Source organism: Azospirillum sp. A23 (assembly GCF_042938965.1).
Taxonomy (GTDB): domain Bacteria; phylum Pseudomonadota; class Alphaproteobacteria; order Azospirillales; family Azospirillaceae; genus Azospirillum; species Azospirillum melinis.
Genome location: NZ_CP170667.1, coordinates 1,965,256 through 2,188,689, shown reverse-complemented (window position 1 = coordinate 2,188,689; position 223,434 = coordinate 1,965,256). Strand labels below are relative to the sequence as shown.

Sequence of the window (223,434 nt, the reverse complement as noted above, 5' to 3'; positions counted from 1 at the left end):
TCACCGCCGCCCTGTTCCTGCATCTGGTGGCGCTGAACCCGCTGTGGAACGACGAGTGGGTGGGGAACTGGCCGGTGGTCAACCGGCTGCTGCTGGCCTATGGCGCGCCGGCCCTGCTGGGGCTGGTCTATCTGTGGTACGACCCGCCGCCGTCGGCGGCCCTGCGCAGTGCCGCCCCGGTGCTGCCGCTGCTGCTGATCGCCACCAATCTGGCCCTGGAGATCCGCCGTTCCTTCCAGGGGCCGGTGCTGTCCGGCTACGAGATGTCGGACGCCGAATGGTACAGCTATTCGGCCGGCTTCCTGCTGTTCGCGGTGGGGATGCTGGTGGTGGGCATCCGCTTCGGCTGGGGCTGGATGCGCCATGCCGGGCTTGTTCTCGTGCTGGCGGTGGTCGCCAAGGTGTTCCTCAGCGACATGTCGGACCTGGAAGGGATGTACCGCGTCGCCTCCTTCCTCGGTCTCGGCCTCTGTCTGGTCGGCACCGGCTGGCTCTATCAGCGGCTGCTGCGCCCGCCCGCGGCCGGCACGCCGCCCGAGCCGCCGATGGAACCGCCGCTGTCGCCTGCGGACACTCTGCCCACAGACACTCTGTTGGACCAACGGACGCATTGACAGGCCGGGCGGGGGACGCTCCCATACGGTGAAGGATGGGCCGGAGCGGAAATCCGGCCCCCCGCCACCGGAGGAGCAGCGCTCATGGCAAGCGACACGCACGGCAACGCCTATCCCATCCTGCCCGACGGTGAAGAGGGCTTCACCGTCGAGGCGGCGCGGATGAAGTTCGGCCCCGGCATGCTGGCGGAGCTGGGCGGCGACGCGCTGTCGCTGGGCATGACGCGGGTGGCGCTGTTCACCGACCCGCGGGTGGCGGCGACGGCGCCCTTCGCCATGGCGCTCGATGGGCTGAAGCGGGCGGGCGTCGATCCGGTGGTCTTCGACCGCTGCCGGGTGGAGCCGACCAGCGCCTCCTTCCTCGACGCCGCCGATTTCGCGCGGGACGGCGGTTTCGACGGCTATGTCTCCATCGGCGGCGGATCGGTGATCGACACCGCCAAGGCGGCGAACCTCTACGCCACCCACCCGGCCGACTTCCTCGCCTACGTCAACAAGCCGCTGGGCGAGGGCATCCCGGTGCCCGGCCCGGTCAAGCCGCACATCGCCTGCCCGACCACCTGCGGCACCGGCAGCGAGACCACCGGCGTCGCCATCTTCGACCATGCGGAAAAGCAGGTGAAGACCGGTATCTCGTCGCGCTACCTGCGGCCGAGCCTCGCCGTGGTCGATCCGCGCACCATCGACAGCCTGCCGCCCGGGGCCATCGCCGCCACCGGCTTCGACGTGCTGACCCATGCCATCGAAAGCCACACCGCGCGCCCCTTCCGCTCCCGCCCGCGTCCCGAGCAGCCGACGGCCCGCCCGCCCTACCAGGGCGCCAACCCGTGGTCCGACATCGGCAGCCTGCAAGCGATCCGGCTGGGCGGGCAATGGCTGGAACGGGCGGTCAACGACCCGGATTGCGCGGAAGCCCGCGACGCGCTGATGTTCGCCGCGACGCTGGCCGGTCTGGCCTTCGGCAATGCCGGGGTGCACATCCCGCACGCCATGTCCTATTCGGTGGCCGGGATGAACCACAGCTTCACCGCAACGGGTTACGAAACGGTGGACCCGATGGTGCCGCACGGCATCTCGGTGGTGCTGAACGCCCCCGCCGCCTTCCGTTTCACCGGCCCGGCCGCCCCTGAGGCCCATCTGCGCGCCGCCGAGGCGCTGGGGGCGGACGTGCGCGGTGCGTCGCCGGAGGATGGCGGCGAGTTGCTGGCGACCCGGCTGATCGGAATGATGCGGGCGACCGGCCTGCCCAACGGGCTGTCGGCGCTCGGCTATGGCGAGGCCGACATTCCGGGACTGGTCAAGGGCGCCGCCGCCCAGCAACGCCTGCTGACCATCGCCCCGCGCCCGGTGTCGGAGGACGACCTGCGCGGGCTGTACGTGGATGCGATGCGTTATTGGTGAAGGTTGCCGCTACTCTGCCATCGTTTCGCCGGAACCGCCGAACTCGGCCGGGAAGTCCTTCAGCTTCGGCAGGCCGTCCCGCATCGGCAGCACGGTCTCGGCATAGTTGACGTGGACGGCGGGGGCGAAGGGCAGGGTCGGCAGGGTCGCGGAGAAGACGTCCACGAGGCCGAGCGGCGGGTGATTGGTCATCAGATGCCCGCCGCACTTCGCGCAATATTGGCGCTGGCTGACCGGCGTCTTCTGGAAGGTCGCGAGATGTTCGGCGCCGGCGGTCACGCGCACGGCGTCGGGCTTCCACAGGGTGAAGGCGTTGACCGGGCCACCGGACCAGGAACGGCAGGACCGGCAATGGCAATAGCCCATGGCTTCCGGCGAGCCGGTGACCTCCACCTCCACCGCGCCGCAGAAGCAACTGCCCGTATGAGTCTCGGTCTGAGTCTCCGTGCTTGTCATGGCTTTCGACTTCATCTTTGTTGGTGATGCGAACAATATGACGCTATCACCGATAACAAGGATGTTCAGTTGGCCATTAGGACCATGCTCATTCGATAGGCGATAACAAAGCTCCCCGAAAAAGCGGGACTGTCGGGAGCCGATGGAAGGATCGGGGTGGGCAACGCAGGGAAAGCCCCTCTCCCGCCTGGAGAGAGGGGCCGGAAATTTCGGTTAGAACTGCTCCTCGCTCAGCGCCATCACCGTGTTGCGGGCGCTGGCGATGGTCGGCAGCAGGGCCGGGGCGGTCGCCAGAACCTGCTCGGCATAGAAGCGCGCGACGATCAGCTTTGTTTCCAGGAAGGAGGCGTTGGCGCCGGGCTGGTGCATGCCCTCCATCGCCTTCATCGCCGAGCGGGCGAGCATCCAGCCGCCGGCGACCGTGCCCCACAGCTTCAGGTAGGCCACCGCACCGGCGGCGGCCCCTTGCAGGTCGCCCTCCGCCTGGGTCGCGACCATCCAGTCGATGGCCCGGTCCAGCGCATCGAGCCCGGCCGACAGCTCGGTCCGGATTACCGCGAGGTCGTCGCCGGGGGCGGTACCCAGCTCCGCCACCGTCGCCCGCATGTCGGCGACGAAGGCGCGGGCGGCCGCGCCCTTGTCGCGGCCGGTCTTGCGGAAGGTCAGGTCGTTGCCGTGGATGCCGTTGGTGCCCTCATAGATCGGAGTGATGCGGGCGTCGCGGTAATGCTGGGCGGCGCCAGTCTCCTCGATGAAGCCCATGCCGCCATGGATCTGCACGCCGGTGGAGGCGACCTCGCAGCCGATGTCGGTCGACCACGCCTTGACGATGGGGGTCAGCACATCGACCCGCGCCGTGGCGGCAGCCCGCACCGCCGGATCCTCGTGGTGGCGGGAAATGTCGAGCTGCGTGCCGGCATAGAGCGCCAGCGCCCGCGCCGCCTCGGTCTTGGCGCGCATGTCCAGCAGCATGCGGCGCACGTCCGGATGCTTGATGATGGCGACGCCGGAGCCCTTGGGATCGGCCAGATCCTTGCTCTGCACGCGGCTCTTGGCGTAGTCGCGGGCCTGCTGATAGGCGCGCTCGGCAATCGCGACGCCCTGGATGCCGACGCCGAGCCGGGCGTTGTTCATCATCGTGAACATGTATTCGATGCCGCGATTCTCCTCGCCGACGAGGTAACCGATGGCGCCCTCGTCGTCGCCATACGCCATGACAGCGGTCGGGCTGGCCATGATGCCCAGCTTGTGCTCCAGGCTGGCGCAGCGCAGGTCGTTGCGCTGGCCCGGCGTGCCGTCGGCATTGGGCAGGAACTTCGGCACGATGAACAGGCTGATGCCCTTGATGCCGGCCGGGGCGTCGGGCAGGCGGGCCAGCACCAGATGGACGATGTTCTCCGTCAGGTCATGCTCGCCATAGGTGATGAAGATCTTCTGCCCGGTGATGCGATAGCTGCCGTCGCCGGCCCGCACCGCCTTGGTCCGCACCGCGGCGAGGTCGCTGCCCGCCTGCGGCTCGGTCAGGTTCATCGTCCCGGTCCATTCGCCGGAGATCATCTTCGACAGATAGACCGCCTTCTGCTCCGCGCTCGCATGCTCGGTCAGCAGGTCGACGGCACCCTGGGTCAGCAGCGGGCACAGGCCGAAGGACAGGTTGGCGGCCTGCCACATCTCGTTGACCGCGAAGGCGACCGTCCAGGGCAGGCCCTGTCCGCCATACTCCGGCTCAAAGGGCAGGCTGTTCCAACCGGCTTCGGTGAACTGGCCGTAGGCCTCCTTCCAGCCGGTCGCGGTGCGGACGACGCCGTTCTCCAGCTTGGCCCCTTCCTTGTCGCCCACCCGGTTCAGCGGGGCGAGCACGCCGGAGGCGAATTTGCCGGCCTCCTCCAGGATGGCGTCGACCAGATCGGGGGCGGCGCTGTCGCAATGGGGCAGGGCGGCGATGGCGTCGAGGCCGACCACCTCGTTCAGGACGAAGCGCAGATCGTCGACCGGAGCGGTGTAGGTCATGGCGGAGCGAGTCTCCCAGGGCGGATTTGTAGAGGGCGGATTGTTTTGTTTACCTATAGGTTAACATACAGCATCGGATGGCGCTTGGCGAGAGGGCGGGATGCCGCGTCCATCCGCATCGTCAAGGCTAGGCCCGCGGCAGGGCGGCATCAAGCCTTCTCCCGACTGGCACGGCGTCTGCATAGGAGAGGCTGCCTCCCATCGGGGCTTTCACACGGGGATCGACCCATGACCTACGCTTCCGCCCTCGGCAATCCCAGCAACGCCGCCACCCAGGCCGCCAGCGCCTCGCGCGGGCCGGCCACTGTGGAGGCTGCGGTGCGCAATGCCAGCGCGAAGACGGGGGTCGATTTTTCCTACCTCATGGAAAAAGCTGCCGTGGAGAGCGGCTACCGCACGGACGTAAAGTCCTCCTCCTCCTCGGCGACGGGGCTCTACCAGTTCATCGACAGCACCTGGCTGCAAACGATGAAGGAGCATGGCGCCGACCACGGCTATGGCAAATACGCCAACGCCATCCAGACCCGTGGCGACGGCCGGCCCTATGTCTCCGATCCGGAGATGAAGAAGGAGATCCTGGATCTGCGCAAGGACCCGACCGCGTCGGCCCTGATGGCCGCGGAATACACCCGCGACAACAAGGAGTATCTGGAAGAGACGGTAGACGGCAAGATCGGCTCGACCGAGCTGTACATGGCGCATTTCCTGGGGGCCGGCGGCGCGTCGAAGTTCCTGAACGCGATGCAGGAGAACCCCGGCCGGACCGCCCGCGACGTCTTCCCCGACGCCGCCGCCGCCAACAAGAACGTCTTCTACGACAAGGCCACCGGCAAGGCGAAGTCGCTGAAGGAGATCTATGACCGCTTCGCCTCGAAATTCTCCGAGAACCCGATGGCGAATTTCGCCCCGGCCCAGGTGGCGAACGACGCGGTGCGCAAGCAGGACATGCCGGACGGCTTCACCACCCAGGTGCCGACGGCCCCGGCCAAGGCGCTGAACGGCACGCCGCTGTCGATCTATCAGGTGCTGGCGCTGAACGCGCTGGAGACGCCGGACGAGGTCGACAGCGTCAGCGGCCGCCCGGCCCGCCTGCGCGACAAGGAGCATTGCCGCATGCGCGACGAGCCGGTGCGCACCGACCAGTCGTCGGGCACCGGCGTCGCTGTGGGCTTCGGCCTCGGTCTGGGCCGCATCGTCGGTTCTGAATCGGCGACGCCGGTGGCGTCCGCCACTGCGGGCGCTGCCGGAACCGACGCGGTCTCCAAGGCGGCATAATGCCCTACGCTGGCGCTTTGACTTGATGGCCGGATGGGTGCAAGGTCGCGCCGTTTTTGGCGCTCACCCCTCAGGACCGATCATGAGCAACCAGCAGCCCGCCGTCACCTTCGAGGAAATCCGCGCGCTCGTGCGCAACCTGCCCGGCCCCGACCTGGAGGCCGGCACCGCGGCCCTCCAGCGCGAACGGCAGCTGACCAAGCCGGCGGGCTCGCTCGGCCGGCTGGAGGAGATCGCGCAGTGGATGGCGACCTGGCAGGGCCAGCACCCGGCCGAAGCCCGCCGTCCGCGCGTCGCCGTCTTCGCCGGCAACCATGGCGTGGCCGCCCGCGGCGTCTCGGCCTATCCGGCCGAGGTGACGGTGCAGATGGTCGCCAACTTCCAGAACGGCGGGGCGGCGGTCAACCAGCTCTGCGAGGTGGCCGACGCCGACCTGCGCGTCTACGAGCTGGACCTGGAGAACCCGACCGCCGACTTCACCCAGGGCCCGGCCATGGGTGAGGAGGAGTGCTGCCGCACCATGGCCTACGGCATGATGGCGGTGGAGATGGGCGTCCAGCTGCTGTCGCTGGGCGAGATGGGCATCGCCAACTCGACTTCGGCGGCGGCGCTCTGCCTCGCCCTGTTCGGCGGCGAGGCGGCCGACTGGACCGGCCGCGGCACCGGCATCGACGACGAAGGGCTCGCCCGCAAGATCGCCGCGGTCGAGGCCGGCGTCGCCGCCAACCCGCAGGCCAAGGACGACCCGTTCGAGGCGCTGCGCTGCCTGGGCGGCTACGAGTTCGCCGCCATCGCCGGCGCCATCCTGGCCGCCCGCGTCGCCCGCGTTCCGGTCCTGCTCGACGGCTTCGCCTGCACCGCCGCCGCCGCGGTGCTCTACAAGGCCGACCGCCGCGCGCTCGACCATTGCATGGTCGCCCACCGCTCGGTCGAGCCGGGCCACACCCGCCTGATGCAACTGATCGGCAAGGAGCCGCTGCTCGATCTCGGCATGCGGCTGGGCGAGGGGTCCGGTGCGGCGCTGGCGATCAACATCGTCAAGTCCGCCGTCGCCTGCCACGCCGGCATGGCGACCTTCGCCGACGCGGGCGTCAGCACGCAGGGGTAATGGCGGGGCAGGGTGTCGTGAGGGCTTCCTTGGCCCTCACGACACCCTGTTCACAGCATTCCGTCCGCCAGATCGCTGATCGCGGCAGATAGGAACAGGTCCAGCATCACCAGTGCCGCCGCAGCCAGACCCGACAGCGACAGGGCGGTGCGCAGGACGAACCACTGGTAGGTCAGCATCGCCATCATGACGCCGAAGACCAGCGCTTCGGACACGCCGGACGGCAGCAGGCCGGTGGCGGACAGCAGGATGGCCGGCAGATAGATCCCCATCTGCACCACCGCCGACCAGTTGTAGGCGGTGAGCGCGCCGGGATAGAGCTGTTCCTTGCCCAGCAGCGCCGCTATGCGGAACAGGGCGAGCGGGAAGGCGGTCCAGCTGACGACGTAGGCGATGCCCTCCACCGTCACCAGTTGCAGGACCGGGGTGCCGTCCAGCTGGTCCCACAGGCGGATCGCCAGCAGCAGCGCATAGGCGGGCAGCACCACCAGGGCGGCGTAGAAGGAATTCAGCGCACCGTCCGGCGTGCGGTCGAAGAACTCCATCCCCGTCCGGTCGAAGCGGGCCAGCCGCCAGGCGCCGGTCAGCGCGGACAGGATGGCGGGCGTGGTCAGCGGCATCGTGGTGTCCCGGTCAGACCTCTCACCCGGCAAGGCGCGTGAACACGCCCTTCAGGATCGACTCGTAGATGGCGGTCAGCTGGCGCAGATCCTCCACCGAACAATATTCATCCACCTTGTGCATGGTCTGGCCGACCAGCCCGAACTCCACCACCGGGCAGACATTCTTGATGAAGCGCGCGTCCGACGTGCCGCCGGTGGTCGAATAGTCCGGACGGCGTCCGGTCACCCCCTCCACCGCCTCGGCCACCAGTTCGGTCAGCGGACCCGGCGGGGTGACGAAGCTGTCGCCGGAGCAGTAGACCTCCAGCTCATAGGCGCCGCCGACGGCATCGAAGGTTCGGCGCAGCCACGCCTCGATGCCGGCCGGGGTGTGGGCGTCGTTGAAGCGGATGTTGAAGGTCGCCTTGCCCTGCGCCGGAATGACGTTGGTCGCCGTGTTGTCGACGTCGATGGTGGTCAGCGCCAGGGTGGAGGGCTGGAAATGCGCCGTGCCTTCGTCCATCGGGTGTTCGGTGATGGCGGCCAGCATGCGGACCAGCCGCGGCAGCGGGTTGTCGGCCAGATGCGGGTAGGCGACGTGGCCCTGCGCGCCGAACACGGTCAGGAAGCCGGTCAGGCTGCCGCGCCGGCCGATCTTGATCATGTCGCCCAGCGCCTTGGGATTGGTCGGCTCGCCGACCACGCAGGCATCGATGCGCTCGCCGCGCTCGGCCAGCCAGTCCAGCACCTTGCGGGTGCCGTTGATCGCAACCCCTTCCTCGTCGCCGGTGATCAGCAGGCTGATCGAGCCGGCGGGCGGCCCGTCCTCCAGCCGGCGCGACACCGCGGCGACGAAGGCGGCGATGGCGCCCTTCATGTCCACCGCACCGCGGCCGAACAGGCGCCCGCCCATCACCTCGCCGGCGAAGGGATCGACCGTCCAGCCCCGGTCGCCCGGCGGCACCACGTCGGTGTGGCCGGCGAAGCAGAAGTTCGGACCCTCGGTGCCGAGCCGGGCATAGAGGTTCTCCACCGGCTCGGTTCCCTCCTGCTGGAAGCGAAGGCGGTGGCAGGCGAAGCCCATCGGCGCCAGCGCCGCCTCCAGCACGCCCAGCGCACCGTCGTCGCGCGGCGTGACGCTGGGGCAGCGGATCAGATCCTGGGCGAGGGCGACGGGGTCGATGGTCATGGGAGGTCCGGGTTCGCAAGTCATGGTCCCGCCCCCACCTTCCGCTCGAACCGGTTTCGAGCGGAAGGTGGGGGCGGGCTTAGAAGCGGATCAGTCCCGCAGCAGGTCGTTGATCGCGGTCTTGGAGCGGGTCTTCTCGTCGACGCGCTTGATAATGACGCAGCAGTACAGGCTCGGGCCCGGAGTGCCGTCGGGCAGCGGCTTGCCGGGGAGCGAGCCGGGGACGACGACCGAATAGGCCGGGACGCGGCCCATGAAGATCTCGCCGGTGTGGCGGTCGATGATCTTGGTCGAGGCGCCGATGTAGCAGCCCATGGAGATGACGGCGCCTTCCTCGACGATCACGCCCTCGACGATCTCCGAGCGGGCGCCGATGAAGCAGTTGTCCTCGATGATGACCGGATCGGCCTGCAACGGCTCCAGCACGCCGCCGATGCCGACGCCGCCCGACAGGTGGACGTTCTTGCCGATCTGGGCGCAGGAGCCGACGGTGACCCAGGTGTCGACCATGGTGCCGCTGTCGACATAGGCGCCGACATTGACGAAGCTCGGCATCAGGATGACGCCGGGGGCGACGTAGGACGACTTGCGGGCGATGGCGCCGGGCAGGGCGCGGAAACCGGCGTTCTGGAACTGGCCTTCGCTCCAGCCCTCGAACTTCGGCGGCACCTTGTCGTACCAGGAGGAGCCGCCGGGGCCGCCGGGGATCATCTCGTTGGCGTTCAGGCGGAAGGACAGCAGCACCGCCTTCTTCAGCCACTGGTTGACCTTCCAGCCGTCCGCGGTCTTCTCCGCGACGCGCAGGTCGCCGGCGTCCAGCGCGTCGAGCGCCGAATTCACGGCGTCGCGGACCGAACCGGTGGTGGCGGTGGTGAGATCGGCGCGGTTTTCCCAGGCGGCGTCGATGATGGCTTGCAGGCTGGCGTGGCTCATGGCGCGGTCGTTCTGCTGTCGATTGTCCAAGGGACGGCACCATGGAGCCGCATCGCGGCCCCTGTCAACCATACCCGCGGCCGGCATCGGCCGGTTTGCGACAAAGCCCCCGAACTCCTCCCTTAAACCCCCGCCACCGCGGCCAGCCAGGAGGGCAGGTCGTCGACGGTGTGGTCGATGTGGACCCCGGCGCCGACGCCGGCCTTCTCGTACTCCTTCTCGCCACGGACCCAGACGGTGGTCATGCCCAGCGCGTGGGCGGGGGCGAGGTTGCGGGCGATGTCCTCCACCATGCAGGCGTCGGCCGGATCGACGCCGTGGCGTTCCACCAGCGTGGCATAGGGGCGGGGATCGGGCTTCGGCACGAAGCCGCCGGCGGCGATGTCGAACACCGCGTCGAACCGGTCGAGGATGCCGAGCCGGCCGGCGACGTTCTCGGCATGGCGGACCGAGCCGTTGGTGTAGATGATCTTGCGGCCGGGCAGCCGCGCCAGCGCGTCGGCCAGCAGGGCGGAGGGCTGGACCCCGGTCACGTCGATGTCGTGGACATAGTCCATGTAGGCGACCGGATCGACGTCATGCTCCATCATCAGGCCGCGCAGCGTGGTGCCGTATTCGCGGAAGAACTGCTTCTGCCGCACCCGCGCCTCGTCCATGCCGATGTTGAAATGGGCGGCGATGAACTCGTTGATCCGGAGGTCGACCTGGGCGAACAGGTTGCAGGAGGCCGGATAGAGCGTGTTGTCGAGGTCGAAGATCCACACGGCACGGTCGCGCAGGGCGGCGAGAGGATCGGTCGCGGGGCCGGAAGTGGAACCGGTCGTGGAACTGGGCGCCGGTGCGGCGGCCTTGTCCTGGGGGGAGGTCGGGACGGTCATCCCCCAAGAATGGGGCCGGGGCCTGCCGGCCGCAAGGCGCTTCACATGGTCGCAGGCGCGCAGCCGCCCTTTGGCCAAGCCGCCGCTATGGGGAGTTCCCCGCGTCGTTGGTTGATTGAAGATTAACCCCTAAAGAGGTAGCATAGACCAGACCTTGTAATGGTTTACAGCCAAAGGTTTCCGCTCCGCCTGCCTCGTGGCCCGCAAGCCTCGTGGATTGCCCTCTGGGATTGCCGTGGACCTTCTTCTGACCACCGGTACCTTTGCCACCGCTTCCGCCTCCACCGGCGGCCAGACCGGCCCCGTGACGCTGGTCGCGCTGTATCCCGGCCCTGCCCTGCGGCTGGATTCGGCGCTGGCCGTCGCCGAAGCGAATGCCGAGGCGGAAGACATGATGGACAGCGATCCGCGCTGGCTGCCGGAGCTGCGCAACTGGTTGACGGCGTCCAGCGTGGCGCCGGGGCTGCGGTCGGTGCCGGTGGAATCGCTGCGCGGGATCATGATCGTCGAATGGGCCGGCGTGCCGCTGCCCGACGGCGGGTTTTTGCTGCTGGGCCGCGACGACACGCTGGAGCGCCAGCTGCGCCACACGCTGACCGAATCGCGGCGGCGCTACAAGGATCTGGTGGAGGTCTCCTCCGACTTCGCCTGGGAGACAGGGCCGGACGGCACCTTCGTCTTCGTCAGCCACAAGGGCGCGTTGGGCTATCCGGCCGACGCGCTGATCGGCCGCGACCCGCGCAGTCTGGCGCTGGAGGAGGCGGAAGACCTGCCGATGCCGTTCGACTGCCGTCGGGCGATCGACCAGACCGAGCTGTGGCTGAAGAGCGCGGACGGCACGCCGGCCTGCGTCGTCGCCTCCGCCCTGCCGCTGTTCGGGGTGCAGGGCGACTGGATCGGCGCCCGCGGCGTCTGCCGCGACGTGACCGAGCAGGTGCTGCGCTCCAACGAGCTGGCGCGTATCCGTAACCGTGAACGGCTGCTGGGCCACATCGTCCATACCCTGCGCGACCGTCTCGACGCCGCGGAAGCGCTGGCCGTTGCCGCGACCGAAACGGCGCGGGCGCTCAGCGCCGACGGCTGCCGCATCTATCGGGCGGAGGAGGGTGCCGCCGGCGGCAATGGGGGCAGCCGTGTCGTCCTGTCGCTGGTGGCGGAGTTCGGTGCGAAATTGCCGGAGGTCGGCACCGCCCTGCTCGACCGCATCGCCAACAACGAAGGGCTGGTGACCGACCGGCTGGGCGACGTGCAGCTGATCGGCGAGCGGACGGAGTACCGGCAGGCGGCGAACGGCGCGCTGCTGGTCTGGCGCACCGGCGATTCCGAGCCGTGGGACGAAGACGACCGCCATCTGATGTCGGGCGTGGCCGACCATATCGGCATCGCGCATGCCCATCTCGCCTACCAGGAGCGGCTGCGCCGCCTGTCGGAGCGCGACGGGCTGACCGGACTGTTCAACCGTCGCACCTTCTTCGAACGGTTGGAGGAGTCGATCTCCCGGCCGGACAGCGGGCCGTCGGCCCTGCTCTATGTCGACCTCGACAATTTCAAGGCGGTCAACGACCTGCACGGCCACCAGCAGGGCGATGCCGTGCTGAAGGCCATCGGCACGCTGCTGAGCACCGGGGTGCGGCCGGGCGACCTGCCGGGCCGGCTGGGCGGTGACGAGTTCGTGCTGTGGCTGGGCCGCACCGACGAGGCGAAGGCCCGCATCGTCGCCGAACGGCTGCTGAACGGCATGCGCGATCTGGCCCACCTGTCGGCCAGTCCCGAAAAGCCGCTGGGCCTGTCGATCGGCATTGCCGTCCACACCCCCGGCCGCGGCGAATCGGTGCGGGAGTTGACCGACCGGTCCGATGCCGCCATGTACGACGCCAAGAAGAGCGGCAAGGGTCATTTCGCCCTGGCCCCCGCCTATCGGGCGGCCGCTCAGCCACCCTCCTCCGATGTTTCCGCCGCGGAGCCTGTCCCGTGACCCCGCCTGCCAATCCGCGCCCCGAGACCTTCGACCCCGCCGACTACGAATCCGCCAAGCGGATGGTGCAGAGCGAGGATCCGGCCGTTCGCCGGAAGGTCGCCGAGCATCCCAAGACCCGGCCGGAGCTGCTGTATTTCCTCGCCGCCGATGCCGCGGCCGAGGTGCGGCGCGCCATCGCCACCAATGCCGGCACGCCGCGGCAGGCCGACCTGCTGCTGGCCAAGGACCGCGAGGTCATGGTGCGGCAGGCGGTGGCACGGAAGATCGCCCGCCTGCTGCCGGAACTGTCGGCCGACCAGGCGATGCAGATCGAACGGCTGACGGTGGAATGCCTGGAGACGCTGGCCCGCGATCAGGCGACGGAGGTGCGCGGCATCCTGGCCGAAGCGTTGAAGGACCTGCCCAACGCCCCGCACGGCGTGATCAACCGGCTGGCCCGCGACGTCGAGCTGTCGGTCTGCGCGCCCGTGTTGCAGCATTCGCCGATCCTCACCGAAGAGGATCTGACCGACATCATCATGAAGGGGCCGGTGCGCGGCGCGATGACCGCCATCGCCAGCCGGCACAATGTCAGCGCCTCCGTCGCCGACGCCATCGCCCGCTCGGACGACGAGGCGGCGGTGACGGCGCTGCTCGGCAACCCGTCGGCGCAGATCCGCGAAGAGACGCTCGACCGTATCCTCGATCAGGCGCCGCAGCACGAACCCTGGCATTCGCCGCTGGTCCGCCGCCCGCGGCTGCCGGCCCGCGCGGTGGCGCGGCTGGCCAGCTTCGTCGCCGACAAGCTGCTGAAGGTGTTGCAGGACCGCGACGACCTCGACCCCGAGGCGACGCGCGGGCTGGTGGAGGCGGTGCGCCAGCGGGTGGGGCAGGCCGCCGCAGGAACCCCCGGCCTGCCGCTCGGCCCTGTCGATTTCGGCGAGGAGGCGGTCGGTGGCGCCGCCGGACCGGAGAAGCCGGTCGAGCGTCCCAGCGACAAGGCGGCACGCCTGAACAAGGAAGGCAAGCTGACCGAGAAGCTGATCGAGGGCTCGATGGTGGAGGGCGACCGCGGCTTCGTCATGGCCGCCCTGGCGGAGCTTTCGCAGATTCCGCTGCCGGTGGTGGACCGCATCGTCGCCACCCATGCGCCGCGCGCCGTCACCGCCCTGGTGTGGCGCGCCGGGCTGACCATGCGCTTCGCCCGGCAGGTGCAGTTGCGGCTCGCCCAGATTCCGCCAAAAACAGCGCTTAATGCTCGGGACGGCACGCACTATCCGATGACCGATGAAGAGATGCGCTGGCAGCTCGAATTTTTCGGTGTCGAGGAGAAGGCGTGACGTTTTCCTCTGTTTTCGGGTTCTCTTCGGTATGCGCGTCGCCTTTCTCGCCTTCTTCGTCGTCCTGATCGCAGCATCCACCAGCTTCGCCGCCCCGCCGCGCGAAACGCCGGAGGAGCGCGAGGTCGCCGCCACCTTCGACGCCGCCCGCACGGCGTTGTCCGAGAAGCGCGGGTCGGCGGTGATCCCGCTGCTCACCCGCAATTCGGTCAAGGCGCTGGAGTCGGTGCGTGACGCCGCCCGCCAGCCCGGCGATGCGCCTTTGCAGCGGCTGGAGCCGGCGGAACGTTTCGCCGCCATGGGGCTGCGCCGATATCTCGGCCCGGCGGAATTGCGGCGCATGTCGGTCGGCGACATCGCCAACCATGCGCTGAAAGCCGGCTGGCTCGGACCCAACGTCATCTCCCGCAGCGCGCTGGGGCCGGTGCGGGTCAAGGGCGACCGGGCGTCGGGCCTGCTGATGGTCGACAACCGGCCGGCGCTGGTCCCTGCCGATTTCGTCCGCGAGGGCGGGGCGTGGCGCATCGACCTCGCCAGCGTCTTCACCTTCGGCAGCCAGATGCTGAAGGGCTTCGCCGCCATGGCCGGCAAGGACGAGACCGCCTATATCGGCGAACTGCTCGACCGGCTGCCGGCCAAGCCGGGAGCGATGAAGGCGCAGTGATCCGGAAGCGGATCCTCCATCCCCGTCATCCAGCCTCTTTTATCCACCCACTTTTATCCATCTGCCCGCGTCCATCGGTGCGATTGCGGCGACTCCGGCGATTGCGTAGACTCGCGCCCGCTTCCACCAAGTGTTGGCGCCGACGATGACCGCACCGGAAGAGACCGTTTCCTCACCCACCCCCGGCCGGGCCGTGCCCTGCGGCGCCCGATTCCGTGCCGCCGTTCTGGAGCTTGCCGCCGCCCGCGGGGCAGGGGTGCCGATGCTCGTCGCCGCCGCCCTGCTGCTGGCGCCGAAGGGGGGTGCCGATCCGGGCCTGCGCGATCCGGAGGGGGAGGCGCTGCTGGAGGTGGGAGAGACCGACGCCAGCGACGGTGCGATTCGCAAGGCGCTGGCCGTCGCCCTGGCGCTTGCCGATCCCGGCGCCCGCATCCTGCCGGGCGAGGATGTCCACCGGCTCGAAGCCGCGGTGGAGACGCTGGGCTACCGCAACAAGACGCTGGCCCATGCGCTGCAACGCCTGTCCTTCCAGCCGCTCGACGGTCGCATCACGCACGTGCGCGACGCCGCCCAGCTGTTCGGCTTCGTCAATGAATGGTGCTTCGACGAGGATCAGGTGCGGCGGCGCTTCCGCGAACTGGCGCCGGTCTATCACCCGGACACCGGCATCGTCGCCTGCCGCGAGCGGATGGGCCAGCTGATCGACGCCCGCAACCTGCTGGTCCACCATGTCCGCAGCGTCTACGGTTCCGGCGATTGGATGGCCCGGCGGGGCGGGCCTTCCGTTTAAAACTTTGGCCGCCTGAAACCGGAACCCTGAACCGACCTCTCAGCTGGCCAGCCCGATCGCCTCCTCGACGATCGCCTGGTCCATCGTGGCGCCGTCCAGCACCGCGCCGGTCAGGTCGGCGCCGGTCAGGTCGGCCTCGCTGAGGTCGGCGCCGGTCAGGTCGGCACCGGCGAGATTGGCGCCGGAAAGGTTGGCCTTGCGCAGGTCGGCCTTGCACAGCAGCGCCATGCCGAGCCGGGCGCGTTGCAGGTTGGCGCGCCAGACATGGCCGCTCATCGTCTGGATATGGACGGGGCCGAGCTGGGCGCCGGTCAGGTTGGCGCCGGTCAGGGTGGCGCGTTCGAAATTCACCCCGCGCAGATCGGCGTTCGACAGGTCGGCCTTGCGCAGGTCGGCCAGCGACATGTCGGCTATCGCCATCGCCGCGCCGGACAGGTTGGCGCCGCGCAGCGCGATGCATTGCAGGATCGCTGCCGACAGGTTGATGCCGTCCAGCTTGCGCCCCGACAGATCCAGCGCCGACAGGTCGGCGCGCTTGCCGGCCTTGCCGCCGCTGTCGATCCAGCTCAGATGCTCCATCAGCATCTCGCGCAGGTCGTCTTCCGGGTTCTCCAGAGTCTTGGCCAGCACCGCCGCCTGCAGGTTGGGCGAGCGCATCTGTGCTGCGTCCAGGATGGCGCCGATCAGCGTGGCGCCGCTGAAATTGGTGCGGTTGATGGCGCAGCCGGTCATCACCGCTCCGGACAGCCGGGCGCCCGACAGGTTCGCCTCCGTCAGGTCGGCGTCGGTCAGGTCGCAGCCGGTCAGGTTGGAGCCGGTCAGGTTGGCGCGCATGAACTTGGTGCCGCGCAGGACGGCGTCGGTCAGGTCGGTCTGCATGACGAAGGCGTTGGCGATCTTGGCCCGCGACAGGTCGGCGCCGCGGATGGTCGCCGCCGTCAGTTCCGATGTTAGGACGGAATCCTCATACTCGTGGGCGTACATCTCGCCGCTGGAGTCGTAATGCAGCAGCGTGCCGTCGCGCAGGTCGACCTCCACCAGCGTCGCCTCGCTCAGCACGGCACCGCGCAGGCAGGCGCCGCGCAGGTCGGCCCGGCGCAGATCGGCCTTCTCCAGGTTGGCGAGCCGCAGGTCGGCGGCATAGAGGTTGGCGTTGGCGAGGTTGGCGCCGGTCAGCCGGGCGCTGAACAGCTTCGCCCCCGACAGGTCGGCGTCGGACAGATCGATGCCGGAGAGATCGAGATGCGACAGGTCGCGCATCTTCAGGTTGGCGCGCACGCCGCCGGGCTGGCTTTTGCGGAATGCCTGGTGCCGCAACAGGATCGCGTTGAGCTGGCTCTGGGTCAGCTTGGTTCGCGGGCTGTTGGACCCAAAGCCCTGGGCGGACGACATCGCCGGCATACCTTCTCTATTTGGTGGCTCATAATCCGAAAGAGTCGCCAAAATTTGGTTAAGGGTTGATGGCTTGTGACAAGCTTGGGACCGATAACCGCCGCCGGGCAAGGCAGACGTAAGGACGACTGCAAAAGACCGACTGCGGCGGTTGACTCCACCTGCCGGCTTCTCTATGGTCCGCCGACCTGTCTTCTGCAAAGCCGATAGACCGGGTACCCCGGCCCAACGCCGGGTATCTCCGCCAGTCCGCGAAATTCGCGCACTGGCGCTTTCGTGCTTGTGCGGGTGGCGGCCCTGACGCTGGACCCGGAACTGGGGAACGAGTATCGCATGTTCGAAGGCCTGACCGGACGCCTGGGCGACATCTTCGACAAGCTGCGCCGCCGTGGCGCGCTGACCGAGGAGGACGTCTCCGCCGCACTGCGCGAAGTTCGCGTGGCGTTGCTGGAGGCTGACGTCGCCCTGCCCGTCGTCAAGCAGTTCGTCACCCAGGTGAAGGAACGCGCCGTCGGGCAGGAGGTGCTGAAGTCGGTCACCCCCGGCCAGCAGGTCATCAAGATCGTCCACGACAACCTCGTGGAGATGCTGGGCGAAGGCGCCGAGATCAACCTGAACGCCGCCGCCCCGGTGCCGATCCTGATGGTCGGTCTCCAGGGCTCGGGCAAGACCACCAGCACCGCCAAGATCGCGCTGCGCCTGAAGACGAAGGACCGCAAGAAGGTCCTGATGGCCTCGCTGGACGTCCGCCGTCCGGCCGCCCAGGAGCAGCTGAAGGTTCTCGGCGAACAGACCGGCGTCGCCACGCTGCCGATCGTGCCGGGCCAGGACCCGGTTGCCATCGCGAAGCGCGCCATCGAGACCGGCCGTCTCGAAGGCTACGACGTCGTCATGCTCGACACCGCCGGCCGCCTCGCCATCGACGAGGAGCTGATGGCCGAGGTCGCGGCGGTCCGCGACGCGACGAAGCCGGTGGAAACCCTGCTGGTCGCCGACGCGATGACCGGCCAGGACGCCGTCACCGTCGCCACCAATTTCAACGACAAGGTCGGCATCACCGGCATCGTGCTGACCCGCATCGACGGCGACGCGCGCGGCGGTGCCGCCCTGTCGATGCGCCAGATCACCGGCAAGCCGATCAAGCTGCTGGGCGTCGGCGAGAAGATCGACGCGCTGGAGCCCTTCCACCCCGACCGCATCGCCGGCCGAATCCTCGGTATGGGCGACGTGGTGTCGCTGGTGGAGAAGGCCGTCGAGACCATCGACAAGGACGAGGCCGAAAAGCTCGCCCGCAAGATGGAGAAGGGCCAGGGCTTCGACCTCGACGACATGGCGATGCAGCTGAAGCAGCTCCGCAAGATGGGCGGCATGTCCGGCCTGATGGGAATGCTGCCGGGCATCGGCAAGATCAAGGACCAGCTGAAGGACGCCAACGTCGACGACGGGATGATCAAGCGCCAGGAGGCGATCATCTCCTCGATGACAAAGGCGGAGCGCAAGAACCCCGACATCATCAAGGCTTCGCGCCGCAAGCGCATCGCCGCCGGTTCCGGCACCTCGGTGCAGGAGGTCAACAAGCTGCTGAAGCAGTTCGAGACCATGCGCGGAATGATGAAGCAGGTGCAGAAGCTTGGGAAGAAGGGGATGCTGCGCGGCGGCCTCGGAAACCTGCTGCCGAAGGGACTCGGCGGCTTTGGCGGGAAGGGGCCTTTCGGCTGACCCGACCGTCTCTCGAAATCACCCGATACCTGTTTGACTTGAGAAGAGAAAGTTTCGACCAATGGCTTTGAAGATTCGTCTGGCTCGCGGTGGTGCGAAGAAGCGTCCGTTCTACTCGATCGTCATCGCGGACGCCCGCAGCCCGCGTGACGGCCGCTTCATCGAGAAGATCGGCACCTACAACCCGATGCTGCCGCGCGAGCATGAGCAGCGCATCATCCTGAACGCCGAGCGCGCCAAGCATTGGCTGTCGGTCGGCGCCCAGCCGACGGACCGCGTCGTTCACTTCCTGGCCAATGCCGGCCTGGTCGAGAAGCCGGCCGTCCGCGAGACCCCGAAGAAGTCGGCTCCGAAGGCCAAGGCGCAGGAGCGTCTGAAGGCCGAAGCCGCCGCCGCGGCTGCCGCCGAGGGCTGAGCTTGAGGCCGCAGGGTTCAAGGTCGTGACGACGTGCCGGGTGCTCCTTCGATGACCGCCAAAATCTGTGTCGGCCAGTTCGCGGGATCGCACGGCGTGCGGGGACTGGTGAAGCTGCGGAGCTTCACCGCCGAACCCGCCGACATCATGACCTACGGCCCGCTGTCGGACGAGGCGGGTAACCGCCGGTTCACGGTGACGCTCCAGGGCATGGTCAAGGACAACTTCCTGGCCAAGGTCGACGGGGTGACCAGCCGCGAACAGGCGCAGGCCCTGGCAGGTGTGCGGCTCTACGTGGACCGTGGCGCCCTGCCGGCGACGGAGGACGAGGACGAGTTCTACCATGCCGATCTGATCGGCCTGCGTGCGGAACTCGCCGACGGGACCGTCTATGGCACGGTGAAGGCGATCTACGACTTCGGCGCCGGCGACGTGCTGGAGATCAGGACCGCAGGCGGGCCGCTGGAGATGCTTCCCTTCTCCAAGTCCTGCGTGCCGGTGGTCGATGTCCGGGGCGGTCGCGTCGTCGTCGACCTTCCCGCCGTGATCGAGGCCCGCGAGGGTTCCGGTGACGAGGCGGAGGAGGCCGAGGGTGAAGAGGGCGGGGACCAGAGCGGGGAGGAGGGGCCGTGAATCACGGCGCCGACGGTCCGCGGGTCTGGACGGCCAAGGTTCTGACGCTGTTCCCGGAAATGTTTCCGGGGCCGCTCGGCCACTCGCTGGCGGGCAAGGCGTTGGAAAATGGAGTCTGGGCGCTGGAATCGGTGGACATTCGCTCGTTCGCGCGCGATAAACACCGCTCCGTCGACGAGACCCCCTTCGGCGGAGGGGCCGGCATGGTCATGCGGCCCGACGTGCTGGACGCGGCTTTGACTGCGACGGCGGGACCTGTGGGGGCACCGGGACGCGGCCGGGCGATCTATCTGTCGCCTCGCGGACGGGTGCTGAACCAGGAGCTGGTCAAGGAGCTGGCCGCCACCCCGGTGGTGACGCTGCTCTGCGGCCGGTACGAAGGGGTGGACCAGCGGGTCCTCGATGCGCACGGCCTCGAAGAGGTCAGCCTCGGGGATTTCGTGCTGTCCGGCGGGGAACTCGCCGCGCTCAGCCTGATGGATGCCGTGGTGCGCTTGCTCCCCGGCGTCATGGGCAATGTTGAGACGGCGGGCGAAGAGAGTTTCGAACGGGGGTTGCTCGAATACCCCCACTACACCCGGCCGGCGGTCTGGACCGACGGGCAGGGTGTGGAGCGCGCGGTGCCGGAGGTTCTGCTGTCCGGTCACCATGGGAAGGTCAAGGCTTGGCGGCTGGCCGAGGCGGAGAAGATCACGGAGGCCCGACGGCCGGACCTGTGGTCGCTCTACCAGGCAAGCCGTCCGGCAGTAACTGTTACGAACAAGGGTCGGCGGCAGGCTCGCCGGCGCGACCCGAAACCGGAGTGACGGTCCGCCGCGAGGCGCGCCGATAGAAAAGGGGTAGTGCTATGAACCTGTTGCAGCAGCTCGAGCAGGAGCAGATCGAGAAGGCCCTCGGTGGCAAGACGATCCCGGAGTTCTCCTCGGGCGATACCGTCCGCGTGAACGTGAAGGTCGTCGAGGGCACGCGTGAGCGCGTCCAGGCCTATGAGGGCGTCGTGATCGCCCGCAAGAACGCCGGCGTGAACTCCTCGTTCACCGTCCGCAAGATCAGCTACGGCGAGGGCGTGGAGCGCGTGTTCCCGCTGTACTCCCCGCGCATCGACTCGATCGAGCTGGTCCGCAAGGGCGCCGTCCGTCGCGCCAAGCTGTACTATCTGCGCGATCTGCGCGGCAAGGCCGCCCGCATCTCCGAGCGTACCACGGGCCGCGGCATGGTCAACGGCCGCCGGGCTGCCGAGTAAGGCGCCTTTCGGTTCGGTTCAGGTTCATAGGTCCGGCGCCCGGCCGATCGGCTGGGCGTCTTCTTCCCGTCACCATCAGAAAAGCTTAAGGAGTAGGCGCCATGAAGCGCACGTTCCAGCCGTCCAAAATCGTGCGTAAGCGTCGTCATGGCTTCCGCGCCCGTATGGCCACCGTTGGCGGCCGCAAGGTGATCGCCCGTCGCCGCGCCCGCGGCCGCAAGGTTCTGAGCGCCTGATCCCCGCTATGGCGGCGCCGGGCCACGAGGTCGGGCGCCTGATGCGGCGGCCAGAATTTCTGGCCGTGGCCGGGACACGGCGAAAGCATGTGGCTCCCGGCCTGATCCTCCAGGTGCGCCGGCACGACGACAAGCAGCGGCCCGCCGAAGGCGGTCCGCAGATCCGTCTCGGTTTGACGGCGAGCCGCAAGGTCGGCAACGCGGTGGTGCGCAATCGCGCCCGCCGCCGTTTGCGTGAGGCCGCGCGGCAGATTCTGACCGTTCATGCGGCGCCCGGCCACGACTTCGTGCTGGTCGCCCGCGGCGGCACGGCCGAACGGCCGTGGACCGACCTGCTCGGCGACCTTGCCGCCGGGCTGAAGCGCCTCGGCCTGTGGCGCGAGGCGGAAGGGTAGGAGGCTCGCGACGTCATGTTTCGCATCGCCGGCCTCAGCCCGCTCGCGCATCTGCTCCGCGCGCTCGTCTATCTCTATCGCTGGACCTTGTCGCCCTTCGTGGGCTGGCAGTGCCGTTTCCAGCCGACCTGCTCCTGCTACGCCATCGAATCGCTGGAAAAGCATGGGGCCATCCGGGGGGGATGGCTGACTGTGCGCCGGCTCGGGCGTTGCCATCCCTGGGGCGGGTCGGGCTGGGATCCCGTGCCCGATCCCGTCCCGCGGCCGGCGCCCACGGCGCCGCATCGCTGCGGACTGCGGGAAAAGGGGCATGCGGCGGTTGCCCAGCCCGGCGAAAACCCGTAACAAGGCCGCGCACACGCCGCCCTTCTTCCAAAGGCCCCACGGCAACCGGGACGCCATGACCGACCAACGCAACCTCATCATCGCGATTGCCCTGTCGATCGCCATCCTTCTGGGCTTCCAGTTTTTCTACGAGAAGCCGCGGGTGGAGCAGCAGAAGCAACTCGCCGCCCAGCAGGCCGCCCAGACGGAGCAGTCGGTGCCGGTGCCGGCCCCCGGCGTGCCCGCCCAGCAGCCTCCCGCCACGGCTGAGGTCGCGAAGGAGCGCCCCGTCCTGCTCGCCGAGCAGCTGGCGGCCGGTACCCGCGTGAAGATCGACACGCCGGCCCTGCACGGCTCCGTCAACCTCGTCGGCGGCCGCATCGACGACCTGACGCTGGCCCAGTACCACGAGACCCCGGACCCCAAGAGCCCGGAGATCGTGCTGCTGGCCCCGGCCGGCACACCCGCCGCCTATTACGCCGAGTTCGGCTGGGTCCCGCAGGGCGCCGGCATCGCCGCCCCGACCGCGACCACCCGCTGGACCGCCGACGGTGCCGCGCTGACCCCGGACAAGCCGTTGACCCTGATCTGGGACAACGGCCAGGGGCTGGTGTTCGAGCGCAAGATCGCTGTCGACCCGGACTTCATGTTCACGGTGACGCAGACCGTGCGCAACACCGGCGCCGCCCCGGTCACCCTGCTGCCCTACAGCCTGGTGTCGCGCAGCGGCACGCCGCACACGTCCGGCTACTACATCCTGCATGAGGGCCCGCTCGGCGTCTTCAACGGCTCGCTGACCGAAGAGAAGTACGACGACGTCCGCAAGGCCGGTTCGATCGCCAAGGAGACCACCGGCGGCTGGGTCGGCATCACCGACAAGTACTGGCTGGTGTCGCTGGTTCCCGACCCGAACGAGAAGGTCACCGCGCGCTTCCTCTACAACCAGGTCGCCAACACCGACCGCTACCAGACCGACACCATGGGTACGCCGGTCACGGTGGCGCCGGGCGCCTCGGCCGAGAACACCGGCCGCCTGTTCGCCGGCGCCAAGCAGGTGAAGCTGCTGGACAGCTATTCCGAGAAGCTGAACATCAAGAACTTCGATCTGGCGATCGACTTCGGCTGGTTCTACTTCCTGACCAAGCCGTTCTTCTACGCGCTGGATTTCCTGGGCCGCATCATCGGCAACTTCGGCATTGCCATCCTGGTGCTGACCGTCTGCGTCAAGGCCGTCTTCTTCCCGCTCGCCAACAAGTCCTATCAGGCGATGAGCAAGATGAAGGCCCTGCAGCCCAAGATGCAGGAGCTGCGCGAGAAGTTCAGCGACGATCAGGCGCGCATGAACCAGGAGCTGATGGCGCTGTACAAGCGCGAGAAGGTCTCCCCGGTGTCGGGCTGCCTGCCGATCCTGATCCAGATCCCGGTGTTCTTCTCGCTCTACAAGGTGTTGTTCGTGACCATCGAAATGCGGCATGCGCCGTTCTTCGGCTGGATCCACGACCTGTCCTCGCCCGATCCGACGACCATCTTCAACCTGTTCGGCCTGATCCCCTGGGATCCGCCCGCCATGCTGCATCTGGGCCTGTGGCCGCTGATCATGGGCGTGACGATGTGGTTCCAGCAGAAGATGAACCCGGCCCCGCCGGACCCGATCCAGCAGAAGGTGTTCCAGTTCCTGCCCATCGTCTTCACCTTCATGCTCGCCGGCTTCCCGGCCGGTCTGGTGATCTACTGGGCCTGGAACAACACGCTGTCGGTCCTGCAGCAGTGGACCATCATGAAGCGCATGGGCGTGAAGGCCTGATCCTTCAGCCTCTGCCGAATGTCTGAGACCTGCCGCCGGCAAAGACCCTTGACGGGCCTCTGCCGGCGGTATGTTTTTTAGCCGACCAAAACGAAAGCGCACCGCCATGACCAGCTCCGCCACGCCGACCCCCGACACCCCCAGCATCGTTGCCGGCTTCGACGAGGCCGCGCTGGAGGCCGGCCGGCTGCTGTTCGCCAAGGAGTGCGACTTCGTCTGGGGCGCCAATGCGCTGAACCAGCTGCCTGAGGCCGACCTGCCGGAGGTCGCCTTCGCCGGCCGCTCGAATGTCGGCAAGTCGAGCCTCGTCAATGCGCTGACCGGACGCAAGACGCTGGCCCGCACCTCCAACACGCCGGGCCGCACGCAGCAGCTCAACTTCTTCAACCTCGGCAACCGTCTGAAGCTGGTGGACATGCCCGGCTACGGCTATGCGAAGGAATCGAAAGAGAAGGTGGAGGCGTGGAACGACATGGTCCGCCGCTTCCTGCGCGGCCGCGTCACCCTGCGCCGGGCGCTGGTGCTGATCGACTCGCGCCATGGGATGAAGCCCCACGACCATGAGATCATGGAGATGCTCGACCGCACGGCGGTGCCGTACGTCGTCGTGCTGACCAAGGCGGACAAGGTCAAGGCTGCGGATCTCGACAGGATCCGGCGTGAAACCCAGGCGGGGTTGAAGAAGCATCCGGCAGCCTTCCCCGACATCCATGTCACCAGCTCCGAGAAGGGCACCGGCATCGCGGAGCTGCGCGCCAGTCTGGCGGCGCTCGCCCTCGGCGCCGAGTAAGGGGCGGCGGCGATGGGCGGTCTGTCTCCCGCGCTGCTGTTCCTGATGCAGGCCCTGCTGCTGATCGCCGGGCCGTTTCTGCTGTGGCGGCTCGGCGGCGGTCGCCACATCGCCCCGATGGTGGTGGTCCAGATCCTGTTCGGGGTGGCGCTGGGGCCGTCGCTGCTCGGCCGGCTGGTTCCCGATCTGTGGGGCGTGCTGTTCGCGCCGGCGGCGCTTGCGCCCTTGTCCGGGCTGGCCTTGATGGCCGTGGTGTTCTTCGCCTTCCTGACCGGCCTGCATCTCGATCCCGCCGAGTTCCGTAGGCGGGGTGGAGCCTTCGCCACCGTGGCGCTGTCCAGCATGCTGGTGCCGACCCTGCTGGGCGGAGCCCTGGGCTGGTGGCTGGCCGGCGCCTTTCCCGCCATGACCGGCAAGCACGCCACCCCCGGCCTGTTCGCCGCCGGTTTCGGCATCTGCGTCGGCGTCACCGCCCTGCCGGTGCTGGGCGCCATCCTGCGCGAGATGGATTTGCTGGGCGACCGGGTGGGGCGGCTGGCGCTGGGCTATGCCGCGGTGAACGACGCGCTGCTCTGGCTGCTGATCACCGCGGTGCTGGCCTGGTCGACCGCCGACGGGGGGAGTGGCGGCGGCGATGCCTGGGCGGTGGCGAAGGTCGGCCTGCTGGGCTTCGCCTATGTCGGGGCGACGGTCCTGCTCGTGCGCCCGCTGCTCGACCGCCTGCTGGAGCGGGTGGCCCCGGACGGGCGGATGGGCGACACCGCGGTGGTGGTGACCTGTGCGGCGCTGCTGGCCTCGGCCGCGGTGACCGAGCTGATCGGGCTGCATTACATCCTGGGCGCCTTCATCGCCGGCAGTGCGATGCCGCGCCGCTATGCGGCGGCGATCCTCGACCGGCTGGAGCATTTCGCCACGCTGATCCTGCTGCCCTTCTTCTTCACCCTGACCGGGTTGAAGGTGAACCTGACGCTGGACGATCCGGCGCAATGGACCGTCTTCGCCCTCGCCAGCCTCGCCACCATCGCCGGCAAGATGGCCGGCACCACGCTGCCCGCCCGCTGGACCGGCGAAAGCTGGCCCGACGCGCTCCGGCTCGGCACGCTGATGCCGTGCAAGGGGCTGATGGAGGTCATCGTTCTGACCGTCCTGCTGGAGGCGGGCGTGCTGTCCGGCCCCTGTTTCTCGGCGATGGTGCTGATGGCGGTGGCGGTGACCGCGCTGACGCAGCCGATGACGCGGCTGGCCGGATTGTGGCGTCCGGCCGGCGGCACGGCGACCGCAGCCGCGGGAGGCCGTCACGGGGGTGTGTGACCGTTAAATTGCCCCCTAGGCAACCGGCCGGCCTTTCCGTTAAAGAAGCCCGACACTCCACCCCGACAAAGGGCATCCTCCCGTGCAGACTCCCACCCGTGACGAGTGGCTCGCCAAGGCCCGTACCCTGTCCGAAGCGCTGCCCTACATGCGCCGTTATGCCGGGAGCACCTTCGTCATCAAGTACGGCGGCCACGCCATGGGCGACGCCAGCCTGGCGGAGCTGTTCGCGCGCGACATCGTCCTGCTGAAGCAGGTCGGCATCAACCCGGTGGTCGTCCATGGCGGCGGCCCGCAGATCGGCCAGATGCTGGAGCGGCTGAAGATCAAGTCCAGCTTCATCGACGGCCTGCGCGTCACCGACAAGGAGACGGTCGAGGTGGTCGAGATGGTGCTGGCCGGCTCCATCAACAAGCAGATCGTCGCCGCCATCAACAGCGCCGGCGGCCGTGCCGTCGGCCTGTCGGGCAAGGACAGCAACCTGATCACCGCCCGCCGTCTTGAGCGCGTCCAGCGCGATCCCGACAGCAACATCGAACGGGTGCTGGACCTGGGATTCGTCGGCGAGCCCTACAAGGTGAACCCGCAGATCCTGCACGCGCTCGCCCAGTCGGACATCATCCCGGTGATCGCGCCGGTCGGCTTCGACGTGAACGGCGACACCTACAACATCAACGCCGACACGGCGGCCGGCGCGGTCGCGGCGGCGGTGAAGGCGGCACGCTTCTTCCTGCTGACCGACGTCGCCGGCGTGCTCGACAAGGAAAAGAAGCTGATCGAGAAGATGTCGCTGGAGGATGCCCACAAGGCCATCGCCGACGGCACCGCGTCCGGCGGCATGATCCCGAAGATCGAGACCTGCATCGGCGCGGTGGAGCAGGGCGTCGATGCCGCTGTTATCCTGGATGGCCGCGTGCCGCATGCGCTGCTGCTGGAGATCTTCACCGAGGGCGGCGCCGGCACCCTGATCGGCAAGGCCTGACGCCGTCCATAGGGGACCGCCATGGGGGACCGATGAGCGATCTGCGCAAGGAGTTGCTCCGCCAGATGAAGGCCATCCGGGAGAGGATGGACCCGAAGCTGGTGGAGCGTGCCAGACTGGCCGCGCTGGGCAAGGTCCCCTATGACAGCGATGCGGCGAAGGAGGCGGTCGGCCATTTCCTCGACGCCAAGCGGGACGGCGGCGCCTTCCGCCGCAAGCTGGAGCAGGCGCTGAAGGATGAGGGCGCGTCGCTCGACCTCGATGGGGAAAAGGCTTCGCCCCCGGTGAAGCCGCGGCGCGGTGGCCGGGTGACCTAGGCCGGGTGCCCGAACCGCGCCCACGCAAGGAGCACAGCCTTGCTGCATGTTTTCGTCAATGACGGCGGTCTGCTGCGCTGGGACAGGGAGGCCGCGGACGAGTCGGTCCCGTTCCCTGAGTCCGCCGTGTGGCTGGACCTGATCAACCCGACGCCCGACGAACTGGCGCGGGCGGAGGCGCTGATCGGCACCGGCCTGCCCACCCGCGAGCAGATGGCGGAGATCGAGGAGTCGAGCCGTCTGCGTGTTGCCGGTGGTGCGCTGACCATGACCGTCACCGCCCTGGTCTGGGCCGACACCGACGAGCCGCGCATCGCCACCGTCAGCTTCGTGCTGGCCGGCCGGCGGCTGGTGACCATCCACGACATCGATCCGCAGGCGCTGCTGGCCTTCCGCCGCCGCGCCACCCATGGGCAGGTCTCCGCATCCCGCGGCGAACTGGTGCTGGCCGCACTGGTGGACGGGATGATCGACCGCACGTCGGTCGTGCTGCGGCGGACCGGGGTGGAGATGGATGCACTGAACCGCCGCTATTTCCGCGGGCGCAAGCTGCGCTCCCGCGGCGAGACGCTGGACGACGCGCAGACGCTGAAGCGCATCGGCCATGCCGGCCACCTGATCGGCAAGGCGCGGATCAGTCTGGCCAGCCTTACCCGCATGACCGACTTCCTGGCGCGCGGCGATGGCTGGAACGCCGGCAAGGCGACTCGGCGCTGGGCCAAGACCACGCTGCAGGATCTGCGCGGGCTGGACCAGTATGCCCGCTTCCTCTCCGGCAAGGTCGCCCTGGCGCTCGACACCGCGCTGGGCCAGATCAATGTCGAGCAGAACGAGATCGTCAAGATCGTGTCGGTTCTGACCGTTCTGCTCTATCCGCCGACCCTGGTCGCCAGCATCGGCGGCATGAATTTCACCGACATGCCCGGCAGCCAGTCGCCCTTCGGCTATGCCAGCGCCTTGGGGCTGATGCTGCTGTCGGCCCTGCTGCCGATGGTCTATGTGCGGTCGAAGCGCTGGATGTAGCGCATTTCCACAATATGGCAGGCGGATCGTCCGCAGCGCTTTCCTTTTGACACGACCGTCCGTCGGCGGCAGGATGGGCCACATTCCAGGGGGGTCCCGACAGGGGGCTGAGATACCAACGGCCGGACGGCGCACTGCGCAAGCCGGCAGCGTGGTGACCCTTCGAACCTGATCCGGGTCATACCGGCGAAGGGAGGGACCTCGTGACGGGCCGAATCTCGCCCCGTCCGGCCGTATCGGCCCCGCCATGCCGGGGAACCATTCCGAAACGGCCCGCACGAAGATACCGCACCTCCGTCCGCAGTCCCGGGTTTGTCCGCCCAACTCCGACGGAGAAACCCAATGCCTAAGGACTTCAACGAGAACGCCATCCGCATTTCGACCGGCCCGCTGCCGTCGTCGCGGAAAATCCATGTGCCCGGCATGCGCTTTCCCGATCTGCGCGTCGCCCTGCGCGAGATCGCGCTGTCGGGCGGCGAGCCGCCGCTGACCGTCTATGATGCCTCCGGTCCCTACACCGACGAGTCGGTCGCCATCGACGTGCGGGCCGGCCTGTCCAAGCACCGCCGCGACTGGATCCTGGCGCGCGGCGATGTCGAGACCGCCGACAACGGCGTGCTGCGCGCCAAGGACGGCGTGGCGGTGACGCAGATGGCCTACGCCCGCGCCGGCATCGTCACCGCGGAGATGGAATACATCGCCGTCCGCGAAAATCTGGGCCGCGCCGCGGCGCTTGAAGCCGCCCGAGATGGCGAGGATTTCGGCGCCGAGATCCCCGACTTCATCACACCGGAGTTCGTCCGTGACGAGGTGGCGCGTGGGCGGGCGATCATCCCGTCCAACGTCAACCACCCCGAGTCGGAGCCGATGATCATCGGCCGAAACTTCCTGACCAAGATCAACGCCAACATTGGCAACTCCGCCGTGACCTCCTCCATCGAGGAGGAAGTGGAGAAGATGGTCTGGTCGATCCGCTGGGGCGCCGACACCGTGATGGATTTGTCCACCGGCGCCGACATCCACCAGACCCGCGAATGGATCCTGCGCAACTCCCCGGTTCCGATCGGCACCGTGCCGATCTATCAGGCGCTGGAGAAGGTCAAGGGCAAGGCCGAAGACCTGACCTGGGAGCTGTTCCGCGACACGCTGATCGAGCAGGCGGAGCAGGGCGTCGATTACTTCACCATCCATGCCGGCCTGCGGCTGGCCCACATCCCGCTGACCGCCAAGCGGGTGACCGGCATCGTCTCGCGCGGTGGCTCGATCATCGCCAAATGGTGCCTGGCGCATCACCGCGAGAATTTCCTCTACGACCATTTCGCCGACATCGTCGAGATCTGCCGGACCTATGACGTGGCGCTGTCGATGGGCGACGGCTTGCGGCCGGGCAGCCAGGCCGACGCCAACGACGCCGCCCAGTTCGCCGAGCTGGAGACCCTGGGCGAACTGACCAGGATCGCCTGGGCGCGCGACGTGCAGGTGATGATCGAAGGACCGGGCCATGTGCCCATGCACAAGATCAAGCACAATGTCGAGAAGCAGCTGGCGCTGTGCGGCGAGGCGCCCTTCTACACGCTGGGGCCGTTGGTGACCGACATCGCGCCGGGCTACGACCACATCACCAGTGCCATCGGTGCGGCGATGATCGGCTGGTTCGGCACGGCGATGCTCTGCTACGTCACGCCGAAGGAGCATCTCGGTCTGCCCGACCGCGACGACGTGAAGGCCGGCGTCATCGCCTACAAGATCGCCGCCCATGCCGCCGACCTCGCCAAGGGCCACCCGGCGGCGCGGTTGCGCGACGACGCCATGTCGCGCGCCCGCTTCTCCTTCCGCTGGCGAGACCAGTTCGCCCTGTCGCTCGATCCCGACACGGCGATGGCCTACCACGACGAGACCCTGCCGGCGGAAGGCGCCAAGACCGCGCATTTCTGTTCGATGTGCGGGCCGAAATTCTGCTCGATGAAGATCACGCAGGAAATCCGCGACGCCGCGGAATCCGGCATGGCCGAGATGTCGGAGAAGTTCCGCCAGTCGGGCGGGGAGATTTACCAGCCGGCAGCGGAGTGAGGTCTGGCGGAGTGAAGTCTGGCAGGGGGGCGGGTCGCCGCCCCCTCCGTCAGTCCGCGTACCGGATCTCCAGCACTTCGACCTGTTCCAGTCCCGCCGGGGTGCGGACATCCACCAGATCGCCCTCCCGCGCCTTCAGCAGGGCGCGGGCCATGGGGGAAATCCAGCTGACATGGCCGCGGTCGGGGTCGACCTCGTCGGCGCCGACGATGGTGATGGTGTTCTCCGCCCCATCCTCGCGGGCATAGGTGACGGTGGCGCCGAAGAAGACCTGTTCGCGGTTCTTCTGGTCCTGCGGATTGACCACCACCGCCGATTCCAGCCGCTTGTTCAGGAAACGGATGCGGCGGTCGATCTCGCGCAGGCGCTTCTTGCCATAGAGATAATCGCCATTCTCCGAGCGGTCGCCGTTGCCGGCGGCCCAGGACACCACCTCCACCACCTTCGGTCGCTCCACCCGCAGCAGGTGGCGCAGTTCCTCCTGCATGCGTTGGAAGCCGGGCGGGGTCATGTAGTTCTTGAAGCCCTGCGGCAACGGTGCCGGATCGTCGAGATCGTCGTCGTCCTGCGTGTCGTTCTCGCGGGTGAAGGCCTTGCTCATGGTCCGACCTGTCCTGTGGCAGGGGTGATAACGTCCGGGAAAAGGAAAAGGCGCCTTGCGGCGCCTTTTCCCGTTCCAGAGGTCCCGGTTGGGCCGTTGGGCTTACCGCTTCCACCAGCCGCGGCGCGGCTTGGCATCGGCGTCGGCATCGTTATCAGCCGCAGCCGGCTCGGGAGCCGGGGCCGGCGTGGCGGCCGTGGGCTTGGCGGCGGCTTCGGCCGGTGCCTCGGCGGCAGCCTTGCGCTTGCGCGACGCCTTCTTGGCCGGCGCGGCTTCGGCAACGGTCTCCGCCGGCGCCTCGACCGCAGCGGTGGCCTTGCGCTTGCGGCCCTTGGCCGGAGCTTCGGCGACGACTACCGGAGTAGGCTCGGGCGCGGCTTCGACCGGAGCCTCGGCGGCAGCCTTGCGCTTGCGCGACGCCTTCTTCGGCGCGGTTTCGGCAACGGCTTCAACCGGCGCCTCGACCGGGGCCGCGGCCTTGCGCTTGCGGCCCTTGGCCGGAGCTTCGGCGACGACCGCCGGAGCAGCCGCGGGGGCGGCTTCGACCGGAGCCTCGGCGGCGGCCTTGCGCTTGCGCGACGCCTTCCTGGCGGGCGCCTTGGCGGCGGCTTCGGCCTGAGCCGGGGCCGGCGCGGTCACCGGAACCGGAGCTTCCTCGACTGCCGGAGCGGCTTCGCCGGCCAGGATCCAGTCGAGATCGCTCGCCTCGGCCGGAGCCTGCGCCGTCTGGGCCGGAGCATCCTGAACCGGAGCGGCGGCGGGCTGCTGGTCGACGGTGTCCTCGCCGCCCTCCAGGCCTTCCGCACCCTCGCGGCGCGACCGGCGACGGCCACCGCGCTTGCCGCGGCGGCGCTTTTTACGGCCATCGCCGTTGCGCTCGCCGGCATCGGCACCGGTCTCGTCCTCGCCGTCATCCTCATCCTCGTCGTCGCCTTCAGCGTCGGCGTCGGCGGAGTCGGCCGCAGGTTCGGAGATGGCGGCACCGGGGATGGCTTCGGCGGCAACCGGCAGAACGCTCTCATCGGCGTCCTGGCCGGCATCCTGATCGCCCTCGTCCGTCTCGGCATCGCCCTCGGCACCGTCGGTCCGGCCTTCCTCGCGGTCACGGCCACGGCCGCGACGACGACGACGACGGCGGCGGCGGTCCTCGCCATTGCCGTCGCCGTTGGTTTCGGCACGCTCGCCGGTCTCCTCGACCTGGACGGCCTCGGTCTCGGCTTCCGGCTCTTCCACCGGCTCGACCGGCTCGGCGGCGAGCGCGCGGTCGGTCTCGGCCATCACCCGGTCGGCGCTGACCAGCGGGGCGTCCTCATCGGCCAAGCGGGCCTTGTTGCGCTCCAGACGGTGATCCGGGGCGATCAGCCCGTCGTCGGCCTGGACCATCACGCTGAAGGCGTGACGCTCTTCGATCTTGGCCAGTTCACCGCGCTTCTGGTTGAGGATGTAGAGCGCGATGGAGGTCGGAACGAAGATGGTGATCTCGGCCGAGCGCTTGCGGATGCCTTCTTCCTCGATGGCGCGCAGGACGTGCAGCGAGGCGGATTCGACCGACCGGACGACGCCGGTGCCCGAGCAGTGCGGGCAGCGCTCGAAGTTGGTCTCCAGCAGCGACGGACGCAGACGCTGGCGCGACAGCTCCAACAGGCCGAAGGCGGAGATGCGGCCGAGCTGGATGCGCGCCCGGTCGTTCTTCATCGCCTCCTTCATGCGGCGCTCGACGGCGGCGTTGTTCCGCGGCTCCTCCATGTCGATGAAGTCGATGACGATCAGGCCGGCCAGATCGCGCAGACGCAGCTGGCGCGCCACCTCGTCGGCGGCCTCCAGGTTGGTCTTGTAGGCGGTTTCCTCGATGTTGCGCTCGCGGGTCGACTTGCCGGAGTTGACGTCGATGGAGACCAGCGCCTCGGTCGGGTTGATGACGATGTAGCCGCCGGAGCGCAGCTGAACCACCGGGCTGTGGATGGCGTCGATCTGCGTTTCCACCTGATAGCGGTGGAACAGCGGGATCTGGCTGTCGCGGTACAGCTGGACGCGCTGGGAATGGCCCGGCATCAGCATGTCCATGAACTCGCGCGCCGTGCGGAAGCCGGCCTCGCCCTCGACCCAGATCTCGTCGATGTCGTTGGCGTAGAGATCGCGGATCGACCGCTTGATCAGGTTCGCCTCTTCATAGATGAGGCAGGGCGCCGACGACTTCAGCGTCTGTTCACGGATGTCGTCCCACAGGCGCAGGAGATATTCCAGATCGCGCTTGATCTCGGGCTTGGAGCGCTCCAGCCCGGCGGTGCGCAGGATCACCGCCATGCCGTCGGGAATGTCGAGATCCGACAGGATTTCCTTCAGGCGCTTGCGGTCGGCCGGGTTGGTGATCTTGCGGGAAATCCCGCCGCCACGGCCGGTGTTGGGCATCAGGACGCAGTAGCGGCCGGGCAGCGACAGGTAGGTGGTCAGCGCCGCACCCTTGTTGCCGCGCTCCTCCTTCGTCACCTGCACCAGCATGACCTGCCGACGCTTCACCACTTCCTGGATCTTGTAGGAGCGCAGCGGACGCGAGCGGCGGCGCTGGGTCTCCGCCTCCTCGTCCTCGTCGCCGCCGAGCGTGTCGGGAGCGGCGCCCTCGGACGGGGCGGCCTGCTCGTCGCCGGCCTCGGCGTCTTCGCCGCTGTCGTCGCCGTCTTCCTCATCGGACGCCTCGGGCGCGATGGGGGAGGGCATCGGCGACCATTCCTCGACCACCTGCTCGGGGCGGATCGGCTCGGCCATCACGGCGCCGTCGGCGGCGGCCTCGGCCCGGGCTTCCGCCTGCTCCTCCAGCCGGCGCTCCTCGGCCAGCAGGGCCTCGCGGTCGGCCATCGGAATGCGGTAATAGTCGGGATGGATTTCGGAGAAGGCGAGGAAGCCGTGGCGGTTCCCGCCATATTCCACGAAGGCCGCCTGGAGCGAAGGCTCGACCCGCGTCACCTTCGCCAGGTAGATGTTGCCCTTCAGCTGCTTGCGGCTGGCGATCTCGAAATCGAGTTCTTCCAGCCGGTTGCCATTGACCACGGCGACCCGGGTTTCTTCCGGGTGCGTGGCGTCCACCAGCATGCGCTTGGCCATATACGATCCTCAACGGCGCGACCCAGGGAACCCGCGCGACCGGTCGGGCCGCCTGGACGCAGCGTCTGTTGTGGGCGAAGCATACGGCACGACGGACCGGAACCGCCGAACGGCGCTGACGAGAGCAGCCAGGACGGCCCGGTCGACACGCGCCGGGCTGCCGCCTTGCGGCCACAGCCAGCTTCGAGGTTTCGTCCTCTCACCGCCAATCCGAACGCGCCACCCCGCGACGTCCCTCCGGCGCGGATGGCCGGACAGGCGGTGTCGAGGGCGACGCCGCAGCCCCTTGGGTAAGCCCCGTGACCGGCGATCGGCTGACCTTCGGCTCGATGGGATCGATGTCCGGGGATCAGCGAATCGGCGCTCACCTTGGGAGTCCGACCCTGGTCTGGCGAATTGCGGTCTGTCGCAAAGATACCATAGACAAGCGATCCCTCTTGCACAACGCGGAAATGCGCCGATTCGGCGAACAAGTTCGTCGCGGGGAAGCCGGGCTGCCACCTTCCACCGGGGCAACCCGTCCGGGGTACGATCCGGCCACGCCGAGGCTTGCCGTCCTGCTCACTGTTGCAGGAACGGCACCCCCGGCGGGAATTGACTCGGGATCTGGCGATCCGCGTTGAGAGCGTTGAATTGGCTGGGCTATAGCTGGTCATCCAGCGCGTGTTTCCGCCGCTTTCCCATCGCCGCGCACCCTCTGCCGCCGAGGAGATTTGATGCCACGGCCGCCCAGCCTGCCCACCGCTGCCGCACCCGACCGCCAGCCGCATTCCGCCCGTTCGCCGCGGAGATCGGTTGGCCGTGTCCTCGCGGTGCTTCTGTTGGCGTTGGTGCTGCTGGGTTTTGGGTCGGCCGGGATGACGGCCGGGACGGTGACGGCGCAGACCACGGCGGCGCTGCCGTCGGCCCCGCCGCGCACGGCGGTGGTCGATGCCCGGCTGGGCATCCATCCGGACAAGACCCGCTTCGTGCTGGAGCTGAGCGACCCGGTGTCCTTCAGCGTGTCGGTCGTCGCCGATCCCTACCGCATCGTCGTCGATCTGCCCGACCTGATCTGGCCCGGCGGGGCGCTGCCGGTGGAGGGCAAGGGGGTGGTCGCGCGCTACCACCATGCCGGAGGCCCGCGCGGCACGCGGCTGACCTTCGAGACGGTCGGTCCCGCCCGTCTGCGCGAGGGCTACATGATCCCGGCGCGCGACGGCCATCAGCCGCGTCTCGTCCTCGACCTGGAAAAGACGACGCCGGCCGAGTTCCGGCAGCTGGCCGCGGCCGGCAGGGATGCGAAGGAGATCGGCGGCAAGGGGCAGCTGACGATGTCGTCCATCGTGTCGTCGGCGATGGCGGTTCCGGCCCCGGTTCCGGCCCCGCAGCCTTCGCCGCCGGCTGCCGATCCCGCCAGCACGGTTTCGGCTCCGCCTCCCTTCGCCCCGCTGCCGCCGATCCCGCCGGCCCAGCTGATCCCGGCCGCTCTGCCCGTCGCTCCGCCGCTGCCGGACAACAAGCCGCCGACGGTGGCGGAAAAGCCGCTGATCGTGCTCGACCCCGGCCATGGCGGCCAGGACCCCGGCGCCATCGGCGTCGGCGGCATCTATGAGAAGGACATCACGCTCGCCACCGCCAGGGAGGTGAAGCGCCAGCTGGAGGCTACCGGCCGCTACCGGGTGAAGCTGACCCGCGACAGCGACGTGTTCATCCGCCTGCGCGACCGCGTCGCCATCGGGCGCGAGGCCGGGGCCGACCTGTTCATCTCGTTGCATGCCGACAGCATCAGCAGCGGCGACATGCGCGGCTTGTCGATCTACACCCTGTCCGACAAGGCGTCCGACCGCGAGGCGGAGATGCTGGCGGCCAAGGAGAACAAGGCCGACGCCCTGGTCGGTCTCGACCTGTCGGGCGAGAACCAGCTGGTCGCCAACATCCTGATCGATCTGGCCCAACGCGACACGATGAACCATTCCAAGCGTTTCGCGACGCTGGCGTTGCAGACTCTGGGGCGCGACGTGCCGCTGATCTCCAGCCGGCCGCACCGGCAGGCCGGCTTCGCCGTGCTGACCGCGCCCGACGTGCCGTCGGCGCTGATCGAGATGGGGTATCTGTCGAACCGGCAGGACGTCGGCCTGCTGACCTCCGGTGCGCACCGCGAGCGGCTGGGCAAGTCGCTGGCCCGGACCATCGACAGCTATTTCCGCTGGCTGCACGGCTCGCAGCGCAGCTGAGACGTGTCGGCGAGGGGCGGCTTACCCCTTCTGCGCCGGCGATTTCTTGTTCGCGCCCTCTGCGCGTCACATTTTCCTGACATGACGGGAACGGGGGCGGCGCTTCGCGGCGCGGCGGTGTAGGATGCGCCGCCCTGTCAGGCATGGCTCGCGGCCCCAACCCGGAAAAGGTCGGGCTTCAGCCACGCTCTTCGTCGTTTCTTGCGGGATCGGTCATGCGTCTCCTTCTGTCCTTGCTGATGGCTTTCGTGATGCTGGTTCTTGCCGGCGCCGGGGGGCTGGTCTTCCTGTTCGAGCATTACGACCACGACCTGCCCGACTATACCAAGCTGGCCAACTACGAGCCGCCGGTGACCACGCGCATCTATGCCGGCGACGGGCGCCTGATGGCCGAGTTCGCGTCGGAACGGCGCATCTTCGTACCCATCGATGCCATGCCGCGTCAGGTGATGAACGCCTTCATGGCGGCCGAGGACAAGAATTTCTATGGCCACCAGGGCGTCGATCCCATCGGCATCCTGCGCGCGATCCTGACCAACATCGAGAATTTCGGCCGCGAGCGCCGGCCGGTGGGCGCCAGCACGATCACGCAGCAGGTCGCCAAGAACATGCTGCTGACCAACGAGGTGTCGTTCGCCCGCAAGATCAAGGAAGCGATCCTGGCGGTCCGCATCGAGCGGGCCTTCACCAAGGACCGCATCATCGAGCTGTACCTGAACGAGATCTTCCTGGGCAACCGTTCCTACGGCGTGGCGGCGGCGGCGTTGAACTACTTCAACAAGGCGCTGGACGAGCTGAGCATCGAGGAGGTCGCTTTCCTGGCGGCCCTGCCCAAGGCACCGTCCAACTACAACCCCGACCGCCAGCATGACGCCGCCATCGCCCGCCGCAACTGGGTGATCGGCCGCATGGCGGAAGACGGCTACATCACGCCGGAGGAGGCGAAGGCCGCCCAGGGGCGCCCGCTGGTCACCCGCAAGCGCGACGAGCAGGAGGTGGTGACCTCCGAATATTTCGCCGAGGAGATCCGGCGCGAATTGGTGAAGCTCTATGGCGAGCAGGCGCTGTACGAGGGCGGGCTGTCGGTCCGCGCTTCGATGGACCCGGTGCTGCAGGCCACCGCCACCAAGTCGCTGCGCGACGGGCTGATCGCCTACGACCGCCGCCACGGCTGGCGCGGCCCGGTCGCCAAGATGGAGAATTTCGACAACTGGCCGAAGAAGCTGGCCGCCATGCCGCCGCCCGCGGGCTCCGAGGGCTGGAAGCTGGCGGTCGTGCTGAAGGACGACCAGGCGGACGGGCTGGACATCGGGGTGGCCGACGGCACCCGCGGCCGCATCCCGCTGTCCGAACTGCGCTGGGCCCGCGCCTCCAAGGACGGCGACGTCGCCGGGCCGGCGATCCGCAAGCCGTCCGACGTGGCCAAGCTGGGCGACATCCTGCTGGTCGAGGCGGTGAGCGGCCCGCCGGCCAAGGACGAGGACGAGAAGCCGGCCAAGAAGACCGACAAATCCGCCGCGAAGGAGCTGCCGCCGGGCAGCTACGGCCTGCGCCAGATCCCGCAGGTGCAGGGCGGTCTGGTGGCGCTCGATCCGCACACCGGCCGCGTGCTGGCGATGGTCGGCGGCTTCTCTCCGGCGATGAGTGTGTTCAACCGCGCCACCCAGGCGCTGCGCCAGCCCGGTTCGTCCTTCAAGCCCTTCGTCTACCTGACGGCGCTGAACCAGGGCTTCACCCCGTCGTCGCTGGTGATGGATGCGCCCTTCTCCTTCGATCCGGGCGGCGGGCAGCCGGTCTGGCGGCCCGAGAACTACAGCCACGAATTCTACGGCCCGACCCCCTTGCGCGTCGGCATCGAGAAGTCGCGCAACGTCATGACCGTCCGCCTCGCCCAGCAGATCGGCATGGACAAGGTCAAGGCGCTGGTCGAGAAGTTCGGCATCGTCGACAATCTCCAGCCCTATCTGCCGATGTCGCTGGGCGCCGGCGAGACGACGGTGCTGCGGCTCGCCACCGCCTACGCCATGCTGGACAATGGCGGCAAGCGGGTGGTGCCGACCTTCATCGACCGTGTGCAGGACCGCAACGGCAAGACCGTCTTCCGTCACGACAACCGCGCGTGCGAGGGCTGTACCAACGTCAGCTGGAAGGACGGCATGGCGGTGCCCGCCGTGCCCGACACCCGCGAGCAGGTGAACGACCCGCGCACCACCTACCAGATCGTCTCGATCCTGGAAGGCGTGGTCCAGCGCGGCACCGCGGCGGCGCTGAAGTCGCTGGGCAAGCCGCTGGCCGGCAAGACCGGCACCACCAACGACAGCCACGACGCCTGGTTCATGGGCTTCTCGCCCGATCTGGTGGTCGGCACCTACATCGGCTTCGACCAGCCGCGCTCGCTGGGCAGCCACGAGACCGGCGGGTCCGCCGCCGTGCCGGTGTTCAAGGAGGTCATGCAGGTGGCGCTGAAGGACAAGCCGGCGACGCCGTTCCGCGTCCCGCCCGGCCTGCGCCTCGTCCGCGTCAACCCGGCCAACGGCCAGCTGGCCCAGTTCGGCGACAGCCGTGCCATCTGGGAAGCCTTCCTGCCGGGCACCGAGCCCAACCCCGACCAGCCGCAAATGGTGCTGGACGGGTCCTCGCAAGGTGCCGGCGCCATGATGGGCGGCGATCCGAACGCCGGTTTCGGGGCCCAGCAGCCGGGGATACCGGCCCCGCCCGCCGCGGCGACGCTGGGAACCGGCGGGCTGTACTGAGCCGAAAAGAGAAAGGGGCGCCCACCGCGGGCGCCCCTTTTTCATTCGCCACAGCTGCGATATTCAGGCGATCAGTGCGTCGTGTTTCCGGTTCCCGACAGCGACGCCATCGCATCGACCGGGCAGCTGCCGAGCGGGCGCAGGTCGGGTTCCATCGCCGCGAACATCGCACGCACACCGTCCTCGTTGACGTGCAGGGCGTCCATGAACAGCTCGTCCTTGTCCACCGCGCGGCGGGCGTCGATCACGGTGACGCCGGCGGGCAGGCGGCCCTTCAGGTCGGCGAAGAAGGCGTCGAAATTCTTCAGCTTGCCGGCATAGGTCGGGAAATAGGGGGTGATGACCACCGCCACCCGGGTGCCCTGCGCCTGGGCGCTGGCGATGATGTGGTCCAGCGCCTGCCAGTTGGCGGCATCGGCGGTCATCATCTCCTCCGGTGCGGCGGCGAGCTGCGCCTTCATCGGGTCCGGGATGGCGCCCACCAGGGTGCGGTCGGCGGCGGGCTTCACCAGCCCGGCGATCAGCCGCATGGTCTGGTTGTTGTTGAAGGTCATCAGGTTGAAGGCGTGGTTGGCCATCCACAGCTCCTGGTTTTCCTGACGGACGAAGGCGTCGATCCGCTGCGAGTAATAGGCCAGCAGCGGCAGGTCGGCTAGATCGTGCGGGTTGTCGACCAGGCCGGTCGGCTCCAGCACCAGCAGCCGCGGCGCGCCGTGCCGCTCGACATAATCGTCCCACAGCAGGGCCGACAGGACGGTCGGCGCCCCGCCCATGCCGAGGTTCAGCGCCCGGCCGCAGGTCATGTCCTGAAGTGCGGAGACCGGGAAGTGGTTGTCCGCCCGCGAGTTGCCGAGCACCAGCACGTCGGCCGGGCCGCTGGCCGGCTTGGCGGCGGGGCCGGTCGCCGGACCGTTGGCTGGCCGCGGCTGCGTCGTCAGGGCGGCCTTCACCAGCAGGGCGGCCGGCTGCTCCTCCTGGCCGGCGGGCGGCTTGATGCCGGGCTTGATGTCGGGCTTGGCGCCCGGCTTGACGCCCTGATCGATGGCGGGCTGGGCCTCCGCCTCGAACGGGCGGTAGACCGTCATGAAGCGATCGCTGGAGCGCAGCAGCAGATCGCCCAGTGCCGAGGCCAGAACCCGGTCCATCGCGGTGACGGTGGCGAGGATCAGCGCGATGCAAGCCAGAAGGCGGTACATGGGGAGGTCTCCGTCCGGTCAGAACTGGAAGTAGATGAAGGCGTGGTTGGCGAAGCTGCCGAACAGCAGCATCACAAGGATCAGGGCAGAGCAGGCCATCGAGCGTGCCACCACATTGGTCCCGGCATAGCGGCGGCCGGCGCCGCGCTCGACCAGCGCATCGACCAGCAGAACGATCAGGCCGGTGACGGCGACGCGGATCAGCGAGCTGGCCTGCTGGTTGCCTTGCTGGAGGCCGAAATCGCCATGGCCGATGATGCCGAGGATGGTCCAGACGGTTTGCAGATTGTCGGCACGGAAGGGCAGCCAGGTCAGCGTCACCACCATGAAGACGAGGCCGATCATCACCAGCCGCCCGGCGGCCAGCATCGGGCCGCTGAGGCGCACCGGGCTGGCGGCGGCCAGCCGGCGGGCGCCGTCCTCAACCAGCATCAGGCCGCCATGCATCGCGCCCCACAGCACGAAGGTCCAGTTGGCGCCGTGCCACAGGCCGGAGATCAGCATGGTGATGACGACGTTGCGGATGCGCAGCCAGCGCGTGCGGCTGCCGCCCATCGGCACATAGACATAGTCGCGGAACCAGGTGGACAGCGAGATGTGCCAGCGCCGCCAGAAATCGCGCATGCCGGTGGCGAAGTAGGGGCGGGCGAAGTTCTCGCACATGGTGTAGCCGAAGATCTGCGCCAGCCCGATGGCGATCAGCGAATAGCCGGCGAAGTCGCCGTAGATCTGCAAGGAGAAGCAGAACAGCCCGATCACATGCTGGAGCGCGTTGAAGAACTCCGGCTGATGGAAGCGGGCGTCGACCACCACGGCGGCGTTGTCGGCCAGTCCGATCTTCAGGAAATAGCCCCAGATCACCTTTTCCAGCCCGGCGAAGCGTTCCTCGAACGGGATCTCGCGCGGGCGCTGCTGGATTTGCGGCAGCAGGTCGCGCGCCCGCACGATCGGGCCGGCCACCAGCTGCGGGAAGAAGGCGACGAAGGTGGCGTAGCGCATCAGCGAGCGCTCCGGCTCCTTCACCTCGCCGGTGTAGAGGTCGATGCCGTAGCTGAGATTCTGGAAGGTGTAGAAGGAGATGCCGACCGGCAGCAGGATGTCCAGCGTCCGCCGTCCGATCTCCACCCCCAGCGAGGCCAGCGCGATCTCGGCGCTGTCGGCGAAGAAGTTGTAGTATTTGAAGAAGAACAGCATGCCCAGGTTGGCGCCCAGACTGATGAACAGATACATCTTCTTCGTGCTGCGGTCAGGCGAGTCTGCGATCTTCAGCCCGCAATAGAAGTCTATGAAGGTGCTGAGCGCCAGCAGCCCGCAGAACCGGTAATCCCAATAGCCGTAGAAGATATAGCTGGCCACCAGCAGGAAGGGCGTGAAGGCGCGCGTGCGGGCCAGCGCCATGAAGCCGGCGCTGAACACGGTGATGAACAGCAGGAAATTCAGGCTGGTGAAGCTCATCGTGCCCCCGGCAGAGGTGTCGCGCGTCCAGGCGTTCGCGCAAGGAATGCCCTGCGCGGAATCACGCAAGGGGATGCCCGGCGGGATCGCGCAAGAAAGGTGAAGAACGACGCAGAAGATAAGCTCGATTTCGGGGAATCCCGGCTGCCGCGGTAGGGTTGTGCGGCCGGATATGGGACGTACTCTGAAATGAACCTGTCCGATGATTCCAAACGGCTAGGACCTCCAAGCAGGGGCTCGGCCATACTCGAAAGTGGCAAGCCGTCCCGGTGCGGCGGCGTGGTCCGGGACGGCCCTGCTCATTAAGGGGGTGCAAGGCGGGGGGCGAGCGGCTACATATGCAGCCGACACACCCTTCAACTCTGGCTGACGAGGAGGCACCGCCATGCGGGCCGAGATCGAAGCGGCCGCCGGCGAGATCAGAGAATCGCTGGCGCTGCTGAGGAGGCATCTTTGACTGGGACAATGCACTGCGGCGTCTCGACGAACTGAACAACCTCGCCGAGGATCCCAAGCTTTGGGACGATCCGACGCGGGCCCAGACCATCATGCGCGAGCGCACCCAGCTCGACACCTCCGTCGCCGGCTACCGCGCGCTGGAGCGTGACCTGTCCGACAGCCTGGAGCTGATCGAGATGGGCGAGCTGGAGGGGGATGCCACTGTCGTCGCCGATGCGGAGGCCCAGCTCTACGGCCTGCGCGACCGCGCCAACAAGCTTCAGATCGAAAGCCTGCTGTCGGGCGAGGCCGATGCCAACGACTGCTTCGTCGAGGTGAATGCCGGCGCCGGCGGCACGGAGGCCCAGGACTGGGCGCTGATGCTGATGCGCATGTACACCCGCTGGGCGGAACAGCACGGCTACAAGACGGAATGGCTGGACGAGACGCCGGGCGAAGAGGCCGGCATCAAGTCCGCGACCGTTCAGATCAAGGGCCACAACGCCTATGGCTGGCTGAAGACCGAGGCCGGCGTGCACCGTCTGGTGCGCATCAGCCCGTTCGACAGCCAGGCGCGGCGCCAGACCAGCTTCTCGGCCGTCTCGATTTCCCCGGTGATCGACGACAAGATCGACATCGAGATCAACGAGAAGGACTGCCGCATCGACACCTACCGGGCGTCGGGCGCCGGCGGCCAGCACATCAACAAGACGGACTCGGCGGTGCGCATCACGCACATCCCGACGAACATCGTGGTGAGCTGCCAGCAGGAACGGTCGCAGCACAAGAACCGCGCCAAGGCGTGGGACATGCTGCGTGCCCGCCTGTACGAGCGTGAGCTGAAGATCCGCGAGGATGCCGCGGCCGCGCTGGAAGCCACCAAGACCGACATCGGTTGGGGCCACCAGATCCGCTCCTATGTCCTGCACCCCTACCAGATGGTGAAGGATCTGCGGACGGAGGTGGAAACCTCGCAGAGCCAGGCGGTGCTGGACGGTGCGCTCGATCCCTTCCTGGAGGCCGCACTCGCCGCCCGGATCAAGGGGCAGAGCGACGACGCGCACGCCGCCGGGGGCTGACCGGTCGGAACGGAAAAGGGCGGTCGCTTGCGGCCGCCCTTTTCGATTCGGTGCGTTTTTGGAATGTCCATCCATGGAATGGAAGGGTGGGCTCGGCTGTTTCAACAGGCTGCTACTCCAACGATGCGGAGCGACCGATCCATGAACAGACGTCTTCTTCCGGCCCTGAGTGGTGCTGTGCTGTGCGGCGCCATACTGCTGGCGACCCCGGCCTTTGCCGCCTGCGAAACGGACAATCTGCCCGACGAGATGCGCCGGGCCTTCATCTCCGGCGCCCAGGAAGCGCTGAACGAGCATGGCTTCAACGCCGGTTCGGTCGACGGCCAGATGGGATCGCGCACCCGCACGGCGATCCGCTCCTACCAGCGCGCGGCCAAGCTGCCGGTGGACGGCTGTGCCACCCAGGGCCTTCTCGACCACCTGAATTTCAGCCAGCCCAAGATCTACGGCCCCAACAAGCCGCGCTGATCCGGCGGCAGGGCTCAGGCCAAGGTCAGGCCAGCATGTCGAGCAGGCGCTTGCTGTTCTCCTGCGTGGCCTGGAGCACCTTGGCGTTCGCGGCGAAATCCACCTGGGCCGAGGTCAGGTCCAACACCACGGCGGGGTCCAGGTTGCCGGCGGCGATCTGTTCCGACGCCGCTTCGGTGCGCGCCTGCGCGTCCTGAAGGCCGTCGATGGCGCTGGCCTGCGGCCGGTAGGGCGTGGCGGTGGTGGCCGATCCGATGTCCATGGCGCGCTGTCCGGCTGGTTGAGTGGCCAGCATAAGGCGGCGGGGGTTTAGGGTTGGTGAATGGGGGAGGCGCTTCCCCAGGCCATCAACTGTCCGCCGTCACCCCTGCGCCAGCCAGTCGGCCAGCCGTCCCAGGAAGGCCGCGGCCTCCGCCGGGTCGTGCAGGCTCCAGGTCGCCGCCGTCTCCGCCGGGCCGTCCATCACCCGGATGCCGATCCCGTTGCCGTCTCCCCGGCCGGCCAGGGCCCGGAAGGCATCCTCGTCGGTTTCGTCGTCGCCAAGATAGATCGGCATGGTGCTCTCCCCCTCCAGCCCCAGCGCCTCCAGCAGGGCGAGCACGGCGCGGCCCTTGTCCCAGGGCAGGTTGGGGCGAAGCTCGAACAGTTCCTTGCCGCCGGTCATGCGCAGGCGCGGCTGGGCCTCCACCACCGCGCGGACGGCGTCGGCGACCCGAGGCTTCTCCGGCGGCGCGACCTGACGGGTGTGGATGGCGATGGCGAAGCGCTTGCGCTCCACCAGCGCGCCGGCAATGCGGCCGAGCCGGTCGCGCAGACTCCCGTCGGCGATGTCGAGGTCGGGGACATACTCCACCCCCACCTGCCGGCGCAGGTCCGGACCGCGCAGGTCGAAGCCGTGGCTGCCGGCATAGACCAAGCCATCCACCGCCACCATCGCGGTCAGATCGTCCAAGTCACGGCCGCTGACGAAAGCGACCGGGCAGAGCGCCGACAGCCGCTGCACCACCGCGCGCGCCTCGTCGGGCATCGCCGCCAGTTCGGGACGCGGGGCGATGGCGGCCAGTGTTCCATCATAGTCGAGGAACAGCGCAGGGGTGCGGTCGTCCAGGGATGCGGTGAAGGTATCGAATTCCGCCAAGGCGGAGGGGGGGAGGAGGGTCAAGGCTGGGTCCTCAGCGCCGCTGCCGGTCGGAATGCGGCGGCCGACCGATGCCGGCACGCCGCGTTGGTGTAACGGCCGGACTGCGGGACTGGCTTCCGTTTCAGAAAAAGGAATGACCCGGCTGTGGCCGATGCGCAACAGACCCCTCCAAAAGCTACGGCCCCACGCAGGGGCCGGCTTTGGGGGTTGCAGCGTCCCCCGCTTCTGGTACTGTTGCAGTGCAGCAAGCGATTGCTGCTTCGCCCTTCTTGGGCGTTTCCTCCCTAAACTCAAGGCCGCTGTTTCCAGCGGCCTTTTTCTTGCCAGAAAGCCCCCTGGTAAGGCAACCCCTGACAAAAGTCATAGCGCTGCGATCTTCCGGTCTGGAGCCGGCAGATCGACGCGAGAGCCGGACGGGGCCATCGCAGCGGCGCGGGACCGGCGACTTTAAAATTCCTTTTGTTTACAAATAGATGAAGCGCGGTTTTTCGGCTCTTCGGTCCGGGCCGCCGGGCGGCCGACGCCAGCAGAAAGGCCGCGTCCCCAAGTTTGTCGGCATCACTGGCCAGCATGCGCCCGCAGATTTTTTTCGTGCGGAGCGGGCAAGGGAGTGAAAAACCGCCGCAGGGGGAACGGAGGCACTGCCGCCGGGGGGCGAACTGTCGTATAGATCGAAGCGAAACGCCTATCCGCCGTCATCCACAGGAGCCGTTCCCATGGACATCGCCATCATGGTTCTCGCCGTCGCGTTCTTCTTCTGGCAGACCATCACCGACTGAGCGCATTGCCGACCGAATCGGCATCCGACGGTCAGGCGAACGGAAGGGGCGGTCCCATCGGGCCGCCCTTTTTCCATGTCGCCAATTCCATGCCACCAATCGGCGGGATGGCGCCTCAGTCGGCGGCGATGGGCGGTTCCAGCCGGGCATGGGCCGATGCGATCAGTTGCAGCGTCTCCATGATCGAGCCGATGGCTTCATGCAGGTCTGCCTGTTCGTCGCCCGGCAGGGTCGCCAGTACCGTCTCAAGCTCGACGGCGGCGTCCTGAAGACGCGCGCAGGCATGCTCCAGATGGTGGCCGGTGCCCAGGACGGCTTGCTGATCGCCCGCGCCGGGATCGTTTGCAAAATGCAAACGCGCCGCCGGTTTTCCGCCCCGCGTCGCGTTCCGGTTTGCAAAATGCAAATGAACGCTGCTGCCCGTGGCTCGCGTCCCCAATTTCTTCCGCATCATGGGCATATCCCCCGTTCGGTCTGAGCGGAGAATGCGCAAGTCCCGTGCCACCCGTGACCGTTGGTTGCGGCAGCTGTCTCGAAAGTGGTGCTTTGGCCGGAATGCCGGTCAGTCCGGCCACAGGCGGGCGGCACCGCGCATGCCGCTTTCCGCGCCATGGCGGGCGACGGCCATCCGGGTGCGCGGATCGGCGGCCAGCGTCCAGGCGCCCCAGCGCCGCGTCACCGCCTCGCACAGGCCGGGCAGGGCGGACAGGCCGCCACCGACCACCACCATGTCGGGATCCAGCAGGTTCAGCACCGGCGCCAGCGCGCGGGCCAGGGCATCGGCATGCCGGGCCAGCGTTGCGGCCGCGGCGGCATCCCCGGCCTGGGCGCGGGCGGCGATCTCCGGCGGGTCCAGCCTCTCGCCGCTCAGATGGCGGTGCAGGCGCGACAACCCGGCCCCGCACAGCATGGTTTCCAGGCAGCCCATCCGGCCGCAGCCGCAGGGCACCGGCGGGCCGTCCGCCTCCTCGCGCCAGGGCAGCGGCGCATGGCCCCATTCGCCGGCCAGCCCGGTGGCGCCGGGCAGGATGCGGCCGTCCACCACGATGCCGCCGCCGACCCCGGTGCCGAGGATGACGCCGAACACCACGGCTCCGCTTCCGGCAGCCGCCCCATCGGTCGCCTCCGACAGGGTGAAGCAGTTGGCATCGTTGGCGATCCGCACCGGCCGACCGATCCGCCGCGTGGCGTCCGCGACGAATCCATGACCCTCCAGCCAGGGCAAATTGACCGCGCGCACCCGTCCGGCCGTGGCGTCGACCAGACCGGGAAGGCTGATGCCGATACCGCCGGTTCCAGCCGGGTCGAGGGCGTTCACCGTCTCCGCCAGGGCGTCCAGCGTGGCGTCATAGCCGCGGGGGGTCGGACGGCGGTGGCGGGCGAGTTCCGTCCCGTTGCGGTCCAGCGCCACGGCGGCGATCTTGGTGCCGCCCAAATCGATTCCGACTCGCATGACTGTCGCTGTCCGGATGGTGGGATATGACCGAATTTCGGCGGCAACCCTATACCCCTCCCCCGCCCGGCGGACCAGGGTTGCTTTCGTGCCGGAAGGGTCAGTCCACCCACCCCGGAAGAGAGGGGGCAACCGCCCTTTGCTCCGTCGGGGCTTGGGGGGCGCATCACTAGAGTCTCATCAGCGCATCCTTCACTGATCGGCGTCTTGAGATGTCCATGGACCGTTCTGCCCCGAAACATTCCTCGCGCGCCCGGCGCGCCGCTCCGGGCCACCACGATCCCGTTTCCGAGTCCGCCGGTGTCACGGCGGCCGAGATTCGCGATGGACTGGTGCTCGCCTTCCTGGCGCGCAAAAGGCTGCTGGTGCTGGTGGGCGACGCCGGCTCGGGCCGTCCCGCCCTGTTCCGCCAGCTGGTCGAGCATGTCGAGGCCGACGGCGCCATGGCACTGCCGGTCGCGGCGTCGGTCGGATCGGAGGTGGAGGATCTGGTCGCCGCCGCCGGCACCGGCGCTCTGCCCGATCTGGTTCCGGGGGAGGACGGCGAGACCGATTTCGACGCGCTGATCGCGGCGCTGGAGGAGCGGCTGGAGCTTGCCGGATCGGGGCTGCTGGCGGTGGACAACGCCGCCGTGCTGGCGCCGCCGGTGCTGGCCGATCTGGTCGATCTGACGCGGGCGGAGACGCCGGCCGGCCGCTTCATGCAGGTGCTGCTCTGCGGCACGCCCGAGCTGGAAGGCACGTTGGCGCGCGCCGGTCTGACCGACGAGTTGCGCGACATGGGCGTGATCTACCGGATGACGGCGGGCGGCGGCTTTGTCGACGACGTGCGGGAGCCTGCTCCGGCGCCTCAGCCCGTGCCCCGGCCGGCACCCCATCCTGGGCCGATGCTGGCGGTACCGCCCCAGCCCCAACCGCAGCAGGTTCCGGTGCAATCCGCCGCGATTCCGCCGGCGAACGATTGGTCGGTGGGGCAGCGCCGGGAACACCTGCCGCAGGAGGAGCGCTGGCAGGGCGACCAGAGCTGGACCGACCGCGGCGCCGGGCCGATGGCTGGTCCGATGGCCGGCGCAGAGGGCCAGGGCTGGTCGCCGGACGGCGGTCATGCCGGTGCCATGCGGGCGCCGCGGCGGACCGCGCTCTATGCCGGGGCGGCCCTGACCACGCTGGTCCTGCTGGGGGCCGCCGGTGCCGCCATTGCCACCGCCATGCCGGGCGCCTTCCCCGACCGTGCCCTGGCCATGGTCGAGGAGAGCTGGGCCAAGGCGCGCGATGCGGTCGAACGGACCGTGCAGGGCCTGACCGGTGCCGCAGCACCGGCCGAGCAGCAGCATGCCGTCACGGTGCCGGTCGCACCCGCTCCCGAAATGAGAGTGTCTCCCGCGGTCGCTCCTTCCACCGCACCGACGGCCCCGACCACGCAGACGGCTTCCCAGCCGCCCGCCGCGCCGCCGCCCGCCGCTGCCGGCACCCAGACGGTGTCGAAGCCGGCGACGCCTGCCTCGACGGCTGTGCCGACAGCGGCGGCGCCGGTTGAAACCGCGGCGTTGCCGCCGGCCCAGGCGCAACCGTCCGCCGCCAAGGCCTCCGCGACCGGCAACACGGAAGCGGCGCCGGGCGTCGCCTCGCTGCCGCCGCTGGAGGACCCGTCGACGACCGCCGCGGTTCCTCCTGCTCCCCAGCCTGCCGTTCCGGATGCCGATACCGCCCAGCGCGTGCGGACGATGGTCGATCAGGCCCGCCGCCAGATCGCCGGCAAGCGCCTGACCACCCCGCCGGGCGACAACGCCTATGAGACGGTGCAGCGCATCCGTCAGATCGTGCCGTCGTCGCCGGAGGCGGCGGAGCTGCTGACCACCATGACGGACACCTATCGCCGCTGGGCGATGCTGGCCGAACGGGACGGCGACTGGTCGGAGACGAAGCGCTTCTACGAGCGGGCGCAGATGATCGCGCCGGAAAGCCCCGATCTGGCCGAGCGCATCCGTGCCGCCAGCGAACAGCGCGTCTATAGCGGCCCCTCCGTCGGCCCTGCCACCGGGACCGCTGTCGGCACCGTGCCGGGAAGCTCCGCGGCGCCGGTGAACGCAACCCCGGGGCTGGGCGACCGCGAGTCGGTTCTGGCCCTGCTGCGCAATCCGGCGGAGCTGTCGCGCGCGCTCCAGGCGGGCGCCAGTGCCGACACGCGGCTGGACAACGGCAAGACCCTGCTGATGATCGCCGCCGAACAGGGGCTGGCCGACGCGGTGCGCGTGCTGCTGGACCGCCACGCCCGCACCGACCTGCGCACCTCCGATGGCGCCACCGCGGTGATGTATGCCGCCTGGGGCGGGCATGACGGGGTGGTCCGGGCGCTGGCAGAGGGCGGTGCCGACCTCGACACCACCAACAGCGACGGCAAGACCGCGCTGATGGCCGCCGCCGCCCGCGGCCACCAGGAGGTGGCGCGCACGCTGATCCAGCGCGGGGTGATGGTCGACCGCACCACCGCCTATGGCTGGTCGGCGCTGATGTACGCCGCCAACAACGGGCACGAGGCGGTGGCGAAGCTGCTGCTCGACAGCGGGGCGAACCCCTACCGCATGGATGCCAACGGCAACTCCGCCCTGACGCTGGGCGCGTTGCAGGGGCATGTGCAGGTGGTGGAGGCCCTGAAGCCGCGCTGATCGGAGCCGGGTTGATCCTACCGTCGGATCCCCCCGGTAGCGTCTACTGGTCGAGGCGGACGGAGCCGCGCCACATCCCGGCGCTCTGTCCGCCATTGGCGTAGTGGAAGATGCCGGGGCCGTCCGGCTGGCCGTTGCGGAACCGTCCTGCGAAGCGGCTGCCGTCGTTGAAGGTCATCACGCCGAAGCCTGACATCAGGTCGCCCGACCATTCCCCTTCATAGGTCTGGCCGTTGGCGAAATGGTAGACGCCGGTTCCCTGGCGGATCGGGCGGCCCAGTGCCGTGTTGGTTCCCGAATTCGACGAGGGCTGTGCCCAGCCGCCTTCATAGCGGTCGCCGCCGGAAAAGCCGTAGCTCCAGTACCGGCTGTCGGGGCGGCTGCGCGCCCGCTCCGCCGCGCTGCGGGCATCGCCCAGCGCGCGCATCGCCTGCTGCTCCGCCTCCACCGCCGGGCCGTCCGGGGTTGAGAAGCCGGTTCCGGCCGGTGCGGTGGGGAAGCTGCGCTGCTCGGTCAGGACCGGGTCGGAGTTGCCTGCGGCGGGCGGCTCGCTGCCTTGCTCTATACCGGGATCGCCGAAGGACGGTCCGGCCTCCACCGGGCCACGGCCACGGGCAGCCTGCGGCGACGGGTCGGCCCAGCGGGCGGACAGCGCCCCCGCGGTGAGATAGCCGGTTCGCCCGGCCGAGTCGCGCACGCGCAGCCAGCTTCCTTCCGGCACCGACTCCAGCACCGTCACGGCGCTGCCCGCCGCCAACTGGGCGACACCGCGGGCGCCGACCGCCGGCCGGTCGAACAGGACGCCCGGCTTCGCCATCTCATAATTGCCGGGCGGGAGGCTGGAACCGGTCACCGCCGGCGGTTCCTTCGCCGGAGCGGCGGCGGAGGGCGTGGGCGCTGCCGGAGGCGTGGCTGGCGGGGTGGCCGGTGGTTTGGCAGGGGCGGCGGCGACAGCTGGTACCAGCACCAGAGTGCTGCCCAGCCTATCCTGGAGCCAGGGCAACTGCCGGCCGTCGCTGCGTTCGGCGACCGAACGCGCGACCTCGGCCAGCGAATCGCGGAAGGCGACACCGGGCCTGACCATCTCGCGCGCCAGCGCGGCAGTGAAGGCATCGGGTCCCTTGCCCGACTTCGGCGGCACCGGCGGCACGCCCGGACGGTGGGCATAGACGACGAACAGGCCGTCGGCCTCCATCGGCGTGCCCAGCGCACTGCCGCCGACCCGCTGGGCCAGTGCGTCGGCGACGCCGGGATCGATCACCACGATGGACTTGCGCCCGCTGTCGCGCAGGTCGCTCAGCACGCTGTCGAGGTCGAGGGCGTTGCGCGGCAGGTCGTCCGCTCCGGTGGGGGCGGCATCGGCGGGCAGCAGGAATTCCCGCTCCCCCAGCCCGACGGCGAGGCCGGTGTAATAGACGAAGCCGAGGTCGGCCCCCGACAGCGCCTCGCGGAAGCGCTCCAGCGCCGATTCCATGGCGACCCGTCCGACATTGTCGGCCCGCGTCACCGAAAAGCCGGCGCTGCGCAAGGCCGACGCCATGGCCGAGGCGTTGGCGGCCGCCTGATCGGACCGGCCGTCGAGCGCGGTGTAGCGGCCGTTGTCGATGACCAGCGCCACGCGCTTGCCGGTCTCCGCCTGGGCGCCGGGCGCCTGCATGCCGCCGAAGGGCAGGGCGGCCAGCAGTGCCGCCGTCAGGACGGTCGCCTCGAGCCGGCGCCTCCACCGGCCGGCCGGGCGGCGGTCTGCATGGCTTGCGGTCGGGAGTGCGGTCTTCGTCACGGCGTTCCATCCTTCGTAATCGCGGCAGCCTGTCGCCATGGCAATGGGTTGAACTCCACGGCCATGACCCTGCGCGCCGCCCGTTGCCGGGAAGCGTACCGCCGCGGGGAGCATAGCCTTTTCCGCCGGTCGGGAGCGCCGCTCATTCGGAGCGTCGGACTGTGCCGGCGTTACCCCGCGTGGGCGAGGGCGGCTCTGGCGCACGCGCCACACCTCCGGCGGCGGCGGGAGATCCGGCGATGTATCGCTTTCCCTTCGCGGCGAAGCCGCCTATATGACGCTCCTTCGCAGACAACGAGGTTCGCCATGCCGCCCGCCAAGCCGTCCGCCGTCCGGATGTCCGACACCGAAATCGCCCGCGTGCAGATGTACCTGCGCAAGACGCTGGGCAATCCCAAGATCGTGATCGAGCCGCCGGCCAAGCCCGGCCAGTCGGCCGAAGTGACGGTGGATGGCGAGTTTTTCGGCACGCTGAACCGTGACGAGGACGAGGGCGAGGTGTCCTATGCCCTGAACGTCGTCATCCTGGAAGAGGACCTGCCGGAGCCGCCGGCCATTCCGCGCCGCTGATTCCCGGTCTTCCCCGGTTTTCCGCCCTGGAGCGCCCTATAGCGTCGTGCGTTTGATGTGAAACGCAGGACGCTATAGCTTTATGTTTGGCGATCGGATTCACGCTTCAAATCGATCCCGATTTTACGCGATCCGATCTAGCGGCTGCGAGCGCGAAGCTCCGCTGCCAGGGCGGCCAGCAGGGTCTGTCCGCCCGACAGGGTCAGGCCGCGGACGAGGACAATCGCCTTGTGTCCGCCGCGCCGGTGCATGACCAGCCGCACATTGCGGCTGCCGGCAGCCTTCAATTCCGCCTTCACCGCATCGTTGGGCGCCACGTTGCCGGCGACGAGAGTCATCTCCGTCTTGTGACGGTAGTCGTGCGCCGGATCGATCCAGGCGACGAACAGCGGCTTGCCGCCCACCATCGGATAAAGCGCCAGATCCCGGATCGTCTCGTGCGGATGGATGCGTGCGCCGTCCACCGTCAACCCGCGTTCCGTCACGCCGAGCCGCACGGCGCGGCGCTGCACCGTCTCCGACAAGGTCACCACCCACAGCAGAAGCACCGGCACCGCGCAGAAGGCCGCCAGCCATTGCAGCATGCCGGACAGCTCGTCGGGCGCCAGCCCGGCCCCGGCAATGAAGCCGGTCGCCAGCAACCCCGCGATCAGCAGATAGCGTGTGCGGATCACCGGCGTCAGCACCGGCGTCGCCACGAACACGGCGCCGGCCGCGCCGTCTTCGCGCGTGACTTCCAGACTGGGGGGCGGCTTGGCGGCGGGCATGTCGCTGGCGCGGTCGTGAATGGGGCGTGATCCTGTTCCGGCGGGGTGCCGCCCGTCCAGTTCTTTCGCCCTGTCCCTTCCACGGGGCATCCGCACCCGCGCTGTGCGTCCGTTGGCGCGAGAATGCAGGGCATGCAGGTGCATGCCAATCGCGCTGCGGCGAGAATTTCCCTCAAAGTTGCGTTCCGATGCCCTTGGGCGAGAGGGCTGGGCTTTTGCAACCCTGGTGCCCTGGTCGGGGTGATGATAGTTTGCGGAGTGGATGATTTCTGACCAAACCGTCAGATCCGTTTTCCAAGTCCGCCCCATATCCGCCCTGTGAAGGACCGTCGCCCGTGACCTTCCCAAATCCGCTCGATGTCCGGGGGGCGTCCGCTTCCAGGCAAGGCTCGGACCGGGCCGCTTCTTCGGCCAAGTCCCCGGTGGTTGTCGAGGCACGCAAGCTCTCTCTGGTCTATCCCACGGCGGACAAGCCGGTCACGGCGCTGAGCGAGGTCGACCTGACCATCGCCAGGGGCGATTTCGTATCGCTGATCGGTCCCAGCGGCTGCGGCAAGACCACGCTGCTGCGCGTGATCGCCGATCTGGAACGTCCGACCTCCGGCCGGATCGCCATCGACGGCATGACGCCGGAGCAGGCGCGGCTGAAACGGCTCTACGGCTACGTCTTCCAGGCTCCGGCGCTCTACCCGTGGCGGACGGTGGAGCGCAACGTCATGCTGCCGCTGGAGATTATGGGAATCGCCCGCGCAGACCGGCAGGCACGGGCCCGCGAGCAGCTGGAGCGCGTCGGCCTGTCGGGCTTCGAGCGCAAGTTCCCCTGGCAGCTGTCGGGTGGTATGCAGCAGCGCGTTTCCATCGCCCGCGCGCTGGCCTTGCAGCCGGACCTGCTGCTGATGGACGAGCCGTTCGGCGCGCTGGACGAGATCACCCGCGACCATCTGAACCTGCATCTGACCCAGCTGTGGCGGGCGACCGGCAAGACCTGCGTCTTCGTCACCCATTCGATTGCCGAGGCGGTGTTCCTCTCCACCCGCATCGTGGTGATGAGCCCGCGCCCCGGCCGTATCCTCGATGTCATCGACTGCAACAGCCTGCCGCGCGAGCGCACGCTGGACATCCGCGAGTCGCCGGAATTCGCCGCCATCGCCCACCGCGTGCGCGAGGGGCTGAAGGAGGGGCACAGCTACGATGACTAGGCGCGTGCTTCCCGTCACCGTGATGACGCTGCTCCTGCTGGCGGCCTGGTACATCGGGGCGGCGTGGCTGAACTGGCCGCAGGCAGCGGAGACGCTGGCGCGCGCCAACAGGCCAGCCGGCTTCGCAGACGTGCTGGCCCAGGCCTATGCGATGAAGCGGCCGATCCTGCCCACCCCCGATCAGGTGGTGGTGGAGTTGTGGAATTCCCTGACCGGCTACGCGCCGACCAGCCCGCGCAATTTGCTGTTCCATGCCTGGGTGACGGCGGAGGCGGCGCTGACCGGGCTGGCGATGGGGCTGGCGCTGGGCATCCTGCTGGCCGCCGGCATCGTCTATACCCGGACGCTGGAGGCCAGCCTGCTGCCCTGGGTGATCGCGTCGCAGACCATCCCCATTTTGGCGATTGCGCCGATGATCGTCGTCATCCTCGGCAACATCGGGCTGACCGGGCTGCTGCCGAAGGCGGTGATCTGCATGTATCTCTGCTTCTTCCCGATCACGGTCGGCATGGTGAAGGGGCTGCGCTCCGCCGATCCGCTGTGGCTCGACCTGATGCGGACCTATTCGGCGAGCGGGTTGCGCGCCTTCTGGTCGCTGCGGCTTCCGGCCTCCATGCCCTTCCTGTTCGCCAGCCTCAAGGTGTCGGTCGCCATCAGCGTGGTCGGCGCCATCGTCGGCGAGTTGCCGACCGGCGGACAGGCCGGGCTGGGCGCGCGGCTGCTGTCGGGGTCCTACTATGGCCAAACCGTGCAGATCTGGGCGGCGCTGATCATGGCCTCGCTGCTGTCGGTGGCGCTGATCGCCGTGGTGCGTGGGCTTGAACTGGTCCTGCTGGGCCGGGCGGGGGCGCGATGAGCGATTCGACGGGCGATGAAGCGACGAATCCCTACCGCACCAGCCTGCGCACGGCCGCCGATTGGGGGCTGGTCGCCATCGGCCTGCCGGCTCTGGCGGCACTGGCCCTGCCGGTGGGTGTCCAGAGCGGCGCCGTTGTTGGCTGGTTCGGCGGAACCATGGCGCCGCTGTTCCTGATCGGGGTGGTGCTGGCGGTCATCGCCGGCGCGTCGGCACCGAAGCGGGTCTGGGGCGCCTGGGCGGAGTTGGCCGGCGTGGCGCTGGCCTGGCTCCTGCCGCTACATCTGCTGAACGAAGGGCTGGATCTCTCGGCCGGCTGGGGGTTGTGGCTGTTCCTGGCCACGGCGACGCTGCTGCTGTGGCGGGTGATGGGGGTGCTGGCCGGCGTGCCGGGCTGGATCCGCTCCGTCATCGTGCCCGGCCTGTTCGGGCTCGGACTGCTGGTGGGATGGGAAGTGCTGGTCCGCGGCTTCCAGGTGCCGGCGATCCTGCTGCCGCCGCCCAGCCGTATCGCCGTGGCGCTGGCCGCCAACGCGCCGGTGCTGTGGGACGATTTCCGTCAGACGGTGCTCACTTCCGTTCTGCGCGGCTACATCATGGGCTGCGGTGCCGGTTTCCTGGTGGCAATCCTTGCCGACCGCGTGCCGTTTCTTGCCCGCGGATTGCTGCCGCTCGGCAATCTTGCCAGTGCCATCCCGGTGGTCGGCATCGCGCCGATCATGGTGATGTGGTTCGGCTTCGACTGGCAGTCGAAGGCGGCGGTCATCGTCGTCATGACCTTCTTTCCGATGCTGATCAACACGCTGGCCGGCCTCGGCAATTCGGAGCGCATCCAGCTCGACCTGATGCGCAGCTACGCCGCCGGCTATGGCCGCACACTGGTCAAGCTGCGGCTGCCCAACGCGCTGCCCTTCCTGTTCAACGGCTTGAAGATCAACTCCACCCTGGCCCTGATCGGCGCCATCGTTGCCGAATTCTTCGGCACGCCGGTGGTCGGCATGGGGTTCCGCATCTCGACCGAAGTGGCGCGGATGAATCTCGACATCGTCTGGGCCACCATCGCCGTGGCGGCGCTGACCGGTTCCGGCCTGTATGGCGCGCTGGCGCTGCTGGAGCGGGCGACCACGGCCTGGCATCCGTCGATGCGGGGGCGCTGACGGGGCTCGCCAAGCCGCTGGCACGGCCATTGCTTTCACCCGAACATTCCAGCCGGCAAGGGAGGTGGACATGGCCGATGTCGTCGTTCTGAAGCATGTCCGCCTGACGCGGGCCCTGCTCGCCATCGAGATGGCCGCCGCGTCGTTGGACGGTGAGCTTGTCGCCCTACGCACCGCCGGGCAGGCTGGTCTGCTGGGCGATTATGCCGAGGAAGCCACGCTCCTGCGCACCTATGTTCGCACTTTGCGCGTGCTGTTGCAGGCGATGACCCCCGACGAGGTGGACGAGGCGGGACTGAGCGAACGCCATGCCCTGGCGGAAGCTGCGGTTGGCCGCTGTGCCGCCGCATTGCGGGTGCTCGACCTGCCAGCGGGCAGCGGGCCGATCAGCGGAACCGCCTGACGACGACTGCTGTCGCGAAACCGACAGCGTCTTGACGCCTTCCGGCCACTACCATACTGCCGTATGGCTGGGATGCGGAACGCCTTTCCCCTCTCCGCCGCCGGATCGCCGCGCTATAGTGGCAGGCCCAACGAACAGTCGGACTCCACCGACAAAGCTGCAGGCTTGATAAGGGCGCGATGAGGCTTCTCGTTTCCGATCTGACCCACCGCTATGACGATCTGACCGTGCTGGACGGCATCGACCTGACCCTGGCGGAGGGGGAAATCCTGGCGGTGATCGGCCCCAGCGGCTGCGGCAAGTCGACCTTGCTCGGCATCGCCGGCGGCATCGTCGCCCCGACCTCCGGCAGCATCCGGGTGGAGGGGGAGGTGCCGGACGGCTGCCTGAACCCGATCACCTTCATCTTCCAGGACTTCGCCCTGCTGCCCTGGCGCACGGTCGAGGACAATGTCGCCCTGGTGCTGGAGCATCACAAGCTGTCCGCCGCCGAGCGGCGCGAGCGCATCGACAGCGGCCTGCGCCGCATGGGGCTGTGGGAGTTCCGCAAGGCCCTGCCCAAGCAGCTGTCCGGCGGCATGCGCCAGCGGGTCGGCATCGCCCGCGCGCTGGCGGTGCGCCCGGCGATGCTGCTGCTGGACGAGCCGTTGTCGGCGCTGGATGCCCAGACGCGCGAGCTGCTGATGGACGATTTCCTCGAGCTTTGGCGGCGGGAGAAGACCACCGCCCTCTATGTCACACACAATCTGGACGAGGCGCTGCGGCTGGCCGACCGGGTCTGCGTGCTGAGCCGCCGTCCAGGCCGCATCCGCGAACTGGTCACCATCGAGGAGCCGCGGGAGCGCCGGCAGGAGCCGTCGGCCCAGGCCCATCTTGCCGAAGTGCGCGACCGTCTGTGGCACCTGATGAAGGCCGAAGCCCAGATGGCCGACCGGGAGATCGCCCGTGCCTGACAGCCTGAACCCGTCCACCGCAGCCGCTGCGTCCGCGATGGGCCAGCCCGTCCGCTTCCGTGGCGGCGGTTTTACCGTGAAACGCCATCCCTGGGCGGCGCTGGCCGCCTTCGCCGTGCTGATCGCGGTGTGGGAGGGGGTGAGCCGCCTCGGCCTCGCCAGCCCGCTGTTCCTGCCGCCGCCGAGTGCCGTCGCCCATGCCCTGTCCGGCATGGTGACGGACGGATCGCTCTGGCTGAACCTGAAGGCGTCGCTGGGGCGCATCGCCGTCGGCTGGGTGCTGGGCACGGCGGGCGGCATGCTGGTCGGCTTCGCCATGGGCATCTTCTCCACCGCCCGCGCGGTCGGCGTGCCGCTGGTGTCGGCCTTCTTCCCGATCCCGAAGATTGCGCTTCTGCCGCTGTTCATCCTGTGGTTCGGCATCGGCGAGCCGTCGAAATTCGCCACCATCGGCTTCGGCGTCTTCTTCCCCACCGTCATCGCCACCTACAGCGCCATCGATTCGGTGCCGCGCAACCTGATCCGCATGGCGCAGAGCTTCGGCCTGCCCTGGCGGTCGATTCTGCGCTCCATCGTCCTGCCGGGCGCCCTGCCGGGCATCCTGGCCGGCTTCCGCATCACCGCGTCCATCGCGCTGATCCTGGTGGTGGCGGCGGAGATGATCGGGGCGGAGTACGGCATCGGCGCCTTCGTGCTGATGGCCGGCAACCTGATGCAGACCGACACGCTGCTGGCCGGCGTGCTGGTGCTGTCGCTGCTCGGGCTCGCCATCGGCACGGTGCTGTCGCAGCTTGAACGGCGCCTGCTGAACTGGCGCTGACCGGCCCCAGACTAATAAAGCTTCAACCCAAGAAACTCAGACCATCCATCGGGAGGATTTCCGTCCATGACCCTCGCCCGTCTCACCCGGCGTGCTCTGATCGCCACAGCCGGCGTGACCTTCGCCGCCGGCACTCTGATGTCCGCTGCGCTGGCGCAGCCGCTGGAGAAGGCGACGGTCGGCGTGCTGGCGCTGTCCTCCTCCGGGCCGATCTTCATCGCCAAGGCCAAGGGCTATTTCGAGAAGGAAGGGCTGGACGTCGATCTGAAGATGTTCACCTCGGCCCAGCAGGTGCCGGTCGCGGTGACCTCGGGCGATGCCGATTTCGGCGTCACCGGCCTGACCGCCGGCTTCTACAACCTCGCCTCCAAGGGGGCCGTGACCATCATCGCTGCGCAGAGCCGCGACGAGCCGGGCTTCCCCCTCAGTGCCTATCTCGCGACCAACGCCGCCTATGATGCCGGGCTGAAGTCGCCGGCCGACCTGAAGGGCAAGCGGGTCGCCATCACCACCGTCGGCTCGACCTTCCACTACATGATCGGGCTGCTGGCGCAGAAGCACGGCTTCACGGTCAAGGACGTGACCATGGTGCCGTTGCAGGACGTGCCGAAGATGGTTGCCGCCTTCAAGGGCGGGCAGGTCGACGCCATCATCGCGCCATCCACCGTGTCGCGGCAGCTGGTGGCCGATGGTGCCGGCAAGATGCTGGGCTGGGTCGGCGACGAGACGCCCTGGCAGCTCGGCGCCCTGTTCACCGCGCCGAAGACGATGAAGGACCGCCGTCCGCTGGTCGAGAAGTTCGTCCGCGCCTACAAGACGGCGCTGGCCGAATACCACGCCGCCTTCAACGGCAAGGACGCCTCCGGCAATCTGGTCAAGGGGCCGGGTTACGACGAACTGCTGGGCATCATCGCCGATGCCACCAAGCAGAAGCCCGACATCGTCGCCGCCGGCCTGCCCTATGTCGACCCGCAGGCCCGCCTGCTGGTGGACGACATCGTCAATCAGGTGAAGTTCTGGCAGTCGGAAGGCCAGGTCGACAAGGCGCTGGATCCGAAGTCGGTGATGGATCTCAGCGTCGCCGGGCAGTGACATCCCTCTCCTGGGGGCGGGGCGGTCACACCGCCAGATAGGCCGCCCTCACCCCGTCATCCGCCATCAGCTCCGTTATCGTGCCGGTCCAGCGCAGGCGGCCGGTTTCGATGACGCAGGCACGGTCGGCGACCGATGAGGCGAAGGACAGGCTCTGTTCGGACAGCAGCACCGACAGTCCCTCCGCCTTCAGCCGCCGCACCGCGTCGGCCATCTGCCTGACGATCAGCGGCGCCAGCCCTTCCGACGGTTCGTCCAGCAGCAGCAGCGACGGGTTGCCCATCAGCGTGCGGGCCAGGGTCAGCATCTGCTGCTCGCCGCCGCTCATCCGGGTGCCGCGTCGGCCGCGCATCTCCGCGAGGTTGGGGAACAGCGCGAACAGCTTTTCCGGCGTCCAGGCCGGGGCGCCGGGGCGGGGAGGCTGGCGGCCGACCTCCAGATTTTCCTCCACCGTCAAATCGGCGAAGATGCGGCGATCCTCCGGCACATAGCCGACACCGAGCCGGGCGATGCGGTGGGCGGGCAGGGCCGACAGGTCGCGTCCGTCGAAGCGCAGGGTCGCCGCGCGCCGCTCCACCAGCCCCATGATCGCCTTCATCGTGGTGGTCTTGCCGGCGCCGTTGCGGCCCATCAGCGCCACCACCTCGCCGCGGCCGATGGTCAAAGCGATGCCGTCGAGGATGTGGGCGCGGCCATACCAGGCCTGGAGGCCGTCCACCGTCAGCAGGGGGTCGCTCATGCCTCACCTCCCAGATAGACGGACTGCACGCGGGGATTGGCGCGCACCCGATCCGGCGAGCCCTCCGCGATCAGCCGGCCGCGGTCGAGCACCAGCACGCGGGTGGCGTGGCCGAAGACGGCATCCATGTCATGCTCGGTGAACAGAACGGCGAGGCCGCGTTCGCGCACCAGCTCCGCCGTCAGCGCCATCATGGCAAGGCGTTCGGCAGGCGCCATGCCGGCGGTCGGCTCGTCCATCAGCAGCACCGTCGGCTCGCTCGCCAGCGCCATCGCCAGTTCGACCCGCTTCACGTCGCCATAGGCCAGCACGCCGCAGGGGCGGTCGGCCTGGGCAGCTATGCCGACGCGCTCCAGGAGGGCCAGCGCCGGCTCGCGGAACTGGGCGGCGGCCGGGCGCCACAGCCCGAACAGCCGGCGGGCGCGCGACAGCAGGACCATCTGCACATTCTCCGCCACCGTCATCGAGGCGAAGGTCGCGGTGATCTGGAAGGTGCGGCCGACCCCCAGCGCCCAGATGCGCCGGGGCGGCAGTCCGACCAACTCGGTGCCGTCCAGCTTGACCGATCCCGAATCGGGACGCAGCTGGCCGTTCAGCAGGTTGAAGCAGGTGCTCTTCCCGGCGCCGTTCGGACCGATCAGCGCCAGCAGGTCGCCGGAACGCAGGGTGAAGGACACGCCGCCCACCGCCTGCACCCCGCCGAAGGAGCGTTGCAGGTCGCGCACCACCAATTCGCTCCCAGGCGGCTTCAGGGGCAATTCGCTCATGCCCGCCTCCTGATGCCGGACAGGAAGCCGACGATCCCCTTGGGGAAGATCAGCACCAGCGCGACGATGATCAGGCCCAGAACCAGCCGCCACCAGTCGGTCAGGCTCATCACCTCCGACTCCAGCAAGTGGAACGCCACCGCACCGGCCAGCGGTCCGGCGACCGTCTGGATGCCGCCCATCAGCACCATCACCAGCGCGTCGACCGACTGCGGCACCGCCAGCAGGGTGGGGAAGACGCTGCCCTTGGCGAAGGCGTAGAGACCGCCGGCCAGCCCTGCCGCGGTGCCGGCCAGCACGAAGGCCATCCATTGGAAGCGGCGCACGTCGATGCCCACCGATTCGGCCCGCAATCCCGAGTCGCGCCCGGCCCGCAGCGCATAGCCGAAGGGGGCGAAGGCCGCCCGGCGCAGCAGCCACAGGGCGCCGCCGCACAATCCCAGCGTCAGCCAGTAATAGGTCGCCTTGCCCGCCGCCCAACCCGGCGGCCAGACGCCGAGGATGCCGTTGTCGCCGCCGGTCACCGCATACCATTGGAAAGCGATCGACCAGACGATCTGGGCGAAGGCCAGCGTCAGCATGGCGAAATACAGCCCCGAGCGCCGCACGCAGAACCAGCCGGCCACCAAGGCCCCCAGCCCGGCCAGCACCGGCGCTCCGGCCAGCGCCAGTGGCATCGGTGCGCCCAGATGCTTGACCAGCAGGGCCGAACCGTAGGCGCCCAGCCCGAACCATGCCGCATGGCCGAAGGACACCAACCCGCCCAACCCGATCAGCAGATGCAGGCTGGCGGCGAACAAAGCGAGGATCACCACCTCGGTCAGCAGGATCAGCGCGTAATCGCCGGCGACCAGCGGTGCCGCGGCGAGAAGTGCCAGCAGCGCCAGCGCCCACGGCCCAGCATGGCGTCCGGCCGACAGCGGCACGGTCACCGCGGCCGGTGCGGTCGGCGGCGCCTCCTCGGCCTGGCCGAGCAGGCCGTGCGGTCGCAGGACGAGAACCACCGCCATGAACAGGAAGACCAGCACCAGCGTGATCTGCGGGAAGACCAGGATGCCGAAGGCCTGCAACTGCCCGATCAGCAGCGAGGCGAGGAAGGCGCCGGTCAGGCTGCCCATGCCGCCGACCACGACGACGACGAAGGCCTCGACCACGATGGCCATGTCCATCTGCAAGGTCACCGACTCACGCGGGACCTGCAGGGCGCCGCCCAGCCCGGCCAGCGCGCAGCCCAGGAACAGCACGCCAGTGAACAGCCGCGCCGGATCGACGCCGAGCGCGCTGGTCATCTCGCGGTCCTGCGTCGCCGCACGCACCAAGGTGCCCCAGCGGGTGCGGTTGAACAGCAGCCACAACAGCCCGAGCACCAGCGGCCCGAGGCCGATCAGCACGAGGTCGTAGAGCGGGAAGGGCTGGTCCAGAATGTCGATGGAGCCCTTCAGCCCCGGCGCGCGTCGGCCCAGCAGATCCTCCGGCCCCCAGGCCCAGGCGGTCAGATCCTGCACCACCAGCACGACGCCGAAGGTGCCCAGCAGCTGGAACAGCTCCGGCGAGCGGTAGAGCCGGCGCAGCAGCCCGATCTCCATCGCCGCGCCCAGCACGCCCATCGCCAGTGCCGCGGCGGCGACCGAACCCCAGAAGCCGGCCGGCGTGCCGCCGAACCGTTCGATCAGCGACCAGCCGGCATAGGCGCCGACCATGTAGAAGGAGCCGTGCGCGAAATTCACGATCCGCGTCACGCCGAACACGATGGTCAGCCCCGACGACACCAGAAACAGCGTCGCCGCGGTCGCGAGGCCGCTGAGGGCCTGGACGAGCAGGAAGGACATGGGGGGTGAGGCGCCGGAAGCCCGGCGCCTTACTCCGCCGGCCGCATCTTGCGCGCCGCGTCGTCGGGCGGCAGGTAGTTGGCACCGTCGGCGTAGCGCCAGTCCTTCATGGTGCCGCGGCCGTCCTTCACGGTCGTGGTGCCGACATAGGCGCCCATGGTCGCCTGATGGTCGGACGCGCGGAAGGTGACCGGGCCGACCGGGCTGTCGATGGTCAGGCCGGCCAGCGCATCGACGATCGGCTCGGAATTGGCCGACTTGGCCTTGGTGATCGCGGCGGCCACCGCCTTCATGGTGATGTAGCCGACGATGGAACCCGCCTTGGGCGATTCCTTGAAGCGCGCGGTGTAGGCGGCGACGAAGGCCTTGTGGGCGGGCGTGTCGATCTGGTCCCAGGGATAGCCGGTGACGATCCAGCCTTCCGGCGCCTCGTCCTTCATCGGCTCCAGATATTCCGGTTCACCGGTCAGCAGGCTGACGACTTTGCGGTTGCGGAACAGGCCGCGGCCCTCGCCCTCGCGCACGAACTTGGCGAGGTCGGCGCCGAAGGTGACGTTGAAGATGGCGTCGGGCTTGGCGGCGGCCAGAGCCTGCACCGTCGGGCCGGCCTCCAGCTTGCCCTGCACCGGCCACTGCTCGGCGACGAACTCGACGTCCGGGCGCTTTTCCTTCAGCAGCTGCTTGAACCACGCCACCGCCGACTGGCCGTATTCGTAGTTGGGGGCGACGGTGGCCCAGCGCTTGGCCGGCAGCTTCGCCGCCTCCTCCACCAGCATCGCCGCCTGCATGTAGGTGCTGGGGCGCAGGCGGAAGGTGTAGCGGTTGCCCTTCGACCAGGTGATGGCGTCGGTCAACGGCTCGGCCGCGACGAAGGGCATCTTGTTGCGCGCGGCGAAGTCGGCGACCGCCAGTCCGATGTGGGAGAAGTAGGTGCCGGCCAGCACGTCGACCGCCTCGTTCGTCACCAGCTCCTGCGCGACGCGCACCGCGTCGTCGGGCTTGCCGGCATCGTCGCGCGAGACGACCTGAAGCTCGCAGCAGCCGATCACGCCGCCTTCGGCGTTGATCTCCTCCAGCGCCAGCTGCCAGCCCTGGCGGTAGGGAATGGTGAAGGCGGGCAGGCCGGTGTAGCTGTTGATCTCGCCCACCCGCACGGGTGCGCCGGAGAATTTCACCGGTTCTTTCGCTGACTGAGCCGCGGCGGGGCCGGCAGTGAGAGCCGCCGCTGCAAGTGCGACTGACAGGGTGGCGCCCAGAGCGGCGGGGCGAAGGAGCTTCGCCAGCGGCGAGGCGGTCGGGTGGCGGTGCTTCATCCTGCGGGGACCCCGGTTCGTAAGAGACCAGCGGCGTGTCCGGTCGCGGTGCGACGCAACACACCGCGTTCATAGCAAACCCGGCGCAAAAGTCACCGACTGATCGGGGTTTTCCCGCCCGTGCCCCTCCCGCAGGTGCCCCCTCGGGTGCCGCCTACATCAGGCGAGCCAGCAGCGACATGAACTGCACCCGCTCCTCCTCGCTCAGCGGGGTCAGCGTCTGTTCGTGGGCGGCGGCGGCGTTCGCCATCAGGTCGATGACCAGGGCCTGGCCGATCCGGGTCAGCCGGACGCTGGTACGGCGGCGGTCCTGCGGGTCGGGCTGGCGTTCCACCAGATTGCGTTCCACCAGCCGCAGGATCACACCCTGGGTCGTGGCGGGATCCATGTAGGTCAGACGGCCGAGCTGGTTCTGCGACAGCGGACCTTCGGCATGCAGCGTGGCCAGCGCCCCCCATTGGGTGGGGGTCAGCAGCTGATCGCCGATCAGGTCGATGAAGATCGCCGAGGCGCGCTGATGGGCGCGGCGAAGCCGGTGGTGAACCTGGCCGGCCAACTGGTAATCGTCGGGAGGCAGTCGTCCGAAGTCGTCCATGTCAACGGGCCCGTGGTTCGCGCCCGCCTTCGGTCCGGGGCGAAGGCTGGGGCGGACACGGACCGCCGCTCCCGGCTGCGTGGGCAGGGATGGCGCGGCGTTTCCCGCCTGTCACCATCCGATGCGTCCATCATGCGTTCCTCATGGAAAGGGTAGAAAACACAATGGGCGCAGTGCAATCTTCGCAGATGCGGCATAGAGCCACAGGAATGCGAATGTCATCGCTTGCGCAACAAAAGAAGCGCCGCAAGCCTGAAAATAAGCTGCGAACGGATGCTGTCGCAATTCGGAGAGTCTGCACCGCCGATTCATGACCGCGGCGGCGCGATACGCATCCGCCGCCGCCGCATTTCACCGGCTGCTTTTGGTCAGGGCGTCCGTTTGGGTGGGTAGCTGTCGGGCGGAGCGGTCTTTTCGGCCGGGCTGGCGGCATCGTCCTTCTCGGGGGGAGTCACGCCGCCCGGCGTGTAGGGCGGGGTGGTGGCGTCGGGCGGGCGTTTGGTCGAGGGCGGCGGGGGCGGTGTGTCGAGTCGGCGGGTCATGCGGCACCTTTGCGGATCAAGAAACGTGATGAACAACCCGATGCCGGGCGGGCGGTTCCAAAGCAGGAGCCCTGTGGCACCGCCGGTTTCACCTCGTTGGTCTATGACCTTGATCTTAGGACCATTTGAAAAATGCGCTGAAATCAAACGGGTCATCGCTTCGGGCACCATCGACCGGCCGGCAGCTTTTTGTTGCGGCCACACCACAGGGTCCGGCAAAAGCGGCGGCGCGTGGGCTTCACTGTTGCGGGGGAAGCACGGTTTGTTGTGTCTTTGCCGAGGATGCGTCCGCAGCGGTCCCGGCCGGGGTTCTGGCCGAAGACCGGTGGCGGCGCGCCTCCCACCAAGGAGCCGGACCCCCGGCCCAGTGAGCCGACCGAACCCAGCCAAGCGCGGTGACTCCATGAAGACCAGCACCCTTTCCCTCCTCGCCCTCGCTCTCGCCTCGACCGGGCTGACGTCGCTTCCCGCCGCCGCCCAGGACGACCTGCAGCGTGGCGAAACCGTGCTGGAGCGTCGCCGGCCGGAACTGGAGCAGCTTGGGCTGCGCGCCGGCTCCTTCCTGTTCCTGCCGCGGGTGGAAGCCGGTGCCACCTATGACACCAACGTCTACGCCACCCGCGACAATCACGAGGACGACGTCATCTGGACGGTCCGACCGCGGCTGGACATCAAGTCGGACTTCTCGGCCCACGCGCTGAACTTCTCGGCCTCTGCCGATGCCGGCCGCTACAGCGACCATTCCGGCGAGAACTACACGGACTATGCCGTGCAGGCCGACGGCCGCTTCGACGTGAACAAAGGCGGTGCGCTGGACGGCCAGCTGTTCCACCGCCGCAATCACGAAGGCCGCGGCGACATCAACAGCCTGCAGGGCTATGCCGAACCGGTGACCTTCCTCACCAGCGGCGGCGAGGCCGGCTACACCCAGCGCTTCAACCGCCTGCGCGCCCGCGTTTCCGGTTCGGCCCAGTACATCTCCTACGACGACGTGGACCTGATCGGCGGCGGCGTCGCCCGCCAGGGCGACCGCGACCGCTGGGAATACGCGTCGGTCGGCCGCGTCGGCTATGAGTTCATCGAAGGCTATGAAGCCTTCGTCCAGGGTACCTATTCCTGGACCCGCCACAAGAACGACCGCGACGCCTTCGGCCTCGACCGCGACTCGGACGGCTACGAGGTGGTGGGCGGTCTGGCCACCGACCTGACCGGCCTGGTCACCGGCGAGGTCTTCGCCGGCTACCTCGTCCGCAACTACAAGGATTCGCGGCTGGAGGACTTCAGCGGCCTGTCCTTCGGCGGGCGCGTGAACTGGGCGGTCACCCAGCTGACCGGCATCAGCGCCACGGCCAGCCGCCAGGTTCGCGAGACGTCGGCCAGCCCCGGCTTCGGCACCGCCTCCAGCTACACCCGCACCCTGGTCGCCCTGGGCGTCGACCACGAGCTGCTGCGCTCGCTGGTGCTGAACGGCCGCCTGCAATACCGCCAGGACGACTTCAACGGCAACGACCGCAACGACAAGGTCTATACGGCCGGCGTCGGCGGCACTTACCAGATGAACCGCAACCTGTATCTGACCGGCGGCTATACCTACGAAAAGCGCAATTCCAACATCAGCTCCGCCGAGTACAGCGATAACCTGATCTATCTGCGACTCGGCGCCCAGATGTAATCCAGCAGGTAATCCGGCGGAATCGGGTTGGCCGACCGGGAAAGTCCCGGCCGAAGGTCCTAAAGGTTCCGCTGAACAGGGCAGGGCGTCCGTCCTATGACGGGCGCCCTTTTCTTATGCCTGCTCTTATGATCGATGGCGATGTACTGAACAGATCCGAAGGCGGTAATTCCTCTCCACTTTTTCCCAAGCGCTTGCGAGTTGCTAGTCTCCACCCGAATTCAGGTGCGTGACCAAAGGGCGCCGCTGCAAGGCGGCCGGCGGACGGGTCGGTTCCTCGGAACCGACCCGTCGAAGGGGCCGGACCGGCGCTGTGGCAGGCATCCACCAGCCAGGGAAAGGGTTTAGGGATGAATCGACGTCAGGTGATCCGTGCGCTGGGCCAGGGGATCGGGTTGGCCGCGCTCGCCGTTGCCATGGTCGGCTGTGCCGGCGGCAACGACGCGCCGATGGAGACCGCCAGCGCCGGTCAGATCGGCGAATACCGTCTCGGCCCGGGTGACGCGCTGCGCGTCATCGTGTTCGGCGAAGAGCAGCTGTCCGGCGAATTCCGCGTCGACGGCACCGGCAAGGTCGCCATGCCGCTGATCGGCGAGGTTTCGGCCAAGGACCGCAACACCCGGGACCTGGAGAAGGAAATCGCCACCCGGCTGTCCGCCGGCTATGTGAAGGACCCGAAGGTCAGCGTCGAGGTGCTGAACCATCGTCCGTTCTTCATCCTGGGCGAGGTGCGCAATCCCGGCCAGTACCAGTATGTCAACGGCATGACCGCCCTGTCGGCGGTGGCGATGGCCGGCGGCTACACCTATCGCGCCAAGGAGGATTACGTCCTCATCACCCGCGGCAGCGATCCCAAGAAGGAAATCCGCAAGGCCCCGATCACCACCTCGGTGATGCCGGACGATGTGGTCCGCATTCCGGAGCGCTATTTCTAAGCATCGCTTTCCAGGCCGGCGGCAGTGCGCCGCCGAATCGCAAGAAAGCCCGGCCGGGGAACACCCGGCCGGGCTTTCTGCCGTCTGCGGATCGGGACTTCCGATCAGGTGTCGAGCGTGTCGCCGCCCTTCTTCTGTCCCGGTGGCATGCGCTGGCTGCCGGGAACGACCGCATCGCGGGAGATGCCATGCGGCGGAGTGGTGCCGGCGGCTTCGTCATCGGTGCCGAGCGGCGCCGCGGCGGGATCGGTGGCGGGAACCTTGTCGCCGGTCAGGCCGCGGTCGATGTCCGCGCGCATCCGATTCGCTTCCGCGCTAGGGGTGGTGGGCGTCCGGTCGTCCGACTCGGGATGGGGCTTGGTCATGGTTGGCCTTTCGCGCAAACTGCTGTGAGTGGCATTCCGATGCCTTCACCAACCGCCGCGTCCTGCCAGGGGTTCCCCACCGGGACATATCGGTGGGCCAATCGGTGGTCGTAGACCCGGCCAGACGGCTAAACGTCATGGGAGCCCCAATGCCCGATACCGGACTGACGCTGTTGGCGTTCGGCATCCCGGCGATTGCGGTGATTTTGTTGCTTGCGGCGACGGTCCTGACGGTCCGTGTCCGCGGATGGCGGCGGCCTTATTGGGCCTGCTGCGCGATCCTGATCGCCGGCGGCGGTGCAGGGGCGGCCAGCGCCCTGTGCTGCCTGCCTCCGACGGTGCTGCCCGACGGGTCCATCAGCGGAGAAATGCCGCTGACCTTCGGAGCCGGACTGACGCTGGCGTTCATGGGATGTGGCGGGGCCCTGCTCGGCCTGATCTTCGTCGTGGGCAGGGCCCGTCGGCGTCAGCGCCGGGGCGCAAATTGGCGAGGGTAAGCTCCCGGCCTACCCTTGCTCACTCCACCGGGACAGGGTTGTTGAGCGAGCGCTCGACGAACTGGTAGACGACGACATCCGGCTTCTGCTCCTCGATCAACGCCTTGTCGAAGCGCAGCCCCTTGTGCTCCGTGACCACCGCCTTGCTGAAGCTTTCGGCGATGTACGGGAACATGGGGATGGTGAAGGAATCGCGGAACCACACCACGCTGGGGGCCGTCGGCAGATCGGCGCGCAGGATGTTCTGGACGATGCCGTTCGGCATCGAGACGTCGTTGGCGCGCAGCTTTGGCGGCCTCAGGGAATCGTAGCGGACTTCCTCTTCCTGATAAACTGCGGCCAGTCCCAGCATGCGGGCGAGGTCGAGGTCGACGCCCTGGCGCATGACGTGGACCTGCTTCATGTCGGCCGGCGTCAGCGGCGTGAAATCCGGGCGGACCGTCTTGATCCACTCCACGATCCGCCGATAGCCGATGGCGAAGGCGGCATCGCCCGTCCAGTGCGTGTCGGCCTGGAGGTAGACCTTCATGTTCTTCTTCGCGGCGACGAGGTCGGCGGTCATGTCCTTGAACACCAGCGGCGAGTGACGCTCCGCCAGCCGCCGCACGATCTGGTCCATCCGGCTTTCCGGATTCACCTGGGTGGCCCAGGCCGGGAGATCGTCGAGATAGACGCGCTCCTTGTTGGGGATCGCGACCATCAGCATGGGGATGCCGCGCTCCGCCAGCCATGCCTGTCGCCGCTCCATCACGTCGATCCAGCGGTCCAGCTCTTCCGGCGAGAAGCGGTCGATGCCGCGCGTCTGCTCAAGCGCATGCTCGCCCGTGTAGAACAGCCAGCCGTTCCGGCCGAGAACGACCAGCGGCGAGGTGCTCTGCCCGAACACCTTGACCCGGATGAAGTTGTTGGCGAGGACGAGATCGTTGCGGAAGCCGAAATGATCCTTCAGCCACGCCTCGAAGCGCTGCGGCAGGACGGAAAACTCATTGAAGGTGGCGGGCAAGCCGGGCAGCTCGTTCGGCGCCCGCATCTCGGTCGCCGTCACGCCGGTTCCGACGGACAGCGTCTGGCCGATCATGGGCAGCAGGAGGAGCGCCAGGAAAATCCCGATGCACAGCTTCTGCAAAAGCTTGCTGTGCACGATCCCGAGAGACATCGCTCGCATGGTCAGAACCGGAAGTAGATGAACGGGTTGTAGGTGCCGGCCGCAAGGCTCATGACGGCCAGTGCGAACATGCCGAGCAGGCCGGCAAGGTACAGCGCCTCGCCGGTGCCGACCAGCATGCGCCCGCCGGCCGCGTTCCGCACCGCATCCAGCCCGCCCCGCACCAGCCGGCCGAGCAGCGGCGTCGCGGCGACCGCGCCGATGACCAGCGCGGTGACGGTTTCCGGCGTCAGGAACTGAAGGACATGCGGCGCCAGAGGACTGGGATGGCCGGCGCCAGCCATGACCTTCAGGAAGATCCAGGCATGGTCCATCGTATCGGCACGGAAGAAGACCCAGCCGATCATCACCACCAGCAGCGTGTAGACATGGCGGACTGCCGGCACCGACCGGTCGAGCATCCGGGCGATGCCCAGCCGTTCGAACACCAGGAAGGCTCCGTGCCAAAGTCCCCAGACGACGAAGGTCCAGCTGGCGCCATGCCACAGGCCGCACAGGAAGAAGACGATCAGCAGGTTGCGGTAGGTGGCCAGCGGACCGGCGCGGTTGCCGCCCAGCGGGATGTAGAGATAGTCGCGGAACCACATCGACAGCGAGATGTGCCAGCGCCGCCAGAATTCGGTGATCGACTGGGCGATGTAGGGATAGTTGAAGTTCAGCGGGAAATGGAAGCCGATCATCAGCCCCAGCCCGATGGCCATGGTCGAATAGCCGCAGAAATCGAAGAAAATCTGCAGGGTGTAGCAGACGATTCCCAGCCAGGCGATCGGCAGGCTCAGCCCTGTCGGGTCGAGTGCGAAGATCTGGTCCGCCGCCACCGCCACCGTGTTTGCGATCAGCACCTTTTGCGCGAGGCCGATGACGAAGATCTGAATGCCCTCGGCGAACAGTCCGGCACTGACCCTGCGGTTGTGGATTTCGTCGCGGATGTCATGGAAGCGGATGATCGGTCCCGCCACGAGCTGCGGGAACATGGTGATATAGACGGCGACATAGATCAGGCTGCGCTCGACCGGAACCTGCCGGCGGTAGACGTCGATCAGGTAGGACAGCGCGTGGAAGGTGAAGAACGAGATGCCGAGCGGCAGATGCACCTGCGGCGGCCCGGAGAACAGGTTGGGCAACAGCGCGGCCACCATCCCGTAGAAGAAGCCCAGATATTTGAAATAGACGAGAATGCCCAGGTTGACGACGACGCCGGCACCCATGGCGAGCTTGCGGCTCCGCCCCTCCTGGCCGGCGATCCACAGCCCGAAGGCATAATTGACGAGGATCGACAACAGCATGACGTAGGTATAGATCACCTCGCCATACGCATAAAAAACCAAGCTGAAGAAAAGCAGCGTTCCGTGCTTCAGCGGCAGGGAATAATAGCAAAAGATAAAAATTGGCAAAAAATAAAAGATAAATACGATAGAGCTGAAAACCATCATCCACCCTTCTGCTTACCTGCTGCGCGCTTGTGGTTCCGGAACTCCAAATTCAAGCGGCATTTCGGTCCAGAGCGGCATGGGGTATACCCCAGATCGGGTGCCGTATCCAGACCTATGCGGGAACAGTGCAACCCTACAGCGACAGGCCGGCGGAGCCTCCCGGCATGCGTTGCCATCCTGGCGGCTGCAAAGGGTCGGAAAGCCCTCTGGTTGCAACCGGATGGGGGCGTCGATGCCGGATGCTTTGCAGAAATGTCAGCATGCCGGGGCGATGCGGGACAGATAGGAAGACTGCCCTGCGTGGGGCTCCAAGCGACTGGAGGGCCGAAAGTCCAATGAGCCCGTCGTGTCGGCGGATTGAACCCACCTCAGCAGACCGGCAACCGAGCGGCTTTTTCCGGGAAAGCAAAACGGCCTAGCGCGGGGTGCGCTAAGCCGTTGGAAAACTGGTGCCGGATACAGGAATCGAACCCGTGACCTTCTGATTACAAATCAGCTGCTCTACCAGCTGAGCTAATCCGGCGCGCCCGCCGCTTGCGGGACGCACACCTTAGCGTCCCTTTTCCGCGTAAACAAGCGCTTGACCGAGACAGCCTCGCGGTTCGGTCACTCGCGCAGGCGGGCAACCTCGTACAGCGCCACCGCGGCGGCATTCGATACGTTGAGGCTGCCGACGGGTCCGCCGGTCGGCAGTCGGGCGATGGCGTCGCAACGCTCCATGGTCAGCCGGCGCAGGCCGCTGCCTTCCGCCCCCATCACCAGCACCGTCTTGCCGGTCAAATTCAGCTTGGCCAGCGTCGACGGCCCCGATTCGGCGAGCCCGACCGACCAGAAGCCGTTCTGTTGCAGATCAGTCAGCGCCCGGGACAGATTGGTGACGCGGATCAGCGGCACCGCCTCCAAGGCACCCGAAGCGCTCTTGGCGAGAACGCCAGTCGTCTCCGGAGCATGGCGCTCGGTCACCACGACGGCACGGGCGCCAAAGGCGGCGGCGGAACGCAGGATGGCGCCGACATTGTGCGGGTCGGTCACCTGATCGAGCGCCACGACGACCGCCGACGTTTCTCCGGCCAGTTCGTTGCACAGGTCCTCGATGCCCAGATCGGGCAGGGGAGACGCATCGATGACGACGCCCTGATGCACCGCACCCGCCGGCAACATCCTGTCAAGCTCCATCCGGTCGGCCGGCGAGGCCTCCGGCCTTTGCAGACCCTGGGCGCGGGCGGCGGCGATCGCCGGCTCCAGCGCAGCGCGGCCCGAGTCGGTCACCAGCAGGCGGTGAATGCGCCGTTCGGGGTTGGTCAAGGCAGCGGCCACCGGGTGCAGTCCGTAAAGAATCACGCCGCGTGCCGCCGGCCCCCGTCCTCCCTTTGCCGCCTTGCGGCCGCCGCGCGCTCCCTCGTCCCCTTCGTCCTGCCGCGGAGACGCGCCTTGCTGTTGCCTGCCGCCGGACCGGTCGCCGCTGCGGTCGGTGTTGCGGTCTGAAGGACGGGCGGAGGAGGGGCCGGAACCGGGATGTCTGGAGCGCGTCATGATACCCACGAAGAAGGGGAGGGGGCCGCAGCGGACTGCGGCCGAATTTTTTCTGGTGTGAACCGCTTAACCCGTGTTGACAAGGCCTGAAAAATTCGCATATTGCCGAACTCCGCGGCGGGCATCGCCAGGCCGCGGACTGGAAGGGTGGCCGAGTGGTTAAAGGCAGCAGACTGTAAATCTGCCCGCGTACGCGTACGCTGGTTCGAATCCAGCCCCTTCCACCATTACTTTCCACGGCTTGTCCGTGATCGCGTTTGCCCCGGACGGTCGCGCCGGCGGGATGCTTGCGGGTGTAGCTCAATGGTAGAGCAGAAGCCTTCCAAGCTTACGACGGGGGTTCGATTCCCCTCACCCGCTCCAATCCCGCGTGCGCCACGGAAAACCGATCTCGGCCGGGCCATTGTGTGCGTCCGGAACGTCGGGAACGAAAGACCAAAGCGATGGCGAAGGCAAAGTTTGAGCGGAACAAGCCGCACTGCAACGTTGGCACGATCGGCCACGTCGACCACGGCAAGACGTCGCTGACGGCGGCGATCACGAAGGTGCTGGCGGAGTCCGGCGGCGCCACCTTCACCGCTTACGACCAGATCGACAAGGCGCCGGAAGAGAAGGCGCGCGGCATCACGATCTCGACGGCGCACGTCGAGTACGAGACGTCGAACCGCCACTACGCGCACGTCGACTGCCCGGGCCACGCCGACTACGTGAAGAACATGATCACAGGCGCCGCCCAGATGGACGGCGCGATCCTGGTCGTGTCGGCCGCCGACGGCCCGATGCCGCAGACCCGCGAGCACATCCTGCTGGCGCGCCAGGTCGGCGTTCCGGCGCTGGTGGTGTTCATGAACAAGGTCGACATGGTCGACGATCCGGAGCTGCTTGAGCTGGTCGAGCTGGAAGTTCGCGAGCTTCTGTCGTCCTACCAGTTCCCGGGCGACGACATTCCGATCACCAAGGGTTCGGCGCTGTGCGCTCTGGAAGACCGTCAGCCGGAGATCGGCCGCGACGCCGTCCTGGCGCTGATGAAGACGGTCGATGAGTACATCCCGCAGCCGGAGCGTCCGGTCGACCGTCCGTTCCTGATGCCGATCGAAGACGTGTTCTCGATCTCGGGCCGCGGCACGGTTGTGACCGGCCGTGTCGAGCGTGGCATCGTGAAGGTCGGCGAGGAAGTCGAGATCGTCGGGCTGAAGGCGACGGTCAAGACGACGGTGACCGGCGTCGAAATGTTCCGCAAGCTGCTCGACTCCGGGCAAGCCGGCGACAACATCGGCGCTCTGCTGCGCGGCACGAAGCGTGAGGACGTCGAGCGCGGCCAGGTTCTGGCCAAGCCGGGTTCGATCACCCCGCACACCAAGTTCAAGGCCGAAGCCTACATCCTGACGAAGGAAGAGGGCGGCCGCCACACCCCGTTCTTCACGAACTACCGTCCGCAGTTCTACTTCCGGACGACGGACGTGACGGGCATGGTGGCGCTGCCGGAAGGCGTCGAGATGGTGATGCCGGGCGACAATGTCGCCATGGAAGTGACGCTGATCGCCCCGATCGCCATGGACGAAGGCCTGCGCTTCGCCATCCGCGAAGGCGGCCGCACCGTCGGCGCCGGCGTCGTTGCCAAGATCGTCGAGTGATGCTATAAGCCTGCCTCCCCCGCCGGACCACGGTCCGGCGGGGGAGTTTTATCCGCGTACAGAGTTTGGTCGAGCTTCCGGCGTGCCGGTTTGAAAGTTCTTCCGAAAGTCAGGTCGAAAGGCCTTGACACCGCCGCCTAAAGAATGGTTTAAGCGGCCTCCCACGCCGAAAGGTGTGGCCGGACGGAGATAGGAGTGTAGCTCAATTGGTAGAGCACCGGTCTCCAAAACCGGGGGTTGGGGGTTCGATCCCCTCCACTCCTGCCATCCCGTCCCAATAACGGTTTAGGGTAAAAGCGGCGCCCACACAGTCGCTCCGGAGCTCGCACGGTTCGCACGATGGCTAAAGTCAATCCCGCAGAATTCGCGCGCGAGGTCCGCCGCGAGGTAGCCAGGGTCACCTGGCCGACCCGCAAGGAAACCGGCATCACGACCGCCATGGTGTTCGTCATGGTCGTGCTCGCCGCCCTGTTCTTCCTCGTCGTCGATCAGGTGCTGGCGGTTGCCGTTCGCTTGATCCTTGGGCTGGGAGGCTGATACATGGCAGCGCGCTGGTACGTCGTTCACGTTTATTCGGGTTTCGAAAAGAAGGTCTCCCAGGCCATCCGCGAAAAAGCGGCTCAGAAGGGTCTGGAAGATAAGTTCGAGGAAATCCTGGTCCCGACCGAAGAAGTGGTCGAAGTGCGCCGGGGTTCCAAGATCAACACCGAGCGCAAGTTCTTCCCCGGCTATGTCCTCGTCAAGATGGACCTGACCGACGAATCCTGGTCGCTGGTGAAGAACACGCCTAAAGTGACGGACTTCCTGGGCGGTGGCGGCAAGCCGCAGCCGATCTCCCAGCGCGAAGCCGAGCGGATCATCCATCAGGTGCAGGAAGGCTTTGAGCGCCCCAAGCCCTCGATCACCTTCGAGGTGGGCGAGCAGGTGCGAGTGAGCGACGGTCCCTTCACTTCGTTCAATGGTGTCGTCGAGGAAGTCGACGAAGAGAAGTCCCGCCTCAAGGTGGCGGTTTCGATCTTCGGTCGCTCCACGCCGGTCGAGCTGGAATACACGCAGGTCGAAAAGATCTGATCGCAAGGTTCCAAAGTTTATGAGTCGGAGCTGCCGGTGCTTGCATCGGTGGCTCCATTCTGTTGCGGGAGGCTCGCCATGGCCGAACCGCAAAACCCCGCGGCGCCGCGCCGGACCATCCGGTCAAGTGCGTGAGACGTCGTACCAGGAGGTTGTGAGATGGCGAAGAAAATCGTCGGTTACATCAAGCTGCAGGTGCCGGCCGGCAAGGCCAACCCGTCGCCGCCCATCGGCCCGGCGCTCGGTCAGCGCGGCCTGAACATCATGGAGTTCTGCAAGGCGTTCAACGCCAAGACGGCGGACCTGGAAGTCGGCATGCCGATTCCCGTGGTCATCACCGCCTACGGCGACCGCACCTTTACCTTCGTGACGAAGACCCCGCCGGTCAGCTACTTCCTCAAGAAGGCTTCGGGCAAGGACAAGGGTTCGACGACCCCCGGCAAGGGCGGTTTCGTCGGCCAGGTCACGACCTCGCAGATCCGCGAGATCGCCCAGAAGAAGATGGCCGACCTGAACGCGCACGACGTCGAAGCCGCCGCGAGCATGATCGCCGGCTCCGCCCGCTCGATGGGCCTCGAAGTGGTGGAGGGCTGATCCTATGGCGAAGCTGGGCAAGCGTCTGACCGACGCCTACAAGACCGTTAACCGCGATTCCTTCTACTCGCTGGAAGAGGCCGTCACCCTGGTGAAGGGTGCCGCCAAGGCCAAGTTCGACGAGACGATCGAAATCGCGATGAACCTCGGCATCGATCCGCGCCACGCCGACCAGATGGTCCGCGGCGTCGTGAACCTGCCGAACGGCACCGGCAAGACCGTCCGCGTGGCGGTGTTCGCCCGTGGCGCCAAGGTCGATGAGGCTCTGGCCGCCGGCGCCGACGTTGTCGGTGGCGACGATCTGGCCGAACAGATCCTGGCCGGCAACATCAACTTCGATCGCTGCATCGCCTCGCCCGACATGATGGGCGTGGTCGGCAAGCTCGGTAAGGTGCTGGGCCCGCGCGGCCTGATGCCGAACCCGAAGCTGGGCACCGTGACCCCCGACGTCGCCGGCGCCGTGAAGGCCGCCAAGGCCGGCGCGGTGGAGTTCCGTGCGGAGAAGACCGGCATCATCCACGCCGGCGTGGGCAAGGTCAGCTTCTCGGAAGAGGCGCTGGTCCAGAACATTCGCGCCTTCGTCGATGCCATCACCCGTGCCAAGCCGACCGGCGCCAAGGGCCAGTACCTGCTGAAGGTCTCGCTCTCGTCGACGATGGGCCCGGGCCTGAAGCTCGACCTCTCCAGCGTGTCGGCTCCGGCCGCCGCCTGACGACCCGTTTCGCCGCCGTCTGCTCTCGGGCAGTGGCGGCGTCCGGGCGGACCGCCTGAGGGGGAAACCCCGAGGACACCCGCCCACCCCTGTCCGAGACCGCTGGTGCCCGTCCCCGACCGCAAGGAGAGGGAAGAGCTTAAAATTCACCCGCGCAGACAGGAGTTGAACCCGTTTACCCCTCCGGCCCCGCCGTCATGCGCGACGGGAACCGGTTCAGGAACGGCTTGACTTCTGGGACAGGTTCGCCGGACCTCCGGCCCTTCGGGGACGGGGGTCCATGTACACCTCTGTGCAAGGAGGCGATCCGTGGATCGTACACAAAAAGAAGCGACGATCGCGGCTCTGCAATCGAAGCTCCAGGACACGGGCCTGGTGGTGGTCACCCACCATCTGGGCCTGACGGTGAAGGAAGTCACCGACCTGCGTGCGAAGGTTCGGGCTGCTGGCGCCAGCTTCAAAGTGACGAAGAACCGGCTCGCCCGTCGTTCCCTTCAGGGGACGCAGTTCGAAGGTCTGGACGGTCTCTTCAAGGGACCGACGGCGATCGCCTACTCGAAGGATCCCGTTGCGGCTGCCAAGGTGGTGGCCGACTACGCGAAGACCAACGAGAAGCTCAAGATCGTCGGCGCCAGCCTCGGCACCCAGATTCTGGACGCGGAGGGGGTCAAGGCCCTCGCCTCGCTCCCGTCGCTGGACGAACTGCGTGGCCGCCTCGTGGGCATGATCCAGACCCCGGCGACCCGTATCGCCGGTGTCCTCCAGGCTCCGGGCGGCCAGGTCGCCCGCGTGCTTGCTGCCTACGCGAAGAAGGACGACGAGGCGGCGGCCTAACCAGGCCTAGTCACTCGTTTTTTACATCCCCAGAACTCAAGTCGTTTGGAGTAGTAACATGGCTGATCTGCAGAAGCTCGTCGACGATCTGTCGGCCCTGACCGTCCTGGAAGCCGCCGAGCTGTCGAAGCTCCTCGAAGAGAAGTGGGGCGTCTCCGCCGCCGCTCCGGTGGCCGTCGCCGCTGCCGGCCCGGCCGCTGCCGCTGCCGCTCCGGCCGAAGAGCAGACCGAGTTCACGGTGATCCTCGCCGATGCCGGCGACAAGAAGATCAACGTGATTAAGGAAGTCCGCGCGATCACCGGCCTGGGCCTGAAGGAAGCCAAGGACCTGGTCGAGGGCGCTCCGAAGCCGGTCAAGGAAGGCGCCACGAAGGACGAGGCCGCCAAGATCAAGAAGCAGCTTGAAGAAGCCGGCGCCAAGGTCGATATTAAGTAAGACCTTGTTGCGTACGGATCACACAGTACCAAGCCGGACGGCGGTCGGTTCCCTAGGGGACCGGCCGCCGCACGGCATTTTCTGCCTTCCGCCGGACCGGGCTTGCCCGGCCCGGCTCTTTCCGTCCCCATCATGGGGATGGCCCGCGCGGGCGCCCTCGGGACCGGTCGACACGAGTCGGCTCGATCCTACGGTCGGTTGAACGGTCGGTATAACGCGCATCACGTACAGACGTTTGGGGACATCCATGGCCAAATCCTTTACGGGTCGTAAACGTGTTCGGAAGAGCTTCGGGCGCATCCCGGAAGTCACCCAGATGCCCAACCTCATCGAGGTGCAGCGCAGCTCCTACGATCACTTCCTGCAAATGGACGTCGCCCCGGAAAAGCGGGCGAATCTGGGCCTGCAGGAAGTCTTCAAGTCGGTCTTCCCGATCAAGGACTTCTCCGACCGCGCGGTGCTGGATTTCGTCAAGTACGAGCTTGAGCAGCCGAAATACGACGTCGAGGAATGCCAGCAGCGCGGCATGACCTTCGCCGCCCCGCTGAAGGTGACCCTGCGTCTGTCCGTGTTCGACGTCGAGGAGGACACCGGCCTCCGTTCGATCCGCGACATCAAGGAGCAGGACGTCTACATGGGCGACATGCCCCTGATGACGGCCAACGGCACCTTCGTCATCAACGGCACCGAGCGCGTCATCGTCTCGCAGATGCACCGCAGCCCGGGCGTCTTCTTCGACCATGACAAGGGCAAGACCCACGCGTCGGGCAAGTATCTGTTCGCCGCCCGCGTCATCCCCTACCGCGGTTCCTGGCTCGACTTCGAGTTCGACGCCAAGGATCTCGTCTACGTCCGCATCGACCGCCGCCGCAAGCTGCCGGCCACCACGCTGCTGTTCGCCCTGGACGGCGCGGAGACCGAGGCGCTGCGCGCCGAGCGCAAGGCCAACCGCAAGGACCTGCTGCCTTATGAGGCGCAGGGCATGGCCAAGGAAGAGATCCTCAACTACTTCTACGATACGATCACCTACACCCGGTCGGCCGGCGGTTGGAAGACCCCGTTCAGCGCCGAGCGGATGAAGGGCGTCAAGCTGATCTCCGACCTCGTGGATGCCGCCACCGGCGCCATCGTCGCCGAGGCCGGCACCAAGATGACTCCGCGCGTCATCAAGAAGCTGGTCGAGGCCGGCCTGACCGAGCAGCAGGTCTCCACCGAGGAGCTGACCGGCCGCTACCTCGCCGTCGACATCATCAACGAGCGCACGGGCGAAGTCCTGTTCGAAGCCGGTGACGAGCTGTCGGCGAGCGATCTCGACAAGCTGGAGAAGACCGGCGTCGACGAGCTGCCGGTGCTGGCGATCGACCATCTGAACGTCGGCGCCTACATCCGCAACACGATGAACGCGGACCGCAACGCCAGCCGCGAAGACGCGCTGATCGACATCTACCGCGTCATGCGTCCGGGCGAGCCGCCGACCCTGGAATCGGCCGAGGCGCTGTTCTCGGGCCTGTTCTTCGACAGCGAGCGCTACGACCTGTCGGCCGTCGGCCGCGTCAAGATGAACGCCCGTCTGAACTTCCAGACCGACGACCAGATGCGTGTGCTCCGCAAGGAGGACATCCTGGAGATCCTGAAGGTTCTGGTGAACCTGAAGGACGGCCGCGGCGAGATCGACGACATCGACCATCTCGGCAACCGCCGCGTCCGCTCGGTCGGCGAGCTGATGGAGAACCAGTACCGCGTCGGCCTGCTGCGCATGGAACGTGCGATCCGCGAGCGCATGAGCTCGGTCGAGATCGACACGGTGATGCCGCACGACCTGATCAACGCCAAGCCGGCCGCCGCCGCCGTGCGCGAGTTCTTCGGCTCGTCGCAGCTGTCGCAGTTCATGGACCAGACCAACCCGCTGTCCGAGATCACGCACAAGCGTCGTCTCTCGGCGCTGGGCCCGGGCGGTCTGACCCGTGAGCGCGCCGGCTTCGAGGTGCGCGACGTGCACCCGACGCACTACGGCCGCATCTGCCCGATTGAGACGCCGGAAGGTCCGAACATCGGTCTGATCAACTCGCTGGCGACCTATGCCCGCGTGAACCAGTACGGCTTCATCGAGAGCCCCTACCGCAAGGTCATCGACGGCAAGGTCACCAACGAGGTGGTCTATCTGTCGGCGATGGAGGAGGGCCGCTACGTCGTCGCCCAGGCGAACGCCGAACTGAACGCGGACAACAGCTTCGCCGCCGATCTGGTCTCCTGCCGCCAGGGCGGCGAATACCTGATGTTCCGGCCGGAAGCCATCGACCTGATCGACGTGTCGCCGAAGCAGCTGGTGTCCGTCGCCGCGGCGCTGATCCCGTTCCTCGAGAACGACGACGCCAACCGCGCGCTGATGGGCTCGAACATGCAGCGTCAGGCGGTGCCGCTGGTCAAGGCCGACGCCCCGCTGGTCGGCACCGGCATGGAGGCGACCGTCGCCCGCGACAGCGGCGTGACCATCGTCGCCAAGCGCTCGGGCATCGTCGACCAGGTCGACGCCACCCGCATCGTCGTCCGTGCGACCGACAGCTCGGACAGCACGGCGCCGGGCGTCGACATCTACAACCTGCTGAAGTTCCAGCGTTCCAACCAGAACACCTGCATCACCCAGCGTCCGCTGGTGAAGGTCGGTGACCGGGTGAACGCCGGCGACATCGTGGCCGACGGTCCGTCGACCGATCTGGGCGAGCTGGCGCTCGGCCGGAACGTGCTCGTCGCGTTCATGCCGTGGAACGGCTACAACTTCGAGGATTCGATCCTCATCAACGAGCGCATCGTCAAGGACGACGTCTTCACCTCGATCCACATCGAGGAGTTCGAGGTCATGGCCCGCGACACCAAGCTGGGCCAGGAGGAAATCACCCGCGACATTCCGAACGTGGGTGAGGAAGCTCTCAAGAACCTCGACGAGGCCGGCATCGTCTATATCGGCGCCGAAGTCCGTCCGGGCGACATTCTGGTCGGCAAGGTGACGCCGAAGGGCGAAAGCCCGATGACGCCGGAAGAGAAGTTGCTGCGCGCCATCTTCGGCGAGAAGGCTTCCGACGTTCGCGATACCTCGCTGCGCCTGCCGCCGGGTGTGGTCGGCACCATCGTCGAGGTCCGCGTGTTCAGCCGCCGCGGCGTCGACAAGGACGAGCGCGCTCTCGCCATCGAACGCGCCGAGATCGAGAAGCTGGCCAAGGACCGCGACGACGAGCGCGGCATCCTGGAGCGCAGCTTCTACACCCGCCTGAAGGAAGTGCTGATCGGCCAGACCGCGCAGTCCGGCCCGAAGGGCATGAAGGGCGGCACGGTGCTGACCGACGAGGTGCTGGCCGGCCTGTCGAAGGGTCTGTGGCGCCAGATCGCCATCGCCGACGAGCAGGTGATGGAGACCGTCGAGAACCTGGCGAAGGTGTTCGACGACTCGATCAAGGCCCTGCAGGACCGCTTCGAGAACAAGGTCGACAAGCTGCAGCGCGGTGACGAGCTGCCGCCGGGCGTCATGAAGATGGTCAAGGTCTTCGTCGCGGTGAAGCGCAAGCTGCAGCCGGGCGACAAGATGGCCGGCCGTCACGGCAACAAGGGTGTCGTCTCGCGCATCATCCCGCAGGAGGACATGCCCTACCTGGAAGACGGCACCCCCGTCGATCTGGTGCTGAACCCGCTGGGCGTGCCGTCGCGCATGAACGTCGGTCAGATCCTGGAAACCCACCTCGGTTGGGCGGCGTCGGGTCTCGGCAAGCAGATCGGCCGTGCGGTCGACCAGTACCGTCTGGCGATCCGCCAGAAGGCCGAAGGCGCTCCCCAGCTGGAGGCCCTGCGCGGCACGCTGAAGTCGGCGTATGGCGAGGTGACCTACAACGAGGACATCGCCGACATGACCGACGGCGAACTGCTGGAGCTGGGCGGGAACCTGCGCAAGGGCGTGCCCTTCGCGACGCCGGTCTTCGACGGCGCCCGCGAGGAGGACATCTGCGTCCATCTGGAACGCGCCGGCTTCGACCGGTCGGGCCAGTCGACGCTGGTGGACGGCCGTACCGGCGAGACCTTCGACCGCAAGGTCACCGTCGGCTACATCTACATGCTGAAGCTGCACCACCTCGTGGACGACAAGATCCACGCCCGGTCGATCGGTCCCTACTCGCTGGTCACGCAGCAGCCGCTGGGCGGCAAGGCCCAGTTCGGCGGTCAGCGCTTCGGTGAGATGGAGGTCTGGGCGCTCGAAGCCTACGGCGCCGCCTACACGCTGCAGGAAATGCTGACGGTGAAGTCGGACGACGTGTCCGGCCGCACCAAGGTCTACGAAGCCATCGTCCGCGGCGACGACAACTTCGAGGCCGGCATTCCGGAGTCGTTCAACGTGCTGGTCAAGGAGCTGCGCTCGCTCGGCCTGAATGTCGAACTGAACCAGCGGGACTACTGAGCCGGTCTGACGTGACCCAGGCCCCGGACCGGCGCATGCGCGCCGTTCCGGGGCATTGCACTGCTTTTAACCGACAACGCGGCGATGCCAGCGGGAGACGGTCATGAATGAGTTGATGAACATTTTCGGCCAGGTTCAGGGGCCGCAGAGCTTCGATCAGATCCGCATCCAGATCGCGAGCCCCGAGCGGATCCGGTCCTGGTCCTACGGCGAGATCAAGAAGCCGGAAACCATCAACTACCGCACCTTCAAGCCGGAGCGCGACGGCCTGTTCTGTGCCCGCATCTTCGGCCCGATCAAGGACTACGAGTGCTTGTGCGGCAAGTACAAGCGCATGAAGTATCGCGGCATCATCTGCGAGAAGTGCGGCGTCGAGGTCACGCTGTCGAAGGTCCGGCGCGAGCGCATGGGCCACATCGAGCTGGCGTCCCCGGTCGCCCACATCTGGTTCCTGAAGTCGCTGCCGAGCCGCATCGGTCTGCTGCTCGACATGACGCTCAAGGATCTGGAGCGCATCCTCTATTTCGAAAACTACGTCGTCATCGAGCCCGGCCTCACCCCGCTCAAGCTGCATTCGCTGCTGAACGAGGAAGAGTTCATGAACGCGCAGGACGAGTACGGCGAGGACGCCTTCACCGCGTCGATCGGTGCCGAAGCGCTGCGCATCATGCTGTCCGCGCTCGACCTCGACGAGGAGAAGAAGCGCTGCCGTGAGGATCTGCGCGACACCAACTCCGAAGCCAAGCGCAAGAAGCTGGTCAAGCGCCTCAAGCTGATCGACGCCTTCCTGGCCTCGCAGTCGCGCCCCGAGTGGATGATCCTGGAAGTGATTCCGGTGATCCCGCCTGAACTGCGTCCGCTGGTCCCGCTCGACGGCGGCCGTTTCGCCACGTCCGACCTGAACGACCTGTACCGCCGCGTCATCAACCGCAACAACCGTCTGAAGCGGCTGATCGAGTTGAAGGCGCCGGACATCATCGTCCGCAACGAGAAGCGCATGCTGCAGGAGGCCGTCGACGCTCTGTTCGACAACGGCCGCCGTGGCCGCGTCATCACCGGCGCCAACAAGCGTCCGCTGAAGTCGCTGTCGGACATGCTGAAGGGCAAGCAGGGCCGCTTCCGTCAGAACCTGCTCGGCAAGCGCGTCGACTATTCCGGCCGTTCGGTCATCGTCGTCGGTCCGGAGCTGAAGCTGCACCAGTGCGGCCTGCCGAAGAAGATGGCGCTGGAGCTGTTCAAGCCCTTCATCTACGCCAAGCTGGAACTGTATGGCCTCGCCTCCACCATCAAGGCCGCGAAGCGGATGGTCGAGAAGGAGCGTCCCGAGGTGTGGGATATCCTGGAAGAGGTCATCCGCGAGCATCCGGTGATGCTGAACCGTGCGCCGACGCTGCACCGTCTCGGCATCCAGGCGTTCGAGCCGACGCTGATCGAAGGCAAGGCGATCCAGCTGCACCCGCTGGTCTGCACCGCCTTCAACGCCGATTTCGACGGCGACCAGATGGCCGTGCACGTCCCGCTGAGCCTTGAGGCCCAGTTGGAAGCGCGCGTCCTGATGATGTCGACCAACAACATCCTGTCGCCCGCCAACGGCAAGCCGATCATCGTGCCGTCTCAGGACATCGTGCTCGGCATCTATTACATCTCGATGGATCGCCCGAGCGAGAAGGGCGAGAACATGGTGTTCGCCAACGTCTCGGAAATCGAGCAGGCGCTGAACGCCAAGGTTCTGTCGATCCATGCGAAGATCAAGGCGCGCTATGTCGGTGTGGACGACGAAGGCAACGAGCTGATCAGCATCGTCGAGACGACGCCGGGCCGCATGCTCCTGTCGGAGCTGCTGCCGCGCCACCCGAAGGTGCCGTTCTCGCTGATCAACCGCGTCCTGACCAAAAAGGACGTCGGCAACGTCATCGACGCCGTCTATCGCCACTGCGGTCAGAAGGAGACGGTGATCTTCGCCGATCGCCTGATGAAGCTCGGCTTCGGCCACGCTTGCCGCGCCGGCATCTCCTTCGGCAAGGACGACATGGTCATTCCCGTCGCTAAGGAAAAGCTGGTCAACGAGTCGAAGGAGCGGGTGAAGGAGTTCGAGCAGCAGTATCTCGACGGCCTGATCACCCAGGGCGAGAAGTACAACAAGGTTGTCGACGTCTGGTCGGAATGCACCGAGAAGGTCGCCTCCGAGATGATGAAGGCGATCTCGACCACCGAAGCCGGCAAGCCGGTCAACTCGGTGTACATGATGGCCCACTCCGGTGCGCGTGGTTCCGCCGCGCAGATCCGTCAGCTGGCCGGCATGCGCGGCCTGATGGCCAAGCCGTCGGGCGAGATCATCGAGACGCCGATCATCTCGAACTTCAAGGAAGGCCTGACCGTGCTGGAGTACTTCAACTCCACCCACGGCGCCCGCAAGGGTCTGGCCGATACCGCCTTGAAGACGGCGAACTCCGGTTACCTCACCCGCCGTCTGGTCGATGTCGCGCAGGACGCCATCATCGTCGAGCATGATTGCGGCACCGAGCGCGGCATCACCGTCAAGGCGGTGATCGACGGTGGCGAGGTCATCAGTCCGCTGGGCGACCGCATCCTCGGCCGCACCGTGGTTGGGGCGGTGATCGACCCGCTGAACGGCGAGCTGATCGTCGAGGACGCCGGCCTGATCGACGAGCCGACGGTCGACCGCATCGAGCGGTCGGGCATCGACTCGGTCAAGATCCGCTCGGTCCTGACCTGCGAGACCCGCGACGGCGTCTGCGCCAAGTGCTACGGCCGTGACTTGGCCCGCGGCACGCTGGTCAACACCGGCGAAGCGGTCGGCGTCATCGCGGCGCAGTCGATCGGCGAGCCGGGTACCCAGCTGACGATGCGTACCTTCCACATCGGTGGTGCGGCGCAGCGCGGTGCCGAGCAGAGCCAGATCGAGGCGGCGTTCGAAGCGACTGTGCGGATCAACAACCGCAACGTCGTCATGAACTCCTCGGGCATTCCGGTCGTCATGGGCCGCAGCACCGAAGTGATCCTGCTCGACGAGCAGGGCCGCGAGCGGGCGCGTCACCGCGTGCCGTACGGTGCCAAGCTGCTGGCCGACGAGGGCGTGAAGGTCGAGCGCGGCGCCAAGCTGGCCGAGTGGGACCCCTACACCCTGCCGATCATCACCGAGCGCGCCGGTACCGCCCGCTACATCGACCTCGTGGAGGGTATCTCCATGCGCGAGGTGATGGACGAGGCCACCGGCATCAGCTCCAAGGTGGTGGTCGACTGGCGCCAGCAGCCGCGCGGTGCCGATCTGAAGCCGCGCATCGCGCTGGTGGACGACCGCGGCGAGTTGATCACCCTGCCGAACGGACTGGAAGCCCGCTACTTCATGTCGGTGGACGCCATCCTGTCGGTGGAGAATGGTGCCGAGGTCCGGGCCGGCGACGTGCTGGCGCGTATCCCCCGCGAGTCGTCCAAGACCCGCGACATCACCGGCGGTCTGCCGCGCGTGGCCGAGCTGTTCGAGGCGCGTCGTCCGAAGGACTTCGCCATCATCTCGGAGATGAGCGGCCGCGTCGAATTCGGTAAGGATTACAAGACCAAGCGCCGCATCGTCGTCCGCAACGACGAGAGCGGTGACGAGAAGGAGTATCTGATCCCGAAGGGCAAGCACATCTCCGTGCAGGAGGGTGACTATGTCGAACGCGGCGATCTGCTGATGGACGGCAACCCGGTGCCGCACGACATCCTGGCGGTGATGGGTGTGGAGGCCTTGGCCGACTACCTGATCAACGAAATCCAGGACGTCTATCGACTGCAGGGCGTGAAGATCAACGACAAGCACATCGAGGTGATCGTTCGCCAGATGCTGCAGAAGGTCGAGATCACCGACGCTGGCGAGACCACCTTCCTGGTGGGCGAGCAGGTCGACCGTCAGGAGTTCGACGAGGAGAACGAGAAGACCGTTGCGGAAGGCTTGCAGCCGGCGCACGGCCACCCGGTTCTCCAGGGCATCACCAAGGCCAGCCTGCAGACGCGCTCCTTCATCTCGGCTGCGTCGTTCCAGGAAACCACCCGCGTCCTCACGGAAGCGGCCGTCGGCGGCAAGGTCGACAATCTGGAAGGCCTCAAGGAGAACGTCATCGTCGGCCGTCTGATCCCGGCCGGCACGGGCTCGGTGGTGAACCGGCTGAAGCTGATCGCCGCCGAGCGTGACCGCGAGGCGGCCCTGGAGGCCGGCGCGCCGGAGGAAACTCCGGCCCTGCCGACCCCGGGCGAGGAAAGCTCCGCGGCCTGATCCGCCGGAGTGATCGAGTAGGGAAGGGGGCGCGTTCCGCAGGGGACGCGCCCCTTTTTCTTTGGGCCTTGCGTATTGCGAGTCGGGGCACCCGCAAGCATTAATACCGTCCTTGACTCTCTTCCGGCCTTTCCCTAAAGTCCGCGAACTTCAAAGGCCGCCCGGGCTCTCCGTGCGTCCGCTTGAATCCACCGATCCCGCCGATCGGAGTCCTCCGGTCGGCTTTCGCTCATTCAGCCCGCTCGGAACGGCAACGTTTCGCAGGCGGGCTTTTGCTTCGTCCGGCTCGTCCGGCCGAGTGATCTTGAAGGGATGAAGGGCAGATATGCCGACGATCAACCAGTTGATCCGTAAGCCGCGCGAGCCGTTGGCCGCGCGCAACAAGGTTCCCGCGATGGAGGCCTGCCCGCAGAAGCGTGGCGTCTGCACTCGCGTCTACACCACCACCCCGAAGAAGCCGAACTCGGCGCTCCGTAAGGTCGCCCGCGTTCGTCTGACGAACGGCTTCGAGGTGACGAGCTACATCCCTGGTGAGGGCCACAACCTCCAGGAACACTCGGTGGTCATGATCCGCGGCGGTCGTGTGAAGGATCTTCCCGGCGTTCGCTACCACATCATTCGCGGCACGCTGGATACCCAGGGCGTCAAGGATCGTAAGCAGCGTCGTTCGAAGTACGGCGCGAAGCGTCCGAAGTAAGGAGAACTCACGATGTCCCGTCGTCATCGCGCCGAGAAGCGTGAAGTCCTGCCGGACGCCAAGTATGGCGACCGCGTCCTGACGAAGTTCATGAACTGCCTGATGTTTGACGGCAAGAAGTCGTCGGCTGAAAGCATCGTCTATGGGGCCCTCGGCCGCATCGAGGTCAAGACCAAGAACGATCCCGTTCAGGTCTTCCACGACGCCCTCGCCAACGTGAAGCCGCACCTCGAAGTGCGTTCGCGTCGCGTCGGTGGTGCGACCTATCAGGTTCCGGTCGAGGTCCGTTCGGATCGCGCCCAGGCCCTGGCGATTCGTTGGCTGATCAGCGCCGCCCGCGCCCGCTCGGAAAACACCATGACCGAGCGTCTGTCGGGTGAGTTGCTCGACGCCGCCAGCCAGCGCGGCACTGCCGTGAAGAAGCGCGAAGATACGCACCGTATGGCGGAAGCCAACAAGGCGTTCTCGCACTACCGCTGGTAAGGTTAACGCCTGTCCTGGTGATTTTGCATGCCCCGCTCGCACGCCCTCGACCGTTATCGCAACATCGGCATCATGGCTCACATCGATGCCGGCAAGACGACGACGACCGAGCGTATCCTGTTCTATACCGGCAAGTCCTATCGCATGGGCGAGGTCAATGACGGCACCGCCGTCATGGACTGGATGGAGCAGGAGCAGGAGCGGGGCATCACCATCACCTCGGCGGCAACGACCTGTTTCTGGCGCGACCACCGCATCAACATCATCGATACGCCCGGCCACGTGGATTTCACCATCGAGGTCGAGCGGTCGTTGCGCGTTCTGGATGGCGCCGTTGCCATCTTCGACGCGGTTGCGGGGGTCGAGCCCCAGACCGAGACCGTGTGGCGGCAGGCCGACAAGTACGGCGTGCCGCGCATGGCCTTCGTCAACAAGATGGACCGCGTCGGCGCGGACTTCGACGGCTGTGTCGCCATGATGGCTGACCGCCTGGGCGTCAAGCCGCTGGTCGTTCAACTTCCCATCGGCAGCGAGGCCGGCTTCTCCGGCATCGTCGATCTGGTTGCGATGCGCGCCACGATCTGGAAGGCCGAAACGCTCGGCGCCGAATTCCAGCACACCGAAATTCCCGAGGATCTGGCCGGACCGGCTGCAAGCGCCCATCAGGCGCTTCTGGACGCCGTGCTCGACCTCGACGAGGCGGCGATGGCCGCCTATCTCGAGCGCGGCGAGGAGCCGACGCCCGACGCGCTGCGCGCGTTGATCCGCAAGGGCACGATTGCCGGCGCCATGGTTCCCGTGCTGTGCGGGTCCGCCTTCCGCAACAAGGGCATCCAGCCGATGCTGGACGCCGTGGTCGACTATCTGCCGGCACCGAATGACATCGGTGCGGTGACGGGCCATGCGGTGGGTGGCGAGCGGGCGGAAGAGCGGGCCGCCAACGACAGCGCGCCCTTCTCGGGTCTCGCCTTCAAGGTGATGAACGACCTCTATGTCGGGACCCTCACCTTCTGCCGCATCTATTCCGGTACCGTCAGCGTCGGCGATTCGCTGCTGAACCCGGTCAAGGGTGAGCGCGAGAAGATCGGCCGCATGCTGTTGATGCACGCCAACAGCCGTGAAGAGATCGAGCGCGCACACACCGGCGACATCGTGGCCTTCGCCGGTCTGGAGCACACGGCGACCGGCGATACGTTGTGCGACCCTGCCAAGCCGATCGTGCTGGAGCGTCTGGACGTTCCCGAACCCGTAATCGAGATCGTCGTCGAGCCGCGCACCGACGCCGACCACGACAAGATGGCGGCGGCATTGAACCGTCTCGGCCACGAAGATCCCTCGTTGCAGGTCACCGTCGACCGCGAAAGCGGCCAGACCGTGATCCGCGGCATGGGCGAACTGCATCTCGACATCATTGTCGACCGCATGAGGCGCGAGTTCCGCGTCGATGCGGCCGTCGGCGCGCCCAAGGTTGCCTATCGGGAGACCGTGCTGCGCTCGGCCGAGGTCGACCATGTCCACGCCCGGCAGACCGGCGACCGCGCCCAGTTCGCGCGCGTGACGCTGAAGCTGGAGGCGCTGGACCGCGGTGCCGGCTTCGTCTTCGAGAACCGGGCGGCTGGCCTGCCGCGCGAGTTCGTGGCCGGCGTGCAGAAGGGCCTGGAGGCCGCGAAGGACAGCGGTGTCGTCGCCGGCTACCCGGTGGTGGACGTCAGGGCGACCTTGACCGGCGGCGAGGCGCACGATGTGGACTCCTCGCCGCTCGCCTTCGAGCTCGCGGCACGGACCGCCTTCCGCGAGGCTATGACAAAAGCCGCTCCGGCGCTGTTGGAACCGCTGATGCGGGTCGAAATCATCACGCCGGACGACTATATGGGCGACGTCATCGGCGACCTGAACGGTCGCCGGGGACAGATCACCGGCATGGACCAGCGCGGCAACGCGCGAATCGTCACGGGACTGGTTCCCTTGGCGGCCATGTTCGGCTATGTGAATTCCCTGCGCTCCATGAGTCAGGGCCGCGCGCAGTACAGCATGCAGTTCGACCATTATGAGCCGGTGCCACAGGCCATCGCGGACGGCGTCCGCGCCAAGGTGGCCTGAAGACCGCTGGAACGATTGAGAAACGGAGAGACCACCCCATGGCGAAGGCAAAGTTCGAGCGGAACAAGCCGCACTGCAACGTTGGCACGATCGGCCACGTCGACCACGGCAAGACGTCGCTGACGGCGGCGATCACGAAGGTGCTGGCGGAGTCCGGCGGCGCCACCTTCACCGCTTACGACCAGATCGACAAGGCGCCGGAAGAGAAGGCGCGCGGCATCACGATCTCGACGGCGCACGTCGAGTACGAGACGTCGAACCGCCACTACGCGCACGTCGACTGCCCGGGCCACGCCGACTACGTGAAGAACATGATCACGGGCGCCGCCCAGATGGACGGCGCGATCCTGGTCGTGTCGGCCGCCGACGGCCCGATGCCGCAGACCCGCGAGCACATCCTGCTGGCGCGCCAGGTCGGCGTTCCGGCGCTGGTGGTGTTCATGAACAAGGTCGACATGGTCGACGATCCGGAACTGCTTGAGCTGGTCGAGCTGGAAGTTCGCGAGCTTCTGTCGTCCTACCAGTTCCCGGGCGACGACATTCCGATCACCAAGGGTTCGGCGCTGTGCGCTCTGGAAGACCGTCAGCCGGAGATCGGCCGCGACGCCGTCCTGGCGCTGATGAAGACGGTCGATGAGTACATCCCGCAGCCGGAGCGTCCGGTCGACCGTCCGTTCCTGATGCCGATCGAAGACGTGTTCTCGATCTCGGGCCGCGGCACGGTTGTGACCGGCCGTGTCGAGCGTGGCATCGTGAAGGTCGGCGAGGAAGTCGAGATCGTCGGGCTGAAGGCGACGGTCAAGACGACGGTGACCGGCGTCGAAATGTTCCGCAAGCTGCTCGACTCCGGGCAAGCCGGCGACAACATCGGCGCTCTGCTGCGCGGCACGAAGCGTGAGGACGTCGAGCGCGGCCAGGTTCTGGCCAAGCCGGGTTCGATCACCCCGCACACCAAGTTCAAGGCCGAAGCCTACATCCTGACGAAGGAAGAGGGCGGCCGCCACACCCCGTTCTTCACGAACTACCGTCCGCAGTTCTACTTCCGGACGACGGACGTGACGGGCATGGTGGCGCTGCCGGAAGGCGTCGAGATGGTGATGCCGGGCGACAATGTCGCCATGGAAGTGACGCTGATCGCCCCGATCGCCATGGACGAAGGCCTGCGCTTCGCCATCCGCGAAGGCGGCCGCACCGTCGGCGCCGGCGTCGTTGCCAAGATCGTCGAGTGATGACCCCTCCGGCAGCCGCCGCCAGGCGGTCGCCGGAGGTGGACGGGTAGGGCGGCGGGAGCGATCCCGCCGTCGGATGTAAGAGACGGGCCGTCTTCCCTGTGCGAGCAGGAAGGGCGGGCCCGCCCGGTTCTAGCCATCGGGCGTCGGTGTTCGGAGCCGTCCGCCTGTCAACCCAGCTTCCTCCGATCCGGGGGGAGATTCAGGATTGACACGCGGGCGCTGAACGCCTAGAGATTACGCCCTCTGGATTTTGGGTTGGTGGTAGGCAGCTTCGGCCTAGACGCAGCCCGAGACGAACGGCACGGCGCGCCCCCACGGGAGGCGCGCCGTCTGCTGATCGGAGCATCCCCTCAGCGCTTCTCGCGCAGGGGATGTTCTTTTTCGTATCGGCCCGTCGCATCGGTCACAGTGTCGCCCGTCGGCCCCCGTTTCGGTGGTTCGGCGCGCGGCCTTGCGCTGTCGGCGATGCCCCGAAGCTAGCTCGTGGAGTTCCGGTGACGCGTCCGCGTCATCGCTAGAAGGTGCAAGGGACGTTTGGACATGGACAGCCAGAACATCCGCATCCGTCTGAAGGCGTTCGATCATCGCGTGCTCGACCAGTCGACCAGCGAGATCGTCAACACCGCCAAGCGGACCGGCGCGCGCGTGCGGGGCCCGATCCCCCTGCCGACGCACATCGAAAAGTTCACCGTGAACCGTTCGCCGCACATCGACAAGAAGTCGCGCGAGCAGTTCGAGATCCGCACCCACAAGCGCCTGCTCGACATCGTCGATCCGACGCCGCAGACCGTGGATGCGCTCATGAAGCTCGACCTCGCCGCCGGCGTCGATGTCGAGATCAAGCTCTGATTTTGGTTGGTAAGGGACCTCTCCGGTAATCGGATGTCCCTGGTCAGGAGATAAAGAACAATGCGATCCGGTTTGATCGCGCAGAAGGTCGGCATGACCCGCGTCTTCACGGACGACGGCCAGCATGTTCCGGTCACTGTGCTGAAAGTCGACAGCTGCCAGGTCGTCGCCGTTCGCACCGAGGAAAAGGATGGCTACACCGCCGTCCAGCTCGGCGCGGGCGCCATCAAGGTCAAGAACGTCAACAAGCCTGAGCGCGGGCATTTCGCCAAGGCGCGTGTGGAGCCCAAGCGCAAGCTTGTCGAGTTCCGCGTCGATGCCGATGCCCTGATCGAGGTCGGTGCCGAGCTGTCGGTGTCGCACTTCGTCGCCGGCCAGTTCGTCGACGTCACCGGCACCTCCATCGGCAAGGGCTTTGCCGGTGCGATGAAGCGCTGGAACTTCGGTGGTCTGCGCGCCACGCACGGCGTGTCGGTGTCGCACCGCTCGCACGGTTCGACGGGTAACCGTCAGGATCCCGGCAAGGTCTTCAAGAACAAGAAGATGGCCGGTCATCTCGGCGACGAGCGGGTCACGGTCCTGAACCTTCAGGTCGTGTCCGTCGACGAAGCCCGTGGTCTGATCCTGCTCAAGGGTGCCGTCCCCGGCGCCGAGGGCGGCTGGCTGCGCATCCGTGACGCCGTCAAGAAGAAGGCTCCGGAAGGCCTGCCCTTCCCGGCCGGCATCAAGACTGCTCCGGCGGCGGAAGCCCCGGCCGAGACGCAGGAGTGAGCGCCATGAAGGCCACGATCAAGAATCTGAACAACGAAGCCGTCGGCGAGATCGAGCTGTCGGACGCCGTGTTCGGTCTGCCGGCCCGCACCGACCTGCTGGCCCGCATGGTGAACTGGCAGCTGGCCAAGCGCCGCTCCGGTAACCACAAGACCAAGGGCATCAGCGAGATCAGCGGCACGACCAAGAAGCCCTATGGGCAGAAGGGCACCGGCCGCGCTCGTCAGGGCTCCATCCGTTCGCCGCAGTTCCGCGGCGGTGCGACCATCTTCGGGCCGGTGGTGCGTTCGCACGCCCACGACCTGACCAAGAAGGTCCGCAAGCTGGCGCTCAAGACCGCCCTGTCGGCCAAGGCCGCCGAGGGCAAGCTGATCGTCCTGGAGGCCGCGGCCGCCGAGACGCACAAGACCAAGGAGCTGGCGGCCCGTCTCGCCACCCTCGGCCTGACTTCGGCGCTGATCATCGATGGCTCGAACCTGGACGACAACTTCGCCAAGGCTTCGCGCAACATCCCGCTGATCGACGTGCTGCCGGAGCAGGGTGCGAACGTCTACGACATTCTCCGCCGCGACACGCTGGTCCTGACCCGCAACGCGGTCGAGCAACTGGAGGCTCGCCTGAAATGAGCAAGCAGTCGAAACCTGCGGTGAGCCAGGAGCGGATGTACGACCTGATCCTCGCTCCCGTCATCACCGAGAAGTCGACGTTGGTGTCGGAGCATAACCAGGTCACGTTCCGCGTGCCGCTCACGGCCTCCAAGCCGGAGATCAAGGCCGCCGTTGAAGGTCTCTTCAACGTCAAGGTGACCGCGGTCAACACCCTGGTTTCCAAGGGCAAGACCAAGCGGTTCCGCGGCACCATCGGCCGTCGCTCGGACTTCAAGAAGGCCGTCGTCACCCTCGCCGAGGGTAACAAGATCGACGTGACCACGGGCATCTGAGCGGGAGTGTGATCCGATGGCTCTGAAGCAATACCGCCCGATTACTCCCTCGCTCCGCCAGCTGGTCATTGTCGACCGCTCGGAGCTGTGGAAGGGCAAGCCGGTCAAGACCCTCACCGAGGGCCTGACCAAGTCTGGTGGCCGCAACAACACCGGCCGCATCACTGCGCGCCGCATGGGTGGCGGTCACAAGCGTACCTACCGTCTGGTGGACTTCAAGCGTCGCAAGTTCGACGTTCCGGCCACCGTCGAGCGGCTGGAATACGATCCGAACCGCACGGCCTTCATTGCGCTGATCAAGTATCAGGATGGGACCCTGTCCTACATCCTGGCGCCGCAGCGCCTGAAGGTCGGCGACACCGTGATCTCCGGCGAGCGCACCGACGTGAAGCCCGGCAACGCGATGCCGCTGAAGAACATCCCGGTCGGTTCGATCGTGCACAACGTCGAGCTGAAGGCCGGCAAGGGTGGTCAGGTGGCTCGTTCCGCCGGCACCTACCTGCAGCTGGTCGGCCGCGACGGCGGCTACGCCCAGCTGAAGCTGCCGTCCGGCGAGCTGCGCATGGTTCGTGGCGAGTGCATGGCCACCCTGGGTGCCGTGTCCAACCCGGACCAGATGAACACCAACCTTGGCAAGGCCGGTCGCAACCGCTGGCTGGGCAAGCGTCCGTCGGTCCGTGGCGTCGCCATGAATCCGATCGACCACCCGCACGGTGGTGGTGAGGGTCGCACCTCGGGCGGCCGTCATCCGGTCACGCCGTGGGGCAAGCCGACCAAGGGCAAGAAGACTCGTCACAACAAGAAGACGGATGGCCTGATCCTGCGCCGCCGTCATTCGAAGTAAGGAGGTCGAACGATGGCACGCTCCGTTTGGAAGGGCCCGTTCGTCGACGGCTATCTGCTGAAGAAGGCGGACAAGAGCCGGGCTTCGGGCCGCAACGAGATCATCAAGATCTGGTCGCGTCGTTCGACCATCCTGCCGCAGTTCGTCGGTCTGACGTTCGGCGTCTACAACGGCCACAAGTTCCTGCCGGTTCTGGTTACCGAGCACATGATCGGTCACAAGTTCGGCGAGTTCGCTCCGACGCGGACCTTCTATGGCCACGCGGCGGACAAGAAGGCGAAGAGGAAGTAAGCCATGGGCAAGTCTGCCAATCCCAGCCGGATCGCGGAGAACGAGGCTCTGGCCCGCAATCCGATGATCCGCACCAGCCCGCTGAAGCTCAACCTCGTCGCCCAGCTCATCCGGAACATGGATGCCAGCCGTGCCGTGGCCGAGCTGACCTTCTCCAAGCGCCGCATCGCCGGCGAAGTGAAGAAGGTTCTGCAGGCCGCGATCGCGAACGCCGAGAACAACCACCAGCTCGACGTCGACCGTCTGTACGTGTCGTCGGCGACGGTCGGTCGCGCTCTGGTGATGAAGCGCTTCCACGCCCGTGCCCGCGGTCGTGGCGCCCGGGTCGAGAAGCTGTTCAGCAACCTGACGATCATCGTCCGCGAGCGTGACGCCGCCGTTGCCGAGGGGGCCGAGTAATGGGTCAGAAAATCAATCCGATCGGGCTGCGCCTCGGCATCAACCGGACCTGGGACAGCCGTTGGTTCGCCAAGCGCGACTACGCCAATCTGCTGCACCAGGACCTGAAGCTGCGTGGCTATCTGCAGGGTCGCCTGCAGCAGGCCGGTTGCTCGCGCGTCGTCATCGAACGTCCGGCCAAGAAGGCCCGCATCACCATTCACTCGGCTCGTCCGGGCGTGGTGATCGGCAAGAAGGGCGCGGACATCGAGAAGCTGCGTCTTGAGCTGTCGAAGATGACCGGCAGCGAGGTGAGCCTGAACATCGTCGAAATCCGCAAGCCGGAAATCGACGCTCGCCTCATCGCCGAGAACATCGCCAGCCAGCTCGAGCGCCGTGTGGCATTTCGTCGCGCCATGAAGCGCGCCGTGCAGTCCGCCATGCGTCTGGGCGCCCAGGGCATCCGGATCAACTGCTCGGGCCGTCTCGGCGGTGCGGAAATCGCCCGCATGGAGTGGTACCGCGAAGGCCGCGTTCCGCTGCACACCCTGCGTGCCGACATCGACTACGGTGTGGGCACTGCCAAGACCACCTATGGCACCTGCGGTGTCAAGGTGTGGGTGTTCAAGGGCGAGGTCATGGCTCATGACCCGATGGCGCAGGACAAGCGCATGGGTACCGAGCCGGTGTCGACCGACGGCGAACCGCGCCGCGAGCGGCACGATCGCCGCGACCGTCGCGAGCGCTCCGAGCGCTCCGAACGCGAGTAAAGGGGCCGAGCGATGCTTTCTCCCAAGCGCACGAAATTCCGTAAGGCCCACAAGGGCCGCATCCACGGCAACGCCAAGGGCGGCACCGCCCTGAACTTCGGCTCCTTCGGCCTCAAGGCCCTGGAGCCGGAGCGCATCACCGCCCGTCAGATCGAAGCGGCCCGCCGCGCGATCACCCGTGCGATGAAGCGTCAGGGCCGCGTCTGGATCCGTATTTTCCCGGACCTCCCCGTCTCCACCAAGCCTGCCGAAGTCCGCATGGGTTCCGGTAAGGGTTCGCCGGAGTACTGGGCGGCTCGCGTGAAGCCGGGCCGCATCCTGTTTGAGCTGGACGGCGTGCCGGCAGATGTGGCAAAAACCGCCTTCGCTCTGGCGGCCGCGAAGCTGCCGATCAAGGTGAAGCTGGTGACCCGCCTGGGCGGTGTCGAGGAGACCGCGGCATGAAGGCCGTAGACATTCGTACGAAGAGTGCGGATGAGCTGAACGATCAGCTCATCCAGCTCAAGAAGGAACAGTTCAACCTGCGCTTCCAGAAGGCCTCCGGCCAGCTGGAGAACACCGCGCGGGTGAACACGGTGCGCCGCGACATCGCCCGCATCAAGACCATCCTCGGCGAGCGTGCCCGCTCCGCCGACGCCGGCAAGTAAGGGGGATCATCCATGCCTCGCCGCGTTCTGCAGGGCACGGTGGTCAGCGACAAGTGCGACAAGACCGTTACGGTTCTTGTCGAGCGTCGTGTCATGCACCCCGTGTACAAGAAGTTCATTCGTCAGTCGAAGAAGTACGCCGCCCACGATGAGGGCAACCAGTTCAAGGTCGGCGATACCGTTTCGATCATCGAATGCCGCCCGATCTCGAAGTCCAAGCGTTGGACGGTCGTGACGGAGTCCGCCGCCGACAGCGGCGCCGCGTGATAACGAAAGGTCGTAAACAATGATCCAGATGCAAACCAACCTGGAAGTCGCCGATAACAGCGGGGCGCGCCGGGTGCAGTGCATCAAGGTGCTTGGCGGGTCCAAGCGGAAGGTCGCGACCGTGGGCGACGTCATCGTCGTCTCGGTCAAGGAGGCCATTCCGAAGGGCCGCGTCAAGAAGGGTGACGTGCATCGCGCCGTCATCGTCCGCACCGCGAAGGAACTGCGTCGGGAGGACGGGTCGGCGATCCGTTTCGACCGGAATGCCGCCGTGCTGATCAACAAGCAGGGCGAGCCGATCGGCACCCGTATTTTCGGGCCGGTCACTCGCGAACTGCGCGGCAAGAAGTTCATGAAGATCATCTCGCTGGCGCCGGAGGTGCTGTAATGGCCGCCAAGATCAAGACCAAGGACAAGGTCGTTGTCCTGACCGGCCGCGACAAAGGCAAGACCGGCGAGGTGTTGAAGGTTTTCCCCAAGGAGAACCGTGCCGTTGTGCAGGGCGTGAACGTGGTGAAGAAGCACCAACGTGCCAGCGCCCGCTCGCAGGGTGGCATCATCGAGATGGAGGCGCCGATTAACGTCTCCAATCTCGCTCACGTCGATCCCAAGGATGGCAAGCCGACCCGCGTCGGTTTCAAGATCCTTGAGGATGGCCGCAAGGTGCGTGTCGCCAAGCGGTCCGGCGAAGTCATTGACCTGTGAGGACCCGGGCATGACCGCACGTTTGAAAGAAGTTTACGATTCCAAGATCCGCGCCGCTCTGAAGTCGGAATTCGGCTACAAGAACGACCTGGAAGTTCCGCGGATCGAGAAGATCGTGGTCAACATGGGTGTCGGCGAGGCTGTCGCCGACTCCAAGAAGATCCAGCTCGCCGTGGCCGAGATGGCCGCCATCACCGGTCAGAAGCCGGTGGTGACCAAGTCGCGCAAGTCGATCGCTCAGTTCAAGCTGCGCGAAGGCATGGCGATCGGCTGCAAGGTCACGCTCCGTCGCGACCGCATGTACGAGTTCCTGGATCGCCTGGTGACGATTGCGTTGCCGCGCGTCCGTGACTTCCGCGGTATCCCGGGTGACAGCTTTGACGGCCGTGGCAACTACGCCATGGGTGTCAAGGAGCAGATCATTTTCCCGGAGATCGATTACGACAAGATCGATCAGATCCGCGGCATGGACATCATCATCGTCACTTCGGCGAAGACCGATCAGGAAGCCAAGGCTCTCCTGAAGGGCTTCGACATGCCGTTCGTGAGCTGAGGCTGGAGCACGACCATGGCTAAGACCAGTGCCATCGAAAAGAACAAGCGTCGCGCCAAGCTGGCCAAGCAGTACGCGAACAAGCGTGCGCGCCTGAAGGCAATCGCGAACGACAAGGCCCTCCCGCCGGAAGAGCAATTCGCTGCCCGCCTCAAGCTGGCCGAACTGCCGCGCAACTCCTCGAAGGTGCGCATCCGGAACCGCTGCGAAATGACCGGGCGTCCGCGCGCGTTCTATCGCAAGTTCAAGCTGTCCCGCGTCACGCTCCGCGAACTGGCCTCGACCGGCCAGATTCCGGGCATGACGAAGTCGAGCTGGTAAGGAGGGTCCGAGAATGTCTTTGAGCGATCCGCTCGGCGATATGCTGACCCGCATCCGCAACGGTCAGCACGCCCGCATGTCCGTTGTGGTTTCCCCGGCGTCTAAGCTGCGCGTCAACGTCCTGGAAGTTCTGAAGCGTGAAGGCTTCATCCGCGGCTGGTCCGAGGAAGAACTGCGTCCGGGCGTCAAGAACCTGAAGATCGAGCTGAAGTACCACGAAGGCGAGCCTGTCATTAAGCAGATCGCCCGTGTGTCGAAGCCCGGCCGTCGCGTCTACTCGAAGATCGCCGACCTGCCCCGTGTCTACAACGGGCTCGGTCTGTCGATCCTGTCGACCCCGCGCGGCGTGATGTCGGACAATGAGGCCCGCTCCGCCAACGTTGGCGGTGAAGTCCTCTGCCGCGTGTTCTAAGGGGGATTGGCAGATGTCGCGCATTGGCAAGCATCCCGTGCCGGTCCCGGCTGGCGTCGACGTGAAGGTCGACGGTCAGCAGGTCACGGCCAAGGGCAAGCTGGGGCAACTCAGCCTGACCCTGATCGACGACATCAACGCCTCGCTGGAAGACGGCAAGGTGGTGGTGAAGCCGGCAAACGACAGCAAGCGCGCCCGCGTCATGTGGGCGACCTCGCGCACCCTGATCAACAACATGGTCACCGGTGTCAGCCAGGGCTACACGATCAACCTGGAAATCAACGGCGTCGGTTACCGCGCGGCCGTGCAGGGCAAGGAGCTGGTTCTCCAGCTCGGCTTCTCGCACGACGTGAAGTACCCGATCCCTGAAGGCATCACGATCAAGTGCGACAAGCCGACGGCCATCTCGGTCAGCGGCTACGACAAGCACAAGGTCGGCCAGGTTGCCGCCGAGATCCGCGGTTGGAAGAAGCCGGAGCCCTACAAGGGCAAGGGCATCAAGTACGAGACCGAAACCGTCCTGCGCAAGGAAGGTAAGAAGAAGTAACCGCCATGCTGAAGCCAAAGCAACTCCACGAGCGCCGCAAGCAGCGCGTGCGCGCGCAGATTGCCAAGAAGGCCGGCGGGCGCGTTCGCCTCTCGGTCTTCCGGTCCAATCTGCACATCTACGCCCAGATCATCGACGACGTGAACGGCCAGACGCTCGCGTCCGCCTCGTCGCTCGAGAAGGAGCTGCGCGAGCAGCTCAAGCACGGCGGCAACGTCGATGCTGCCAAGCGCATCGGCGAGCTGATCGCCGAGCGCGCCAAGGCCGCTGGGATTACCGAGGTCGTGTTCGACCGCGGTGGTTACATTTACCATGGCCGGGTCAAGGCCCTGGCCGACGCCGCCCGTGAGGGCGGGCTGTCGTTCTAAGGAGGCCCGGATATGGCACGTGAACGTGGGGAGCGGGACAACCGCGACCGGCAGCCGCGCGAGCGGGAAGAAAGCGAGCTGATCGAAAAGCTCGTCGGCATCAACCGCGTTGCCAAGGTGGTCAAGGGTGGTCGTCGCTTCGGCTTCGCCGCTCTGGTCGTCGTTGGCGATGGCAAGGGTCGTGTCGGCGTCGGCTCGGGCAAGGCCCGCGAGGTCCCGGAAGCCATTCGCAAGGCGACCGATCAGGCCAAGCGCGGCATGATCCGCGTCCCGCTGCGCGAAGGCCGTACGCTGCATCATGACACCAACGGTCACTTCGGTGCCGGCAAGGTCGTGCTGCGGGCCGCTCCGGCCGGTACCGGCATCATCGCCGGTGGTCCGATGCGCGCGATCTTCGAGGCTCTCGGCGTCGCTGACGTCGTGACCAAGTCGATCGGCACGTCGAACCCGCACAACATGATCAAGGCGACCTTCGACGCCCTGACCCAGGTCACCAGCCCGCGGTCCGTCGCGGCGCGCCGTGGTCGTCGCGTGAGCGACATCCTCGGTCGTCGCGAGGCCGGCGCCGGTCAGGAGGCCTGATCATGAGCGAGAAGAAGACCGTCGTCGTGACCCAGATCGGCAGCCCGATCGGCCGCAAGCACGACCAGCGCGAAACGCTGGTCGGTCTGGGTCTCAACAAGCTGCACCGGACCCGCGAGCTGGAGGACACTCCGGCCGTGCGGGGCATGATCGCCAAGGTCGCGCACCTGGTCCGCGTCGAGAACGAGGGCTGAGATCATGACCAAGCTTAATGACCTGCGTGACAACGCCGGTGCCCGCAAGGCGCGCATGCGCGTCGGTCGCGGTATCGGTTCGGGCAAGGGCAAGACCGCTGGCCGCGGCGTGAAGGGTCAGACCTCGCGCACCGGCGTGGCGATCAACGGCTTCGAAGGCGGGCAGATGCCTCTGCACCGCCGCCTGCCGAAGCGCGGCTTCCGGAACATCTTCGCCAAGGAATACTCGGTGGTTAACCTGGGCATGGTCCAAAAGGCCATCGACCTGGGCAAGCTGAACGCCGCCGAGACCATCGATGCCGCGGCGCTCAACGCCGCCGGCGTCACCGGCAAGGTGAAGAAGGACGGTGTCCGTCTGCTGGGCAAGGGCGAGCTGACCGCGAAGGTTTCCTTCACGGTCGCCGGCGCGTCCAAGTCGGCGATCGAAGCCGTCGAGAAGGCGGGTGGCAGCGTCACGCTGACCGCTCCCGCCGCCGAAGCCGCCGAGTAAAGTTCCACGACAAGCCCGTGCTTGCGCGCGGGCTTTCGGGGCACTACAAAAAGCGAAGTCGCGAGGGGCGGCCTGCGTCATGCAGTGCCGCCCCGTTCGCGCTTACGGGACAGGGATTGGACCATGGCATCAGCGGCCGAGCAGCTTGCCGCCAACATCAATTTCGGGGCTTTCTCCAAGGCGACCGAGCTGAAAAAGCGGATTTGGTTCACCTTGGCGGCCCTGATCGTCTATCGGCTGGGCACCTACATCCCGATTCCGGGCATCGATCCGCACATCCTGCAGGACGTTTTCAAGCAGCAGGGCAGCGGCATCCTCGGGATGTTCGACATGCTGGCCGGCGGTGCGCTCCACCGCATGACCATCTTCGCGCTCAACATCATGCCGTACATCTCGGCGTCCATCATCGTGCAGTTGCTGACCGCCGTGTCGCCGCAGATGGAGGCCATGAAGAAGGAAGGCGAGGCCGGGCGCAAGAAGCTGAACCAGTACACCCGATTCGGCACCGTCGTTCTCGCCACCGTCCAGGCCTACGGTCTCGCGGTCGGGCTTGAGTCGATGCGCGGTTCCACCGGCGCGGCGGTCATCGACCCCGGCCTGTTCTTCCGCATCGCCACGGTCATCACGCTGGTCGGCGGCACCATGTTCCTGATGTGGCTGGGCGAGCAGATCACCGCCCGCGGCATCGGCAACGGCACCTCGCTGATCATCTTCGCCGGCATCGTCGCGGAACTGCCGCGCGCGCTGGTCAACACATTGGAACTCGGCCGCCAGGGCGCGCTGTCCACCGTCTTCATCATCCTGATGCTGGTGATGGCGGTCGGGGTCGTCTTCTTCATCGTCTTCATGGAACGCGCCCAGCGCCGCCTGCTGGTGCAGTACCCGAAGCGTCAGGTCGGCAACCGGGTGTTCGGCGGCGAAGCGTCGCACCTGCCGCTGAAGATGAACACGGCCGGCGTCATTCCGCCGATCTTCGCCTCGTCGCTGCTGCTGCTGCCGCTGACCGCGGTCGGCTTCGCCGGCGGCGAAGGGCCGGAGTGGCTGCAGGCGGTGTCGCGCTACGTCGCGCACGGCACGCCGCTCTATATGCTGCTGTACGCCTCGCTGATCGTGTTCTTCTGCTTCTTCTACACCGCCATCGTCTTCAACCCGACGGAGACGGCCGACAACCTGCGTAAGTATGGCGGCTTCATCCCCGGCATCCGTCCGGGCAAGAACACCGCCGATCACATCGACTATGTGCTGACGCGGCTGACGGTCATCGGCTCCGCCTACCTTGTGGCGGTTTGTCTCCTCCCCGAAATCCTGATATCCCAGCACTCGGTTCCGTTTTATTTTGGCGGCACCAGCCTGCTCATCGTGGTCACCGTCACGATGGACACGGTTGCGCAGATTCATTCCCACCTGCTGGCCCACCAGTATGAGGGATTGATCAAGAAATCGAAGCTTCGGGGGAGAAAGTAATGAACCTCATACTGCTCGGTCCGCCGGGCGCCGGGAAGGGGACCCAGGCGCGCCGTCTGGAAGACACTCGTGGTCTGGTGCAGTTGTCGACCGGCGACATGCTCCGCGCCATGGTGGCGGAAGGCGGGCCGCTCGGGCAGCAGGCGAAGGAGATCATGGCCGCCGGCAAGCTGATGCCGGACGAGCTGATGGTCAGCATGATCGCCGAACGCATTTCGAAGCCCGACGTGAAGAGCGGCTTCATCCTCGACGGGTTCCCGCGCACGGTCGCTCAGGCCGAGGCGCTGGATCGGATGCTGGACGAGAAGGGCCTGAAGCTCGATCACGTGATCGAGATGCGGGTGGTCGACGACGTTCTGGTGGACCGCATCACCGGCCGTTACACCTGCGCCAAGTGCGGCAAGGGCTATCACGACAGCTTCGAGAAGCCGAAGGTCGAGGGCGTCTGCGATGTCTGCGGCAGCACCGAGTTCAAGCGGCGCGCCGACGACAATGCGGAGACGGTGACCACCCGCCTGGGCCAGTACCACCAGCAGACCGCGCCGATCCTGCCCTATTACCAGGGCCGCGGCGTTCTGAAGGTGGTGGACGGCATGGCCGACATCGATGAGGTTACCAAACAGATCGGGACGATCCTCGCCAGTTGAGGATCGTTACCGTTCGAATAGGACAAGGCCGCAGCCTCCTTCGTGAGGGCTGCGGCCTTTTCTTTTTGCCGGCTTGTTGTCGGGCCGCCGGCTTCAGCCGGCGCTGGGGGAAGGGGAGGCGTCGGTCGCGCTGTCGGTGCCGCCGGTGGAATGGTCGGACATCGTGCGGTAGCGCGCCAGGATCCAGCCGAGATGGGCGGTGACGGCGCTCGCGGCGCCGTCCGGGTCACGGCGGGCGAGTGCCTGATGGATGGCGCGGTGATGCTCGATCATCAAAGCCTCATGGTTTTCCATGAAGGGCTCGGTGTGCTTCATCTCGACCATGTTGCCGAGGATGTCGCGGATGGTCGACAGCAGATGGAGGTAGACCGGGCTGCCGGATGCCTGGGCGACCGCGACATGGAAGTCCATGTCATCCGCCGCACGTCCGCCGTCGCGATTGGTCTCGCTCATCGCCGCCAGGATGCGGCCGATGGTGTCGATCTGCTCCGGTGTCGCGCGTTCCGCGGCACGGCGGGCGGCCCAGCTCTCCAGCGCCATGCGGATTTCGACGAGGTCGCACAGGTTCTGGTGGGTGCTGCGCACCATCGCCGTCAGCGCGCCGTCCATCATGCCGGCCGATGACACGACACGGGTGCCACCGCCCTGGACTGCGGTCAGGAAGCCCTGGGTCTTCAGCTTCTGCAGCGCAGCGCGGACGGAAACCCGGCTGACATGCAGCTGTTCCGCCAGCTGACGCTCGCCCGGCAGACGTTCCCCCGGCACCAGCTCGCCACGCGCGATGCGGTCGAGGAGCTGTTGGGCCACCCATTCCGAAATGCGCTGGGAGGAGGAGGGGACGTGAGCGCTGTCGTCGGTGCCGGGCACGGGTTGTTCCCCTTTGGTCGGAAGGCGGTTCATTGCTGAATGGTCATACCGGTAACGGTCCCGACGGGTGCGGTCAATGCCCGACCGCCGTGCTGCGGCGCCTTGCCCACGGGATGGAAAACTATGGCGGCGATGGCGATGGACAACTGCCTGGACCTGGGTGTCAGCGGCCGCCGGGACGGGCGAGCAGGATGCCCACCAGGATTACTGCGGCACCCAGCGCCTGCAAGGGACCCAGAGGCTCGCTCAGGAGAATCCAGGCGAGGATGGCCGCTGCCGCCGGTTGAAGCAGCAGGCTGACCGACGAGAAGGACGCCGGCAGATGCGCCAGGGCGTAGGCGATCAGGCTCTGGCCGCAGGCATGGCTGAACAGGGCGAGGCCCGCCAGCACGGCCCAGCCGGACGCGCTCGCCGGCAGCATCGCCTCGCCGTCATACAGCCCGATCGGCAGCAGCACCAAGGCGGATATCGCGCCGCTCCAGGTCATGATGGTGGCGGTGGAGAATTCCGCGCGCAGCCGCCCGACCGACAGGATGTAGCCGGCATAGAAGGCGGCGGTGAGCAGGGCCAGCCCATCGCCGAACAGATGGTCGGCGTCAAGTTGGAAGCTCTCGCCCATCAGCACGATGGCTCCGGCCAGCGCCAGCAGCATGCCCATGACGAAGCGGCGGGTGATCCGCTCCTTGAACAGGAACCACGCGGCCGGCGCCACGTAGAGCGGGGCGAAGTTCGCCAGCAGCGTGGAGTTGGCAACCGAGGTGTAGCGAATCGAGGTGTGCCAGATCGCGAGGTCGCCGGCGAAGAACAGACCGGCCAGCGACAGGCGGGCATAGTCGGAGACGGAGGAGGGACGGCGGCTGGAACGCCCGCCCCGCTGCCGCGACTCGGCGGCCATCCACAGCCCCAGTGCCGGCATCGCCAGTGCGGTCCGCCAGAAGCCGGTGGCGACCGGTCCGACTTCCGACAGCCGGACGAAGATGGGGGCGAAGGCGATGCCCAGGGCGCCGACCAGCAGCGCGATCAGGGCGATGCGCTGGGTCCGGTACGCATGATCGGCTGGGAAGGCACTGGCGTCTGGCATGGACCGCTTATAACGACCGCCCGGTTGCCGGACCAGCGGGACGCAAGTCATGGCTGCCGTGCGCCTCCGGGACTCTCCCGGAGGCTGCCGGCTGCGGCCGGAGAAGCAGTGGCCGGGAAACGGCGGATCAGCGCGGACGGATGCGGCGCAGCGCGACCGACTCGTCGTCTTCCGAGCCGAAATCGTCATAGTGGACCGGGCAGCGGCCATCCTTGCGCGGATGGTCCTTGACGGTGGCCGGATACCAGTCGCCCTTCCATTCCACCGACACCCGCATGCCGGGCTGGCACAGCGACGAACCGGCGGCGTAGCCACCGTTGTTGGACATCGGAGCAGCTCCCGTCGGCGCCTGCATCATCGGCGCCTGAACGCCGCCCGGCGGCACCGGGCTCAGCATCGGTGCGGCGGGCGCCGGCTTTTCCTGGTCGCAGAAGGCGGTGCAGACTCGCTTGGCGACCACCTGCCCGCCGCAGCTTCCGCCGAAACAGTCGCGATAGTCGGACTCGCAGCGCGCTTCGCAGCTGCTGTTGCCGCAGGAGTAGGAGCGGTCGAAATCGCCGACCGACTTCTTGATCGGCTTCTTCTCCGCCTGCTGGCGGTTGACGTAGGCCTGATATTCGTAGAGGGCGCGCGACCGTGCCTCGTTCACGCAGGCCTGCTGCGACATGCTACAATTCTGGCGGCAATAGTTGCGGTTCTGCTGGCATTGGTTGACGCAGAGCCGACCTTCGGCGGAGCTTGGCGGGACGAGGCTGTACTGCGTCTCGTAAACGGGTCCGCAAGCGCTGAGCAGCGCCATCACGGCAAGGCAGAGGGAAAGCAGGCGAAGCATGCGGGTCGTCTTCCGGGTGGGTTCGCGCGGGAGAGGGAAGGACAGCCTACCAGCTTGCCGTTCGGGCTACCACCATCGGCCGCGCTTCCGCCCGGCGTGGCGGTTGCGTTAGTGTGGCATATGGCCACATCACCCTCCGAACATCGCCAGCCCGTCACCGCGCCCGCACCGGCGCCGCGCAGTCTCCCTCCGCTGCTGGGCCCTGACGATCCGCCGCCGGCGACAACGCTGAACCCGGATGCCGGGGGACCGCTGCTGCTGCTGTGCGACCACGCATCGCGCGCGATTCCGCGGTCGCTGGCCGACCTCGGTCTGCCGGAGGAGCAGCTCTGCCGCCACATCGCCTATGACATCGGAGCTGCCGAGGTGACGCGGCGGCTGGCGGAGCGGTTCGGCGCCACCGCGGTGCTTTCCGGATTCTCCCGGCTGGTGATCGATCCGAACCGGGCGCTTGAGGATCCGACCGCCATCCCGGTGGTCAGCGACGACGTGGTGATCCCCGGCAACCGTGCGCTCGATGCCCAGGCCCAGGCGCAGCGGGTGGAGGCGTTGTTCAAGCCCTACCACGCCGCGGTGGCGGTGGCGGTGGCGTCGATCCGTGCCCGCGGGCAGGTGCCGGTGCTCGTTTCGGTGCACAGCTTCACCCCGGCCATGCGCGGGGTGGCGCGGCCCTGGCACATCGGCGTGCTGTGGGACAATGATCCGCGCCTGCCGGTGCCGCTGATCGACGCGCTGAAGGCCGACGGCCGCTGGTGCGTCGGCGACAACCAGCCCTATTCCGGCCGGGGCACGTTGGGCGGCACGGTGGAGACCCATGCGACCCCCGCCGGCTACCCCAATGTCCTGCTCGAGGTGCGGCAGGATCTGATCGCCACACCGGAGGGCGCCGATCTCTGGGCGCAGGTGATCGGCGATGCGCTGGAACCGCTGCTCTCCCTGCCGTCGCTGACGGTCGTCCACCATTATCCCCGGGCTGACACCGCATGAAAAGCACCGTGACCGAACCGTCCTTCACCCTCGGCCTGGAAGAGGAATATCTGCTGGTCGACCGCGGCACGCGCGACATCGTGACCAGCCCGCCGGACGAGATGCTGGAAGCCTGCCAGGAACAGGCGCCCGGCCGCATCCATCCGGAATTCCTGCGCTGCCAGATCGAGGTGGGAACGCCGGTCTGCAAGACGCTGGACGAGGCACGGGCCGAACTGGCGGCGCTGCGCGGCACGGTGGCCGGGGTGGCCGACCGCTACGGGCTGGCGCCGATCGCCGCCTCGACCCATCCCTTCGCCGCATGGGAGCCGCAGAAGCACACCAACCGCGACCGTTACAACATGCTGGCCCGCGACCTCGGTGCGCCGGCCCGCCGTCTGATGATCTGCGGCATGCATGTCCATGTCGGGATCGAGGATGACGACCTGCGCATCGACCTGATGAATCAGGTCCGCTACTTCCTGCCGCATCTGCTGGCGCTGTCGACCTCCTCGCCCTTCTGGCGCGGGCGCGACATGGAGCGCCGCTCCTACCGGCTGAGTGTCTGGCACGAGTTGCCGCGCACCGGCATGCCCGCCGGCTTCCAGAGCTATGGCGAGTATCAGAGCCATGTCGCGGTGCTGGTGAATGCCGGGGTGATCGAGGATGCCAGCAAGCTGTGGTGGGACATCCGCCCGTCCTCGCGCTTCCCGACTTTGGAGATGCGCATCACCGACATCTGCACCCGGCTGGACGATGCGGTGACGGTGGCGGCGCTGTATCGCTGCCTGCTGCGCATGTTGTGGCGGCTGAAGCTGCGCAATGTGACGTGGCGGCCCTACAAGAACCTGCTGATCGAGGAAAACCGCTGGCGCGCCCAGCGCTATGGCCTGGACAGCGGGCTGGTCGATTTCGGGCAGGGCCGCATCGTGCCCTACGCCGACCTGCTGGACGAGATCATCGACCTGACCCGCGAGGATGCCGAGCATTTCGGCTGCACCGCCGAGGTCGGGCGGGCGCGCGACATCCTCAGGCGCGGCACCAGCGCGCACCGGCAGATCGAGATCTTCCAGGCGGCGCTCGCCGACGGCGCTACGGAGGACGAGGCTTTGCGGCGGGTGGTGGACTGGCTGGCGGAGGAGACGATGGTGGGGGTGCGGGACGAGCCGTCATCGACGGGCCTCACCGCCTGATCCGCCCGCCCATCAGCGCAGGGGCGTGTCGAAGAGATGAGCCTCGCCCTCGACATGGATGCGGACGCGGCTGCCGATCCTCGGCAGGTCCAGGCTGGAATGGCGCAGAAGCAGCGGGTTGCGCTGACCCGGCACATTGCCGAGCGCCACCGCGACCTTGCAGACGGAGCCGCCGAACTCGACGTCGACGACCCGGCCCCAGCTTTGCGCAGTGCTCTCCCCGACGTTCGATGGGGCGTTCGGCGGGGCGTCGCGGTCGTCGACCACCAGCCGGAGTTGCTCGGGGCGCAGCATGATCTCTCCCGCGCCGCGCTGGGGACCGGCGGTCACCGCCAAGCGGCCGAGGCTGCAATTCGCCCAGCCGTTTTCGACGTCCGCCGGCAGGATGATCGCATCGCCCAGGAATGCCGCCGTCTCGCGGTCGCGCGGTCGTCGATACAGCTCCTGGGGTGAGCCGACCTGTGTCAGGCGGCCTTCGCGCATCACCGCCACCTGATCGGCGAAGGACAGCGCTTCGGCCTGATCGTGGGTGACGAGGATCGTCGCGATGCCGGCTTCGCAGAGCACCCGGGCGACAGTGCGGCGCAGGGAGTCGCGCAAGCCGGTGTCGAGCGCGGAGAAGGGCTCGTCCAGCAGCATCAGGGCCGGTTTGCGGGCAAGCGCGCGGGCGAGTGCCACACGCTGCTGCTGGCCGCCGGACAGTTCGTGCGGCCGCCGCTCCAGCATCTGCGGATCGAGTTCCACCGCATCCAGCAATTCCAGGATGCGGCTCCGCCGACCGGCATCGCCGCGCTCCAGCCCGAAACCGATGTTGTCGGCGATGCTGAGGTGCGGGAACAGCGCGCCGTCCTGCGGCACATAGCCGATGCCGCGGCGGTGGGCAGGCACGACGCCGGCGCCGTCCACCAGCGGGTGCCCGTCGAGCAGGATACGGCCGCTGTCGGCGGATTCGAAGCCGGCGACGATGCGCAGAAGCGTGGTCTTCCCCGACCCGGAGCGGCCGACGATGGCGGTGCGGCTGCCGGCGGGCACCGAGAGGTCGACATCCTCCAGCGCCACCGCGTCGCCATACCGTTTTCCCAGTCCCTGAACCTGAAGGAAACTCATCGTCCGGCGGCCCGTTTCGATTGGATGTGGAGAAGGATCGTCATCGGCAGCGACGCGGCGACCATCATCACCGCATAGGGGGCGGCCCCCGCATAGTCGATCTCGCTGGTCATCGCCCAGAATTCGGTGGCCAGCGTGCGCGTCCCGCTGGGGGCGAGCATCAGCGTCGCCGTCAGCTCGTTGGTGATGCCGAGCGCCACCATCGCCATGCTGGCCGCCGCACCGGGCGCGGCGAGCCGGAAGGTGATCTGGCGCACCGCCTGCAACGGCGTCCGGCCCAGCGCCATGGCCGCCCGCTCCAGCTCGACCGGCGCCTGGGCGAGGCTGGCCCGCAGTCCGACCAGGGCCCGCGGCAGGAACAGCAGCATGTAGGCCAGCAGCACCGTGCCGACGGTCTGGTAGAGCGGCAGCGCGACCCGCACGGTGATCGTCACCAGCGACAGTGCGACGACCACGCCCGGCAGCGAGCCGACATAGTAATGGCAGGCTTCCAGAACCCGTTGGAGCCGGCCGGGGGCGCGCACCGACAGCCAGGCCATCGGTGCGGCGGCGAGCGTGGTCAGCAGCGCGCCGGCCAGCGCCAGGGCGACGGTCTGGACGATGGCGCCGCCGATGTCGGCGCCCTGCCAGATGCGGGAACCGCCGATGGCCAGCCAGCGGCCGAGCGTCAGCAGCGGGACGCCGAGCGAGAGTGCGGCGAACAGCAGCGGGATCAGCAGGCAAAGCAAGGTCGCGTGGCCGAGTTCCACCGGGGCGGCCCGCCTTGCTGCACCGCTGCCGACACGGGCGTAGCGTTCCTGCCCGCGCAGCAGCACCTCGCCACCCATCAGCCCCATGCAGACCAGCACCAGAACGCCGGCCAGCATGTTCGCCGCCGGGCCGTTGTAGGCCGACTGGAACTGGTCGACGATGGCGGTGGTGAAGGTGTCGAACTGGATCATGACGTAGAGGCCGTATTCGGCCAGCAGATGAAGGCCGATCAGCAGCGAGCCGCCGCAGACCGCCAGCCGCAGCTGGGGCAGCACCACCGTCAGGAAAACCCGCCACGGTCCGTGGCCGAGCGAGGCGGCGACATCCTCCATCGTCGGATCGAGCCGGCGCAGCTGGGCGGCGACCGGCAAATAGAGGAACGGGGAATAGGCGAGCACCGAGACCAGCACCGCCGCCGCCAGCCCATGCAGGCCGGGCGCAACGGTGACCCAGGCATAGCTGTGGACGAAGGCGGGGACCGCCAGCGGCGCCACCGCCAGCCAGGCCCAGAACCGCCGTCCCGGCAGGTCCGAGCGCTCGGTCAGCCAAGCCAGCGTGACCGCCACCAGAATGGAAAGCGGCAGGGTCAGCAGCACCAGCAGCAGCGTGTTCACCAGCAGTTCGCCGACCCGGCGGCGGAATACCAGTTCGATCACCGTGTCCCATCCGGTTTGGATGGTGATCCAGACGACGAAGGCGAGCGGCATCAGCGCAAGCGCCGCGACCACCGAGGTGACGGCCAGGACAGGCAGTGCCGCCCGCTTCGGGCGGCGTGCGGTGACGAGGGAGGCCGCGGCGTGGAGCGTGGGGCGGTCGCGGTCCGCCTGCGGCTGGGAAGAGTGCGGGTGAAGAGCGATGACGGTGAACTCCGGAACCGGCTCCGGGTCCGTCCGGATGGACGGGCCTGAACTGCCGCCGCCCGCGAAGTCGATGCCGCGGGTGGCGGCAGATTGGATTACAGCAGGCCGGCCGCGGTCATCAAGTCGGTGACGGCCTTATTGTTGAGGGCCTCCGGCTTGACCTTCGGCGCCTGCAGCTTGTCGAGTGGCTCCAGCTTCGCATTGGACGCGATGCCGCCGGCAACGGCATATTCATAGGAGTCGCCGTCGCGCAGCACTTCCTGCCCGCCCTTGCCGGTCAGGAACTTCACGAAGGCCTCGGCCTCGCGCTTGTTCTTGCTGGATGCCAGCATGCCGGCGCCGGAGATGCTGACGAACGCGCCGGGATCGGCGTTGCGGAAATAGTGCAGGGCGACGTTCTTGCTGTTCTCGCCGCCGGTGCGGGCCTGATCGCCGATGTAATAATAATGGTAGATCACCGCGCCCTCGACCTCGCCGGCATTCACCGCCTTCATGGCGACGCTGTTGCCGCGGTAGGGCTTGGCGTTCTCCTTCATCGCCTTCAGCCAGGAGGCGGTGGCCGCCTCGCCCTTCAGCTGGAGGAGCGCGCCGACGATGGCCTGGAAATCGGCACCGGCGGGCGAGGCGGCCCAGCGGCCCTTCCACTCCGGATTGGCGAGGTCGAGCAGCGACTTCGGCAGCTTGTCCTGCGTCAGCTTGCCGGTGTTGTAGGCGAAGACGGTGGAGCGGGCGGCGATGCCGACCCAATGGCCGTTCGCCGGGCGGAAGCTCTCAGGCACCGGGGCCAGCGTTTCGGCGCCGAGCGGTGCGAACAGCCCGGCATTGTCGACCAGGGCCATCGCCGGCGAATTCTCCGTCAGGAAAACATCGGCGGGGGAGGCGGCGCCCTCCTGCACGATCTGGTTCCCCAGCTCCATGTCGCTGCCGTTGCGCACCGTCACCTTGATGCCGGTCTCACGGGTGAAGCGTTCCACCCACTCCTTGGTCAGGCTGGCATGCTGGGCGTTGTAGACCGTGATGCCATCAGCGCTCGGCGCCGTCTGGGCCGAGGCAAACCCGGGAAGGGCCACGACCGGCAGGGCGGCGAGAGCGGAGGCGAGGGCGAGCGACCGGACGAACCGGGAGCGGGAGATCTTCATTCCAACCTCTTCTTCGGACAGGCCGGGCCTTGGGGGCCAAGCCATCGCCGCCTTTTAGTCCCTCCCGGCACTTGTTGCAACTTGTTCTCATTCGCGCAAACTTGTCAATTGGCCGGCTTTTTCATCGATCCAACCACCTTGACGCACGCGTCACGTCTCCATACGCTTCCGCACCGTCGATGCCGCAGGAATGCGGGTTGAACAGGGCTGGCAAATAAGACGCTGAAAAGCAAAGGGGGCCGCTCCATCGCAGGCGGCCCTCTTTTAATTTTCGGTGCCAACTTCGAGGGGAGGGGGAGCATGGCTGGCGCCAAGTTTCTGAAGTTCGACACGCAGAGCCTGCATGCGGGGCAGAAGCCCGATCCGGCCACCGGGGCGCGGGCGGTTCCGATCCATCTGACCTCCTCCTACGTCTTCAGCGACGTCGATCAGGCGGCGGCGCTGTTCAACCTGGAGCGGCCCGGCCACATCTATTCGCGCATCTCCAACCCCACCGTCGCGGTGCTGGAAGAGCGGCTGGCGACGCTGGAAGGCGGGGTGGGCGCGGTCTGCACCGCCAGCGGACAGGCGGCGCTGACGCTCGCCATCATGACGCTGATGGGGGCGGGCGGGCACATCGTCGCCTCCTCCTCCATCTACGGCGGCAGCCGCAACCTGCTGGCCTATACCCTGCCGCGCTTCGGCATCACTACGACCTTCGTCCATCCGCGCGACTTCGACGGCATCCGCGCCGCGATCCGTCCGGAAACCCGGCTGGTCTTCGGCGAGGTGCTGGGCAATCCCGGGCTGGAGGTGCTGGACGTGCCGAAGGTCGCGGCCATCGCGCATGAGGCCGGCATCCCGCTGCTGATCGACTCGACCTTTACCACCCCCTATCTCTGCCGGCCGTTCGAGCATGGCGCCGATCTGGTCATGCATTCCTGCACCAAGTGGCTGAGCGGGCATGGCACCGCCATCGGCGGCGTGGTGATCGATGGCGGCCGCTTCGACTGGGAGGCGTCGGGCAAGTTCCCGACCCTGACCGAGCCCTATGCCGGCTATCACGGCATCGATTTCGCCGAGGAATACGGCCCGGCCGCCTTCATCGCCCGCGCCCGTGCCGAGGGCCTGCGCGATTTCGGCGCCTGCATGAGCCCGATGAACGCCTTCCAGATCCTGCAGGGCGTGGAAACGCTGCCGCTGCGCATGAAGTGCCACATCCACAACGCCCGCAAGGTCGTCTGCTTCCTGGAAGGGGAGTTGAATTCGGAGAAGGGTGCGGTCGCCTGGGTCTCCTATCCGGAGCTTGTCGATCATCCCGACCATGCTCTGGCCGCCCGGCTGCTGCCGCATGGCGCCGGTTCGATCATCTCCTTCGGCATCCGGGCCGGTGCGCAGGGCGGCGGCCGCGAGGCCGGACGGCGCTTCATCGAGTCGCTGACGCTGTTCTCGCACCTCGCCAATGTCGGCGACGCCAAGTCGCTGGTGATCCATCCGGCCAGCACCACCCACGCCCAGCTCGACGCCGAAGCGCTCGCCGCCTCCGGGGTGGGGGAGGACATGATCCGCCTGTCCATCGGGTTGGAGGATTGCGAAGACCTGATCGACGACCTGAAGCAGGCGCTGCGCGCCGCCACCAAGGGCTGAGGGCCGCGCCATGCAGCTGACCGTCAACGGAAACCCCGTCTTCGTTCACACCGGCGGCTGGGACATCGACCCCGCCCGTCCGGCTGTCGTGCTGATCCACGGCGCCGGCATGGACCACAGCGTGTGGAGCCTGCAAAGCCGCTATCTCGCCCACCATGGCCGCTCCGTCCTGGCGGTCGATCTGCCCGGCCATGGCCGCTCCGGCGGCGAGCCGCTGGACAGCATCGCCGCCATCGCCGACTGGGCGATCGCCCTGCTGGACGCCGCCGGGCTGGAGCGGGCGGCGCTGGTCGGCCATTCCATGGGCGCGCTTGTGGCGCTGGACGCCGCCGCACGCCATGGAGGCCGGGTCGAGGCGGTGGCATTGCTGGGCGTGGCGGAGCGGATGCCGGTCCATCCGGACCTGCTGGCCGCGGCCCATGCCGGCGAACAGTCGGCCATCGAGATGGTGATCGGCTGGGGCTCCGGCCCGCGCGGCCATGGCGGTGCCCAGGGCGGCGGCTGTCCGACGCCGGGGCTGGCGCTGATCCCCGGCGGGCGCCGGCTGATGGCTTCGGTGCGTCCGGGCGTGCTGGGCGTCGATCTCGCCGCCTGCAACGACTATGGGCAGGGGGCCGATGCCGCTGCGATGGTCGGCTGTCCGGCGCTGTTCCTGCTGGGCGCGCTCGACAAGATGACCCCGGCGAAGGCCGGACGGTCGCTGGCCACCCGCGTCAAGACATCGCAGGTCGTCGTCCTGCCGCAGACCGGGCATATGGTGATGACCGAGTCCCCCGATGCGGTGCTGGAATCATTGACATCCTTCCTGTCCCTGCGGCGGGGATAGGGGTTTCAACGCGGAAATCATGCACCCGGAGTCGGGTTAATCCTGACATGAACCGTTAACGCCCTCTGGTTACCCTGCGGACGGCGGGATCGAGCGCAATCCCGCCGTCCGCATCAGGGTCGGGGGTGTCGTCTTGCAGGATGGCCTGTCCAGGGAACTCAGGATCGGCGGCCTGTTCCAGGATCGCCGCGAGCTTGTCGCGGTGCTGTCGCCGGACGGGCGTGTCTGCCACATTGGCGACTCCGCGGGCGATCTGCTGGGCTATCCGCCGGAGGCCCTGACCGGCGCGTCGCTCGGCGAGCATATCCACCCCGACGATGTCGAGGAGGCGCAGCACCGGCTGCAACTCCGCGTGAACGCTCCCGCGGGCAGCAGCGGCCGCACCGTTTTCCGCTTCCGCCATGCCGATGGCGGCTGGCGCTGGCTGGAGGTCACCACCCGCAACGAACTGGCCGATCCGGCCATCGGCGGGCTGGTGCTGAACATCCGCGACATCAGCGACCACATCGCCCTGTCGGAACGGCTGCGCGCCAGCGAGGCGCGCTATCGCACCCTGGCGGAGGCGGTGCCGGTCGGCATATTGCAGGCCGATTCCGCCGGGCAGGTGCAGTTCGCCAATGCCCGTCTGGCCGGGATCACCGGGCTGGAGCCCGACCGGTTGCTCGGCAGGGGCTGGCTCGATGCCGTGCATCCGGAGGACCGGGAGCGGGTGGCGGCGGATTGGCGGTTGGACTCGGGCTGCGATGCCGCGGCGACCGATTTCCGCTTCCACGATCCCGACGGCACGGGCGCCGACCGCCGGGTGCTGTGCCAGCGCATCCGCCTGGAGGATGGCGGCACCATCGCCACCATCACCGACGTCAGCGAATATGTGCTCACCGCCAACGCGCTCCGCCTGTCGGAGGCGCGCAACGAGGCGGTTCTCGACACTGCCGCCGACGCGATCCTGACCGTCGACGAGGCGGGCGTGCTGCTCAGCTTCAACCGTGCGGCGGAGGCCATGTTCGGCGTTGCGGCGGGCGACCTGCTGTGGCGTCCGCTCGACCGCCTGATCCCGCTGGCCGATTTGCGGGAGGAGGGCGGCATCCGGCTGGAGTTCGCGCCCGGCCAGGCCACCGCCCTGGTCGCCCGCGACCGCGCAGCGGAGGCGGAGCGTGCCGACGGCACCCGTTTTCCGGTCGAACTGTCGGTCAGCGCCAGCGAAGTGGAGGGGCGGCGGGTCTATACCGCCATTCTTCGCGACGTGACCGAGCGCCGGCGGGCCGAGGCCGAGCTTCTGGCCGCCAAAGAGGCGGCGGAGGCCGGCAACCAGGCGAAATCGACCTTCATCGCGACGATGAGCCACGAGTTGCGCACCCCGCTGAACGCGGTGATCGGCTTTTCCCAACTGCTGGAGACGCAAGCCGGGACTGCCGCGGCGGGTGGGCGGCAAAATGACTTGGTGGCTGACTGCGTCGGGGCGATCCGGCAGGCCGGCGAACAGCTTCTGGCGATCATCGACGACATCCTCGACATGGCGCGCGTCGATGCCGGCGGGTTCTCGCTGGTCGAAGGATCGGTGAACCTGTCGGCGTTGATCGAGCGCGTGGTGGCGGATCTGCGCTTCCACGCCACCCGTCAGGGCGTGACGGTCGAGGTGGCGGCCGACGGCGACCTGCCGCCCATCCGCGGCGACGACCGCCGCCTTGGGCAGGCCTTGGGGAACCTGCTGTCCAACGCCATCAAGTTCAGCCATCCGGGTGGCCCGGTCAGCCTGACCGCCGGGCTCGCCACCGATGGCTGGGTGGAGTTGACGGTGCGCGACCGCGGCGTCGGCATGCGGCAGGAGGACGTCGAAAAAGCGCTCACCCCCTTCGGCCAGATCGACCAGACCGTCACCCGCCGTCACGAAGGCATCGGTCTCGGCCTGCCGCTGGCGCTGCGTCTGGTTGAGGCGCATGGCGGCACGCTGACGTTGGACAGTGCGCCGGGGCAGGGCTGTACCGCCACCATCCGGCTGCCGCCGTCGCGCATCATGACCATCGCCGAGTTGCTGGCGTCGATGTCCTGAACTGGCCTGTGCCGCCCGAATGTGCCAGAAGCTGTCGCGGGATGTCCGCCCTGTCGGGCGGACGGTTTCGGAAAGGCAGAGGTGTGCGATGGCGGATCGGAACGGTGTCAGGGACGCGGTGGTGCTGGTCAGCGGCGGGCTCGACTCGACGACGGTGCTCGCCATCGCCAAAGCCGAAGGCTATCGGGTCAATGCGCTCAGCTTCCGCTACGGCCAGCGCCATTCGGTGGAACTGGAAGCAGCGCGGCGGGTGGTGGCGGCGATGGGGGTGGAGCGGCATGTGATCGCCGACATCGACCTGCGCGCCTTCGGCGGCTCGGCCCTGACCGACTCCATCGCCGTGCCGAAGCACGACAGTGCCGCCGATCTGCAAGCCGGGCTGGGCGAGGGCATCCCCGTCACCTACGTCCCGGCGCGCAACACCGTCTTCCTGTCCTTCGCGCTGGCCTGGGCGGAAACACTGGGGTCTTCCGACCTGTTCATCGGCGTCAATGCGCTGGATTACTCCGGCTATCCCGACTGCCGCCCCGAATACATCGCGGCCTTCGAAACACTCGCCAACCTTGCCACCAAGGCCGGGGTCGAAGGCACCAGCCGCTTCAAGATCCATGCGCCGCTGATGACGCTGGACAAGGCCGCCATCGTCCGCCGCGGGCTGGAGCTGGGGGTGGACTACAGCCTCACCCACTCCTGCTACGACCCGACGCCGGAGGGGCTGTCCTGCGGCGCCTGCGACAGCTGCCTGCTGCGTCTCAAGGGCTTTTCCGAAGCCGGAATGACCGACCCGATCCGTTACGATACCGGAACGAAGGCCTAACGGACCGGATCGTTTCGCAATCGGTTCTTATATCCAGGCCGTCACTTCCAGGGCATCTCGGTCCACAGGCTGCGGAACTCGCCGTCCAACTGCTTCAGCTCGGCGGCGAAGGCGTCGGGGCCGACGATGCGTAACGGCTGGAAGGTCTCGCGCGCCTTGGCCTGGAATTCCGGATCCATGGCGGCCTTGGTGACCGCCTCGATCAGGGTGCGGCGGATCTCCGGCGGCAGGCCTTTCGGAGCACCGATGCCGCGCATCGACACCATGTCGATGGCATAGCCCTGCTCGCGGAAGGTCGGCAGGTCGGGCGCCATGTCCCAGCGCGAGCGGCTCATCACGCCCAGCATCCGCACCGGATCGCCACCGGCGATTCCGCGCAGCCCCTCGCCCAGATTCTGGTCGCAGATCTGGATGTGCTGGCCCAGCATCGCCCGGTAGTTCTCGGCGCTGCCGGGAAACGGCACATGGGTGAGGTGAACCGCGGTCTGCCGTTCCAGCAGAAGCATGGCGAGATGGTCGTCGGAGCCGATGCCGGTCGAACCGACGGTGAGAACGCGCGGATTGGCCTTGGCATTGGCGACGACGTCCGCGACCGAGCGGAAGGGGCTGTCGGCGCGGACGGTCATCACGCCGGGATCGTCGACGATGTTCACCAGCGGGTCCAACCGGTCGAGGCCATAGCGCGCCTGCCGTTCGATCGGGATGGTGATGAGGTTCGGCGTGTTGATGAAGCCGATGGTGTAGCCGTCGGGCACGGCGTCGGCGATGGCGGCGAAGCCGATTTCCCCGCCGGCGCCTGGGCGGTTCAGGATGACGATCCGGACGCCGCCCAGATACCGCTCGATATAGGGCGCCAGCATGCGGGCCGTCACGTCGGTCGATCCGCCGGCCCCATAGGCCACGATCATGGTGATCGGCTTCTCCGGATAGGCGGCCTGCGCCGCCGGGCCGGCCGCGGCGCACAGAACCAGCGCCGCCAGCACCGTGCCGAGAAGGGATGCGGCACGGCCACCGGCCTTGCGCAGTAATCGGGTCGCTGCTGTCATCGTTCCATCCCTTCTTTCGTGCCGATGCGTCTGGCGCCGGTCCCGCTCGCTTCGGCAGCCGCATCCACATCGGCGCTTATGCGTGCATTGAATAAATTTATTGATATCGAAAAGGGTGTCCTGGCGCAAAATGCCGCGGGTAAAGTTTGATAATTCCCTTATGTCGCGAATTAAAGCGCGCAATGACATGCATATGACACTCGACGGAGATGCGACGTGGGGCAATAATGCAACCCGCGGATTCGGGTGCCGAGGGTTCGGAACGGCCAGTGTGGACTGCGCCCGGTTGGGGGCGGCCCCGCTCCCTCCCGTGCCCCTCGTCCGATGAACTCGTTCCACGAAGCGAGAGCGCTGCATCCGGCCTACTCGCCGTCGCGTGCCTGAGAGAGCGGACATCCATCCAATGACACATACCCTGAGATCGCCACGGCCGGCTGCCTTCCGGCTGAGATCGCCCCAGGACCTTGCGGCCGGGCTGCTGCTCGCCGCCATCGCACTCGGCGGGCTGTGGCTGGCGCGCAATTGGGAAGCCGGGTCGCTGGCCATGATGCAGGCCGGCTTCTTCCCGCGGCTCGTCTGCTATTTCCTGCTGGCATCCGGGCTCGCGACGATGTTTCGCGCCCTGACCGCCGATGCGCCGGCGGCGCTGGCCTGGGCATGGCGGCCGTCGGTCGCCATCACCGTCGCGGTGGTGGCCTTCGCCGCCCTGCTCGACAAGCTGGGGCTGGTGCTCGCCATCCTGGCGTTGATCGGCATCGGCGGGCTGGCCGGCCGGCCGCTGCGTCCGGGTCCCTTCACCGCGCTGTGGGCCACGCTGGCCTCCGCTTGCGTCGCCATCTTCTCCTGGGGACTGGGCCTGCCGCTCCAGATCTGGCCATGATGGACGTCTTCGCCAATCTCTGGCTCGGGCTGGGCGTGTCGGTCGAGCCGATGAACCTGCTCTATTGCTTCCTCGGCGCCCTGATCGGCACGCTGATCGGCGTTCTGCCGGGGCTGGGGCCGACGGCGACGGTGGCGCTGCTGTTGCCGATCACCTTCTACCTGCCGCCGGTCGGCGCGCTGATCATGTTGGCCGGCATCTTCTACGGTGCCCAGTATGGCGGCTCGACCACCGCCATCCTGGTGAAACTGCCGGGCGAATCCTCGTCCGTCATGACCTGTCTGGACGGCAACGCCATGGCGCGGCAGGGCCGCGGTGGCGTGGCGCTGGCGACTGCGGCGCTGGCCTCGCTGTTCGCCGGCGTCGTGACAACGCTGGTCATCGCCGTCGCCGGTCCGCCGCTGGCCGGGGTGGCGCTGGCCTTCGGGCCCTCGGAATATGTGGCGCTGATGCTGGTCGGCCTGATCGGCGCGGTGATCCTCGCCCATGGATCCGTCGTCAAGGCGGTGGCGATGATCCTGATCGGGCTGCTGCTCTCCATGGTCGGCACCGACGTCAATTCCGGCCAGATGCGCTTCACTTTCGACATCCCGCAGCTTTATGACGGGCTGGACTTCGTGCCGCTCGCAATGGGGCTGTTCGGGCTGGCCGACATCATCATCAATCTGGAGGAGACGGAGGGACGCGGTATCGAACCGTCGCCGATCCATCGGCTGTGGCCGAGCTGGCAGGACTTCAAGGACGCTTGGCCGGCCGCCGTGCGCGGCACGGCTCTCGGCGCCTTCCTCGGCATCCTGCCGGGCGGCGGGGCGACGTTGAGCGCCTTTTCCTCCTACGCGCTGGAAAAGAAGGTGGCGCGCGATCCGGCCGCCTTCGGCAAGGGCGCCATCCAGGGCGTGGCCGGACCGGAGGCCGCCAACAACGCCGGCGCCCAGGCCAGCTTCATCCCGATGCTCAGCCTCGGCATCCCGTCCAACGCGGTGATGGCGCTGATGATCGGCGCGATGATGATCCACGGCATCACGCCGGGCCCGCAGATCATGACCAAGCAGCCCGACCTGTTCTGGGGCATGATCGCCAGCATGCTGGTCGGCAACGTCATGCTGGTGGTGCTGAACCTGCCGCTGATCGGCATCTGGGTGCGGCTGCTGCGCGTTCCCTACGCCTACCTGTTCCCGGCCATCCTGGTCTTCTGCTGCATCGGCACCTACAGCCTGCGCAACGACGTGTTCGACGTGGTGATGATGGCCGGCTTCGGTCTGTTCGGCTATGTGCTGAAGAAGCTGGACTGCGAACCGGCGCCGCTGCTGCTGGGCTTCGTCCTCGGCCCGCTGCTGGAGGAGAATCTGAGCCGGGCGATGCTGCTGTCGCATGGCGACCTGGGCATCTTCGTCTCCCGGCCGATCAGCGCCGGCCTGATGGCGGTGGCTGCCGGCCTGCTGGCCCTGATCCTGCTGCCGGCCTTCCGCCGCCAGCGTGAGGTGGCCTTCAAGGAATAGGCGCGGGCTCTTTTGCCGGCTCCAGTAAGCGCGTCCTGCGGCAATCCGCTGCGGGACTCGCTCCTTGCCAAACAAGATAAAATTTTATATAAAAGCATATCGATTGTTGGGAACGGTGAGGGAGCGCATCATGGCCGCCACCGCCTGGATGGGACAGCGTCTGCCCGGCCGCGCCGCGCGGGCCGTAGAGCGCGCACATCGCCGTGCCAATGCCCGCAAGCGCGGCTGGTCCCGCGACATCGCCCGCCTGATGCTGGTCGCCTCCATCCTCGTCCTGGGCGTGCTGGCGGTGGAAATCGGGCGCAAGGCCGTCACCATTCTCAGCCACAACACCGCCCAGCAGTCCGTCGAGATCACCGGCTAGAGTGTGATCGGTTCAAGCGGAATCGCTTGACGCGTGAATCACACGGGAAACCAAAAGCTTGGAGTCTGTCTGGTGCTTCAATAAGCACCAGACAGACTCTAGGCGGGCGGGTCAGGGCAGGATCACCACATAGCGCTTGGTGGTGGCTGCGGCCACCGTCCAGCTTCCCTGGAAACCCGGTTCGATAACGAAACGGTCCCCGGCCTTCAAGGTCCATGACCGGCCATCGTCATGGGCGACGATGCTCTCGCCCTCCAGAATCTCGCAATACTCCCACTCGTCATAGACGATGCGCCAGGAGCCGGGCGTCGAATGCCATGTGCCGGCGAACCGCTTGCCGTCGGGCGACTCGTAGCCGTTCCAGCTGGTGAAGACCGGCGCACCCGACAGGATGCGCTCGGCCGCCGGTGCGCCGGTTTCGGGCGTGATGCCGTCGAGGTCGGCCAAGAGCGATAGGGGAGTGGACAGGGTCATCGTCAGGGTTCCTTACCAGTCGGCCAGCAATGCCGGCAGGTCGCGGACCGACTCCAGCCGGCGGTAATGCTCATCGGGCACCTCGGCCTCTTCGTGGGCCCAGGTGATGGCATAGGGGATATGGACGGCATGGGCGCCGGTCGCCAGCACCGGCAGGATGTCGGAACGCACCGAGTTGCCGACCATCAGGAAGCGGGCCGGATCGATGCCGTGGCGGTCCATCACCCGACGGTAGGTGGCCGGGTCCTTTTCACTGACGATCTCCACCGCGTGGAAGAGGTCCGACAGGCCGGAGCGCGCGATCTTGCTTTCCTGGTCGAACAGGTCGCCCTTGGTGATCAGCACCAGCCGGTGACGGCCGGCCAGCCCCTCCACCACCTCCTTCACGCCGGGCAGAAGCTCCACCGGATGCTCCAGCATCGCCTTGCCGAAGTCGATCAGGCTTTGCAGGTCACGGGCGGGGACATGGCCGTCGGTGACGGCGATCGCCGTCTCGATCATCGACAGCACGAAGCCCTTGATGCCGTAGCCATAGACGCTGAGGTTCGCCCGTTCCGCCTCCAGCAGGCGGCGGTCCAGGTCGGTCGGGTCGGCGGCGTGGGCCAGCAGGGCGCGGAAGCGGTCCTGCGTCATCGAAAACAGCGATTCATTGTGCCAGAGCGTGTCGTCGCCATCGAAGCCGATGGTCTCGAACTGCTGGCCAGCGGGGGAGCCGGCGGGGCTGGGGATGCTGCTCATGAGCCTGTCCACTGGTCTGCTGGATTGATCCGTAAGTAAAACAATACATCGCCCAAGTCGGTCTGCCTTGTCCAGGGGGTGCCGGTGTGGGGGTCCTTTATTGTCAGTCTGGCGAACGGTAAGTATCCGCAATGACGAATTTGCCACAGATCGGTGACATTCCATGGCGAGTTCTTCGCTGCCTGCAAAGCGGGCATGTTGCCGTCGGGGGTGGCAACATGGCCCAAAGAAGCATAATTATATTTCCACACAAGGAGGACGTGATCGCCGACCGGCGGACCCTCCAAAACAAGACATCTCAGGAATCTCCATCATGGCAACCCTTCTGCACTCCGCCGAGACCGGCCACGCCAACACCACCTTCGGCCATGTGGTCGAAATCGCTTCGAACCTGCTGGGCCTGTGGCGCCAGCGCGTCGTCACCCGCCGCGAGCTGGGCTATCTGGACGACCGTATGCTCCAGGACATCGGCTTCAGCCGCCTGGATGCCGAGCGTGAGATGTCGAAGCCGTTCTGGCGCGAATGAGCGCCTGTACGCCGGCCGGCGAACGCACTGAAAAAGGCCGCTTCCGTTGATCGGAGGCGGCCTTTTTCTTTGTCCGATACTTGGGGCTGCTCAAGAAATAGGCTGCACAAAAAACAGCTGACCGGAAAAGAGAAAGCCCGCCGCCGGGTGAACCGGCAGGCGGGCTTTCTCTTGGCGGACTGCCGGGCAGCGCAGCGCCCCGCCCCGCATCCTCAGATGCAGTAGTGCTTGAGCGGCTCGAAGCCGTTGAAGCAGACGGCCGAGTAGGTCGTGGTGTAGGCGCCGGTGGCGTGGATGCGCACGCGGTCGCCGCACTTCAGGTCCACCGGCATCTTGTAGTCGGCACGCTCGTACAGCACGTCGGCGCTGTCGCAGGTCGGTCCGGCCAGAATCACCGCCTCGCGGTCGCTCTCCAGATCATCGCCCAGCACCTCGATCGGGTACTGGATCGCCTCGTCCATCGTCTCGGCCAGACCGCCGAACTTGCCGATGTCGAGATAGACCCAGCGCTTGGTGTCCTCGGCCGACTTGCGCGACACCAGGACCACTTCGCTTTCGATGATGCCGGCGCTGCCGACCATGCCGCGACCCGGCTCCACGATGGTCTCCGGCAGGTGGTTGCCGAAGTGGGTGCGCAGCGAGTCGAAGATCGCCTGGCCATAGGCGGTGCATTCCGGCACGTCGGTGCGGTAGCGGGTGGGGAAGCCGCCGCCCAGGTTGATCATGCCGAGGTCGACGCCCAGCACCTCAAGCTCGCGGAACAGCTGCGCCACCTGGAAGATGGCGTGATCCCACTGCATCAGGTCCTTCTGCTGAGAGCCGACATGGAACGACACGCCATAGGGCTGCACGTTCATGTCGCGGGCCTTCAGCAGCAGCTCGCGCGCCATCTTCAGGTCGCAGCCGAACTTGCGCGACAGCGGCCATTCGGCGCCTTCGCCCGAGGTCAGGATGCGGCAGAAGACGCGGGCGCCCGGGGCGGCGCGCTCGATCTTCTCCAGTTCCGGCTCGCTGTCGAAGGCGAACAGGCGCACGCCCAGTTCGAAGGCACGGCGGACGTCGCTTTCCTTCTTGATGGTGTTGCCGAAGGAGATGCGGTCCGGGGTGGCGCCGGCGGCCAGCGCCATCTGGATTTCCGGGACCGAGGCGCAGTCGAAGGCCGAGCCGAGACGGGCCAGCAGGCTGAGGATTTCCGCGGCCGGGTTCGCCTTCACCGCATAGAAGATGCGGGCGTCGGGCAGGGCGTCGTGCAGATCGTTGTAGTTCTGCTCGACGACATCCAGGTCGATGACGAGGCAAGGGGTCTGCGGGCGCTGCTCTTCGAAAAAGCGCGCAATCTTCTGGGTCATCGAGGTCTCCTGGGACGCAAGATGATGGAACGGAACGGGCGAAGTCGGGGGGAACGGAGCGGCCGAGCGGGCCGATCAGCAACTGAAAAAGCTGATCAGGCGCTCAAGCCGCCAATACTGGATTTCCCCGTACAGAACCCTGTTCTGTCCGTATGGTCCAGGAGCGGCAAATTTCGGAGACGGGTGAGCACGCGCCCACCCACAACAACATCAACCATCGTAACCTCCAAGTCGCCGCCTTGTTTAAGGGACGGTCGGGGATCACGCGTTACGTCGTTGCATAACCACATCTCGGAGACGCCGAGGGGCGGGCCAGCGGCACGTGCGCTTGCGAGTTCGCGTTACATAGATCCAACGCGAACGATTGCAAAGTGAAAAATGCCGTCTGCCCCAAAAAAGTGGCAGACCGTTTGGAGGGCGGAAAAACCGGAGCAATTTCATGGGCTTGACCAGTGTTCTGACTGCCGGGGAAATCGGGCTGCGGCTGCTGGCGGCGGCCCTGTGCGGCGCTTTGCTTGGACTCGACCGCGAGATGCGAGGCAAAGCGGCGGGGTTGCGCACGCATACGCTGATATCCATCAGCTGTGCGCTGACCACGCTGGTCGCATTGGAGCTTTACGCCGGGCTGCAGGCGACGGGGGACGAGCGGCCGAGCGATCCTGTCCGCGTCATCCAGGGCGTGGCCCAGGCGGTCGGCTTCATCAGCGCCGGCGTGATGTTCCGCTCGGGCGACACCGTGCGCGGGGCGACCACCGCGGCGGTGATCTGGGTGGCCGGTGCGCTGGGGATCGCCTGCGGCGCCGGATACTACATGCTGGCGGGGATGACGCTGGGCCTCTGCCTGCTGGTGACGATCCTGTTCACCGTCCTGCTGGATCGTTTTCCACAGTTGGGCAAAGAGGACGGCGACGACGACGGGAAGGCTCGGAAACGCCGCGGCACCTCCCGCCACTCCTCCCGTCACGCCTCCCAACAGGGCCGGATCAGGCGGATCGCCCGCTCGTCGCCGCGGGGATGACCAGCAGCCGGTGCGCCAGCAGGGCGCCCAGCGCGACCAACCCGATGGCCCCCATCATCGGCAGGGCGGTGCCGTCGTTCATGTGGCCGACGACAATGCCGATGACCGCGGCGATGGCCATCTGTGCGAAGCCCAGCAGCGAGGAGGCCAGCCCGGCCATGGTGGCGTAGGGACCGACGGCGTTGGCGCTGGCGTTCGGCAGGGTCAGTCCGGTGCCCAGGATGAACAGGAAGACCGGCACCACGATGGCCAGCAGGTGCAGCACCCCGGCCAGCGCCAGCGCCCCGCCGACCAGCCCGCCGCCCATCGACAGCAGCGTGCCGATCCGGATCATCCGCGCCCCGCCCAGCCGCGGCGTCAGCCGCCCGGCCAGGAAGGTGCCGAGCATGTAGCCCAGCACCACCGCGCCGAAGCTGGCGCCATACTGGGCCGGGGTCAGGTGCATCTGGTCGATCAGCACGAAGGAGGAGCCGGAGATGAAGGAGAAGATGCCGCTGTACGAGAAGGCGACCACCAGCACATAGCCGAGGAAGCCGCGGTTGCGCAGCAAAAGCAGATAGTTCGCCGCCAGCCGGCTTGGCCTCAGGGCGTCCTCGTCGCGATGCGCGTTGGTCTCGCCCAGCAACGACCAGACGGCGGCCAGGATGCAGCAGGCGAAGACGGTCAGCAGCACGAAGTTGGCGCGCCAGCCGAACCATTCCGTCAGCACGCCGCCCAGCATCGGCCCCACCGCCGGGGCGAGCGCCATCGCCATCGACATATAGGCCAGCACCGTTGCCGCCCGGTCGCGCCCGAACACGTCGCGCACCACCGCGCGCGCCACCACCGGTCCGCAGCAGGCGCCCAGCGCCTGGAAGAAGCGGGCGGCGATCAGCGCATCGATGCTGCTGGTCATGGCGCAGACGGCGCTGGCCGCCAGATAGATCGCCACCCCCACCAGCAGGGTGGGGCGCCGGCCGAACCGATCCGACATCGGCCCATAGACCAGCTGCGACACCGCGAAGCCGACCAGGAAGATCGACAGGGTCAGTTGCACCGTGGCGACATCGGTGCCGAACACCCGTACCAGCGTCGGCAGCGACGGCAGATACAGGTCGGTGGACAGCGGGCCGAAGGCGACGAGCGCCGTCAACAGGATGCGGATGGTCAGGGAGTCTGGGCGGGGCATGGGGATTCGGGAGGATTCGGGGCGGCTTGCGGCGGGAAGCGGGGGCGGGGCGGCACTGTATCAGAGGAAACCATCGCCGCCAGCGCGGATCGCAGGCCGCCTGTTCAATGCCGTTGCCAAGCCTGTCGCGCGTTCAGCGCGGTCAGTTGGCCGGCAGCGTCATGCGGATACAGCGCGACAGCACGGTGTTGCCGGTCATCTCGCGGTAATTCTGGATGATGATCGGCTCGGCCGCCTTGCACTGCTCCAGGCTGGCGAACTCCAGCGTGGTCGGGCCCCCCTGGTTCAGCATGAACAGCAGCATCAGGATGCGTTCCACCCCTTGGCCCATTCCGATTCCCCTCCCGTCAGCCGGCCGCCAGCACGGCGCGGGCGGCGGCGGCATCCTGCACGATCTGGTCCTTCAGCGCATCGAAGCTGGGGAACTTCATCTCCGGCCGCAGGAAATCGATCATCTGGACGCGCAGATGCAAATCGTACAGGTCGAGATCGACATCGAACAGGTGGGCCTCCAGCCGTGCCACCGTGCCGTCCACCGTGGGGCGGGCGCCGAGATTGGCGACGCCCGGCAGCCAGACCGTCTCGCCGGCGCGGTCGATGCCGGCGCGCACCGCATAGACGCCGAAGGCCGGACGCAGATACTCGCCCAGCTCGATGTTGGCGGTGGGGAAGCCGATGGTGCGGCCGCGCTGGTCGCCATGGACGACGCGCCCTTCGATCTCCCACGGATGGCCCAGCACATGGGCGGCCTCGCGCGGCCGGCCGGCGGTCAGCGCGTCGCGCACGCGGGTGGAGGAATAGACGCCGCCCTGTTCGTCGGACACCGGCCCGACCTCGGTCACGCCGAAGCCCTGGGCGCGTCCGGCCTGCAGCAGGAAGGCGGGATCGCCCGACCGCCTGTGCCCGAACAGGAAGTCATAGCCGCAGACGACATGCCGCACGCCCAGCCCGCCGACCAGGATCTCGTCGACGAAGGCCTGCGCGGTCTTGTGGCGGAAGCCGTCATCGAAATGGCAGACGATCAGCTGGTCGACGCCCAGCGCCTCGATGTGGCGGGTCTTGACGCGGAAGGGCGTCAGGCGGAAGGGCGGGTCGTCGGGACGGAAGACGCTGCGCGGGTGCGGTTCGAAGGTGACGACGGCGGACGGCGCCCCCAGTTCCGCGGCAAGGCGCTGGGCGGTGCCGATGACCGTCTGATGCCCGCGATGGACGCCGTCGAAATTGCCGAGCGCCACGACGGCGCCCCGCTCTTCGGCCGGCAGGTCGGCGGTGTGTCTGTACAGTCGCATGCGCGCCCCGGTGCTGTGGGCGGACCCCGGCGGGTCCGCTTGCTCGGGCGTCTATATAGACCGACGCCGGCGCGGGGTAAACGCGCCGGCGTGTTTTACGCTCGCAGACAGGCCGTGATCGATCAACCGCGGCAAATCAACCGCGGGACGGAACCATCAGCAGCGCTTCGCCTTCGACCACCACGGTCTCGCCGACGGTGCAAACCGTCTTGATGACGCAGCGGCGCTTTTCCGGGATCAGTTCGGTGATGGTGGCGCGGGCGGTGACGGTGTCGCCGGCGCGGACCGGCGCCTTGAACTTCAGGGTCTGGCTCATGTAGATGCAGCCCGGCCCCGGCAGCTTGGTACCCAGAACGGCCGAGATGAAGCCGACCGTCAGCATGCCGTGGGCGATGCGGCCCTGGAACATGGTGGTGGCGGCATATTCCTGGTTGATGTGGACCGGGTTGGTGTCGCCGGAAATGCCCGCGAACAGGACGATGTCGGCTTCCGTCACCGTCTTGGCGAAGCTGGCCGTCATGCCGACGGACAGGTCTTCGATGCAGTAGCCTTCGGTATCCTTGCGGACCTGACGCACGTCGTCCATCGCAGCAATTCCTCTTTCTCTCGGTGCCTGTTCCGGCATCTGACGCCCGGGCGCCGTGCCGTTCGCTGCAATGCGTCGTGTGCACCGCAGCGATGGGAATGGCACCACGTCTCCTCCAAAAATGCAAAAAAATCTCTAACGTTCCGCACAAGTCCGCGAGGAAGCCGGCCGCTCGCTCCGGCAGGCTTCGCCGCAATGGAAGCCGGCATGGCGGTAAAGGATTACTTGCCGGCTGAGGTATTTCAGGAGAAATCGCGGCGGATCATGGGCTTATCGCAAAAGCTTGGGCCGCTCCGGTGGATGTGGCACCGTGGGGGTGACTGTTTGGTCACCGGCTGGGGCGCCGGTGGCGAAGTCCCGTTCTTTTCAACGGTTTGACCGTATGGTGACTGTTGGTTCGGCGATGCAATAAAAATGGGGCGGTCGGCGCGGCGAATCGGAAACCCTTTTCGCCGCGCCGCAGCATTACTTGCCGGAGCCGGAGTGCGACACTGTGTCGCTTCTGCTCCCGCCGCTGTTTCCGCTGTTCCGGTTGCCGTCGCCCTGGGCGACCTGATTGCCGGGGGTCAGCTGGTCGACCTTCTCCTCCACCTTTTCGCGGGCGGTGTCGGTCGGCTGTTCCGACGGCTTGACCTCGACCTTCACCGGGGCGGTGCCATCGTCGATCATGTCCAGCTTCTTGGCGGCGGAACGCGACAGGTCGATCACGCGGCCGTCGACATAGGGGCCGCGGTCGTTGACGATGACGTCGACGCTCTTGCCGTTCTCCTGATTGGTGACGGTGGCCTTGGCACCCAGCGGCAGGGTGCGCGAGGCGGCGGTCGGCTTGTTCTGGTTCATCGTTTCGCCGCTTGCCGTGGTGCGGCCGTGGAACTTCTGGCTGTAGAAGGACGCTTCCCCCTTGTGGACGAGGATCTCCTCGCCATCCTCATGCTCTACATGCACGGGCGGAACCTTGGCCTTCTCGTTCGCCAGCACCGGGACGGCAGTCCCGCTCAGGGTCGCGGCGGTCAGCGCCAGGACGATGATGCGTGTTGTCTTCATCTGTACACCTCCAACGGCGGACCAACGCCATTCAAGGAAAAGAGTTCCCTCGCAGAGTCGATACAAGACATCGCCACTATTTCTGGTTTCTAATATCTTGACGAATTCGGAGTGGGTTGCCCTCGGGGGTGCCCTTCCGGTCCGCAACACAACGGTCAGGGGAGAAAGCATGGCCGATGATGCCGCCTGGACTGCATCCGAATTTGCGGCGGATCGCCTCGCCAATGGTGTTTCCGCCCCGGCTGAGATACGTCACGTGGCGATGCCCGACGGGGTTCGGCTGCGCGTCGCCGTCTGGCCGGTGCCGGAGCGGGCCCGCGGCACGGCGCTGGTGCTGACCGGCCGGGCGGAGTTCATCGAGAAATATGCCGAAACCGCGGAGGCCCTGACCGCCCGCGGCTTCCGCGTCGTGGCGTTCGACTGGCGCAACCAGGGCCTGTCCGACCGGCCCTTGCCCAACCGGCAGATCCATCACCTGACCGATTTCGCGACGCTGGTGGACGATCTCGACGAGGTCCATCGGCAGGTGGTGGCGCCGGTCGCGGCCGAGACGGGCGGCCCGGTGATCGTGCTGGCCCATTCGATGGGTGGGCTGGTGGCGACGCTGGCGCTTGTCCGCCATGCCGATGACGATCCGGACCGCTACGCAGCCGTTCTGCTGGCGGCGCCGATGTACGCCATCCACAGCGGGCCGCTGCCGCGCTGGCTGGTGCGGGTGCTGGCCAGCCTCGGGCTCGCCTGCGGCTGGGGCGCGCGCTATGCGCTGGGCCAGGGCGATTACGACCCGGCGGAGGGGAGCTTCGGTCGGGACAACAAGATCACGACCGACCCGCGACGCTACGCCGCCTTCCACACCCCCTATGCCGAGCGGCCGGAGCTGCGCGTCGGCGGGGTCAGCTTCGCCTGGGTCGCCGCCGCCCTGGATGCGGAGGATGCGCTGCGCCGCGTCCTGCCGCTGGAACGGGTGCGCACGCCGGTGCTACTGCTGAGCGCGCCGGAGGACCGGGTGGTGCGGGCGGAGGCCCACCAGATGGTGGCCGCCCGGCTCGGCAACGCCCATGTCGTCGGCTATCCCGGCGCCCGGCACGAGCTGCTGATGGAAGGCGACGCCATCCGCGACCGGGTGTGGGCGGACATCGACGCCTTTCTCGACAGGACCCTCGGCACTGGGGCCTCGCACAAGACACTTGCGCCGGCCGGCGGCTCTGTCGTCGGATAGGCCCCTTCAGGACCAAAGGTGCCCAGCAGCATGACCGATTTCTGGACGGCGTCCGGTTTCCACCTGTTGACCCGCGACGCCGACAACCATCTGGCGGTGACGCCCGATTTCCTGCGCGCCTACCTGCTCCGGCCCGAGATGCGCCCACCGGAGGAGGCCTGCGACGCGGAACGCACGCTGCACGCCGCCTTGCTGGACGATCCGGCGCGGATCGTGCCGGCTCCGCTGATCGATGCCATCGCCGATGCGGACGCACGGGAGAATTTCCAGGTCTGGCTGGCCTTCCGCGACCGGCTGCTCGCCGCCGGGACGTTGGAGGGCTGCTACATCCGCCTGTTCCGTGAGGGCGCCCGCGGCGTGCCCGGCCTGTTCATCGACCAGCTGGTCCACGCCATCCTGCGCGGCATCCTGGACGAAACGCCGTCCGGCCTGCGGGCGCGGGCGGGGGAGCTGTTCTTCCGCGAGCAGACGGTGTCGGTGGAGGACGGCCGCGTCCGCGTCGCCGATGCCGAGATCGTGGAGACGATGGCGGCCTCCGGCGGCTTCGGCTCGCTCGGCCGTCTCGTCGTGGAAGCCGGCACCGCCCCGCGCAGCGTCGAGCTGGACATTCTGGACGAGACCAACCACCCGCTCTACTGGGGCCGCGACGGCCGGCACGACACGGTGCTGGACATCACCTTCGCCGCCGCCGGGCTGGATGCGCTGGCCCGCGTGCTGGAGGCCTGGGTCGGGCATTTCCTGGGGGTAACCGTCAGCATCCAGCCGGTGCAGAACATCCGCGACGACCGTTGGGTCTGGCATGTCGGGCTGGACAGTGCCGCCACCGCGATCCTCAACGACCTGTACAACGGGGTCGAGGTTGGGGAGGAGCGGCTGGCCCGCATCCTCGCTTTGTTCCGCCTGGACTTCGCCGATCCCGCCGCCATGCGCCCCGACCTCGCCGGTAGGCCGGTCTATCTGGGGCTGGCGATGACGGAAGCGCGGCGGCTGAAGCTGAAGCCGCAGAACCTGCTGGTGAATCTGCCGCTGGCCTCGGTGGCGTGAAAGGGGTTTGAGGGGGCCTTGGCCCCGCTCAGTCGCCCAGCAGTGCTCCGACCGGCTTCAGCGGTTCGTGCGCGTCGAACAGGATCTTCAGGATCGCCAGGATCGGCACGGCCAGCAGCGCGCCGGGGATGCCCCACAGCCAGCCCCAGAACAGGATCGACACGAACACCGCGATGGGGTTCAGCGACAGCCGGCGGCCGACGATCATCGGGGTGAGGAAATTGCCCTCGATCGTCGTCAGCGCCACGAAGGACAGCGGCGGCAGGATGATGGTGCCGAGGCCGTCGAAGGTCAGGACCGACACCAGGAAGAGCACGCCGGTCATCACCGCCGGGCCGATGAAGGGGATGTAGTTGGCCAGCGCCACCATCACCCCCCACAGCGCCGGATTGGGCAGCCCCCACAGCCACATCAACAGGCCGGTCGCCAACCCCAAAATCGCGTTGATCAGGGTGATGGTCAGCAGATAGGCGGCGATGTTCTGCTGCAGCGTCGCCGCGACCATCGCGTAATGCACGCGGTCGTCGACGTTGCGCATGGTGCCGATCAGCGCCTCCAGAGAATGCCGGCCGCGGGCGAGGAAGAAGTAGAGCAGCACCAGCAGGATCACGACATTGGCCAGCACCGTTTCGACCTGGCTGACCGCCTGCTCCATCAGCGTCGGACCGCGCACCACCACCTCGCGCACCGGTCCGGCCTGGTTGCCGGTCTCCTTGGTGATCTGCTCGATCTGGCGCGACGCTTCGCGGGCGCGGTCGATGCCGGCACGGATGTCGCCCAGCTTGAACTCCAGCTCGTGCATGACCCGGGGCATGCGGTTGACCCACTCCGCCGCCGGGCCTGACAGGGTGTAGACCGCCAGCAGCACGCCGCCGAACAGCGATACCACCATGATGGCGGCGCCGATGCCCTCTGGCACGCGGACGCGGTAGAGGGCGCGGACCAGCGGCCGAAGCAGGAAGCTCAGGATCAGCGCCAGCATGATCGGCAGCAGCACGTCGCGCCCGAAATACAGCGCGAACAGCACGGCGATGACGAACAGGCCGACGGTGGCGATGGTTTGCGCATTGCGGCGATGACCGGGCGGGGGCAGAGGTTCGGTCGCCGGTTCCGGCGTGCCGGCAAGCGGAGCCTCTGGCGCAGGGGGATGCGCGGGGGGAATCGAGGCGAACTGGCTGCGGTCTGTCATCGCGGTGGCCGGACCTCCGAAGGAGGGCGCTTGACGGTGGCACCCGATCCTCCGATCTAGGGGAGTGTTTTGCCGGACCGCGCGGCCCGCGGTCCCCGCCCGTCCTTGCCGGAGACCCAGTCGCGATGCGCAGCCCGTTTCCCCTGATGAACGTTTCCGCCGGCCTTTTGGTTCTGGGCCTGCTGACCGCCGGGCTGGCACTGCCCTCGGCGGCGCTGGCGGACGACGTGATCGGCCGCTTCTCCAACGACTGGACCGGCAACGGCCTGCAGGTCCAGGCCATCGAGGACCCCAAGGTGAAGGGGATCACCTGCCATCTGGTCGATTTCGACCGCAGCCTGATCGACCGGCTGAGCAAGGGCAACTGGTTCGAGGATCCGTCCAACGCCTCCATCGCCTGCCGCCAGACCGGGGCGGTCACCGTCGGCGACATCGACCTGTCGCAGAAGGGGGAGGAGGTCTTCTCCGAACGGAAAAGCCTGATCTTCAAGTCGATCGCCATCCGCCGCATCTATGACCGGCCGAACGACACGCTGGTTTATGTGGTGTACAGCCGACAGGTGAAGGACGCCTCGGCCAAGACCTCGATCTCCACTGTGCCGCTGTTCAGCGCGAACGCGACCTGGACGAAGGGCAAGCCGGCGGTTAAATAAGAGGGGCAGTCCGGCCCCGCCGCCACCGTCAGCCGACGATCCGCCCCAGCCGCACCGCTGTCTGGCCGGATTTCACGCGGCGGGCGGGCATGATGAGAACGCAGTCGTTATAAGGGGTCTGGATCGCGCGGGCGTCGTCCCAGCCGATGACGGTGCCGGCGCGGCCGATCACCTCCATCCCGACGAAGGGGGCGGTGAAGCGGAAGCGCTCGCTGGCGGCGGTGATGGCCTCGGTGACCTCGACCAGCCGCTGCGGATCGGTTCGCGGGCGCAGGCGCGGACCGTTCGCCGGCTGGTCTATCATCTCCAGCCCGAGAAGCAGGCGCAGGCAGCTTTCCAGCGCCACCGTCGCGGTTTCCGTCCGCCAATGCTGGCCGCATTCGACCAGGATGGCGGTGTGCGACCCCTCGGGCTTGGCGAAGTTGCCGTAATCGATCAGCCTCTTGCCCCCGGCATGACCGCCGTCCGCCACCACCCAGGCCGGATAGCCGAGGCCGAGCGCCAGATCGCGCCCGCGCGTGGTCCGTCCGCACAGGGTCAGCGGTGCCGTGTCCGCCGTCATCGAATGGAGATCGAGCAGCAAATCCGCCGATTCATAGACCGGCCGCAGGGCGCGGGCGCGGCGAAGCTCGATGCTGTCGCGCCGGCCGTCGAGATGCTCGGGCGACCACAGCCGGTTGAAATCCTCGTCCAGATAGCGCGACGCGTAAGGGTTCTGGCGGTCGAAGGTGGCGTAGGCCGCGGTATTGGCGAAGACGAAGGTCAGCCGTCCGCGCGTCGGCCGCAGTCCCATGCGCAGCAGGGCGTCCAGCGCTATGGCGCCGCACAGTTCGTTGCCGTGGACGAGCGCGTTCAGCACCACATGCGGCCCGGGCTCTGCCGCCGACAGGCTGGTGACGTGGTCGACGCCGGTGTTGCCGCGCCGGTAGGGCGCGATGTCCGGCGGCGTGAGTTCTACGGGGGCGAAGAGCGGGTCGGTCAAGCGGCAAGCTCGCCAGCGGTGGGCGCTCCGAACAGTATGGCGAACCAAGCGAGTCCACGCCAGTGCGGGCCGGTGCGCCGCCGCGGTTTTTTTGGCTGATGCGCCTAGCGCAATGTTGCGGCGGCATAGCAGCATCATGACGAATTGCCGTCGACTGCGAGTTGACGCATGGGTTATAGGATCCGCCGGATCGATAAGGGCGGCGGTGGACGTTGCGGCACTTGAACTGGCGGTTGTTCCACTCGGGCTACCTGGTTGGGGGCGATCTGGTTGAGGGTTGTCTGGTCGGAGCCGGTCGATGAGCTTCGTGATCGATGACGTTCTGGTCCGCAACGACCCGGTCGGCCGGCGCCTTCCGGTGCTGTTCGATTCGCCGCACAGCGGCAGCGTCTATCCCGACGATTTCCGGGTGATCTGCCCGCATCCGCTGCTGCGTCAGGCCGAGGACACCCATGTCGAGGATCTGTTCGCCACGGCCCCCGACCATGGCGCCACCCTGCTGTGCGCGCTGTTCCCGCGGACCTGCATCGACGTGAACCGCGCCGTCGACGACATCGACCCGGCGATGATCGACGGCGACCTGCTGCTGCCGGTGCGTCCGACCCCGCGCAGCACGCTGGGCATGGGGCTGATCCGGGCCATGCTGCGGCCGGGTGTTCCGCTCTATGACGGGAAGCTGCCGGCGTCGGTGGTTGCCGGCCGCATCGACCGCTATTACCGCCCCTACCATGCCCAGATGCGGATGGCGCTGGATGGGCTGGCGGATCGGTTCGGCGTCGTGTGGCACGTCAACTGCCATTCCATGCCGTCATCGCTGCGGCCGGACGGGCGCGATCCGCTGGCGGTGGATTTCGTCATCGGCGACCGCGATGGCACCACCAGCGAGCCGGATTTCGTCCGGCTGGTGGCGGACACCCTGCGCGGCCTCGGCCATCGGGTGGCGATCAACGATCCTTACAAGGGTGTGGAACTGCTGGCGCGCTATGGCGAGCCGGCGCGCGGCCGCCATTCGATCCAGCTGGAGATCAACCGGCGCCTCTACATGAACGAGGAGACGCTGGAGCGCCACGATGGGTTCGCGCGGCTGAAGGGCGATATCGACACGCTGATCCGCCGCATCGCCGACTATGCCGGCCAGCGCGTCCTGCACCGCGCAGCGGAATAGGCGCCCCGCCGGGATCGGGTCGGCGGGGTCGCTAAGGACGTGCAGAGGCCCGATCCGATCAGGCTTGCGTCACCTGCTGGCGCGCGATGTCCAGGAAATGCGCCATCTGCTTTTCGACGCGGTGGTCGGAGATATCGACCCCGCGGGCGTGCAGGTCGGCGCTCAGCTTGTCCCGGATGTCGTGCGGGCCGGGGGTTGCGATGTCGGTGTCCACGATCTGGCGGGCATAGGCCTCGGCGTCGGCACCGGACAGCCCCATCAGGTCGGCGGCCCATTCGCCGGCCAGCCGGTCGCGCCGGGCGCGGATGCGGAAGAGCAGGTCCTCGTCGTGCTGGAACTTGTTCTCGAAGGCCTTTTCGCGGTCGTCGAAGGTCGTCATGGGGACCCAGGCTCCTTTATTGGTTTCGCTCCCTTATATAAGGATAATATAGCCCGAAGGCGGCTGTCGTCACTGTCCCGCCGCGTCGCACCCGCGGATATTCTGCAGAGCCTCCCCGGGTGGCGGGATACCCCCAAGCGACATCCAAGGCTGTCACCACCAAATACCGACGACGCCGAAGGCCGGCATCCCCAGAGACGCAACCCCCCACAGACGCAACCGAAGACAGGGCAAGGCATGTGCAGTGTGATTCTCCTGCGGCGACCCGATGCAACCTGGCCGCTGGTCGTCGCCGGGAACCGTGACGAGATGGTGGGACGCCCCTGGCTGCCCCCGGCCCGCCACTGGCCCGACCGCCCCAACGTGGTCGCCGGGCTCGACGAGCTGGCGGGCGGCTCCTGGATGGGGCTGAACGACGAGGGGGTGGTGGCGGTCATCCTCAACCGCTTCGGCACGCTGGGGCCGGAGGCCGGCAAGCGGTCGCGCGGCGAACTGGTGCTGGATGCGCTCGACCATGCCGACGCCGCCGATGCGGCGCGCAGCTTCGCCGACCTCGACATCCGCGCCTATCGCCCGTTCAATCTGGTGATCGCCGACAACCGCGACGCTTTCCTGGTCGTCCACCGCGGCGCCAACCCGCGCCACCGGCCGGAGGTGTCGTCGATCCCCGCCGGCGTCCACATGCTGACCGCCTTCGAGATGGACGACCCGCAGGACCCGCGCACCGCCTTCTACCGCCCGCTGTTCGAGCATGCCATTCCGCCGACCCTCGACGCGCTCGACGCGGAGACCTTCGCCTGGGGCGGCTGGCCGGAGCTGATGGGAAGCCGTATCTGGGAGGGCACGCCGGACGAGCGCGGCGCCATGGATTTCCTGCTGCCCAGCGGCTTCGGAACCTCGTCCAGTTCGCTTCTCGCGGTGCCGCGGGTGGAGCGTCCCGACCTGAACCCGATCTGGCACTTCGCTCCCGGCCGGCCGCATGCGGTGGACTATGCGCCGGTGGAGCTGTGAGGCGGCGGACCTGTAAACCGGCGGCACAATCCTGCCCTCCAGCCCCCGTCGTTGTGTTCGCGCACCCGGCTTGCTATATCACTCAGGCACATTCCTGGGCCGGCAAGCTCGCTTGACCGGTCCTTACGTATTTGGACGAAGACGCGATGACACGACGCCGGCGCATCTACGAAGGCAAGGCCAAGGTACTCTTCGAAGGGCCGGAGCCGGGCACCCTGGTGCAGTACTTCAAGGACGACGCCACCGCCTTCAACAACCAGAAGAAGGGCGTCATCACCGGCAAGGGGGTGCTGAACAACCGCATCTCCGAGTATCTGATGAGTCGTCTCTCCGAGATCGGCGTGCCGACGCACTTCATGCGCCGCCTGAACATGCGCGAGCAGCTGGTGCGCGAGGTGGAGATCATCCCGATCGAGGTCGTCGTCCGCAACGTCGCCGCCGGCAGCCTGTCGCGCCGCTTCGGCATTCCCGAAGGCACGCCGCTGCCGCGGTCGATCATCGAATACTACTACAAGTCGGACGAGCTGAACGACCCGATGGTCTCGGAGGAGCACATCACCGCCTTCGGTTGGGCGGCTCCCCAGGATCTCGACGACATGGTCGCGCTCAGCCTGCGCGTGAACGACTATCTGTCCGGCCTCTTCCTCGGCATCGGCCTCAAGCTGGTGGACTTCAAGCTGGAGTTCGGCCGGCTGTGGGAGAACGAGGAGATGCGGATCGTTCTGGCGGACGAGATCAGCCCCGACAACTGCCGCCTGTGGGACGTCAAGACCAACGAGAAGCTGGACAAGGACCGGTTCCGCCAGGATCTGGGCCGTGTCGAGGAAGCCTATCAGGAGGTCGCGCGGCGCCTCGGCATCCTGCCGGAAGGCGGGCCGAGCGACGTCAAGGGTCCCAAGACGATCCAGTGACCGCCATCCAGTAACCACCCCTCCACCCAACACCGTAAAGCGAGCGGACATCCGATGAAGGCCAAGGTTCACGTCACCCTCAAGCGCGGCGTTCTCGACCCCCAGGGCAAGGCCATTGCGCACGCGCTGCACACGCTGGGCTTCGACGGCGTCGAGGACGTCCGCGCCGGCAAGGTGATCGAGCTGCAGCTCAAGAGCACCGACGAGGCGACCGCCCGCAAAGAGGTCGAGGCGATGTGCAGCAAGCTGCTCGCCAACACCGTGATCGAGGACTACGCCATCGAGCTGGTGGCCTGATCCTCCGCCAGCCTTGATTGAGCGGTTTTCCGGAGTGGAGCGCGGCAGATGAGTGTTGACCATCTGGCCGCGCTCGACCCCATTTTCGCGGAATGCCTGCGCGTCGGCGGCCCGGTGATCCGTGACTTCACCCGGCCGACCGGCTTCGTCGGCCTGCTGCGCATGGTGATGGAGCAGCAGCTCTCCACCACGGTGGCGCTGGCGCTCTGGGCCAAGCTGCAGGACCGGCTGGGCGGCACCGTCACCCCCGATGCCATCCTGGCGCTGGACGACGACAGCTTGCGCGCCTGCGGTTTCTCCCGCCAGAAGATCGGTTATGCCCGCGGCCTCGCCGAGGCGGTGGCGAGCGGCCGGCTCGATTTCGACATCATCCATGACCTGCCCGACGAGGAGGCGATTGCCCAGCTCGTCGCGCTGAAGGGCATCGGCCGTTGGAGTGCGGAGGTCTATCTGATGACCACGCTCGACCGGCCGGACATCTGGCCCATCGGCGATCTGGCGATCCAGCTGGGCGTCCAGCGTCTGAAGGGCTGGGCGGACAAGCCGACGGCGAAGCAACTGGTCGAGGTGGCAGAGCCGTGGCGGCCCCATCGCTCACTGGCGGCACGGCTGGTCTGGCACCATTACGTGGCATTGCAGGAGCAGGCACGGGCGGCGCGGGGTCTGCCGCCGTCGCGGTGATCGGAACCCTCACCCCGCCAACACCGGCAACCGCCACCCCGCCAGCGTGATCTCCACCGGCAGCCGCGCCAGCACGTCGCCGTCGCCCTGCACCGCGTCGGCGAACAGCCCGTCTCCGGCCGGTCCCTCGATCCGCACGCGCCTGGCCGTCACCACCCGGTAGTCCGGAAAGCGCGCCAGCCGCCCGGCGGTGACGCCCCAGACATAGCGCAGCGCGTTCAGCCGCCCGCCGCGCGGGAACAGGCAGACATGCAGCTCCGGCTCCGTCAGCCGCGCATCGGGCGCGCAGATGAAGCGGCCGCCGTAGAAATGCCCCTTGGCGACGATGACCGACGCCAGTTCCTGTGCCTCCCCGTCGTCCAAGGTGACCCGATAGCGGTGGTCGGGCCGGGTTGCCAACTGCACCAGCGTCTCGGCGACATAGGCGCCCTTGCCGATCAGCCGCTTCACCCTGGGATCGACCCGCTCCACCACCCGCGCGTCCAGCCCGACCCCGGCCATCAGCGAGAACACCCGCCCGTTCGCCTGCGCCGGCCAGATCATCGTCCGCCTTCCGCTGGCAATCGCCGTCGCGATGCGCTCCGCATCCATCGTCAGGCCCAGTTCGGCCGCCAGCACATTGGCGGTGCCCATCGGCACGATGCCGAGCGGCAGAGGCCTGCCCGCCTCGGCATGGGCGGCCAGCCCGTTGATGACCTCGTTGATGGTGCCGTCGCCGCCGGCCGCCACCACCGCATCCACCTCGGCGGGATCGGCCGCGCGGGCGAACTCCTCCGCATCGCCGCGCCTGCCGGTCGGCCTGACGGTGACGCCGATGCCGCGCGCCTCCAGCCGGGCGACCACCGCGCGAAGCCGCCGTGCCCGCCGCCCGCCGGCGGTCGGGTTGTGGATCACCAGCAGTCGCCGCACGTCGATGGCCGCATCCTCGCCGCTGCCCATGCCAACCGCCGGGCTTTCGCCGACCAGAACCGTGTCGCGCACCGATTCGCTCTCCCTGACCGGCGCGAAATGCGCCTTCTGTTGCAGAACAGTGAAGGGCTTGTGGCGGTTCCATTACAGTAAAACTGCAACGGTATGACGATAGCCCAAATCGTTGTGACGAATAGGTGCAGCTGTTTCAAATCGTTGTCAAGGCATGCCTCTTTCCTTTATACGGCAGTTGTCTTGATGGCCATCGGCCATGGCGACGACGGAGCGGAAGATGGACGCCGTCCCAGCGGTCAAGCGTTACCGCAGCATTTGGATATCCGACGTTCATCTTGGAACGCGCGGCTGTCAGGCGGAACTGCTTCTCGATTTCCTGAAGCACACCGAATCGGATCACCTGTTCCTGGTCGGCGACATCGTCGACGGCTGGCGGCTGAAGAAAAGCTGGTACTGGCCGCAGGCCCACAATGACGTGGTGCAGAAGATCATGCGCCGCGCCCGCAAGGGGGTGGAGGTCTATTACATCCCCGGCAACCATGACGAGGCGGCGCGCGATTATGTCGGGCTGCAATTCGGCGGCGTGCATGTTGTGGACGAATGGGTCCACACCACCGCCGATGGCCGCCGCCTGCTGATCACCCACGGCGACAAGTTCGACGCGGTGGTGCGCTACGCCAAGTGGCTGGCCCTGCTCGGCGACCACGCCTACGTCACGCTGCTGCACGTCAACACCCTGTTCAACTGGGTGCGCCGCAAGCTCGGCTTCAATTACTGGTCGCTGTCGGCCTACCTGAAGCACAAGGCGAAGACCGCGGTCGAATTCATCGGAAAGTACGAAGAAGCCCTGGGCGAGGAAGCCCGCCGCCGCAAGGTCGACGGTGTCGTCTGCGGCCACATCCACACCGCCGAGATGCGCGACATCGAAGGAATCCTCTATTGCAACGACGGCGATTGGGTCGAGTCCTGCACCGCCTTGGTCGAGCACGACAGCGGCGCGCTGGAAATCATCCACTGGACGGAGGTCATGGCGCAGCGGCTTGCCACCACCGGTCCCAGCAGCAGCCCCACCGGCGGCAAGATCAAGGCGAAGGAACTCACGGCGAAGGAACGGGAAGCGGCGTGAACATCCTGATCGTCAGCGACGCCTGGCACCCGCAGGTGAACGGCGTCGTGCGCACCATCGGCACCGTGCGCGGGGAGTTGGAGGCGATGGGCCACAGCGTCGAGGTGATCGGCCCCGACCGCTTCCGCACCCTGCCGATGCCGACATATCCGGAAATCCGGCTGGCGCTGGGGGCGAAGCGGCGGTTGTGGGCGATGATCGACGGCCTGCGGCCCGACTGCATCCACATCGCCACCGAAGGGCCGTTGGGCTTTGCCGCCCGGTCCTATTGCCTGAAGCACGGCAAGCCCTTCACCACCGCGTACCACACGCGTTTTCCCGAATATGTGCGCGACCGCGCGCCGATCCCGCTGGCGCTGTCCTATGCGGTGGTGCGCCGCTTCCACAAGCCGTCCTCGGCGGTGATGGTGGCGACCCAGACCATCGAGGACGCGCTGACGACCCGCGGCTTCGCCAACATCCGCCGCTGGACCCGCGGCGTCGACACCGAGCTGTTCCGGCCCCGCGACAAGGACTTCCTCGATCTGCCGCGCCCGGTGTCGATGTATGTCGGGCGCGTGGCGGTGGAAAAGAACCTGGAGGATTTTCTGCGCCTCGACCTGCCCGGCACCAAGGTGGTGGTGGGCGACGGCCCGGCACGGGAGGAATTGCAGCGCAAGTATCCGGCCGTCCATTGGGTCGGCGCCAAGCATGGCGAGGAACTGGCGAGGCATTACGCCGCCGCCGACGTCTTCGTCTTCCCGTCGCGCACCGACACCTTCGGGCTGGTGCTGCTGGAGGCGCTGGCATCCGGCGTGCCGGTGGCAGCCTATCCGGTGCCGGGACCGCTGGACGTGGTGGACGGCTCCGGCGCCGGCTGCCTGGACGAGGATCTGAAGCGCGCGGTCGAAGGGGCGCTGGCGATCCCGGCGCAGACCTGCCGGGACTATGCGCTGGGCTACTCCTGGCGCCGCTCGGCCGAACAGTTCCTGTCGAACCTGCGGCCCTTCACGTAAGCCGGGCAGGCATTCTTCCGCTCATTCGGCTTGGTCACGGTCCTGCGGTGTGGTTCCATTCGCCGGAGCCACCACTCCTGCGCGAGGTTCCCGGCCATGACCCCCGATTTCCTCATCACGTCCCTGATCGTCGTCGCCTCGCCCGGCACCGGGGTGCTGCTGACGCTGGCCGCGGGGCTGTCGCGGGGGGCACGGGCTAGCGCGGTGACGGCGTTCGGCTGCACTCTGGGAATCGTGCCGCACATGGCGGCGGCGGTGCTGGGGTTGGCCGCCCTGCTGCACACCAGCGCGGTGGCGTTCCAGGGGCTGAAGATCCTGGGCGTGCTCTATCTGCTCTACATGGCCTGGGCGACGCTGAAGGAGCAGGGCGCGCTGAGCATCGAGGCGGACCGGACGCACAGCACGGTGGGTCGCATGATCCTGCGGGCCGTGCTGGTCAATGTGCTGAACCCGAAGCTTTCGATCTTCTTCCTGGCTTTCCTGCCGCAATTCGTCAGCGATGCCGATCCCCAGCCGGTCTCCCGCATGCTGGAGCTCAGCGGCGTGTTCATGGCCCTGACCTTCGCGGTCTTCGTCGTCTACGGCCTGTTTGCCGCCGCGGTGCGCGATCAGGTGGTTTCCCGCCCGCGGGTGATGGCCTGGATGCGCCGCAGCTTTGCCGCAGCCTTCGCGGCACTCGGCGCCAAGCTGGCGCTGGCGGAACGGTGAGGGGCCTGCGTCGCACCGGCCCCTGTTACGGAACCGCTGCCGCGTGCTAAGGTGCCGCCGGGCGCGTCGCCGGTGGTCCGTATCAGGGGTGCCGGCAACGCGCCCGTTGTCGTACGTCTCCTGTTCCGGACCTTGATGCTGCATTCCCTCTACCGTGGCCTGACGACCGTTGCCGGGCCGGCGGTGCGCCTTTATCTCGACCGGCGCCGTGCCGCCGGCAAGGAAGACTCCGTGCGCCAGGCGGAGCGGTTCGGCGTGGCATCGCAAGCCCGGCCGGCCGGTCCGCTGGTCTGGATCCACGCGGCCAGCGTCGGGGAGGCGAATTCGGTCCTCGTGCTGGTCGGCCGGCTGCTGGACGGCGCACCCGACCTGACCGTGCTGATGACCACCGGCACTGTCACCTCGGCCGAACTGATGGGCCGGCGGCTGCCGCAGCGTGCGATCCACCAGTATGTGCCGGTCGATCTGCCGGGCGCCGTCGACCGTTTCCTCGACCATTGGCGGCCCGACGCGGTGCTGTGGACGGAATCGGAGATCTGGCCGAATCTGCTGGCCGGCATCCGCGCCCGCTCCATCCCGGCCGCGCTGGTCAATGCCCGCATGTCCGAACGCAGCTTCTCGCGCTGGCGCAACGTGCCGGGGTTGATCGGCGGCCTGCTGTCGACCTTCCAGGTGACGCTGGCCCAGACAGAAGGCGATGCGGAGCGGCTGCGCCGGCTCGGCGCTTCCGGCGTCGCCAGCGTCGGCAACCTGAAATTCTCCGCCGAGCCTCCCCCCGCCGTCGCCGATGCGATGGAGCCGCTGCGGGCATCCCTGGCCGGTCGGCCGGTCTGGCTGCTCGCCAGTTCCCATCCGGGAGAGGACGAGATCGCCGCAGCGGTCCATTCTGCGCTGGCCCCGGTGCTGCCCGGCCTGCTGACGGTCGTCGCCCCGCGCCATGCCCATCGCGGCGATGCCATCGCGGAGCTGATGCGCGCCCGCGGCCTGTCGGTTCTTCAGCGGACCGCCGGGCATCGCCTGCCGGGGCCTGAGCATGCCGTCTATGTCGCCGACACCATGGGCGAGCTTGGGCTGTTCTACCGTGCCGCACCGGTGGTGTGCATGGGCGGGTCCTTCATCCCCCATGGCGGGCAGAACCCGGTGGAGCCGGCGCAGCTGGGCTGTGCCGTGCTCTATGGCCCGCACATGTTCAATTTCGGCGAGATCACCCACATGCTGGAGGCTGCCGGCGGCGCCCTGCCGGTGGCCGACGGCGAGGCGCTGACCCGCGAGGCGCGCCGGCTGCTGACCGATGACCGGGCGCGGGACCGTATCGTCGCAGGGGCGGCGCGGGTGACCGCGGACAACCGGCGGATCATCGACCGGGCGCTGGCGGCGCTGGCACCGGTGCTGGGCGCCGCCGGCATCCGGACCGCCGCCTGAGGGGACGCGCCGCCGTGAAGACCCCCGCCTTCTGGTACCGGCCGCCCGGTCTCGCCTCCACCCTGCTGGCACCGCTGGGGGCGCTCTATGGGCTGGCCGGGCGGCGGCGCATCGCCGGGACCGTTCCGCGCAAGGTCGGCGTTCCGGTGGTCTGCGTCGGCAATCTGGTGGCGGGCGGCGCTGGCAAGACGCCGGTCGGGCTGGCCCTGATCGCGGCCTTGCAGACCCGCGGCGTTGCCGTCCATGCGCTGACCCGCGGCCATGGCGGGCGGGAGGCCGGTCCGCTGGCGGTCGATCCCGGCCGCCACGCCGCCGCCGATGTCGGCGACGAGGCGCTGCTGCTGGCCGGGGCGACGCCCTGCTGGGTGGCGCGCGACCGCCTGGCCGGGGCGGAGCGCGCGGTTGCCGCCGGTGCCGGGGCAATCGTCATGGATGACGGGTTCCAGAACCCGGCGCTGGACAAGGATCTGTCGCTGATCGTTGCCGACGGCGCGGTTGGCTTCGGCAATGGCCGGCTGGTGCCGGCGGGACCGCTGCGGGAACGGGTGGCCGACGGCCTCGCCCGCGCCGATGCGCTGGTGATCCTGGGCGAGGACCGTCACGCTCTGGCGGCGCTGGCCGGCGGACGCCCGGTGCTGGCAGCCCGGCTGGAGCCCGATCCGGAGGCCGCCGCCCGTCTTGCCGGCCGCGAGGTGCTGGCCTTCGCCGGCATCGGCCGGCCGGAGAAGTTCTTTGCGACGTTGGAAGCGCTCGGCGCCCGCATCGCAGAGCGCGTGCCCTTCGCCGACCACCATCCCTACCGCCCGGCCGAAGTGGCGGCGCTGATCGACCGCGCCGCGGCGCTGGGCGCCTTGCCCATCACCACCGCCAAGGACGCCGTCCGCCTGCCGCTGGAGTTGCGGGCGAAGATCGCCGTCCTGCCGGTGTCGGTGCGTTGGGCCGATGAGGCCGCGCTTGCCGCGCTGCTGACGCATCTGTTGCTGAAAGGAAGCCCCGATGGCCAAGCCACGTAGCCCGTTGCGGAAATGGCTGACGCGCCGGATCGGCTATCCGCTGGAGGCGGTTCTGGTCCTCGGTATCTGCCGGCTGTTCAAGGCGCTGCCGCTCGACCGCGCGTCGGCGCTCGGCGGCTGGATCGGCCGGACGGTGGGGCCGTGGCTGCCCAACAGCGCCCGTGCCCGGCGCAACCTGGCCCGTGCCTTTCCCGAGAAGGGCGGGGCGGAGATCGAGGAGATCGTTCGCGGGATGTGGGACAATCTCGGCCGCACCATCGCCGAATACCCGCATCTGGAGCAGATCGGCCGCGAGCGGGTCGAGGTGGTCGGCGCTGAACATGTCGACAGGCTGCGCGAGGACGGCAAGGCCGGCATCATAGTTACCGGCCATCTGGCGAACTGGGAGGTGCAGCCGGTCGCCGCCCGCCTGCATGGGCTGGAAGTGGGCGCGGTCTACCGCGCCCCAAATAACCCGATCGTCGCCGAGCTGCTGCTGAAGCTGCGTGGGGTGGCGGCGGGACCCCAGATCCCCAAGGGGCCGGACGGCGCGCGCATGCTGCTGCGCCATCTGAACGGGGGCGGCCATGTCGGCATCCTGATCGACCAGAAGATGAACGACGGCATCCCGGTGCCCTTCTTCGGCCGCGATGCGATGACCGCTCCGGCGGCGGCCGTCCTGGGCATCAAGCTGAACCTGCCGCTTTGCCCCACGCGGACAGAACGGCTCGGCGGCGCCCGTTTCCGCCTCACCGTCCTGCCGCCGGAGGAATACCCGACCAGCGGCGACCGCAATGCGGATGTGCGAATTCTGATGGAACGGCTGAACGGTCTGTTGGAGGATTGGATCCGCGACAAGCCGGCGCAATGGCTGTGGATCCACCGCCGCTGGCCGGACTGAGCGCCTAAGCCCCCTGCCTGAGCCCGCTCGATCAAGCCTCTTGCCCGAAGGCCCGTTCCGCGATGACCCTGCCGCTCGATCTCCACCTGCTGCAACTCTATATGGTCGCCGTCTGTGTGCTGGTCCTGGCACCGGGACCGGATTCGCTTCTGGTTCTGACCCGCAGCATCGCCGATGGCCGGCAGGCGGGCGTGGTGGCCACCATCGGGATCTGCGTCGGCAACACCGTGCATTCGCTGCTGGCCGCCGCCGGCATCTCCGCCCTGATCGCGGCGTCGGCGTCGCTGTTCGACCTGCTGCGCTATGCCGGCGGCGCCTATCTCGCCTGGATCGGCTTCCGGTCGCTGTGGAGCGTCTGGACCAGCCGCGGTGCCGAGCCCGCCCCGTCCATCGAGGCCCCGGCCCCGGCGGGCACGGGCCGCGTCTTCGTCCAGGCGCTGCTGACCAATCTGCTGAACCCGAAGATCATCCTGTTCCAGCTGGCCTTCGTGCCCCAGTTCATCGCCCCGGAGCTGGGCCATGTGGCGCTGCAGACCTTCATCCTCGGCAACATCATCTCGGTGCTGGGCGGTGTCTATCTGGTCGGCATCGCCGCGCTCAGCGCCGGCGCCGCACGGCGCGTCCTGTCCAGCCCGCGGGTCCGCACGGCGCTGGACGGCATCGCCGGCGTGCTGTTCCTGGGGTTCGCGGTGCGGCTGTTGCTGACCGACCGCAAGTTCGCGTGAGAAGGCCGGTGAGGACCCTGGTCAGGGCTCCCTGGCGTCCTCACCACAGATCGTCCTCGTCCTCCGCCCCGGTGTCGACGTCGAAGGTCGCCGCCTGCCGCACCACCGGGTGGCTGTCCTTCCATTCGTCGAAATCCGACACCAGCGCCGGGCGGATGCCGAGCGCCAGCACCGGACAGCCGCCGCCGCGGCCGGCATCCAGGCGGTACAGCAGCTTCTTCATCCAGGTGGTGCTGGCGCCGTACTTGTTCTGGAAGTTCTTCATCTCGACCCGCCGCGCCACCTCGGTGAACAGCGGGATCAGTTCGGCGCTGCGGGTCAGCAGGACGCCGGCATTGATGATGCCGCATTCGTAGAAGGTGCGGGCGGCGTAGAGGTCGCGGTCGAAGGTCTGGTCCTTGCTGTTCCATTCCAGATCGAAGGACACCCGCCCTTTCACGAAGTCGATCTTGTGGCCGTCGATGAAGCCGTTGACCTTGTACAGCTCCTCGCGCTGGCGCTGTTCGGTGACGGTCTGGCCGCGGTTCTTGCCGGCGACGCGGCGCTTCTCCTCGTGCGTCACGATCATCTTGGTGATGAACAGATCGCCGCGGATGCGCGTCTCGTTCCAGCCCAGCGGGTTCAGCATCCGCTCCATCGTCTTGGCGATCTGCGATTTGTTGCCGCCGGAGGCCACGATGTCCTCGGTGCGGATGCGGAACTCCATCAGCCGTTCTGTGATCTCGCGGAACTCGGCCGTGCAGGCATGGGCCAGGATGCGCGCGGCGTTGCGGTAGCTGTGCACCTCGTACAGTTCGAGGAAGCCGGGCGGGAACAGGTCGCCCAGGTCGGGATCCCGCGCCTCGATCAGCGGGGCCTTGTCGTGGATGCAGGCAAGCAGATTCATGACGGCACATGCGCGATGGAAAACGGCGCCACCATGGTGGCTGCCGCCCGGCAAATCCACCCTTTACACCCGATGGCCACCCAATGGCGGCGGGAGGGGGCCGACTGGCGGTCATTCCCCGACATATGCTAAGGTCGCCGGCGTTTTGGGGCGCGCTTCGGGCCGCGCGTCGGGGTGGAAAAAGCGCGGCAAGTTCGCCGGGGGACCGTGATGAGCGACGAATTCCTGTTCGCGGAGGAGGAGCCCGCCGTCGAGGCGGTTGCCGAGGCTGCAGAGCCGGTCGAACCCTGGCTGATCCTGATCGTCGACGACGACCCGGCCATCCATGCCACCACCAAGATGGTGCTGCGCGGCTTCACCTTCGAAGGACGCCCGGCGCAGTTCCTGTCGGCCGCCACCGCGGCGGAGGCGCGCGGGGTGCTGCGCGACAACCCGGCCATCGCGGTGATCCTGCTGGACGTCGTGATGGAATCCGACGATGCCGGCCTGCGGCTGGTCCGCTACATCCGCAGCGAGCTGAGCAACCGCCGTGTGCGCATCATCCTGCGCACCGGCCAGCCGGGGCAGGCGCCGGAACGCGACGTCATCCTCAGCTACGACATCAACGACTACAAATCGAAGACGGAGCTGACGGCGCAGAAGCTGTTCACCTCGGTCGTTGCCGCGCTGCGCGGTTATCAGGACATCACCGCCATCGAGGATCACCGGGAGGGGCTGGAACGCATCCTGGACTCCTCCTCCACCCTGCTGGGCAAGCGGACGATGGCGGAGTTCGTCCGCCATGCCGTGGCCCAGATCGTCGGCGTCTGTCCGCCCGCCAATGGGCCGACGTCGGGCGGGGTGGCGCTGGTCAGCCGCCTGTGCGACGGGCCGCGGCCGGCGGAGCCGCTGGTGCTGGGCGGTGCCGGCTGCCATGTCGGGATGGAAGGGATCCCGCTCTTCCTGGCGCTGCCGCCCGACGCCGCACAGGCGGTGATCGCGGCGCTGGCCGATGGCCGCAACCGCTATGAGCGCGGGCACAGCGTTCTGGTCTTCCGCTCCGCCACCCGCCGGCACGACACCGTGGTCTATCTCGGGCATGGCCGCGCCCTGACGGCCGACGAGCGGCGGCTGCTGGAGGTGTTCTGCGCCAAGGTCGCCATCGGTTTCGACAATGTCCACCTCTACGAGGAACTGACCGAGCTGAACCGCAGCCTGGAACGGCAGGTGGCGGAGCGCACGCAGGATCTGGTGGCGGCGCGCGTGGCGGCCGAGGCGGCGCGTTCGGAGGCGGAGGCGGCCAACCAGGCGAAGTCGCTGTTCCTGGCGACCATGAGCCACGAGATCCGCACGCCGATGAACGGCATCCAGGGCATGCTGGAACTGCTGGAGCACACCAGCCTGACCGGCGACCAGCGCGAACTGGTCAGCGTGGTGCGGGAATCGGCCGGCGCCCTGCTGACCATCATCAACGACATCCTCGACTTCTCCAAGATCGAGGCCGGCCGGCTCGACCTGGAGCGGGTGCCGGTGGCGCTCGCCAATGTGGTGGAGGGGGTGGCCGACACGCTGGCGCCGGGTGCCAGGGCCAAGGGGCTGTCGTTGGTCACCTACATCGACCCCGACCTGCCGGCGGAAGTCGTCGGCGATCCGGTCCGCATCCGGCAGGTGCTGTTCAACATCGCCGGCAATGCGGTGAAGTTCACCCAGTCCGGCTCTGTCACCGTGCGGGTGGAACTGGCGCATTTCGACGGCGACCGCGTCATCATCCGCGTCGCGGTGACCGACACCGGCATCGGCATCTCCAGGGAGAACCAGACCCGCCTGTTCCGCCCCTTCACCCAGGCGGAGGCATCGACCACCCGCCGCTTCGGCGGCACCGGGCTGGGGCTGTCGATCTGCCGGCGTCTGGCCGAACTGATGGGCGGCGACATCGGCGTCAACAGCGAGGTCAATGTCGGCTCCACCTTCTGGTTCACCTTCGCCGCCGATCTGGTTGCGATGGACGAGCTGGCCGTGACGCAGCGGGCGCCGCTGCAGGGGGTGACCGTCCTGCTCCTGGCGGCGGATGCGCAGGAGCGCGGCTTTCTCGCCCGCTATCTGAATGCCGACGGCGCGCAGGTGGTGGAGGCGGCCGATGCCGCCGCCGCCTTGCGCACCCTGTTGCCGACCGCCGCCTGCGATGTGCTGGTCTCGACGCTCGGCACCGACACCGCAGCGCTGGACCGCGACCCGCGCGGCCGGGTGCGCGGGCGCGTGGTGATCGGCGGCGACGCGCTGAGTTCCGGCGATGCGGCGGAACTGGGGGCCTCCGGTGCCGGCACCGTGGTGCTCGGCCGGCCGGTGCGGCGGGTCGGGCTGGTCCGCGCCGTCCTGGCCGCCGCCGGCCGGATGGCGGCGGGGGAGGGCGGGCGCACCGACCGGCAACCCGCGCCGGAGCCCGCCGCCCCGGCCGCCGGCCGCCGCCGCCTGCCCACGGTGGAGGAGGCGCGGGCGCATGGCCGGCTGATCCTGGTGGCGGAAGACCATCCGACCAACCGTCAGGTCATCCAGCGCCAGTTGACCCTTCTCGGCCATGTGATGGAGACGGCGGAGGACGGCGCCCAGGCGCTGGCCCTGTGGCGGGCCGGTGGCCATGGCCTGCTGCTGACCGACTGCCAGATGCCGGAGATGGACGGCATGGAACTGGCCCGCAGCATCCGCGCCGCAGAGGGGGAAAGCGGCGCTCGCCTGCCCATCGTCGCCATCACCGCCAACGCGACGGAGAACGAGGCCCAGCTTTGCCTTCTCGCGGGCATGGACGACACGCTGGCGAAACCGGTCAGCCTTGCCGACCTGCGCCGGGTGGTGGACCGTTTCCTGCCGCCGGCGGACGGCGAAACCGGGGAGGGAGAGGAATTGGACGATCCGTTGCAGAACACGGAGCCGGTGACCGGCGGGTTGCAGCAACCGGCACCTCAGCCCTCGCCCCGGACTGCTCCCGCCATCGCCCCCGCTCCCGCCATTGCCGACCTGCCGCCGCTCGACCTCGAAGCGCTGACCGCGCTGTTCGACGGCGACAGCGAGTTCGTCCGGCATCTGCTCGGCGAGTTCGTGACCTCCAACAGCGCCTCGCACCATTGGCTGGTCGACGCGCTGGCCGGCGAGATCTGGGACGAGGTGCGGCAGGCCGCCCACAAGCTGGCGGGCTCCTCGCGCACCGTCGGCGCCCGCGACCTCGCCGCCGCCGCCGATGCGGTGGAGCTGGCGGTGATCGACCACCGGCTGGACGGCATCGCCGACATGGTCGCCCGCGTCGGCGTGGAGCTGGGCCGGGTCGTCGCCCACATCGAGACGGTCTGAGTCTGCACCCGCCGGGGCTGTAGCGAAACCGACATCAGCGTCCCCTTGTCGCCTTTGCGACATGGGGAGGGCGCTTTCCGACTTTTGAAAATCTCCAGTGTTTCCCGTGGCTTGATCGGTCTCCGCCGGCTGGCACGCTGCTTGCTGTCTGGGATGTATCCCGGCCCGGTGCCGGCCCCAAACCCACATGCGCGCCACAGCGAGAGCGGAAGCCAAGGAGAGCGGGATGCACATCGTCGTCTGTATCAAACAGGTGCCCGACAGCGCCCAGATCCGCATCCATCCCGTCACCAACACCATCATGCGGCAGGGCGTGCCCGCCATCATCAACCCCTTCGACCTGTTCTCGCTCGAAGAGGCGCTGCGGCTGAAGGACAAGGTCGGCGCCCGCGTCACCGTGCTGACCATGGGGCCGCCAATGGCGGAAACCTCGCTGCGCAAGGCGCTGTCGCTGGGGGCCGACGATGCGGTGCTGCTGACCGACCGCAAGTTCGCCGGCTCAGACACGCTGGCGACCTCCTACGCCTTGACCTCCGCCATCCAGAAGCTGTCGGAGGAGGATCCGGTCGACATCGTCTTCTGCGGCAAGCAGACGGTGGACGGCGACACCGCCCAGGTCGGCCCCGGCATCGCCACCCGGCTCGGCTTCGAGCAGCTGACATACATCACGAAGATCGAGAATCTGGACATCGCCTCGAAAGAGATCGTGGTGCAGCGCCGCTCCGAAGGCGGGGTGCAGGTGCTGAAGACCAAGTTGCCCTGCATGATCACCATGCTGGAAGGCACCAACACCATCCGCTTCGGCAAGATGGACGATCTGTTCCGCGCCGCCCGCTACGAGCTGAAGACCTGGAGCCGCGACTTCACCGGCGCCGAGGAGGGCCGCGTCGGCCTGAAGGGCTCGCCGACCGTGGTGTCGAAGGTGTTCGTGCCGAAGCCGCGGGCGGAGAAGGCGAAGATGATCGTCGCCGATACGGATACCCCCGACGCGATGGCTGTTGCCGCCATCGACGCCATCTTCGCCGCCCAGCCCAAGCTGGCCGGCGACCTGCTCGCCCGCGCCGCGGCCGGGCTTTGACGATCCATCCGCGGGAGACCCGACGATGAGCGAACCGAGCAAGCCCCAGGGCCGCAAATTCCAGCTTCCCGAACACCTCAAGGTTTACCAGAACGTCTGGGTGATCGTGGAGCAGGAGCGCGGCACCGTCCATTCCGTGTCGCTGGAGCTGCTGGGCGAAGCCCGCAAGCTGGCCGACAAGCTGGGGGTGGAGGTCGGCGCCGTGGTGCTGGGCGCCGAAAGCCCCGACCTGAACCGCATCTGTGGCGACGCCATCGGCTATGGCGCCGACATCGTCTACAAGGTGACCGACCCGGCGCTGGCCGACTACCGCACCGACCCCTATTGCCGCGTCATGACCGACGTGGTGAACACGCACAAGCCGGAGATCGTGCTGCTGGGCGCCACGACGCTGGGCCGCGATCTGGCCGGCGCCATCGCCACCACGCTGGCGACCGGCCTGACCGCCGACTGCACCGAGCTGGACATCTACGCCGACAACCGCTCGCTGGCCGCCACCCGGCCGACCTTCGGCGGCACGTTGCTCTGCACCATCCAGACCCTGGCCTACCGGCCGCAGATGGCGACGGTGCGGCCGCGCGTGATGGCGATGCCGGAGCGCGACGACGCCCGCACCGGCCGTGTCATCGAAATCCAGCCGGATCTCCGCGAAGAGGACATCGTCACCAAGGTCCTGAACTTCATCGCCGACCGCGAGCAGAACGAGGCGCAGCTGGCCTTCGCCGACATCATCGTGTCGGCTGGCAAGGGGCTGGGCAAGGTCGAAAACATGAAGCTGGTCTTCGACCTCGCCAAGGTGCTGGGCGCCGAGGTCGGGGTGACCCGCCCGCTGGTTCAGGCCGGTTGGGCCGGCAACGACCGTCAGGTCGGGCAGACCGGCAAGACGGTGCGGCCGAAGCTCTACATCGCCGCCGGCATCTCCGGCGCCATCCAGCATCGGGTCGGCATGGAGAAGTCGGACCTGATCCTGGCGATCAACACCGATCCGAACGCGACGATCTTCGACTTCGCCCATCTGGGTCTGGTCGGCGACGCGCTGAAGATCCTGCCGGCGCTGACCGATGCCTTCGGCCGCCGCCTCTCCATCAACCGCATGGCCGGCTGACCGCCGGACGAGAAAGGAGCCTGTCGACATGGTCGAAAAGTTCGACGCCATCGTCATCGGTGCCGGCCCGTCCGGCAACGCCGCGACCTACACGCTGGCCAAGCAGGGGCTGAAGGTGCTTCAGCTCGAACGCGGCGAATATCCCGGCGCCAAGAATGTCCAGGGCGGCATCATGTACGCCCATGAGCTGGAGAAGATCATCCCGGATTTCCGGGACGATTGCCCGACCGAGCGCCACATCATCGAACAGCGCGTCTGGCTGCTGGGCGACGACAATTACGTCGGCACCAACTACCGCTCGGAAGCCTTCAACAGCGACAAGCCGAACCGCTACACCATCATCCGCGCCAACATCGACAAATGGTGGGGCGAGCAGATCCGCAAGGTCGGCGGCCTGCAGATTTGCGAGACCACGGTGACCGAGCTGATCCGCGATGCGTCGGGCAAGGTCATCGGCGTGCGCACCGACCGCGAGGGCGGGGAAATCCACGCGGACGTCGTCATCATGGCCGACGGCGTCAACGCCCTTCTCGCCAAGCGCGCCGGCCTCCAGGACGAAGCCGCGCCGGAGAATGTGGCGCTGGCTGTCAAGGAAATCCTCTTCATCGATCCGGAGCTGATCCAGCAGCGCTTCGGCATCAAGGAGGACGAAGGCGTCGTCATCGAGATCATGGGCAAGGTGACCAAGGGAATGGTCGGCACCGCCTTCCTCTACACCAACAAGGAATCGCTGACGATCGGCATCGGCTGCCTGATCTCCGACTTCAAGAACGGCTCCTGCCCGCCCTACAAGATGCTGGAGGATCTGAAGAAGCATCCCGTCATCAAGCCGCTGATCGAAGGGGCGGAGATGAAGGAATACGCCGCCCACATGATCCCGGAAGGCGGCTACAAGGCGGTTCCGCAGCTCTATGGCGACGGCTGGATGGTGGTCGGCGACGCCGCCCACTTCAACAACGCCGCCCACCGCGAAGGCTCCAACCTTGCGATGGCATCAGGCCGTATGGCGGCGGAGACGGTGATCGAGCTGAAGTCCGCCGGCAAGGGCTTCACCGCGTCGAACCTTGCCGTCTACAAGAAGAAGCTGGACGACAGCTTCATCATGAAGGACCTGAAGAAGTATCGCGAGCTGCCCGGCATCATGCACGGCAACAAGCAGTTCTTCGGTGCCTATCCCGACGAAATCACCGCGGCTGCCCACAACTGGTTCACCGTGGACAGCATCGACAAGAAGACGAAGGAGAAGGCGATCATGAAGTCCTTCATCAAGCGCCGCTCGGTGATGGGACTGGTCGGTGACGCAATCAAGCTGGTGAGGGCCGTGCGATGAGCATCGTGGTCAAGGTCGAAGAGAAGCTCTATCAGAACCGCTACATCGTCGACGAAAGCCGGCCGCACATCCAGATCAAGAGCGTGGAGGCTTGCCAGACCTGCGAGAAGCAGGCCTGTACCTTCTGCTGTCCGGCCGCCTGCTACAGCAAGAACGAAACCGGCGGCGTGACGCTGGTGACCGACGGTTGCCTGGAATGCGGCACCTGCCGCGTCGTCTGCCAGGACAAGGGCAACATCGCCTGGGATTATCCGCGTGGCGGCTACGGCATCAGCTACAAGTTCGGCTGATCCGGTCTTTCGTTGTCTTTCCCCGGAACTGGTTGGCCTCCGCGCAGCGACGCGCGGGGGCCGATTCGTGTTTGGGAAGAAGGCTTACGTCGACGCTTTTCTAAACCCGTCCCCGCAACGTCTCCGTCGCCTGACCCAGCGCCCGTTGCAGTTCAGCCGGGAAGTACGGCTTGCGGACGAAGCCGAAGGGATCGCATTCGGCGGCGCGGTGGCGGGTTTCGGGGTCGCCGAAGGCGGAGGTGAAGATACAGCGGATGCCGGTCCGCTTGCGGATCGCCACCGCGGCTTCGATCCCGTCGCGCGGCCCCAGCAGGCGGATGTCCATCATCACGATGTCCGGACGCAGCCGCTCCGCCGCCGCGACCGCATCGTCCGCATTGTCCTCGATCCCGACGACGGCGAATCCGAGCATGCCCAGAACCTCCTCCAAAGCCATGGCGGCGAGGCTCTCGTCTTCGACGATAAGGATGCGGATGGGAGTGTCGGAGGCAGGCGAAGGGTCGGTCATCATGATCGTGCAAGGAGTGTCACAGCGATTTTACAGGAGTCGTGCAATCGGCGAACCTGAAAACGCGGGATTATGACCAATGGTGCAGCCTGCGTCCCTTGCATGGGTGACGGTGGAAAAGCGTCGCCTGGGCTGTCGGCGAACCCTTGTTTTTCACACCTGCGGCGTACCATCTGACTGTTACGGCTGTTTTCACGAGCGAGTATCGCGGACCTGCACCCGTCCCTTGCAAGCCATCGGACGGGCTACCGGCAGGTTTGCAGCCTTTTGCATGAGGAGACCGGCGATGGATCTGCGTGTCTGTTTCGAGAACATGGAAAGCGTCAACGTCAACGACGCGGCGATGATGAAGCACTACACCAAGAGCTATCTGGCCGATTTCGACCCGGAATGGGCCGGCTTCATCATGCTGCCGCACAGCGAGACCATGCGCGCGACGATGGAGCCCGCCTGGCAGGTGCTGATCCGTGGCGCCACGCCGCGGACGGAGCAGGAACTGCTGCGCTATCTCGACGAAAATCCGATGGCGGCCTACCACGTCCATGTCTACCGGCGCGACGGCAGCCCGAACGAGAGCAAAATCCACTGACGACAAAGGGGGCGCGCCAGGCGCGCCCCACTCGTTCGCTCAGACGGCGCCGGCGTCAGCCGACCGGCGTGCCCAGCAGGCTGTCCAGCGGGACGAAGCGGTCCGCCATCTTGCGCGCCTCTTCCTTGTGGACCTTGAAGGTCTTCTCCGCGATGGCGTTGGAGACGACGAAATCCTGGTACGCGCGTTCCAGATGGAAACGGTAGCGCGCCGTCGTGCCTTCGTCGTCCAGACCTTCCATGCCGATGTCGTCGGACAGGTAATCGTGGAAGCGCTGCAGGATGTGCAGCCGGTTCACGTTCACAACACGCTGGTCGTAGGTGACGTGGAAGAAGCGCAGGAAGTCTTCCGCGGTTTCCAGATCGTCGAGGTCGTCGGTGAAATCGCTCATCGTCGAAGGCTCCTCACGCGTGCTGCTGGGTGGAAGGCGAGGGGGCGCACCCCTCCTGGTCGCAAATGTTGCCGCAGGAGCTGCAGGCCACACCGTCCAAACGTATATCGCTGTGTATATCGTTCAGGCGAAATTCCGACAGGCGGATGCTTTTAGCAGGAAACTGTGACGTTTCCGCTGCGGTGTGGGCCTCGAGCCGGGCTTCGATGCGGTTTATATGGTCGATCAGGCAGGCGATGGCCTTGCCGACCGGATCGGGCATCAGGTGATGTTCCAGATCGATGCCGTGATTGGAAAGATGGGGATCGGACAGCTTGCTATACGCTTCCGGCCGCACCACCCGGCCGGGGATGCCGACCACGGTCATGCCCGGCGGCACCGGCTTGGTCACCACCGAATTGGCGCCGACCCGCGCGCTGGCACCGACGGTGATCGGTCCCAGGATCTTGGCGCCGGCGCCGACCAGCACGCCGTCCATCAGCGTCGGGTGCCGCTTGCCCTTGGTCCAGGACGTGCCGCCCAGCGTCACGCCGTGATAGAGCGTCACGTCGTCGCCGATCTCCGCCGTCTCGCCGATCACCACGCCGGCGCCATGGTCGATGAAGAAGCGGCGGCCGATGCGGGCGCCGGGATGGATGTCGATGTTGGTCACCGCGCGGGCGACATAGGACAGGAAACGCGCCGGCCAGCGCAGCCCCTGCCGCCAGGCCGCGTTGGCGACGCGGTGGATCACCAGAGCATGGATGCCGGGATAGCAGGTCAGCACGTCGAAGACGTTGCGCGCCGCCGGGTCGCGGTCGAACACGCAGGCGACGTCCTCGCGCAACAGGGCGACGATGCCGGCCCCCGACTCGGATTTCCCAGATTCGGATTTTCCAGGCTCGGATCTGCTCATGTCGCCGCCTCCAGAAAGGCGTGCAGTTCCTCGGCCGTCGGCGGCCGCTTGGCACGGGTGGCCAACGCCCGGACGCGCGGCAGCACCGCCTGCGCGGTGGCGTCGTCGCAGGCGATGCCGAGCCGCTCATAGGCCAGCTTCACCGCCGCGGTGCCGGAATGCTTGCCCAGCACGATGCGGTGTTCACGCCCGACCTCGGCCGGGTCGAAATTCTGGTAGGTGCTGCGGTCGCGCAGCAGCCCGTCGACATGGATGCCGGCCTCGTGGGTGAAGACGGCGGCGCCGACGATCGACTTGTTGACCGCCACCGGCCGGTTGGAGGCCCGCTCCACCAGATCGCTGATGGTGCCGAGCGACCGAGTCTCGACCCCGGTGTCGATGTGGTAGAGGTGCTTCAGCGACACCACCACCTCCTCCAGCGGCGCATTGCCGGCGCGCTCGCCCAGGCCGTTCACCGTGGTGTTGACATGGGTGGCGCCGCCCAGCACCGCGGCCAGCGAATTGGCGTTGGCGAGGCCCAGATCGTCATGGGCGTGGATCTCGATTTCCAGATCGGTGGCCCGGCGCAGCCGCTCGATGCAGGCGCGCGTCTGGAAGGGATCGAGCACGCCGAGCGTGTCGGCGAAGCGGAAGCGCCGCGCGCCGGCCTCCTGCGCCACCGTGGCGGCGGCGATCAGGAAATCCATGTCGGCGCGCGACGAATCCTCGCCGCCGACGCTGACCTCCATCCCGTGGTCGCGCGCCTGTTTGACCCGGCGCTCGATCTCGGCCAATGCCCAGGAACGGCTGCGCTTCAGCTTCCTGGTGATGTGGATGTCGGACACCGGCATCGACAGGTTGACGAAGCCGACATTGCAGGACAGCGCCGCCTTCAGGTCGGCGTCATGCATCCGGCACCACACCATCAGCCGGCCTTTCAGCCCCAGTGAGGCCACGGCGCGGATGCCCTCGCGCTCCTCCTCGCCCATGGCGGGGATGCCGATTTCCTGCTCCGGCACGCCGGCGGTGTCGAGCGCCTTGGCGATGGCGATCTTCTCGTCGAGCGTGAAGGCGACGCCGGCGGTCTGCTCGCCGTCGCGCAGCGTGGTGTCGTTGATGGTGGCGAAGGTGGTGGGCATGGGGGCACCTCGCGCGCGGGGACCACCTGTCCCCTTTGAAAAGTGTCGCAGGCCGGACCGGGGACCCGCCCCGACGGGGTGTCGTCGGGCGGGGTGCCGGGACGGGCCACCGACCCGGCCTGCGATTCCGGTGTTACGAATAGACGGGTGCGAACTCTTTCGGTTTGGCGGCGTCCTGCTGCCAATAGGGCGACAGGCTGCGCAGCCTGGCGATGATGTCCGGCACCACGGCGATGACGTGGTCGATCTCGGCGTCGGTGGTGTCGCGCGACAGCGAGAAGCGGGTGGCGCCGTGCGCCGCCGTGTAGGGAACCCCCATGGCGCGCATCACGTGGCTCGGCTCCAGCGATCCCGAGGTGCAGGCCGATCCGGAGGATGCGGCGATGCCCTGCTCGTTCAGCAGCAGCAGGATGGCCTCGCCCTCGATGTATTCGAAGGCGATGTTGCAGGTGTTGGGCAGGCGGTTGTCCGGGTTGCCGGTGACGAAGCAGGCCGGCACGGCGGCCAGGATCGCCTGTTCCAGACGGTCGCGCTGTGCCTTCACCCGCGTGTTCTCTTCGCCCATGTGGGTGAGGGCGAGGTGGGCGGCGGCGCCCAGGCCGACGATGGCCGGCGCGTTCTCGGTGCCGGCGCGGCGCGAGCGCTCCTGGTGGCCGCCGCGCAGCATCGGACGAAAGCGCAGGCCGCGCTTGACGTACAGCGCGCCGATGCCCTTCGGGGCGTGCAACTTGTGGCCGGACAGCGACAGCATGTCGACGGCGCTGTCGGCGAGCTTCATCGGAATCTTGCCGACCGCCTGGACGGCATCGGTGTGGAAGATGGCGCCGACCGCCTTGGCCATTTGCGCCAGCTCCTCGATCGGGAAGATCGTCCCGGTCTCGTTGTTGGCCCACATGATCGACACGATGGCGACCTGATCCGACAGCGCCGCCCGGTAGGCGTCGATGTCGAGGTTGCCCTTGTTGTCCACCGGGATGCGGTGGATCTTGTAGTCGCGCTTCTTCTCCAGATAGTCGCAGAGCGCCAGCACGGCGGGGTGCTCGACCACGCTGGTGACGATCTCGCGCTTCTTCGGATAGGCCTCGATGATCGACAGGATGGCGGTGTTGTCGCTTTCCGTCCCGCCCGAGGTGAAGATGATCTCGCTGTCATGCGCCGCGCCCAGCAGGGCCTGGACCTGCTTGCGCGCCCATTCGATCTTGCCGCCGACCGCGGCGCCGAAGGCGTGCATCGAAGACGGGTTGCCGAAATGCTCGGTGAAAAGCGGCAGCATTTCCGCCAGCACGTCGGGATCGACGCGGGTGGTGGCGTTGTTGTCGAGATAAACCCCGTTGTTCGGAATGGTCATCGCCGGTTCCTCCCCTTAGCCCGCATGGGCCGGCATGAGGGACGCGGGCTTGACCCGCACGAACTCCCCGAGCTTCTCGACCAGCTTCATCTGTACGCCCATCATCGTGCCCGCCGACTGCGAACAGCCGGAGCAGGCGCCGGTCAGCCGGACGTAGATGTCCTTGTCGTCGATGTCGACCAGTTCCACATCGCCGCCGTCGCGCTGGATCTGCGGACGCATTTCCTCAATTGCGCTCATGATCGCCTGCATGCGCTGCACATTGGTCAGCTTGGGCGCCGCCGCCGGTTCCGGTCTGGCCGGCAACGGCTTGATGGCGTCGAGGCCGACGGTGCCGGGGGTGTGCTTGGCGGCGGGCTTCAGCGCGCCGGTCTTCGCCATCACCGCTTCCAGCACCTCCTCGATCTTCTCGTGGCAGGTCTGGCAGGAGCCGCCGGCCTTGGTGTAGTGGGTGACCTCCTCCAGCGAGGTCAGGCCGTTGACGGTCACCGCGCGCTCGATCATGGCGGCGTCGATGCCGAAGCACTTGCAGATCAGCTCGCCTTCCTCGTGGTCGTCGACCCACTCCTCGCCCTTGTAGTTGGCGATGGCGGCGCGCAGAGCCTCGGCCCCCATGACGGAGCAGTGCATCTTCTCTGGCGGCAGGCCGCCGAGATACTCGGCAATGTCCCGGTTGGTCAGCGTCAGCGCCTCGTCCACCGTCTTGCCGATGATCATCTCGGTCAGTGCCGAGGAGGACGCGATGGCCGATCCGCAGCCGAAGGTCTGGAACTTCGCATCCAGGATGATCTGGGTGTCGGGATCGACCTTCAGCATCAGACGCAGCGCGTCGCCGCAGGTGATGGAGCCGACCTCGCCGACCGCGTTGGCGCTGTCCAGGACACCGGAGTTCTTCGGGTTGAAGAAGTGTTCCTTGACCTTGTCGGTGTAGTTCCACATGTCGCTGCTGCCTTTCCGTGGGGTGCGCGCCTAGGGGAAGAGCTGTCTTGGAAGAGCTGTTCGGGGAAAGTTCAGTGGGTCGAGTAGGATGCGGACGAGCCGCAGCCCGACGAGGTGGTGGAGCAGGAACCGCCCCCGCCTTCCCCGGCCGAGAAGGACTTGCCGCAGCCGCAGCTGCTCGTCGCGTTCGGGTTGTCGAACTTGAAGCCCGAGCCTTCGATGCCCTCGACGAAATCGACCACCACGCCGCTGAGGAAGGGCTGGCTGTTGGCGTCGACGAAGATGGTGACGGGGCCGAAGCTGAGAACCGTGTCGTCGTCGCCAGCCGCAGCTTCCAGCCCCATCTGGTATTTCAGGCCGGCGCAGCCGCCGTCGGTCACCGCGATCCGCAAGCCGGCGGCCGCACCGCCGGACTTCGCCAGGACCCGTTCCAGGGTGGAGACCGCCGCATCCGTCAGAGTCACCATGTCCCGCCTCCTCAAGCCGCGTTGCCGGGGATGCCGGCCAATCTGACGAGACATAAGCAAGGGGTGTGCCAGATGAGCAATCCATTGAAATAAAAGGATTGTCTGGTCGGATCGGCGTGGCGAAAGTCCGACAATGTTTCGCCTGCCAACGGTTTTGTCGGGTTTGGCGCGTGTCGGATTCGCGACAGCCGCGACACTTCGCCGCACAAAAATAATGTGGTCTTTCCCAGCGCGCCCGCGCGTACCATGGGAGCGTCGTCGGTGCATCGGATGGTTGATTGCAGCAGCGGAAAATAGAGGCGAGGGAAGCGATGAGCGACGAACCGATCGAACTCCGGATGTCGAACGGCCGCATGGCCTTCGGCGACGTGCCCGAACAGATCGACGAGCTGTTGCAGGAGGCGGTGAAGGCCCGCGACGTGCCCGACGCCTGCGAAGCGTTGCTGTGGGAGGCCCACCGCAAGGGACCGCGGGTGCTGCCGGTCTTCTACGCGCTCTACAAATTCTACTTCAACCGCAAGAAGCTGGGGGAGGCGGAGCGGGTGGCCCGCATCGGGCTGGATGCCGCGGCACTCCAGGGCGGCTTTCCGGCCGACTGGTCGCAACTGACTGCCGGCTCCACCGACTGGACGGCGGCCGGACCGGCGCGCTTCTTCCTGTTCACCATGAAGGCGCTGGCCTTCATCGAACTGCGCCGCCACAACCGCGACAAGGCGCTGGCGATCCTCGCCAAGATGGCGGAGATCGACCCGGCCGATCAGGTCGGCTACGGCACCATCGCGGCACTTGCCCGCGGGTTGGAGGGAGAGGGCGGAGCGGCGTGAGCGGCCCGGCCCGATAAGGCGGCCCCACAAAAAAAGCCCCCCGGCCCAGGGGGGAACCGGGCCGGGGGCAGCGGGGATTTGCGTCTCACGACGCACTCACGACGCGCTCTCTCACGTCGAGAGGAATTGCGGCCCCGATTGGGGATTCCCGATTGGGGATTCCGGGGGGGGCGGAATTCGGGGCCGCAAACCTGTCAGGCGGCGATGGATTCCAGCGCCGGGTAATCGGTGTAACCCTTGGCGTCGCCGCCGTAATAGGTGGTGCGATCCGGTTCGGCCAGCGAGGCGCCGGCACGGAAGCGCACGGGCAGGTCCGGGTTGGAGATGAAGGCTTCGCCGAAACTGACCGCATCGGCCTCGCCGTTGGCGAGCGCCGCGACGGCATCACCACGGCTATAGCCGCCATTCAGGATGAACGGACCCTTGTAGGCGGCGCGCAGGGTGGACGCCACGTGCGGCGCGCCCTCCGGCGGGGCCATGTGGTGGCCGGGCTTGCCCTCGATCACATGTAGATAGGCGAGGTTGAAGGGGTTCAGCGCCTTGGTGATCGCCAGGAAGTGCGGCAGCGGGTCGCTGTCCTTCATGTCGTTGAACACGCCGGTGGGCGACAGGCGGACGCCGATGCGGTCGGCGCCGACGGCATGGGCCGTCGCCTCCAGGATCTCCAGCAGGAAGCGGCAGCGGTTCTCCACCGTTCCACCATACCGGTCGGTGCGGGTGTTGGTGCCGTCGCGCAGGAACTGGTCGATCAGATAGCCGTTGGCCGCATGGATCTCGACGCCGTCCAGGCCGGCATCGAAGACGGCGCGCTTGGCGGCATCGGCGAAATGACGGACCAGGGCAGGGATCTCGGCGGTTTCAAGGGCGCGCGGAACCGGGAAGGGCTCCATGCCGGCGCCGGTGTAGAGCTGGCCCTTCGCCGCGATGGCCGACGGGGCGACCGGGGCGGCGCCGTTCGGCTGGAAGCGCGGGTGGGAGATGCGGCCCACATGCCAGAGCTGGGTGACGATCCGCCCGCCGGCCGTGTGCACGGCGTCGGCGACTGCGCGCCATGCCAGGGTCTGGGCGTCGGTGTGGATGCCCGGCGTGTTGGGATAGCCTTGGGCGGTGTCGCAGACCTGCGTCGCCTCGGTGATGATCAGGCCGGCGGACGCGCGCTGCGCATAATATTCGGCGGTCAGTGCGGTCGGGCAGTTGCCGTCGCCGGCGCGGCTGCGGGTCATCGGCGCCATGACGACGCGGTTCGGCAGTTCGATTGCGCCGAGACGCAGCGGGGTGAACAGATCCGGAGTGGCGGTGCTGTGCGTGTCGTTGCTGTGCGGCATGGCGGGAATACCCCCTGTTGGGCAATAGGCTTTTGGGGTGAGGTCTTGTATGTATGTGAGTACATACTTGAACCGACGCCTGCCGCTTGTCAAGTATGTATCTGCATACTTATTATGAAGCCTCCCGTCATGACGGCGGCGGGGCGGACTGGAGAGGGACGGGTCTTGGACGCAAGCAATGACGCCGACGGCTGTTGCCCCGGAAACGGCACCGAGGGCGCCTGCGAGGGCGGAGGGCGCAAGCGCGACCGTGCCGCGACGGAAAGCGCGCTGCTCGACGCCGCCAAGGTGGTGTTCGCCGAGCGTGGCTTCGACGCGGCGACGACCCGGGAAATCTCCGGGCGGGCCGGGGTCAACGAACAGCTGATCCAGCGCTATTTCTCAGGGAAAAGCGGGCTGCTGCTGGCGGTGGTGGAGCGCTATTGGCGCGAGGAAGCGGGCGGCTGCGACCTGCCGCCGCCGGACGACGATCTGGAAACCGACCTTGGCCGCTTCCTGCACGCGCAGCTGAAGCACAGCTGGAAATGCCGCGACTTCACCCGCGTCGTGCTGGCCCGCGCCCTGGTCGATCAGGCGGTGGCGGACGAGATGGCGCGCACCCTGTCGGAGAGCCGCATCCCCTGCCTGCTGAAACGGCTGGAGGGCTATCGCGAGCGCGGCGCCATTGCCGCCGACGCCGACCTCGCCAATGTGGCGGCCGGCATCGCGACGCTCAGCTTCGGGCTGGGCTTCCTCGATCAGGTGGTGTTCGGCCGTGACGACGCCGGCATCTGCGCGATGGTCGGCACGCTGGCCCACACCATCGCCCATGGCCTGACGCCGCGCTGACGCCTACTCCGCAGCGGCTGCGGCGCGGGTGGTGGCGCGGTGGCTGTGCACCGCGTCGGCGGTGAAGACGGCCAGGGCCACCCAGATGCAGGCAAAGGTGATGGCGTGGCTGCTTGAGAAGGCCTCGCCATAGACCAGCACGCCCAGCAGAAGCTGCCCGGTCGGCCCGACATATTGCAGCAGACCGAGGGTGGTCATGGTCAGCTTGCTCGCGCCGATCATGAACAGCACCAGCGGCACCGCCGTCATCGGTCCGGCCAGCACCAGCAGGGTGCTCTCCCCCCAGCCATGGCCGAAGGCGCCGTCGCTGCCCAGCCACAGCAGATAGCCCAGCGCCGCCGGCAGCAGCAGGGCGGTCTCCACCAGCAGACCGATCACCGGATCGATCGCCGCCTTCTTGCGCACCAGGGCGTAGAAGCCGAAGGACAGCGCCAGCGACAACGCGACCCAGGGCACGGCGCCATAGCTGACGACGAGGCTGCCGACGCCGGCCGCGGCGATGGCGACCGCCAGCATCCGGCCGCGGCTGAGCCGTTCGTTCAGGAACAGCACGCCCAGCAGCACATTGACCAGCGGGTTGATGAAATATCCCAGGCTGGCCTCGACCAGCCGGCTGTTCACCACCGCCCAGATGAAGACGGTCCAGTTGACGGTGACCAGCAGGGTGGTGACCACCAGAATGCCCAGCCGGCGCCAGTTGCCGACCGCGGCGACGACGGCCGCCGGCCCGCGGGTCGCCAGCACGCCGATGCCGACCAGCACCACGGTCCACACCACGCGGTGGGCGACGATCTCCACCGCGCCGACATCGCCAAGGGATTTGAAGAAGACGGGGTTGACCAGCCCCCAGATCAGGTAGGAGGCAAGCGCCGCGACGAACGCGGCGGTTGTGGAGGTCGGGGCCTGGGCGGGCGGCGGGGTCTGAGCCATACCGTCCGTTTAGCACATTGTTTGTGCAATCCGGCAGCGGGCCGCCGGGCATGGCCGGGCTGCGCGGCCGGCATCGCTGCCCGTCATCCTGGCGTCGGGCATCGAAAATGCCCAGCATGGAAAGGGCGCCGGGCATGAAAAAGCCCCGCCGGAGCGGGGCTTTTCCGTTCCTCACCGGACCGGTGCTGCGGTCAGGCGGCGGTGGCGACGCCCTTGTCGGCCATCAGGGTCTGCAGCTCGCCCGACTCGTACATCTCGCGGACGATGTCGCAGCCGCCGACCAGTTCGCCCTTGACGTAGAGCTGCGGGAAGGTCGGCCAGTTCGAGTATTCCTTCAGGCCCTGGCGCAGGCCCGGATCCTCCAGGATGTTGACGCCCTTGAACTTGACGCCGGTGTGGCTCAGCACCTGGACGACGGCGGCGGAGAAGCCGCACTGCGGGAACACCGGGGTCCCCTTCATGTACAGCACGACATCGTTGTTCTTGATGTCCTGCTCGATGCGTTCGACGACGTTCTGATCGACCATGACCTGATAACCCTTCCGATTAAGGCCCGGCGGCGCCGGGGCCTTGTCCGTTGCAACTTTGATCAGGCGCCCTCAGGCACCTTGCGCCAGGCGCCCTCAGGCATCTGTACTCAGGCGCCTTCCGGCACCGCGGTGGTCAGCGCCAGGGCGTGCAGTTCGCCGCCCATCTTTCCCTGGAGGGATGCGTAGACCATCTGGTGCTGCTGCACCCGGCTCTTGCCCTTGAAGGCGGCGGAGGTGACGAGCGCGGCATAGTGGTCGCCGTCGCCGCGCAGGTCCGCGATCTCGACGACCGCGTCCGGGACGCCCTCCTTGATGAGCTTTTCGATCGTGGCGGCTTCCATCGCCATGGGTCTGGTCCTCGCTCTGTTCAGGATTGCCCCGCCCGGGCACACGCTTATCGGAATAGAGTAGGTGCGGCCGGGCCGTTTGTCATCCACCGGCAAGTCTTTGCCGCCCTGCGGAAGACGCCGTAACGGCCCGGACGCCCCTCGTTCAACAGGAGATGCCTGTTATTCGCCGAACACGCGCTTGAACACCGTGTCGACATGCTTGGTGTGGTAGGTCATGTCGAACATCGGCTCCAGTTTGTCGCGGCCGATGTGCTTGGCGATGTCGGCATCGTTCGACAGCAGGTCCAGATAGTTGCCGCCCTTCTCCCACACCTGCATGGCGTTGCGCTGCACCGCCTTGTAGCTGTCCTCGCGGCTCATGCCGGCCTGGGTCAGGGCCAGCAGGACGCGCTGCGAGAAGACAAGTCCGCCCAGGTCGTCCAGGTTCTTCTGCATGCGCTCCGGATAGACCACCAGCTTTTCCATCATGCCGGTCAGGCGCACCAGGGCGAAGTCCAGCGTGACGGTGGCGTCGGGGCCGATCATCCGCTCGACCGAGCTGTGGGAGATGTCGCGCTCGTGCCACAGCGCCACATTCTCCAGCGCCGGGACGACGGCGGAGCGCACGATGCGGGCGAGGCCGGTCAGGTTCTCCGACAGGACCGGGTTGCGCTTGTGCGGCATCGCCGACGAGCCCTTCTGGCCGGGGTGGAAATACTCCTCCGCCTCGCGCACTTCGGTGCGCTGGAGGTGGCGGATTTCCGTGGCCAGATTCTCGACGCTCGACGCGATCACGCCCAGCACGGAGAAGAAGAAGGCATGGCGGTCGCGCGGGATGACCTGGGTCGACACCGGCTCCACCGACAGGCCGAGCTTGGCGGCGACATGCTCCTCCACCCGCGGGTCGATGTTGGCGAAGGTGCCGACGGCGCCGGAGATGGCGCAGGTGGCGATATCAGCACGCGCCTGGACCAGACGCTCGCGCCCGCGGGCGAAGGCGGCGTAATGGCCGGCCAGCTTCAGGCCGAAGGTCGTCGGCTCGGCATGGATGCCGTGGCTGCGGCCGATGGTGACGGTGTTCTTGTGTTCATAGGCCCGGCGCTTCAGCGCGGCCAGCAGGGCGTCCATGTCGGCCAGCAGCAGGTCGGCGGCCTGGGTCAGCTGGACGGCGAGGCAGGTGTCCAGCACGTCCGACGAGGTCATGCCCTGGTGGACGAAGCGGGCTTCCGGACCGACATATTCGGCGAGGTTGGTCAGGAAGGCGATGACGTCGTGCCGGGTTTCGCGTTCGATCTCGTCGATGCGGTCGATCTCCCACTTGCCGCGCTCCCACACCGCCTTGGCGGCCTCCTTCGGGATCACGCCCAGCTCGGCCTGCGCGTCGCAGGCGTGCGCCTCGATCTCGAACCAGATGCGGAAGCGGTTTTCCGGCTCCCAGATGCGGGCCATTTCGTGGCGGGTATAGCGGGGGATCATCGGCACTCTCCGAAGGATGCTGGCGCTGGAAAAGGAGCGGCTGCGGGTCTGTATGGCACGCGCGCGCGACCATAGCGGTGCCGGGGGGCGTTTTAAAGCCTCGCGATGGCCCGAACCGTCCGTCCGACCGGCTTGTCTGCCCGCTCCGCTGTTGGCGGCATTAATCTTCATGGGCGAATCTTTGCCAGCCTAAGGGAATCCGCGCCTAACGTCGCGCGGGCGGACTTTCCGTCAATTCCCTGTTAACATGCGGATCCGCACGCCAACGTCCATCCACGCGCGAGGAAAACAGTCAAAGAGTCGCTCTCAGGTGGATTTGATTTGCTTGCAGTTGAATCTGCGCGAGCATTAAGCAACACTTGCACAGCGCATCGGGACCGACCCCAGCCGGTTTCCGCGAATTCCACCGAACAGGCCATCCGAAGGGAGCCCTTCTTGTCCGACCCCGTCGCCGAGCTGGTCCGTGCGCCGTCGCGCTCGTCCGACGAGGCCCGGCTCTACCGCCTGCAGTTCCTGGCGTCGATGGCGTTGGTGTCGGCGCTCGTCCTCGGGCTCGGCTTCTATTTCGTCTGGCAGCATTGGGCCGACCTGGAGCACGACCTCCAGCAGAGCGAGGCGCGCTATGTCGAGGAGCAGCATCAGGCCCTGGTGCAGGAGGTGGAGAACGCGCAGTCCTACCTCGCCTACATGCGCTCGCGCGTCGAACCGCTTCTGAAGGAGCAGCTGCGCGCCCAGGTCGACGAGGCCTATTCCATCGCCCGCAGCGTCCATGACCGGGAAAAGGACATCCTGCCCGAAGCGTCGGTGAAGGAATCGATCAAGCAGACGCTGCGGCCGCTGCGCTTCTCCGGCGGGCGTGGCTACTACTTCATCAACGACCTGAACGGCGAATCGGTGCTGATGCCGGTCGATCCGTCGCGGGAAGGGACCTCTCCCTTCTCCGCTCCCGATCCGCAGGGGGCCGCGGTGATGCGCGAGCTGATGCGGGCCGTCCAGGATCCCAGCCTGCGCGGCTTCGCCCGCTATCGCTGGCGCATGCCGGACGATCCGGCCCAGACTGGCGACAGATCGGCCGTGGACAAGCTGGCCTTCGTCCGCCGCTTCGAACCCTATGACTGGGTGATCGGCGCCAGCGACGCGCTGGGGGCGGTGGAGGCGCGGTTGCAGCACGAATCGCTGGAGCGTCTGCGCGCCTTCCGCTTCGGGGAAACCGGCTATGTCGGCGTGCTGCGCCAGGACGGGCAGGTGCTGCTGTCGCCCACCGCCCCGGCGTCGGAGGGGATGAACGCCCGCGACCTGCCGTGGAAGACCGAGCGCGACCTCGTCACCCGGCTGCTGGAACTCGGACGCCAGGGCGGCGGCGAGCTGCGCTACGACTGGATCCACCCTGTCACCGCGCGGCCGACGCCGAAGATGGCCTATGTTTCGGCCCCCAGCGTCTGGGGCTGGATCCTGGTCGCCGGATTCTACATCGACGATGTCGGCAAGGAGATGGAGGTCCGCCGGGCGGAGATCAGCCGCGGCGTCAACCAGCGCGTCTGGACCACGGTGGCGGTGCTGGCCGTGGCGCTGGCCGCGTCGGTCGGCGTGTCATGGCTGGTCACCGGCTGGATCCGGCGCATCGTCGGCAGCTATCAGCTGCGGGTCAGGCACAGCGACAGCATGCTGCGCGAACGGGCGCGCCAGCTGTATCTCGCCAACTTCTTCATCGACCATGTGTCGGAGATCGTCGTGCTCGCCGACGCCGGCCTGCGCATCGCCTACATCAATCCCTTCGGCTGCCAGGCCCTGGGCGGGACGCTGGAAGACCTCGTGATGGGGCAGGCCGACCTGCTGAAGCGCTTCGCCGCCGAGGGCGAGGATGCGGCCAGCCATTACGAGACCGCCTACCGCACCGCCGACGGCCGCACGCTGGAACTGGAGGTCACCGCCAGCCGCATCACCTACGAGGGCGACGTCTATTACTCGGCCATCGCCCGCGACATCAGCGAGCGCAAACGGGCGGAATGGCAGCTGCGCCTGTCGGCCAAGGTGTTCGACAACGCGGCGGAGGGCATGTTCGTCGCCAACGAAGATCTGGAGATCGTCGCCGCCAACGACGCCTTCTCCCGCATCACCGGCTATGATCGCGACGAGGTTCTGGGCCGCGGTCCCGACTTCCTGCGCTCGGACCGCAACCCGTCGGGCTTCTACGAAGATTTGTGGGTTCAGCTGCGCGAGAGCGGCCATTGGGCCGGCGAGATCTGGAGCACCCGCAAGAACGGCGAGGTGTTTCCGGAGTGGCTGAGCGTCAAGCTGGTCCGCAACGAGGATGGCGCCGTCGCCAACTACATCGCCGCCTTCAGCGACATCACCGCGATCCGCGCGCAGGAGGAGCGTATCCGCCATCTGGCGCAGTTCGATTTCCTGACCGACCTGCCCAACCGCTTCCTGCTGCGCGACCGGCTGGAGCGGGCCATGCTGGCCGCCGGGCGCCACGGCACCAGGGTCGGGCTGCTGTTCGTCGATCTCGACCGCTTCAAGACGATCAACGACAGCCTGGGCCATCAGGTCGGCGACGATCTGCTGCGCGAGGTGGCCGGGCGGCTGACCGCCACCGTGCGGGCGAGCGACACCGTCAGCCGCCAGGGCGGCGACGAGTTCATCATCCTGATCAGCGACATGGACGGCCCCGACGCTGCCGGCATCGTCGCGCGCAAGGTTCTGCACGCTTTGTCGGAACCCTATCTGATCGATGGGCACGAGTTGCTGGTCACGCCCTCCATCGGCATCGCCATCTACCCCGACGACGGCACCGACATCGACGGGCTGCTGAAAAGCGCCGACATGGCGATGTATGCCGCGAAGGAGGCCGGGCGCGCCACCTACCAGTTCTTCACGCCGGAGCTGAACCGCCGTGCCTCCGACCGGATGTGGACCGAAAGCAACCTGCGCCGGGCGCTCGCCAACAACGAGCTGGAGCTGCATTTCCAGCCGCAGTTCTCCATGGACGGCCGCCGGCTGATCGGGGCGGAGGCGCTGGTGCGCTGGCGCCAGCCTGACGGCACGCTGATCATGCCCGGCCAGTTCATTCCGGTGGCCGAGGATACCGGCCTGATCCTGCCACTGGGCGATTGGGTGCTGGGCGAGGCCTGCCGCCGCGCGGCCGAACTGCTGCGTCACCACGATCTGCTGATCGCCGTCAACCTGTCGGCGGTGCAGGTGCGCCGTCCGGGACTGGCGGAGCGGGTGGCCGGCTGGCTGTCGGCCTACGGCATCCCGCCCTCGGCCCTGGAACTGGAGGTGACGGAAAGCGTCCTGATGGACGAGTCCGATGTGGTGTCGGAAACCTTCTCCCGGCTGCGCGAGTTGGGCGTGCCGGTCGCCATCGACGATTTCGGCACCGGCTATTCCTCGCTGGCCTATCTGAAGCGCTTCCGCGTCGACAAGCTGAAGATCGACCGCAGCTTCGTCAGTGGCCTGCGCGCCGGCAACCCGGACAGCGGCGCCATCGCCGAGGCGATCATCGGCATGGCGCGCAGCTTGCGCATGCAGACGCTGGCCGAAGGGGTGGAGACGGAGGAGCAGTATGGCTGCCTCGCCGAGATGGGCTGCGACCAGTGCCAGGGTTATCTGCTCGGCCGTCCGATGCCCTACGAAGATTTCCTGGAGTTCGTCCGGCGCGATGCCGCCGCAGCCGAGCCGCGGGTGGCCGAACCGGTGGGTTAGGCGCTGGGCCAGGCGTTGGGCTGGGCGTTGGATCGGGTGGCGGGCGTCACCCGTACCGCAGCAGCCGCGTGCCGTTCGCCTTCAGCCAGGCCCGCGGCCAGTCCACGCCGCTGCCGTCCGTCAGGCTGGCGCACAGCGCCCAGAAGCGCGGTGAGTGGTTCATCTCGCGCAGATGGGCCACCTCGTGCCCGACCACATAATCCAGTACCGGCTCCGGCGTCAGGATCAGCCGCCAGGAGAAGGACAGCCGGCCGGTGGACGAACAGCTGCCCCAACGGCTTTTGGTGTCGCGGATCGTGACCGCCGCCACGCGGGCGCCGATGGCCGCGGCCTTCAGCCGGGCACGGGTCGCCAACTCGCGCTTGGCCTCCGCGGTCAGGAAATCGCGGATGCGGCGGGCGACATGGTCCGGCTGGCCGCCGACCAGCAGGGCGCCGTCCTCGATCCGCGTCGGGCCGCGCATGGCAGGGTCGTGGCGGATGACATGCTCGATGCCGAGATAGGGCACGCTGGCGCCGTCGGCGAAAGGCAGGGACGGCGGCATCGCCGCCAGCCGCGCCCGCAGCCAGCCGTCATGCCGGCCGACGAACTGGCGGGCATCGGTTTCCGACACACCGACCGGCACCACCACCTGGACCAGCCCGCGCCCGGCATCGACCCGCAGGGTCATGCGGGTCGCGCGCGCGCTTTCCCGCAGCTCCAGCGGAATCGGCAGGCCGGATATCTCCAGCGCGCGGGGCGGCTGGGGAGGCCGGGCGGCGGGTCGCTTGCGGCGACGCAGAAGGGCGGGGAGGCGTTGCACCATGCCGTCTTATAGCGCGGCCGGCGCCGGCTGCGGAAGCATCCTCCGCCCTTTGTCGGAATGGTGCCGCGGTCCAGTTTCGGCTTAAAGCATTAGGGCTTTCGAACGATCCCGGCCTATGGGGTCGACTGAGGTCACATTTGACACGATCGATCGGGGCACAAGATAAAGCAGAGGTAACGCGGTGGTCTGTAGACCTCCCATTTGCCGCCGGTTCACATGTTCGTTTGCTGATGATCGCCCCCTTAGCCTTGCCCCTTAGCATTGCCGAGTACATGCCATGCCCCTCATCCCTGGAAAAACTCCGACACGTGAGGATTGGCTGGACGCCCTGCTGTCGGCCAACGGTTCTCCCCAGGCCCTGCTTGGCGAGGACGGGCGCGTGCTGGTGGCGAATCCCGCCTTCGCCGCCCTGATCGGCCATGCGCCGGGCAGGGTGGAAGGGCTGACGCTGGCGGAGGCCGGGCTGCCGGCCGAAACGGCCGAAGGGATCGACGGGTTGCGGCGGCGGGTGATGGCGACCGGCACGCCTGCCTCCACCACCGGACCGCTCCCCGGCTTTTCTGCCACGCTGGCGTTGACGCCCGTCACGGACGCCGATGGCCGCACCGGCGCGGTGGCTCTCCTTGCCGGTGCCGGTGCCGATGCCGGGGCCGCCGCCTTGGCGGAAGCCAGGGCGGAGGCGGCACAGGCCCGCGCCGATGCCGAGCGCGCCCGCACCGCCAAGGGCAAGTTCCTGTCGGCGGCCAGCCACGATCTGCGCCAGCCTTTCCAGGCGATGCACCTGTTCCACCATCTGCTGAGCGGCCGGCTGACCGATCCGGCCTCCATCGAGCTGGCGAACAAGCTGGAGCAGGCGATCCTCGGCGGCGAGGCGCTGCTGCGCGCCCTGCTGGAGGTCTCGGCGCTGGAGGCCGGGCTGGTCACCGCCAAGCCGCAGACCTTCCCGGTCGACGAGCTGTTCGCCAAGATGCTGGAGGAGTTCGGCCCGGAGGCGGAGACGAAGGGCCTGCGCCTCAACATCCACCCGTTCGACGCCGACATCACCAGCGACCCGGCGCTGATGGAGCGGATGCTGCGGCCGATCATGGCCAACGCCCTGCGCTACACGCTGAAGGGCGGGGTCCTGCTGGCGGCGCGGCGGCGCGGCGAGTTCCTGCGCATCGAGGTGTGGGACACCGGTGTCGGCATCGACCCGTCCAACCATGCCGTGATCTTCGAGGATTTCCAACAGCTCGGCAATCCGGGGCGCGACCGCAAGCAGGGGCTGGGCCTCGGCCTCGCCATCGTGCGGCGGCTGGGGCAGGTGCTGGGGCATCCGGTGACGGTGCGCTCCAGGCTCGGCAAGGGCTCCGTCTTCGCGGTGGAGGTGCCGCTGGCCGGCAATGACGGCGACCGCTCGGGCGACGACTCCGGCGACAGCGAGCCGGAGCCGACGGCCGGCCAGTCGTCCTTCGCCGCTGCCACACCCATGGAAACCGGCACGGTGCTGGTGATCGAGGACGATGCGGTGCAGCTTGAGGGGATCGGATTGCTGCTGCGCGGCTGGGGCTATGCGGTCATCCCCGCCCGCGGCATCGACGAAGCCTGCGCCGGGCTGGAGGGCGGTGCGGCGGCGCCCGACCTCGTTCTGTCCGACCTGCGCCTGTCGGGGCCGGAGACCGGCATCGACGCCATCCAGGCGGTCCGTGCCCGCTGCGGCCGGCGGGTGCCGGGCGTCATCGTCACCGGCGACACCGATCCCGACCGGCTGCGCAGCGTCGACCGCAGCGGCTTTCCCCTGGTCCATAAACCCTGCGATCCGACCGCTCTGCGCCGCCTGTTGAGCCGCAGCCTGATGGCCGGACGGGCCGGTTCCCTGCCGTCTGTCCGCCGGCCGGATGCCGTCTGTCAACGTTAGCCGTTCCGCGCTTGCGCGTTTTCGCTCTGCAACATTCCATCGCTGCGAGTTTCACGTCATAAAACTGTAATGCGGCGTCTTGACAGACCCGCGTATGCGTGCGCAGTGTGACGGTTAGAGCAACCAAACAGTTTCGAAAGCGATCATCGCGCTGCCGGTCTTTTTCGCAATCGCACACAACCTCGCGCACATTGGCGTGTGCAGCGGCCTCTGCGATTGCCACCAAAACTTCACGAAAGCGTCGCGGGACGGCAACCCGTTGCCCTCATGACAACCGCGAACCATACCGGGATAGGGAGACCCACCGCATGTTGACCCGCCGCAAGCTTGCCCTCCTGTCGGGCGCCGCCGCTACCTCCGCCCTGCTGTTCGCCGCCGCACTGCCGGGCTCGGCTCTCGCGCAGCAGAAGACCGTGATCGATTTCTGGCACGGCCTGCCGCAGCCGCTGGGCGGCCAGCTGGAGCAGATCGCCAAGGACTTCAACGACAGCCAGCAGGCGGTCCAGGTCAACGCCTCCTACAAGGGCAGCTATCCGGAGACGATGCAGGCGGCCATCGCCGCCTTCCGCGCCGGCAACGCGCCGCACATCGTGCAGATGTTCGAGGTCGGGACCGCCACCATGATGGCCGCCGGTCCGGCGGTGAAGCCGGTCTACCAGCTGATGCAGGAGACGGGCGCGTCCTTCGACGCCGACGCCTACATCCCGGCGGTGAAGGGTTACTACTCGTCCAAGGACGGGAAGATGATGGCGCTGCCGTTCAACAGCTCCAGCACCATCATGTTCTACAACAAGGACGCCTTCCAGAAGGCCGGCCTCGATCCCAACAAGCCGCCGGCGACCTGGCCGGAGATGATCGAGGCGACGAAGAAGCTGAAGGCGTCCGGCTCCACCTGCCCGCTGACCACCGCCTGGCCGGTGTGGGCGCAGTTCGAACAGCTGGGCGCTATTCACAACACACCTTTCGCCAGCCAGGCCAACGGCTTCGGCGGCCTGAACGCCGAGCTGAAGATCGACGCCCCGCTCTACGTCAAGCATGTCCAGACGCTGATCGACATGCAGAAGGACGGCCTGTTCAAGTATGGCGGCCGCGACAACAAGCCCGACGCCCTGTTCCCGTCGGGCGAATGCGCGATGATCCACGCCTCGTCGGGCCTGCGCAGCCGCATCCTGAAGGAGGCGACCTTCGCCTGGGGTGCCGCTCCGCTGCCTTACTGGCCGGAATTCGCCAAGGACGGGCCGAAGAACAGCATCATCGGTGGCGCCGCCTTCTGGGTGATGACCTCGCCCAAGCGCACGCCGGCCGAATACAAGGCGGTGTCGCAGTTCTTCACCTACCTCGCCCGGCCCGAGGTCGATGCCAAGTGGCACATGGACACCGGCTACGTCCCGGTGACGATGAAGGGCTTCGAACTCGCCAAGGCGCAGGGCTATTACGAGAAGAACCCCGGCGCCGACGTGCCGGCCGCCCAGCTGACCCGGACGCCGACCACCGAGAACAGCATGGGCCTGCGCCTGGGCAACCTGCCGGAAATCCGCAACATCATCCAGGAAGAGCTTGAGAAGGCCTTCCAGGGCCAGCAGGACGCCAAGCAGACTCTCGACGCCTCGATCAAGCGCGGCAACACCGTGCTGCGCAACTTCGAGCGCGCCAACAAGGGCTGATCCCGTCTGCAACATCCTTCCCCTGTCCAGTGGCCGGGGAAGGATCGCACTGTTTACCATTCACGAAAGACCATCCTTTGCAGCGTCGCGTCACCTTCGACAACCGGCTGTTGCCCTACCTGCTGCTGGCGCCGCAGGTGGCCGTGACGCTGGTGTTCTTCATCTGGCCGGCAGCCAACGCGATCTGGCAGTCGGTGCATCTGCAGGACGCCTTCGGCATCCGCAGCGAGTTCGTCTGGTTCGAGAACTTCACCAATGTGCTGGGCGACCCGAACTATCTCGACACGCTGAAGGTCACGGTCGTCTTCAGTCTGGCGGTGACCGTGCTGGCGATGGGGCTGGCGCTGCTGCTGGCGGTGCTGGCCGATTCGAAGATCAAGGGCGCGCGGGCCTACAAGACGATGCTGATCTGGCCCTACGCGCTGGCCCCGGCCGTCGCGGCGGTGCTGTGGATGTTCATCTTCAACCCCGACATCGGGTCCTTCGGCCGGGCGTTGCGGGCGCTGGGCTATGATTGGGATTACCGGCTGAACGGCGGGCAGGCGCTGACGATGGTGATCATGGCCGCCAGCTGGAAGCAGGTGTCCTACAACTTCATCTTCTTCCTGGCCGGATTGCAGGCGATCCCGCGCTCGGTGATGGAGGCGGCCAGCATCGACGGCGCCGGTCCGGTGCGGCGGTTCTGGACCATCACCTTCCCGCTGCTGTCGCCGACCACCTTCTTCCTGCTGGTGGTCGACATGGTCTACGCCTTCTTCGAAACCTTCGGCACCATCCATGCCCTGACCCAGGGCGGGCCGGGCAAGGCGACGGAGACGCTGATCTTCCGCGTCTATCAGGACGGCGTCGTCAACAACGACCTCGGCGGGTCGTCGGCCCAGTCGGTGATCCTGATGGTGATCGTCATCGCGCTGACCGCGGTGCAGTTCCGCTTCGTCGAGCGCAAGGTCCACTACTCATGAAGCCGACCCGTTTCATCGATCTGCTGCCGCACATCGTCCTGATCGTCGGCGTTCTGATCTTCGCCTATCCGATCTATGTGACGCTGATCGGTTCCACCTGGGATTCCGGCACCATCGGCCGCGGCGGCCTGCCGCTGTGGCCGGGCGGGCAGGGGGCGACCAACTATGCCCAGGCCTGGGTGGGCGAGGCCGGCGACCGCGCCATGTACACGCCCGTCCGCACCATGATGCTGAACAGCCTGGTGATGGCGCTGTCCATCGCGGTCGGCAAGATCGCCATCTCCATCCTGTCGGCCTATGCGGTGGCCTTCTTCCGCTTTCCGCTGCGCATGGCCTTCTTCTGGCTGATCTTCATCACGCTGATGCTGCCGGTGGAGGTGCGGATCATCCCGACCTACAAGGTCGTCGCCGATCTCGGCCTGATCAACACCTATGCCGGGCTGGCCATCCCGCTGATCGCGTCGGCCACCGCGACGCTGCTGTTCCGCCAGTTCTTCCTGACCATCCCGGACGAACTGCTGGAGGCGGCGAAGATCGACGGTGCCGGGCCGGTGCGCTTCTTCATCGACGTGGTGCTGCCGCTGTCGCGCACCAACATCGCGGCACTGTTCGTCATCCTCTTCATCTATGGCTGGAACCAGTATCTCTGGCCGCTTCTGGTCACCAGCAGCGGCGACATGGAAACCATCGTGACCGGCATCACCAAGATGATCGGCACCGGCGAATCGGCCAACGACTGGCACATCATCATGGCGACCACGGTGCTGGCGATGCTTCCGCCGGTGGCGGTGGTGGTGTTCATGCAGCGCTGGTTCGTCAAAGGTCTTGTGGACAGCGAAAAGTAAGCGCGGGCGAAGGGAAAGAAGAACAATGGCAACCGTTGAAATCCGCAACGTCCGCAAGTCCTACGGCCCGGTCGAAGCGATCAAGGGCATCGACATCGCGATCCAGGACGGGGAATTCCTGGTCCTGCTCGGCCCGTCGGGCTGCGGCAAGTCCACCCTGCTGCGCATGGTCGCCGGGCTGGAAGGCATCACCGGCGGCGAGATCGCCATCGGCGGGCGCGTGGTCAACCATCTGGACCCCAAGGATCGCGACATCGCGATGGTGTTCCAGAACTACGCGCTCTATCCGCACATGACGGTCTTCGACAACATGGCCTACGGCCTGAAGATCCGCGGCATTCCGAAGGCGGAAATCCGGGCGCGCGTCGACAAGGCGGCGAACATCCTCGAACTCGGCCGCTTCCTCGACCGCCGGCCGAGCCAGCTGTCGGGCGGCCAGCGCCAGCGCGTCGCCATGGGGCGCGCCATCGTGCGCGAACCGGCCGCCTTCCTGTTCGACGAGCCGCTGTCGAACCTGGACGCCAAGCTGCGCACCCAGATGCGGGTGGAGATCAAGCGGCTTCAGGACCGGCTCGGCATCACCAGCCTTTACGTCACCCACGATCAGGTGGAGGCGATGACCCTGGCCGACCGCATCCTGGTGATGAATCATGGCGTGGCCGAGCAGATCGGCACGCCGCTGGAGGTCTATCAGCGTCCGGCCAGCCTGTTCGTCGCCGGTTTCATCGGCTCGCCGCCGATGAATGTGCTGGACGGCCGCATCGACGACCGCGGCGAGGCGGTGCTGCTGCCCGGCGGCCAGCGTCTGGCCTTGCCGCAGGCGCGTCCGACCGACGCCGGCCGTCCGGTGAAGCTCGGCATCCGGCCGGAGCACATGGCCGTCGCCGCACAGGGTTTCTCCGGTGGCTTTTCCATCGAGGTCGAACTGGTCGAGGCGCTGGGCGCCGATACCGTGGTCTATGGCCGTCTGCCGGACGGCGAGAGCCTGCTGGTCCGCATGGCCGGCATTCCCACCGTGCGCGAGCGCGACCGGCTGACGGTCGCCCCGCAGGACGGCGCCTTGCACCTGTTCGACGCGGTCACCGGCCGGCGGATGGAGTGACCGGGCGCGGTCACTCTCCGATCAGAAGTCCGAACAGCGTCCCTTGAACTCCCAGTCGCCGTAGCGGGTCGGCTCCGGCCCTTTCGGGCCGCCGATCTCGCCCGGCTTCTGTTCCGGACCCTTGGCTTCCGTTCCATCGGTGGCGGTTCCGGCAGTCACCGCCTCGGCGGCATCCTGTTGCGGCTTGGTCGGTTCGGTCATCATGTCCATCGCGAAACTGTGGGCATCCTGGCAGGCATCTTGAACGCGGGCGCGCCCCGGACCCATATCTGGATCATGTCCGGGATCGGAGCGGGTTACCCCGCTTCGGCCCATCCTGAACCGATATGGCGATCATGACCAGCTATCTGAAGACCACCATCCTCCTTGCCGGCCTGACGGCGATCTTCATGGCGGTCGGCTTCCTGCTGGGCGGCAAGACCGGCCTGATCATCGCCTTCATCATGGCGCTGGGCATGAATTTGTTCAGCTACTGGAATTCGGGCGACATGGTGCTGTCGATGTACGGCGCCCGTGAGGTCGACGCTTATTCCGCCCCCGAGTTCCACGGCATCGTCGCCCGGCTGGCGGAGCGCGCCGGCCTGCCGATGCCGCGCGTCTACATCATCCAGAACGACCAGCCCAACGCGTTCGCCACCGGCCGCGACCCGGACCATGCGGCGGTCGCCGCCACCACCGGCCTGTTGCAGCGCCTGACGCCGGAGGAGATCGCCGGTGTGATGGCGCATGAGCTGGCCCATGTGAAGAACCGCGACACCCTGATCATGACGATCACCGCGACCATCGCCGGTGCGGTGTCGATGCTCGCCAACTTCGGCCTGTTCTTCGGCGGCTCCAGCAACGACGAGCGCGGTGGCAACCCACTGGGCATGGTCGGGGCGATCCTGGCCGCCATTCTCGCCCCCATCGCCGCGACGCTGGTGCAGATGGCGATCAGCCGCACCCGCGAGTTCGAGGCCGACCGTATCGGCGCGGAGATCTGCGGCCGTCCCAACTGGCTGGCCGACGCGCTGACCAACATCCACAACAGCGCCAATCATATCCCCAATTATCAGGCGGAGGCGCACCCGGCGACCGCCCACCTGTTCATCGCCAACCCGCTCAGCGGCGCCAGCATGGCCAGCCTGTTCTCCACCCACCCCGACATGGGCGAGCGGGTGGCGCGGCTCCGCAACATGGCTGCCCGGACCGGCGGCTTCAGCGGCGGGTTCGGCGGTGGTGGCTTTGGGGGCGGCCAGACCCCGCCGCGCGACGGCCGCTCGCCCTGGGGGGCGCCGCCGCAAGGCGGCCAAGGCGGCTTCATGCCGCAGAACCGCCGCGGCCCTTGGGGCTGATCTGGGGCTGATCTCTCGAGCGAGCCTCTGGTAAAGGATTGCGCGCCGAAGGGGTAGGCGACTACCCTTCCGGCACGCGCTCAATCATGACGGTCGCCAGGGGATTTTTGCATGTCCGACGCCGCGAAGTACCGCCTTGTCACCCGCTCCGATTTCGATGGGCTCGTCTGCGCCGTCCTGTTGAAGGAGCTGGGCATCCTCGACGAGATCAAGTTCGTCCATCCCAAGGACATGCAGGACGGCAAGATCGAGATCACCGACCGCGACATCACCACCAACCTGCCTTACGTCGACGGCGCCCATCTGGTGTTCGACCATCACCTGTCGGAAACCATGCGCGTCGGCGAGAAGCCCAACCACATCATCGACCCCAAGGCGCCGTCGGCCGCCCGCGTCGTCTATGATTACTATGGCGGGAAGGAGCGTTTTCCCACCATCTCCGACGAGATGATGGAAGCGGTCGATCAGGCCGACTCGGCGCAGTACCAGCGCGAGGACATCCTGAACCCGACCGGCTGGACCCTGCTGAACTTCATCATGGACGCGCGGACCGGCCTGGGCCGCTTCCGCGAGTTCCGGGTGTCGAACTACCAGCTGATGATGGATCTGATCGACTACTGCCGCAGCCATACCATCGAGCAGATCCTGGATTTGCCCGACGTGAAGGAGCGGGTGGAGCTTTACACCCAGCATGCCGAGCTGTTCGTCGACCAGTTGAAGCGCTGCGCCACCGTGCACGGCAACGTCGTCGTGCTCGACCTCCGCAAGGAGGAGACGATCTATGCCGGCAACCGCTTCATGATCTACGCGCTGTTCCCCGACACCAACGTGTCGATCCATGTCCTGTGGGGCCTGAAGCAGCAGAACACCGTGCTGGCCTGCGGCAAGTCGATCCTGGACCGCAGTTCGAAGACGGACATCGGCCCGCTGATGCTCCAATATGGCGGCGGCGGTCATCAGGCGGCCGGCACCTGTCAGGTCGACAACGACCGGGCCGAAGAGGTACTGGTGGCGATCGTCGCCCGCATGCGCGCGGACGGCTGAGCGTCACCGACCGGGTTTCGAGCGATTGAGCGCCTTTCTTTCTTTTCCCGACGACGCCCTGTTTGACGCCGGCTGGCTGTCCGCCCTGTCCGACGAGGTGCCGAGGACGGAGGCGCTCGACCGTGCCCGGCCGGTGGTCGCCGATGCCATCGCGCGCACCGCTGCGGCGGGGGCGGCGGCGCTGGCCGGTATCGAGGAGCTGGTGGCGAGGGCGGCGCTCGACGCCATCCCGGCCCTGCTGGCGGCGGAGACGGTGGAGTTGCCGGATGCCGCCGCGGCGAGCGAGCGCTCGATTCATGAGCTGATGAGCCGCGTGGCCTACAAGCGCCGCGAGCTGATGCCGCTGTTCCCCGGGCTGATCGAGCGGGTGGCCGCCGTCCACGCCGCCGCGATCCATGCCTGCGGCACTGCCCGCTGGCGGCTGATGGCGGCGCGGGCGCGGATGCAGCCCGGCCGGCCGTCCAGCCCGATCCAGGGTGCCGGCACCCGCTATGTGAAGAGCGACCGCTTCGACGCCCGCGCCGCCGAGAGCCTTCCCGGCATCGACCGCACCCGGGCCGACCGCATCCTGAAACGGCTGGGCGAGGCGCCGGTGCCGGACGAGCTGGAGCTTCGTCCGCTGGATGGGGCTGGCGATCTCTGGACCATCAAGGCCGGCGGGATCAGCCGCTTTATCCTGCGGGTCGAGCGCGACCGGCGGGGACCGTTCTACATGGTGGAGGATGTCGGGCCGCAGGCCGCCTGAAGGCTGCCGGCCCAACGGTTTACGAGGACTGCCGCGACCGCATCTGTTCGCGATAGAAGATGTAGACGCCGCTGCCGACGATGATGGCGGTGCCGAGGATCGTCGACAGGCGCAACTCCTCGCCGAACAGCATCAGCGAATAGACCGCCGCCCACACCAGCGTGGTGTAGCCGAAGGGCGCCACGGTGGCGGCCGGGGCGGCGCTGTAGGCGCGGATCAGGCAGAAATGGCTGATGCCGCCCAGCGTCCCCAGCAGGATCATCAGCGCCGCACCCGTCAGGTCGGGCGTCACCCAGTTGAAGGGCAGGGCCAGCGTGCAGGCGACCGTCCCGGCCATGCCAGTGTAGAAGATGGTGGTCGTCGGCGAATCCGCGTCCCGCAGCTTGCGGGTGGCGATCTGGTACAGCGCGTTGCTGAAAGCCGCGGCCAGCGGCAGGGCCAGCGCCCATTGGAAGGTGCCGCCCACCGGCCCGACGATGATCAGGGCGCCGGCCATCCCGACCAGCACGCCGGCCCAGCGCCGCCAGCCGACCTTCTCACCCAGCAAGGGCACCGACAGCGCCGTGATCAGGACCGGCACGGCGGCGGCAATCGCCTGCACCTCGGCGAAGGGGATGCTGCGCAGGGCCAGCACGGCGAACAGCGTGGTCGCCAGCAGCAGGCAGGAGCGGACGAGTTGCAGCGGCAGCCGGTGCGACACCATCAGATGCGGGCTGCGCCACGCGACGACCGTACCCACCAGCAGCATGTGCACGGCGAAACGCGCCCAGGCGACCTCCACCACCGGATAGCTCTTGGTCAAGACCCGGATGGTGGCGTCCTGGGTGACGAACAGCAGCGTCGTCAGCATCATCCAGAAAATGCCGGCCCGGCCCGACCGCCGTTCCGCCAGGGCCCGCTCGGCCAAAGTATGTTCCGCCAAAGTCGCTTCCGCCGGCGCAGCCTCAGCCGCAGCCGGCGCACTCTCTCCCGTACCCATCGCCCCCGCTTTCCCTGCTTCGCCATACTAGTATATGGACGGGACGCGGGCGGTGGCCTGACAAGGACGGGACATTGCCGTGTCCGGGGCGCAGGGCTGCGGCACCTCAGATCCCGGCCACGCCCCACAGCAGCAGTGCCACCAGCCCGACCAGCAGCAGGGAGGCGACGGCGGACAGAGCGAGCGCTCGCCCGATATCGGCAGGGGTAACGCGGGCGCGGCCGTCGCCGATCCAGTTCTCTGTGATGACCACGCCGCCGTCGCGGTGCGGGCCGCCCAGTGCCAGCCCCAGCGCGCCGGCCATCGCGGCGATGGGCCAGCCCATGTTCAGCGACGGGTGCTTGCGCGCGTCGCGGCCGAGAGCGCGCAATGCGCCGCCGGCCTTGGCGGTGCCGATGAAGGGGGCGGCCAGGGCCAGCAGCAGACCGGCCAGACGGGCGGGCAGGGCGTTCAGCGCATCGTCCAGCGTCGCCGCGGTCGATCCGAAGCGGCCATGGCGGACGCCGGGGCTGCCCAGCGCGGCGTCGGCGCCATCCATCGCGGTCCAGACGAACAGGCCCGGCACGCCGAGCAGGGCATAGCCGAAGACCGGCGCCACCAGCTTGCGGTCGAAGGCGCGGGCGGCGGCCTCCACCGCCGCGCGGGCGATGCCATGCTCGTCCAGCCCATAGACATGGCGGCGGGTCAGCGACTGGATCGCCTCCTGCCCGGCGACGACTCCGCCGCTTTCCAGCGCCCGGCGCACCGCCCGAATGCGGGTCCAGGCCGCCCGGCCGCGCAGGCCGCAGAGCAGGGCCAGCAACTCCACCATCCAGCCGCGGCCGATGGAGCCGATCCACTCCACCAGCAACCCGGCAGCGGCGGCGATGAGCACCAGCGCCAGCACCACCAGCGCCCCGCGGAACACCTGCGCCGACTTGCCCCGCTCCGCCCGGTTCAGCCGGGCATCGGCGGCGTTGCAGAAGCGCCGCGCCAGACCCGCCGGGTCGGGCAGGATGCGGTCCAGCCAGTCGCCGAACAGCGCGTCGATCCCCAGCGCCAGCAGCAGGAGCAGCAGCGGGCCGGGACCGCCGAAGGCCGAACCGAACATGGAGTCTCCGGGGCAGAGGATCAGCGGAGGATGGTCAGCGGGCGCCGGCTTGGCGCAGCAACGTACCTACGCGGGGGTTGCGGCTTTCCTGCGCCCAGTTCAGCGCGGTCCGTCCGGTGAAGTCGGAACGGTCGACCTTGGCCCCGGCCTTCAGGAGCCGGTCCACCACGTCGGCCCGGCCGTTGCGGGCGGCGACCATCAGCGGGGTCATGCCTTCGCGGTTCTCCATGTCGACCTTGGCGCCCTTCTTCAGCAGCAGGTCGATCAGTTCCGGATTGCCGCTCTCCGCAGCGGCCAGCAGCGGGGTGACGCCGGCCTTGTCGGCGCGGTTCACGTTGGCGCCGCTGTCCAGCAGCAGGGCGGCGATGGCCGGGCTGGAGCGGTCGACGGCAGCCAGCAGGGCGGTCTTGCCATGGATGTCCGCCTGGTTGGGGTTCTCGCCCCGCAACAGGGCGCCCTTCGTCTTGGTGACGTCGCCGTCATTGACCGCCTGCATCAGACCGGTGTCCTGGAACAGGCTGATCTGGGCGAGGGCCGGAGCGGCTGAGCCGACGGACAGGCCGGCCGCAAGCAGAGGGGCGAACAGGGTGGCGAGCAGGAGCCGCTTCATGGCGGGTATCCTTCCTTGACAGCATGGGTGCCGGATACTAGCCAGAACACCGGTGCTTTTGCCAGATCGGCCTTCATCGTCAGACCCTGCGCCGGCAGATCCGCATCGACAGGTTGAACCCATGGCCCGCAATCCGCTCGCCCGCCACATCGCGCTTTTCCTGCTGGTGAAGGCCGTGCTGATCGGGCTGGGCCTGTGGTGGTTCCTGGGAACCATGCCGGAGCCGCGCGGTACGGTGCCTCCACCGGCCGCCTCGCGGCCTTGATCGAAACCCGCATCGCGGCCCTGATCGAAATCCGCCTCGCGCCCCCGAGTGGAACCTTGCCTCCGCTTTCCGGTTGGATTCGGATTGTTCGGACTTCCTGCCAAACGAAGGGGTGGAGGCATGATCGAGAGCCGCGACCAGAACCCGACCACGATCGATTCCAGTGCCTGGACGGGAGACAGCGGAACCGCCGGCACCGGTGCCGGCAGCACCGATGCGACGGTGCGCGAGGCCGTGGCGGTCTTCGACAGCCGCGATGCCCTGCAAAACGCCATCGACGACCTGACGCTCGCCGGCTTCCAGCGTCATGAGTTGAGCCTGCTGGCCAATGACGAGACGATCCGTGAGCGGCTGGGCGATGTGCCGCGCGACGTCGGCAGCCTCGCCCACGACCCCGACGCGCCGCGGCAGGCCTACATCTCGCCGGAGGATATCGGCAGCGGCCAGGGTGCCGCGGTCGGCTTCCCCGCCTATGTCGGCGCCATCATCGCCACCGGTGCCGTGCTCGCCACCGGCGGCACCGCTCTGGCCGCAGCCGCCGCTGCCGCCGCGGCGGGTGTCGGCAGCGGGGCGGCGGGATCCTTCCTGTCGCAATGGATCACCGACAAGCGCAACGAGCCGATGCTGCAACACCTCGACAAGGGTGGCATCCTGCTGTGGGTCAATGTCGGCGATGCCGCCCGCGAACGCATCGCGCTGGAGGTCCTGGGCCGCCACGCCATCCGGCCGGCCGAGGTTCACGACGTGCGGCAGACCGGATCGATGTGACGACCCGCCGCCGCTTCACCCCCGTCCCGGCTACCCCCGCCGTCCGCGGCGGACCAGCGCGTCGGGGGTGAAGTCCTCCGGCTTCAGCGGGGAGTCGTAGCGCGGTGGGGGCAGGCCGTTCTCCACGCCGCGGGCGGTGTAGCGGTCGGCCGTCAGGTCGAAGGCGAATTCCATCGTCGGGACCAGGGCCGGCGCCTGCCAGTCCGGCAACGGGTGCGCTTCGGCGTAGCGCAGAAGCTCCCCCTTGCCGTTGTAATGCTCCGACGCCAGGATCTGCCAGCTGTCCTCGTCCAGGTAAAAGGTGCGGTCGGGCAGCGAGTGCTTGAAGTTCGGCTTCAGCCGGGCGTCGACCACCCAGACCCGGTGCATCTCATAGCGTAGGAACTGCGGGTTGGGATGGTGCGGCCACAGGATGTCCCGCATCGTCAGGCTGGGGTTGGTCAGCCGGTGGGCGTTGTACGGCATGTACATCTCGCGCCGCGTCACCAGCGTGTAGTCGAAGCGGTCGAGCGCGCCGCTGAACATGTCCAGCATGTCGGCGGTACAGATCCCGCCGGTCACCGGGTCGGGCGTGTCATAGGCGAAGTCGGACGCCTGAACGACGCGCCCGCGCTCCCCCTCCCGAACCCAGGCGCGGGTGCGGGCGGCGATGGGGTCGAGCGTTCCCTGGACGATCAGGCTGCTGCCCGCCTGTTCCTTCGGATCCAGGATCGTGCGGCGGTAGAGCAGGGGCGGGGCGGCGGCATCCCCGGCGGCATAGGGCGAGGCGAAATCCTCGCGCAGCCGGGTCAGCGACCGGGTACCGTCGCCGGACTGCACCACCGTCAGGCTGGTGCGTGACACAGTGCCGCCACGCCAGCGCAGCTTGTGGTTCCACATCGCCTGCACGCCGTTCGCCGGAATCGGGAAGGGCACCCCCACCGTGGCGTCGCGCAGGGCCAGCCCGTTCTCGCCCAGCCTGGCGCGGTCGGCGTTGGCGAGCGAGGCGTCGTAGATGCGCTGCGGTGCCGCGGCGCTGCGGCGGCTGGGAAACAGCGCCAGTTCGAAGCTGTCCGGAAACTTTTCCAGCAGGGCCTGCTGCCCGGCGGTCAGCCGGACCTTGTAGCGCTCCACATCGGCTACGCCGACGGTGAACCAGCGCACGTCCTCGATATACGGATCGGGCGAGGGGCGGTCCGGCACATAGCCGCGCGGCGCCGCGGTCAGCCCGCCGGTCCAGGGCGGGATCGCCCGCGTGCGGTTGCCGGCGCGCACCGCTCCGAAGGGCGTCAGTTCCTCGCCGAGCCGCGGCACGCCGACATCGGCCGGGGCACTCTGAGCCAGAGCGCTTGGGGCCGGAGCGCCTTGGGCCAGCGCACCGCGGGCGGTGGCGGCGACAGAGGCGGCGGCCCCCAGCAGCAGGCCGAGGGCTTGCCGCCGGTCGGGGTGGAAATCCGTCGGGTCGCTCATGCCGTCGACCGCTCCACGAGGGCCAGTTCCCGTTCGATGGCGGTACAGGTTGCGGCGAAGCTGTCGCGCAGCCGGCCGGCCTCCTCCCTGAGCCGTGGGAGCGGTGCGCCTTCAGTGGCCGACTGTTCCAGCACGCGGGCGGCCTCGGCCAGCGGCCTGGCGCCGGCATTGCGGGAGGACCCCTTCAGATTGTGGGCGCAAGCCCGCATCCGGTCGCGGTCACCCATGTCGAGAGCCTTGTCCAGATCGGCGATCACCCCATGGCCGATGGCGATGAAATCGCCCAGCAGTTCCGCCAGCATCTCCGCATCGCCGCCGCACAGCGCGCGCAGGCCGGCGAGTTCGATCCATTCTCCGGGCTGCGCCTCGGGCACCGGTATCGGCAGTGCTTTGGGCAACGCATCTGGCAGCGGCTGTGCCGGCGCCGCATCCAATGCGGCCGGAGCCGGCGGCATCCAGCGTGCGAGCGTCGCCCCCAACTGCGACAGTTCCAGCGGCTTGCTCAGCACGTCGTCCATGCCGGCGGCGCGGTAGCGTTCGATGTCGGCCGGGGCGGCATTGGCGGTGATGGCGACAATCGGGAGGCGGTCAGCCGACGGTTCGTCGCCGCGGATCCGGCGGGTCAACTCGAACCCGTCGATCTCCGGCATCTGGACGTCGGTCAGCAGCAGGGCGAAACGCCGCCGGCCCCGCCGCATGGCGTCGAGCGCCTCCAGCGCCTCGGCTCCGCCGGGCGCCATCTCCGCGGCATAGCCCAGCGCCTGCAACTGCATCAGCAGAACCTTGCGGTTCACCGGGTTGTCTTCGGCCACCAGGATCAGGCGCCCCTGGGCTTCCGCATCCTCTACATTGGGGACGCCGGCGGCGGGGCCTGCCGCGGTCCTGGCGGTGGTGGGCGACGGCAGGGCAGAGGATTGCGGGTGGGGTTGGGGGTGGACCGGCTGGAGATGCAGCCGCCCGGCGGCGACGGCTACTGCGCGCAACAGGACCAGCCGGCGCAGCGGGCGGCTCAGCACCACCGTGCCGGCTTCCGCCCCGCGCGTCGCGGGGTGGGAGGATGGGCCGGGCATCCCACCCGTCTCATGGCAGAGCAGGACCACCGGTGGCCGGGCCTCGCCGCTGCGACGGCCAAGCTCCTCCGGCGCGCAGGCGGCTGCCGGGACATGCAGCGCCTCGTCGATGGTGACGACGCCCACCGCGCAGCTGGCTTCGCGCGCGATGCGGGCCTGGGCCGCCAGTTCGGGCGGGGAGGCGGCGGGCAGCACGCGGGCGCCGGCCTGCTCCAGATAGCGGGCGAGGAAACCGCGCTCCGTGTCGTCGGGCACGCCCAGCAGGACGGTCAGCCCGTCCAGATCGACGGCATCGGGACCGTCTTCCGGCGAAACCGGCGCGGTGGTACTGGCCAGGGGCAGGCGCAGCCAGAAGGTGGAGCCGAGGCCGGGCTCGCTCTCCACCCCGATCTCGCCGCCCATCAGGGCGGCCAGCCGCCGGCTGATCGACAGCCCCAGCCCGGTGCCGCCGAAGCGCCGTGTGGTGGAGCTTTCCGCCTGGGTGAAGGGCTGGAATAGGCGCTGGCGAGTCGCCTCGGCGATGCCGATGCCGGTGTCGCAGACGGCGATGCGCAGCAGCGTTTCCGTGCCTGTCGGGGGCGATTCCAGCTCGGCGCGCAGCACGACGCGGCCGGTCTCAGTGAACTTGATGGCGTTGCCGGCCAGATTGAACAGGATCTGGCGCAGCCGCACCGGATCGCCCAGCAATGCCTGCGGGATCGCCGGGTCGACATAGGTCAGCAGCGCCAGCCCCTTGGCCCCGGCGGCGGGGGCCAGCGTTTCCGCCACCCCCTCCACCAGCGCCGGGACCGACAGCGCCACCCGTTCCAGATCCATCTTCCCGGCTTCGATCTTCGAGAAGTCCAGGATGTCGTCGATGATCCGCAGTAGCGCGTTGGCCGACTCGCGCATGGTGCCGACGGTGTCGCGCTGGTGGTCGTCCAGCTCGGTCCGCTCCAAGAGGCCCAGCATGCCCAGCACCCCGTTCATCGGCGTGCGGATCTCGTGGCTCATGGTGGCGAGGAAGGCGGACTTGGCCTTGGTCGCCTCTTCCGCCTGCTCGCGGCTTTCGCGCAGCTCGCGCGTGCGCTCCGCCACCCGGGTTTCGATGGACTGGATCTGGTCGAAGGCGCGCAGCGCCGCGATCACCGCGGTGAACAGGCTTTCCGCCGACAGGTCGGCCTTCGGCTTGTAGTCGTTGATGTCGTAATCGACGATCACGTCGCGCTGCGGCGCCTGTCCCGGCTGGCCGGTGCGCAGGATGATGCGGACATCGCGGTTGCCCAGCCCGTCCCTGATCCAGCGCACCAGTTTCAGGCCGGAATCGTCCTCCTCCATCACCACGTCGAGCAGAATCACGGCGATGTCGTGCCGGCTTTCCAGCACGGTGCGGGCGTCCGCCGCGGTGAAGCAGCTGACGAGGTCCAGCCGCCGCCGCTGGAAGGCGACATCTGCCAGCAGCAGCCCGGTCATCGAATGGACGTCGGACTCGTCGTCCACCACCAGGATCACCCAGGGCGGGGCCGCCGGGTCGATCGGCTCCGCGCCGGTGGCCGCCTCGCCGGGGTCGGGCGGGGCGCCGTCCGCCTCCTCGTCGGCGAACAGGATTTCGTCGTCGTCGTAGGCGCCGGTGCTCATGCGGGTTCGGTCTCCAGCGGTACAGGCGTCGGCGAAGGCGTGGCGTCGGCAGGACTGCCGGGGGGAATGACGGTCTTCGGAATGCGCAGGGTGAAGGTAGTTCCATCGCCGGGAACGCTGTCAACCGAGATCCGCCCGCCCAGCGACTGGGTGACCAGATTGAACACGATGTGCAGCCCCAGGCCGCTGCCGCCCGACCCACGCCGGGTGGTGAAGAAGGGTTCGAACACCTTGGGCAGGTTTTCCGCGGCGATGCCGACGCCATCGTCGGCGAAACGGATCTCCACCTCGCCCTCGGCCACCTCGTCCACGTCGATGACCATGTGCCCCCTGCTGTCCGCCGGGAAGGCGTGGGTCAGCGCGTTCATCACCAGATTGGTCACCACCTGGCTCAGCGCGCCGGGGAAGCTGTCCATCAGGATGCCGGGCGAGCAGGCGATGGCGACGCGGTGGCGGCTCTTGCGCAGGGTGGGGCCGAGTGAGGTCACCACCTCCTCCAGATAGGCCAGCAGGTCGAAGCGGCGGCGCTCCTCGCTGGTCTGGTCGACGGCGACGCGCTTGAAGCTCTGGATCAGTTCGGCTGCGCGGGTCAGGTTCTGTTCTATCAGCCGGGAGGATTCGCTGGCGGTGGCGACATAGGCGGCAAGCTCCGACTTCTTCATCGTCCCGCGTTCGAACCCCTCGGCCAGCATCCCGGTCCTGCCCGACAGATGGGTGGCGCAGCCGAAGGCGATACCGATGGGGGTGTTGATCTCATGCGCGACGCCAGCGACCAGCAGGGCGAGCGAGGCCATCTTTTCGGCCTGGACCAGATTGGCCTGCGTCTCCTTCAAATCGGCATAGGCGCGTTCCAGCTCCTGCATCGCATTGAAGATTTCCTCGGCCGACTGGGCTTCCACCGTCACGTCGGTCAGGGTGCGGACGAATCCGCCCTCCGGCAGCGGGTTGGTGCGGACCTCGACGATGCGGCCGTCGGGACGGCGGCGCTTGAAGGTGAAGGGCTGGTCGATCATCCCCGCCGGCTCGCCCGGGGGCGGCATCGCGAAGCCGCCATCCGTACCGGCGTCGGAGCCGCGTCCGCTGCCCCCCGCACCGATGCCGTAGCTGAGATAGAGGTCGGGGTCGTCGCCCATCTCGCCGAACTCGCCCTGGCGGCGCTGGAGCGCCACCACGTCGGCGAAGCGCGGGTTGCCGGCCAGCACCTCGGGCGGGATGTTCAGCAGCTCGGCGGCGCGGCGGTTCGCCGTCACCACCCGCCCGTCGCCGTCGACCTTGATGATGCCCTGGTCGGTGTTGTCCAGAGTGACCTGCAGCACGTTGCGTTCATGGGCCAGATCCAGCTCGGCCCGCACCCGTTCGGTGACGTCGGACATGGTTCCGGTCAGGCGGCGGGCGCGGCCGTCGGGATCGCGCTGGGCGGTGGCGCGGTCCTCGATCCAGGCCCACCGGCCGTCGCGCCGGCGCATCCGGTAGACGGCGGTGTAGGCCATGGCGCGGTCGCGCACCCGGCGCCGTGACTCCTGCATCACCCGCTCCGCCTCGTCCGGATGCAGCAGCGAGGACCAGGTCTCCGCTGTCATCCGAAGCTCGCTCGGGCCATAGCCGAGCAGGGCGGGGAATTCCTTCGACCACCAATATTGCCCGCTGTGCAGGTCGTAATCCCAGACGGAGGACCGGGTGGCGGTGATGGCCAGCGCCAGCCGCTGCTCGCTCTTGCGCAGGGCGGCCTCCTCCTGTCCCAGTCGGGCGAGCATGGCGTTGTGGGCCTGGATCACCCGCCCAAGCTCGTCGGCGGCGCGCCAGTCCACCGGCTGGTGCCCGCCGCCCCGTTCCGATTCGAGGATGGAGGCGATCAGCCGCCCCAGCGGCCGGCCCACCGTCAGCCGCAACGCCGCCAGCGCCGCCGCGATGGTGCCGGCCAGCATCAGCAGAAGCAGCACCGCGGTGTTCACCACCTCCTGCCGCAGCTGTTCGCGGACGACGTCGTGGCTGTAATGCAGGGTGATGGTGCCGACCTGGAGGTTCTGGACCCGGACCGGCCGCCGTTCGATGTTGGCGTCGCTGCTCAAGGGACAGCTCGGCCCCGGCCAGGCGAACAGCCCGTCGGCCAGATCGTCGCTCACCTCGACGCAGACAAGCTCCCGGTTGGCGCCGATAGCCTGGATGACGTTGCGGATCGCCTGGACGTCGAAGGTCCACAGATTGTTGGACAGCGCCGCCGCGTTGATGTCGGCGATGGTCGCCACCTTCTCCCGCAACGCCGCCTGCAAATCCTTGTAGCGGTCATAGAAGAACAGGGCCGAGAACAGCGAAACCGCGACCACGAGGCTGGGCACCAGGATCAGCAGGAACTTGGCCGATACGGTCGGTATGCGCCGCCATGCCTCAACGATCCTGGTCATGCCTTGCCGTTCCGGAGGTTCGTCGATAGGGTGACGGTGCCGCACGCGGAGCGCGCACCCTCCCAAGGACGTTCTACCCCGTCGTCTGCCCCCCGTCCATGTGGGTTGAGCCCCAGGAACGGGAAGCGGAGGAAAAGTGTCGCGCCCGGGGAGAGCCGTTGCCCGATTGTGGTATCGGTACTTGAGGCCGGGCGAGTGCTTGCACTACTGTGCATAGGCGGATGGCCTTGGTTTCGCGCGCATTTGCATGGGTGCGGCCAGGGTTGCGGACCGGGTGAGAGGATCTTGAGAGGATCTATGGATTTCAAGACGACCAACACAGTCGATGCGACGGAGGTATGGCTGACGGGCCGCCTTGAGTTCACCGACCATGACCGGCTCAGAGACATCGTCGAACTGGTCGAGCAGTCCCGCGCGCGGCGCTTTGTCATCGACATGTCGAAGCTGGACTTCATCGACTCCGCCGGGCTCGGGATGTTGCTGATCCTCCAGGAGGAGACCGAGAGCCGCAACATCAAGATGATCGTTCGCCATCCCCTGGGTGACGTGAAGCGGTCGATCGAACTGGCGCGGCTGGGCGAGATCATCACCATCGAGTTCTGACCTGCCGATTCCTGACCCGCCGGTCCTTGTCCCAGGGGAGTTTGCCGCATGGACGCCGCTCATCACGACAGCCCGGCCGAACCGGCACTCCGCGGCTTCAGCCTGTTGCGCGACCGGGTGCCCGCCGACATGGCCGCCCGCGTCGCGTCGCGCTTCGCCGGGACGGTGCAGGACCAGCGGGACGATGCCGTGGCAACCGGGCGGGGGCTGCCGGAGCGGGCGGTGGAAACGCTGCTGATGGAGCGGGCCGACCGCGACCATCTGCGCGCCGCCTTCGACCGGAGCCCCTTTCTGACGGTCGAGCTGGGGGAGGGCGCCGACGAGGCGGCGGCCCCGCTCGACGACTGGTCGGGGGCACCGGCGGCGGACGATCCCGAGCTTCCGGGATTCTACCTGTCGCTGACCACCGGCACCGCCTATGGCCTGCAATGCCCGGTGCTGGTCTGCGACGAGCTGGTGCGGCGCGGCGTTCTGGATCCGCAGCGCCGGTCCAATGTGGAGCTTTGCCTGCACGAGGCCGTCGCCAACGCCATCGTCCACGGCAATCTGGGCCTGTCCAGCGCGGTGAAGGGGGAGCCGGGCGGCTATCGCCGGTTCAGCGAGATGATGCGCGACCGGCTGGGCGATCCCGCCGTGACGCGGCGGCGGCTGGACATCTTCTGCCGCTGGAACGGGCGCTGCATCGCCATCGCGGTGGTGGACCAGGGCGGCGGCTTCGACACCGCGCTGGCCCCGGCGACCACCGGCAACAAAGCGCGGTCGGGCCGCGGCTTCGTCTTCATGCGGACGCTGGCATCGCGGGTGACGGTGACCGACGGCGGGCGCTGCACCGTCCTGCAGTTCGACCGCTGACGGAGCGTCCATGGCCGCGCCCGCCCTGTCGCTGTCGGACTGCCGCGTCCTGATCGTCGACGACAACGAATTCAACCGCAAATCGCTCGCCCTGGTGATCCGCCGCGCCGGTATCGCCGAGATCGCCTTCGCCGAGAATGGCCGGGAAGGGCTGGCTGCGGTCGACCGTTTCCGCCCCGACCTCGTCCTGCTGGACGTCGACATGCCGGTGATGAACGGCTGGGAGATGTGCGAGGCGCTGCGCCGCAATGCGACGCACGAGCAGCTTCCCGTGCTGTTCCAGACCGCGCTGGACAGCGACGAGGAGCAGGTGCGCTGTTTCGAGGCCGGCGGCAGCGATTTCATCTCCAAGCCGATCAAGCCCGGCGAATGCGTGGCGCGTGTCCGCCACCAGCTGGAAAAGCGCAAGCTGTTCAACGATCTCGCCGCCTTCCGCGAACGGGTTCAGCGCGAGCTGTCGCACGCCCGCGCCATGCAGACCTCGCTTCTGCCGGAGACCCGCAAGCTTGCCGAGGTGGCGGACCGCTACGGCCTGACGCTGGATGCCCATTTCGAGACCTCGTCGGAGTTGGGCGGCGATTTCTGGGGCCTCTATCCGCTGGGCGACCGCCGGCTGGGGCTGCTGATGATCGACTTCGCCGGGCACGGCATCACCGCGGCGATCAACACCTTCCGCCTGCACACGCTGATCGACCGCTTTCCGATGCAGCATATGGCGCCGTCGCAATGGCTGACCCAGCTGAACGGCGCGCTGAAGGACGTGCTGCCGACGGGGCAGTTCGCCACCGCCTTTTTCGGCATCCTCGACCTTGCCATCGACACGCTGACCTTCGCCGCGGCGGGCTCGCCCAACCCGGTGCTGGGAACGCCGGCCGGCGTGAAGGGAAACGGGCCGGACATCCGTCTGCTCGATTCGGCCGGGCTGGTGCTCGGCGCCTCGCGCCGGGCGCAGTATGTCGACCAGAGCCATCGCCTGCCGCGCGGCGGCTTCCTGTTCCTGTACAGCGATGCCCTGATCGAATGCGGCGGCGACGAGCATGCCCCGCTGGGGCAGGGCGCCGTGCCCGATTTCGTCCGCGACGCGCTGGCCCGCGACCGCCAGCACCCGCTGCGGCCGATGATGGACAGCTTCTATGCCCGCACCAGCCTGCCGCTGCGCGACGACCTGACCGCGGTGTGGGTCGCCCGACGAGCATAGGGGGCGAGCATAGGGGGCGGGCGTAGAGGGCAGGGCGCAGGGAGGAGGTCAGGGCGCGAACTGTTCCTTCAGGATGCGCTCTTCGAAGTTCAGTTCCGGGTCGAACAGCAGGGTCAGGCCGACTTCGCGGCATTCCTGGACCTCGACCCGCAGAACCTCGCGCACCTCGGTGAAGTCGGCGACGGCGCTGACCGGGCGCTTGCCTTCCTCCAGCACGTCGAAGGTGATCTTGGCGGTGTGCGGCAGCAGCGCGCCGCGCCAGCGCCGCGGGCGGAAGGCGCTGATCGGGGTAAGGGCCAGAACGCCGGCATTCAGCGGCACGATGGGGCCGTGGGCCGACAGGTTGTAGGCGGTGCTGCCGGCCGGCGTCGCCACCAGCGCGCCGTCGCAGATCAGCTCCGGCAGCCGGATCACATTGTCGATGGTGATGCGCAGCTTGGCCGCCTGCCGCGTCTCGCGCAGAAGGGAAACCTCGTTGATGCCCAGCGCCTCGACCCGCTCGCCATTCACCCGCGTCGCCACCATGCGCAGCGGATGCAGGCGGACATGCTGGGACGCCACAATCCGTTCGGCCAGATCCTCCTCGCGGTAGGCGTTCAGCAGGAAGCCGACCGATCCGCGGTTCATGCCATAGACCGGAGTCGGCCGTTCCCGGTTGCGGGTCAGCGCCCGGTGCAGGGTTTCCAGCAGGAAGCCGTCGCCGCCCAGCGCCACGATCACGTCGGCTTCGTCCGCCATGGCATTGCCGTAGCGGTGGACCAGCCGGGTGCGGGCGGCCCGCGCCTCGTCCGTGTCGGCGCAGGAAAACGCGATGCGCAGCGCATCGGGTGCCGGCATCAGCGGCGCCTGCGCATCTGCGGACTGGACAAGGCCGGACTGATCGACGGCGGGCGGCGTGGCGGCGGATTCGGTCATGGCGCGACCATACCGCAGTCCGGGCTTCGCGCAAAAGTATCGCGCGGTGACGACCCGATGCAAAAGAGCGCATCCGTCGGCCGCACCCATTGGCCGCACAACGAAAAAGGGGACCGCGGACGGTCCCCTTTTTTTACGATGCGGAACGGGTCGGGGGGGCCGACAGGCCGAACTTACTCGACCATCTCCGACACCATCTCCTCGTCATCGTCGCCGGAGGTGCGCTTCGGCCGGTTGCCTTCGGTGTAGTCGAAGGCCGGCTTGTCGTCCTTGACGGTGACCTTGACCAGACCGCCCTTGCTGAGCTTGCCGAACAGCAGCTCTTCCGCCAGCGGCTTCTTGATGTACTCCTGGATCACGCGGCCGAGCGGGCGGGCGCCGTAGAGCGGGTCGTAACCCTTCTTGCCCAGCCACTCGCGCGCCTCTTCGTTCAGCTCGATGGACACGCCGCGGTCTTCCAGCTGCGCTTCCATCTGCATGATGAACTTGTCAACGACGCGGTTGATGACCTCCTGCGTCAGCGGCGCGAACGGGATGATCGCGTCGAGACGGTTGCGGAACTCCGGCGTGAACATCTTCTCGACCGCTTCGATGTCCTCGCCGACCCGGCGGTCACGCTCGAAGCCGATCGCGGGCTTGGCCATGTCGGCGGCCCCGGCGTTCGAGGTCATGATCAGGATGACGTTGCGGAAATCGACGATCTTGCCGTTGTGATCGGTCAGCTTGCCGTGGTCCATGATCTGCAACAGGATGTTGAACAGATCCGGGTGGGCCTTCTCGATCTCGTCCAGCAGCAGGACGCAGTGCGGGTGCTGGTCGATGGCGTCGGTCAGCATGCCGCCCTGGTCGAAGCCGACATAGCCCGGAGGGGCGCCGATCAGGCGCGACACCGTGTGCCGCTCCATGTACTCGGACATGTCGAAACGGGTCAGCTCGATGCCCAGCGTCATGGCGAGCTGGCGGGCCACCTCGGTCTTGCCGACACCGGTCGGGCCGGTGAACAGGTAGTTGCCGATGGGCTTCTCCGGCTCGCGCAGGCCGGCACGGGCCAGCTTGATCGCGGAGACCAGCGCGTCGATCGCCTTGTTCTGGCCGAAGACCATGGTCTTCAGGTCGCGCTCCAGGTTCAGCAGCGTTTCCTTGTCATCGCGGCTGACCGACTTCGGCGGGATGCGGGCGATCTTGGCGACCACCGCCTCCACGTCCTTCACGCCGATCTTCTTGCGGCGCTTGTTCTCCGGCAGCAGCATCTGCGCCGCACCGACCTCGTCGATGATGTCGATGGCTTTGTCGGGCAGCTTGCGGTCGCCGATATACTTGGCCGACAGCTCCACCGCGACGCGGATGGCGTCGTTGGTGTAGGTGACCTTGTGGTGCTTTTCGTAGTAGGGCTTCAGCCCCTGGAGGATCTTGATCGCATCCTCGACCGACGGCTCGTTGACGTCGATCTTCTGGAAGCGGCGGACCAGCGCCCGGTCCTTCTCGAAGTAGCTGCGGTATTCCTTATAGGTGGTCGAACCGATGCAGCGCAGCGAGCCGGAGGCCAGCGCCGGCTTCAGCAGGTTCGAGGCATCCATCGCACCGCCCGAGGTGGCGCCGGCACCGATCACCGTGTGGATCTCGTCGATGAAGAGGATCGCCCCTTCCGTCGCCTCGAGTTCGGACACGACGGCCTTCAGCCGCTCCTCGAAGTCGCCGCGGTAGCGCGTGCCGGCCAGCAGCGAGCCCATGTCGAGCGCGAAGATGGTGGCGTTGCGCAGCACCTCGGGCACTTCCTGCTGCACGATGCGGCGGGCGAGGCCCTCTGCGATGGCGGTCTTGCCGACACCGGGGTCGCCGACGTAGAGCGGGTTGTTCTTCGACCGCCGGCACAGGATCTGGATGGTCCGTTCGACCTCCTGCTCCCGGCCGATCAGCGGATCGATCTTCCCGCCGGACGCCTTCTTGTTCAGGTTGACACAATACGCCTCTAGCGCTTCGCTGCCTTTTTTCACGACCTTCTCCGCCGCCGCCTCGTCGTCAGCGCCCGAGACACGCTTTGTTTCCGAGCGGCCCGGAGCCTTCGCGATTCCGTGAGAGATGTAGTTGACCGCATCGAACCTGGTCATTTCCTGCTCCTGCAGGAAGTAAACCGCGTGGCTCTCGCGTTCAGAGAACAAGGCAACGAGCACATTTGCTCCCGTCACCTCCTCACGTCCCGACGACTGGACGTGGATGGCCGCACGCTGCAGAACCCGCTGGAAACCAGCCGTCGGCTTGGCATCATCGGGCCTGTTCGTGATAAGGTTCGCCAGTTCATTGTCGAGGTAATCCGACAGTTCCGCGCGCAGTCGGTCGAGATCGATCCCGCAAGCGCGCAAGACGGCGGTAGCATCGGAGTCTTCGGTCAACGCGAGAAGCAGATGTTCGAGCGTCGCGTATTCATGCCTGCGCTCGTTCGCGTGGGCCAGGGCTCGGTGCAGCGTCTGTTCCAGGTTACGCGACAGCATGTGTGGGTCTAATCCTTTTCTAACGTGCATTGCAGCGGGTGCTGGTTCTGGCGCGCAAAGTCCATCACCTGCGTGACTTTCGTCTCCGCCACCTCGTAGGTGAACACGCCGCACAACCCCACACCCCGCCGGTGCACATGCAGCATGATCTGTGTCGCTTCCTCCCGCGATTTGCTGAAGAAGCGTTCGAGAACGAGAACGACGAACTCCATGGGAGTGTAATCGTCGTTCAGCATCAACACCTTGTACATCGACGGCTTCTTGGTCTTCGGCTTGGCCTTGACGACCACGCCGCTGTTAGTGCCGTCGTTGCCCTGCTTGTCAGAGTCGGCCATGGTCCCAGTCGAATGTCATCGCGATGCACTTCACTGGGAATGATATGGTCATTTCGGGCGCGGTGGGAAGGGGCCGTTTTCAGCTGACCTCCATTTGGCAGACCCTCCTTTGGACCGCAGGCCCTTCCGCTACTCCGTAATAGGAGACACCGCTTCGGAAATGGCCGCAATCGGCGGAAAACCCTACCCCGTTTCAGAGCGTTTCCGACGGCTGGATGAGAGGCAGCGGCCGGAAACGCAAAACGGCCCGGCATCCCAAGGCGGGATGCCGGGCCGCTGCGATGCGGTCCTTCAGGTGGGCATTGTCTGCCCACCGGTCAAGAAAACCGGAGAGTCTGAGCGGTCAGGCGGCGACCGGCTTCTTCGACAGAACCTCGACCGTGGCGTTGACGCGGGCGTTCAGCGGGGCCAGCGCCTCGTTGGCGACCTTGACGGTCAGTTCCTGCAGCTTGGTGCTCTCCGACACGAATGCGTCGAGGCTGGCCTTGGTGTAGGCCTTCTGCAGCTCGACCAGTTCCTGGATCGTCTTCACCGCCAGCAGGGCCTTGGCGTTCGACACGCTCTTTTCCAGCGAGGACTGGGTGAAGGCGGCGACCTGCTTGCCGGCCTCTTCCGCGCCCTTGGCGACCACGGTGCCGGACTTCACGAGCGCATCGACATTCTCCTTGGTGAGAACGGTCAGCTCGTCATAGCTCTTCAGCACCTTGGCGGAGGCCTTTTCGATCTGCTCCTGCTGGGCCTTCACCAGGCCTTCCAGGTTCTGCTTGGCAGTGACGATGGCGTCTTCGACGGACTTGGTGACGGCGGCGATCTGGTCGGACATGGCTATGCTCCTCGCGCTCTCTATAAGGGGTCAACCGCGCGGCCCCGGCGATGCGGCGGCCGATTGCGGAGTGGGTTGAAACCCTCGGGCCCCGGCAGAGCGGGCGCCCGAGATATGCTGCACTGCAACATAAGCTGAAGATAAGGAAAGCGGCGCGGGGAGTCAATCCGCATTGTGCGCTGCACAAAAAACTTTCGCGCGAAAATCCGGCAGGCGCATCGGCGGCCCGAACGCAAGACGGCCCGGCAACCGCGTGGAGGTTGCCGGGCCGTTTGCGATGCCGGGGTCCATGGCAGAACCCCGGCCGTCACATGCCATCCGATGGGGCCGCTCAGGCGGCGATCGGCTTGGCGATCGGCTTGGAGAAGGTCTCGACCGTGGCGGTGACGCGGGCGTTCAGCGGGGCCAGCGCCTCGTTGGTGACCTTGGTCGAGAGCTCCTGCAGACGGGTGGTCTCGGCCAGCAGCGAGTCGAAGCTGGACTTCAGGAAATCGTTCTGCAACTCCACCACTTCCTGGATGGTCCGGGCGGTCAGCAGGGCCCGGCCGGTGGTGATGGACTTGTCCAGAGCCGACTGGCCGTAGGCGACGACTTCGCGGCCCAGATCCTCGGCGCCCTTGGCGGCGATGGTGCTGCTGGCGATCAGCGCCTCGACATTGGCCTTGCCGGTGGCCTGCAGGTCCTCGTAGCTCTTCAGCAGCTGGGCGGCAGTCTTCTCGAACTGCTCCTTGGCGGCGGTCGCGGTCTGCTCGAACTGCTTGACCGTCTGCTCCTGGCCGGCCTTCACCAAGCCCTCATACTGCTCCTTGGCCTGGGCGGCGACGTTTTCGAGCGACTTCGGCGTGAACTGGTTCATGGCGCGCGTTCCTTCCTGGCTGATGCCGGCGTTTGGTTGGGAGACCCGTCCGCCGCAAAGCGTGGCGAGGAGCCTGCCGGCAGCGGTGTGCGTTGCGTTTTTACGTTGTGCAGCCGTCAACCGCTCGATTCCCCAAGCCGCAAAACGGCGCAGGAAATGCTGCACTGCAATATAAGAGTTTTATGGGCTAAGCACAGCGCGGTGTCAACAGTCCGTTTGGCGGGTATCCGGCTTACTCCCTTGCGCCGCACCATAGCTCTATGGCGTGAAGCTCCGATGACAGCCGCGTCGCTTCCGTTGCCGGCCGGCGCCCTCTTCGCGGAACCGTCGGCAAGTCCTTGAAAGCGGCCCTGATGGCGGATGTCCTTAACGAAGGTTTTACCGGCGCTGGGACAAGTGTAGCTTGGCCGCGGGCGGGATTCGCCTCGGCCATAGGTCAGGTGCGGCGCTTGGACGCGGCGTGCCCGACCATCCGCTCTTCAGGCCGCATCTTCGGGACCATTTCGATCATGACCTATTGCCTTGGCATCAAGACCCGCGACGGCCTGATCGGTCTGTCGGACGGCCGGATCACCAGTGGATCGCAGCTCTCGTCGGCCCGCAAGGTGACGATGATGGGCAGCGGCGGCGACCGCTTCTTCATCATGAATTCCGGCCTGCGCAGCGTGCGCGACAAGACGCTGGCCTATCTGCGCCGCGACATGCAGAAGCGCCGGGGCGAGTCCTATTCGACGATGCTGGACGCGGTTTCGGCCTTCACCGCCTGCCTGCGGCAAGTCGCCGCGGAGGACAGGGAGTCGCTGGAGGCGTCGAAGCTGCACTTCAACCTGCACGCCATCATCGGCGGCCAACTGGCCGAAGACCGCGAACCCTACATGTTCCTGGTCTATCCGGAGGGCAACTGGATCGAGGTGGACGAGCGCACGCCCTATCTGTCGATCGGCGCCACCGCCTACGGCAAGCCGATCCTGGACCGCGCGCTGACCTACGGCACCGACATGCAGACGGCGCTGAAGCTGGCCTACTTGTCCTTCGACAGCACGCGCTTCTCCAGCAACGATGTCGGCTTCCCCATCGACATGGTGTCCTACCACGCCGAATCGCGCAGCTGGCGCCAGTCGAACTACGACTATGACGACCTCGCCGAACAGCGCCAGTGGTGGAACCGCAACCTGACCGAACTGGCCCGGCGCATGCCGGACGGCCCCTGGGTCGAGACGCTGGTCCCGGAAGACATGCGTCCGCGCCAGCCGGCCGAAGAGACAGTCTGAGCCCCGGCGGTCACCCGTGACCGCCACCGTCGGTCTGGCTCATTTCTCCGGAAGGGCGCTGAGCAGCAGCGCCCCGAAGGGGACGGTCGGGCCGACCAATCCGTAGTGGCCCAGCCCGTCGCGCCCGATCTGCACCTCGAAGAACACGCCGCCGTCAGCCAGCTGGCCGGAGGAGGGCAGGGTGCGCGGAGCCTCGTCGGGAGCCGGCAGGCCGGGATAGGCGATGCCGGTCGGGTCGATGCTGCGCAGCAGCTCCGGGAACCGGGCGTCGGTGAAGCGGCTGGACGGGTAGGGGTAGGCGGTGAAGAACCACTGCCCGGCCCGGCAGCCGTTGATCAGCCAGTAAAAGCCGTTGGACGGCAACCGCAACCCCTGGGGCGGCGGGTCGAAGACCCCGTCCTCGCGCAGGCGGCCGACGAAGCTGTCGAACTGCGCGGCGCTCAGTTGCAGGGTCGCCGTGTTGCCGCGTGCGGCGGAGAACGGATCGGCCAGCGTCAGGCGGGTGAGGTCGGTCGCCTCGATCACGTGGGCTTCGACCGCCGCGCCGCCGCGGTCCGGGTCGCCGACGATGTCGTAGGTGCGGACATGCCGGTTGTAGTCGGCGTTGAAGATCAGCCGGTAGCGGTCGGCACTGTCCTTGCCGCAGCGGGACCTCAGGTCGTCGCCGTTGAGATAGCTGAACCATGTCAGCTTGCGCGCCACCGGGTTGTCGGTCGGCCCGACGGAGCTGCAACCGGCGAGCGTGAGCAGCGCGGCCGCCAGGGCGGCAACCCCCGCCATCCTGGCGGTTGCGCGGACCATGGCCCGACGGTCACCCCCGCGGGAAAAAAAGGCGACCGGAACGGTTCTTTGATGACCACGGCTCATTGTCGCTTGCCTCGCGTCGGCGGCCCCTGGTAGGTGGAGAACGAAGGACGTGGCGGCAAGACCCGATCTCCGGACTCCGGTGGGCTTTGGCCTGTCGGAGGGCGCTGGTAATCCGTTTGCCCCTTCCGTTCGCGCCGTGCCGAAACCCTTCCGCCGTGCCGTCCCCGCCGTTCCTTCCCTCTACATGCAGGACCCGCGATTTTGGCCACAGAAACTGCGAAAAGCCAAAGCAGTAAATTAACGAATTCATGCTAGACACTGATTTCGCACGAATTTACCATTGAACCAAGCACCAAGATCTAGCGGTTGGCGGGGCCATCATGAGTGTAACGCGCAACACCGTTCGTAACGGATTGTTTCCGTTCGCCTTTCGCGCGGCGGATACGGCCGGCGGGCGGAGTTCGGCGGGTATGGGGCGCCATCTGCTCGCGGCGGCCGCGCTGCTGGGCATGGTTGCCGCCGGGTCCGGCCTGTCCGCGGCCGAGGCGCTGGCGGCCAAGGCCGCCGCCATCGTGGTCGATGCCCGCACTGGGCAGGTGCTGATCGACCAGGATGCCGACGCGATCACCCATCCAGCGTCGCTGACCAAGATGATGACGCTCTATTTGACCTTCGACGCGCTGGAGGACGGTCGCCTGACCCTCGACCAGCAGTTGCCGGTCTCGTCCTGGGCGGAGAGCATGACGCCGACCAAGCTCGGCCTGCGCGCCGGCCAGACTCTGAAGGTGGAGACGGCGATCCTCGGCCTCGTCACCAAGTCGGCCAACGACGCCGCCGTGGTGCTGGCGGAGGCGCTGGGCGGCACCGAGTCGCGCTTCGCCGAGATGATGACGCGCAAGGCCCGCGAACTGGGCATGCGCCACACCGTCTACCGCAACGCCTCCGGCCTGCCGAACATGGAGCAGGTGACGACCGCCCGCGACTATTCCTTCCTGTCGCGCGCGCTGATGCGCGACCACGCGAAATATTACCCCTATTTCAGCCGCCGCAACTTCGTCTATGGCGGCCGCACCCTGGCCAACCACAACCACCTGATGTCCCGCTACGAGGGTATGGACGGCATCAAGACCGGCTACACCGTGGCGTCCGGCTTCAACCTCGCCGCCTCGGCGGTGCGGGACGGGCGGCGTCTGGTCGGCGTCGTGCTGGGCGGCAAGTCTGCGGTGTCGCGCGACAACAGGATGGCGGCGCTGCTCGATCAGGCCTTCGGCCGGCCCAACCGGGGCCGTGACGATGCGCCGGTGATGGCGAGCCTCGACACCACCCGGTCCGACGCCATCGACGGTGAAGGGGACGATGACGACGAGGAGGTCGAGGTCAAGGCCAAGCCGGTCCGCGCCTCGCTACAGACCGCGGCAGTTCCGGCGGCGATCCCCGCCGCGCCGGCCCGCGAAGAGAAGTCCACCCGTGGCGGCAGCCCCTCGCATTGGGGCGTCCAGGTCGGCGCCTTCTCCAGCAAGGCGGCGGGCAACAAGGCGGTGTCGCAGGCCGTCAAGCAGGCCCCTTTCCTGCTGCGCACAGCCAAGGCCAGCGTGGTCGAGGCCAAGACCGGCAAGGACACCGTCTACCGTGCCCGCCTGACCGGACTGGACGAGAAGGATGCTCGCAAGGCCTGCGCCGTCCTGACCAAGCACGGTCATCACTGCGTCGCCGTTTCGCCCGGCGAGCGGGGCTGAAATACAGGCTGACTGCCGGCGGCCGGGGTAAGTTATCCCCGTGCCGCGGCGGCGCAGCGTTCCAGGAATTCAAGCGCCGGCGTCAGCATGCCGGCCAATTCACCGGCTTGGCCGCCCGTATCGGCGCCTTTTTCCTCCAGTTCCTTCTCCAGAGCGCGCGCGGCCCGGCGCAGGGCGACGCAGCCATATTGCCCGGACACGCCGGCGATCTTGTGAGCCATCGCCCCGGCGATCATCCGGTCCCCGTTTTTCAGCGCCTCGTCCAGCGTCTGTCCATGCTGGCGCAGCACCGCCACCGTCTTGTCGATCAGTTCGGCGACGCGGGCGGCGGGCAGCATCTCCTGCATCGTCCCGATGGCGCGCTCGTCGAACGCCGGTTCAGAAGCCGGGTCGGCTGCCGGCTTACTGGCCTGCGCTCCCCGGCTCAGTGCCGCCAGCAGGGCGTCGAGCCGCAGCGGCTTGATCAGCGTGCCATCGGCGCCGCAGTTGTCACAGCGGTCCTGGCCTTCGCCGGTGGCGCTGGCGGTCAGCATCAGGATGCGGGGTGTGCCGCCGCCGGGCTGGTGCCGGATGGCGCGGACCGCCTCGTCGCCCGGCAGGCCGGGCATGCCGAGATCCATCAGAATCAGGTCGAAGGTGCCGGCCGCAGCGGCGGCGACGGCGGCCGGTCCATCTTCCACCGCCACCACCCGATGGCCGGCGCGCTCCAGCAGGACGCGGGCGGCAAGGCGGGTGACCGTCTCGTCCTCCGCCAGCAGGATGTGCAAGGGGTGTGCTGCGCCCATCTGGTCCGCCGGCATGCCGGTCCGCTCTTCCCGGTTGATGTGGTGGCCGCAGTCTAGCCGGTTCCGTGCCCCTCCGCATCCCCGCGGTCGGGAGGCCGGGTCACACGGTCGGCGAGGATTGGGTAAACATTGGATCCTCGATCCGGTGCAGACGGCCGGCGCCCGTCATCGCGGCGCGCAGAAGCAGGGTCTTGCGGCGGGCGGCAGCCAGCTTGGCGACCGGAGCCTCGCGCAGGACTTCGGCGCCGTAGGCGTCGGCGACGATCAAGCCGCAATCCTCCGGGATCAGTTCGGTCGGGAAGCCGTCATCCACCGCGAAGTAGAAAGCGTCGCACCATTCGCGATATTCCTGCCATTTCTGGTCGGAGCGGAAATCGGGCACTCCGCTCTTCACCTCGACGATCAGGATGTTGCCGGCCTCGTCGATGGCGAGCACATCCGCTCGCCGGCCGCTCGCCAAACGGAATTCGGTCAGGCTGGCATAGCCGCGCGTCGCCAGCGCCCGCCGGACCCCGCGGAAGATCGACGGCGCGCCCACAGCCGGGACGCTGGCCTCGGTGTCGGAAACCGGAACGGCAATGTCGTCGCTCATGACGCGGTGCCACCATCGAAACGGGAACGTGTAGGGAACATGCGGCCCACAATGACCTGTCGTCCCGTCTCCGCCAAGGGGCAAAAGGTGGATGACGGCGATCGGCGCAACGAAATCAGCCCAACGAAATCAGCCCAACAGAATTAGCCGGGCAGAATGACCGGAGGCAGGGGCGCCGGTCGGCAGCGGTCGCGCGGCAGGCTGCGGTCGGCGGGGAAGACCAGCACGACCGCGGTGCCGACGCCAGGCTGGCTGGTCAGTTCCATCCGTCCGCCATGCATCTCGACAAGCCGCTTGACGATGGGCAGCCCCAGCCCTGTCCCGCGGGAGTTGCGGGCGATGGTGGAGTCCGGCGGTTCGAACGGGTGGAGGATGCGAGGAAGCTCGGCGCTCGGGATGCCCACGCCGGTGTCGGCCACCATCAGCCCGATCCCGCGGTCCGGCATCAGATGCGCGGTCAGCACCACCTCGCCGCCGGGACGGGTATGAGTGACGGCGTTCGACAGCAGATTGGTCAGCATCTGGGTCAGCGCCTGGGCGTCGCCCTGCAGAAGCGGCAGGTCGGCCGGTACCTCGCGGCGCAAATGCACGTCGCCTTCCTTCGCCACCTCCTGCAGGGCGGAGACGACGCGTAGCGACAGCATGTCGAGGTCCACCCCCTCCTCGGCCATCGGCATGTCGCTGCCATCCAAGCGCGACAGTTCCAGGATGTCGTCGATCAGCGCCAGCAGATGGGTTCCCGCATCGCGTATGTCGCCGGCATAGCTGCGGTAGCGGGGGTTGCCCAGCGGCCCGAATGCCTCGGACAGCAGCATCTCCGAAAAGCCGAGGACGGCGTTCAGCGGTGTCCGCAGTTCGTGGCTCATCTGGGCCAGGAAGGCGCTCTTGGCGCGGCTGGCGCTTTCCGCCTCGGCGCGGGCGGTTCGGGCCTCCGCCTCGCGGATGCGCAGCCGCTCCTCGTTCAGCTTCAGCGTGGTGACGTCGGTGTAGTGGACCAGCACGCCGCCCGGCACCGCATGTTCGCGGCTGAGCAGCCAGCGTCCGTCGGGCAGCGGCACCACCACCGGCGGTTCCAGGCGGCGATGGCGCTCCAGCCGCACCGCCACCCAGGCGCGGCGCTCCTCCTCGGTGGTCAGGCGCGGGTCGGTCATGGCGAAGCGGTTGGCCAGCTCCTCGAACGAAACGCCGGGAACCAGCCGGTCGGCCACATCGGGCAGATCCCTCTTCAGCCGGCCGTTGGCATGGACCAGCCGGTCCTCATGGTCGAACAGGGCGAAGCTTTCCGCACTGTGCTCGAGCGCTGCGGTCAGGCTCTCGGCCAGCGCTTCGGCCACCGTCGGCGTTTCGGAGCCAAGGTCGGTCAGCACGGCGCACAACCCGCCGGCCACAGGGCCGGCCGATACCCGCCAGCGCACCGGCGTCGTGCCGCGCCGCGCCGCGACGGTGCGCTCCACCGGGCCGTGCAGGGCATCGGCCAGGGCGGCGAACAGGCCGGGGCAGGCGGCATCGATGCCGCCGCCGCGCAGCCGCCGGCCCGTCAGTGGGGCGATGCCCATCAGCCGCTCCGCCGCCGGGTTGGCGGACAGCCATTCCAGATCGGTCAGCGCGCCTGTGCAATCGTGGTGCGCCTTGAGCAATGCAACCGCGTCGGGCAGATGCAGCATGGCGAGCGGCAGAGGATCGGCAGGCGGGAATTCCCCGGCCGCGGTCCCGCCCCGCCCGGCATCGGCGCAAGTCTGCGTATCGCAATCCATCCGGCGATCATTGCGGCCTATTCCTAAAAAACGCTGAAGGCCGAACCAAATATGTCACCGAATATTTGTCGAATTGTAACAAGCCAGACGGAGAATCCTTCCAATGCATGGGGTTTACCGAAAAAGCAACGAAAGGTTTGATTGAGGTGACCGTTATGATCTTCGCGTTCCATCTGCCCAATGGCGGGCTTTGCAACGGGCCGTGCCTTCCATAGTCTCTAGTCTTATCGGAGCATGAGGCTTGGGATGCAGGTGTGACGGTGAAGGGCAGCCATGACGACACCGGCAGCGCGGGGCCGGCCCTTCTGGTGTTCGGAACCGACGGGCGGCTCGCCGACTGGACGCCCGCGGCCGCAGCCCTCCCGCTGCTGGCCGGACGCCTGACCGCCGGCATGCCGGCCGACGAGCTGGAGGCCAGCCTGTTCCCGTCCGCCGGACCGCACATGGTGCCCGACCGCAAGGTGCTGCGGCTTGCCGGCGGGGGGGCGGTGTGGCGGTTCGACGCGTCGCCCTCGTCCGTCTCTTTGAATGCCGGCCCCCCTGCGGTCCGGCGGATGCCCGATCCGGCCGACAGGCTGTTCGCGGCGGCGAGCCATGACCTGCGCCAGCCTCTGGCCGCGCTCTCGCTGCTCATCGGCACGCTGGATGGCCGGCTGGATGCCGGAGTGGCTGAAAGCAGAGTGGCGGAAAGCCGGTTTGGGGAAGGGCGCGACCTGCTGCACTCGATGGCCCAGGCGGTGGAATCGATGCGCAGCATGGTCGATGGCCATTTCGACCTTGTCCGCCTGGAAAGCGGCCTGATGGAGCCGGACATCCGCACCCACGCGGTGAACGGCGTCCTGATGCGCCTGGCGCTGGAGGTGGCGCCGCGCTTCGCCGACCGCGGTCTGCGCTTCTCCGTGATGCCCTGTTCGGCGATGGTGCGGACCGACTCCGCACTGCTGGAGCGCCTGCTGCACGGGCTGGTCGCCAATGCCCTGCGCGGCACGGTGCGGGGCCGCGTTCTGCTGGGCTGCCGCCTGCGCGGCGACCGCCTGCGCGTCGAGGTGTGGGATAGCGGCCGCGGCCTGTCGTCGCAGCGGCTGTCGGCCCTGCGGACTGAGCTGGCGAAGCCGGTCGGGGAAGGGGGAGGGGCGCTCGGCCTGGACCTGACCCTCGTGCGTGGCCTCGCCCGCAAGCTCGGCCTCGGGCTGGAGGTCTGCGCGGAGGAGGGGCGGGGCACCGTCTTCGCCGTCCTTGTCCCGATATCCGTCGAACATGGTGCCGAAGGGGCGGACGCGTCTGCACAGGCAGAGAGCACGGCAATTGCGTCACCGGTGTCGGACGGCGGCACCACCGACATCAGCCGCACCCGCATCCTGGTGATCGAGGACGACCCCATGGTGCTGGCGGCGCTGGAGGCCCTGCTCGGGCAATGGGGATGCAGTGTCGTCGGCGCGGACTCCTACGACATGGCGGTCGAGCGGCTCGGACCGGCACCCGAACACTTCCACCTCATCATATCCGATCTGCGGCTGAAGGGAGCCGCCAACGGCATCGTCGCGATCCGGCAGATCGCCAAGCTGTTCGACCGTCCGGTTCCGGGAATGATCCTGACCGGCGACACCGATCCCAAGCGGCTGCGCGAGGCACGGCTGTCCGGCTACCCGCTGTTGCACAAGCCGGTGGCCCCGCTTGCCCTGCGTGCCGCCGTCGTTCGCCTGCTCGATCATGATCCGCTTTGATAACAAAGACCAGAAGGTCGATGGCAGGGCTTTGGTTGAAGTAAGCAAAAGATAGAGTGTCTAAACTTTAACGTTTCTATGCGTTGTAATGTAATTTCTGAAACGAAGATGGAGGGTATGCGGCAAAGTGCGACACAGTTTCATCTATTATTCGCAGTGCAATAGTCCATCTCCTCACCAATGGTTAGATGGGCATCCTCCTTTCGTTTGAGATTTAATTTTCGCATACCATTTTATGTCTTCCCTTCGCTATGATTGGTTTTGAGCACTCGCTGTTCGAACGGATTGGGTGGAGGGCGTTCGGATGAACCGGCGTTATCGGGAAGGGGGACGGACCGGGAAACTGGCGGTGATCGTCATCGCCGGAATGTTCCTGTCTTTTTCGGCCTTTCTGATGATCAGGAGTGCCACCCGCGGAGCGGAACTTGCTCTGGCCGACCGCCAGGCCATCCAGCTCCATGACCAGCTGAAGTCCGATTTCGAGGATCAGAGCGTGCTTCTGCGCGCGCTCAGCGGTCCGATGGCCGGTCCGGCTCCGGTCACGGAGGCAAGCTTCGCGTCGGCCGTCGAGCCGCTGCTGCCGCTTTACCCCAACCTGCATGCCGTCGCCTGGGCGCGCCGGATCGCCGAACGGGACGTTCCACTGCTGGAGCGCGCCATGCGCGCGGCGGGCCACAGTTCCTTCGCCGTCCGCACCGCCGGTGGCGGGGGGAGCGCGGAGTCCGATGGCGGCGCCGGCGATTCTTCCGCCGGGCAGCTTGCCGCCGCCCGCTTCGTCACTGTGCTGGCCGAACCGCGGTCCGCCGCCGGGCTGGTCGGATTGGACATGGCCACCCTTCCCGGCCAGCGCGACGTGCTGGCCCGCTCCTGCACCGCCAACCGCATCGTCGCGGCCGGCGGCGAGCCGCTGAGGTATGAGCTGGGCAGGAGGTCCGTGCTGATCTATCTGCCGGTCTATTCCCGCGAGGTTGATCCCGACGACGGCCGTCCCTACGCCGGTGGGCGCCTCGTCTGCGATGTGCTGACCGGCTTCCTGTGGACCAGCTTCGATGTCGGGCAGCTGCTGCGCGATTCGGTCCGCCGGGTCGGGCTGAGCGTCGGCGATGCCTATCTGCTGGAGCCGCCGGGCCGGACGACCTCCGGAACATCGCGGCTGCTGGCCGCCGAGGGGGCGATCGGCCGTCCCGGCGAGCTGCCGCACCCGCCGGTCGATGCCCTCGCCGTGGAGCAGCTGACCGGCCCGGCGGCGCCGTACGCCATTGTCCGCGACATCGCCTATGGCGGCCGGGTGTGGCGGCTCTATGTGGTTCCGAGCCCGGCGCGGCTGTTCAGCGTGGAGGACCGGCTGGCCTGGACGATGCTGATCGGCGGACTTCTGCTGACTGCCGGCGGCGCTGCCTATGTCCTGCGCGAGGGGAGGACCCGGCGCCTGCTCCAGACCGAGGCGCGCGCCCGCGCCGCCATGGCCCGTGCCCTGCGCGAGAGCGAGGAGCGGTTCCGGATGGCTCTGCGCTATTCCAAGGTGACGCTGTTCAGCCAGGACCGGGATCTGCGGCACCTGTGGATTTACTGTCCGCGCATGGATCTGAATCCGGAGCGCATGATCGGCCGGACCGACGGCGATCTGTTCCCGCCGGAGGAGGCGGCGCGGACGGTCGCTCTCAAGCGGTCGGTGATGGAAAGCGGGGTCGGGACGCGGTGCGAGCTGGAGCTGACCTATTGTGGCAGCCGCCGGGTGCTCGACCTGTCGGTGGAGCCGATGCGGGACGAGACGGGGGCGGTGGCCGGCGTCATCTGCGCCGCCATCGACGTGACGGAATCGGCCGACATCCGCGAGGCGCTGGCCCGCGCCCATGCCGAGGCGGAGCGGGCCAACCAGGCCAAGAGCCGCTTCCTGGCCGCCGCCAGCCACGACCTGCGCCAGCCCTTCCAGGCGATGAGCCTGTTCCACCACATCCTGATGTCCAAGCTGGACGATCCCCATCAGGTGGAGGTGGCGAACAAGCTGGGAGAGGCGCTGACCGCCGGCAACACGCTGCTGTCCACCCTGCTCGACACCTCCGCGCTGGAGGTCGGCAACGTCAAGCCGCGGGTCGTCGAATTCGACGTGCAGGACATCCTGAGCCGTCTGGCGGTGGAGATCGGCGATCAGGCCATCGACCGCGGGCTTCTGCTGCGGATGGTTCCCTGTTCCGTCCGCGTGAAGAGCGATCCGATCCTGCTGGAGCGGATGGTGCGCAACCTGCTGGTCAACGCCCTGCGCTACACCACGGAAGGGCGGATCCTGCTGGGCTGCCGGCGCCGGTCCACCGCCGATGGCGGGATGCGCCTGTCCATCGAGGTGTGGGACACCGGTCCCGGCATCGCCGAGGCGGAAATGGCCGCGATCTTCGAGGATTTCTACCGCTGCGGCACCGACCAGCGCGACAGCGGCCGCGGGCTCGGCCTGGGACTGTCGATCGTCCGCCGCATGGCCGAGATGCTGGACCATCCCGTCACCGTGCGGTCGCGGGTGGGACGCGGCACCATGTTCGCCGTCAGCATTCCGGTCGTGGCACAGCAATGTTCCTGCTGCGCCGCCGCGGACTGAGCTGCCGACCGTCTTCCTCCATTCCGCAGCGCGCAATGGTGGCAGTTCCGCAGGCCGGTCCGCTTTTCCCGTCCTGGTCTGCGCAAGTTTCGGTTATGCTGCGTCTGCTCACTGAACCGAAACGATCCCAGTAACCCAACTGCAACAATGGCTTGGCAACTTTATTGATGTAGGTCATTGGGCCCCTTCGCCATAGGGGCTATTGCTTCCGCACAAGCACAGTCCTTTGGAAAAGCTTGGAAAGCGAAGGTTCCGTTTCGAAGGAACCCAACAAGACGGAGTTCGGCCGGTCGCCATGGCCTGCCCGGCAAGGGCGCCGGCGGCGACGGGAACCGGACTTGGGAGGATACGGCCTGCCGCCGCGACGGATGCCCCGGCCAACGGGCATCCGGTCCGGTCACCGGCATTCGGGTCTTCGCCATTCCGGCGGGGTCCGTTGGTCGGGCGCCGCGATCCTTTTCAGGAGCATTCTAGTATGGACACCGCCATCGCCGCCCCCTCCGCCGCCCCGGCGGGTCGCAGCGGCATCGTTCCGACCGGCAAGAACGGCAGCCCCATGATCGAAAACGTCACGTTCGAGGAAATCCGCATCGGCCAGCAGGCGAGCCTGTCGCGCCGTCTGACCATGTCCGACATCGAGCTGTTCGCGACGGTGTCCGGCGACCTCAACCCGTCCCATGTGGACGAGGATTACGCCGTCGACCACAAGGTGGTCGGCCACGGCATGTGGTCGGGCTCGCTGATCTCCGCCGTCCTCGGCACCCTGCTGCCCGGCCCCGGCACCGTCTATGTCGGCCAGGATTTGCGGTTCGAACGTCCGGTCCTGCTGGGCGACATCGTCACTGTGACCGTCACCGCCAAGTCCAAGGATGCGGCGCGCAAGACGGTGGTCTTCGACTGCCTGTGCCTCAACCAGGATGGCCGGACGGTCGCGACCGGCGTGGCCGAGGTGATCGCCCCGACCGAGAAGGTGTGCCGCGCCGCGGCGGAACTGCCGCAGGTGCAGGTGATCCGCCATGACGGCCACGAGCTGATGCTGAAGAAGTGCGAGTCGCTGCCGCCGGTGCCGACCGCCGTCGTCCATCCCTGCGATGAAAGCTCGCTGCGCGGCGCCGTCGAGGCCGCCGAAGCGAACCTGATCGACCCGGTGCTGGTCGGTCCGGAATCGAAGATCCGGTCGGTCGCCGACGCCTGTGGCCTCGACATCTCGCGCTACCGCATCGTCGACGTCGCCCACAGCCATGCCTCGGCCGAGACCGGCGTGCGGCTTGCCCGCACCGGCGAGTGCGAGGCGGTGATGAAGGGCAGCCTGCACACCGACGAGCTGATGGGCGAGGTGGTGAGGAAGGAGACCGGCCTGCGCACCGGCCGCCGCCTGAGCCATGTCTTCGTCATGAACGTCCCGACCTATCCGCGGCCGCTGCTGATCACCGATGCGGCGATCAACATCTACCCGACGCTGGAGGACAAGGTCAGCATCGTGCAGAACGCCATCGACCTCGCCAAGGTGCTGGGGGTCGAGGTGCCGCGCGTCGCCATCCTGTCGGCGGTCGAGACCATCAACACCAAGATCCCTTCAACCTTGGAAGCCGCTGCGCTCTGCAAGATGGCCGACCGCGGCCAGATCACCGGCGGCATCCTCGACGGCCCGCTGGCCTTCGACAACGCCATCAGCCGCGAGGCCGCCATCACCAAGGGCATCAAGTCCGAGGTGGCCGGTCAGGCCGACATCCTGCTGGTTCCCGACCTCGAAGCCGGCAACATGCTGGCGAAGCAGCTGTCCTTCCTGGCTCATGCCGACGCCGCCGGCATCGTGCTCGGCGCCCGCGTGCCGATCATCCTGACCAGCCGCGCCGACAATGTCCGCACCCGTCTGGCGTCCTGTGCCGTGGCCGTCCTGTCGGCCGCCGCGCGCCGCCGCGGTGCAGCCGCCGCGGCCGAATAAGGAGGGCAGGGGTAATGTCCAACGCGATCCTCGTCATCAATGCCGGCTCCTCCAGCCTGAAATTCTCGGTCTTCCGGGATCATGGCGGCGGGGATCCGGTGGTGACGATCAACGGCCAGATCTCGGGCATCGGCACCCAGCCGGTGTTCGAGGCCAAGGACGCCCAGCGCCGTCCGCTCGCCGAAAAGAGCTGGGGTGCGGGCGAGGCCAGCGACCGCACCGCCCTGCTGTCCTACCTGCTCGACTGGATCGAGGAGCGGCTGGACGGGGCGACGCTGATCGCCGCCGGCCACCGGGTGGTGCATGGCGGCGTCCGCCATGCGGCCCCGGTGCTGCTGACCCCCGCCGTGCTGGACGAGCTGGACGGCTTGGTGCCGCTCGCCCCGCTGCACCAGCCGCACAACCTCGCCGCCATCCGCGCGCTGGCCGAGGCCCATCCGGAGCTGCCGCAGGTCGCCTGCTTCGACACCGCCTTTCACCGCAACCAGCCCTGGCAGGCCCAGACCTTCGCCATTCCGCGGGAACTGACCGAGGAGGGCGTGCGGCGCTACGGCTTTCACGGCCTGTCCTACGAGTACATCTCCCGCCGCCTGCCGGAGATCGCGCCGGACCTCAGCGATTCGCGGGTGGTCGTCGCCCATCTCGGCAGCGGCGCCAGCATGTGCGCTATCCATGGCGGGCGCAGCGTCGACAGCACCATGGGCTTCACCGCGCTGGACGGCCTGCCGATGGGCACCCGTTGCGGCACCATCGATCCCGGCGTGCTGATCTACCTGATGCGCAAGGGCATGGATGCCGGCGCCATCGAGAAGATGCTGTACAACAAGTCCGGCCTGCTCGGCGTGTCCGGCATCTCCAACGACATGCGCGCCCTGCTCGACAGCAGCGACCCGCATGCGCAGGAGGCGGTGGAGCTGTTCTGCTTCCGCATCGCCAAGGAGACCGGCGCGTTGTCCGCCTCGATGGGCGGTGTCGATGCGCTGGTGTTCACCGCCGGGATCGGCGAGCGTTCCGCTCCGGTGCGGGCGCGGGTCGGCGACAAGCTGGCCTGGATGGGGGTGGACATCGACGCGGCGGCCAACGAAGCCAACGCGACGAAGATCTCAACCCCTGGCAGCCGCCTGCCGGTCTATGTCATCCCGACCGACGAGGAACGGATGATCGCGCTGCACACCCGCAAGGTGCTGACGGGGCGGTGAGCGATTTGTGCGGGGGCGCCGGCTGACGCCCCCCACATCCCCCTGGAGCCCGCCCCCCATTCGGTGCTAGCACGCCCACCGGCATCAAGCATCGTCCGGGGGATTCCGTGGTCCGCCCCTATCTGCCGCTGAACGCCTTGCGTGCCTTCGAGGCGTCGGCACGGCATCTCAGCTTCACCCGCGCGGCCATCGAGCTGTGCGTGACCCAGGCCGCCGTCAGCCATCAGGTCAAGCTGCTGGAGGAGCGGCTGGGTGCCAGCCTCTTCCATCGCCTGCCGCGCGGCCTTGCCCTGACCGACGAGGGGCGGGCGCTGCTGCCGACGCTGGAGGAGGCGTTCGACCGCATCGGCGGTCTGCTCGACCAGTTCGAGGGCGGACGTTTCCGCGAGGTTCTGACGGTCGGCGCCGTCGGCACCTTCGCCGTCGGCTGGCTGCTGCCGCGGCTGACGCGCTTCCGCGAGGCGCATCCCTTCGTCGATTTGCGACTGTCCACCAACAACAACCGCGTCGACATCGCGGCGGAGGGGCTGGACTACGCCATCCGCTTCGGTGACGGCGCTTGGCACGGCACCGATGCCGTTCATCTGTTCGACGCGCCGCTGTCGGTGCTGTGCGCACCGGAGATCGCCCGGCGGCTGCGCGAGCCCGCCGATGTCGGGCGCGAGACCCTGTTGCGCTCCTACCGGTCCGATGAGTGGCCGGGCTGGTTCGCCGCCGCCGGGATGGAGCCGGCGGCGATGCCGCCGGTCAAAGGGCCGGTCTTCGACTCCTCATCGCTGATGGTGGAGGCAGCGATCCAGGGGGCCGGGGTGGCATTGGCCCCGGTGGCGATGTTCCGCCGGCCGCTGGCCGTGGGGCTGATCGAGCAGCCCTTCGTCGTCACCGTCTGCAAGGGCGCCTATTGGCTGACCTCGCTGAAGTCGCGGCCGGAGACGCCGACCATGCGCGCCTTCCGCGACTGGCTGTTCGCCATGGTCGCGGAAGAGGCAGCGGGTTGAACGGTCAGGACAGGGTGACGCGGCGCGGCGCCTGTTGCCGCTCCCGCTGCTGCCAGAAGCGCAGCCGCAGCCGCGGCGCTATGAACCAGGCGATGGGAGCGGCAAGGATGACGCTGAGGATCACCACGGTCGGCATCAGTGTCATCGCCTGCTCGGAAAAGCTGGGGATGCCCAGGACCAGGACGGTGCCGATGCCGAAGACCACACCCTGGATCATGCCGTAGATCAGGATGGCGAGGCGTAAACGGGTGGACATGAGGCTGCTCCGCTGATGTGGGTTGGTGCATAGACCATTTCCCTCTTCAACCAAGGCGAAGCTGCAATGTTCCGAACGCCATCGGAGAGAGTTTGCCCCTCCCGATAGCGTTCGTATACATACAATTATTGGGCGTGACGCGATCTTTCCCTTATTGATGCGCCCGCCACCATGCCATCAGCCCGCTGGTGGAGCTGTCATGCGCCCCCTCGGCCGCACCGGTTTCCATCTCCGGCAGGATGGTGTTGGCCAACTGCTTGCCCAGCTCGACGCCCCACTGGTCGAAGCTGTTGATGTCCCAGACGATGCCCTGGACGAAGACCTTGTGCTCGTACAGCGCGATCAGGGCGCCCAGCGTCGCCGGGGTCAGGCTCTGCATCAGGATGGTGTTGGACGGCCGGTTGCCGGGGAAGACGCGGTGAGGGACCAGCGCCTCCACCTCATCCGCCGGCTTGCCGGCCTTTATCATCTCCGCCCGCACCTCGTCGGCGGTCTTGCCGCGCATCAGCGCCTCGGCCTGGGCGAAGACGTTGGACAGCAGGATGCGGTGATGGGCACCGGCTTCAACCCCGATCGGGTTGTGGCTGGTCGCCGCCGCCACGAAGTCGCAGGGGATCAGCGAGGTGCCCTGGTGGATCAACTGGTAGAAGGCGTGCTGGCCGTTTGTGCCGGGCTCGCCGAACAGCACCGGGCCGGTCTGGTAGTCCACCGGCTCGCCGCCGCGGGTCACCGACTTGCCGTTGCTCTCCATGTCCAGCTGCTGGAGATAGGCGGGGAAGCGGTGCAGATACTGGTCGTAGGGCAGCACCGCGTAGGACGAGGCGTCCCAGAAATTGCGGTACCAGACGCCCAGCAGGGCCAGCAGCACCGGCATGTTGCGCTCAAGCGGCGCGGTCTGGAAATGCTCATCCATCGCATGGGCGCCGGCCAGCATCTCGGCGAAGCGTTCCGGGCCGATGGCGATCATGATCGGCAGGCCGATGGCCGACCACAGCGAATAACGGCCGCCGACCCAGTCCCAGAAGCCAAACATGTTGGCCGGGTCGATGCCGAACTTGCGCACCTCCGCCTCGTTGGTGGAAACGGCGACGAAGTGCTTGGCGACATGCGCCTCGTCCTGCGCGGTCTCCAGGAACCAGCGGCGGGCGGAATGGGCGTTGGTCAGCGTCTCCTGCGTCGTGAAGGTCTTGGACGCGATGACGAACAGCGTCGTCTCCGGGTCCAGCCACTTCAGCTGTTCGGCCAGATGGGTGCCGTCGACGTTGGAGACGTAATGCAGCGCCACATGGGCATGGGCGAAGGGCTTCAGCGCCTCCGTCGCCATGACGGGCCCGAGGTCGGAGCCACCGATGCCGATGTTCACCACATCGGTGATGGGCTGGCCAGTGTAGCCGCGCCACTCGCCGTCGCGCACCGAAGTGGCGAAGGCGTCCATCCGCTCCAGCACCGCGCGCACGCCCGGCATCACGTCGCGGCCATCGACGGTGACGGCGCGGTCGGAACGGTTGCGCAGGGCGGTGTGCAGGACCGCGCGCTTTTCTGTGAGGTTGATCGGCTCGCCGCCGAACATGCGGGCGCGGGCACCCTCGACATCCTGTTGGCGCGCGAGGTCGAGCAGCAGGCGGACCGTGTCCTGCGTGATGCGGTTCTTCGAATAGTCGAGGAACAGCCCCGCGGCTTCCATCGAGAAGGCTTTGAACCGGCCTGGATCGGCGGCGAACAGGTCACGCATGTGCGTGCCGGCCATGTCCTGGCGGTGGTGGGCGAGAGCGGCCCAGGCGGGGGAACGGGTCAGCGCGGTCATGATGCTTTGGACTCCTTGACGTCAGCGGTCCTTTGACGCGGCCCATCTTGCGGGGCGTGCGGAGCCTAACATCGACCGCCGGCCACGGCCACGGGCCAAAACGCGGCGGTCGGCGCTGCTTATCGGCCTATGCGGGGCGGCCAGGGGTGCAACCGTATGGCCGGCGGGGTGTTGTGAATCGGAGACGTCTCATCAGGAGGATGCCATGTCGGACAAGCCTGCCGCGGACAAGCCCGTTGCCCCGCCACTGGAAGAGCGGGAGGAGCAACGCGACCGCGACGATGCGATGCTGCCGGATCAGGTCGGGATCATTCCCGGCAAGGTGCCGGGCAGCCCGGTCGATCCGAGCGATCCGCGCTTTCCGGGGAGCCAGCCGGATTTGGCGTGAGGGGAGGCCCTGGGGGGTCGTCAGCCGACGCCCCCAGGTCACTCAGAGGTCGCTCAGCTCCCGCCTTCGATGGTCCGCGTCGGTGTCACGCCCTCCGGCTTGCCGACCAGCACGGTCAGCAGCTTGGCCGGGTCGAGCAGGCGCCGGGCGACCCGCTTGATATCCTCCTGGCTCACCGCGTTGATGTAGCGGTCGCGCTGGTTCAGGTAGTCGATGCCCAGCTTGTCGCGCTTCACCTGCAACAGGATGCGGGCAATGGCCTGGGTCGAGCCGAGTTGCAGCGGGAAGGAGCCGGTCAGGTAGGTCTTGGCGTCGGCCATCTCCTGGTCGGTCAGGCCGTCCTTGGCCATGCGCGCCCATTCCTGGCGGATGATGTCCAGCGCCTGACCCGCCTTGGCGTTGACGGTGGAGCCGCCCGCCATCACCAGCGCGGTATGGTCCATCGGGATCAGGTAGCTGTAGACGCCATAGCTGAGCCCGCGCTTCTCGCGCACCTCTTCCATCAGGCGCGAACCGAAGCCGCCGCCGCCCAGCACATAGTTCATCACCGTGGCGGCGTACCAGTCGGGATCGTCGCGCTTCACCCCGGGCTGGCCCATCAGCATCACCGTCTGCGCGGTCGGGCGCGGCAGCAGGATGGTCTGGCCCAGCCCGGCCATCGTCACGTCGGAAATCGGCTTCGCCTCGGTCTTGGCCGGCAGCCCGCCGAACACGGTGTCCAGCGCCTTGCCGAGGTCTTCCGGCGAGATGTCGCCGGTCGCCGCCACCACCAGCCGGTCGCGGCCGAACTGCCCCTTCACGAAGGCGCGCAGGTCGTTGGGGGTGATGGCCGGCAGGCTTTCCAGGCTGCCGCGACTCTCGCCGCCATAGGGATGGTCGGGGAAGGCGGTGGCGTAGAACTGGCGCCGCGCGACGTAGTTGGGGTCGGCGAGATCGCGCCTGAGGCTGGCCATCACGGAAGCGCGCATGCGGTCCAGCGCCTCGGGCGCGAAATGCGGCTCGGTCAGGGCGAGCCGGGTCAGTTCCAGCGCCTCGTCACGGTTGTCGGCCAGGGTGCGCATCGAGCCGCTGAAGCCGTCGCGCCCGGACTCGAAGCCGAGCGCGATGGCCTTGTCCTGCAGGCGCGCCTGGAACGTCTGGGAATCGTATGGTCCGGCACCCTCGTCCAGCATGGTGGAGGCGATGTTCGCCAGCCCTTCCTTGCCCTTGGGGTCGGTGCCGCCGGCTCCCTCGAAGACCCATTCGAGCGCCAGGACCGGCACCTTGTGGTCCTCGACCAGCCACGCCTCGATCCCGCCGGGGCTGATCACCCGCTTGATGTCCATGGCCTGGGCGGGGAGGGCGAAGGAGACAGTGGAGGCGACGACCGCGAGGAAGAAGGCGGCGACCCCTGACCGCATGGAAATGTGACGCACGCTCATCCTCAACTGTCCTTTCCGGTCGGGGGCAGCAGCAGGCCGGTGACGTGGTTGGTCTGGCTCAGCACGGCGCGGGCGGCGGCGTTGACCTGATCGGCAGTGACGGCGTCGATGCGCACCGGCCAGTTTTCCACGTCGTCGATGCTCTGGCCGGTGGCGAGCGCCGCACCCAGCGTCTGGGCCGGTCCGGTCAGGCTGTCGCGGGCATAGGCCGCCGAGGCCAGCATGCGCTTGCGCGCGGTGGCGACCTCCTCCTCCGTCACGCCGGATTTCAACAGCTTGTCGACCTCGGCCCACAGCGCCGCTTCGAGCTTGTCCATCGGCACGCCGGCGGCCGGGCTGGCGCCGACGCTGAGCGTCGCCATGTCCCAGGCGGTCGGCCCATAGCCGAGCCAGGCCGAGGTGGCGAGCTTCTGGTCCACCACCAGGCTGCGGTAGAGGCGCGACGTGGTGCCGCCGCTCATGATCTCGGCCAGCACCTGCAAGGCATAGGCCTGGCCGGTCTGGTCCAGCCGATAGGACGGAGCGGTCCAGATGCGGCGGACCGAGGGCTGCCGCACCTCGTCGTCACGCAGGATCACCTGACGGGAGGAGGTCAGCGGCGGTTCGGTGACCCGCTTGCGCTCCGGCACCGGACGGGCGGCGATGGCGCCGTAATAGCGCTCGGCCAGCGGCTTCAGCTCCGCCGCGGTGACGTCGCCGGAGACAACCAGGATGGCGTTGTTGGGCGTGTACCACGTCTTGTAGAAGCGCTCCGCCATCTCCCGCGTCAGCGCCGACATCTCCTGCGGCCAGCCGATCACCGGGGTGCCGTAGGGGTGGTGGACGAAGAGGGTGGCGTTGATCTGCTCGCCGATGCGGTCGGCCGGCTCGTTCTCGATGCGCTGGCGCCGCTCCTCGATGATGACGTCGCGTTCGGGATAGACCACCGCGTCGGTCAGCTTGAGGTTGGCCATGCGGTCGGACTCCATCCGCATCACCATCTCCAGCCGGTCGCGGGCGACGTTCTGGTAATAGGCGGTGTAGTCGTAGCTGGTGAAGGCGTTGTCGCGCCCGCCGTTCTTGGCGATGATCCGGCTGAACTCGCCGGGCTGGATCGCATCGGTCCCCTTGAACATCAAATGTTCGAGGAAATGGGCGATGCCGGACTGGCCGCGCTCCTCGTCGGCGGCGCCCACCTTGTACCAGACCATGTGGGTCACGACCGGCACGCGGTGGTTCGGGATGACCACCACCTGCATGCCGTTGGACAGGGTGAAGCTCTCGGGGAAGAACACCCCCTTTTCCGCCGCGTGGGCGGGCTGGAACCCGAGCGGAATCGGTGCCAGGGGCGCCGCGACGGTCATCGTCAAGGCGAGAAGTCCTGCCGCGGCGAGGCGGCGGGCTGGAATGCAGGCGGGCATGAGGGCTCCCGGATCAGGAGGACCGAATCGAAAGGGCGCCCTTCGCTGGGAAGGACGCCCCCGGAAACTGGTGTGATGTCGCGTCTTGGACAAGACCGAAGGAACCGCCCGCGCTTAGAACAGGCCTTCCAGCGGCGCCTTGCGCTTGCGCTCGATCGTCGGGGTGGCGGCGCCGTCCAGCGCCTTGCCCTGGGCCTGGGCCTCGCGCAGGCGCTGCTGCTCCTTGGCCGGATCGACGACGGAGACGGGCGGCTGCTGGGTCTGCCAGAACAGGAGCGAATCGATCCAGCTCTTGTCGGCGACGATCAGCTGGGTGGTTTCCTGATCGACCTTGGCGCGGATGTTCGGGTCGATGCCGTCGCGGGCCGAAGCCTGGGCGACCAGCGACTTCTCGCCCGCCGTTGCGCCGGCCGCAGCCTTGGCGCCGCGCGAGGAGCCGCCGAACACGGCGCCGGCGGCCATCTGGGTCGGGGTGCTGTCCTGCGGACGGGCGGCACCCGGACGCGGCTTCGGCAGGTCCTGCATGCTGGGCGGCAGGGTCAGCGGAGCGCGGGAAACGACGGAGAATTCGTCGGGGCTCTGGCGGTCGAGACCGATGGACCGGCGCACATCCGAGCAGCCGGCGAGCGTCAACGCCGCAAGCGCCAGCCCGATGAGCGGGAGCCGAGTCCGGGGGAAGGAGAGGGCGGAGGAGATGCTGGTCACGTTCGGAGGATCCCGTCGTCTGTCACGTCGTAGCGACCCGGCCCGAAGGTCGAGGCCGCATGGTCAGCGCTCGCCGGCGGTTATAACGCCACCGGCGACGGAACTCTTACGACTTTTCGCGGCCCGCGAACAGTCCGTCGATCAGCAGCAGCACGACGCCGACGCTGATTCCGCTGTCGGCCACGTTGAAGGCCCAGAAATGCCAGCCTCCGACATGGAAATCGAGGAAATCGACCACCGCCCCATGCAGCATCCGGTCTGCCACGTTGCCGACCGCCCCGCCGATGATGAAGCCCAGCGCCAGGGCGATCAGACGGCGTTCCGCCTGCCGCAGCCAGAAGACCAGACAGACGGCGATCACCGCGGCGATGGCGCTCAGGATGTAGGGCATCAGCGCCCCGCCGCTGGCGAAGGTGCCGAAGCTGACGCCGTAGTTCCACACCAGCACGAGGTTGAAGAAGGGTGTCACCTCGATGACATGCGGCACCGGCTGCATGACCTGCTCGAGGATCCACCACTTGCTGCCCTGGTCGAGGACCACCACCACCACGGCGACGATCAGCCCGAACAGCCAGTAGGACCGGGATTGGTTGGCGACGAAGGCGTTCATGCGGCCATACTTCCTTCCTCTCCCTGCTGGGGAGAGAGCCGGGGTGAAGGGGAAGCGCGGCGAGGAGCGTCCGGCATCCCGAACCCCCTCACCCTAACCCTCTCCCCGCTTTCAGCGGACCGGAGGTCCGCCTGCCGCGTCAGCGCAAACGGAGTTTGCGCGAAAGCGGGGGGGAGAGGGGATAGGACCGCGGATGTGGCTGGGCGCGTCATGCCACCGCGTCGGAGCAGCGGATGCAGAGCGTCGGATGGTCGTGGACCGTGCCGACCTCCTCCAGGACCTTCCAGCAGCGTTCGCACTTCTCGCCTTCGGCCAGAGCCGGGGCGACGGCGATGCCGGGGACGTCGGCCAGGGTGAAGGCCCCCTCCGGCGCCGCGGCGTCCGTCACCTCGATGGCCGAGGTGATGCAGACGTCCTGGAAATCGACGTCGGCCAGCAGGGCCTTGGTCGCGGAGTCGACGAAGACGGTCGGATCGGCCTGGAGGGACGAGCCGATGGTCTTGTTGGCGCGCTCCAGCTCCAGGGCGCCGGTGACCACGCGGCGAACGGTGCGCACCGCCTCCCACTTGGATGCCAGCGCGTCGTTGCGCCACTCCGCCGGCACCTCCGGGAAGCCGCGCAGATGCACGCTCTCGTCGGTCCAGCCCGCACCCTCGGTCAGGCCTTCCGGCCGGGCGAGCCACGCCTCTTCCGCGGTGAAGCAGAGGATGGGTGCGAGCCAGGCGGTCAGGTTGGAGAACAGATGCTCCATCACCGTCCGCACCGACCGGCGGCGCACCGAGTCGACCGGATCGCAATAGAGGCTGTCCTTGCGGACGTCGAAGTAGAAGGCCGACAGCTCCACCGCACAGAAGTTGTGCAGGGCCACGAACAGGGCGTGGAAGTCGTAGGCCTCGACCTTCTCGCGGACCAGCGTGTCCAGCTCCGACAGGCGGTGCAGGACCCAGCGCTCCAGTTCCGGCATCTCGGCGGCGTCGATCCGCTCGGCCGGGGTGTAATCGGCCAGCGCGCCCAGCAGGTAGCGCAGCGTGTTGCGCAGGCGGCGGTAGAGGTCGGCCTGGGTCTTGATGATCTCCTTGCCGATGCGGAGATCCTCCGAATAGTCGGAGTTGATGATCCACAGGCGCAGGATGTCGGCGCCATACTGGTCGCAGACCTCCTGCGGGGCCACCACATTGCCCAGCGACTTGGACATCTTGCGGCCCTGCTCGTCGAGCACGAAGCCGTGGGTCAGCACCGCGTTGTAGGGCGCCCGGCCGCGTGTGCCGCAGCTTTCCAGCAGCGAGGAGTGGAACCAGCCGCGATGCTGGTCGGAGCCTTCCAGATAGAGGTCGGCCGGCCAGGCCAGCTCCTCAAGACGCTGTTCCAGCACGAAGGCGTGCGAGGAGCCCGACTCGAACCAGACGTCGACGATGTCCTTGACCTGCTCGAAATCCTCGGCGGCATAGGAGTTGCCGAGGAAGTCCTGCGGGTCGCGGGCGAACCAGGCGTCGGCGCCCTCCTGCTGGAAGATGTCGGCGATGCGGGCGAACACCGCCTCGTCGCGCAGGATCTCGCCGGTCGACTTGCGGACGAACAGCGCGATCGGCACGCCCCACGCGCGCTGGCGGCTGATGCACCAGTCCGGACGGCTCTCGATCATCGAGCGGATGCGGTTCTCGCCCTGCGACGGGACCCAGCGGGTGTCGGAGATCGCCTGCAAGGCCACCTTGCGCAGGTCGTTCGTCTCCATCGAGATGAACCACTGCGGCGTGGTGCGGAAGATCAGCGGCGCCTTGGAGCGCCAGCTGTGCGGATAGCTGTGCTTGATGCGGTTGCTGGCCAGCAGCGACCCGCATTCCTCGAACGCCTCCAGCACCGCCTTGTTGGCGGGGCCGGTCTTGCCCTGGTCGGTGTAGACGGCCAGCCCGGCGAACAGCGGCACATGGGCGTAGTAGCGCCCGTCCTCGCCCACCGTCTGCGGCACCTCGATGCCGTTGGCCTGGCCCAGGCGGAAGTCGTCCTCGCCATGGCCGGGGGCGATGTGGACGAAGCCCGAACCGGCGTCGGTGGTCACGAAGTCGCCGGCCAGCAGCGGCACCTTGAAGTCGTAGCCCTTGGCATTCAGCGGGTGGCGGCAATAGGTGCCGGCGAGACGCGAGCCGGGGAAGCGGTGCAACTGCTTCCACTCGGTGATGCCGGTCTCCTTCAGCACACTCTCGGCCAGCGCGGTGGCGAGCACGAGGCGCTCGCCGACCACCGCCTTGCTGCCTTCGGCGACCGCCGTGACCTTGAAGGTCGCGTATTCGATCTCGTCGCCATAGGCGATGGCGCGGTTGCCCGGCAGGGTCCAGGGGGTGGTCGTCCAGA

214 protein-coding genes, 4 tRNA genes and 1 riboswitch (2 of these 219 cut by a window edge) are annotated in these 223,434 nt (G+C 67.6%); of the genes, 134 read left to right on the top strand and 84 right to left on the bottom strand.

Features of this window, described 5'->3' with window-relative positions; translation table 11 throughout:
* Both ABNQ40_RS27720 and ABNQ40_RS27715 read left to right on the top strand, forming a co-directional pair.
* Positions 1–614: the end of a DUF2339 domain-containing protein gene (locus ABNQ40_RS27720; protein ID WP_109047297.1), read on the top strand. The gene continues 2,191 nt to the left of window position 1, outside the view; the window shows 614 of its 2,805 coding nt (coding positions 2,192–2,805); the start codon falls outside the window, past its left edge; its stop codon occupies positions 612–614.
* A gap of 84 nt (positions 615–698) precedes the next feature.
* Positions 699–2,015, top strand: a complete 1,317-nt coding sequence (locus ABNQ40_RS27715) for a hydroxyacid-oxoacid transhydrogenase (protein ID WP_109047296.1) — start codon at positions 699–701, stop codon at positions 2,013–2,015.
* A 9-nt stretch (positions 2,016–2,024) separates the two neighbouring features.
* Here the strand turns inward: ABNQ40_RS27715 and ABNQ40_RS27710 are convergent, their stop codons facing one another.
* Both ABNQ40_RS27710 and ABNQ40_RS27705 read right to left on the bottom strand, forming a co-directional pair.
* Positions 2,025–2,471 carry a GFA family protein gene (locus ABNQ40_RS27710; protein WP_109449946.1) on the bottom strand — a complete coding sequence of 149 codons (447 nt, stop codon included), beginning with the start codon at positions 2,469–2,471 and terminating at the stop codon, positions 2,025–2,027.
* A 213-nt stretch (positions 2,472–2,684) separates the two neighbouring features.
* On the bottom strand, positions 2,685–4,481 hold the full coding sequence (locus ABNQ40_RS27705) for an acyl-CoA dehydrogenase (RefSeq protein WP_391348001.1): 1,797 nt from the start codon (positions 4,479–4,481) through the stop codon (positions 2,685–2,687).
* Between the two features lie 228 nt (positions 4,482–4,709).
* On the opposite strand from ABNQ40_RS27705, the gene ABNQ40_RS27700 reads away from it, so the two are divergent.
* Together ABNQ40_RS27700 and cobT are read left to right on the top strand one after the other, a co-directional pair.
* A complete protein-coding gene (locus ABNQ40_RS27700) occupies positions 4,710–5,756 on the top strand; it encodes a transglycosylase SLT domain-containing protein (protein ID WP_391347998.1) in 1,047 nt (348 codons plus the stop codon).
* Positions 5,757–5,838: 82 nt separating this feature from the next.
* A complete protein-coding gene (gene cobT, locus ABNQ40_RS27695; protein WP_174472664.1) occupies positions 5,839–6,864 on the top strand; it encodes a nicotinate-nucleotide--dimethylbenzimidazole phosphoribosyltransferase in 1,026 nt (341 codons plus the stop codon).
* A gap of 50 nt (positions 6,865–6,914) precedes the next feature.
* On the opposite strand, the gene ABNQ40_RS27690 is transcribed toward cobT, so the two are convergent.
* From ABNQ40_RS27690 to ABNQ40_RS27675, 4 genes are all read right to left on the bottom strand, one after another.
* Positions 6,915–7,484, bottom strand: coding sequence for a hypothetical protein (locus ABNQ40_RS27690; protein WP_174472665.1), 570 nt, complete (start codon positions 7,482–7,484; stop codon positions 6,915–6,917).
* 22 nt (positions 7,485–7,506) lie between these two features.
* The gene (gene dapE / locus ABNQ40_RS27685; protein ID WP_391347994.1) at positions 7,507–8,655 is read right to left on the bottom strand and encodes a succinyl-diaminopimelate desuccinylase; all 1,149 of its coding nucleotides are present in this window, start codon (positions 8,653–8,655) and stop codon (positions 7,507–7,509) included.
* 90 nt (positions 8,656–8,745) lie between these two features.
* Positions 8,746–9,588 (bottom strand): 2,3,4,5-tetrahydropyridine-2,6-dicarboxylate N-succinyltransferase, encoded by an 843-nt coding sequence (gene dapD / locus ABNQ40_RS27680; protein WP_109047290.1) that lies wholly within the window; start codon positions 9,586–9,588, stop codon positions 8,746–8,748.
* A 122-nt stretch (positions 9,589–9,710) separates the two neighbouring features.
* The gene (locus ABNQ40_RS27675; protein ID WP_109047289.1) at positions 9,711–10,466 is read right to left on the bottom strand and encodes a pyrimidine 5'-nucleotidase; all 756 of its coding nucleotides are present in this window, start codon (positions 10,464–10,466) and stop codon (positions 9,711–9,713) included.
* A gap of 235 nt (positions 10,467–10,701) precedes the next feature.
* Between ABNQ40_RS27675 and ABNQ40_RS27670 the strand changes: the two genes are divergently transcribed.
* From ABNQ40_RS27670 to ABNQ40_RS27655, 4 genes are all read left to right on the top strand, one after another.
* On the top strand, positions 10,702–12,441 hold the full coding sequence (locus ABNQ40_RS27670; RefSeq protein ID WP_391347991.1) for a diguanylate cyclase domain-containing protein: 1,740 nt from the start codon (positions 10,702–10,704) through the stop codon (positions 12,439–12,441).
* Positions 12,438–13,763 carry a DUF2336 domain-containing protein gene (locus ABNQ40_RS27665; protein WP_391347989.1) on the top strand — a complete coding sequence of 442 codons (1,326 nt, stop codon included), beginning with the start codon at positions 12,438–12,440 and terminating at the stop codon, positions 13,761–13,763. Before ABNQ40_RS27670 ends, ABNQ40_RS27665 begins: the two co-directional genes overlap by 4 nt.
* Positions 13,764–13,794: 31 nt before the next feature.
* Positions 13,795–14,427: a hypothetical protein gene (locus tag ABNQ40_RS27660; RefSeq protein ID WP_109047286.1), complete on the top strand. Its 633-nt coding sequence runs from the start codon at positions 13,795–13,797 to the stop codon at positions 14,425–14,427.
* Between the two features lie 145 nt (positions 14,428–14,572).
* Positions 14,573–15,217, top strand: coding sequence for a hypothetical protein (locus ABNQ40_RS27655; RefSeq protein ID WP_109047285.1), 645 nt, complete (start codon positions 14,573–14,575; stop codon positions 15,215–15,217).
* A gap of 39 nt (positions 15,218–15,256) precedes the next feature.
* Here the strand turns inward: ABNQ40_RS27655 and ABNQ40_RS27650 are convergent, their stop codons facing one another.
* Positions 15,257–16,609, bottom strand: a complete 1,353-nt coding sequence (locus ABNQ40_RS27650) for a pentapeptide repeat-containing protein (protein ID WP_109490632.1) — start codon at positions 16,607–16,609, stop codon at positions 15,257–15,259.
* Positions 16,610–16,942: 333 nt separating this feature from the next.
* On the opposite strand from ABNQ40_RS27650, the gene ffh reads away from it, so the two are divergent.
* The 15 genes from ffh (at position 16,943) to thiC (ending at position 29,871) form a co-directional block, all read left to right on the top strand.
* Entirely contained in the window at positions 16,943–18,328 is a 1,386-nt protein-coding gene (gene ffh, locus ABNQ40_RS27645) for a signal recognition particle protein (RefSeq protein WP_109490631.1), read from the top strand.
* A gap of 61 nt (positions 18,329–18,389) precedes the next feature.
* On the top strand, positions 18,390–18,743 hold the full coding sequence (rpsP, locus tag ABNQ40_RS27640; RefSeq protein WP_109047284.1) for a 30S ribosomal protein S16: 354 nt from the start codon (positions 18,390–18,392) through the stop codon (positions 18,741–18,743).
* A gap of 51 nt (positions 18,744–18,794) precedes the next feature.
* Entirely contained in the window at positions 18,795–19,376 is a 582-nt protein-coding gene (gene rimM, locus ABNQ40_RS27635; protein ID WP_109047283.1) for a ribosome maturation factor RimM, read from the top strand.
* Between the two features lie 59 nt (positions 19,377–19,435).
* Positions 19,436–20,182 (top strand): tRNA (guanosine(37)-N1)-methyltransferase TrmD, encoded by a 747-nt coding sequence (gene trmD, locus ABNQ40_RS27630; protein ID WP_247880147.1) that lies wholly within the window; start codon positions 19,436–19,438, stop codon positions 20,180–20,182.
* 41 nt (positions 20,183–20,223) lie between these two features.
* Positions 20,224–20,619 (top strand): 50S ribosomal protein L19, encoded by a 396-nt coding sequence (gene rplS / locus ABNQ40_RS27625; protein ID WP_109047281.1) that lies wholly within the window; start codon positions 20,224–20,226, stop codon positions 20,617–20,619.
* Between the two features lie 101 nt (positions 20,620–20,720).
* Entirely contained in the window at positions 20,721–20,855 is a 135-nt protein-coding gene (gene rpmH, locus ABNQ40_RS27620) for a 50S ribosomal protein L34 (protein ID WP_012973146.1), read from the top strand.
* A gap of 8 nt (positions 20,856–20,863) precedes the next feature.
* Entirely contained in the window at positions 20,864–21,250 is a 387-nt protein-coding gene (rnpA, locus tag ABNQ40_RS27615) for a ribonuclease P protein component (RefSeq protein WP_109047280.1), read from the top strand.
* A gap of 15 nt (positions 21,251–21,265) precedes the next feature.
* A complete protein-coding gene (gene yidD, locus ABNQ40_RS27610) occupies positions 21,266–21,595 on the top strand; it encodes a membrane protein insertion efficiency factor YidD (protein ID WP_109047279.1) in 330 nt (109 codons plus the stop codon).
* Positions 21,596–21,650: 55 nt separating this feature from the next.
* On the top strand, positions 21,651–23,378 hold the full coding sequence (yidC, locus tag ABNQ40_RS27605; RefSeq protein WP_109490630.1) for a membrane protein insertase YidC: 1,728 nt from the start codon (positions 21,651–21,653) through the stop codon (positions 23,376–23,378).
* 106 nt (positions 23,379–23,484) lie between these two features.
* Positions 23,485–24,168 carry a ribosome biogenesis GTP-binding protein YihA/YsxC gene (yihA, locus tag ABNQ40_RS27600; protein ID WP_109047278.1) on the top strand — a complete coding sequence of 228 codons (684 nt, stop codon included), beginning with the start codon at positions 23,485–23,487 and terminating at the stop codon, positions 24,166–24,168.
* 12 nt (positions 24,169–24,180) lie between these two features.
* Positions 24,181–25,479, top strand: a complete 1,299-nt coding sequence (locus ABNQ40_RS27595; RefSeq protein ID WP_391347980.1) for a cation:proton antiporter — start codon at positions 24,181–24,183, stop codon at positions 25,477–25,479.
* Positions 25,480–25,561: 82 nt separating this feature from the next.
* Positions 25,562–26,461, top strand: a complete 900-nt coding sequence (gene argB / locus ABNQ40_RS27590; protein WP_098740533.1) for an acetylglutamate kinase — start codon at positions 25,562–25,564, stop codon at positions 26,459–26,461.
* Between the two features lie 32 nt (positions 26,462–26,493).
* Complete coding sequence (locus ABNQ40_RS27585) at positions 26,494–26,778, top strand: hypothetical protein (protein ID WP_109051379.1); 285 nt, start codon at positions 26,494–26,496, stop codon at positions 26,776–26,778.
* A 39-nt stretch (positions 26,779–26,817) separates the two neighbouring features.
* On the top strand, positions 26,818–27,801 hold the full coding sequence (locus ABNQ40_RS27580; protein ID WP_109051378.1) for a magnesium transporter CorA family protein: 984 nt from the start codon (positions 26,818–26,820) through the stop codon (positions 27,799–27,801).
* A 77-nt stretch (positions 27,802–27,878) separates the two neighbouring features.
* Positions 27,879–28,013, top strand: a riboswitch (TPP riboswitch).
* 130 nt (positions 28,014–28,143) lie between these two features.
* Entirely contained in the window at positions 28,144–29,871 is a 1,728-nt protein-coding gene (thiC, locus tag ABNQ40_RS27575) for a phosphomethylpyrimidine synthase ThiC (protein ID WP_109051377.1), read from the top strand.
* A gap of 49 nt (positions 29,872–29,920) precedes the next feature.
* Here the strand turns inward: thiC and greB are convergent, their stop codons facing one another.
* Complete coding sequence (gene greB / locus ABNQ40_RS27570; RefSeq protein WP_109051376.1) at positions 29,921–30,472, bottom strand: transcription elongation factor GreB; 552 nt, start codon at positions 30,470–30,472, stop codon at positions 29,921–29,923.
* A gap of 102 nt (positions 30,473–30,574) precedes the next feature.
* Positions 30,575–33,571 carry a ribonuclease E/G gene (locus ABNQ40_RS27565; protein ID WP_109051375.1) on the bottom strand — a complete coding sequence of 999 codons (2,997 nt, stop codon included), beginning with the start codon at positions 33,569–33,571 and terminating at the stop codon, positions 30,575–30,577.
* 716 nt (positions 33,572–34,287) lie between these two features.
* Here ABNQ40_RS27565 and ABNQ40_RS27560 point away from each other — a divergent pair.
* Together ABNQ40_RS27560 and ABNQ40_RS27555 are read left to right on the top strand one after the other, a co-directional pair.
* Positions 34,288–35,787: an N-acetylmuramoyl-L-alanine amidase gene (locus ABNQ40_RS27560; protein ID WP_109051374.1), complete on the top strand. Its 1,500-nt coding sequence runs from the start codon at positions 34,288–34,290 to the stop codon at positions 35,785–35,787.
* Positions 35,788–36,002: 215 nt separating this feature from the next.
* Positions 36,003–38,540, top strand: a complete 2,538-nt coding sequence (locus ABNQ40_RS27555; protein ID WP_109051373.1) for a penicillin-binding protein 1A — start codon at positions 36,003–36,005, stop codon at positions 38,538–38,540.
* A 71-nt stretch (positions 38,541–38,611) separates the two neighbouring features.
* Here ABNQ40_RS27555 and ABNQ40_RS27550 read toward each other — a convergent pair whose 3' ends face one another.
* Complete coding sequence (locus ABNQ40_RS27550) at positions 38,612–39,736, bottom strand: hypothetical protein (RefSeq protein WP_109051372.1); 1,125 nt, start codon at positions 39,734–39,736, stop codon at positions 38,612–38,614.
* Positions 39,737–39,754: 18 nt separating this feature from the next.
* Positions 39,755–41,191, bottom strand: coding sequence for an MBOAT family protein (locus ABNQ40_RS27545; RefSeq protein ID WP_109051371.1), 1,437 nt, complete (start codon positions 41,189–41,191; stop codon positions 39,755–39,757).
* Between the two features lie 385 nt (positions 41,192–41,576).
* Between ABNQ40_RS27545 and prfB the strand changes: the two genes are divergently transcribed.
* A protein-coding gene (gene prfB, locus ABNQ40_RS27540) for a peptide chain release factor 2 (RefSeq protein ID WP_109051370.1) occupies positions 41,577–42,708 on the top strand; the annotation gives its coding sequence in 2 pieces (ribosomal slippage) (positions 41,577–41,645 and positions 41,647–42,708; 1,131 coding nt in all).
* Positions 42,709–42,849: 141 nt separating this feature from the next.
* Positions 42,850–43,176 (top strand): peptidoglycan-binding protein, encoded by a 327-nt coding sequence (locus ABNQ40_RS27535; RefSeq protein ID WP_109051369.1) that lies wholly within the window; start codon positions 42,850–42,852, stop codon positions 43,174–43,176.
* A gap of 25 nt (positions 43,177–43,201) precedes the next feature.
* Here ABNQ40_RS27535 and ABNQ40_RS27530 read toward each other — a convergent pair whose 3' ends face one another.
* The 4 genes from ABNQ40_RS27530 to ABNQ40_RS27515 all read right to left on the bottom strand — a co-directional run bounded on the left by ABNQ40_RS27530 (position 43,202) and on the right by ABNQ40_RS27515 (position 46,549).
* A complete protein-coding gene (locus ABNQ40_RS27530) occupies positions 43,202–43,438 on the bottom strand; it encodes a hypothetical protein (protein WP_109051368.1) in 237 nt (78 codons plus the stop codon).
* A 99-nt stretch (positions 43,439–43,537) separates the two neighbouring features.
* The gene (gene otsB / locus ABNQ40_RS27525) at positions 43,538–44,338 is read right to left on the bottom strand and encodes a trehalose-phosphatase (protein WP_109491126.1); all 801 of its coding nucleotides are present in this window, start codon (positions 44,336–44,338) and stop codon (positions 43,538–43,540) included.
* An 873-nt stretch (positions 44,339–45,211) separates the two neighbouring features.
* A complete protein-coding gene (locus tag ABNQ40_RS27520) occupies positions 45,212–45,550 on the bottom strand; it encodes a hypothetical protein (RefSeq protein WP_109051367.1) in 339 nt (112 codons plus the stop codon).
* A gap of 108 nt (positions 45,551–45,658) precedes the next feature.
* Positions 45,659–46,549, bottom strand: a complete 891-nt coding sequence (locus ABNQ40_RS27515; protein ID WP_109051366.1) for an ROK family protein — start codon at positions 46,547–46,549, stop codon at positions 45,659–45,661.
* A gap of 218 nt (positions 46,550–46,767) precedes the next feature.
* Here ABNQ40_RS27515 and ABNQ40_RS27510 point away from each other — a divergent pair, with 218 nt between their 5' ends.
* Entirely contained in the window at positions 46,768–49,215 is a 2,448-nt protein-coding gene (locus ABNQ40_RS27510; protein ID WP_109051365.1) for an ankyrin repeat domain-containing protein, read from the top strand.
* A 43-nt stretch (positions 49,216–49,258) separates the two neighbouring features.
* On the opposite strand, the gene ABNQ40_RS27505 is transcribed toward ABNQ40_RS27510, so the two are convergent.
* Positions 49,259–50,995: a caspase family protein gene (locus tag ABNQ40_RS27505; protein WP_247879972.1), complete on the bottom strand. Its 1,737-nt coding sequence runs from the start codon at positions 50,993–50,995 to the stop codon at positions 49,259–49,261.
* A 306-nt stretch (positions 50,996–51,301) separates the two neighbouring features.
* On the opposite strand from ABNQ40_RS27505, the gene ABNQ40_RS27500 reads away from it, so the two are divergent.
* Complete coding sequence (locus ABNQ40_RS27500) at positions 51,302–51,565, top strand: DUF3126 family protein (protein ID WP_098740518.1); 264 nt, start codon at positions 51,302–51,304, stop codon at positions 51,563–51,565.
* Positions 51,566–51,702: 137 nt separating this feature from the next.
* Here the strand turns inward: ABNQ40_RS27500 and ABNQ40_RS27495 are convergent, their stop codons facing one another.
* A complete protein-coding gene (locus ABNQ40_RS27495) occupies positions 51,703–52,332 on the bottom strand; it encodes a hypothetical protein (RefSeq protein WP_109051363.1) in 630 nt (209 codons plus the stop codon).
* Positions 52,333–52,754: 422 nt separating this feature from the next.
* Between ABNQ40_RS27495 and ABNQ40_RS27490 the strand changes: the two genes are divergently transcribed.
* The 7 genes from ABNQ40_RS27490 (at position 52,755) to ABNQ40_RS27460 (ending at position 58,812) form a co-directional block, all read left to right on the top strand.
* On the top strand, positions 52,755–53,531 hold the full coding sequence (locus tag ABNQ40_RS27490) for an ABC transporter ATP-binding protein (protein ID WP_109051362.1): 777 nt from the start codon (positions 52,755–52,757) through the stop codon (positions 53,529–53,531).
* Positions 53,524–54,387 carry an ABC transporter permease gene (locus tag ABNQ40_RS27485; protein ID WP_109051361.1) on the top strand — a complete coding sequence of 288 codons (864 nt, stop codon included), beginning with the start codon at positions 53,524–53,526 and terminating at the stop codon, positions 54,385–54,387. Before ABNQ40_RS27490 ends, ABNQ40_RS27485 begins: the two co-directional genes overlap by 8 nt.
* Positions 54,384–55,544, top strand: a complete 1,161-nt coding sequence (locus ABNQ40_RS27480; RefSeq protein ID WP_199235405.1) for an ABC transporter permease — start codon at positions 54,384–54,386, stop codon at positions 55,542–55,544. The genes ABNQ40_RS27485 and ABNQ40_RS27480 overlap by 4 nt, the downstream gene beginning before the upstream one ends.
* Positions 55,545–55,614: 70 nt before the next feature.
* The gene (locus ABNQ40_RS27475) at positions 55,615–55,947 is read left to right on the top strand and encodes a hypothetical protein (protein ID WP_109051360.1); all 333 of its coding nucleotides are present in this window, start codon (positions 55,615–55,617) and stop codon (positions 55,945–55,947) included.
* 179 nt (positions 55,948–56,126) lie between these two features.
* Entirely contained in the window at positions 56,127–56,900 is a 774-nt protein-coding gene (locus ABNQ40_RS27470) for an ABC transporter ATP-binding protein (RefSeq protein WP_109051359.1), read from the top strand.
* Positions 56,893–57,720, top strand: a complete 828-nt coding sequence (locus ABNQ40_RS27465; protein WP_348982909.1) for an ABC transporter permease — start codon at positions 56,893–56,895, stop codon at positions 57,718–57,720. The genes ABNQ40_RS27470 and ABNQ40_RS27465 overlap by 8 nt, the downstream gene beginning before the upstream one ends.
* A 66-nt stretch (positions 57,721–57,786) precedes the next feature.
* On the top strand, positions 57,787–58,812 hold the full coding sequence (locus tag ABNQ40_RS27460) for an ABC transporter substrate-binding protein (RefSeq protein WP_109051357.1): 1,026 nt from the start codon (positions 57,787–57,789) through the stop codon (positions 58,810–58,812).
* Positions 58,813–58,837: 25 nt separating this feature from the next.
* On the opposite strand, the gene ABNQ40_RS27455 is transcribed toward ABNQ40_RS27460, so the two are convergent.
* The 6 genes from ABNQ40_RS27455 to ABNQ40_RS27430 form a co-directional block, all read right to left on the bottom strand.
* A complete protein-coding gene (locus ABNQ40_RS27455) occupies positions 58,838–59,551 on the bottom strand; it encodes an ABC transporter ATP-binding protein (protein WP_109051356.1) in 714 nt (237 codons plus the stop codon).
* Entirely contained in the window at positions 59,548–60,318 is a 771-nt protein-coding gene (locus ABNQ40_RS27450) for an ABC transporter ATP-binding protein (RefSeq protein WP_109051355.1), read from the bottom strand. Before ABNQ40_RS27450 ends, ABNQ40_RS27455 begins: the two co-directional genes overlap by 4 nt.
* Positions 60,315–62,147: an ABC transporter permease gene (locus ABNQ40_RS27445; protein ID WP_109051354.1), complete on the bottom strand. Its 1,833-nt coding sequence runs from the start codon at positions 62,145–62,147 to the stop codon at positions 60,315–60,317. The genes ABNQ40_RS27450 and ABNQ40_RS27445 overlap by 4 nt, the downstream gene beginning before the upstream one ends.
* A 29-nt stretch (positions 62,148–62,176) precedes the next feature.
* Complete coding sequence (locus tag ABNQ40_RS27440) at positions 62,177–63,460, bottom strand: ABC transporter substrate-binding protein (RefSeq protein ID WP_109051353.1); 1,284 nt, start codon at positions 63,458–63,460, stop codon at positions 62,177–62,179.
* Positions 63,461–63,614: 154 nt separating this feature from the next.
* On the bottom strand, positions 63,615–64,055 hold the full coding sequence (locus tag ABNQ40_RS27435; protein ID WP_109051352.1) for a MarR family winged helix-turn-helix transcriptional regulator: 441 nt from the start codon (positions 64,053–64,055) through the stop codon (positions 63,615–63,617).
* A gap of 368 nt (positions 64,056–64,423) precedes the next feature.
* Positions 64,424–64,597 carry a hypothetical protein gene (locus tag ABNQ40_RS27430; RefSeq protein WP_158285612.1) on the bottom strand — a complete coding sequence of 58 codons (174 nt, stop codon included), beginning with the start codon at positions 64,595–64,597 and terminating at the stop codon, positions 64,424–64,426.
* A 403-nt stretch (positions 64,598–65,000) separates the two neighbouring features.
* Here ABNQ40_RS27430 and ABNQ40_RS27425 point away from each other — a divergent pair, with 403 nt between their 5' ends.
* Together ABNQ40_RS27425 and ABNQ40_RS27420 are read left to right on the top strand one after the other, a co-directional pair.
* Entirely contained in the window at positions 65,001–66,269 is a 1,269-nt protein-coding gene (locus ABNQ40_RS27425; protein WP_109051351.1) for an outer membrane beta-barrel protein, read from the top strand.
* Positions 66,270–66,619: 350 nt separating this feature from the next.
* On the top strand, positions 66,620–67,204 hold the full coding sequence (locus ABNQ40_RS27420) for a polysaccharide biosynthesis/export family protein (protein ID WP_109051350.1): 585 nt from the start codon (positions 66,620–66,622) through the stop codon (positions 67,202–67,204).
* 104 nt (positions 67,205–67,308) lie between these two features.
* Here the strand turns inward: ABNQ40_RS27420 and ABNQ40_RS27415 are convergent, their stop codons facing one another.
* Entirely contained in the window at positions 67,309–67,503 is a 195-nt protein-coding gene (locus ABNQ40_RS27415; protein WP_247879971.1) for a hypothetical protein, read from the bottom strand.
* Positions 67,504–67,718: 215 nt separating this feature from the next.
* On the opposite strand from ABNQ40_RS27415, the gene ABNQ40_RS27410 reads away from it, so the two are divergent.
* The gene (locus ABNQ40_RS27410) at positions 67,719–68,066 is read left to right on the top strand and encodes a hypothetical protein (RefSeq protein ID WP_109051348.1); all 348 of its coding nucleotides are present in this window, start codon (positions 67,719–67,721) and stop codon (positions 68,064–68,066) included.
* Positions 68,067–68,085: 19 nt separating this feature from the next.
* On the opposite strand, the gene ABNQ40_RS27405 is transcribed toward ABNQ40_RS27410, so the two are convergent.
* The 4 genes from ABNQ40_RS27405 to rlmB all read right to left on the bottom strand — a co-directional run bounded on the left by ABNQ40_RS27405 (position 68,086) and on the right by rlmB (position 72,206).
* Positions 68,086–69,207 (bottom strand): hypothetical protein, encoded by a 1,122-nt coding sequence (locus tag ABNQ40_RS27405; protein ID WP_158285611.1) that lies wholly within the window; start codon positions 69,205–69,207, stop codon positions 68,086–68,088.
* 26 nt (positions 69,208–69,233) lie between these two features.
* Positions 69,234–70,559, bottom strand: a complete 1,326-nt coding sequence (locus ABNQ40_RS27400) for an MBOAT family O-acyltransferase (protein WP_391347958.1) — start codon at positions 70,557–70,559, stop codon at positions 69,234–69,236.
* Positions 70,560–71,111: 552 nt separating this feature from the next.
* Positions 71,112–71,187 (bottom strand) — tRNA-Thr (locus ABNQ40_RS27395).
* 83 nt (positions 71,188–71,270) lie between these two features.
* Positions 71,271–72,206 (bottom strand): 23S rRNA (guanosine(2251)-2'-O)-methyltransferase RlmB, encoded by a 936-nt coding sequence (rlmB, locus tag ABNQ40_RS27390; protein WP_391347956.1) that lies wholly within the window; start codon positions 72,204–72,206, stop codon positions 71,271–71,273.
* Positions 72,207–72,338: 132 nt separating this feature from the next.
* Here rlmB and ABNQ40_RS27385 point away from each other — a divergent pair.
* The 39 genes from ABNQ40_RS27385 to ABNQ40_RS27195 all read left to right on the top strand — a co-directional run bounded on the left by ABNQ40_RS27385 (position 72,339) and on the right by ABNQ40_RS27195 (position 102,747).
* Positions 72,339–72,424: transfer RNA gene (locus tag ABNQ40_RS27385), tRNA-Tyr, on the top strand.
* Positions 72,425–72,486: 62 nt separating this feature from the next.
* Positions 72,487–72,560: transfer RNA gene (locus ABNQ40_RS27380), tRNA-Gly, on the top strand.
* 80 nt (positions 72,561–72,640) lie between these two features.
* Positions 72,641–73,831 (top strand): elongation factor Tu, encoded by a 1,191-nt coding sequence (gene tuf, locus ABNQ40_RS27375; protein WP_109051341.1) that lies wholly within the window; start codon positions 72,641–72,643, stop codon positions 73,829–73,831.
* 191 nt (positions 73,832–74,022) lie between these two features.
* Positions 74,023–74,098: transfer RNA gene (locus ABNQ40_RS27370), tRNA-Trp, on the top strand.
* A 72-nt stretch (positions 74,099–74,170) separates the two neighbouring features.
* Positions 74,171–74,368 (top strand): preprotein translocase subunit SecE, encoded by a 198-nt coding sequence (gene secE, locus ABNQ40_RS27365; protein ID WP_014246876.1) that lies wholly within the window; start codon positions 74,171–74,173, stop codon positions 74,366–74,368.
* A 3-nt stretch (positions 74,369–74,371) separates the two neighbouring features.
* Complete coding sequence (nusG, locus tag ABNQ40_RS27360; protein WP_012973192.1) at positions 74,372–74,902, top strand: transcription termination/antitermination protein NusG; 531 nt, start codon at positions 74,372–74,374, stop codon at positions 74,900–74,902.
* 159 nt (positions 74,903–75,061) lie between these two features.
* Complete coding sequence (gene rplK / locus ABNQ40_RS27355; RefSeq protein ID WP_042690902.1) at positions 75,062–75,496, top strand: 50S ribosomal protein L11; 435 nt, start codon at positions 75,062–75,064, stop codon at positions 75,494–75,496.
* Between the two features lie 4 nt (positions 75,497–75,500).
* Complete coding sequence (gene rplA, locus ABNQ40_RS27350; protein WP_109051345.1) at positions 75,501–76,208, top strand: 50S ribosomal protein L1; 708 nt, start codon at positions 75,501–75,503, stop codon at positions 76,206–76,208.
* A gap of 309 nt (positions 76,209–76,517) precedes the next feature.
* On the top strand, positions 76,518–77,042 hold the full coding sequence (gene rplJ, locus ABNQ40_RS27345; RefSeq protein WP_098740499.1) for a 50S ribosomal protein L10: 525 nt from the start codon (positions 76,518–76,520) through the stop codon (positions 77,040–77,042).
* A 58-nt stretch (positions 77,043–77,100) separates the two neighbouring features.
* Complete coding sequence (rplL, locus tag ABNQ40_RS27340; protein WP_014246882.1) at positions 77,101–77,478, top strand: 50S ribosomal protein L7/L12; 378 nt, start codon at positions 77,101–77,103, stop codon at positions 77,476–77,478.
* Between the two features lie 247 nt (positions 77,479–77,725).
* Entirely contained in the window at positions 77,726–81,919 is a 4,194-nt protein-coding gene (gene rpoB, locus ABNQ40_RS27335; RefSeq protein WP_109051344.1) for a DNA-directed RNA polymerase subunit beta, read from the top strand.
* A 103-nt stretch (positions 81,920–82,022) separates the two neighbouring features.
* Positions 82,023–86,195, top strand: a complete 4,173-nt coding sequence (rpoC, locus tag ABNQ40_RS27330) for a DNA-directed RNA polymerase subunit beta' (protein ID WP_109051343.1) — start codon at positions 82,023–82,025, stop codon at positions 86,193–86,195.
* 325 nt (positions 86,196–86,520) lie between these two features.
* The gene (rpsL, locus tag ABNQ40_RS27325; protein WP_012973201.1) at positions 86,521–86,892 is read left to right on the top strand and encodes a 30S ribosomal protein S12; all 372 of its coding nucleotides are present in this window, start codon (positions 86,521–86,523) and stop codon (positions 86,890–86,892) included.
* A 12-nt stretch (positions 86,893–86,904) separates the two neighbouring features.
* Complete coding sequence (rpsG, locus tag ABNQ40_RS27320; RefSeq protein ID WP_098740496.1) at positions 86,905–87,375, top strand: 30S ribosomal protein S7; 471 nt, start codon at positions 86,905–86,907, stop codon at positions 87,373–87,375.
* Positions 87,376–87,402: 27 nt separating this feature from the next.
* Entirely contained in the window at positions 87,403–89,475 is a 2,073-nt protein-coding gene (fusA, locus tag ABNQ40_RS27315; protein WP_109051342.1) for an elongation factor G, read from the top strand.
* A 38-nt stretch (positions 89,476–89,513) separates the two neighbouring features.
* The gene (gene tuf, locus ABNQ40_RS27310) at positions 89,514–90,704 is read left to right on the top strand and encodes an elongation factor Tu (protein WP_109051341.1); all 1,191 of its coding nucleotides are present in this window, start codon (positions 89,514–89,516) and stop codon (positions 90,702–90,704) included.
* Positions 90,705–91,247: 543 nt separating this feature from the next.
* Positions 91,248–91,556, top strand: coding sequence for a 30S ribosomal protein S10 (rpsJ, locus tag ABNQ40_RS27305; RefSeq protein ID WP_012973204.1), 309 nt, complete (start codon positions 91,248–91,250; stop codon positions 91,554–91,556).
* A 60-nt stretch (positions 91,557–91,616) separates the two neighbouring features.
* Entirely contained in the window at positions 91,617–92,327 is a 711-nt protein-coding gene (rplC, locus tag ABNQ40_RS27300; protein ID WP_098740494.1) for a 50S ribosomal protein L3, read from the top strand.
* Positions 92,328–92,332: 5 nt separating this feature from the next.
* Positions 92,333–92,953, top strand: a complete 621-nt coding sequence (gene rplD / locus ABNQ40_RS27295) for a 50S ribosomal protein L4 (protein WP_109051340.1) — start codon at positions 92,333–92,335, stop codon at positions 92,951–92,953.
* Entirely contained in the window at positions 92,950–93,267 is a 318-nt protein-coding gene (locus ABNQ40_RS27290; RefSeq protein ID WP_012973207.1) for a 50S ribosomal protein L23, read from the top strand. Before rplD ends, ABNQ40_RS27290 begins: the two co-directional genes overlap by 4 nt.
* 16 nt (positions 93,268–93,283) lie before the next feature.
* The gene (gene rplB, locus ABNQ40_RS27285) at positions 93,284–94,111 is read left to right on the top strand and encodes a 50S ribosomal protein L2 (protein WP_098740492.1); all 828 of its coding nucleotides are present in this window, start codon (positions 93,284–93,286) and stop codon (positions 94,109–94,111) included.
* A gap of 12 nt (positions 94,112–94,123) precedes the next feature.
* Positions 94,124–94,402 carry a 30S ribosomal protein S19 gene (gene rpsS / locus ABNQ40_RS27280; protein ID WP_012973209.1) on the top strand — a complete coding sequence of 93 codons (279 nt, stop codon included), beginning with the start codon at positions 94,124–94,126 and terminating at the stop codon, positions 94,400–94,402.
* A 3-nt stretch (positions 94,403–94,405) separates the two neighbouring features.
* Positions 94,406–94,801: a 50S ribosomal protein L22 gene (gene rplV, locus ABNQ40_RS27275; RefSeq protein ID WP_391347944.1), complete on the top strand. Its 396-nt coding sequence runs from the start codon at positions 94,406–94,408 to the stop codon at positions 94,799–94,801.
* Positions 94,801–95,550 carry a 30S ribosomal protein S3 gene (gene rpsC / locus ABNQ40_RS27270; RefSeq protein ID WP_109051339.1) on the top strand — a complete coding sequence of 250 codons (750 nt, stop codon included), beginning with the start codon at positions 94,801–94,803 and terminating at the stop codon, positions 95,548–95,550. Before rplV ends, rpsC begins: the two co-directional genes overlap by 1 nt.
* A 12-nt stretch (positions 95,551–95,562) precedes the next feature.
* Positions 95,563–95,994, top strand: a complete 432-nt coding sequence (gene rplP, locus ABNQ40_RS27265; protein WP_014246894.1) for a 50S ribosomal protein L16 — start codon at positions 95,563–95,565, stop codon at positions 95,992–95,994.
* On the top strand, positions 95,991–96,197 hold the full coding sequence (gene rpmC, locus ABNQ40_RS27260) for a 50S ribosomal protein L29 (RefSeq protein ID WP_042694100.1): 207 nt from the start codon (positions 95,991–95,993) through the stop codon (positions 96,195–96,197). The genes rplP and rpmC overlap by 4 nt, the downstream gene beginning before the upstream one ends.
* Before the next feature lie 12 nt (positions 96,198–96,209).
* Complete coding sequence (gene rpsQ, locus ABNQ40_RS27255) at positions 96,210–96,464, top strand: 30S ribosomal protein S17 (protein WP_042694099.1); 255 nt, start codon at positions 96,210–96,212, stop codon at positions 96,462–96,464.
* A 19-nt stretch (positions 96,465–96,483) separates the two neighbouring features.
* A complete protein-coding gene (rplN, locus tag ABNQ40_RS27250; RefSeq protein ID WP_012973215.1) occupies positions 96,484–96,852 on the top strand; it encodes a 50S ribosomal protein L14 in 369 nt (122 codons plus the stop codon).
* Complete coding sequence (gene rplX / locus ABNQ40_RS27245; protein ID WP_014246896.1) at positions 96,852–97,169, top strand: 50S ribosomal protein L24; 318 nt, start codon at positions 96,852–96,854, stop codon at positions 97,167–97,169. Before rplN ends, rplX begins: the two co-directional genes overlap by 1 nt.
* A gap of 10 nt (positions 97,170–97,179) precedes the next feature.
* A complete protein-coding gene (gene rplE / locus ABNQ40_RS27240; RefSeq protein ID WP_012973217.1) occupies positions 97,180–97,722 on the top strand; it encodes a 50S ribosomal protein L5 in 543 nt (180 codons plus the stop codon).
* A 15-nt stretch (positions 97,723–97,737) separates the two neighbouring features.
* Positions 97,738–98,043 carry a 30S ribosomal protein S14 gene (gene rpsN, locus ABNQ40_RS27235; RefSeq protein WP_098740488.1) on the top strand — a complete coding sequence of 102 codons (306 nt, stop codon included), beginning with the start codon at positions 97,738–97,740 and terminating at the stop codon, positions 98,041–98,043.
* A 13-nt stretch (positions 98,044–98,056) separates the two neighbouring features.
* Positions 98,057–98,455 carry a 30S ribosomal protein S8 gene (rpsH, locus tag ABNQ40_RS27230; protein ID WP_085088120.1) on the top strand — a complete coding sequence of 133 codons (399 nt, stop codon included), beginning with the start codon at positions 98,057–98,059 and terminating at the stop codon, positions 98,453–98,455.
* Positions 98,456–98,468: 13 nt separating this feature from the next.
* Positions 98,469–99,002: a 50S ribosomal protein L6 gene (gene rplF / locus ABNQ40_RS27225; protein WP_109051338.1), complete on the top strand. Its 534-nt coding sequence runs from the start codon at positions 98,469–98,471 to the stop codon at positions 99,000–99,002.
* A 5-nt stretch (positions 99,003–99,007) separates the two neighbouring features.
* Positions 99,008–99,370 (top strand): 50S ribosomal protein L18, encoded by a 363-nt coding sequence (rplR, locus tag ABNQ40_RS27220; protein ID WP_098740487.1) that lies wholly within the window; start codon positions 99,008–99,010, stop codon positions 99,368–99,370.
* Between the two features lie 12 nt (positions 99,371–99,382).
* Positions 99,383–99,952, top strand: a complete 570-nt coding sequence (rpsE, locus tag ABNQ40_RS27215) for a 30S ribosomal protein S5 (RefSeq protein ID WP_014246902.1) — start codon at positions 99,383–99,385, stop codon at positions 99,950–99,952.
* Positions 99,953–99,954: 2 nt separating this feature from the next.
* A complete protein-coding gene (gene rpmD, locus ABNQ40_RS27210) occupies positions 99,955–100,146 on the top strand; it encodes a 50S ribosomal protein L30 (RefSeq protein ID WP_042694084.1) in 192 nt (63 codons plus the stop codon).
* 4 nt (positions 100,147–100,150) lie between these two features.
* Positions 100,151–100,636 carry a 50S ribosomal protein L15 gene (rplO, locus tag ABNQ40_RS27205; RefSeq protein ID WP_109051337.1) on the top strand — a complete coding sequence of 162 codons (486 nt, stop codon included), beginning with the start codon at positions 100,151–100,153 and terminating at the stop codon, positions 100,634–100,636.
* A 123-nt stretch (positions 100,637–100,759) separates the two neighbouring features.
* Positions 100,760–102,100, top strand: a complete 1,341-nt coding sequence (gene secY / locus ABNQ40_RS27200) for a preprotein translocase subunit SecY (protein WP_098740484.1) — start codon at positions 100,760–100,762, stop codon at positions 102,098–102,100.
* A complete protein-coding gene (locus ABNQ40_RS27195; RefSeq protein WP_109051336.1) occupies positions 102,100–102,747 on the top strand; it encodes an adenylate kinase in 648 nt (215 codons plus the stop codon). The genes secY and ABNQ40_RS27195 overlap by 1 nt, the downstream gene beginning before the upstream one ends.
* Positions 102,748–102,840: 93 nt before the next feature.
* Here ABNQ40_RS27195 and ABNQ40_RS27190 read toward each other — a convergent pair whose 3' ends face one another.
* From ABNQ40_RS27190 to ABNQ40_RS27180, 3 genes are all read right to left on the bottom strand, one after another.
* Positions 102,841–103,614, bottom strand: a complete 774-nt coding sequence (locus ABNQ40_RS27190; protein WP_098740482.1) for a FadR/GntR family transcriptional regulator — start codon at positions 103,612–103,614, stop codon at positions 102,841–102,843.
* A 163-nt stretch (positions 103,615–103,777) separates the two neighbouring features.
* Positions 103,778–104,695, bottom strand: a complete 918-nt coding sequence (locus ABNQ40_RS27185; protein WP_109051335.1) for a DMT family transporter — start codon at positions 104,693–104,695, stop codon at positions 103,778–103,780.
* Between the two features lie 127 nt (positions 104,696–104,822).
* Positions 104,823–105,527 (bottom strand): hypothetical protein, encoded by a 705-nt coding sequence (locus tag ABNQ40_RS27180; protein WP_109051334.1) that lies wholly within the window; start codon positions 105,525–105,527, stop codon positions 104,823–104,825.
* Between the two features lie 120 nt (positions 105,528–105,647).
* On the opposite strand from ABNQ40_RS27180, the gene ABNQ40_RS27175 reads away from it, so the two are divergent.
* Both ABNQ40_RS27175 and ABNQ40_RS27170 read left to right on the top strand, forming a co-directional pair.
* On the top strand, positions 105,648–106,514 hold the full coding sequence (locus ABNQ40_RS27175; protein ID WP_199235404.1) for an N-formylglutamate amidohydrolase: 867 nt from the start codon (positions 105,648–105,650) through the stop codon (positions 106,512–106,514).
* 8 nt (positions 106,515–106,522) lie between these two features.
* A complete protein-coding gene (locus ABNQ40_RS27170) occupies positions 106,523–107,686 on the top strand; it encodes a carboxylate-amine ligase (RefSeq protein ID WP_199235595.1) in 1,164 nt (387 codons plus the stop codon).
* 12 nt (positions 107,687–107,698) lie between these two features.
* Here the strand turns inward: ABNQ40_RS27170 and ABNQ40_RS27165 are convergent, their stop codons facing one another.
* From ABNQ40_RS27165 to ABNQ40_RS27155, 3 genes are all read right to left on the bottom strand, one after another.
* Entirely contained in the window at positions 107,699–108,793 is a 1,095-nt protein-coding gene (locus ABNQ40_RS27165; RefSeq protein WP_109051331.1) for an ABC transporter ATP-binding protein, read from the bottom strand.
* Positions 108,790–110,271, bottom strand: coding sequence for an iron ABC transporter permease (locus ABNQ40_RS27160; RefSeq protein WP_247879969.1), 1,482 nt, complete (start codon positions 110,269–110,271; stop codon positions 108,790–108,792). Before ABNQ40_RS27160 ends, ABNQ40_RS27165 begins: the two co-directional genes overlap by 4 nt.
* 227 nt (positions 110,272–110,498) lie before the next feature.
* Entirely contained in the window at positions 110,499–111,542 is a 1,044-nt protein-coding gene (locus tag ABNQ40_RS27155) for an iron ABC transporter substrate-binding protein (protein WP_109051330.1), read from the bottom strand.
* 300 nt (positions 111,543–111,842) lie between these two features.
* Between ABNQ40_RS27155 and ABNQ40_RS27150 the strand changes: the two genes are divergently transcribed.
* From ABNQ40_RS27150 to queC, 4 genes are all read left to right on the top strand, one after another.
* The gene (locus ABNQ40_RS27150) at positions 111,843–113,168 is read left to right on the top strand and encodes an O-acetylhomoserine aminocarboxypropyltransferase (protein ID WP_109051329.1); all 1,326 of its coding nucleotides are present in this window, start codon (positions 111,843–111,845) and stop codon (positions 113,166–113,168) included.
* A 10-nt stretch (positions 113,169–113,178) separates the two neighbouring features.
* On the top strand, positions 113,179–113,994 hold the full coding sequence (locus ABNQ40_RS27145) for an alpha/beta fold hydrolase (protein ID WP_109051328.1): 816 nt from the start codon (positions 113,179–113,181) through the stop codon (positions 113,992–113,994).
* 133 nt (positions 113,995–114,127) lie between these two features.
* Complete coding sequence (locus tag ABNQ40_RS27140; protein WP_247879968.1) at positions 114,128–116,044, top strand: PAS domain S-box protein; 1,917 nt, start codon at positions 114,128–114,130, stop codon at positions 116,042–116,044.
* Positions 116,045–116,132: 88 nt separating this feature from the next.
* Positions 116,133–116,861 carry a 7-cyano-7-deazaguanine synthase QueC gene (queC, locus tag ABNQ40_RS27135; protein WP_109051327.1) on the top strand — a complete coding sequence of 243 codons (729 nt, stop codon included), beginning with the start codon at positions 116,133–116,135 and terminating at the stop codon, positions 116,859–116,861.
* Positions 116,862–116,902: 41 nt separating this feature from the next.
* On the opposite strand, the gene ABNQ40_RS27130 is transcribed toward queC, so the two are convergent.
* Positions 116,903–117,907, bottom strand: a complete 1,005-nt coding sequence (locus ABNQ40_RS27130; protein WP_109051326.1) for a tripartite tricarboxylate transporter substrate binding protein — start codon at positions 117,905–117,907, stop codon at positions 116,903–116,905.
* Positions 117,908–118,310: 403 nt separating this feature from the next.
* Here ABNQ40_RS27130 and ABNQ40_RS27125 point away from each other — a divergent pair, with 403 nt between their 5' ends.
* The 3 genes from ABNQ40_RS27125 (at position 118,311) to ABNQ40_RS27115 (ending at position 120,650) form a co-directional block, all read left to right on the top strand.
* Entirely contained in the window at positions 118,311–118,787 is a 477-nt protein-coding gene (locus tag ABNQ40_RS27125) for a tripartite tricarboxylate transporter TctB family protein (RefSeq protein WP_109051325.1), read from the top strand.
* Positions 118,784–120,286, top strand: a complete 1,503-nt coding sequence (locus ABNQ40_RS27120; RefSeq protein WP_391347923.1) for a tripartite tricarboxylate transporter permease — start codon at positions 118,784–118,786, stop codon at positions 120,284–120,286. The genes ABNQ40_RS27125 and ABNQ40_RS27120 overlap by 4 nt, the downstream gene beginning before the upstream one ends.
* Positions 120,287–120,416: 130 nt before the next feature.
* Complete coding sequence (locus tag ABNQ40_RS27115; protein WP_109051323.1) at positions 120,417–120,650, top strand: hypothetical protein; 234 nt, start codon at positions 120,417–120,419, stop codon at positions 120,648–120,650.
* Positions 120,651–120,761: 111 nt separating this feature from the next.
* On the opposite strand, the gene ABNQ40_RS27110 is transcribed toward ABNQ40_RS27115, so the two are convergent.
* Together ABNQ40_RS27110 and ABNQ40_RS27105 are read right to left on the bottom strand one after the other, a co-directional pair.
* Positions 120,762–121,124: a cupin domain-containing protein gene (locus ABNQ40_RS27110; RefSeq protein WP_199235403.1), complete on the bottom strand. Its 363-nt coding sequence runs from the start codon at positions 121,122–121,124 to the stop codon at positions 120,762–120,764.
* 12 nt (positions 121,125–121,136) lie between these two features.
* Complete coding sequence (locus ABNQ40_RS27105) at positions 121,137–121,862, bottom strand: HAD family hydrolase (protein ID WP_109051322.1); 726 nt, start codon at positions 121,860–121,862, stop codon at positions 121,137–121,139.
* A gap of 313 nt (positions 121,863–122,175) precedes the next feature.
* Here ABNQ40_RS27105 and ABNQ40_RS27100 point away from each other — a divergent pair, with 313 nt between their 5' ends.
* The gene (locus tag ABNQ40_RS27100) at positions 122,176–122,388 is read left to right on the top strand and encodes a DUF1127 domain-containing protein (RefSeq protein ID WP_098740467.1); all 213 of its coding nucleotides are present in this window, start codon (positions 122,176–122,178) and stop codon (positions 122,386–122,388) included.
* A gap of 212 nt (positions 122,389–122,600) precedes the next feature.
* Here the strand turns inward: ABNQ40_RS27100 and ABNQ40_RS27095 are convergent, their stop codons facing one another.
* Entirely contained in the window at positions 122,601–123,737 is a 1,137-nt protein-coding gene (locus ABNQ40_RS27095) for a type III PLP-dependent enzyme (RefSeq protein WP_109051321.1), read from the bottom strand.
* Between the two features lie 439 nt (positions 123,738–124,176).
* On the opposite strand from ABNQ40_RS27095, the gene ABNQ40_RS27090 reads away from it, so the two are divergent.
* The gene (locus ABNQ40_RS27090) at positions 124,177–124,755 is read left to right on the top strand and encodes an MgtC/SapB family protein (RefSeq protein ID WP_109051320.1); all 579 of its coding nucleotides are present in this window, start codon (positions 124,177–124,179) and stop codon (positions 124,753–124,755) included.
* Here the strand turns inward: ABNQ40_RS27090 and ABNQ40_RS27085 are convergent.
* From ABNQ40_RS27085 to ABNQ40_RS27065, 5 genes are all read right to left on the bottom strand, one after another.
* On the bottom strand, positions 124,721–125,923 hold the full coding sequence (locus tag ABNQ40_RS27085) for a multidrug effflux MFS transporter (protein WP_109051319.1): 1,203 nt from the start codon (positions 125,921–125,923) through the stop codon (positions 124,721–124,723). The genes ABNQ40_RS27090 and ABNQ40_RS27085 overlap by 35 nt on opposite strands.
* 142 nt (positions 125,924–126,065) lie before the next feature.
* Positions 126,066–126,254: a hypothetical protein gene (locus tag ABNQ40_RS27080; RefSeq protein WP_109051318.1), complete on the bottom strand. Its 189-nt coding sequence runs from the start codon at positions 126,252–126,254 to the stop codon at positions 126,066–126,068.
* Positions 126,255–126,270: 16 nt separating this feature from the next.
* Positions 126,271–127,212 carry a bifunctional riboflavin kinase/FAD synthetase gene (locus ABNQ40_RS27075; protein WP_109051317.1) on the bottom strand — a complete coding sequence of 314 codons (942 nt, stop codon included), beginning with the start codon at positions 127,210–127,212 and terminating at the stop codon, positions 126,271–126,273.
* 136 nt (positions 127,213–127,348) lie between these two features.
* Positions 127,349–127,798 carry a MaoC family dehydratase gene (locus ABNQ40_RS27070; RefSeq protein ID WP_012973248.1) on the bottom strand — a complete coding sequence of 150 codons (450 nt, stop codon included), beginning with the start codon at positions 127,796–127,798 and terminating at the stop codon, positions 127,349–127,351.
* A 465-nt stretch (positions 127,799–128,263) separates the two neighbouring features.
* A complete protein-coding gene (locus tag ABNQ40_RS27065; RefSeq protein ID WP_109051315.1) occupies positions 128,264–128,842 on the bottom strand; it encodes a septal ring lytic transglycosylase RlpA family protein in 579 nt (192 codons plus the stop codon).
* Positions 128,843–129,011: 169 nt separating this feature from the next.
* Here ABNQ40_RS27065 and ABNQ40_RS27060 point away from each other — a divergent pair, with 169 nt between their 5' ends.
* Both ABNQ40_RS27060 and ABNQ40_RS27055 read left to right on the top strand, forming a co-directional pair.
* A complete protein-coding gene (locus ABNQ40_RS27060; protein ID WP_109051314.1) occupies positions 129,012–130,061 on the top strand; it encodes an alpha/beta hydrolase in 1,050 nt (349 codons plus the stop codon).
* Positions 130,062–130,091: 30 nt separating this feature from the next.
* Positions 130,092–131,105 (top strand): DUF6352 family protein, encoded by a 1,014-nt coding sequence (locus ABNQ40_RS27055; protein ID WP_109051313.1) that lies wholly within the window; start codon positions 130,092–130,094, stop codon positions 131,103–131,105.
* Between the two features lie 28 nt (positions 131,106–131,133).
* On the opposite strand, the gene ABNQ40_RS27050 is transcribed toward ABNQ40_RS27055, so the two are convergent.
* On the bottom strand, positions 131,134–132,294 hold the full coding sequence (locus tag ABNQ40_RS27050; RefSeq protein ID WP_247879967.1) for an AI-2E family transporter: 1,161 nt from the start codon (positions 132,292–132,294) through the stop codon (positions 131,134–131,136).
* Between the two features lie 125 nt (positions 132,295–132,419).
* Between ABNQ40_RS27050 and ABNQ40_RS27045 the strand changes: the two genes are divergently transcribed.
* Positions 132,420–132,947 (top strand): CreA family protein, encoded by a 528-nt coding sequence (locus tag ABNQ40_RS27045; RefSeq protein WP_109051312.1) that lies wholly within the window; start codon positions 132,420–132,422, stop codon positions 132,945–132,947.
* A gap of 28 nt (positions 132,948–132,975) precedes the next feature.
* Here the strand turns inward: ABNQ40_RS27045 and ABNQ40_RS27040 are convergent, their stop codons facing one another.
* Positions 132,976–133,929, bottom strand: a complete 954-nt coding sequence (locus ABNQ40_RS27040; RefSeq protein WP_109051311.1) for a succinylglutamate desuccinylase/aspartoacylase family protein — start codon at positions 133,927–133,929, stop codon at positions 132,976–132,978.
* A gap of 298 nt (positions 133,930–134,227) precedes the next feature.
* On the opposite strand from ABNQ40_RS27040, the gene ABNQ40_RS27035 reads away from it, so the two are divergent.
* A complete protein-coding gene (locus tag ABNQ40_RS27035; RefSeq protein ID WP_109051310.1) occupies positions 134,228–135,094 on the top strand; it encodes an N-formylglutamate amidohydrolase in 867 nt (288 codons plus the stop codon).
* A 58-nt stretch (positions 135,095–135,152) separates the two neighbouring features.
* On the opposite strand, the gene ABNQ40_RS27030 is transcribed toward ABNQ40_RS27035, so the two are convergent.
* A complete protein-coding gene (locus ABNQ40_RS27030; RefSeq protein ID WP_109051309.1) occupies positions 135,153–135,473 on the bottom strand; it encodes a DUF1476 domain-containing protein in 321 nt (106 codons plus the stop codon).
* A 237-nt stretch (positions 135,474–135,710) separates the two neighbouring features.
* Between ABNQ40_RS27030 and ABNQ40_RS27025 the strand changes: the two genes are divergently transcribed.
* The 4 genes from ABNQ40_RS27025 to ABNQ40_RS27010 all read left to right on the top strand — a co-directional run bounded on the left by ABNQ40_RS27025 (position 135,711) and on the right by ABNQ40_RS27010 (position 138,373).
* Positions 135,711–136,484, top strand: coding sequence for an NRDE family protein (locus tag ABNQ40_RS27025; protein WP_109051308.1), 774 nt, complete (start codon positions 135,711–135,713; stop codon positions 136,482–136,484).
* Between the two features lie 146 nt (positions 136,485–136,630).
* Complete coding sequence (gene purC, locus ABNQ40_RS27020; protein WP_042697247.1) at positions 136,631–137,395, top strand: phosphoribosylaminoimidazolesuccinocarboxamide synthase; 765 nt, start codon at positions 136,631–136,633, stop codon at positions 137,393–137,395.
* A 54-nt stretch (positions 137,396–137,449) separates the two neighbouring features.
* Entirely contained in the window at positions 137,450–137,692 is a 243-nt protein-coding gene (purS, locus tag ABNQ40_RS27015; RefSeq protein WP_014246942.1) for a phosphoribosylformylglycinamidine synthase subunit PurS, read from the top strand.
* A 48-nt stretch (positions 137,693–137,740) separates the two neighbouring features.
* Entirely contained in the window at positions 137,741–138,373 is a 633-nt protein-coding gene (locus ABNQ40_RS27010) for a DNA-3-methyladenine glycosylase (protein ID WP_109051307.1), read from the top strand.
* 9 nt (positions 138,374–138,382) lie between these two features.
* On the opposite strand, the gene ABNQ40_RS27005 is transcribed toward ABNQ40_RS27010, so the two are convergent.
* Positions 138,383–139,354, bottom strand: a complete 972-nt coding sequence (locus ABNQ40_RS27005) for a diacylglycerol kinase family protein (protein ID WP_109051306.1) — start codon at positions 139,352–139,354, stop codon at positions 138,383–138,385.
* Between the two features lie 220 nt (positions 139,355–139,574).
* Between ABNQ40_RS27005 and ABNQ40_RS27000 the strand changes: the two genes are divergently transcribed.
* The 7 genes from ABNQ40_RS27000 (at position 139,575) to ABNQ40_RS26970 (ending at position 146,166) form a co-directional block, all read left to right on the top strand.
* Complete coding sequence (locus ABNQ40_RS27000) at positions 139,575–140,423, top strand: UDP-2,3-diacylglucosamine diphosphatase (protein WP_109491119.1); 849 nt, start codon at positions 139,575–139,577, stop codon at positions 140,421–140,423.
* The gene (locus ABNQ40_RS26995; protein WP_109051305.1) at positions 140,420–141,418 is read left to right on the top strand and encodes a glycosyltransferase family 1 protein; all 999 of its coding nucleotides are present in this window, start codon (positions 140,420–140,422) and stop codon (positions 141,416–141,418) included. Before ABNQ40_RS27000 ends, ABNQ40_RS26995 begins: the two co-directional genes overlap by 4 nt.
* 96 nt (positions 141,419–141,514) lie before the next feature.
* Positions 141,515–142,126 carry a LysE family translocator gene (locus ABNQ40_RS26990; RefSeq protein ID WP_109051304.1) on the top strand — a complete coding sequence of 204 codons (612 nt, stop codon included), beginning with the start codon at positions 141,515–141,517 and terminating at the stop codon, positions 142,124–142,126.
* Positions 142,127–142,261: 135 nt separating this feature from the next.
* Entirely contained in the window at positions 142,262–143,548 is a 1,287-nt protein-coding gene (locus ABNQ40_RS26985) for a 3-deoxy-D-manno-octulosonic acid transferase (RefSeq protein WP_109051303.1), read from the top strand.
* Between the two features lie 14 nt (positions 143,549–143,562).
* Positions 143,563–144,561 carry a tetraacyldisaccharide 4'-kinase gene (lpxK, locus tag ABNQ40_RS26980; protein WP_109051302.1) on the top strand — a complete coding sequence of 333 codons (999 nt, stop codon included), beginning with the start codon at positions 143,563–143,565 and terminating at the stop codon, positions 144,559–144,561.
* Entirely contained in the window at positions 144,545–145,441 is an 897-nt protein-coding gene (locus ABNQ40_RS26975) for a lauroyl acyltransferase (protein ID WP_109051301.1), read from the top strand. The genes lpxK and ABNQ40_RS26975 overlap by 17 nt, the downstream gene beginning before the upstream one ends.
* Before the next feature lie 62 nt (positions 145,442–145,503).
* Positions 145,504–146,166, top strand: coding sequence for a LysE family translocator (locus tag ABNQ40_RS26970; protein ID WP_109051300.1), 663 nt, complete (start codon positions 145,504–145,506; stop codon positions 146,164–146,166).
* 40 nt (positions 146,167–146,206) lie between these two features.
* Here ABNQ40_RS26970 and ABNQ40_RS26965 read toward each other — a convergent pair whose 3' ends face one another.
* Positions 146,207–147,052: a BglII/BstYI family type II restriction endonuclease gene (locus ABNQ40_RS26965; RefSeq protein WP_109051299.1), complete on the bottom strand. Its 846-nt coding sequence runs from the start codon at positions 147,050–147,052 to the stop codon at positions 146,207–146,209.
* 210 nt (positions 147,053–147,262) lie between these two features.
* On the opposite strand from ABNQ40_RS26965, the gene ABNQ40_RS26960 reads away from it, so the two are divergent.
* The 5 genes from ABNQ40_RS26960 to ABNQ40_RS26940 all read left to right on the top strand — a co-directional run bounded on the left by ABNQ40_RS26960 (position 147,263) and on the right by ABNQ40_RS26940 (position 154,176).
* On the top strand, positions 147,263–150,373 hold the full coding sequence (locus tag ABNQ40_RS26960) for a response regulator (protein WP_109051298.1): 3,111 nt from the start codon (positions 147,263–147,265) through the stop codon (positions 150,371–150,373).
* 226 nt (positions 150,374–150,599) lie between these two features.
* Entirely contained in the window at positions 150,600–151,451 is an 852-nt protein-coding gene (locus ABNQ40_RS26955) for an electron transfer flavoprotein subunit beta/FixA family protein (protein ID WP_109051297.1), read from the top strand.
* A gap of 25 nt (positions 151,452–151,476) precedes the next feature.
* Complete coding sequence (locus ABNQ40_RS26950) at positions 151,477–152,556, top strand: electron transfer flavoprotein subunit alpha/FixB family protein (protein WP_109051296.1); 1,080 nt, start codon at positions 151,477–151,479, stop codon at positions 152,554–152,556.
* Between the two features lie 28 nt (positions 152,557–152,584).
* On the top strand, positions 152,585–153,886 hold the full coding sequence (locus tag ABNQ40_RS26945) for an FAD-dependent monooxygenase (RefSeq protein WP_109051295.1): 1,302 nt from the start codon (positions 152,585–152,587) through the stop codon (positions 153,884–153,886).
* Positions 153,883–154,176: a ferredoxin family protein gene (locus ABNQ40_RS26940; protein ID WP_109051294.1), complete on the top strand. Its 294-nt coding sequence runs from the start codon at positions 153,883–153,885 to the stop codon at positions 154,174–154,176. The genes ABNQ40_RS26945 and ABNQ40_RS26940 overlap by 4 nt, the downstream gene beginning before the upstream one ends.
* A gap of 100 nt (positions 154,177–154,276) precedes the next feature.
* Here ABNQ40_RS26940 and ABNQ40_RS26935 read toward each other — a convergent pair whose 3' ends face one another.
* Positions 154,277–154,687, bottom strand: a complete 411-nt coding sequence (locus ABNQ40_RS26935) for a response regulator (RefSeq protein ID WP_247879966.1) — start codon at positions 154,685–154,687, stop codon at positions 154,277–154,279.
* 283 nt (positions 154,688–154,970) lie between these two features.
* Between ABNQ40_RS26935 and ABNQ40_RS26930 the strand changes: the two genes are divergently transcribed.
* Positions 154,971–155,273 (top strand): hypothetical protein, encoded by a 303-nt coding sequence (locus ABNQ40_RS26930; RefSeq protein ID WP_109051293.1) that lies wholly within the window; start codon positions 154,971–154,973, stop codon positions 155,271–155,273.
* A 55-nt stretch (positions 155,274–155,328) separates the two neighbouring features.
* Here the strand turns inward: ABNQ40_RS26930 and nifW are convergent, their stop codons facing one another.
* The 6 genes from nifW to ABNQ40_RS26900 all read right to left on the bottom strand — a co-directional run bounded on the left by nifW (position 155,329) and on the right by ABNQ40_RS26900 (position 160,431).
* A complete protein-coding gene (gene nifW, locus ABNQ40_RS26925) occupies positions 155,329–155,664 on the bottom strand; it encodes a nitrogenase-stabilizing/protective protein NifW (RefSeq protein ID WP_109051292.1) in 336 nt (111 codons plus the stop codon).
* A gap of 13 nt (positions 155,665–155,677) precedes the next feature.
* A complete protein-coding gene (cysE, locus tag ABNQ40_RS26920) occupies positions 155,678–156,502 on the bottom strand; it encodes a serine O-acetyltransferase (RefSeq protein WP_109491117.1) in 825 nt (274 codons plus the stop codon).
* Positions 156,503–156,555: 53 nt separating this feature from the next.
* Positions 156,556–157,677: a homocitrate synthase gene (gene nifV / locus ABNQ40_RS26915; protein WP_109051291.1), complete on the bottom strand. Its 1,122-nt coding sequence runs from the start codon at positions 157,675–157,677 to the stop codon at positions 156,556–156,558.
* 133 nt (positions 157,678–157,810) lie between these two features.
* On the bottom strand, positions 157,811–159,025 hold the full coding sequence (gene nifS, locus ABNQ40_RS26910) for a cysteine desulfurase NifS (protein ID WP_109051290.1): 1,215 nt from the start codon (positions 159,023–159,025) through the stop codon (positions 157,811–157,813).
* 15 nt (positions 159,026–159,040) lie between these two features.
* On the bottom strand, positions 159,041–159,964 hold the full coding sequence (nifU, locus tag ABNQ40_RS26905; RefSeq protein WP_109051289.1) for a Fe-S cluster assembly protein NifU: 924 nt from the start codon (positions 159,962–159,964) through the stop codon (positions 159,041–159,043).
* Between the two features lie 71 nt (positions 159,965–160,035).
* Positions 160,036–160,431: an iron-sulfur cluster assembly accessory protein gene (locus tag ABNQ40_RS26900; protein WP_109051288.1), complete on the bottom strand. Its 396-nt coding sequence runs from the start codon at positions 160,429–160,431 to the stop codon at positions 160,036–160,038.
* Positions 160,432–160,742: 311 nt separating this feature from the next.
* Between ABNQ40_RS26900 and ABNQ40_RS26895 the strand changes: the two genes are divergently transcribed.
* On the top strand, positions 160,743–161,255 hold the full coding sequence (locus ABNQ40_RS26895; protein WP_109051287.1) for a hypothetical protein: 513 nt from the start codon (positions 160,743–160,745) through the stop codon (positions 161,253–161,255).
* Between the two features lie 194 nt (positions 161,256–161,449).
* Here ABNQ40_RS26895 and ABNQ40_RS26890 read toward each other — a convergent pair whose 3' ends face one another.
* Entirely contained in the window at positions 161,450–162,580 is a 1,131-nt protein-coding gene (locus tag ABNQ40_RS26890; RefSeq protein ID WP_109051286.1) for an alkene reductase, read from the bottom strand.
* Positions 162,581–162,745: 165 nt separating this feature from the next.
* Here ABNQ40_RS26890 and ABNQ40_RS26885 point away from each other — a divergent pair, with 165 nt between their 5' ends.
* A complete protein-coding gene (locus ABNQ40_RS26885) occupies positions 162,746–163,408 on the top strand; it encodes a TetR/AcrR family transcriptional regulator (protein ID WP_109051285.1) in 663 nt (220 codons plus the stop codon).
* Between the two features lie 3 nt (positions 163,409–163,411).
* Here ABNQ40_RS26885 and rarD read toward each other — a convergent pair whose 3' ends face one another.
* From rarD to purB, 4 genes are all read right to left on the bottom strand, one after another.
* On the bottom strand, positions 163,412–164,338 hold the full coding sequence (gene rarD, locus ABNQ40_RS26880) for an EamA family transporter RarD (RefSeq protein ID WP_109051284.1): 927 nt from the start codon (positions 164,336–164,338) through the stop codon (positions 163,412–163,414).
* A 191-nt stretch (positions 164,339–164,529) separates the two neighbouring features.
* A complete protein-coding gene (gene grxD / locus ABNQ40_RS26875) occupies positions 164,530–164,865 on the bottom strand; it encodes a Grx4 family monothiol glutaredoxin (RefSeq protein WP_085088255.1) in 336 nt (111 codons plus the stop codon).
* Positions 164,866–164,975: 110 nt separating this feature from the next.
* Positions 164,976–165,215, bottom strand: coding sequence for a BolA/IbaG family iron-sulfur metabolism protein (locus tag ABNQ40_RS26870; protein WP_391347900.1), 240 nt, complete (start codon positions 165,213–165,215; stop codon positions 164,976–164,978).
* A gap of 162 nt (positions 165,216–165,377) precedes the next feature.
* Positions 165,378–166,673, bottom strand: a complete 1,296-nt coding sequence (gene purB / locus ABNQ40_RS26865; RefSeq protein ID WP_391347898.1) for an adenylosuccinate lyase — start codon at positions 166,671–166,673, stop codon at positions 165,378–165,380.
* A 435-nt stretch (positions 166,674–167,108) separates the two neighbouring features.
* Here purB and ABNQ40_RS26860 point away from each other — a divergent pair, with 435 nt between their 5' ends.
* Complete coding sequence (locus ABNQ40_RS26860) at positions 167,109–170,381, top strand: EAL domain-containing protein (protein WP_391347895.1); 3,273 nt, start codon at positions 167,109–167,111, stop codon at positions 170,379–170,381.
* Between the two features lie 46 nt (positions 170,382–170,427).
* Here the strand turns inward: ABNQ40_RS26860 and ABNQ40_RS26855 are convergent, their stop codons facing one another.
* Complete coding sequence (locus ABNQ40_RS26855) at positions 170,428–171,186, bottom strand: M48 family metallopeptidase (protein ID WP_391347892.1); 759 nt, start codon at positions 171,184–171,186, stop codon at positions 170,428–170,430.
* A gap of 277 nt (positions 171,187–171,463) precedes the next feature.
* On the opposite strand from ABNQ40_RS26855, the gene ABNQ40_RS26850 reads away from it, so the two are divergent.
* The 5 genes from ABNQ40_RS26850 (at position 171,464) to ABNQ40_RS26830 (ending at position 177,656) form a co-directional block, all read left to right on the top strand.
* Positions 171,464–173,083, top strand: coding sequence for an ATP-binding protein (locus ABNQ40_RS26850; RefSeq protein WP_391347889.1), 1,620 nt, complete (start codon positions 171,464–171,466; stop codon positions 173,081–173,083).
* A 308-nt stretch (positions 173,084–173,391) separates the two neighbouring features.
* Complete coding sequence (gene ugpB, locus ABNQ40_RS26845; protein WP_109051279.1) at positions 173,392–174,747, top strand: sn-glycerol-3-phosphate ABC transporter substrate-binding protein UgpB; 1,356 nt, start codon at positions 173,392–173,394, stop codon at positions 174,745–174,747.
* A gap of 77 nt (positions 174,748–174,824) precedes the next feature.
* On the top strand, positions 174,825–175,709 hold the full coding sequence (ugpA, locus tag ABNQ40_RS26840) for a sn-glycerol-3-phosphate ABC transporter permease UgpA (RefSeq protein WP_109051278.1): 885 nt from the start codon (positions 174,825–174,827) through the stop codon (positions 175,707–175,709).
* On the top strand, positions 175,706–176,554 hold the full coding sequence (gene ugpE / locus ABNQ40_RS26835) for a sn-glycerol-3-phosphate ABC transporter permease UgpE (RefSeq protein WP_109051277.1): 849 nt from the start codon (positions 175,706–175,708) through the stop codon (positions 176,552–176,554). The genes ugpA and ugpE overlap by 4 nt, the downstream gene beginning before the upstream one ends.
* Positions 176,555–176,579: 25 nt before the next feature.
* Entirely contained in the window at positions 176,580–177,656 is a 1,077-nt protein-coding gene (locus ABNQ40_RS26830; RefSeq protein ID WP_109051276.1) for a sn-glycerol-3-phosphate import ATP-binding protein UgpC, read from the top strand.
* A gap of 21 nt (positions 177,657–177,677) precedes the next feature.
* Here the strand turns inward: ABNQ40_RS26830 and ABNQ40_RS26825 are convergent, their stop codons facing one another.
* A complete protein-coding gene (locus ABNQ40_RS26825; protein ID WP_109051275.1) occupies positions 177,678–177,866 on the bottom strand; it encodes a DUF1674 domain-containing protein in 189 nt (62 codons plus the stop codon).
* Positions 177,867–177,991: 125 nt separating this feature from the next.
* Between ABNQ40_RS26825 and htpX the strand changes: the two genes are divergently transcribed.
* The 3 genes from htpX (at position 177,992) to ABNQ40_RS26810 (ending at position 180,779) form a co-directional block, all read left to right on the top strand.
* Entirely contained in the window at positions 177,992–178,990 is a 999-nt protein-coding gene (gene htpX / locus ABNQ40_RS26820; RefSeq protein WP_391347886.1) for a zinc metalloprotease HtpX, read from the top strand.
* 111 nt (positions 178,991–179,101) lie between these two features.
* Positions 179,102–180,034: an exopolyphosphatase gene (locus ABNQ40_RS26815; RefSeq protein ID WP_109051273.1), complete on the top strand. Its 933-nt coding sequence runs from the start codon at positions 179,102–179,104 to the stop codon at positions 180,032–180,034.
* 25 nt (positions 180,035–180,059) lie between these two features.
* Positions 180,060–180,779 (top strand): hypothetical protein, encoded by a 720-nt coding sequence (locus ABNQ40_RS26810; RefSeq protein ID WP_109051272.1) that lies wholly within the window; start codon positions 180,060–180,062, stop codon positions 180,777–180,779.
* Between the two features lie 19 nt (positions 180,780–180,798).
* Here the strand turns inward: ABNQ40_RS26810 and ABNQ40_RS26805 are convergent, their stop codons facing one another.
* The 3 genes from ABNQ40_RS26805 to ABNQ40_RS26795 all read right to left on the bottom strand — a co-directional run bounded on the left by ABNQ40_RS26805 (position 180,799) and on the right by ABNQ40_RS26795 (position 183,458).
* A complete protein-coding gene (locus ABNQ40_RS26805; RefSeq protein WP_247879965.1) occupies positions 180,799–181,686 on the bottom strand; it encodes a DMT family transporter in 888 nt (295 codons plus the stop codon).
* Between the two features lie 178 nt (positions 181,687–181,864).
* Positions 181,865–182,848: a cobalamin biosynthesis protein gene (locus ABNQ40_RS26800; protein ID WP_109051270.1), complete on the bottom strand. Its 984-nt coding sequence runs from the start codon at positions 182,846–182,848 to the stop codon at positions 181,865–181,867.
* A 34-nt stretch (positions 182,849–182,882) separates the two neighbouring features.
* Complete coding sequence (locus ABNQ40_RS26795; protein WP_109051269.1) at positions 182,883–183,458, bottom strand: ankyrin repeat domain-containing protein; 576 nt, start codon at positions 183,456–183,458, stop codon at positions 182,883–182,885.
* A 121-nt stretch (positions 183,459–183,579) separates the two neighbouring features.
* On the opposite strand from ABNQ40_RS26795, the gene ABNQ40_RS26790 reads away from it, so the two are divergent.
* Both ABNQ40_RS26790 and ABNQ40_RS26785 read left to right on the top strand, forming a co-directional pair.
* The gene (locus ABNQ40_RS26790; protein ID WP_199235401.1) at positions 183,580–183,723 is read left to right on the top strand and encodes a hypothetical protein; all 144 of its coding nucleotides are present in this window, start codon (positions 183,580–183,582) and stop codon (positions 183,721–183,723) included.
* 120 nt (positions 183,724–183,843) lie between these two features.
* Positions 183,844–184,491, top strand: a complete 648-nt coding sequence (locus ABNQ40_RS26785; RefSeq protein WP_109051268.1) for a hypothetical protein — start codon at positions 183,844–183,846, stop codon at positions 184,489–184,491.
* A 30-nt stretch (positions 184,492–184,521) separates the two neighbouring features.
* Here the strand turns inward: ABNQ40_RS26785 and ABNQ40_RS26780 are convergent, their stop codons facing one another.
* Genes ABNQ40_RS26780 through ABNQ40_RS26770 form a run of 3 tightly spaced genes read right to left on the bottom strand, consistent with a single transcriptional unit; the run spans position 184,522 to position 191,029 of the window.
* Positions 184,522–185,940, bottom strand: a complete 1,419-nt coding sequence (locus tag ABNQ40_RS26780) for a DUF1329 domain-containing protein (protein ID WP_109051267.1) — start codon at positions 185,938–185,940, stop codon at positions 184,522–184,524.
* Positions 185,937–188,627, bottom strand: a complete 2,691-nt coding sequence (locus ABNQ40_RS26775) for an ATP-binding protein (protein WP_109051266.1) — start codon at positions 188,625–188,627, stop codon at positions 185,937–185,939. Before ABNQ40_RS26775 ends, ABNQ40_RS26780 begins: the two co-directional genes overlap by 4 nt.
* Positions 188,624–191,029 carry an ATP-binding protein gene (locus ABNQ40_RS26770; protein ID WP_109051265.1) on the bottom strand — a complete coding sequence of 802 codons (2,406 nt, stop codon included), beginning with the start codon at positions 191,027–191,029 and terminating at the stop codon, positions 188,624–188,626. Before ABNQ40_RS26770 ends, ABNQ40_RS26775 begins: the two co-directional genes overlap by 4 nt.
* Before the next feature lie 297 nt (positions 191,030–191,326).
* On the opposite strand from ABNQ40_RS26770, the gene ABNQ40_RS26765 reads away from it, so the two are divergent.
* The 3 genes from ABNQ40_RS26765 to ABNQ40_RS26755 are packed head-to-tail and all read left to right on the top strand — an operon-like array spanning position 191,327 to position 193,682.
* Entirely contained in the window at positions 191,327–191,632 is a 306-nt protein-coding gene (locus ABNQ40_RS26765; RefSeq protein ID WP_109051264.1) for an STAS domain-containing protein, read from the top strand.
* A 48-nt stretch (positions 191,633–191,680) separates the two neighbouring features.
* Positions 191,681–192,484, top strand: a complete 804-nt coding sequence (locus ABNQ40_RS26760) for an ATP-binding protein (RefSeq protein ID WP_109051263.1) — start codon at positions 191,681–191,683, stop codon at positions 192,482–192,484.
* 10 nt (positions 192,485–192,494) lie between these two features.
* Positions 192,495–193,682 (top strand): PP2C family protein-serine/threonine phosphatase, encoded by a 1,188-nt coding sequence (locus tag ABNQ40_RS26755; RefSeq protein WP_109051262.1) that lies wholly within the window; start codon positions 192,495–192,497, stop codon positions 193,680–193,682.
* Positions 193,683–193,730: 48 nt separating this feature from the next.
* On the opposite strand, the gene ABNQ40_RS26750 is transcribed toward ABNQ40_RS26755, so the two are convergent.
* The 5 genes from ABNQ40_RS26750 to ABNQ40_RS26730 all read right to left on the bottom strand — a co-directional run bounded on the left by ABNQ40_RS26750 (position 193,731) and on the right by ABNQ40_RS26730 (position 199,100).
* Positions 193,731–194,597: an NAD kinase gene (locus ABNQ40_RS26750; protein WP_391347877.1), complete on the bottom strand. Its 867-nt coding sequence runs from the start codon at positions 194,595–194,597 to the stop codon at positions 193,731–193,733.
* Between the two features lie 173 nt (positions 194,598–194,770).
* Positions 194,771–197,086, bottom strand: coding sequence for an ATP-dependent Clp protease ATP-binding subunit ClpA (gene clpA / locus ABNQ40_RS26745; RefSeq protein WP_109051261.1), 2,316 nt, complete (start codon positions 197,084–197,086; stop codon positions 194,771–194,773).
* Between the two features lie 8 nt (positions 197,087–197,094).
* Positions 197,095–197,421 carry an ATP-dependent Clp protease adapter ClpS gene (gene clpS / locus ABNQ40_RS26740; RefSeq protein ID WP_014246998.1) on the bottom strand — a complete coding sequence of 109 codons (327 nt, stop codon included), beginning with the start codon at positions 197,419–197,421 and terminating at the stop codon, positions 197,095–197,097.
* 343 nt (positions 197,422–197,764) lie between these two features.
* Positions 197,765–198,244 (bottom strand): phasin family protein, encoded by a 480-nt coding sequence (locus ABNQ40_RS26735; RefSeq protein ID WP_109051260.1) that lies wholly within the window; start codon positions 198,242–198,244, stop codon positions 197,765–197,767.
* Positions 198,245–198,575: 331 nt separating this feature from the next.
* Entirely contained in the window at positions 198,576–199,100 is a 525-nt protein-coding gene (locus ABNQ40_RS26730; RefSeq protein WP_109051259.1) for a phasin family protein, read from the bottom strand.
* 509 nt (positions 199,101–199,609) lie between these two features.
* Here ABNQ40_RS26730 and ABNQ40_RS26725 point away from each other — a divergent pair.
* Positions 199,610–200,371, top strand: coding sequence for a peptidase (locus ABNQ40_RS26725; RefSeq protein WP_109051258.1), 762 nt, complete (start codon positions 199,610–199,612; stop codon positions 200,369–200,371).
* A 39-nt stretch (positions 200,372–200,410) separates the two neighbouring features.
* Here the strand turns inward: ABNQ40_RS26725 and ABNQ40_RS26720 are convergent, their stop codons facing one another.
* A complete protein-coding gene (locus ABNQ40_RS26720; protein WP_247879964.1) occupies positions 200,411–201,172 on the bottom strand; it encodes a hypothetical protein in 762 nt (253 codons plus the stop codon).
* Positions 201,173–201,648: 476 nt separating this feature from the next.
* Between ABNQ40_RS26720 and ABNQ40_RS26715 the strand changes: the two genes are divergently transcribed.
* On the top strand, positions 201,649–202,914 hold the full coding sequence (locus ABNQ40_RS26715; protein ID WP_109051257.1) for a D-alanyl-D-alanine carboxypeptidase: 1,266 nt from the start codon (positions 201,649–201,651) through the stop codon (positions 202,912–202,914).
* Between the two features lie 32 nt (positions 202,915–202,946).
* Here the strand turns inward: ABNQ40_RS26715 and ABNQ40_RS26710 are convergent, their stop codons facing one another.
* From ABNQ40_RS26710 to ABNQ40_RS26700, 3 genes are all read right to left on the bottom strand, one after another.
* Entirely contained in the window at positions 202,947–203,714 is a 768-nt protein-coding gene (locus ABNQ40_RS26710) for a response regulator (protein ID WP_199235400.1), read from the bottom strand.
* 85 nt (positions 203,715–203,799) lie between these two features.
* The gene (locus ABNQ40_RS26705; protein ID WP_109051256.1) at positions 203,800–204,291 is read right to left on the bottom strand and encodes an MmcB family DNA repair protein; all 492 of its coding nucleotides are present in this window, start codon (positions 204,289–204,291) and stop codon (positions 203,800–203,802) included.
* Between the two features lie 143 nt (positions 204,292–204,434).
* A complete protein-coding gene (locus ABNQ40_RS26700) occupies positions 204,435–206,045 on the bottom strand; it encodes an ATP-binding protein (RefSeq protein ID WP_247879963.1) in 1,611 nt (536 codons plus the stop codon).
* Between the two features lie 254 nt (positions 206,046–206,299).
* Here ABNQ40_RS26700 and ABNQ40_RS26695 point away from each other — a divergent pair, with 254 nt between their 5' ends.
* From ABNQ40_RS26695 to ABNQ40_RS26675, 5 genes are all read left to right on the top strand, one after another.
* The gene (locus tag ABNQ40_RS26695; protein WP_247879962.1) at positions 206,300–207,769 is read left to right on the top strand and encodes a hybrid sensor histidine kinase/response regulator; all 1,470 of its coding nucleotides are present in this window, start codon (positions 206,300–206,302) and stop codon (positions 207,767–207,769) included.
* A 304-nt stretch (positions 207,770–208,073) separates the two neighbouring features.
* Complete coding sequence (locus tag ABNQ40_RS26690; RefSeq protein ID WP_109051255.1) at positions 208,074–210,359, top strand: ATP-binding protein; 2,286 nt, start codon at positions 208,074–208,076, stop codon at positions 210,357–210,359.
* A 556-nt stretch (positions 210,360–210,915) separates the two neighbouring features.
* Entirely contained in the window at positions 210,916–212,304 is a 1,389-nt protein-coding gene (locus tag ABNQ40_RS26685) for a bifunctional enoyl-CoA hydratase/phosphate acetyltransferase (protein ID WP_391349098.1), read from the top strand.
* A gap of 14 nt (positions 212,305–212,318) precedes the next feature.
* A complete protein-coding gene (locus tag ABNQ40_RS26680) occupies positions 212,319–213,503 on the top strand; it encodes an acetate/propionate family kinase (RefSeq protein ID WP_109049870.1) in 1,185 nt (394 codons plus the stop codon).
* Between the two features lie 107 nt (positions 213,504–213,610).
* Positions 213,611–214,501: a LysR family transcriptional regulator gene (locus ABNQ40_RS26675; protein WP_109049869.1), complete on the top strand. Its 891-nt coding sequence runs from the start codon at positions 213,611–213,613 to the stop codon at positions 214,499–214,501.
* A 4-nt stretch (positions 214,502–214,505) separates the two neighbouring features.
* Here the strand turns inward: ABNQ40_RS26675 and ABNQ40_RS26670 are convergent, their stop codons facing one another.
* Both ABNQ40_RS26670 and pgi read right to left on the bottom strand, forming a co-directional pair.
* Entirely contained in the window at positions 214,506–214,757 is a 252-nt protein-coding gene (locus tag ABNQ40_RS26670; protein WP_109049868.1) for a hypothetical protein, read from the bottom strand.
* Positions 214,758–214,908: 151 nt separating this feature from the next.
* Entirely contained in the window at positions 214,909–216,561 is a 1,653-nt protein-coding gene (gene pgi / locus ABNQ40_RS26665) for a glucose-6-phosphate isomerase (protein ID WP_109049867.1), read from the bottom strand.
* Between the two features lie 205 nt (positions 216,562–216,766).
* Between pgi and ABNQ40_RS26660 the strand changes: the two genes are divergently transcribed.
* The gene (locus ABNQ40_RS26660; RefSeq protein ID WP_109049866.1) at positions 216,767–216,949 is read left to right on the top strand and encodes a hypothetical protein; all 183 of its coding nucleotides are present in this window, start codon (positions 216,767–216,769) and stop codon (positions 216,947–216,949) included.
* 53 nt (positions 216,950–217,002) lie between these two features.
* Here ABNQ40_RS26660 and ABNQ40_RS26655 read toward each other — a convergent pair whose 3' ends face one another.
* From ABNQ40_RS26655 to ileS, 5 genes are all read right to left on the bottom strand, one after another.
* Positions 217,003–218,370, bottom strand: coding sequence for a pitrilysin family protein (locus ABNQ40_RS26655; RefSeq protein WP_109049865.1), 1,368 nt, complete (start codon positions 218,368–218,370; stop codon positions 217,003–217,005).
* 2 nt (positions 218,371–218,372) lie between these two features.
* Positions 218,373–219,770, bottom strand: coding sequence for a pitrilysin family protein (locus ABNQ40_RS26650; RefSeq protein WP_109049864.1), 1,398 nt, complete (start codon positions 219,768–219,770; stop codon positions 218,373–218,375).
* Positions 219,771–219,884: 114 nt separating this feature from the next.
* Positions 219,885–220,475 carry a DUF3035 domain-containing protein gene (locus ABNQ40_RS26645; protein ID WP_109049863.1) on the bottom strand — a complete coding sequence of 197 codons (591 nt, stop codon included), beginning with the start codon at positions 220,473–220,475 and terminating at the stop codon, positions 219,885–219,887.
* Between the two features lie 106 nt (positions 220,476–220,581).
* Positions 220,582–221,085 (bottom strand): signal peptidase II, encoded by a 504-nt coding sequence (gene lspA, locus ABNQ40_RS26640; RefSeq protein ID WP_109049862.1) that lies wholly within the window; start codon positions 221,083–221,085, stop codon positions 220,582–220,584.
* A 208-nt stretch (positions 221,086–221,293) separates the two neighbouring features.
* A protein-coding gene (gene ileS, locus ABNQ40_RS26635) for an isoleucine--tRNA ligase (protein ID WP_109049861.1) crosses the window boundary here: on the bottom strand, positions 221,294–223,434 show its 3' portion. The gene runs 703 nt beyond the window's last position; 2,141 of the gene's 2,844 nt are visible here — the last part of the coding sequence; its start codon lies off the right edge, out of view; the stop codon is at positions 221,294–221,296.

What these genes read in the sequence shown, in the direction of transcription:
- ABNQ40_RS27715 (WP_109047296.1), top strand. Translation starts at nt 699, where the DNA reads ATGGCAAGCGACACGCACGGCAACGCCTATCCCATCCTGCCCGACGGT.
- ABNQ40_RS27710 (WP_109449946.1), bottom strand. Translation starts at nt 2,471, where the DNA reads ATGACAAGCACGGAGACTCAGACCGAGACTCATACGGGCAGTTGCTTC.
- ABNQ40_RS27705 (WP_391348001.1), bottom strand. Translation starts at nt 4,481, where the DNA reads ATGACCTACACCGCTCCGGTCGACGATCTGCGCTTCGTCCTGAACGAG.
- ABNQ40_RS27700 (WP_391347998.1), top strand. Translation starts at nt 4,710, where the DNA reads ATGACCTACGCTTCCGCCCTCGGCAATCCCAGCAACGCCGCCACCCAG.
- cobT (WP_174472664.1), top strand. Translation starts at nt 5,839, where the DNA reads ATGAGCAACCAGCAGCCCGCCGTCACCTTCGAGGAAATCCGCGCGCTC.
- ABNQ40_RS27690 (WP_174472665.1), bottom strand. Translation starts at nt 7,484, where the DNA reads ATGCCGCTGACCACGCCCGCCATCCTGTCCGCGCTGACCGGCGCCTGG.
- dapE (WP_391347994.1), bottom strand. Translation starts at nt 8,655, where the DNA reads ATGACCATCGACCCCGTCGCCCTCGCCCAGGATCTGATCCGCTGCCCC.
- dapD (WP_109047290.1), bottom strand. Translation starts at nt 9,588, where the DNA reads ATGAGCCACGCCAGCCTGCAAGCCATCATCGACGCCGCCTGGGAAAAC.
- ABNQ40_RS27675 (WP_109047289.1), bottom strand. Translation starts at nt 10,466, where the DNA reads ATGACCGTCCCGACCTCCCCCCAGGACAAGGCCGCCGCACCGGCGCCC.
- ABNQ40_RS27660 (WP_109047286.1), top strand. Translation starts at nt 13,795, where the DNA reads ATGCGCGTCGCCTTTCTCGCCTTCTTCGTCGTCCTGATCGCAGCATCC.
- ABNQ40_RS27655 (WP_109047285.1), top strand. Translation starts at nt 14,573, where the DNA reads ATGACCGCACCGGAAGAGACCGTTTCCTCACCCACCCCCGGCCGGGCC.
- ABNQ40_RS27650 (WP_109490632.1), bottom strand. Translation starts at nt 16,609, where the DNA reads ATGTCGTCCGCCCAGGGCTTTGGGTCCAACAGCCCGCGAACCAAGCTG.
- ffh (WP_109490631.1), top strand. Translation starts at nt 16,943, where the DNA reads ATGTTCGAAGGCCTGACCGGACGCCTGGGCGACATCTTCGACAAGCTG.
- rpsP (WP_109047284.1), top strand. Translation starts at nt 18,390, where the DNA reads ATGGCTTTGAAGATTCGTCTGGCTCGCGGTGGTGCGAAGAAGCGTCCG.
- rimM (WP_109047283.1), top strand. Translation starts at nt 18,795, where the DNA reads ATGACCGCCAAAATCTGTGTCGGCCAGTTCGCGGGATCGCACGGCGTG.
- trmD (WP_247880147.1), top strand. Translation starts at nt 19,436, where the DNA reads ATGTTTCCGGGGCCGCTCGGCCACTCGCTGGCGGGCAAGGCGTTGGAA.
- rplS (WP_109047281.1), top strand. Translation starts at nt 20,224, where the DNA reads ATGAACCTGTTGCAGCAGCTCGAGCAGGAGCAGATCGAGAAGGCCCTC.
- rpmH (WP_012973146.1), top strand. Translation starts at nt 20,721, where the DNA reads ATGAAGCGCACGTTCCAGCCGTCCAAAATCGTGCGTAAGCGTCGTCAT.
- rnpA (WP_109047280.1), top strand. Translation starts at nt 20,864, where the DNA reads ATGGCGGCGCCGGGCCACGAGGTCGGGCGCCTGATGCGGCGGCCAGAA.
- yidD (WP_109047279.1), top strand. Translation starts at nt 21,266, where the DNA reads ATGTTTCGCATCGCCGGCCTCAGCCCGCTCGCGCATCTGCTCCGCGCG.
- yidC (WP_109490630.1), top strand. Translation starts at nt 21,651, where the DNA reads ATGACCGACCAACGCAACCTCATCATCGCGATTGCCCTGTCGATCGCC.
- yihA (WP_109047278.1), top strand. Translation starts at nt 23,485, where the DNA reads ATGACCAGCTCCGCCACGCCGACCCCCGACACCCCCAGCATCGTTGCC.
- ABNQ40_RS27595 (WP_391347980.1), top strand. Translation starts at nt 24,181, where the DNA reads ATGGGCGGTCTGTCTCCCGCGCTGCTGTTCCTGATGCAGGCCCTGCTG.
- ABNQ40_RS27585 (WP_109051379.1), top strand. Translation starts at nt 26,494, where the DNA reads ATGAGCGATCTGCGCAAGGAGTTGCTCCGCCAGATGAAGGCCATCCGG.
- thiC (WP_109051377.1), top strand. Translation starts at nt 28,144, where the DNA reads ATGCCTAAGGACTTCAACGAGAACGCCATCCGCATTTCGACCGGCCCG.
- greB (WP_109051376.1), bottom strand. Translation starts at nt 30,472, where the DNA reads ATGAGCAAGGCCTTCACCCGCGAGAACGACACGCAGGACGACGACGAT.
- ABNQ40_RS27565 (WP_109051375.1), bottom strand. Translation starts at nt 33,571, where the DNA reads ATGGCCAAGCGCATGCTGGTGGACGCCACGCACCCGGAAGAAACCCGG.
- ABNQ40_RS27560 (WP_109051374.1), top strand. Translation starts at nt 34,288, where the DNA reads ATGCCACGGCCGCCCAGCCTGCCCACCGCTGCCGCACCCGACCGCCAG.
- ABNQ40_RS27555 (WP_109051373.1), top strand. Translation starts at nt 36,003, where the DNA reads ATGCGTCTCCTTCTGTCCTTGCTGATGGCTTTCGTGATGCTGGTTCTT.
- ABNQ40_RS27550 (WP_109051372.1), bottom strand. Translation starts at nt 39,736, where the DNA reads ATGTACCGCCTTCTGGCTTGCATCGCGCTGATCCTCGCCACCGTCACC.
- ABNQ40_RS27545 (WP_109051371.1), bottom strand. Translation starts at nt 41,191, where the DNA reads ATGAGCTTCACCAGCCTGAATTTCCTGCTGTTCATCACCGTGTTCAGC.
- ABNQ40_RS27535 (WP_109051369.1), top strand. Translation starts at nt 42,850, where the DNA reads ATGAACAGACGTCTTCTTCCGGCCCTGAGTGGTGCTGTGCTGTGCGGC.
- ABNQ40_RS27530 (WP_109051368.1), bottom strand. Translation starts at nt 43,438, where the DNA reads ATGGACATCGGATCGGCCACCACCGCCACGCCCTACCGGCCGCAGGCC.
- ABNQ40_RS27520 (WP_109051367.1), bottom strand. Translation starts at nt 45,550, where the DNA reads ATGATGCGGAAGAAATTGGGGACGCGAGCCACGGGCAGCAGCGTTCAT.
- ABNQ40_RS27515 (WP_109051366.1), bottom strand. Translation starts at nt 46,549, where the DNA reads ATGCGAGTCGGAATCGATTTGGGCGGCACCAAGATCGCCGCCGTGGCG.
- ABNQ40_RS27510 (WP_109051365.1), top strand. Translation starts at nt 46,768, where the DNA reads ATGGACCGTTCTGCCCCGAAACATTCCTCGCGCGCCCGGCGCGCCGCT.
- ABNQ40_RS27500 (WP_098740518.1), top strand. Translation starts at nt 51,302, where the DNA reads ATGCCGCCCGCCAAGCCGTCCGCCGTCCGGATGTCCGACACCGAAATC.
- ABNQ40_RS27495 (WP_109051363.1), bottom strand. Translation starts at nt 52,332, where the DNA reads ATGCCCGCCGCCAAGCCGCCCCCCAGTCTGGAAGTCACGCGCGAAGAC.
- ABNQ40_RS27485 (WP_109051361.1), top strand. Translation starts at nt 53,524, where the DNA reads ATGACTAGGCGCGTGCTTCCCGTCACCGTGATGACGCTGCTCCTGCTG.
- ABNQ40_RS27480 (WP_199235405.1), top strand. Translation starts at nt 54,384, where the DNA reads ATGAGCGATTCGACGGGCGATGAAGCGACGAATCCCTACCGCACCAGC.
- ABNQ40_RS27475 (WP_109051360.1), top strand. Translation starts at nt 55,615, where the DNA reads ATGGCCGATGTCGTCGTTCTGAAGCATGTCCGCCTGACGCGGGCCCTG.
- ABNQ40_RS27470 (WP_109051359.1), top strand. Translation starts at nt 56,127, where the DNA reads ATGAGGCTTCTCGTTTCCGATCTGACCCACCGCTATGACGATCTGACC.
- ABNQ40_RS27460 (WP_109051357.1), top strand. Translation starts at nt 57,787, where the DNA reads ATGACCCTCGCCCGTCTCACCCGGCGTGCTCTGATCGCCACAGCCGGC.
- ABNQ40_RS27455 (WP_109051356.1), bottom strand. Translation starts at nt 59,551, where the DNA reads ATGAGCGACCCCCTGCTGACGGTGGACGGCCTCCAGGCCTGGTATGGC.
- ABNQ40_RS27450 (WP_109051355.1), bottom strand. Translation starts at nt 60,318, where the DNA reads ATGAGCGAATTGCCCCTGAAGCCGCCTGGGAGCGAATTGGTGGTGCGC.
- ABNQ40_RS27445 (WP_109051354.1), bottom strand. Translation starts at nt 62,147, where the DNA reads ATGTCCTTCCTGCTCGTCCAGGCCCTCAGCGGCCTCGCGACCGCGGCG.
- ABNQ40_RS27440 (WP_109051353.1), bottom strand. Translation starts at nt 63,460, where the DNA reads ATGAAGCACCGCCACCCGACCGCCTCGCCGCTGGCGAAGCTCCTTCGC.
- ABNQ40_RS27435 (WP_109051352.1), bottom strand. Translation starts at nt 64,055, where the DNA reads ATGGACGACTTCGGACGACTGCCTCCCGACGATTACCAGTTGGCCGGC.
- ABNQ40_RS27430 (WP_158285612.1), bottom strand. Translation starts at nt 64,597, where the DNA reads ATGACCCGCCGACTCGACACACCGCCCCCGCCGCCCTCGACCAAACGC.
- ABNQ40_RS27425 (WP_109051351.1), top strand. Translation starts at nt 65,001, where the DNA reads ATGAAGACCAGCACCCTTTCCCTCCTCGCCCTCGCTCTCGCCTCGACC.
- ABNQ40_RS27420 (WP_109051350.1), top strand. Translation starts at nt 66,620, where the DNA reads ATGAATCGACGTCAGGTGATCCGTGCGCTGGGCCAGGGGATCGGGTTG.
- ABNQ40_RS27415 (WP_247879971.1), bottom strand. Translation starts at nt 67,503, where the DNA reads ATGCGCGCGGACATCGACCGCGGCCTGACCGGCGACAAGGTTCCCGCC.
- ABNQ40_RS27410 (WP_109051348.1), top strand. Translation starts at nt 67,719, where the DNA reads ATGCCCGATACCGGACTGACGCTGTTGGCGTTCGGCATCCCGGCGATT.
- tuf (WP_109051341.1), top strand. Translation starts at nt 72,641, where the DNA reads ATGGCGAAGGCAAAGTTTGAGCGGAACAAGCCGCACTGCAACGTTGGC.
- secE (WP_014246876.1), top strand. Translation starts at nt 74,171, where the DNA reads ATGGCTAAAGTCAATCCCGCAGAATTCGCGCGCGAGGTCCGCCGCGAG.
- nusG (WP_012973192.1), top strand. Translation starts at nt 74,372, where the DNA reads ATGGCAGCGCGCTGGTACGTCGTTCACGTTTATTCGGGTTTCGAAAAG.
- rplK (WP_042690902.1), top strand. Translation starts at nt 75,062, where the DNA reads ATGGCGAAGAAAATCGTCGGTTACATCAAGCTGCAGGTGCCGGCCGGC.
- rplA (WP_109051345.1), top strand. Translation starts at nt 75,501, where the DNA reads ATGGCGAAGCTGGGCAAGCGTCTGACCGACGCCTACAAGACCGTTAAC.
- rplL (WP_014246882.1), top strand. Translation starts at nt 77,101, where the DNA reads ATGGCTGATCTGCAGAAGCTCGTCGACGATCTGTCGGCCCTGACCGTC.
- rpoB (WP_109051344.1), top strand. Translation starts at nt 77,726, where the DNA reads ATGGCCAAATCCTTTACGGGTCGTAAACGTGTTCGGAAGAGCTTCGGG.
- rpoC (WP_109051343.1), top strand. Translation starts at nt 82,023, where the DNA reads ATGAATGAGTTGATGAACATTTTCGGCCAGGTTCAGGGGCCGCAGAGC.
- rpsL (WP_012973201.1), top strand. Translation starts at nt 86,521, where the DNA reads ATGCCGACGATCAACCAGTTGATCCGTAAGCCGCGCGAGCCGTTGGCC.
- rpsG (WP_098740496.1), top strand. Translation starts at nt 86,905, where the DNA reads ATGTCCCGTCGTCATCGCGCCGAGAAGCGTGAAGTCCTGCCGGACGCC.
- fusA (WP_109051342.1), top strand. Translation starts at nt 87,403, where the DNA reads ATGCCCCGCTCGCACGCCCTCGACCGTTATCGCAACATCGGCATCATG.
- tuf (WP_109051341.1), top strand. Translation starts at nt 89,514, where the DNA reads ATGGCGAAGGCAAAGTTCGAGCGGAACAAGCCGCACTGCAACGTTGGC.
- rpsJ (WP_012973204.1), top strand. Translation starts at nt 91,248, where the DNA reads ATGGACAGCCAGAACATCCGCATCCGTCTGAAGGCGTTCGATCATCGC.
- rplC (WP_098740494.1), top strand. Translation starts at nt 91,617, where the DNA reads ATGCGATCCGGTTTGATCGCGCAGAAGGTCGGCATGACCCGCGTCTTC.
- rplD (WP_109051340.1), top strand. Translation starts at nt 92,333, where the DNA reads ATGAAGGCCACGATCAAGAATCTGAACAACGAAGCCGTCGGCGAGATC.
- ABNQ40_RS27290 (WP_012973207.1), top strand. Translation starts at nt 92,950, where the DNA reads ATGAGCAAGCAGTCGAAACCTGCGGTGAGCCAGGAGCGGATGTACGAC.
- rplB (WP_098740492.1), top strand. Translation starts at nt 93,284, where the DNA reads ATGGCTCTGAAGCAATACCGCCCGATTACTCCCTCGCTCCGCCAGCTG.
- rpsS (WP_012973209.1), top strand. Translation starts at nt 94,124, where the DNA reads ATGGCACGCTCCGTTTGGAAGGGCCCGTTCGTCGACGGCTATCTGCTG.
- rplV (WP_391347944.1), top strand. Translation starts at nt 94,406, where the DNA reads ATGGGCAAGTCTGCCAATCCCAGCCGGATCGCGGAGAACGAGGCTCTG.
- rpsC (WP_109051339.1), top strand. Translation starts at nt 94,801, where the DNA reads ATGGGTCAGAAAATCAATCCGATCGGGCTGCGCCTCGGCATCAACCGG.
- rplP (WP_014246894.1), top strand. Translation starts at nt 95,563, where the DNA reads ATGCTTTCTCCCAAGCGCACGAAATTCCGTAAGGCCCACAAGGGCCGC.
- rpmC (WP_042694100.1), top strand. Translation starts at nt 95,991, where the DNA reads ATGAAGGCCGTAGACATTCGTACGAAGAGTGCGGATGAGCTGAACGAT.
- rpsQ (WP_042694099.1), top strand. Translation starts at nt 96,210, where the DNA reads ATGCCTCGCCGCGTTCTGCAGGGCACGGTGGTCAGCGACAAGTGCGAC.
- rplN (WP_012973215.1), top strand. Translation starts at nt 96,484, where the DNA reads ATGATCCAGATGCAAACCAACCTGGAAGTCGCCGATAACAGCGGGGCG.
- rplX (WP_014246896.1), top strand. Translation starts at nt 96,852, where the DNA reads ATGGCCGCCAAGATCAAGACCAAGGACAAGGTCGTTGTCCTGACCGGC.
- rplE (WP_012973217.1), top strand. Translation starts at nt 97,180, where the DNA reads ATGACCGCACGTTTGAAAGAAGTTTACGATTCCAAGATCCGCGCCGCT.
- rpsN (WP_098740488.1), top strand. Translation starts at nt 97,738, where the DNA reads ATGGCTAAGACCAGTGCCATCGAAAAGAACAAGCGTCGCGCCAAGCTG.
- rpsH (WP_085088120.1), top strand. Translation starts at nt 98,057, where the DNA reads ATGTCTTTGAGCGATCCGCTCGGCGATATGCTGACCCGCATCCGCAAC.
- rplF (WP_109051338.1), top strand. Translation starts at nt 98,469, where the DNA reads ATGTCGCGCATTGGCAAGCATCCCGTGCCGGTCCCGGCTGGCGTCGAC.
- rplR (WP_098740487.1), top strand. Translation starts at nt 99,008, where the DNA reads ATGCTGAAGCCAAAGCAACTCCACGAGCGCCGCAAGCAGCGCGTGCGC.
- rpsE (WP_014246902.1), top strand. Translation starts at nt 99,383, where the DNA reads ATGGCACGTGAACGTGGGGAGCGGGACAACCGCGACCGGCAGCCGCGC.
- rpmD (WP_042694084.1), top strand. Translation starts at nt 99,955, where the DNA reads ATGAGCGAGAAGAAGACCGTCGTCGTGACCCAGATCGGCAGCCCGATC.
- rplO (WP_109051337.1), top strand. Translation starts at nt 100,151, where the DNA reads ATGACCAAGCTTAATGACCTGCGTGACAACGCCGGTGCCCGCAAGGCG.
- secY (WP_098740484.1), top strand. Translation starts at nt 100,760, where the DNA reads ATGGCATCAGCGGCCGAGCAGCTTGCCGCCAACATCAATTTCGGGGCT.
- ABNQ40_RS27195 (WP_109051336.1), top strand. Translation starts at nt 102,100, where the DNA reads ATGAACCTCATACTGCTCGGTCCGCCGGGCGCCGGGAAGGGGACCCAG.
- ABNQ40_RS27185 (WP_109051335.1), bottom strand. Translation starts at nt 104,695, where the DNA reads ATGCCAGACGCCAGTGCCTTCCCAGCCGATCATGCGTACCGGACCCAG.
- ABNQ40_RS27180 (WP_109051334.1), bottom strand. Translation starts at nt 105,527, where the DNA reads ATGCTTCGCCTGCTTTCCCTCTGCCTTGCCGTGATGGCGCTGCTCAGC.
- ABNQ40_RS27175 (WP_199235404.1), top strand. Translation starts at nt 105,648, where the DNA reads ATGGCCACATCACCCTCCGAACATCGCCAGCCCGTCACCGCGCCCGCA.
- ABNQ40_RS27165 (WP_109051331.1), bottom strand. Translation starts at nt 108,793, where the DNA reads ATGAGTTTCCTTCAGGTTCAGGGACTGGGAAAACGGTATGGCGACGCG.
- ABNQ40_RS27155 (WP_109051330.1), bottom strand. Translation starts at nt 111,542, where the DNA reads ATGAAGATCTCCCGCTCCCGGTTCGTCCGGTCGCTCGCCCTCGCCTCC.
- ABNQ40_RS27150 (WP_109051329.1), top strand. Translation starts at nt 111,843, where the DNA reads ATGGCTGGCGCCAAGTTTCTGAAGTTCGACACGCAGAGCCTGCATGCG.
- ABNQ40_RS27145 (WP_109051328.1), top strand. Translation starts at nt 113,179, where the DNA reads ATGCAGCTGACCGTCAACGGAAACCCCGTCTTCGTTCACACCGGCGGC.
- queC (WP_109051327.1), top strand. Translation starts at nt 116,133, where the DNA reads ATGGCGGATCGGAACGGTGTCAGGGACGCGGTGGTGCTGGTCAGCGGC.
- ABNQ40_RS27130 (WP_109051326.1), bottom strand. Translation starts at nt 117,907, where the DNA reads ATGACAGCAGCGACCCGATTACTGCGCAAGGCCGGTGGCCGTGCCGCA.
- ABNQ40_RS27125 (WP_109051325.1), top strand. Translation starts at nt 118,311, where the DNA reads ATGACACATACCCTGAGATCGCCACGGCCGGCTGCCTTCCGGCTGAGA.
- ABNQ40_RS27120 (WP_391347923.1), top strand. Translation starts at nt 118,784, where the DNA reads ATGATGGACGTCTTCGCCAATCTCTGGCTCGGGCTGGGCGTGTCGGTC.
- ABNQ40_RS27115 (WP_109051323.1), top strand. Translation starts at nt 120,417, where the DNA reads ATGGCCGCCACCGCCTGGATGGGACAGCGTCTGCCCGGCCGCGCCGCG.
- ABNQ40_RS27110 (WP_199235403.1), bottom strand. Translation starts at nt 121,124, where the DNA reads ATGACCCTGTCCACTCCCCTATCGCTCTTGGCCGACCTCGACGGCATC.
- ABNQ40_RS27105 (WP_109051322.1), bottom strand. Translation starts at nt 121,862, where the DNA reads ATGAGCAGCATCCCCAGCCCCGCCGGCTCCCCCGCTGGCCAGCAGTTC.
- ABNQ40_RS27100 (WP_098740467.1), top strand. Translation starts at nt 122,176, where the DNA reads ATGGCAACCCTTCTGCACTCCGCCGAGACCGGCCACGCCAACACCACC.
- ABNQ40_RS27095 (WP_109051321.1), bottom strand. Translation starts at nt 123,737, where the DNA reads ATGACCCAGAAGATTGCGCGCTTTTTCGAAGAGCAGCGCCCGCAGACC.
- ABNQ40_RS27090 (WP_109051320.1), top strand. Translation starts at nt 124,177, where the DNA reads ATGGGCTTGACCAGTGTTCTGACTGCCGGGGAAATCGGGCTGCGGCTG.
- ABNQ40_RS27085 (WP_109051319.1), bottom strand. Translation starts at nt 125,923, where the DNA reads ATGCCCCGCCCAGACTCCCTGACCATCCGCATCCTGTTGACGGCGCTC.
- ABNQ40_RS27080 (WP_109051318.1), bottom strand. Translation starts at nt 126,254, where the DNA reads ATGGGCCAAGGGGTGGAACGCATCCTGATGCTGCTGTTCATGCTGAAC.
- ABNQ40_RS27075 (WP_109051317.1), bottom strand. Translation starts at nt 127,212, where the DNA reads ATGCGACTGTACAGACACACCGCCGACCTGCCGGCCGAAGAGCGGGGC.
- ABNQ40_RS27070 (WP_012973248.1), bottom strand. Translation starts at nt 127,798, where the DNA reads ATGGACGACGTGCGTCAGGTCCGCAAGGATACCGAAGGCTACTGCATC.
- ABNQ40_RS27065 (WP_109051315.1), bottom strand. Translation starts at nt 128,842, where the DNA reads ATGAAGACAACACGCATCATCGTCCTGGCGCTGACCGCCGCGACCCTG.
- ABNQ40_RS27060 (WP_109051314.1), top strand. Translation starts at nt 129,012, where the DNA reads ATGGCCGATGATGCCGCCTGGACTGCATCCGAATTTGCGGCGGATCGC.
- ABNQ40_RS27055 (WP_109051313.1), top strand. Translation starts at nt 130,092, where the DNA reads ATGACCGATTTCTGGACGGCGTCCGGTTTCCACCTGTTGACCCGCGAC.
- ABNQ40_RS27050 (WP_247879967.1), bottom strand. Translation starts at nt 132,294, where the DNA reads ATGACAGACCGCAGCCAGTTCGCCTCGATTCCCCCCGCGCATCCCCCT.
- ABNQ40_RS27045 (WP_109051312.1), top strand. Translation starts at nt 132,420, where the DNA reads ATGCGCAGCCCGTTTCCCCTGATGAACGTTTCCGCCGGCCTTTTGGTT.
- ABNQ40_RS27035 (WP_109051310.1), top strand. Translation starts at nt 134,228, where the DNA reads ATGAGCTTCGTGATCGATGACGTTCTGGTCCGCAACGACCCGGTCGGC.
- ABNQ40_RS27030 (WP_109051309.1), bottom strand. Translation starts at nt 135,473, where the DNA reads ATGACGACCTTCGACGACCGCGAAAAGGCCTTCGAGAACAAGTTCCAG.
- ABNQ40_RS27025 (WP_109051308.1), top strand. Translation starts at nt 135,711, where the DNA reads ATGTGCAGTGTGATTCTCCTGCGGCGACCCGATGCAACCTGGCCGCTG.
- purC (WP_042697247.1), top strand. Translation starts at nt 136,631, where the DNA reads ATGACACGACGCCGGCGCATCTACGAAGGCAAGGCCAAGGTACTCTTC.
- purS (WP_014246942.1), top strand. Translation starts at nt 137,450, where the DNA reads ATGAAGGCCAAGGTTCACGTCACCCTCAAGCGCGGCGTTCTCGACCCC.
- ABNQ40_RS27010 (WP_109051307.1), top strand. Translation starts at nt 137,741, where the DNA reads ATGAGTGTTGACCATCTGGCCGCGCTCGACCCCATTTTCGCGGAATGC.
- ABNQ40_RS27000 (WP_109491119.1), top strand. Translation starts at nt 139,575, where the DNA reads ATGGACGCCGTCCCAGCGGTCAAGCGTTACCGCAGCATTTGGATATCC.
- ABNQ40_RS26990 (WP_109051304.1), top strand. Translation starts at nt 141,515, where the DNA reads ATGACCCCCGATTTCCTCATCACGTCCCTGATCGTCGTCGCCTCGCCC.
- ABNQ40_RS26985 (WP_109051303.1), top strand. Translation starts at nt 142,262, where the DNA reads ATGCTGCATTCCCTCTACCGTGGCCTGACGACCGTTGCCGGGCCGGCG.
- ABNQ40_RS26975 (WP_109051301.1), top strand. Translation starts at nt 144,545, where the DNA reads ATGGCCAAGCCACGTAGCCCGTTGCGGAAATGGCTGACGCGCCGGATC.
- ABNQ40_RS26970 (WP_109051300.1), top strand. Translation starts at nt 145,504, where the DNA reads ATGACCCTGCCGCTCGATCTCCACCTGCTGCAACTCTATATGGTCGCC.
- ABNQ40_RS26965 (WP_109051299.1), bottom strand. Translation starts at nt 147,052, where the DNA reads ATGAATCTGCTTGCCTGCATCCACGACAAGGCCCCGCTGATCGAGGCG.
- ABNQ40_RS26960 (WP_109051298.1), top strand. Translation starts at nt 147,263, where the DNA reads ATGAGCGACGAATTCCTGTTCGCGGAGGAGGAGCCCGCCGTCGAGGCG.
- ABNQ40_RS26955 (WP_109051297.1), top strand. Translation starts at nt 150,600, where the DNA reads ATGCACATCGTCGTCTGTATCAAACAGGTGCCCGACAGCGCCCAGATC.
- ABNQ40_RS26950 (WP_109051296.1), top strand. Translation starts at nt 151,477, where the DNA reads ATGAGCGAACCGAGCAAGCCCCAGGGCCGCAAATTCCAGCTTCCCGAA.
- ABNQ40_RS26945 (WP_109051295.1), top strand. Translation starts at nt 152,585, where the DNA reads ATGGTCGAAAAGTTCGACGCCATCGTCATCGGTGCCGGCCCGTCCGGC.
- ABNQ40_RS26940 (WP_109051294.1), top strand. Translation starts at nt 153,883, where the DNA reads ATGAGCATCGTGGTCAAGGTCGAAGAGAAGCTCTATCAGAACCGCTAC.
- ABNQ40_RS26935 (WP_247879966.1), bottom strand. Translation starts at nt 154,687, where the DNA reads ATGATGACCGACCCTTCGCCTGCCTCCGACACTCCCATCCGCATCCTT.
- ABNQ40_RS26930 (WP_109051293.1), top strand. Translation starts at nt 154,971, where the DNA reads ATGGATCTGCGTGTCTGTTTCGAGAACATGGAAAGCGTCAACGTCAAC.
- nifW (WP_109051292.1), bottom strand. Translation starts at nt 155,664, where the DNA reads ATGAGCGATTTCACCGACGACCTCGACGATCTGGAAACCGCGGAAGAC.
- nifV (WP_109051291.1), bottom strand. Translation starts at nt 157,677, where the DNA reads ATGCCCACCACCTTCGCCACCATCAACGACACCACGCTGCGCGACGGC.
- nifS (WP_109051290.1), bottom strand. Translation starts at nt 159,025, where the DNA reads ATGACCATTCCGAACAACGGGGTTTATCTCGACAACAACGCCACCACC.
- nifU (WP_109051289.1), bottom strand. Translation starts at nt 159,964, where the DNA reads ATGTGGAACTACACCGACAAGGTCAAGGAACACTTCTTCAACCCGAAG.
- ABNQ40_RS26900 (WP_109051288.1), bottom strand. Translation starts at nt 160,431, where the DNA reads ATGGTGACTCTGACGGATGCGGCGGTCTCCACCCTGGAACGGGTCCTG.
- ABNQ40_RS26895 (WP_109051287.1), top strand. Translation starts at nt 160,743, where the DNA reads ATGAGCGACGAACCGATCGAACTCCGGATGTCGAACGGCCGCATGGCC.
- ABNQ40_RS26890 (WP_109051286.1), bottom strand. Translation starts at nt 162,580, where the DNA reads ATGCCGCACAGCAACGACACGCACAGCACCGCCACTCCGGATCTGTTC.
- rarD (WP_109051284.1), bottom strand. Translation starts at nt 164,338, where the DNA reads ATGGCTCAGACCCCGCCGCCCGCCCAGGCCCCGACCTCCACAACCGCC.
- grxD (WP_085088255.1), bottom strand. Translation starts at nt 164,865, where the DNA reads ATGGTCGATCAGAACGTCGTCGAACGCATCGAGCAGGACATCAAGAAC.
- ABNQ40_RS26870 (WP_391347900.1), bottom strand. Translation starts at nt 165,215, where the DNA reads ATGGCGATGGAAGCCGCCACGATCGAAAAGCTCATCAAGGAGGGCGTC.
- purB (WP_391347898.1), bottom strand. Translation starts at nt 166,673, where the DNA reads ATGATCCCCCGCTATACCCGCCACGAAATGGCCCGCATCTGGGAGCCG.
- ABNQ40_RS26855 (WP_391347892.1), bottom strand. Translation starts at nt 171,186, where the DNA reads ATGGTGCAACGCCTCCCCGCCCTTCTGCGTCGCCGCAAGCGACCCGCC.
- ABNQ40_RS26850 (WP_391347889.1), top strand. Translation starts at nt 171,464, where the DNA reads ATGCCCCTCATCCCTGGAAAAACTCCGACACGTGAGGATTGGCTGGAC.
- ugpB (WP_109051279.1), top strand. Translation starts at nt 173,392, where the DNA reads ATGTTGACCCGCCGCAAGCTTGCCCTCCTGTCGGGCGCCGCCGCTACC.
- ugpE (WP_109051277.1), top strand. Translation starts at nt 175,706, where the DNA reads ATGAAGCCGACCCGTTTCATCGATCTGCTGCCGCACATCGTCCTGATC.
- ABNQ40_RS26830 (WP_109051276.1), top strand. Translation starts at nt 176,580, where the DNA reads ATGGCAACCGTTGAAATCCGCAACGTCCGCAAGTCCTACGGCCCGGTC.
- ABNQ40_RS26825 (WP_109051275.1), bottom strand. Translation starts at nt 177,866, where the DNA reads ATGGACATGATGACCGAACCGACCAAGCCGCAACAGGATGCCGCCGAG.
- htpX (WP_391347886.1), top strand. Translation starts at nt 177,992, where the DNA reads ATGACCAGCTATCTGAAGACCACCATCCTCCTTGCCGGCCTGACGGCG.
- ABNQ40_RS26815 (WP_109051273.1), top strand. Translation starts at nt 179,102, where the DNA reads ATGTCCGACGCCGCGAAGTACCGCCTTGTCACCCGCTCCGATTTCGAT.
- ABNQ40_RS26800 (WP_109051270.1), bottom strand. Translation starts at nt 182,848, where the DNA reads ATGTTCGGTTCGGCCTTCGGCGGTCCCGGCCCGCTGCTGCTCCTGCTG.
- ABNQ40_RS26795 (WP_109051269.1), bottom strand. Translation starts at nt 183,458, where the DNA reads ATGAAGCGGCTCCTGCTCGCCACCCTGTTCGCCCCTCTGCTTGCGGCC.
- ABNQ40_RS26790 (WP_199235401.1), top strand. Translation starts at nt 183,580, where the DNA reads ATGGCCCGCAATCCGCTCGCCCGCCACATCGCGCTTTTCCTGCTGGTG.
- ABNQ40_RS26785 (WP_109051268.1), top strand. Translation starts at nt 183,844, where the DNA reads ATGATCGAGAGCCGCGACCAGAACCCGACCACGATCGATTCCAGTGCC.
- ABNQ40_RS26780 (WP_109051267.1), bottom strand. Translation starts at nt 185,940, where the DNA reads ATGAGCGACCCGACGGATTTCCACCCCGACCGGCGGCAAGCCCTCGGC.
- ABNQ40_RS26775 (WP_109051266.1), bottom strand. Translation starts at nt 188,627, where the DNA reads ATGAGCACCGGCGCCTACGACGACGACGAAATCCTGTTCGCCGACGAG.
- ABNQ40_RS26770 (WP_109051265.1), bottom strand. Translation starts at nt 191,029, where the DNA reads ATGACCAGGATCGTTGAGGCATGGCGGCGCATACCGACCGTATCGGCC.
- ABNQ40_RS26765 (WP_109051264.1), top strand. Translation starts at nt 191,327, where the DNA reads ATGGATTTCAAGACGACCAACACAGTCGATGCGACGGAGGTATGGCTG.
- ABNQ40_RS26760 (WP_109051263.1), top strand. Translation starts at nt 191,681, where the DNA reads ATGGACGCCGCTCATCACGACAGCCCGGCCGAACCGGCACTCCGCGGC.
- ABNQ40_RS26755 (WP_109051262.1), top strand. Translation starts at nt 192,495, where the DNA reads ATGGCCGCGCCCGCCCTGTCGCTGTCGGACTGCCGCGTCCTGATCGTC.
- ABNQ40_RS26750 (WP_391347877.1), bottom strand. Translation starts at nt 194,597, where the DNA reads ATGACCGAATCCGCCGCCACGCCGCCCGCCGTCGATCAGTCCGGCCTT.
- clpA (WP_109051261.1), bottom strand. Translation starts at nt 197,086, where the DNA reads ATGCTGTCGCGTAACCTGGAACAGACGCTGCACCGAGCCCTGGCCCAC.
- clpS (WP_014246998.1), bottom strand. Translation starts at nt 197,421, where the DNA reads ATGGCCGACTCTGACAAGCAGGGCAACGACGGCACTAACAGCGGCGTG.
- ABNQ40_RS26735 (WP_109051260.1), bottom strand. Translation starts at nt 198,244, where the DNA reads ATGTCCGACCAGATCGCCGCCGTCACCAAGTCCGTCGAAGACGCCATC.
- ABNQ40_RS26730 (WP_109051259.1), bottom strand. Translation starts at nt 199,100, where the DNA reads ATGAACCAGTTCACGCCGAAGTCGCTCGAAAACGTCGCCGCCCAGGCC.
- ABNQ40_RS26725 (WP_109051258.1), top strand. Translation starts at nt 199,610, where the DNA reads ATGACCTATTGCCTTGGCATCAAGACCCGCGACGGCCTGATCGGTCTG.
- ABNQ40_RS26720 (WP_247879964.1), bottom strand. Translation starts at nt 201,172, where the DNA reads ATGGTCCGCGCAACCGCCAGGATGGCGGGGGTTGCCGCCCTGGCGGCC.
- ABNQ40_RS26715 (WP_109051257.1), top strand. Translation starts at nt 201,649, where the DNA reads ATGGGGCGCCATCTGCTCGCGGCGGCCGCGCTGCTGGGCATGGTTGCC.
- ABNQ40_RS26710 (WP_199235400.1), bottom strand. Translation starts at nt 203,714, where the DNA reads ATGCCGGCGGACCAGATGGGCGCAGCACACCCCTTGCACATCCTGCTG.
- ABNQ40_RS26705 (WP_109051256.1), bottom strand. Translation starts at nt 204,291, where the DNA reads ATGAGCGACGACATTGCCGTTCCGGTTTCCGACACCGAGGCCAGCGTC.
- ABNQ40_RS26700 (WP_247879963.1), bottom strand. Translation starts at nt 206,045, where the DNA reads ATGGATTGCGATACGCAGACTTGCGCCGATGCCGGGCGGGGCGGGACC.
- ABNQ40_RS26690 (WP_109051255.1), top strand. Translation starts at nt 208,074, where the DNA reads ATGAACCGGCGTTATCGGGAAGGGGGACGGACCGGGAAACTGGCGGTG.
- ABNQ40_RS26685 (WP_391349098.1), top strand. Translation starts at nt 210,916, where the DNA reads ATGATCGAAAACGTCACGTTCGAGGAAATCCGCATCGGCCAGCAGGCG.
- ABNQ40_RS26680 (WP_109049870.1), top strand. Translation starts at nt 212,319, where the DNA reads ATGTCCAACGCGATCCTCGTCATCAATGCCGGCTCCTCCAGCCTGAAA.
- ABNQ40_RS26670 (WP_109049868.1), bottom strand. Translation starts at nt 214,757, where the DNA reads ATGTCCACCCGTTTACGCCTCGCCATCCTGATCTACGGCATGATCCAG.
- pgi (WP_109049867.1), bottom strand. Translation starts at nt 216,561, where the DNA reads ATGACCGCGCTGACCCGTTCCCCCGCCTGGGCCGCTCTCGCCCACCAC.
- ABNQ40_RS26660 (WP_109049866.1), top strand. Translation starts at nt 216,767, where the DNA reads ATGTCGGACAAGCCTGCCGCGGACAAGCCCGTTGCCCCGCCACTGGAA.
- ABNQ40_RS26655 (WP_109049865.1), bottom strand. Translation starts at nt 218,370, where the DNA reads ATGAGCGTGCGTCACATTTCCATGCGGTCAGGGGTCGCCGCCTTCTTC.
- ABNQ40_RS26650 (WP_109049864.1), bottom strand. Translation starts at nt 219,770, where the DNA reads ATGCCCGCCTGCATTCCAGCCCGCCGCCTCGCCGCGGCAGGACTTCTC.
- lspA (WP_109049862.1), bottom strand. Translation starts at nt 221,085, where the DNA reads ATGAACGCCTTCGTCGCCAACCAATCCCGGTCCTACTGGCTGTTCGGG.